Source organism: Kribbella kalugense, assembly GCF_004365875.1.
Lineage (GTDB): Bacteria > Actinomycetota > Actinomycetes > Propionibacteriales > Kribbellaceae > Kribbella > Kribbella kalugense.
Window position 1 is genome coordinate 3,534,334 of sequence record NZ_SODF01000001.1, and the last position, 193,835, is coordinate 3,728,168.

At 67.5% G+C, this 193,835-nt stretch carries 199 protein-coding genes and 1 tRNA gene (1 of these 200 running past the window's edge); 105 read left to right on the forward strand and 95 right to left on the reverse strand.

Going from position 1 to position 193,835, the window contains the following annotated elements:
* Positions 1-1,077 carry the 3' portion of a mandelate racemase/muconate lactonizing enzyme family protein gene (locus tag EV650_RS16485; RefSeq protein WP_134119625.1) on the forward strand. The gene continues 63 nt to the left of window position 1, outside the view, so the window shows 1,077 of its 1,140 coding nt (coding positions 64-1,140); its start codon lies off the left edge, out of view; its stop codon occupies positions 1,075-1,077.
* Positions 1,074-2,432, forward strand: coding sequence for a lyase family protein (locus tag EV650_RS16490; RefSeq protein ID WP_166678158.1), 1,359 nt, complete (start codon positions 1,074-1,076; stop codon positions 2,430-2,432). Before EV650_RS16485 ends, EV650_RS16490 begins: the two co-directional genes overlap by 4 nt.
* A gap of 7 nt (positions 2,433-2,439) precedes the next feature.
* On the opposite strand, the gene EV650_RS16495 is transcribed toward EV650_RS16490, so the two are convergent.
* Entirely contained in the window at positions 2,440-3,471 is a 1,032-nt protein-coding gene (locus EV650_RS16495; RefSeq protein ID WP_134119627.1) for an alpha/beta fold hydrolase, read from the reverse strand.
* A gap of 53 nt (positions 3,472-3,524) precedes the next feature.
* Positions 3,525-4,475, reverse strand: coding sequence for a LysR family transcriptional regulator (locus tag EV650_RS16500; RefSeq protein ID WP_134119628.1), 951 nt, complete (start codon positions 4,473-4,475; stop codon positions 3,525-3,527).
* A gap of 126 nt (positions 4,476-4,601) precedes the next feature.
* Here EV650_RS16500 and EV650_RS16505 point away from each other — a divergent pair, with 126 nt between their 5' ends.
* Entirely contained in the window at positions 4,602-6,299 is a 1,698-nt protein-coding gene (locus tag EV650_RS16505) for a CocE/NonD family hydrolase (protein WP_134119629.1), read from the forward strand.
* On the opposite strand, the gene EV650_RS16510 is transcribed toward EV650_RS16505, so the two are convergent.
* Positions 6,291-7,979, reverse strand: a complete 1,689-nt coding sequence (locus EV650_RS16510) for an MFS transporter (protein ID WP_134119630.1) — start codon at positions 7,977-7,979, stop codon at positions 6,291-6,293. The genes EV650_RS16505 and EV650_RS16510 overlap by 9 nt on opposite strands.
* Positions 7,980-8,008: 29 nt before the next feature.
* Positions 8,009-8,434, reverse strand: a complete 426-nt coding sequence (locus EV650_RS16515) for a MarR family transcriptional regulator (RefSeq protein WP_202874556.1) — start codon at positions 8,432-8,434, stop codon at positions 8,009-8,011.
* Between the two features lie 103 nt (positions 8,435-8,537).
* On the opposite strand from EV650_RS16515, the gene EV650_RS16520 reads away from it, so the two are divergent.
* The 4 genes from EV650_RS16520 to EV650_RS16535 all read left to right on the forward strand — a co-directional run bounded on the left by EV650_RS16520 (position 8,538) and on the right by EV650_RS16535 (position 12,698).
* Positions 8,538-9,800 (forward strand): PQQ-binding-like beta-propeller repeat protein, encoded by a 1,263-nt coding sequence (locus EV650_RS16520; RefSeq protein ID WP_134119632.1) that lies wholly within the window; start codon positions 8,538-8,540, stop codon positions 9,798-9,800.
* Between the two features lie 216 nt (positions 9,801-10,016).
* On the forward strand, positions 10,017-10,826 hold the full coding sequence (locus EV650_RS16525; RefSeq protein WP_238174226.1) for a hypothetical protein: 810 nt from the start codon (positions 10,017-10,019) through the stop codon (positions 10,824-10,826).
* Between the two features lie 5 nt (positions 10,827-10,831).
* A complete protein-coding gene (locus tag EV650_RS16530) occupies positions 10,832-11,758 on the forward strand; it encodes a hypothetical protein (RefSeq protein WP_238174227.1) in 927 nt (308 codons plus the stop codon).
* A gap of 1 nt (position 11,759) precedes the next feature.
* Positions 11,760-12,698, forward strand: coding sequence for a hypothetical protein (locus EV650_RS16535; protein ID WP_238174228.1), 939 nt, complete (start codon positions 11,760-11,762; stop codon positions 12,696-12,698).
* 1 nt (position 12,699) lies between these two features.
* Here the strand turns inward: EV650_RS16535 and EV650_RS16540 are convergent, their stop codons facing one another.
* On the reverse strand, positions 12,700-13,470 hold the full coding sequence (locus EV650_RS16540) for a maleylpyruvate isomerase family mycothiol-dependent enzyme (RefSeq protein WP_134119633.1): 771 nt from the start codon (positions 13,468-13,470) through the stop codon (positions 12,700-12,702).
* A gap of 133 nt (positions 13,471-13,603) precedes the next feature.
* Here EV650_RS16540 and EV650_RS16545 point away from each other — a divergent pair, with 133 nt between their 5' ends.
* Complete coding sequence (locus EV650_RS16545) at positions 13,604-15,022, forward strand: MFS transporter (protein ID WP_202874557.1); 1,419 nt, start codon at positions 13,604-13,606, stop codon at positions 15,020-15,022.
* Here EV650_RS16545 and EV650_RS16550 read toward each other — a convergent pair.
* The 5 genes from EV650_RS16550 to EV650_RS16570 form a co-directional block, all read right to left on the reverse strand.
* Positions 14,960-15,418, reverse strand: a complete 459-nt coding sequence (locus EV650_RS16550; protein ID WP_134119634.1) for a DUF2255 family protein — start codon at positions 15,416-15,418, stop codon at positions 14,960-14,962. The two genes, EV650_RS16545 and EV650_RS16550, sit on opposite strands and share 63 nt — an antisense overlap.
* A 691-nt stretch (positions 15,419-16,109) precedes the next feature.
* Positions 16,110-16,511 (reverse strand): nuclear transport factor 2 family protein, encoded by a 402-nt coding sequence (locus EV650_RS16555; protein ID WP_134119635.1) that lies wholly within the window; start codon positions 16,509-16,511, stop codon positions 16,110-16,112.
* Between the two features lie 3 nt (positions 16,512-16,514).
* On the reverse strand, positions 16,515-16,982 hold the full coding sequence (locus tag EV650_RS16560) for a cupin domain-containing protein (RefSeq protein WP_134119636.1): 468 nt from the start codon (positions 16,980-16,982) through the stop codon (positions 16,515-16,517).
* Positions 16,979-18,475 carry a flavin-containing monooxygenase gene (locus tag EV650_RS16565; RefSeq protein WP_134119637.1) on the reverse strand — a complete coding sequence of 499 codons (1,497 nt, stop codon included), beginning with the start codon at positions 18,473-18,475 and terminating at the stop codon, positions 16,979-16,981. The genes EV650_RS16560 and EV650_RS16565 overlap by 4 nt, the downstream gene beginning before the upstream one ends.
* A 90-nt stretch (positions 18,476-18,565) precedes the next feature.
* Complete coding sequence (locus tag EV650_RS16570; protein ID WP_134119638.1) at positions 18,566-19,339, reverse strand: IclR family transcriptional regulator; 774 nt, start codon at positions 19,337-19,339, stop codon at positions 18,566-18,568.
* Positions 19,340-19,392: 53 nt separating this feature from the next.
* On the opposite strand from EV650_RS16570, the gene EV650_RS16575 reads away from it, so the two are divergent.
* From EV650_RS16575 to EV650_RS16625, 11 genes are all read left to right on the forward strand, one after another.
* Complete coding sequence (locus tag EV650_RS16575; protein ID WP_134119639.1) at positions 19,393-20,106, forward strand: SDR family oxidoreductase; 714 nt, start codon at positions 19,393-19,395, stop codon at positions 20,104-20,106.
* Complete coding sequence (locus EV650_RS16580; RefSeq protein WP_134119640.1) at positions 20,103-20,585, forward strand: cupin domain-containing protein; 483 nt, start codon at positions 20,103-20,105, stop codon at positions 20,583-20,585. Before EV650_RS16575 ends, EV650_RS16580 begins: the two co-directional genes overlap by 4 nt.
* Positions 20,586-20,604: 19 nt before the next feature.
* On the forward strand, positions 20,605-21,477 hold the full coding sequence (locus EV650_RS16585; RefSeq protein ID WP_134119641.1) for an alpha/beta fold hydrolase: 873 nt from the start codon (positions 20,605-20,607) through the stop codon (positions 21,475-21,477).
* A complete protein-coding gene (locus EV650_RS16590) occupies positions 21,474-22,409 on the forward strand; it encodes a DODA-type extradiol aromatic ring-opening family dioxygenase (RefSeq protein WP_134119642.1) in 936 nt (311 codons plus the stop codon). The genes EV650_RS16585 and EV650_RS16590 overlap by 4 nt, the downstream gene beginning before the upstream one ends.
* 10 nt (positions 22,410-22,419) lie before the next feature.
* Positions 22,420-23,178 carry a 2-keto-4-pentenoate hydratase gene (locus tag EV650_RS16595; RefSeq protein WP_202874558.1) on the forward strand — a complete coding sequence of 253 codons (759 nt, stop codon included), beginning with the start codon at positions 22,420-22,422 and terminating at the stop codon, positions 23,176-23,178.
* Positions 23,172-24,023 (forward strand): acetaldehyde dehydrogenase (acetylating), encoded by an 852-nt coding sequence (locus EV650_RS16600; protein WP_255512059.1) that lies wholly within the window; start codon positions 23,172-23,174, stop codon positions 24,021-24,023. The genes EV650_RS16595 and EV650_RS16600 overlap by 7 nt, the downstream gene beginning before the upstream one ends.
* Positions 24,023-25,063 carry a 4-hydroxy-2-oxovalerate aldolase gene (gene dmpG, locus EV650_RS16605; protein WP_134119644.1) on the forward strand — a complete coding sequence of 347 codons (1,041 nt, stop codon included), beginning with the start codon at positions 24,023-24,025 and terminating at the stop codon, positions 25,061-25,063. The genes EV650_RS16600 and dmpG overlap by 1 nt, the downstream gene beginning before the upstream one ends.
* A 66-nt stretch (positions 25,064-25,129) precedes the next feature.
* Positions 25,130-25,504, forward strand: a complete 375-nt coding sequence (locus tag EV650_RS16610; protein WP_134119645.1) for a hypothetical protein — start codon at positions 25,130-25,132, stop codon at positions 25,502-25,504.
* Between the two features lie 61 nt (positions 25,505-25,565).
* Positions 25,566-25,766 carry a hypothetical protein gene (locus EV650_RS16615; protein WP_134119646.1) on the forward strand — a complete coding sequence of 67 codons (201 nt, stop codon included), beginning with the start codon at positions 25,566-25,568 and terminating at the stop codon, positions 25,764-25,766.
* Positions 25,763-26,437, forward strand: a complete 675-nt coding sequence (locus tag EV650_RS16620; RefSeq protein ID WP_134119647.1) for a DsbA family protein — start codon at positions 25,763-25,765, stop codon at positions 26,435-26,437. The genes EV650_RS16615 and EV650_RS16620 overlap by 4 nt, the downstream gene beginning before the upstream one ends.
* On the forward strand, positions 26,418-27,056 hold the full coding sequence (locus EV650_RS16625) for a vitamin K epoxide reductase family protein (protein ID WP_134119648.1): 639 nt from the start codon (positions 26,418-26,420) through the stop codon (positions 27,054-27,056). The genes EV650_RS16620 and EV650_RS16625 overlap by 20 nt, the downstream gene beginning before the upstream one ends.
* Here the strand turns inward: EV650_RS16625 and EV650_RS16630 are convergent.
* Positions 27,043-28,215 carry an MFS transporter gene (locus EV650_RS16630; protein WP_238174230.1) on the reverse strand — a complete coding sequence of 391 codons (1,173 nt, stop codon included), beginning with the start codon at positions 28,213-28,215 and terminating at the stop codon, positions 27,043-27,045. The genes EV650_RS16625 and EV650_RS16630 overlap by 14 nt on opposite strands.
* 80 nt (positions 28,216-28,295) lie before the next feature.
* Here EV650_RS16630 and EV650_RS16635 point away from each other — a divergent pair, with 80 nt between their 5' ends.
* Entirely contained in the window at positions 28,296-28,673 is a 378-nt protein-coding gene (locus tag EV650_RS16635; RefSeq protein ID WP_134119649.1) for an ArsR/SmtB family transcription factor, read from the forward strand.
* Here the strand turns inward: EV650_RS16635 and EV650_RS16640 are convergent.
* Positions 28,639-29,070: a MarR family winged helix-turn-helix transcriptional regulator gene (locus EV650_RS16640; RefSeq protein ID WP_134119650.1), complete on the reverse strand. Its 432-nt coding sequence runs from the start codon at positions 29,068-29,070 to the stop codon at positions 28,639-28,641. The genes EV650_RS16635 and EV650_RS16640 overlap by 35 nt on opposite strands.
* Positions 29,071-29,135: 65 nt before the next feature.
* On the opposite strand from EV650_RS16640, the gene EV650_RS16645 reads away from it, so the two are divergent.
* Positions 29,136-29,987 (forward strand): nitroreductase/quinone reductase family protein, encoded by an 852-nt coding sequence (locus tag EV650_RS16645; RefSeq protein WP_134119651.1) that lies wholly within the window; start codon positions 29,136-29,138, stop codon positions 29,985-29,987.
* On the opposite strand, the gene EV650_RS16650 is transcribed toward EV650_RS16645, so the two are convergent.
* The 4 genes from EV650_RS16650 to EV650_RS16665 are packed head-to-tail and all read right to left on the reverse strand — an operon-like array spanning position 29,977 to position 32,371.
* The gene (locus EV650_RS16650; protein ID WP_202874561.1) at positions 29,977-30,432 is read right to left on the reverse strand and encodes a DUF1772 domain-containing protein; all 456 of its coding nucleotides are present in this window, start codon (positions 30,430-30,432) and stop codon (positions 29,977-29,979) included. The genes EV650_RS16645 and EV650_RS16650 overlap by 11 nt on opposite strands.
* Positions 30,429-31,061, reverse strand: coding sequence for a TetR/AcrR family transcriptional regulator (locus EV650_RS16655; protein ID WP_134119653.1), 633 nt, complete (start codon positions 31,059-31,061; stop codon positions 30,429-30,431). Before EV650_RS16655 ends, EV650_RS16650 begins: the two co-directional genes overlap by 4 nt.
* Positions 31,058-31,447 (reverse strand): ester cyclase, encoded by a 390-nt coding sequence (locus EV650_RS16660; RefSeq protein WP_134119654.1) that lies wholly within the window; start codon positions 31,445-31,447, stop codon positions 31,058-31,060. Before EV650_RS16660 ends, EV650_RS16655 begins: the two co-directional genes overlap by 4 nt.
* 57 nt (positions 31,448-31,504) lie before the next feature.
* A complete protein-coding gene (locus EV650_RS16665) occupies positions 31,505-32,371 on the reverse strand; it encodes an aldo/keto reductase (RefSeq protein WP_134119655.1) in 867 nt (288 codons plus the stop codon).
* Between the two features lie 131 nt (positions 32,372-32,502).
* Here EV650_RS16665 and EV650_RS16670 point away from each other — a divergent pair, with 131 nt between their 5' ends.
* Positions 32,503-35,403, forward strand: a complete 2,901-nt coding sequence (locus tag EV650_RS16670) for a TIM-barrel domain-containing protein (protein WP_202874562.1) — start codon at positions 32,503-32,505, stop codon at positions 35,401-35,403.
* Here the strand turns inward: EV650_RS16670 and EV650_RS16675 are convergent.
* Genes EV650_RS16675 through EV650_RS16685 form a run of 3 tightly spaced genes read right to left on the reverse strand, consistent with a single transcriptional unit; the run spans position 35,387 to position 37,265 of the window.
* Positions 35,387-35,725, reverse strand: coding sequence for a putative quinol monooxygenase (locus tag EV650_RS16675; protein ID WP_202874563.1), 339 nt, complete (start codon positions 35,723-35,725; stop codon positions 35,387-35,389). The two genes, EV650_RS16670 and EV650_RS16675, sit on opposite strands and share 17 nt — an antisense overlap.
* A complete protein-coding gene (locus EV650_RS16680; protein WP_134119656.1) occupies positions 35,722-36,477 on the reverse strand; it encodes an MBL fold metallo-hydrolase in 756 nt (251 codons plus the stop codon). Before EV650_RS16680 ends, EV650_RS16675 begins: the two co-directional genes overlap by 4 nt.
* Entirely contained in the window at positions 36,474-37,265 is a 792-nt protein-coding gene (locus EV650_RS16685; protein WP_134119657.1) for an alpha/beta fold hydrolase, read from the reverse strand. The genes EV650_RS16680 and EV650_RS16685 overlap by 4 nt, the downstream gene beginning before the upstream one ends.
* Before the next feature lie 86 nt (positions 37,266-37,351).
* Here EV650_RS16685 and EV650_RS16690 point away from each other — a divergent pair, with 86 nt between their 5' ends.
* The gene (locus EV650_RS16690; protein WP_134119658.1) at positions 37,352-37,774 is read left to right on the forward strand and encodes a MarR family winged helix-turn-helix transcriptional regulator; all 423 of its coding nucleotides are present in this window, start codon (positions 37,352-37,354) and stop codon (positions 37,772-37,774) included.
* A gap of 7 nt (positions 37,775-37,781) precedes the next feature.
* Here EV650_RS16690 and poxB read toward each other — a convergent pair whose 3' ends face one another.
* A complete protein-coding gene (gene poxB / locus EV650_RS16695) occupies positions 37,782-39,518 on the reverse strand; it encodes a ubiquinone-dependent pyruvate dehydrogenase (RefSeq protein WP_134119659.1) in 1,737 nt (578 codons plus the stop codon).
* 23 nt (positions 39,519-39,541) lie between these two features.
* The gene (locus EV650_RS16700; RefSeq protein ID WP_134119660.1) at positions 39,542-39,835 is read right to left on the reverse strand and encodes a hypothetical protein; all 294 of its coding nucleotides are present in this window, start codon (positions 39,833-39,835) and stop codon (positions 39,542-39,544) included.
* A gap of 43 nt (positions 39,836-39,878) precedes the next feature.
* Here EV650_RS16700 and EV650_RS16705 point away from each other — a divergent pair, with 43 nt between their 5' ends.
* Positions 39,879-40,646: an SDR family NAD(P)-dependent oxidoreductase gene (locus EV650_RS16705; protein WP_134119661.1), complete on the forward strand. Its 768-nt coding sequence runs from the start codon at positions 39,879-39,881 to the stop codon at positions 40,644-40,646.
* Between the two features lie 10 nt (positions 40,647-40,656).
* Positions 40,657-41,679, forward strand: a complete 1,023-nt coding sequence (locus EV650_RS16710; protein WP_134119662.1) for a Gfo/Idh/MocA family protein — start codon at positions 40,657-40,659, stop codon at positions 41,677-41,679.
* Here EV650_RS16710 and EV650_RS16715 read toward each other — a convergent pair.
* The 3 genes from EV650_RS16715 to EV650_RS16725 form a co-directional block, all read right to left on the reverse strand.
* Positions 41,647-43,077 (reverse strand): alpha-amylase, encoded by a 1,431-nt coding sequence (locus EV650_RS16715; protein WP_134119663.1) that lies wholly within the window; start codon positions 43,075-43,077, stop codon positions 41,647-41,649. The two genes, EV650_RS16710 and EV650_RS16715, sit on opposite strands and share 33 nt — an antisense overlap.
* Before the next feature lie 81 nt (positions 43,078-43,158).
* Complete coding sequence (locus EV650_RS16720; protein WP_134119664.1) at positions 43,159-43,947, reverse strand: helix-turn-helix domain-containing protein; 789 nt, start codon at positions 43,945-43,947, stop codon at positions 43,159-43,161.
* Positions 43,940-44,509 (reverse strand): carboxymuconolactone decarboxylase family protein, encoded by a 570-nt coding sequence (locus EV650_RS16725; protein WP_134119665.1) that lies wholly within the window; start codon positions 44,507-44,509, stop codon positions 43,940-43,942. The genes EV650_RS16720 and EV650_RS16725 overlap by 8 nt, the downstream gene beginning before the upstream one ends.
* Positions 44,510-44,595: 86 nt before the next feature.
* Between EV650_RS16725 and EV650_RS16730 the strand changes: the two genes are divergently transcribed.
* From EV650_RS16730 to EV650_RS16745, 4 genes are read left to right on the forward strand one after another with little or no spacing between them, the layout of a single operon-like run.
* The gene (locus tag EV650_RS16730; protein ID WP_134119666.1) at positions 44,596-45,327 is read left to right on the forward strand and encodes an IclR family transcriptional regulator; all 732 of its coding nucleotides are present in this window, start codon (positions 44,596-44,598) and stop codon (positions 45,325-45,327) included.
* Positions 45,328-45,379: 52 nt separating this feature from the next.
* Complete coding sequence (locus EV650_RS16735) at positions 45,380-46,738, forward strand: hypothetical protein (protein WP_134119667.1); 1,359 nt, start codon at positions 45,380-45,382, stop codon at positions 46,736-46,738.
* A 37-nt stretch (positions 46,739-46,775) separates the two neighbouring features.
* Positions 46,776-47,639, forward strand: a complete 864-nt coding sequence (locus EV650_RS16740; protein WP_134119668.1) for a helix-turn-helix domain-containing protein — start codon at positions 46,776-46,778, stop codon at positions 47,637-47,639.
* 15 nt (positions 47,640-47,654) lie between these two features.
* Complete coding sequence (locus EV650_RS16745; RefSeq protein WP_134119669.1) at positions 47,655-48,224, forward strand: GNAT family N-acetyltransferase; 570 nt, start codon at positions 47,655-47,657, stop codon at positions 48,222-48,224.
* On the opposite strand, the gene EV650_RS16750 is transcribed toward EV650_RS16745, so the two are convergent.
* Positions 48,221-50,038, reverse strand: a complete 1,818-nt coding sequence (locus EV650_RS16750) for a sigma-54-dependent Fis family transcriptional regulator (RefSeq protein WP_202874564.1) — start codon at positions 50,036-50,038, stop codon at positions 48,221-48,223. The genes EV650_RS16745 and EV650_RS16750 overlap by 4 nt on opposite strands.
* A 127-nt stretch (positions 50,039-50,165) precedes the next feature.
* On the opposite strand from EV650_RS16750, the gene EV650_RS16755 reads away from it, so the two are divergent.
* The 9 genes from EV650_RS16755 (at position 50,166) to groL (ending at position 59,364) form a co-directional block, all read left to right on the forward strand.
* Entirely contained in the window at positions 50,166-50,426 is a 261-nt protein-coding gene (locus EV650_RS16755) for a hypothetical protein (RefSeq protein WP_134119670.1), read from the forward strand.
* A gap of 86 nt (positions 50,427-50,512) precedes the next feature.
* The gene (locus tag EV650_RS16760) at positions 50,513-52,165 is read left to right on the forward strand and encodes a ferritin family protein (protein ID WP_134119671.1); all 1,653 of its coding nucleotides are present in this window, start codon (positions 50,513-50,515) and stop codon (positions 52,163-52,165) included.
* A 23-nt stretch (positions 52,166-52,188) separates the two neighbouring features.
* On the forward strand, positions 52,189-53,232 hold the full coding sequence (locus EV650_RS16765) for an FAD-binding oxidoreductase (protein WP_202874565.1): 1,044 nt from the start codon (positions 52,189-52,191) through the stop codon (positions 53,230-53,232).
* Complete coding sequence (locus EV650_RS16770; protein WP_134119673.1) at positions 53,229-54,416, forward strand: ferritin family protein; 1,188 nt, start codon at positions 53,229-53,231, stop codon at positions 54,414-54,416. Before EV650_RS16765 ends, EV650_RS16770 begins: the two co-directional genes overlap by 4 nt.
* On the forward strand, positions 54,413-54,787 hold the full coding sequence (mimD, locus tag EV650_RS16775; RefSeq protein WP_134119674.1) for a propane 2-monooxygenase effector subunit MimD: 375 nt from the start codon (positions 54,413-54,415) through the stop codon (positions 54,785-54,787). Before EV650_RS16770 ends, mimD begins: the two co-directional genes overlap by 4 nt.
* 16 nt (positions 54,788-54,803) lie before the next feature.
* A complete protein-coding gene (locus tag EV650_RS16780) occupies positions 54,804-55,847 on the forward strand; it encodes an amidohydrolase family protein (RefSeq protein ID WP_134119675.1) in 1,044 nt (347 codons plus the stop codon).
* On the forward strand, positions 55,847-56,563 hold the full coding sequence (locus EV650_RS16785; RefSeq protein ID WP_134119676.1) for an iron-sulfur cluster assembly protein: 717 nt from the start codon (positions 55,847-55,849) through the stop codon (positions 56,561-56,563). Before EV650_RS16780 ends, EV650_RS16785 begins: the two co-directional genes overlap by 1 nt.
* Positions 56,560-57,585, forward strand: coding sequence for an NAD(P)-dependent alcohol dehydrogenase (locus EV650_RS16790; RefSeq protein WP_134119677.1), 1,026 nt, complete (start codon positions 56,560-56,562; stop codon positions 57,583-57,585). Before EV650_RS16785 ends, EV650_RS16790 begins: the two co-directional genes overlap by 4 nt.
* An 87-nt stretch (positions 57,586-57,672) precedes the next feature.
* The gene (groL, locus tag EV650_RS16795) at positions 57,673-59,364 is read left to right on the forward strand and encodes a chaperonin GroEL (RefSeq protein ID WP_134119678.1); all 1,692 of its coding nucleotides are present in this window, start codon (positions 57,673-57,675) and stop codon (positions 59,362-59,364) included.
* Positions 59,365-59,411: 47 nt separating this feature from the next.
* Here the strand turns inward: groL and EV650_RS40385 are convergent, their stop codons facing one another.
* Positions 59,412-59,555: a GPGG-motif small membrane protein gene (locus tag EV650_RS40385; protein WP_166678160.1), complete on the reverse strand. Its 144-nt coding sequence runs from the start codon at positions 59,553-59,555 to the stop codon at positions 59,412-59,414.
* Positions 59,556-59,689: 134 nt separating this feature from the next.
* Here EV650_RS40385 and EV650_RS16800 point away from each other — a divergent pair, with 134 nt between their 5' ends.
* The 5 genes from EV650_RS16800 (at position 59,690) to EV650_RS16820 (ending at position 65,607) form a co-directional block, all read left to right on the forward strand.
* The gene (locus EV650_RS16800; RefSeq protein WP_134119679.1) at positions 59,690-61,480 is read left to right on the forward strand and encodes a heparinase II/III domain-containing protein; all 1,791 of its coding nucleotides are present in this window, start codon (positions 59,690-59,692) and stop codon (positions 61,478-61,480) included.
* A 56-nt stretch (positions 61,481-61,536) separates the two neighbouring features.
* Positions 61,537-62,178, forward strand: a complete 642-nt coding sequence (locus EV650_RS16805; protein WP_134119680.1) for a hypothetical protein — start codon at positions 61,537-61,539, stop codon at positions 62,176-62,178.
* Positions 62,175-63,317 carry a PrsW family intramembrane metalloprotease gene (locus EV650_RS16810; protein ID WP_134119681.1) on the forward strand — a complete coding sequence of 381 codons (1,143 nt, stop codon included), beginning with the start codon at positions 62,175-62,177 and terminating at the stop codon, positions 63,315-63,317. Before EV650_RS16805 ends, EV650_RS16810 begins: the two co-directional genes overlap by 4 nt.
* A gap of 95 nt (positions 63,318-63,412) precedes the next feature.
* Entirely contained in the window at positions 63,413-64,621 is a 1,209-nt protein-coding gene (locus EV650_RS16815) for an MFS transporter (RefSeq protein WP_134119682.1), read from the forward strand.
* The gene (locus EV650_RS16820; RefSeq protein ID WP_134119683.1) at positions 64,618-65,607 is read left to right on the forward strand and encodes a hydroxyacid dehydrogenase; all 990 of its coding nucleotides are present in this window, start codon (positions 64,618-64,620) and stop codon (positions 65,605-65,607) included. Before EV650_RS16815 ends, EV650_RS16820 begins: the two co-directional genes overlap by 4 nt.
* Position 65,608: 1 nt before the next feature.
* Here EV650_RS16820 and aroQ read toward each other — a convergent pair whose 3' ends face one another.
* Positions 65,609-66,220 carry a gamma subclass chorismate mutase AroQ gene (gene aroQ / locus EV650_RS16825; RefSeq protein ID WP_166678161.1) on the reverse strand — a complete coding sequence of 204 codons (612 nt, stop codon included), beginning with the start codon at positions 66,218-66,220 and terminating at the stop codon, positions 65,609-65,611.
* A 183-nt stretch (positions 66,221-66,403) separates the two neighbouring features.
* Between aroQ and sigK the strand changes: the two genes are divergently transcribed.
* The 7 genes from sigK to EV650_RS16860 all read left to right on the forward strand — a co-directional run bounded on the left by sigK (position 66,404) and on the right by EV650_RS16860 (position 71,648).
* Complete coding sequence (gene sigK / locus EV650_RS16830; RefSeq protein ID WP_238174232.1) at positions 66,404-67,012, forward strand: ECF RNA polymerase sigma factor SigK; 609 nt, start codon at positions 66,404-66,406, stop codon at positions 67,010-67,012.
* Positions 67,009-67,728 carry an anti-sigma factor gene (locus EV650_RS16835; RefSeq protein ID WP_134119686.1) on the forward strand — a complete coding sequence of 240 codons (720 nt, stop codon included), beginning with the start codon at positions 67,009-67,011 and terminating at the stop codon, positions 67,726-67,728. Before sigK ends, EV650_RS16835 begins: the two co-directional genes overlap by 4 nt.
* Before the next feature lie 13 nt (positions 67,729-67,741).
* Positions 67,742-68,182 (forward strand): PaaI family thioesterase, encoded by a 441-nt coding sequence (locus EV650_RS16840; protein WP_134119687.1) that lies wholly within the window; start codon positions 67,742-67,744, stop codon positions 68,180-68,182.
* A 127-nt stretch (positions 68,183-68,309) separates the two neighbouring features.
* Entirely contained in the window at positions 68,310-69,641 is a 1,332-nt protein-coding gene (locus EV650_RS16845; protein ID WP_238174233.1) for a DHA2 family efflux MFS transporter permease subunit, read from the forward strand.
* Entirely contained in the window at positions 69,638-70,588 is a 951-nt protein-coding gene (locus EV650_RS16850) for a sigma-70 family RNA polymerase sigma factor (RefSeq protein ID WP_134119689.1), read from the forward strand. Before EV650_RS16845 ends, EV650_RS16850 begins: the two co-directional genes overlap by 4 nt.
* Positions 70,588-71,343 (forward strand): isocitrate lyase/PEP mutase family protein, encoded by a 756-nt coding sequence (locus EV650_RS16855; protein WP_134119690.1) that lies wholly within the window; start codon positions 70,588-70,590, stop codon positions 71,341-71,343. Before EV650_RS16850 ends, EV650_RS16855 begins: the two co-directional genes overlap by 1 nt.
* A 101-nt stretch (positions 71,344-71,444) precedes the next feature.
* Positions 71,445-71,648, forward strand: a complete 204-nt coding sequence (locus EV650_RS16860) for an antitoxin (RefSeq protein ID WP_134119691.1) — start codon at positions 71,445-71,447, stop codon at positions 71,646-71,648.
* 98 nt (positions 71,649-71,746) lie between these two features.
* Here EV650_RS16860 and EV650_RS16865 read toward each other — a convergent pair whose 3' ends face one another.
* A complete protein-coding gene (locus tag EV650_RS16865; RefSeq protein ID WP_238174234.1) occupies positions 71,747-72,574 on the reverse strand; it encodes a class I SAM-dependent methyltransferase in 828 nt (275 codons plus the stop codon).
* Between the two features lie 88 nt (positions 72,575-72,662).
* On the opposite strand from EV650_RS16865, the gene EV650_RS16870 reads away from it, so the two are divergent.
* Together EV650_RS16870 and EV650_RS16875 are read left to right on the forward strand one after the other, a co-directional pair.
* On the forward strand, positions 72,663-73,403 hold the full coding sequence (locus EV650_RS16870; protein ID WP_238174235.1) for a maleate cis-trans isomerase family protein: 741 nt from the start codon (positions 72,663-72,665) through the stop codon (positions 73,401-73,403).
* A 199-nt stretch (positions 73,404-73,602) separates the two neighbouring features.
* On the forward strand, positions 73,603-74,340 hold the full coding sequence (locus EV650_RS16875; RefSeq protein WP_134119693.1) for an SDR family NAD(P)-dependent oxidoreductase: 738 nt from the start codon (positions 73,603-73,605) through the stop codon (positions 74,338-74,340).
* Between the two features lie 4 nt (positions 74,341-74,344).
* On the opposite strand, the gene EV650_RS16880 is transcribed toward EV650_RS16875, so the two are convergent.
* Together EV650_RS16880 and EV650_RS16885 are read right to left on the reverse strand one after the other, a co-directional pair.
* Complete coding sequence (locus EV650_RS16880; RefSeq protein WP_134119694.1) at positions 74,345-76,675, reverse strand: glycoside hydrolase family 95 protein; 2,331 nt, start codon at positions 76,673-76,675, stop codon at positions 74,345-74,347.
* 55 nt (positions 76,676-76,730) lie between these two features.
* Positions 76,731-78,572, reverse strand: a complete 1,842-nt coding sequence (locus tag EV650_RS16885) for an ABC transporter ATP-binding protein (protein WP_134120116.1) — start codon at positions 78,570-78,572, stop codon at positions 76,731-76,733.
* A gap of 192 nt (positions 78,573-78,764) precedes the next feature.
* On the opposite strand from EV650_RS16885, the gene EV650_RS16890 reads away from it, so the two are divergent.
* The 3 genes from EV650_RS16890 to EV650_RS16900 are packed head-to-tail and all read left to right on the forward strand — an operon-like array spanning position 78,765 to position 80,665.
* Entirely contained in the window at positions 78,765-79,190 is a 426-nt protein-coding gene (locus EV650_RS16890; RefSeq protein ID WP_134119695.1) for a MarR family winged helix-turn-helix transcriptional regulator, read from the forward strand.
* Between the two features lie 60 nt (positions 79,191-79,250).
* Complete coding sequence (locus tag EV650_RS16895) at positions 79,251-79,778, forward strand: DinB family protein (protein ID WP_134119696.1); 528 nt, start codon at positions 79,251-79,253, stop codon at positions 79,776-79,778.
* Positions 79,775-80,665: an alpha/beta hydrolase gene (locus EV650_RS16900; protein ID WP_134119697.1), complete on the forward strand. Its 891-nt coding sequence runs from the start codon at positions 79,775-79,777 to the stop codon at positions 80,663-80,665. The genes EV650_RS16895 and EV650_RS16900 overlap by 4 nt, the downstream gene beginning before the upstream one ends.
* On the opposite strand, the gene EV650_RS16905 is transcribed toward EV650_RS16900, so the two are convergent.
* From EV650_RS16905 to EV650_RS16915, 3 genes are read right to left on the reverse strand one after another with little or no spacing between them, the layout of a single operon-like run.
* Entirely contained in the window at positions 80,646-82,103 is a 1,458-nt protein-coding gene (locus EV650_RS16905; RefSeq protein ID WP_134119698.1) for a peptide MFS transporter, read from the reverse strand. The two genes, EV650_RS16900 and EV650_RS16905, sit on opposite strands and share 20 nt — an antisense overlap.
* 24 nt (positions 82,104-82,127) lie before the next feature.
* Complete coding sequence (locus EV650_RS16910) at positions 82,128-82,838, reverse strand: hypothetical protein (protein WP_134119699.1); 711 nt, start codon at positions 82,836-82,838, stop codon at positions 82,128-82,130.
* Between the two features lie 49 nt (positions 82,839-82,887).
* Complete coding sequence (locus EV650_RS16915) at positions 82,888-83,748, reverse strand: LysR family transcriptional regulator (RefSeq protein WP_134119700.1); 861 nt, start codon at positions 83,746-83,748, stop codon at positions 82,888-82,890.
* 76 nt (positions 83,749-83,824) lie between these two features.
* Here EV650_RS16915 and EV650_RS16920 point away from each other — a divergent pair, with 76 nt between their 5' ends.
* From EV650_RS16920 to EV650_RS16945, 6 genes are all read left to right on the forward strand, one after another.
* Entirely contained in the window at positions 83,825-84,340 is a 516-nt protein-coding gene (locus EV650_RS16920) for a dihydrofolate reductase family protein (RefSeq protein ID WP_166678162.1), read from the forward strand.
* A 27-nt stretch (positions 84,341-84,367) separates the two neighbouring features.
* Entirely contained in the window at positions 84,368-85,378 is a 1,011-nt protein-coding gene (locus EV650_RS16925; RefSeq protein ID WP_134119702.1) for a LacI family DNA-binding transcriptional regulator, read from the forward strand.
* A gap of 111 nt (positions 85,379-85,489) precedes the next feature.
* Positions 85,490-86,446: a Gfo/Idh/MocA family protein gene (locus EV650_RS16930; RefSeq protein WP_134119703.1), complete on the forward strand. Its 957-nt coding sequence runs from the start codon at positions 85,490-85,492 to the stop codon at positions 86,444-86,446.
* 11 nt (positions 86,447-86,457) lie between these two features.
* Positions 86,458-87,471 carry a Gfo/Idh/MocA family protein gene (locus EV650_RS16935; RefSeq protein WP_134119704.1) on the forward strand — a complete coding sequence of 338 codons (1,014 nt, stop codon included), beginning with the start codon at positions 86,458-86,460 and terminating at the stop codon, positions 87,469-87,471.
* Positions 87,472-87,474: 3 nt separating this feature from the next.
* Positions 87,475-88,302 carry a Gfo/Idh/MocA family protein gene (locus EV650_RS16940; RefSeq protein WP_134119705.1) on the forward strand — a complete coding sequence of 276 codons (828 nt, stop codon included), beginning with the start codon at positions 87,475-87,477 and terminating at the stop codon, positions 88,300-88,302.
* Positions 88,303-88,316: 14 nt separating this feature from the next.
* Positions 88,317-89,027, forward strand: coding sequence for a 2OG-Fe(II) oxygenase (locus EV650_RS16945; RefSeq protein ID WP_134119706.1), 711 nt, complete (start codon positions 88,317-88,319; stop codon positions 89,025-89,027).
* On the opposite strand, the gene EV650_RS16955 is transcribed toward EV650_RS16945, so the two are convergent.
* The 5 genes from EV650_RS16955 to EV650_RS16975 form a co-directional block, all read right to left on the reverse strand.
* On the reverse strand, positions 88,947-89,816 hold the full coding sequence (locus tag EV650_RS16955; protein ID WP_202874566.1) for an alpha/beta fold hydrolase: 870 nt from the start codon (positions 89,814-89,816) through the stop codon (positions 88,947-88,949). The two genes, EV650_RS16945 and EV650_RS16955, sit on opposite strands and share 81 nt — an antisense overlap.
* 279 nt (positions 89,817-90,095) lie before the next feature.
* Positions 90,096-91,382, reverse strand: a complete 1,287-nt coding sequence (locus EV650_RS16960) for an ApeA N-terminal domain 1-containing protein (protein WP_134119707.1) — start codon at positions 91,380-91,382, stop codon at positions 90,096-90,098.
* A gap of 475 nt (positions 91,383-91,857) precedes the next feature.
* Positions 91,858-92,703 carry a carbohydrate ABC transporter permease gene (locus EV650_RS16965; RefSeq protein WP_238174236.1) on the reverse strand — a complete coding sequence of 282 codons (846 nt, stop codon included), beginning with the start codon at positions 92,701-92,703 and terminating at the stop codon, positions 91,858-91,860.
* The gene (locus EV650_RS16970) at positions 92,700-93,578 is read right to left on the reverse strand and encodes a carbohydrate ABC transporter permease (protein WP_134119709.1); all 879 of its coding nucleotides are present in this window, start codon (positions 93,576-93,578) and stop codon (positions 92,700-92,702) included. Before EV650_RS16970 ends, EV650_RS16965 begins: the two co-directional genes overlap by 4 nt.
* The gene (locus EV650_RS16975) at positions 93,578-94,963 is read right to left on the reverse strand and encodes an extracellular solute-binding protein (RefSeq protein ID WP_134119710.1); all 1,386 of its coding nucleotides are present in this window, start codon (positions 94,961-94,963) and stop codon (positions 93,578-93,580) included. The genes EV650_RS16970 and EV650_RS16975 overlap by 1 nt, the downstream gene beginning before the upstream one ends.
* 166 nt (positions 94,964-95,129) lie before the next feature.
* Here EV650_RS16975 and EV650_RS16980 point away from each other — a divergent pair, with 166 nt between their 5' ends.
* A complete protein-coding gene (locus EV650_RS16980; RefSeq protein WP_134119711.1) occupies positions 95,130-96,143 on the forward strand; it encodes a LacI family DNA-binding transcriptional regulator in 1,014 nt (337 codons plus the stop codon).
* Here EV650_RS16980 and EV650_RS16985 read toward each other — a convergent pair.
* On the reverse strand, positions 96,101-97,990 hold the full coding sequence (locus EV650_RS16985) for a glycoside hydrolase family 127 protein (RefSeq protein ID WP_134119712.1): 1,890 nt from the start codon (positions 97,988-97,990) through the stop codon (positions 96,101-96,103). The genes EV650_RS16980 and EV650_RS16985 overlap by 43 nt on opposite strands.
* A gap of 53 nt (positions 97,991-98,043) precedes the next feature.
* On the reverse strand, positions 98,044-98,667 hold the full coding sequence (locus EV650_RS16990) for an SGNH/GDSL hydrolase family protein (protein ID WP_134119713.1): 624 nt from the start codon (positions 98,665-98,667) through the stop codon (positions 98,044-98,046).
* A 24-nt stretch (positions 98,668-98,691) separates the two neighbouring features.
* Here EV650_RS16990 and EV650_RS16995 point away from each other — a divergent pair, with 24 nt between their 5' ends.
* The 3 genes from EV650_RS16995 to EV650_RS17005 all read left to right on the forward strand — a co-directional run bounded on the left by EV650_RS16995 (position 98,692) and on the right by EV650_RS17005 (position 100,953).
* The gene (locus EV650_RS16995) at positions 98,692-99,135 is read left to right on the forward strand and encodes a GNAT family N-acetyltransferase (protein ID WP_134119714.1); all 444 of its coding nucleotides are present in this window, start codon (positions 98,692-98,694) and stop codon (positions 99,133-99,135) included.
* Between the two features lie 2 nt (positions 99,136-99,137).
* Complete coding sequence (locus EV650_RS17000) at positions 99,138-100,007, forward strand: LLM class flavin-dependent oxidoreductase (RefSeq protein WP_134120117.1); 870 nt, start codon at positions 99,138-99,140, stop codon at positions 100,005-100,007.
* A gap of 70 nt (positions 100,008-100,077) precedes the next feature.
* Entirely contained in the window at positions 100,078-100,953 is an 876-nt protein-coding gene (locus tag EV650_RS17005) for a formylglycine-generating enzyme family protein (protein WP_500778893.1), read from the forward strand.
* Here the strand turns inward: EV650_RS17005 and EV650_RS17010 are convergent.
* From EV650_RS17010 to EV650_RS17035, 6 genes are all read right to left on the reverse strand, one after another.
* Positions 100,937-102,160 (reverse strand): MFS transporter, encoded by a 1,224-nt coding sequence (locus EV650_RS17010; protein ID WP_134119715.1) that lies wholly within the window; start codon positions 102,158-102,160, stop codon positions 100,937-100,939. The genes EV650_RS17005 and EV650_RS17010 overlap by 17 nt on opposite strands.
* The gene (locus tag EV650_RS17015) at positions 102,157-102,624 is read right to left on the reverse strand and encodes a MarR family winged helix-turn-helix transcriptional regulator (protein WP_134119716.1); all 468 of its coding nucleotides are present in this window, start codon (positions 102,622-102,624) and stop codon (positions 102,157-102,159) included. Before EV650_RS17015 ends, EV650_RS17010 begins: the two co-directional genes overlap by 4 nt.
* 76 nt (positions 102,625-102,700) lie before the next feature.
* Positions 102,701-103,897 carry an MFS transporter gene (locus EV650_RS17020; protein ID WP_134119717.1) on the reverse strand — a complete coding sequence of 399 codons (1,197 nt, stop codon included), beginning with the start codon at positions 103,895-103,897 and terminating at the stop codon, positions 102,701-102,703.
* 44 nt (positions 103,898-103,941) lie between these two features.
* Positions 103,942-104,925, reverse strand: coding sequence for a TolB family protein (locus EV650_RS17025; RefSeq protein ID WP_134119718.1), 984 nt, complete (start codon positions 104,923-104,925; stop codon positions 103,942-103,944).
* On the reverse strand, positions 104,922-106,121 hold the full coding sequence (locus EV650_RS17030; RefSeq protein WP_134119719.1) for an MFS transporter: 1,200 nt from the start codon (positions 106,119-106,121) through the stop codon (positions 104,922-104,924). Before EV650_RS17030 ends, EV650_RS17025 begins: the two co-directional genes overlap by 4 nt.
* Complete coding sequence (locus EV650_RS17035; RefSeq protein ID WP_134119720.1) at positions 106,121-107,701, reverse strand: discoidin domain-containing protein; 1,581 nt, start codon at positions 107,699-107,701, stop codon at positions 106,121-106,123. The genes EV650_RS17030 and EV650_RS17035 overlap by 1 nt, the downstream gene beginning before the upstream one ends.
* Before the next feature lie 166 nt (positions 107,702-107,867).
* Here EV650_RS17035 and EV650_RS17040 point away from each other — a divergent pair, with 166 nt between their 5' ends.
* Positions 107,868-108,839, forward strand: coding sequence for an aldo/keto reductase (locus EV650_RS17040; RefSeq protein ID WP_238174238.1), 972 nt, complete (start codon positions 107,868-107,870; stop codon positions 108,837-108,839).
* An 84-nt stretch (positions 108,840-108,923) separates the two neighbouring features.
* Here EV650_RS17040 and EV650_RS17045 read toward each other — a convergent pair whose 3' ends face one another.
* Positions 108,924-109,949, reverse strand: coding sequence for a LacI family DNA-binding transcriptional regulator (locus tag EV650_RS17045; RefSeq protein ID WP_202874570.1), 1,026 nt, complete (start codon positions 109,947-109,949; stop codon positions 108,924-108,926).
* A gap of 31 nt (positions 109,950-109,980) precedes the next feature.
* Here EV650_RS17045 and EV650_RS17050 point away from each other — a divergent pair, with 31 nt between their 5' ends.
* On the forward strand, positions 109,981-111,486 hold the full coding sequence (locus EV650_RS17050) for an alpha-N-arabinofuranosidase (RefSeq protein WP_238174239.1): 1,506 nt from the start codon (positions 109,981-109,983) through the stop codon (positions 111,484-111,486).
* On the opposite strand, the gene EV650_RS17055 is transcribed toward EV650_RS17050, so the two are convergent.
* The 5 genes from EV650_RS17055 to EV650_RS17075 all read right to left on the reverse strand — a co-directional run bounded on the left by EV650_RS17055 (position 111,470) and on the right by EV650_RS17075 (position 115,649).
* Positions 111,470-112,288 carry a MerR family transcriptional regulator gene (locus EV650_RS17055; protein ID WP_134119723.1) on the reverse strand — a complete coding sequence of 273 codons (819 nt, stop codon included), beginning with the start codon at positions 112,286-112,288 and terminating at the stop codon, positions 111,470-111,472. The genes EV650_RS17050 and EV650_RS17055 overlap by 17 nt on opposite strands.
* 185 nt (positions 112,289-112,473) lie before the next feature.
* The gene (locus EV650_RS17060) at positions 112,474-112,737 is read right to left on the reverse strand and encodes a hypothetical protein (protein ID WP_134119724.1); all 264 of its coding nucleotides are present in this window, start codon (positions 112,735-112,737) and stop codon (positions 112,474-112,476) included.
* A gap of 206 nt (positions 112,738-112,943) precedes the next feature.
* Positions 112,944-113,957, reverse strand: coding sequence for a zinc-dependent alcohol dehydrogenase family protein (locus tag EV650_RS17065; RefSeq protein ID WP_238174240.1), 1,014 nt, complete (start codon positions 113,955-113,957; stop codon positions 112,944-112,946).
* A gap of 7 nt (positions 113,958-113,964) precedes the next feature.
* Positions 113,965-114,789 carry an ABC transporter permease gene (locus EV650_RS17070; protein WP_134119725.1) on the reverse strand — a complete coding sequence of 275 codons (825 nt, stop codon included), beginning with the start codon at positions 114,787-114,789 and terminating at the stop codon, positions 113,965-113,967.
* Positions 114,786-115,649, reverse strand: coding sequence for an ABC transporter ATP-binding protein (locus EV650_RS17075; protein ID WP_134119726.1), 864 nt, complete (start codon positions 115,647-115,649; stop codon positions 114,786-114,788). The genes EV650_RS17070 and EV650_RS17075 overlap by 4 nt, the downstream gene beginning before the upstream one ends.
* Positions 115,650-115,801: 152 nt before the next feature.
* Between EV650_RS17075 and EV650_RS17080 the strand changes: the two genes are divergently transcribed.
* A complete protein-coding gene (locus tag EV650_RS17080; protein WP_134119727.1) occupies positions 115,802-116,617 on the forward strand; it encodes a GbsR/MarR family transcriptional regulator in 816 nt (271 codons plus the stop codon).
* On the opposite strand, the gene EV650_RS17085 is transcribed toward EV650_RS17080, so the two are convergent.
* Both EV650_RS17085 and EV650_RS17090 read right to left on the reverse strand, forming a co-directional pair.
* Entirely contained in the window at positions 116,583-117,689 is a 1,107-nt protein-coding gene (locus EV650_RS17085; RefSeq protein ID WP_238174241.1) for an NAD(P)/FAD-dependent oxidoreductase, read from the reverse strand. The two genes, EV650_RS17080 and EV650_RS17085, sit on opposite strands and share 35 nt — an antisense overlap.
* 57 nt (positions 117,690-117,746) lie before the next feature.
* Positions 117,747-118,508 (reverse strand): hypothetical protein, encoded by a 762-nt coding sequence (locus EV650_RS17090; RefSeq protein WP_134119729.1) that lies wholly within the window; start codon positions 118,506-118,508, stop codon positions 117,747-117,749.
* Between the two features lie 103 nt (positions 118,509-118,611).
* Here EV650_RS17090 and EV650_RS17095 point away from each other — a divergent pair, with 103 nt between their 5' ends.
* Positions 118,612-118,971 carry a nuclear transport factor 2 family protein gene (locus EV650_RS17095; RefSeq protein ID WP_202874572.1) on the forward strand — a complete coding sequence of 120 codons (360 nt, stop codon included), beginning with the start codon at positions 118,612-118,614 and terminating at the stop codon, positions 118,969-118,971.
* On the opposite strand, the gene EV650_RS17100 is transcribed toward EV650_RS17095, so the two are convergent.
* Positions 118,968-119,789 carry a SigB/SigF/SigG family RNA polymerase sigma factor gene (locus EV650_RS17100; protein WP_134119731.1) on the reverse strand — a complete coding sequence of 274 codons (822 nt, stop codon included), beginning with the start codon at positions 119,787-119,789 and terminating at the stop codon, positions 118,968-118,970. The genes EV650_RS17095 and EV650_RS17100 overlap by 4 nt on opposite strands.
* A 271-nt stretch (positions 119,790-120,060) precedes the next feature.
* On the opposite strand from EV650_RS17100, the gene EV650_RS17105 reads away from it, so the two are divergent.
* Entirely contained in the window at positions 120,061-120,294 is a 234-nt protein-coding gene (locus EV650_RS17105; RefSeq protein ID WP_134119732.1) for a DUF397 domain-containing protein, read from the forward strand.
* Between the two features lie 227 nt (positions 120,295-120,521).
* On the opposite strand, the gene EV650_RS17110 is transcribed toward EV650_RS17105, so the two are convergent.
* Positions 120,522-120,740 carry a hypothetical protein gene (locus tag EV650_RS17110; protein ID WP_233714578.1) on the reverse strand — a complete coding sequence of 73 codons (219 nt, stop codon included), beginning with the start codon at positions 120,738-120,740 and terminating at the stop codon, positions 120,522-120,524.
* Positions 120,737-120,907, reverse strand: coding sequence for a hypothetical protein (locus EV650_RS17115; RefSeq protein WP_238174242.1), 171 nt, complete (start codon positions 120,905-120,907; stop codon positions 120,737-120,739). Before EV650_RS17115 ends, EV650_RS17110 begins: the two co-directional genes overlap by 4 nt.
* A 478-nt stretch (positions 120,908-121,385) precedes the next feature.
* Here EV650_RS17115 and EV650_RS17120 point away from each other — a divergent pair, with 478 nt between their 5' ends.
* Positions 121,386-122,258 carry a Sco1979 family transcriptional regulator gene (locus EV650_RS17120; RefSeq protein ID WP_134119734.1) on the forward strand — a complete coding sequence of 291 codons (873 nt, stop codon included), beginning with the start codon at positions 121,386-121,388 and terminating at the stop codon, positions 122,256-122,258.
* A gap of 3 nt (positions 122,259-122,261) precedes the next feature.
* On the opposite strand, the gene EV650_RS17125 is transcribed toward EV650_RS17120, so the two are convergent.
* Positions 122,262-122,888, reverse strand: a complete 627-nt coding sequence (locus EV650_RS17125; protein ID WP_134119735.1) for a DUF2461 domain-containing protein — start codon at positions 122,886-122,888, stop codon at positions 122,262-122,264.
* 41 nt (positions 122,889-122,929) lie between these two features.
* On the opposite strand from EV650_RS17125, the gene EV650_RS17130 reads away from it, so the two are divergent.
* Complete coding sequence (locus EV650_RS17130; RefSeq protein WP_134119736.1) at positions 122,930-123,883, forward strand: quinone oxidoreductase family protein; 954 nt, start codon at positions 122,930-122,932, stop codon at positions 123,881-123,883.
* On the opposite strand, the gene EV650_RS17135 is transcribed toward EV650_RS17130, so the two are convergent.
* From EV650_RS17135 to EV650_RS17145, 3 genes are all read right to left on the reverse strand, one after another.
* Entirely contained in the window at positions 123,873-124,991 is a 1,119-nt protein-coding gene (locus EV650_RS17135; RefSeq protein WP_134119737.1) for an epoxide hydrolase family protein, read from the reverse strand. The two genes, EV650_RS17130 and EV650_RS17135, sit on opposite strands and share 11 nt — an antisense overlap.
* Before the next feature lie 42 nt (positions 124,992-125,033).
* Positions 125,034-125,336 carry a hypothetical protein gene (locus EV650_RS17140; protein ID WP_134119738.1) on the reverse strand — a complete coding sequence of 101 codons (303 nt, stop codon included), beginning with the start codon at positions 125,334-125,336 and terminating at the stop codon, positions 125,034-125,036.
* Between the two features lie 215 nt (positions 125,337-125,551).
* Positions 125,552-125,839 carry a DUF1905 domain-containing protein gene (locus tag EV650_RS17145; RefSeq protein WP_134119739.1) on the reverse strand — a complete coding sequence of 96 codons (288 nt, stop codon included), beginning with the start codon at positions 125,837-125,839 and terminating at the stop codon, positions 125,552-125,554.
* 87 nt (positions 125,840-125,926) lie between these two features.
* Here EV650_RS17145 and EV650_RS17150 point away from each other — a divergent pair, with 87 nt between their 5' ends.
* The gene (locus EV650_RS17150) at positions 125,927-126,436 is read left to right on the forward strand and encodes a GNAT family N-acetyltransferase (protein ID WP_134120121.1); all 510 of its coding nucleotides are present in this window, start codon (positions 125,927-125,929) and stop codon (positions 126,434-126,436) included.
* On the opposite strand, the gene EV650_RS17155 is transcribed toward EV650_RS17150, so the two are convergent.
* From EV650_RS17155 to EV650_RS17195, 9 genes are all read right to left on the reverse strand, one after another.
* Entirely contained in the window at positions 126,390-127,325 is a 936-nt protein-coding gene (locus EV650_RS17155; protein ID WP_238174243.1) for a cation diffusion facilitator family transporter, read from the reverse strand. The two genes, EV650_RS17150 and EV650_RS17155, sit on opposite strands and share 47 nt — an antisense overlap.
* A 160-nt stretch (positions 127,326-127,485) precedes the next feature.
* Positions 127,486-127,890: an ArsR/SmtB family transcription factor gene (locus EV650_RS17160; RefSeq protein ID WP_134119741.1), complete on the reverse strand. Its 405-nt coding sequence runs from the start codon at positions 127,888-127,890 to the stop codon at positions 127,486-127,488.
* A gap of 46 nt (positions 127,891-127,936) precedes the next feature.
* On the reverse strand, positions 127,937-128,992 hold the full coding sequence (nicT, locus tag EV650_RS17165; RefSeq protein WP_202874732.1) for a Nickel transporter NicT: 1,056 nt from the start codon (positions 128,990-128,992) through the stop codon (positions 127,937-127,939).
* 64 nt (positions 128,993-129,056) lie between these two features.
* A complete protein-coding gene (locus tag EV650_RS17170; protein ID WP_134119742.1) occupies positions 129,057-129,689 on the reverse strand; it encodes a response regulator in 633 nt (210 codons plus the stop codon).
* Positions 129,686-130,831, reverse strand: a complete 1,146-nt coding sequence (locus EV650_RS17175; protein ID WP_134119743.1) for a sensor histidine kinase — start codon at positions 130,829-130,831, stop codon at positions 129,686-129,688. Before EV650_RS17175 ends, EV650_RS17170 begins: the two co-directional genes overlap by 4 nt.
* Before the next feature lie 7 nt (positions 130,832-130,838).
* On the reverse strand, positions 130,839-131,321 hold the full coding sequence (locus EV650_RS17180) for a hypothetical protein (protein WP_134119744.1): 483 nt from the start codon (positions 131,319-131,321) through the stop codon (positions 130,839-130,841).
* 118 nt (positions 131,322-131,439) lie between these two features.
* Positions 131,440-133,038: an ABC-F family ATP-binding cassette domain-containing protein gene (locus EV650_RS17185; protein WP_134119745.1), complete on the reverse strand. Its 1,599-nt coding sequence runs from the start codon at positions 133,036-133,038 to the stop codon at positions 131,440-131,442.
* A gap of 116 nt (positions 133,039-133,154) precedes the next feature.
* Positions 133,155-134,564 carry an ATP-binding protein gene (locus EV650_RS17190; RefSeq protein ID WP_134119746.1) on the reverse strand — a complete coding sequence of 470 codons (1,410 nt, stop codon included), beginning with the start codon at positions 134,562-134,564 and terminating at the stop codon, positions 133,155-133,157.
* 2 nt (positions 134,565-134,566) lie between these two features.
* Complete coding sequence (locus EV650_RS17195) at positions 134,567-135,250, reverse strand: response regulator (protein WP_134119747.1); 684 nt, start codon at positions 135,248-135,250, stop codon at positions 134,567-134,569.
* Between the two features lie 167 nt (positions 135,251-135,417).
* Between EV650_RS17195 and EV650_RS17200 the strand changes: the two genes are divergently transcribed.
* The 5 genes from EV650_RS17200 (at position 135,418) to EV650_RS17220 (ending at position 141,219) form a co-directional block, all read left to right on the forward strand.
* The gene (locus EV650_RS17200) at positions 135,418-137,211 is read left to right on the forward strand and encodes an ABC transporter substrate-binding protein (RefSeq protein ID WP_134119748.1); all 1,794 of its coding nucleotides are present in this window, start codon (positions 135,418-135,420) and stop codon (positions 137,209-137,211) included.
* 7 nt (positions 137,212-137,218) lie between these two features.
* On the forward strand, positions 137,219-138,199 hold the full coding sequence (locus EV650_RS17205; RefSeq protein WP_134119749.1) for an ABC transporter ATP-binding protein: 981 nt from the start codon (positions 137,219-137,221) through the stop codon (positions 138,197-138,199).
* On the forward strand, positions 138,196-139,212 hold the full coding sequence (locus EV650_RS17210; protein ID WP_134119750.1) for an ABC transporter ATP-binding protein: 1,017 nt from the start codon (positions 138,196-138,198) through the stop codon (positions 139,210-139,212). The genes EV650_RS17205 and EV650_RS17210 overlap by 4 nt, the downstream gene beginning before the upstream one ends.
* Positions 139,213-139,330: 118 nt before the next feature.
* Positions 139,331-140,257, forward strand: coding sequence for an ABC transporter permease (locus tag EV650_RS17215; RefSeq protein ID WP_134119751.1), 927 nt, complete (start codon positions 139,331-139,333; stop codon positions 140,255-140,257).
* Between the two features lie 2 nt (positions 140,258-140,259).
* Positions 140,260-141,219: an ABC transporter permease gene (locus EV650_RS17220; protein WP_134119752.1), complete on the forward strand. Its 960-nt coding sequence runs from the start codon at positions 140,260-140,262 to the stop codon at positions 141,217-141,219.
* A gap of 87 nt (positions 141,220-141,306) precedes the next feature.
* Here the strand turns inward: EV650_RS17220 and EV650_RS17225 are convergent, their stop codons facing one another.
* Complete coding sequence (locus EV650_RS17225; protein WP_166678163.1) at positions 141,307-142,296, reverse strand: methyltransferase; 990 nt, start codon at positions 142,294-142,296, stop codon at positions 141,307-141,309.
* A gap of 61 nt (positions 142,297-142,357) precedes the next feature.
* Between EV650_RS17225 and EV650_RS17230 the strand changes: the two genes are divergently transcribed.
* The 3 genes from EV650_RS17230 to EV650_RS17240 are packed head-to-tail and all read left to right on the forward strand — an operon-like array spanning position 142,358 to position 144,710.
* Positions 142,358-142,822 carry a MarR family winged helix-turn-helix transcriptional regulator gene (locus tag EV650_RS17230; protein ID WP_134119754.1) on the forward strand — a complete coding sequence of 155 codons (465 nt, stop codon included), beginning with the start codon at positions 142,358-142,360 and terminating at the stop codon, positions 142,820-142,822.
* Positions 142,819-143,811, forward strand: coding sequence for a 2-dehydropantoate 2-reductase (locus EV650_RS17235; protein ID WP_134119755.1), 993 nt, complete (start codon positions 142,819-142,821; stop codon positions 143,809-143,811). The genes EV650_RS17230 and EV650_RS17235 overlap by 4 nt, the downstream gene beginning before the upstream one ends.
* A 26-nt stretch (positions 143,812-143,837) precedes the next feature.
* Positions 143,838-144,710: an NAD(P)/FAD-dependent oxidoreductase gene (locus EV650_RS17240; protein WP_166678164.1), complete on the forward strand. Its 873-nt coding sequence runs from the start codon at positions 143,838-143,840 to the stop codon at positions 144,708-144,710.
* Here EV650_RS17240 and idi read toward each other — a convergent pair.
* Positions 144,687-145,244: an isopentenyl-diphosphate Delta-isomerase gene (idi, locus tag EV650_RS17245; RefSeq protein WP_134119757.1), complete on the reverse strand. Its 558-nt coding sequence runs from the start codon at positions 145,242-145,244 to the stop codon at positions 144,687-144,689. The genes EV650_RS17240 and idi overlap by 24 nt on opposite strands.
* A gap of 201 nt (positions 145,245-145,445) precedes the next feature.
* Between idi and tyrS the strand changes: the two genes are divergently transcribed.
* The 4 genes from tyrS to EV650_RS17265 all read left to right on the forward strand — a co-directional run bounded on the left by tyrS (position 145,446) and on the right by EV650_RS17265 (position 149,645).
* Positions 145,446-146,639 (forward strand): tyrosine--tRNA ligase, encoded by a 1,194-nt coding sequence (tyrS, locus tag EV650_RS17250; RefSeq protein WP_134119758.1) that lies wholly within the window; start codon positions 145,446-145,448, stop codon positions 146,637-146,639.
* Positions 146,640-146,643: 4 nt separating this feature from the next.
* A complete protein-coding gene (locus EV650_RS17255; RefSeq protein WP_134119759.1) occupies positions 146,644-147,819 on the forward strand; it encodes an aminoglycoside phosphotransferase family protein in 1,176 nt (391 codons plus the stop codon).
* Positions 147,816-148,637 (forward strand): NAD(P)H-binding protein, encoded by an 822-nt coding sequence (locus EV650_RS17260; RefSeq protein ID WP_134119760.1) that lies wholly within the window; start codon positions 147,816-147,818, stop codon positions 148,635-148,637. Before EV650_RS17255 ends, EV650_RS17260 begins: the two co-directional genes overlap by 4 nt.
* A gap of 63 nt (positions 148,638-148,700) precedes the next feature.
* Positions 148,701-149,645 (forward strand): phosphotransferase family protein, encoded by a 945-nt coding sequence (locus EV650_RS17265; RefSeq protein WP_134119761.1) that lies wholly within the window; start codon positions 148,701-148,703, stop codon positions 149,643-149,645.
* A gap of 4 nt (positions 149,646-149,649) precedes the next feature.
* Here EV650_RS17265 and EV650_RS17270 read toward each other — a convergent pair whose 3' ends face one another.
* The gene (locus EV650_RS17270) at positions 149,650-149,973 is read right to left on the reverse strand and encodes a hypothetical protein (RefSeq protein ID WP_134119762.1); all 324 of its coding nucleotides are present in this window, start codon (positions 149,971-149,973) and stop codon (positions 149,650-149,652) included.
* 60 nt (positions 149,974-150,033) lie between these two features.
* Positions 150,034-150,555, reverse strand: a complete 522-nt coding sequence (locus tag EV650_RS17275; protein ID WP_238174244.1) for an isochorismatase family protein — start codon at positions 150,553-150,555, stop codon at positions 150,034-150,036.
* Between the two features lie 155 nt (positions 150,556-150,710).
* Here EV650_RS17275 and gnd point away from each other — a divergent pair, with 155 nt between their 5' ends.
* Positions 150,711-152,186, forward strand: a complete 1,476-nt coding sequence (gnd, locus tag EV650_RS17280; protein ID WP_134119763.1) for an NADP-dependent phosphogluconate dehydrogenase — start codon at positions 150,711-150,713, stop codon at positions 152,184-152,186.
* Here the strand turns inward: gnd and EV650_RS17285 are convergent.
* Together EV650_RS17285 and EV650_RS17290 are read right to left on the reverse strand one after the other, a co-directional pair.
* On the reverse strand, positions 152,114-153,541 hold the full coding sequence (locus EV650_RS17285) for an MFS transporter (RefSeq protein ID WP_202874574.1): 1,428 nt from the start codon (positions 153,539-153,541) through the stop codon (positions 152,114-152,116). The genes gnd and EV650_RS17285 overlap by 73 nt on opposite strands.
* 2 nt (positions 153,542-153,543) lie before the next feature.
* Positions 153,544-153,924, reverse strand: coding sequence for a nuclear transport factor 2 family protein (locus EV650_RS17290; RefSeq protein ID WP_134119764.1), 381 nt, complete (start codon positions 153,922-153,924; stop codon positions 153,544-153,546).
* Positions 153,925-153,993: 69 nt separating this feature from the next.
* Here EV650_RS17290 and EV650_RS17295 point away from each other — a divergent pair, with 69 nt between their 5' ends.
* Together EV650_RS17295 and EV650_RS17300 are read left to right on the forward strand one after the other, a co-directional pair.
* On the forward strand, positions 153,994-154,599 hold the full coding sequence (locus EV650_RS17295) for a TetR/AcrR family transcriptional regulator (RefSeq protein WP_134119765.1): 606 nt from the start codon (positions 153,994-153,996) through the stop codon (positions 154,597-154,599).
* 134 nt (positions 154,600-154,733) lie between these two features.
* Positions 154,734-155,207, forward strand: a complete 474-nt coding sequence (locus tag EV650_RS17300) for a DUF6319 family protein (RefSeq protein WP_134119766.1) — start codon at positions 154,734-154,736, stop codon at positions 155,205-155,207.
* 132 nt (positions 155,208-155,339) lie between these two features.
* On the opposite strand, the gene EV650_RS17305 is transcribed toward EV650_RS17300, so the two are convergent.
* Together EV650_RS17305 and EV650_RS17310 are read right to left on the reverse strand one after the other, a co-directional pair.
* Complete coding sequence (locus EV650_RS17305; protein ID WP_134119767.1) at positions 155,340-156,353, reverse strand: alcohol dehydrogenase catalytic domain-containing protein; 1,014 nt, start codon at positions 156,351-156,353, stop codon at positions 155,340-155,342.
* Between the two features lie 39 nt (positions 156,354-156,392).
* The gene (locus EV650_RS17310) at positions 156,393-157,136 is read right to left on the reverse strand and encodes an SDR family oxidoreductase (RefSeq protein WP_134119768.1); all 744 of its coding nucleotides are present in this window, start codon (positions 157,134-157,136) and stop codon (positions 156,393-156,395) included.
* 107 nt (positions 157,137-157,243) lie between these two features.
* On the opposite strand from EV650_RS17310, the gene EV650_RS17315 reads away from it, so the two are divergent.
* The 4 genes from EV650_RS17315 (at position 157,244) to EV650_RS17330 (ending at position 160,268) form a co-directional block, all read left to right on the forward strand.
* Positions 157,244-158,164, forward strand: coding sequence for a LysR family transcriptional regulator (locus tag EV650_RS17315; protein WP_166678165.1), 921 nt, complete (start codon positions 157,244-157,246; stop codon positions 158,162-158,164).
* A 154-nt stretch (positions 158,165-158,318) separates the two neighbouring features.
* Positions 158,319-158,870: a DUF6817 domain-containing protein gene (locus tag EV650_RS17320; RefSeq protein WP_134119770.1), complete on the forward strand. Its 552-nt coding sequence runs from the start codon at positions 158,319-158,321 to the stop codon at positions 158,868-158,870.
* Positions 158,871-158,875: 5 nt separating this feature from the next.
* A complete protein-coding gene (locus EV650_RS17325) occupies positions 158,876-159,805 on the forward strand; it encodes an alpha/beta fold hydrolase (protein ID WP_166678166.1) in 930 nt (309 codons plus the stop codon).
* 46 nt (positions 159,806-159,851) lie between these two features.
* Positions 159,852-160,268 carry a hypothetical protein gene (locus tag EV650_RS17330; RefSeq protein WP_134119771.1) on the forward strand — a complete coding sequence of 139 codons (417 nt, stop codon included), beginning with the start codon at positions 159,852-159,854 and terminating at the stop codon, positions 160,266-160,268.
* Between the two features lie 54 nt (positions 160,269-160,322).
* On the opposite strand, the gene EV650_RS17335 is transcribed toward EV650_RS17330, so the two are convergent.
* The 7 genes from EV650_RS17335 to EV650_RS17365 all read right to left on the reverse strand — a co-directional run bounded on the left by EV650_RS17335 (position 160,323) and on the right by EV650_RS17365 (position 167,450).
* Positions 160,323-161,045, reverse strand: a complete 723-nt coding sequence (locus tag EV650_RS17335) for a PIG-L deacetylase family protein (protein ID WP_134119772.1) — start codon at positions 161,043-161,045, stop codon at positions 160,323-160,325.
* A gap of 27 nt (positions 161,046-161,072) precedes the next feature.
* Entirely contained in the window at positions 161,073-162,371 is a 1,299-nt protein-coding gene (locus EV650_RS17340) for a D-arabinono-1,4-lactone oxidase (protein WP_134119773.1), read from the reverse strand.
* On the reverse strand, positions 162,368-163,522 hold the full coding sequence (locus EV650_RS17345) for an amino acid deaminase/aldolase (protein ID WP_134119774.1): 1,155 nt from the start codon (positions 163,520-163,522) through the stop codon (positions 162,368-162,370). Before EV650_RS17345 ends, EV650_RS17340 begins: the two co-directional genes overlap by 4 nt.
* 42 nt (positions 163,523-163,564) lie before the next feature.
* Positions 163,565-164,194: a hypothetical protein gene (locus EV650_RS17350; RefSeq protein WP_134119775.1), complete on the reverse strand. Its 630-nt coding sequence runs from the start codon at positions 164,192-164,194 to the stop codon at positions 163,565-163,567.
* Positions 164,195-164,355: 161 nt separating this feature from the next.
* Positions 164,356-165,717, reverse strand: coding sequence for a M15 family metallopeptidase (locus EV650_RS41400; RefSeq protein WP_134119776.1), 1,362 nt, complete (start codon positions 165,715-165,717; stop codon positions 164,356-164,358).
* Positions 165,718-165,800: 83 nt separating this feature from the next.
* Positions 165,801-166,901, reverse strand: coding sequence for a succinyldiaminopimelate transaminase (gene dapC, locus EV650_RS17360; protein ID WP_134120126.1), 1,101 nt, complete (start codon positions 166,899-166,901; stop codon positions 165,801-165,803).
* Between the two features lie 78 nt (positions 166,902-166,979).
* Positions 166,980-167,450 carry a MarR family winged helix-turn-helix transcriptional regulator gene (locus EV650_RS17365; RefSeq protein WP_238174245.1) on the reverse strand — a complete coding sequence of 157 codons (471 nt, stop codon included), beginning with the start codon at positions 167,448-167,450 and terminating at the stop codon, positions 166,980-166,982.
* Between the two features lie 87 nt (positions 167,451-167,537).
* Here EV650_RS17365 and EV650_RS17370 point away from each other — a divergent pair, with 87 nt between their 5' ends.
* Positions 167,538-167,915 carry a DoxX family protein gene (locus EV650_RS17370; RefSeq protein ID WP_134119777.1) on the forward strand — a complete coding sequence of 126 codons (378 nt, stop codon included), beginning with the start codon at positions 167,538-167,540 and terminating at the stop codon, positions 167,913-167,915.
* On the opposite strand, the gene EV650_RS17375 is transcribed toward EV650_RS17370, so the two are convergent.
* Complete coding sequence (locus tag EV650_RS17375; protein ID WP_134119778.1) at positions 167,912-169,393, reverse strand: amidohydrolase; 1,482 nt, start codon at positions 169,391-169,393, stop codon at positions 167,912-167,914. The genes EV650_RS17370 and EV650_RS17375 overlap by 4 nt on opposite strands.
* Before the next feature lie 142 nt (positions 169,394-169,535).
* Between EV650_RS17375 and EV650_RS17380 the strand changes: the two genes are divergently transcribed.
* Complete coding sequence (locus tag EV650_RS17380) at positions 169,536-170,192, forward strand: FMN-binding negative transcriptional regulator (protein WP_166678167.1); 657 nt, start codon at positions 169,536-169,538, stop codon at positions 170,190-170,192.
* Entirely contained in the window at positions 170,189-171,265 is a 1,077-nt protein-coding gene (locus EV650_RS17385) for an FAD-dependent oxidoreductase (protein ID WP_134119780.1), read from the forward strand. The genes EV650_RS17380 and EV650_RS17385 overlap by 4 nt, the downstream gene beginning before the upstream one ends.
* Here the strand turns inward: EV650_RS17385 and EV650_RS17390 are convergent.
* The gene (locus EV650_RS17390; protein ID WP_134119781.1) at positions 171,262-172,860 is read right to left on the reverse strand and encodes a PucR family transcriptional regulator; all 1,599 of its coding nucleotides are present in this window, start codon (positions 172,858-172,860) and stop codon (positions 171,262-171,264) included. The genes EV650_RS17385 and EV650_RS17390 overlap by 4 nt on opposite strands.
* Positions 172,861-173,084: 224 nt before the next feature.
* On the opposite strand from EV650_RS17390, the gene EV650_RS17395 reads away from it, so the two are divergent.
* Genes EV650_RS17395 through EV650_RS17425 form a run of 7 tightly spaced genes read left to right on the forward strand, consistent with a single transcriptional unit; the run spans position 173,085 to position 182,577 of the window.
* Entirely contained in the window at positions 173,085-174,035 is a 951-nt protein-coding gene (locus tag EV650_RS17395) for an ABC transporter permease (protein ID WP_202874576.1), read from the forward strand.
* 12 nt (positions 174,036-174,047) lie between these two features.
* Positions 174,048-175,820 carry an ABC transporter substrate-binding protein gene (locus EV650_RS17400; RefSeq protein WP_134119783.1) on the forward strand — a complete coding sequence of 591 codons (1,773 nt, stop codon included), beginning with the start codon at positions 174,048-174,050 and terminating at the stop codon, positions 175,818-175,820.
* Positions 175,817-176,833, forward strand: a complete 1,017-nt coding sequence (locus EV650_RS17405) for an ABC transporter permease (RefSeq protein WP_202874578.1) — start codon at positions 175,817-175,819, stop codon at positions 176,831-176,833. Before EV650_RS17400 ends, EV650_RS17405 begins: the two co-directional genes overlap by 4 nt.
* On the forward strand, positions 176,823-177,854 hold the full coding sequence (locus tag EV650_RS17410) for an ABC transporter ATP-binding protein (RefSeq protein ID WP_134119784.1): 1,032 nt from the start codon (positions 176,823-176,825) through the stop codon (positions 177,852-177,854). Before EV650_RS17405 ends, EV650_RS17410 begins: the two co-directional genes overlap by 11 nt.
* Positions 177,851-178,822, forward strand: a complete 972-nt coding sequence (locus EV650_RS17415) for an ABC transporter ATP-binding protein (RefSeq protein ID WP_134119785.1) — start codon at positions 177,851-177,853, stop codon at positions 178,820-178,822. The genes EV650_RS17410 and EV650_RS17415 overlap by 4 nt, the downstream gene beginning before the upstream one ends.
* 10 nt (positions 178,823-178,832) lie before the next feature.
* On the forward strand, positions 178,833-181,364 hold the full coding sequence (pepN, locus tag EV650_RS17420; protein ID WP_166678168.1) for an aminopeptidase N: 2,532 nt from the start codon (positions 178,833-178,835) through the stop codon (positions 181,362-181,364).
* Positions 181,354-182,577, forward strand: a complete 1,224-nt coding sequence (locus EV650_RS17425; protein ID WP_134119787.1) for a serine hydrolase domain-containing protein — start codon at positions 181,354-181,356, stop codon at positions 182,575-182,577. Before pepN ends, EV650_RS17425 begins: the two co-directional genes overlap by 11 nt.
* On the opposite strand, the gene EV650_RS17430 is transcribed toward EV650_RS17425, so the two are convergent.
* The 7 genes from EV650_RS17430 to EV650_RS17460 all read right to left on the reverse strand — a co-directional run bounded on the left by EV650_RS17430 (position 182,505) and on the right by EV650_RS17460 (position 189,478).
* Positions 182,505-184,313: a PucR family transcriptional regulator gene (locus EV650_RS17430; protein ID WP_134119788.1), complete on the reverse strand. Its 1,809-nt coding sequence runs from the start codon at positions 184,311-184,313 to the stop codon at positions 182,505-182,507. The genes EV650_RS17425 and EV650_RS17430 overlap by 73 nt on opposite strands.
* A gap of 47 nt (positions 184,314-184,360) precedes the next feature.
* Positions 184,361-184,699, reverse strand: a complete 339-nt coding sequence (locus tag EV650_RS17435) for a GroES family chaperonin (protein WP_132210994.1) — start codon at positions 184,697-184,699, stop codon at positions 184,361-184,363.
* Positions 184,696-184,959: a DUF3618 domain-containing protein gene (locus EV650_RS17440; protein WP_238174246.1), complete on the reverse strand. Its 264-nt coding sequence runs from the start codon at positions 184,957-184,959 to the stop codon at positions 184,696-184,698. The genes EV650_RS17435 and EV650_RS17440 overlap by 4 nt, the downstream gene beginning before the upstream one ends.
* A gap of 87 nt (positions 184,960-185,046) precedes the next feature.
* Positions 185,047-186,090: a glucose 1-dehydrogenase gene (locus EV650_RS17445; RefSeq protein ID WP_134119790.1), complete on the reverse strand. Its 1,044-nt coding sequence runs from the start codon at positions 186,088-186,090 to the stop codon at positions 185,047-185,049.
* A gap of 4 nt (positions 186,091-186,094) precedes the next feature.
* Complete coding sequence (locus EV650_RS17450; RefSeq protein WP_134119791.1) at positions 186,095-186,937, reverse strand: transglutaminase family protein; 843 nt, start codon at positions 186,935-186,937, stop codon at positions 186,095-186,097.
* Positions 186,934-187,878, reverse strand: a complete 945-nt coding sequence (locus EV650_RS17455) for an alpha-E domain-containing protein (RefSeq protein ID WP_134119792.1) — start codon at positions 187,876-187,878, stop codon at positions 186,934-186,936. Before EV650_RS17455 ends, EV650_RS17450 begins: the two co-directional genes overlap by 4 nt.
* A gap of 16 nt (positions 187,879-187,894) precedes the next feature.
* The gene (locus EV650_RS17460; protein WP_134119793.1) at positions 187,895-189,478 is read right to left on the reverse strand and encodes a circularly permuted type 2 ATP-grasp protein; all 1,584 of its coding nucleotides are present in this window, start codon (positions 189,476-189,478) and stop codon (positions 187,895-187,897) included.
* A 101-nt stretch (positions 189,479-189,579) separates the two neighbouring features.
* Here EV650_RS17460 and bcp point away from each other — a divergent pair, with 101 nt between their 5' ends.
* The 3 genes from bcp to EV650_RS17475 all read left to right on the forward strand — a co-directional run bounded on the left by bcp (position 189,580) and on the right by EV650_RS17475 (position 192,166).
* Positions 189,580-190,047, forward strand: a complete 468-nt coding sequence (gene bcp, locus EV650_RS17465; RefSeq protein ID WP_134119794.1) for a thioredoxin-dependent thiol peroxidase — start codon at positions 189,580-189,582, stop codon at positions 190,045-190,047.
* A 380-nt stretch (positions 190,048-190,427) separates the two neighbouring features.
* Positions 190,428-192,032, forward strand: a complete 1,605-nt coding sequence (locus EV650_RS17470) for a substrate-binding domain-containing protein (RefSeq protein ID WP_238174247.1) — start codon at positions 190,428-190,430, stop codon at positions 192,030-192,032.
* A 52-nt stretch (positions 192,033-192,084) separates the two neighbouring features.
* A tRNA-Leu gene (locus EV650_RS17475) sits at positions 192,085-192,166 on the forward strand.
* 5 nt (positions 192,167-192,171) lie between these two features.
* On the opposite strand, the gene EV650_RS17480 is transcribed toward EV650_RS17475, so the two are convergent.
* A complete protein-coding gene (locus EV650_RS17480; protein ID WP_134119796.1) occupies positions 192,172-193,086 on the reverse strand; it encodes an aminoglycoside phosphotransferase family protein in 915 nt (304 codons plus the stop codon).
* Between the last annotated feature and the right edge of the window lie 749 nt (positions 193,087-193,835).

Below are 193,835 nucleotides of genomic sequence, written 5' to 3' on the forward strand. Positions count from 1 at the left end.
ACCGACGACGGACTGATCGGTTACGGCCAGACCGCTCCGTCGGTGCCAGAGATCACCGAACAGGTGCTGCACCGACTGGTGGCCCGGCACTTCCTCGGTCGCGACCCCTGGGAGCTGGCCGCACTCGTCGACGAAACGGTGCGCGCCGAGTACAAGTACCTCGGTGGCTTTCTGTTCCGTGCCATCAGCGGCGTCGACACCGCGATCTGGGATCTGCAGGGACGCGCCACCGGACAACCGGTGTACAAGCTGCTTGGCGGCGCCGTACGTGATCGTGTCCCGGTCTATGCATCGAGCATGAGTCGGGAGATCCCCGTTGACGAGGAAGTCGGCCGGATCGCGGATGCGGTCGAGAAGTACGGACTGCGGTGCGCGAAGGTCAAGATCGGGATCAGGAACGGCCGCGACGCCGAACTCTGGGAGGGGCGAACCGCCGCGCTCGTGCCGGCCATGCGGAAACACTTCGGCGACGACTTCTGGCTCAGCGCCGACGCCAACGGCGCGTACTCCCCCGGCGGCGCCGTCCAGGTCGGCCGGAAACTCGAGGAGTACGGCGTCTTCCATCTCGAGGAGCCGAATCCCTGCTGGGAGCTCGACAACATGAAGTACGTCGCCGATCACCTCGATCTCCCGATCGGCGCCGGGGAGCAGGAGTGGTCGCTGGAGATCATCAGGCGGATGATCGCCGAGCGGCTGGTGGACGTGATCCAGCCCGACGTCTGCTACGTCGGCGGCATGACCCGAGCCCGGCAGGTCGCCCAACTGGCCGACCTGAACGGCATCCCGTGTACGCCGCACAGCTCCGGACACTCCCTGATCAAGATCTTCACCGCACACCTGGTGATGGCCTCGCCCGCCTGCACGCAGTTCCAGGAATGGAGTGTGGAACCACCCGGCAGCGTTTCAGCCTCTTCGAGCAAAGAGCCACGGCTGGCCGGGGTCTCCTCCGAGGTCTACGGCCCGATTCCATCGGTACAGGACGGCTACATCACCCTGGACGACACACCGGGGTGGGGAGTGGAGATCCTCCCCTCGTTCCTGGAGAAGGCCGAACGCCACGTGACGGGGCTCGAGTGAGCGAGTTCGACGGGCCGCGACCGCTGTGGGGAGAGGCGACGAATCACGCCCTGCGCGCCTTCCCGATCACCGGCCGCCAGATGCCCGAGCTCTTCATCCACTGCATTGTCGAGATCAAACGCGCGGCGGCCCTCACCAACGCCGAACTCGGACTCCTGGACGCCGACCGGACGAGTGCGATCGTGGCAGCCTGCGACGAAGTACTGGCCGGCAAGCACGCCGACCAGTTCCCCGTCGACGTCTACCAGACCGGCTCGGCGACGTCGAGCAACATGAATGTCAACGAGGTCATCGCTTCGATCGCGGCCACCGCGTCCGGACTGGAGGTCCTCCCGCACGAACACGTCAATCGCGGCCAGTCCTCGAACGACGTGGTGCCTTCGGCCATGCGGATCGCGTTCCTGCGGGCGCAACGGGACCGTCTGCTTCCGGTACTGCGGGAATTGTCGGCCGCGTTGATGGTCAAGGCCGACGAGTTCTGGCCCGTCCTGAAGATCGCCCGTACCCATCTTCAGGACGCCACGCCGATGCGACTCGGCCAGGAATTCTGGGGCTGGGCCGGCCAGGTCGACGGAGCCGTGACACGCATCGAACGTGCTTCGGACGAACTGCGTGTTCTACCGCTCGGCGGTACCGCGGTCGGCACCGGAGTCGGAGCAGCGGATGGATTCGCCTCCCGCACCTGCGAACTGCTGTCCGGCCGCCTGGACCTTTCGTTGACCGAGGCAACCAACCACTTCTGGGCGCAGAGCACGCTGGACAGCACGATGTCCGCCCACGCGGCAGTCCGGACCGCCGCACTGTCCTTGAACAAGGTTGCCTGCGACATCCGTCTGCTCGCCACCGGACCCCGCGCCGGACTGGGGGAACTGCAGGTTCCCGACGTCCGGGTGTCGAGCAGCATCATGCCCGGCAAGGTGCCGCCGTCGGTGATCGAGGCGGTCACGATGGCCGCGGCCCGCGTCGTCGGCAACGACGCGGTGATCACGTTCGCCCAATCAGGCAGCATCCTGCAGCTGAACGTGATGATGCCGGCGGCCATCGAGGCCTTTCTCGAATCGGTCGACCTGCTCTCGTCGGCCACCGGCAACTTCACCCAGCAATGTGTACGCGGCATCGCGGCCACCGAGGTCGGACCCGAGAACGTACGGTCGAGCGTCATGCTCACCACGGCTCTGACGCCACACATCGGCCACCACGCAGCCGCCAAGATCACCGAGGAGGCCCTGTCCACAGGAGATCCGGTCGATGTCGTCGCCGCCCGCCACGGCATCCCTCGTGAGCAGTTCTGGCAATGGTGCGACCCCAAAACCATGACAGGCGCCGACGACCAACGTCCCTGGACAACCACTTGAGCACCAGTTAGCGCAGGAACTGTAGGAGGATGTTGGTGAGTTCGGTGGGGTGTTCTTGGTAGAGCCAGTGGCCGGAGTTCGGGATGACCAGGCCGGTCACGTTATCGGCGTACTGGCTGACCCAGGTGGCCTCACGGGTGCCGAGGTTGCCTGAGGCACCGATCGCGAGGACCGGCATGGTGAGCTTGGTCTGCTGGTAGACGGCGTTGTCCTTGACGTCTTGGGGCAGGGTGGCGAACCACTGGATGCTTGCCCGCAAGTGTCCAGGTTGTGCGAGGGCATGCGCGTAGATCTTCAGGTCGCATGGGGTGAGGGCGCCCTTGACCACCTCGCTCAGCGGCATGAAGTCGGTCACCCACTGCAGCTCCCGGCCGGTCATCAGGTCCTCGGCCAGGCCGTTCTTCTCGGCGAACAGGCCGAACCACCACAGCCCGGGACCGTTCGGCGTCAGCGAGGGGAACGTGTAGATGGTCGGGTCCGGGATCGGGGCCTCGCTGAGCACGAGTTTCACGACGTCGTCGCGATGGGCTGCGGCGTACGGATAGGCGACTGTGGTGCCGATGTCGTGGCCGACGACCCTGAGGTTGTGGCTGAGGCCGAGCTTGACCATGAGCGCGTAGATGTCGGCGGCCATGGCCTTCTTCGTATAGGTGGCGGAGGAGGCCGGAGCATCGCTCAGCCCGGCGCCCGGCAGGTCGGGCGCGACGACCGTGTAGTGCTCGGCGAGTGCAGGCAGGACGCGGTCCCACGTGTACCAGGTCTGCGGGTAGCCGTGCAGCAGGAGCAGGGTCGGCCCGTGACCGCCGCGCACGTAGTTGATGCCGATGCCGTTGACCTTGACCTTGCGCTCGACGAAGCCGGCCGGAGGTGACGGGTTGAGCGAACAGCCGCGTTCGGCCGTTTGGGCAGCGCCGCCCGAGGCGGGCCGGGCCTGAGCGGATCCGGCTGCGATGAGCAGCCCGGCGACGCCGGCGACCGCCGCGATGATGGTGACAAGTGGACGCGCGCTCTTCAGACGCGCAGCGCGGGTGAGCTTCATTTCCAAACCTTTCATCGAGTGAATAGTGCTTCCACTCGATGAGAACCTCCTGCTCAGGAAGGCCGATAGCCTTCGTCGCGGGCCTGGATGAGATGGTTTCCATCTCTCTCGGAGCTGTGCTGGGCCAGCATGCCGGTGGCGAAGGCGGCGGCCGCGGGGCTGGTTTCGGCGTGGGGCGGGAGGATCAGGTAGAGGTGGCGGTCCAGTTGGGCGCCGTCGACTTGGACGTGACGCAGCGGGGTGTCGGGGTCGGTCAGGACCTTGTACTGCAGGCCTACCGGGGTGAATCCGATGCCGGCGCCGGCGGCGATCATCTCCAGCAGGACCTCCCAGTCGCCGGCCTCCGCGACGATCCGCCGCGTGATTCCTGCCCCGGCGAACAGGGCATCGCACAGCAGCCGCGCGGTCCAGCCCGGGGGTACGTCGACAAACCGCTCGCCGTCGAGGTCGGCAACCGTCACGTGGTCGCGGCGGGCAAGTTCGTGATCGCTGCGACAGGTCAACGCGAGCGGCTCGCTGGCCAGCGAGGTCAGGCGCAGCCGGCCGCGCTGCTCCAGAGCCGGTCCGATGGCGCAGTCGAGCTCGCCGTTCTCCACCATGTCGAGCATGTCGAGCGCGGCGGTGCCGCGCATCCGGACGTCGACGCCGGGGTGGTCGCGCAGGAACTCACCGAGGTACGCCGCGAACGGTACGAGGTACTGCGCCGAGAGGGCGATGCCGAGGCGGAGCCGGCCAACGAGCACGTCCCGGGTCTCCTGCACCGCGCGACGGGCGGTCTCCGCGGCACGCAACGCCTCGCGCGCCGGCCCGACCAGGGCCTCCCCGGTGGCGGTGAGCCGGACCGGCCGGGTGCCGCGGATGTACAGCTCGGTGCCCAGCTCGCGTTCCAGGGACTGCAGCGAGTTCGACAGCCCGGATTGCACGATCAGCTCGCGACGGGCCGCCGCGGTCACGCTGCGCTCCTCCGCGAGGGCGATGAAATGGCGTAGCTGGCGCAGCTCCATGCCCGAACCTCCATCTGCTGAGCGGATCGAGAGTATCTGAGCCCGCTGCCGCCGTACCCCTGTTGGGGCCGCTCCGGCCGAGGTTGATTGGGAGTCGGACCCAGACACCTACACAAGGAGCACTTGATGCGCATCGATTGGGATGTGCCGATCACCATGGACGACGGCCTGGTCCTGCGGGCCGACATCTTCCGGCCGGACGCGGACGGCCGTTATCCGGTGATCATGACGCACGGGCCGTACGCCAAGGGACTGTCGTTCCAGCAGGCGTTCACCTTCGCGTGGTCGAACCTGGAGGCCGAGCACCCCGACGCGCTCGCCGGTTCGTCCAACCGCTACCAGAACTGGGAGACCGTCGATCCGGAGAAGTGGGTCCCCGACGGGTACGTCGTGATCCGCGTCGACGCCCGCGGCTCCGGACGCTCCCCCGGGTACGTCGACATCTTCTCGCCGCGCGAGGCCCTCGACTACTACACCTGCATCGAATGGGCCGGCGTACAGCAATGGAGCAACGGCAAGGTCGGCCTGCTCGGGATCTCGTACTACGCCGTCAATCAATGGCAGGTCGCCGCGCTGCAACCGCCGCACCTCGCGGCGATCTGTCCGTGGGAGGGTGCGACCGACTACTACCGGGAGTTCACCCACCACGGCGGTATTCCCAGCGACTTTCTCAGCCAGTGGTTCCCACCGCAGGTGGAGGCGATGCAGCACGGCGTCGGCGACCGCGGCGCACGCAATCCAGTCACCGGAGTACCAGTGGCCGGCCCGGAGACGCTCGATCCGGACGTGCTCGAGAAGAGCCGCGCGGACGTGGTCGCAGAGATGCTCGCCCGCCCGGTTCTGGACGACTACTACCGGGACCGGTCGGCTGACCTCACCAAGGTCACCGTGCCTACTCTCTCCGCCACGAACTGGGGCCACCACCTGCACACCCGCGGCGGATTCGACGGCTACAACGCGATCCCAGCCGAGCAGAAGTGGCTCGAGGTCCACGGGCAGCAGCACTGGGTCGAGTTCTACACCGACTACGGCCTGCGGCTGCAGAAACGGTTCTTCGGCCACTTCCTCAAGGGCGAGGACACGGGCTGGGCCGACCAGCCACCGGTGTTCCTCAACGTCCGCCGGGTGGACGGCACGTTCGCGCAGCGCGCCGAGAACGAGTGGCCGCTCGCGCGGACCGACTGGACAACGTTCCATCTCGACCTCGACCGCCAGGAACTGACCACCACACCGCCGCGGTCCGAGACAAGCGTCGACTTCGCCGCACTCGGCGACGGGATCACGTTGTGGACGGAGCCGTTGAGCGTCGAGACCGAGATCACCGGGCCGGCCTCCGCGCACCTGACCGTTGCCTCCAGCACCGAAGACGCCGACCTCTTCCTCGTACTGCGGGTGCAGGACCCGAACGGAATCGACGTCACGTTCCCCGGCGCGATGGACCCCGAGGGCGCGATCGCGTTCGGCTGGCTACGTGCTTCGCTGCGCGCGACCGATCCGGCGCTCAGTACGCCGTACCGGCCGTGGCAGACCTACACCGAATCGCAGCCGCTCACGCCAGGCGAGCCGGTCGGCGTCGACGTGGAGATCTGGCCGACCTCGGTGATCATCCCGGCCGGCTACCGACTCGGCGTCACGCTGACCGGCCGCGACTTCACGTTCCCCGGCGAAGGTCCGTGGCCGGAGGCGTACGGCGTCCGCATGCGCGGCAACGGCATCTTCGTCCACACCGACGAACGCGGCCGCCCACAAACCGTCTTCGCCGGCACCACCACCCTCTTCAACGGCGCCTCCCTACTACTACCAATCATCCCGGTGTCAGGCTGACAGGCGGTGAGGGGCCTTGCCTGGTTCGACCATGACGACGGTACGGGCGGCGTTGTGGAGGACCGCGGTGGTGAAGCTGCCGTCGGCGAACTGGGCCGCCTGGCCGCGCGGCGACCGGCCGACCGCGATGGCGCGCGCGTCGATGTCGTTGGCGTGCTGGGCGAGGACCCGGCCGGCGGCCGCGTGGTCGCCGACGCTGGTGAGCACCTGACCGGTGGCGGCGATTCCCAGCGTGAACAGCCGGTCGAGATGGCTCAGGACCGTGGCGCGGGCCTGTTCGGCGTCCTCGGCGTCGATGGCCAGCTCCTCGACGACGGCGGTCTCGCGGATGTGCACGACCTCCAACGGGCGGCCGGCGTCGCGAGCCATCAGGGCGGCCGCGTCGACGATCTCGTCGGCGTTCTCGATGGCGCCGACCGCGACGATGACCGGCTGGTACCCCGGGGCGGGTGTGGCCCCGACGCGTTGCAGGCTTGGGCAAACGGGCTCGCCCTCGACCGCGCCCTTCTCGGCCGCGTCGACCAGTTTGTGGCCGGAGGCAAGAACAACGATGGCCAGGATGAAGGCGACGCCACCGAGGTAGAAGGGCACACTGAGGTTGGTCGCGTCGGCCAGCTTGCCCGCGACGAACGGGGCCAGGCCGCCGCCGATGAACCGGACGAAGCCGTACGCCGAGGAGGCGACCGGCCGCTCGACCGGCGAGACGAGCATCACCGCCTGGGTGGTCAAGGTGTTGTTGATGCCGATGAACGCGCCGCTGACGATCACCGCGACGATCACCGCCGCCGGAGTGTTCACACCGATCGCGATGACGGCCATGACGATGCCGAGGCAGAACAGGTTGACGTACAGCACCTTCGCCGTACCGAATCGCGCCTGCAGCCGCGGGGCGAAGAACACACTGAACGCGGCGACCAGCAGACCCCAGCCGGTGAAGACGAGACCGAGCTTGTGGGCGTTGAGTTCCATCGGGTACGGCGCATAGCCGAGCATGGTGAAGAAGCCCCAGTTGTACAGCAGCGCCATGATGCCCATCGTCAGCAGGCCGCGGTGTCGCAATGCCTTGAGTGGCGCGGCCAATGACGTCTTGTGCTCCGGCTTCGGCAGGTTCGGGACGAACGCGATGGTCGCGACCAGGGCGATGAACATCAGCACCGCGACACCGAAGAACGGCCCGCGCCAGCTGATGCTGCCGAGCTCACCGCCGAGCAGCGGCCCGACCGCGATACCGAGACCAAGCGCGGTCTCGTACAGGATGATCGCCCCGGCGAAGCCGCCGCTGGCCGAGGCCACGATGACGGCGAGGCTGGTCGCGATGAAGAGGGCGTTGCCCAGTCCCCAGCCGGCCCGGAAGCCGACGATGCCGCCGATCGAGTTCGACGTACCGGCGAGCCCGGCGAAGATGACGATGAGGACCAGGCCCGCGATCAAGGTGCGCTTGGCGCCGATGCGGCTGGACACCCAGCCGACCGCCAGCATCGCGACCGCGGTCACGACCAGATAGCTGGTGAACAGCAGCGACACCTGGCTCGGCGTGGCGTGCAAGCTGCCGGCCAGCGCGGGCAGGATCGGATCGACGAGCCCGATGCCCATGAACGAGACGACACAGGCGAACGCCACCGCCCAAACGGCACGCGGCTGCTTGAACGGGCTCGGAGCTGTCCCATGGGACGCGGTCATCTGCAGGTTCTCCTCACGATGGGGCGTGTTCAGTCCGACGACCGGGATTCGACAAGGCGGGCGAGTGCGGGCAGTGCGGCCGCGATAGCGGCCTGGTCCTCGGGATCGAGGCGGTCGAGCGTCTGCTGCAGCGCCTCGGCCCGCTCCGCACGCCGCCGATTGAGCAGCTCGAGTCCGGCCTCGGTCGCCTCGACCAGCACCGTGCGACGGTCGTCGGTCTTGGCGGTACGGCGTACCAGGCCCTCGCGCTCCATCCGGGTGACCAACTGCGTCATCCCCGGCTGCGAAGCGCGCTGGGCCTGAGCCAGCTCCGTCACGCCGAGCGCGCCGTCCCGCCCAAGCCGATGCAACGCGGCCGAGGCTGTCGCACTGAGATCGCCGGCGGTCGAGACCTGGCGAATGAACGTCACCAACTGCTCGAGCACCACAACCAGTTCAGTGCCGGACGTTTGCATAACCCCATTATGCATAACATCCTTATGAATGCACGAGTCGACCGGCTAGAGCGACGCGAGTCACACCACCGGGACGACCCGGGGGCATTGCTACGGTCGGGCGGTGATTGTGCGTCGTCGGGCTGTTCTACTTGCCGTTGCGTCTGCTCCGTTGCTGGTCGCGTGTACGAAGACCGCGGACAAGGCGGCGCCGAAGTTGAAGCTCGAGAAGGCCTGGCAGGAGCGGATGGTGACGCGGTGGGAGGCGCTGCCGGGTCGGGTGCATTTGGTGGGCGATGCGGTGGTCGTGGTTGACGGCACCGGGACGGAGACCGCCCGGGTCTGCTGCTTCAACGCGGCGGACGGCGCGAAGAAGTGGGTGATCGACGGCCGGGGTTCGATGTCCGTGCCGGGGATGGGGGCCGTGTGGGTCTGTGTCGTTGGCCCGGGCTTTCTGGGCAACTCGCCGACTCTGGTTCAGCGGCCGGCGGTCCGGACTGCGGGCGACGTACTGCCGGTGTCCGTTGCGTCCGCACCCAAGGGTGCGGCGACGAGTGGAGTCGTCGGCCTCGACGTACGGACGGGCGATCCGGTCTGGGGATTTCAGGCCGTGACAGCTCCGTCCACCGATCGCACAATGGTCACGGCGGTGGCCGAGTCCGTCGTACTGGCGACTGTCAGCGCGCCGTTCGGCCCTGGCTGGCCGGAGCATTCGACGACCACGATCGCGCTCGATGCCAAGACCGGCGACGAGCTGTGGCGTGACCGGGATACCGTCGGAGTCTCGGGCGACGGGAACTCGGTCGTCGTTGCGAAGCGGACGGGGGCGGCCTGGCACATGGAGGTCCGGGACGCACGGACCGGAAAGGCTCGCTGGACCGGTACGCATCAGTCGCGCGGACCGTACGAAGACAGGGGAACCGCCGCAGACCACACCGTGCTGCAACACGCGGACCGCAAGGACTACGACCTGATCCGGTTGTCCGACGGCAAGCCGGTCGAGGTCGATACCAACCTCATTCCGACGGTGGTGGCGAGCGGTCCACCGTTGCTCGTCTGGGACGGCGGGGTCGAATGGTGGGCCAAGGGCCCGAACGGCTTCGTCACCCAGACCTTGCCGGAAGGCTCGCCGACCAAGGGGAAGCACCGGCCCAAGGGTCTGGAGTTCAGGCCGGCGTACGGCGTCGGACCATACATCTGGGGCGTGTACTCCGGCACCCAGGAAAGCGAAGCGAACGACCACCTCGCGGGCAACATCGCGGTCGACCGCACCGGCGCACCCTGCTCCCCGAACCTACAAGCCGGCTACCTGGCCGACGTCTCCGACAAGACCCTCGTCATCGCCTGGAACAACTCAATCGAGGTCCACCGAATCACACCCGCCTGATTCATGCGGATGGGCGCAACTTTTCGGGTCTCGGGGGTATCGAGTAGGCAGGAGCAGTACTGACCCGAGGGGCTGGGTATGTCCGGTCGACTGAGTAGGGCGGCGGTTGCCGCGTTTCTGGTATTGGGAGTCACCCCTGGGGCCGCGCATGCGGTGGGTGCGGGAGCGTCTGCGACAGCGCGGGCGTCAGCTGGTTGCTATGTCCATGTCGGATCGGTGACCGCCGCAGGTGATCACGCCGGCAAGTTGGTCACCGTCGGCGGAGCGTCGTCCGACGCCTTGGCGACCGGCGTCTACCCGCCCGGCGCGGTCCGGGTCAGCGGGTCGCTGGCGGAGGATCCGGACGTCACCGGGTACGGCGGCTCGATCAACGGGTACACCGTGCTGGGCTCGTCCATGTACTCCACGTCGTACCTCATCACCCTGGACGGCGACGTCGACCGGACCAGGCCGACGACGTACCTGGTCGGTGGCGGTTGGGGTGACACGACCTACTTCGAGACCACCCGCTTCTGGGACTACCCGAAGCTGCCGAACCTGATCAGGCAGTACCAACTGCGTGCCGACGGGACCCTGACCCGTTGGGACATGCAGTACAGCAACGCCAACGGCACGGCGAAGTGGGCGAACAAGCAGTCCGCGACCGGGTTCGCGGCGGTGAAGACGATGGCGATGATCAGCCAGACGCTGACCTACGACACGTTCCTGGCCAACACCCGCGGCGGCGCGCTCTACACGATCCGCGTACCGCGTACTTCGCCGATGAAGCCGATCGTCAAGAAGGTCCGCGACTCGACCTGGCAGGGATTCGAGGCGCTGGTCGCGGAGAAGTGCGGTCAGTACGGCACGATGCTGGTCGGCATCGACAAGGACACCAAGATGGCGTACGCGTACGCCATCGGCCACGCGAACGGCACGGCTACCGTGATCCAGGGGCTCGGCAAGGTGCCGGGCACTTTCGCCGACCCGGTCTACTTCCGGCGCCAGATCCGCGAGGGCGACGCTCAGATGTTGTTCGGGGAATGAGGACCATGTCCGGTCGGCGCAGTACTGCGTCCTTCACGGCAGGGGCTGTCCTCCTGCTGAGCGTCGCCGTACCTGGCGTCGCACACGCGGGCGCTGCCGCCACCTCGGCAGCCTGCTACGTGCTTCCTGGTTCCGTGACGGCCGGCGGTGCCCAGACTTCTCAGCTGATCACCGCCACCTCGCCGCCGACGGCGCGGGCGACCACCAGCTACTCCGACATCTACCCTGACGGCCAGGTCCGGCTGAGCGGGACCATCACCAACGATCCGGACATCACCGGCACCGGCGGGGCGTTCTACGGCAACGTGGTGATGGGCTCGACCATGTACGCCAGCACCTACTACCTCACCGAGGCCGGCGACGTCGACCGGTCAAAGGTCTACCTCACCAAGGTCGGTGGCGGCTGGGGTGACGCGACCTTCTTCGACACGACCGGGTACTGGAAGTATCCGGCTCCCCCGGAGTTCATCACGCAGTACTCGCTCCGCAGCAACGGCACGATCACCCGCTGGGAGAACGGGTCGATGTGGGCCAACAAGCAGACCGCGACCGGCTTCGCCGCGGTCAAGACGATGGCGCTGATCAGCCAGACCGCGACGTACGACACGTTCCTGGCCAACACCCGGGGCGGCGCGCTCTACACGATCCGGATCCCCCGGACCTCGCCGATGAAGCCGATCGTCAAGAAGGTCCGCGACTCGACCTGGCAGGGCTTCGAGTCGCTGGTGATCGAGAAGTGCGGCCAGTACGGCACGCTGTTGCTCGGCATCGACAAGGACAGCCGGTCCGGATACCTGTACGCCGTTGGTCACGCCAACGGAACCGCGACCGTCATCAAGGGACTGGGCAAGGTTCCGGCCACCTTCGCCGACCCGGTGTACTTCAACCACGTCCTCCGCCTGGGGGACGCCCAGATGCTGTTCGGGGAGTGACATGTCGAAACGACTTTGTACTGCGGGGCGCCTGGCTGCTGCCGCTGCGCTGATGACGGGGATGCTCGCCACGGCTCCGAGCGAGGCGCTGGCTGCTGACACAACCGCCACCGCGGGGTGCGCGATGGTGTCCGGGTCGGTGACCGCCGGTGGCGATCAGACGGCAAGGCTGATCACTGCCGGCTCGCCGCCAACGGTGCAGGAGAAGACGCGCTATCCCGACATCTTCACCGCCGGCCAGGTCCGGTTGAGCAGTGTGGTCAGCAACGGACTCGTCCTCCCCAGTCCCGGTCGCATGTACTACGGCCACGTGGTGATCGGCTCGGGGCTCTACAGCAGCTACTACATCGTCACGGAAGCCGGCGAGGTCGACCCGACGCAACACCTCAACGAACGGGTCGGCGGCAGCTGGGGGGACACCACCTTCCTCGAGACGAGCTACCCGAAGGATCCGGATCCCTGGGCCTTGACCAACCACTACTCGCTTCGCGCGAACGGCACGATCACCGCGTGGGACGACAAGGGTGGGTTCGGTTGGACCAACCCACGGTCCGCGGGCGGGTTCTCGGCGGTCAAGACGATGACGCTGATCAGCCAGACAGCGACGTACGACACCTTCCTGGCCAACACCCGCGGCGGCGCCCTCTACACGATCCGGCTCCCATTGACCGCGCCGCTGAAGCCGATCGTCAAGAAGGTCCGCGACTCCACCTGGCAGGCCTTCGACACGCTGATCGCCGAGAAGTGCGGCCAGTACGGCACGCTGCTCCTCGGCATCGACAAGGACACCCAGTCCGCCTACCTGTACGCCGTTGGCCACGCCAACGGCACCGCCACAGTCATCCAGGGGCTAGGCAAGGTCCCAGCCACCTTCGCCGACCCGGTCTACTTCCGCCACGTCACCGAACCCCGCTCCGCCCCACAGCTGTTCGGCGAGTGACCTAGTAACCGGGGAAGACGTTTCGGAGTTCTTCGAGGGTTACGTTGCCGGTGATGGTTATGCCGGCGGCGTGGTCGGGGCGGAGGCGGCCGGTCATCAGCCGGATCACTGCCTCGGCCGGGCCCTCGAAGGTGGCGGTCGGGTCATCGATCGGGTCGGTCACGGTGACCGCGTCGGTGATCACGATGCCGCCGCCCGGAATCGCCAGGCGGACGTCCTGGTCGACCTGGTCGGCCTTGGCGGTGAAGCCGAGTAGGAAGGCCAGCGGTCCGCGGAAGAGCTCGATGAGCAGGTCGGCCGAGCCTGCGTCCACGGTCGCCGACGGGTCGACTCCGACGCGTGCGTCCCAAGCGTGGCTCGCGACCTCGTTGAGCCGCATGGCCACCGCGACCAGCAGCGACACCGGGTCGGGCAGGATGCCCATCTGGATCTGGCGATCGCGCTGCTCGGCGGTGAGTCCCTCGACCAGGTCGACGTACGCCGCATCGTGTTTGAGGAACCCTGCCGCCTGGTCGGCCGGGGACGAGCCGTTCCACCGGTCCCAGATCGTTTGGTTGTCCTCGACCTCGACATGCTCGCCGGCGGCGGTCGCGATCGGCTTGCGGGAGATCTCGGCACCGCTGCCGAGGTGCGAGAGCACCTGCGCGACGGTCCACTCCTCCGCCCCACTGCGGCTGTTCAGCTGTTCCTCGGTCAAGGTCGGCACGAGGGCGGCAAGGGTGTCGTGGTTGGCACGCAGGGCCGCGATCACGCGGTCGACAAGTGTGGTCATACCAGCCCCAACCTCGCCGGCCGCAGCTTTCTTCCGTACGGCGATGTCGGATCCGGTCAGAGGTGTTCGTAGCAAGGATGAGAGGCCGCCCGGCAGGGGCGTCCCCGGGGCAGAAAGGCAACGGACGCTCCTCATGACTACCTTGACAACACCGGCCACAACCACCGCGCACCGCTCCAGCGGCTTGATGTGGGCGATCCTGGCGCTGGTACTGCTCGCCGACGCGCTCGACGTCATCGACGGGACCGTCACGAACATCGCCGCCCCCACGATCGCCCGCGAACTCAACGGCGGTGTGGGTCTGATCAAGTGGCTCGGCCCGGCGTACATGCTCTCCATGGGTGTCCTGCTGCTGGTCGGCGGACGGCTGGGTGACAAGTTCGGCCAACGCAAACTTTTCCTGATCGGCATCAGCGGATTCACCCTGGCCTCGGCGCTCGCCGGGCTCTCGCCCGACCCGGCGCTGCTCATTGCCGCCCGGGTCGCGCAGGGGGCGTTCGGGGCTCTGCTCATCCCGCAGGGGATGGCGATCATGACGAAGGCGTTCAGTCGCGACATGCTCGCCAAGGCGTTCGGGCTGTTCGGCCCGGTGCTCGGTCTCGCCAGCGTCGGCGGCCCGGTGCTGGCCGGATTCATCATCAGCGCCGACCTGTTCGGTCTGTCCTGGCGCCCGATCTTTCTGGCGAACGTCGTCCTCGGCATCATCGGCCTGGTTGCGGCCGTCAAGATCCTGCCGCGTGACGACGACGGCGACCGGTCCACCGTCGTCGACGGCCGAGGCTCCGGCCTGCTTGCCGCCGCGATGTTCGGCCTGCTGTACGGCGTGATCGAGGGCTCGACCAACGGTTGGAATGCCGTACCCGTCGCTTCGATCATCGCCGGCATCCTGTTCTTCGCGGCTTTCGCCTACCGTCAGCGCACCGCAGTCGACCCGCTCATCAAGCCCTCGCTCTTGCACAACCGGGGCTTCACCTCCGGCATGGTCGTCGGCCTGGTCGTCTTCGCCGCCGGCACCGGCCTGATCTTCGTACTGTCGCTGTTCCTGCAGGAAGGTCTGCACGCCGGGGCGCGGGGAGCCTCGCTCGGGCTCGTACCGCTCACCGCGGGGATCATCGTCGCCGCATTCGCCGCCATGGCTGGCCTGGTCACCAGGCTCGGTCGCAAGCTCGTGTTCATCGGCCTCGCCGTCAACCTCGCCGGCTGCGCCTGGGTCCTTGCCCTCGTCAACCACTCCGGAACGAACCTCAGCCTCTGGACGCTGGCCCCGGCGTTCTTCGTCATCGGCGTCGGCACCGGCCTCTGCTTCGCGACGATCCCGACCGTTGCCCTCGGCGACGCGAAACCCGACGAAGCCGGCAGCGCCAGCGGCTCGCTCAGCTCGATCCAGCAACTCTCGTCAGCGATCGGCTCGGCCGCGGTCACCTCGATCTTCTTCCAAGGCACGTCGTCCGGCCTCGGCCACGCGATGACCGTCACCCTCATCGTCGTCCTAGCCGTCACCGCCCTCAGCCTCCCGGTCGTCACCCTGATGCCCCGCAAGGCAGCTGAGTAACTCAGCTTCCAGCGGGCCGAGCGGGACGAGGCGGAGGGTTGTTGCGCTGGCTTCAGGTGTGGTCATCTGAGCGACGGTTGCTTCGCCGTAGCGGCCGTACTTGTCCGGGTAGGCAGCGTCTACTGCCTGCAGCTCCGCGTTGTCGTCGACATCCTCGACGACAACCTGGGCCTGCAGGCCCACCACGTGGATCCGCGCCCGTCGCGAATCCACGACGCGACCGAACCACCCGTTCTCGCGTCGATACCAGGTCCGCACGTCGACCTGATCGTCGACCCGCACCACCCATACCGGAGTCTCGCGCAACAACGTGCCATCACCGCGCTCGGGAGCGATGTGCAACTCCTCGGCCCTCCCGATTCGCTCCAGCTCGTCCGAAGACCAGGCCGACGTCATGATGCGAACTCCTCCAGGCAGGCACGTCGCCGGCTCCTTCGTGTCTTCAGCCGGCGAGGTCTGCGGCGCGCGGGCTCCCGTCCTCGCGTGACATTGGGAGAACTAGGAGCGTTTTGTGCTCCCACAGCGCATTTCTCTCCAGGTTCTCCGCGGGGCGGTCTGAAGAGATATTTACCCGAGCTCGGGGCTCTCGTACTGTCTGTGGGTCGGTTGCGGCTGGTCATCCCGTGTCTCCCCGAATCGGCACACGATCATCCCCGGCTCCCGTTCCGGCGATCGCGGCCGCGCCTGCGCCGTGCATGGCGGCTGGCGGCTGGCGGGTTATGTGACCGCTGGCGGGTTGTATCGCGCCATCGGTGAAACAACCCGCCATCCGCATGGAGCCGGCCATCCTGGTCCCCTCGCGTGATGGCTGGCTGCGGACGTCCACGCCATCACAATGCAGTGCTCGCGAATCGGCCAGGCGGGGCCGTGACTGGCTGGACGCCGTTGTGATGGCCTGGCGGTACGCCCACACATCGGGCAGGAGAGCCAGCTCGGGGAGGATTTTGTGCCGTTCTGGGTAGGCGGGTTCAGCCGGTGGTTGCAACACCGGGTGAACCCGCCGTGCAAAATCCTCCCCACATCGGTGGCGGCGGTCAGTCGCTCGGGGTGACGCGACCGCTGGTTGGGTCGGGGGCGCGACCGTAGGTCAGGTCGACGATGCCGTCGCGCCCCCGGCCACCGATATGGGCAGTGCCGGGGTGAGGTCCATGTGGACTTGGTAGTCGATGATTTCTGTGTCGAGGAGTTCGATGACGGTGACGCAGGGCATCGCCAAGGCTGCGCCGGTTGGGGACGCGGTGTGGATGGTGAAGCGGCAGAAGAGTTGGTCGCCGACTTCGACGACCTGGTCGATCGAGTGCCGGACCCAGGGCAGGGCGGCCGCGGCGCCGGCGGTTGCGGCCTCGATCGCGTCCCGGCCGACGAGGGTCGGCTCGTTCGCGAAGGTGTACGTCGCGTTGGCTGCGAACCACCGCGCGAACCCACCGGCGTCGCCCGCATCCACCTGGGCGCACATCGTCCGCACCATCTCCTCCCGTGCAGACGGCATACCTCAGTCCTTCTTCTGCAACTGGAGCCCGAACTCGGTCATGATCGCGCCGATCCGCGTCATGTCCCGCGGCCCCGGCGGCAGCTCGCTCAGCGCCCGGTAGTAGTTCTCTAGCCCACCCGGCGACACGACAGCGACGATGCGCGTTTCGACCTCGAACGGGTTGTGGAACATGTGCGGTACGCCGCGTGGCATCAACAGCGACGCACCGGCCTCGACGATGTACTCGTCACCGTCCAGCTCGACCCGCACCTTGCCCTTGGTGCAGATGAACAGCTCGTCCTCGCGCGTGTGGATGTGGGTCGGCGGACCGCCCAGCCCCGGCGGTACGACGTACTCGAAGAGCGAGTACGCGCCCTTGGTGTCCTCGCCGGTCAGCCGGACATGGATGCCCAGCCCGATCGCTCCGACGTTGACGCCGTCGTCAGGATGCATCACGCGGTGCTGGCTGGGTGCTTCGGTCTCGGTCATGGTCGTCCTCCGGATGGGATGAGTGAGTTCGGCTGCTCGGTGCGGACCGCGATTCGCTGGAGCAGCTGCGGTGTGAGCTTGCCGTACGCCGCCGGCGAGATCGGATTGAGCCAATGGGACGCTCGGGTCGCCTTGCTGATCTGCAGCCCGAGATCACCGAGTACTTCGTCCACGTTCTTCATCGAGAACGGGATGATCTTCGTCCCGCGGCAGTGATGCGTGTCAGTGGCAACGTCCATGAACGCGAGCTGGTCCACCACCTGCTGCCTGCGCTGCTCCACCGACGGCAGCTCGAGCGCGCCGGCCAGATCGGCGGCGATCCACAGCGCCGCCATCTCGGCGTTGAGCGGCGAGAAGAACGACGAGTTGTAGCCGTTGAAATACAGGCCCGGTACGTCGATCGGCTGGATCTGCCGATAGAGCATGAAGTTGCCGCGAGCATCGAACAACGACTCCCGCACGTCCTCGGCGAGGAACGGCGCTCCCTGAACGAACCCGGTCGCGCACACGATCAGGTCGGCCGGCAGCACGGTCCGATCGTCCAGCTCTGCGCTCGGCTGTCCGTCGATCACCAGGAGTCGCCGGATAGTCATGTCACGGTGTACGGCGATATTGCCGGCCGCGACGCCTTCAAAGAACCCCTCGGTCGCCAGCCCGATCGCGCCTTTGACGATGTCCTCCATCTGGCCCGTCGGAACCAGACCTGCCTCCGCCAGCTTGAATTGGCGAACCGACACCGAGCCGATGGAATTCAGCATCGAGCGCCGCATACCGTTGCCCGGACCATGGAGGAACTTCTCCAGGCCTCGCAACCGCAGATACTTGAACAGCGCCTCGCCCAACCTGGTCAGCAACAGCATCTTGAAGTTCAGTACGCCGCCGACCTTGCGCGGGACCTTCCACAGCAACTGCCGCGCGATCACATCGGTGCTGGCGGCAACCGCACTGATCGGGACCGTCACGTCGCAGGCGGACTTCCCGTAGCCGACCACCAGAACATGCTTGCCGCGAGCATCTTCGGCGTCATGGAACTCCGTTGCTGCCAGCACCTTTCCGCCAGCCGCGGCATAGTCCACCGAGCCGTCAAACGAAGGCACGGCCGGCTCACAGAAGACGCCGTTGGCAACAACCACCCGATCAAAGCGAGAACCGGCGTTGACCACCCACCCGTCACCCGCCCGAGTCACGCTGGTGATGGGTGTAGACAACCGCAGCAGCGGATCCAGCCCAGACGCCGTCGCGTAAGACGCGAGATACTCCTGCACCTGAGCCCCAGTCGGCCACTCCGGAAACCCCTTGGGCATCGGGAAGTCCGAGAACGAGTACTGCGCCGAGGGGCTCTGCGTCGTCAGCCCGGGGTACCGGCGGGTGCGGCTCCACACTCCGCCGACATCAGGCGCCTTGTCGAAGATCTCGACTTCGTGGCCGCCCTGCACCAGCACCTTCGCCGTCGTCAGGCCGGCCACGCCGGCCCCGATGATCGCGATCCTCACAGTTGGACCTCCCTGTGTCGTGGCTCACAGCGTGCTGCGTCCGCCGGACCTCCGACAACCTTCGGTCCCACTGAGCGGGACCCCAGACCGTCAACGGCGCTGCGAGTACGCCCGCGAGGCGGCGGAGGCGGCCAGACAGACCGCCGGAGCCATCCGGTTCACTCGCACACCGGCCACCGGCCCGGTCACCGAGACCGCCGCGACGACCACGTTGAGTGGCCCGAAGATCGGAGCGGCGACGCAACCGACGCCCACGTTGCCCTCTTCCCGCTCGGCAGCAAAGCCTTGATCCGGTACTGCGGCCAGCAGTCGTCGCAGCGCATCCGGCGAGGTCGTCGTCCGCGGCGTTCGAGGCTCCAGACCAGCAGCCAGTACCGCGTCCACGGTCTCGGCCGGCGAGAAGGCGAGGATCGCGCGGCCGAGCGCCGAACAGTGCGCGGGGATGCGGCCGCCGACCTGCGACAGCATCGGCATCCGCCGGTGCCCGGTGATCTTGTCGACGACCAGCACGTTCGCGCCGTCGAGTACGCCGAGTTGCACGGTCGTCCGCGTGGCGGCGTACAAGTCCTGCAGGAACGGGAGGACCGCCTCGCGCAGCTCGTGCCGGACCGGGGCGAGTCCGGAAACCTCGAACAGCTTGTTCCCGATCCGGTACCGCTCCCCTGGTTTGTCCAGCCAGCCGAGCCGGATCATCGTCGTCGCGGTCCGGTGCACCGTGGACCGCGGCAGCGCACTGCGGCGTACCAGCTCGGCCAACGTCAGCTCGCGATGAGTGGCATCGAAGGCGTCCAGGATCGCCGCGGCGCGATCCAGCCCGCCGGCACCCGAGTCCCGCTCAGCGGGACTGATCGTTGGTGGCGTCATGACTTCCCCTCACGCTGGGCGACATACGTTACAACCGCAGCCGGGAGGTCGTCATCAACGCACACACCGCACTCGTCGGTGGTGGGGCCGCCGGGATCGGACGCGCCGCCGCCGAAGCGCTCGTGGCCGACGGTCACCGGGTGACGATCGTCGGACGGACCGCCGAAACCCTCGAACTGGCAGCGAAAGAGCTGTCGGCCGAGGCGATCGTCGCCGACCTCGCGGACCCAGCGGCCGGTCTGGGCGTCACGCAGTACGACGTACTGGTCCTCAACGCCGGCGGTCCACCGCCCGGCCGGATCCTGGACGTCCAAGACTCTCAATGGCACGCAGCGTTGGAGCTGCTCCTACTGGGCCCGCTGAGGCTGGCCCGGGAAGCGCTCCCCGCGATGGCCGAGCGCGGCTTCGGCCGGATCATCCTGGTCACCTCGACAGCGGTCCGCCAGCCCCAGGACGAGCTCGCGATCTCGACGGTACTGCGGGCCGCGACGACCAGCGCCGCCAAGCTGATGTCCCGCGAGTACGCCGATCGTGGCGTGACCGTCAACTGCGTCGCGCCGGGTGCCACCGACACCGCCCGCCGTCAGCAGATCCTTGAGGCCCGCGGTGACAAAAGCGGTGCGGCCGACAACGCGGCCACTCCGGCCGGGCGTCCGGCCCGACCGAGCGAGGTCGGCGAGGTCATCGGCTTCCTGGCCTCGGACCGGGCATCCTTCGTGAACGGCACAGTCGTGACCGTAGACGGCGGACGGACGGAAACCCCATGACCGACTTTCAGCTCAACAGCTTCCTGGCCGGCATCACCGACCGAGTGCTCCCCAGCGAGGCTCGGCCCCTGGTCGTCCAGGCGGACGAACTCGTGCCGTTGCCGGCGGCCGCAGTACACAACCCCTCGGAGCTGGCGATCGCGGGTCGGCTGCCGACATTCGGGTTCGAGATCTTCCACCAGGTGATCCCGGCCGGGCTCAGCTCCGACATGCAACGTCATCACCACGAGACGGTCCACTACGTCATCAGCGGGCGCGGTCACAGCGAGGTCGAGGACGAGACCGTCGAGTGGACGACGGGCGCGTGCATCTACACGCCGCCGTGGACCTGGCACCGGCACTACAACGACGACCCGGCCGAGCCGGTCGTCTTCCTGACCATCGAAGGCTCGCGACTGGTCGCCGCGCTCGGGCTGACCCGCCGGCAGAGCGCCGGCCTGACAACGGTCGCCGAGGCCCGCGAAGCCTTCCCTGATTGACAAACGCGAGGAGCAGACGGTGGCACACACCAGCATCTGGGCAGAGATCAGCAGTACTCCGCACGAACTTCGGTACGTCGATGTTGCCGGAGTCGCCACGCGGGTACTCCGAGCCGGAAGCGGGCCGGATCTGGTGCTGCTGCACGGCACAGGCGGGCACCTGGAGGCGTACGCGCGCAACATCGCGCCGCTGGCAGCCCACTTCACTGTCACGGCGTACGACATGGTCGGCCACGGCTGGAGCGACCTGCCGGACAAGCCGTACACGATCGACGTACTCGCGGACCATCTCGTCAAGCTCCTCGACGTACTCGGGATCGAGAGCGCGCACCTGTCGGGCGAGTCGCTCGGCGGCTGGGTCGCCGCCTGGACCGCCGCCCACTATCCGGACCGCGTCGACGGCCTCGTCCTCAACACCCCGGGCAACATCGCCAACAAACCCGAGGTGATGGAGCGGCTCAAGGCCAGCACCCTCGCCGCCGTGACCGACCCGACCGACGAAACGGTACGACGCCGTGTCGAGTGGCTCTTCCACGACAAGACTCAGGTGACGGACGAACTGGTCCGACTCCGCCAAGCCGTCTACACCCGCCCCGGCTACCTGCGAGCCATCGAGAACACGTTGGTCCTGCAGGATCCCGCCGTACGCCGTGACTACGCGTGGGACCCGTCGTGGGTAGGACTCATTTCGGCCCCGACCCTGCTGCTCTGGACGAGCCACGATCCCACCGGCGGACTCGACGAGGCCGAGTTGCTGCAGACCTGGATCCCGCGGTCGCGGCTGCAGGTCATCGACGACGCCGGCCATTGGCCGCAGTGGGAGAAGCCCGACGAGTTCCTGACCGCACACGTCGAGTTCCTTCGTTCGTTGACGAGTGGGGCTGTCGGATGAGCGAGGTGCTTGGCTTCGTGGGGATCTCGCACTCGCCGTTCGCGACCCTGCTCGCGCCACCAAACGCCGGCGAACCAGGCGCGCAGTTCCTGTCCGACGCGGATCGCGTCGCCAAGGCCGTTGCCGAACTGGCGCCGGACGCCGTCGTGGTGATCGGACCGGATCATTTCCACGCCAACTTCTACGACGTGATGCCGCCGTTCGTGGTCGGCGTCGAGAACGCGGTCGGGTTCGGCGACTTCGGCAGCAGCACCGGACCATTGCCTGTGCAAACCAATCTGGCCTGGGACATCTTCGACGGTCTCGGTGGGTCAGGCTTCGACCCGGCGCTGTCCTACTCGCTCACGGTCGACCACGGCATCGTGCAGGGCTACGAGATGGCGACCGGCGGGCAGAACATCCCGATGGTGCCGATCGTGCTCAACACCGCCGCTCCTCCCCTGCCCTCGTTGGGCCGCTGCCGCGACCTCGGCCGCCGGCTAGGCGAGGTACTGCGCGCATCGCCGTACGACGGACAGGTCCTGGTCGTCGCCAGTGGTGGGCTGTCGCATTGGCTGCCGTCGAACGATCCGCGCGACCCGTCGTTGCCTGAGCCCAAGCGTTCGTCGCTGATCCACGGCCGGCTGGACGCGGCCGCGTTCTCCGCCGAACGCGAACCCCGGGTCCGTGCGATGGGCGGCAACCCCGCGGCCCGGGTGAACCGGGAATGGGACAGCTGGTTCCTCGAGACCTTGCGGACGCCGGACCTCGAGCCGGTCGTTGCCATCGGCCACGAAGGGCTGGAGGAGAACGCGGGCAGCGGTGGGCACGAGATCCGCTGCTGGCTGGTCGGTCATGCCGCCGTCGGTCTGCCGCTGGCCTGGACCAGCTACGAGGCCGTCCCGGAGTGGATCACCGGCATGGGTATCGGCACCACCTTCGAGATTGGTTAGGACGAAGCTGATGAATTACTTGGACGTTGCCGACGCGCTCGCGCAGGCGGAGCGCGATCGCCACCCGATCCCGCCGATTCGCGAGACGTGGCCGGAGCTGACTGTTGCCGACAGCTACCAAATTCAGTTGCTCAATGTCCGCGGCCGACCGGTCAGCGGACACAAGGTCGGACTCTCCTCGAAGGCCATGCAGCGAATGCTCGGCGTCGACGAGCCCGACTACGGTCATCTGCTCGCCGAGATGGAGCTGTTCTCCGACCGTCCCGTTCCCGCGGCCCGGTACTGCGCTCCGCGGATCGAGGCCGAGGTCGCGTTCGTACTCGGCCGGTCATTGCCAGCTTCTTGCACCGAGGAGAACGTGCTCGCCGCCACCGAGTACGTCGTACCGGCGCTCGAGGTGATCGACAGCCGGATCGCCGGCTGGGACATCACGATCATCGACACCGTAGCCGACAACGCGTCGTCGGCCGGCTACGTACTCGGCGCGGATCGGGCGAAACCGGACGAGCTCGACCTCCTAGGGATCGAGGTCCGGCTGTCTTGCAACGGCGAAGAAGTGGCCGAGGGGCGGTCCGATGCGGTGCTGGGGAACCCGGCGACGGCCGTTGCCTGGCTGGCCAACAAGGTGGCCGCCTTCGGGGTCACGCTCGAGGCCGGACACGTGATCCTGCCGGGTGCGGTGCATCGCGCGGTCGACGTACAGGGTGGGGATTCCTTCGAAGCAGTCTTCGACGGACTCGGCCGCGTGTCGATGGATTTCTCGTGTTGACCGCCGCGATCGTTGGGCCGGGCAACATTGGCACCGACCTGATGTACAAGCTGCTCCGCAGCGACGTGATCGAGCCGCGCTGGATGATCGGCGTCGATCCGGCTAGCCCAGGACTCGCCCGCGCCCGGGACAACGGCCTCGAGGCCAGTCACGAAGGCGTCGAATGGCTGCTCAGCCAGGACGAACTGCCCGATGTCGTCTTCGAGGCGACCAGCGCGTACGTCCACCGACGGTACGCACCTCGCTATGCCGAGGCCGGCATCAGGGCGGTCGATCTCACGCCGGCCGCGGTCGGACCCGCGTGCATCCCGGCAGTCAACGGCGACACTCATTCCACCGCTCCGAACGTCAACATGGTCACTTGCGGTGGACAGGCAACAATCCCGATGGTTGCCGCGGTCTCCCGAGTCGCGCCGGTCCCGTACGCCGAGATCGTTGCCTCGGTCGCCTCATTGAGCGCAGGCCCCGGCACCCGGCAGAACATCGACGAATTCACCCGCACCACAGCCCGGGCGGTGGAGACGATCGGCGGCGCCGAACGTGGGAAGGCGATCATCATCCTCAACCCCGCTGACCCGCCACTCATCATGCGGGACACGGTCTTCTGCGCGGTCGCTCCGGACGCGGACCGCGATGCGATCACCGCCTCCGTCTACGAGATGGAGACCGCCGTACAGAAGTATGTGCCCGGTTACCGCCTGCTGCAGGAGCCGCAGTACGACGACACGAAGGTCAGCATTCTCCTGGAGGTCGAGGGAGCCGGCGACTTCCTCCCGGCGTACTCGGGCAACCTCGACATCATGACGGCCGCCGCGACTCGGGCCGGCGAAGGGATGGTGCTCTGATGCTCAACCGCACCTGGCGGCAGACCGATCCGGCGGGCGATCTCGACATCCGCCTCACCGACACGTGTTTACGCGACGGATCGCATCACAAGCGGCACCAGTTCAGGGCGGACGACGTACGGGCGATCGTTGCCGCGCTCGACGACGCCGGCGTACCGGTGTTGGAAGTGAGTCATGGCGACGGATTGGGCGGATCGTCGTTCAACTACGGCTTCAGCCTGACTCCGGAGCAGGACCTGATCAAGATCGCCGCGGACACGGCACGGCAGGCGAAGATCGCGTTCCTGCTGTTGCCTGGCGTCGGCACCAAGGACGACATCCGGCGGGCGCGCGACAACGGCGGCTCGATCTGCCGGATCGCGACCCACTGCACCGAGGCCGACGTCGCCGAGCAACACTTCGGCCTGGCGCGCGAGCTGGGACTCGAAACCGTCGGCTTCCTGATGATGAGCCACACCCAGACTCCCGACGTACTCGCTAGGCAGGCCCGGATCATGGTCGACGCCGGCTGCCAATGCGTGTACGTCGTCGACTCGGCCGGCGCGCTGATCCTGGACGGCGTCTCGGATCGGGTCGCCGCGATCGTGGCGGAGATTGGCGACGACGCGACCGTCGGCTTCCACGGTCACGAGAACCTCGACCTCGGCTGCGCCAACACGGTACTCGCGGTGCGCGCCGGGGCGACCCAGATCGATGGTTCCGTACGCCGGTTCGGTGCCGGGGCGGGTAACACGCCGCTGGACGCGTTCGTCGGCGTCAGCGACAAGCTCGGCTGGAAGACCGGCGTCGACTTCCTCAAGATCATCGACGCCTCCGAGGACGTCGTCCGGCCCGTCATGGGCGAGGAATGTCGCCTGGACCGGATGACGATGATGATGGGCTACGCCGGCGTCTACTCCAGCTTCCTCAAGCACGCCCAAACAGCCGCCGAACGCTACGGCGTCTCCGGCCCCCAACTCCTGGCCGAAGCCGGCCGCCGCCACCTGATCGGCGGCCAGGAAGACCAACTGATCGACATAGCCCTCAAGCTGAAAACCTGATGAGAAAGCAGCTGGGAGTTCTCCCAGTTTGTTGCGTAGCGCTGGCTGGCCCGTACTCTGTGGTTCGTGACCGGAGTGCGGTACCAGTCAGCGCGAGGCCGCCTCGTGCGCCTGGTCGGTGCGCTCCTCACGGCCGCGGTCGTCGTGCTCGGTCCACACTGCGCCGAAGCACAGGCAGCCTCGATCCCGCCACCGCAGGACGCCGTCGCGGCGTCGACCGAGGTGCGGATCGCTTCACCTGACAGCAGCGGCGACGTCGACCTGTTCACGGTCTGTCTGTCCTTCGTGATAGCGATCGTGCTGTCGACCCTCGCTGTAGTCATGCTCAGGCTCGTCAGAACCCCCACCCGGGCAACCGGCTGGACTCTGAAGTGGACTCCGCCGGCACCCGTGTGGTTGCCGCAGTTGAAGCCTGACGCTCTCGGTATCTCGCGGACGTAGGACAAACACCTCACCCTCAGCCGTCGGCCCTCGTGGTCGACGGTGACGCCGTCGTTCAACCGTGCCTGCACCAACGACCGGAAGCCCGATCGCCGTCGTCGGCCTGGTCGCACTGGTGGTCGCCATCGAACTGCAGGTCCGGATCATCGAGGAGCCACACCTGATCAAGTTGCATGGGGCAACTTATCTCGACTACTCAACCCGCGTCGGCCGCTTCCTCCCAGGCATCGGCCGCCTGAACGAACAGACGATCGGACCATGACCAAGAACCTCAAACTCTCCCTGCTGGCGGTGCTGATCTTCCTCGGCGTCTTCGGCGCGATGGTTGCCATCAACGCCACCACGGCCGGCCGTGACGCCACCGACACCGCAGCCACTACCTCTGTCTCGGCATCGACCTCGACACCGGTGACGCGAGCCAACAGTCATCGGCTGTCCACGGCCGCGGACGGCAAGGTCACCTTCGTCGAGTTCCTCGACTTCGAGTGCGAAGCCTGCCGCGCCGCCTTCCCGGTGATCGAGCAACTCCGCAAGGAGTACGCCGGCCGGGTGACCTTCGTGGTGCGCTACTTCCCGATCCAGAGTCACTTCAACGCCGAGCGGGCCGCGCGTGCCGTGGAAGCCGCGTCGAAGCAGGGTGGGTTCGAAGCCATGTACCAGAAGATGTACGCCACCCAAGAGGACTGGGGCGAGGGCAAGACACCTGCCGACGACACTTTCCGCGGCTTCGCACGCGAACTCGGCCTGGACCTCGCGGCCTACGACAAGGCGTACGTCGACCCGGCAACCCTGCAACGAGTTGACGAAGATGTTGCCGACGGCACCGCTCTCGGGGTCGAGGGAACTCCCACCTTCTTCCTGAACGGCCAGAAGCTGACACCTGAGTCCGCCGACGACCTGAGGAAGGCGCTCGATGACGCACTCGACGGCTGACGTCACGTCCGCCCCGATCGCGTCGTCGACGGATCGCGCCGGGCTGCCCGAGCGCGGTCTGGCGTGGCTTCTCCTCGTCGGCGGGTCGATCGGCTTCGTCGCCGCGTTCGTCTTGACGGTCGAGAGATACAAGCTGCTCAGCAATCCGCTCTACGTACCCAGCTGCAGCATCAACTCGGTACTGTCGTGCAGCTCGGTCATGACCTCGTCCCAGGCAACCGCCTTCGGCTTCCCGAACCCGCTGCTGGGGATCGCCGGCTTCGCGGTCGTCGCGACGATCGGCGTCGTACTCCTCACCGGAGCGCAGCTCCCCCGCTGGTTCGGGCTCGGGCTCCAGCTCGGCGCCACGCTAGCGGTGATCTTCGTCCACTGGCTCATGTACCAGAGCATCTACAGGATCGGTGCGCTGTGCCCGTACTGCATGGTCGTCTGGGCCGTCACGATCCCGATCTTCTGGTACACCACCTTGCACAACCTGATACAGACCAAGACATCATTGCCCCGACAAGTGAGAGGCGTCGTCGGTGTGCTCGCGCAGTACCACGGCGTCGTGGTGACCGCATGGATCCTGTTCATCGGCAGTGTCGTCATCACGCGCTTCTGGCTCAGTAACGGCTGACAGAGCGGACCACCACTCCACCAAGGACTGCGGCGACCGCTAGGACGACGGCAAAGGCTGTGGCTCCGGCAGAGAGACCGATTGCGTTGATGACGTAGCCGGTCGCGACCGGGAGGGCGCCGGCCGGGATGTAGCCGCCGATGTTCATCAGCGAGTTGGCCTCGGCTCGGCGGTTGGCGGAGACGTGGGTGCCGATCAGGGTCAGTCCACCCAGCTGGCCAAGGCCCTGCCCGACACCCGCGAGTACTGCGGCAAGGACGACCAGCGCGGCTGTTGCGGTCTGCACCGCCGTCATCAGAACGGCCATCGCCAGGAGAGTGGACAGCGAGCCGAGGAGGAGGATCGACCGGACCTGCAAGCGGGCGACCGCGAACTGGCAACCGGTCGCGGCCAGGAACATCACGCACGCAGTACCTCCCGCGATCAACGGGCTGTTGACGTCGAGCAACTTGGACAGCAGCGACGGGCCCAGGGACAGGACGAACGAAGTCCCGGTGATCCCCGGCGCGAACACCGCAACCCCGAACAGAATGTGCCGGCGCGGCAGCGGCTCCAGCTTTCGAGCGGATGTACGGCGCTGCGGCCGAGGAATTCGCAGTACGCAAGCGACGGCCAACGCGACGACAAGCATCACCAGCTCCACCGTGAAGATGGGCACGATCGGGGCCGACGTCCACTGGGCGAGCGAACCCGCCAGCAGCGGACCCAGGCCGGCACCCAGCACCATCGACACCGAGGCGATCAGCGATGCCTGGCGATGGCGTTCCGGTCCGCCGAGGTCGACCACTGCCGCCATACCCGCCGAGACCACAACGCCGACCGCGATCCCCGTCAGCAGACGTGCGAGGAGTAGGACGCCGACGCTGGATGCGTTCAGGAACAACAGGCACGCCACGATAGCGATCGCGACACCTGGGATCAGGACCGGCTTGCGGCCGATGCGGTCGGCGAGCTGTCCCGACACGACCAGGCTGAGCAGAAGGCCGAGGATGTACGTCGCGAAGATGACCGTCAGCGTGCCCGCGGAGAAGCCGATTTCCCTTTGCCAGCGGACGTACAGCGGTGTCGGCGAGTTCGACAACGCGAACACCGCGGTCACGATCCAGGCCGCCGACACCATCGGGCCGACACGTCGTCGCTGCTCCAGGTCGAGCTGCACCTGACACCTCCGGGCTTAGTACGAGTTTTCTCGAACATACCTTAGTTCGATAAAACTCGTACAACGGGTAGGGTGTGGTCATGCGAAACGTCAGCATGGGGAATCCCGACTCTCTGCCTGCTCCCCTACCGGAGCCGTCGGTCGAAGAGTTGCGGCTCGAGTCGGTGCTCGGCGCCCTGGCGGACCCCCTTCGGCTGACCATCGTGAGCCGGCTGCTGCTGGAGTCGGAGGCCTACGACCACACGTGCGGCTGGTTCGGGTTCGACCGCCCGAAGTCCTCGCTGACCCATCATTTCAAGGCATTACGCGAGGCGGGCCTGATCCGTCAGCGTCAGTACGGCCTCGAGCGACGCAGCCGGGTCCGCGACGACGACCTCAACGAGCGGTTCCCCGGGCTGCTGGAACTGGTTGCCGATTGGGCTTCTACAAAGCTGCCTCGTACGTCGTCAGCGTCTTGAGGAAGAGTTCGCGCTGCTCGTCGGTCAGTGGCTCGAGGGCCTGACGCCAGGCTCGCGCACTTCGGGCCAGCCAGCCGTCGATCGCGTCCCGGTGCGCATCGGCCAGCGAGACGATCGCGCGGCGCCGGTCGGCCGGGTCCTCGCCGCGGTCCAGGACGCCCTTCCGGCTGAGCTCGCCGACCATCAGGCTGACCGTGGCCGGCGTGACCTCCAGGCGTTCGGCCAGTTCGTTCACACCCAGTGGACCGTCGAACAGCAGGTATGCGAACAGCGACAGGTGCCGCGGTGCGAGGTTCATCCCGGCCAGCTCGTCGGGCACCTTCATCCGCTTCGTCCGTCCCACCATCCGCGGCATCAGCAGCAGCAACGTGCGGATGCTCTCGTCCACACTTGACATACCTTTGTCTCCAAAACTACTTTGCTTGCAAAGCTAAGTCACTTCGTCAGATCGAGGGTAGCCGGATGGACGTCAATCACGAGGTCATCGAGGAGTTCCGGGCGAACGGCGGTCGGGTCACCTCGGCGTACGGCGGGATGTTCAAAGATGCGGACCTGTTGCTGCTGACAACCACGGGCGCGCGATCCGGTCGAGCACACACCACGCCGGCCGCGTACGCCGAGGACGCCGGACGCCTGATCATCTTCGCGACCAACTCCGGCTTGCCGACGGCGCCCGCGTGGCTGCACAACGTCCGCCACAACCCGGTAGTCGTGGTCGAGGCCGGCGGCAACAAGTACGACGCGGTCGCGACTGAGATCACTGGTGCCGAACGGGATCGCCTGTACGCCGATCAGGCCGCGCGGATCCCCGCCTTCGCGGCGTACCAGCAGAACACCTCGCGGGTGATCCAGGTGGTCGCACTCACGCCGGCGAGAGTCGGCGCTGCGACCGCGCAACTGAAGGAGATCCATGCCGGGCTGCGCAAGCAGCTCGACGACACTCTGGTTGCAGTCGATGCCTACCTCGCCGGAGCTGGCGACGCACCGGAGCCGGTGAAGACTCTGGAGCAGCACTGCCTCACCTTCTGCGGCGCACTGCATGCCCACCATTCGCGCGAGGACGGGGTGTTCCCTCGGCTCGCCGCCGACTTCCCCGAACTCAAGCCGGCTCTCGACCAGCTGACGCGGGAGCACACGATAGTTGCCGCACTCAACTCGGAAATCACCGCGACGCTGGAACGTCTGACAACGGCACCAACCCGCGAGGTCGCGATGGAGCTCCGCGCCGACCTGGCTCGATTGGCTGCAGACCTAGAAGCCCACTACACCTACGAAGAAGCCCATCTGGGCCCGGCCCTCGACGCTATCGGGTAAGAACGGCGGCGAGCAGTCCCGCCAGCGCGATCGTTTGCAGGGCGGCGCGGGGCCAGATGACGCTGTCCCAGCGCTCCTGCAGCGCTCGGGTTTCCGGCGGCACCGTGTGGCCGGCCGCGGCGGCGCGCAACTGTTTGTTGATCGGTGCGCTGATGCGGCCGTAGATCGCAAGCCATACCAGGAGCGCGACCAACGCGATCGAGCCGGCAATCCGTGCTGTGGTTTGGTCGGTGGTCACGACGACGATCGCGGTGGCGATGACCGAGATCGCGCCGGGTATCGGTAGCCGGCGGTCGCCGTACTCATGGACCCGGCCAATCAAATCAGCCACGGAGGCGTCGGCGGCACCTGCGGCTGCGGGGCGCAGGATGAGCGCGGCGAAGACGTCGGTGCCATAGATGATGGCCGCGGTCGCGATGGCGACCAGGGCGGCAATTGTGCTCACGGTTTCTTCTTTTCGGTCGTTTTGGGGAGGGCCCGAGCGAGGCAGTCGGTCAGCGCGTCGTCGAGCAAGGCGTGCAACTCGGTGGGGTCGACGTCAACGCGACCCACGACCCTTAGGGCAATCAGCCCGTGGGCCGTGGCCCAGAGCTGCATTACGTGCGGCTCGGGCCGGCGGTCTCCGGCAGTGGTCAGCAGTCCGGTCAGGACGTCACCGATGGCTTGGCCTTCGGTCCACGTGTCAGTAGCCGGTACGCGTACGCCGCCCAGGCCGTACATCAGCTGGTACACGTCGGATTCGGCAAGGGCGAAGTCGAGATAGGCATGTCCGGCCCGCCGTACAGCTGCAGCCGCGTCGGCTGAAGGTTGGCCTGCGGCCGCCATCGCATCGTGCAGACGGGCGAACCCGTCGCGGACGAGGGCGAGGAGGATCTCGTCGCGGCCACCGAAGTACCGGTAGGCGAAGTTCGCGGAGTACTCGATCTCGTCGGCCAGGCGTCTCATCGTGACGGCGTCCCAGCCCTCACGCTTGGCCAGGTCGCGAGCCGCGGAGAGGATCGTCTCGCGCGCTGCGGCGCGTTCCCGCTCCCTTCGTTGCCGCGCGGGCGTGAGAGCGGGATCGTCAGCCGTCATTGACCGCCTGCCAGTTGGGCGAAGAATGCCTGCCCGTCCAGCTGATCCCAGTGCTCGACCGCCATACCGTCGACGACCCGCCAGATGTCCATGGAATGCATCACCACGCGGCGCCCGTTCGGCGGCAGCCCCATGAAAGGCCCCTGGAACGTGGCGTTGTAGGTGAACCGGCCAGCGACGCGATCCCCGTCGACCAGGACGTCGTCGAGGGTCACCTCGGTGTCCGGAAACGCGGCGAACCACTGCGTCCAGAACTCCCGGTTCGCTTCGCGCCCGTCCTCCACGAAAGCGTTGTGGTTGATGTAGTCCTCGACCACAAAGCCGTCGACCGCATCGGGGTCGTGACCGTTCATCAACTCAACGAAGGCATGCGCCACCGTAGTCATCGCTACTCCACTCAATTGGTTACGTTGTAACCAGAGTGTACGCCGTAACCAAACCTGTCAACTCAGATCCGCCGTGTACGCCGCCTGGAGCGCCTCGTCCCACGGCTCGGTCTCCGCGGCCAGGGAGTCCAGGACTGTCTCGGGCCGGGTTGCACCTGAGACCACCGACAGCACAGGTGACGACGCCAGGAGCGCGCGCAACTGCAGGCGTTGCAGTGACACCCCACGCTCGGCAGCCATGGCTGCCAGGTGTGCAGCGCCGGCGGAGTGTCGCAACGGCGAGTACGCGAAGAACGGCACGTCATTGGCTTCGCACCAGACGAGCACCTCGGCCGACTCCCGCCCCATCGCACTGTGCAGATTCTGTACGGCGTCGATGCGAGCGACTCGGGCCGCTCGCTCCAGCCCTGGTACGTCGACGTTGGACAGCCCGATCCTGGCCAACTTCCCCTCATCACGAAGCTCGGCGAGAACCGACGTACCCTCCTCCACCGGCTGCTCCGCGAGATCGACTCTGTGCAAGTAGTAGAGATCCAACTGCTCACCCCCGAACACCCGCAGACTGCCCTCGACGTCAGCCCGAATCCGCCCCGCACTGATATCCGCATCCCAGGTCGTCTCACCGATCCGCGAATGACCGCCCTTGGTCCCAACAATCACGCCAGTACCCCGAGCCGCCTCCGCTGCCAACTCCTCGCCGTACAACGGCACGTCAACCTGCGCATACGCCCGCGCCGTATCCAAAATCCCCACCCCAGCAGCAATCCCCGCCCGAACCGTAGCTAGATCCACCTCCCGATCCCGCCCCCCAAACGAAAACCCCGCCACCCCCAACGCCACCCGCCCAACAAGCCCCATCACATCTCCTCCGCTAGTCCTGTGGCTGGCCAATGGTAAGTGCAGAACAACGTTGTAGTGGGGCATTTACAGGGGGTTGAGGGGGTGCGAACATGAGGGCGCCCCTGGCGCCAACCGCCCCTGCGTGTCGGGTTCGAGCGTCGGTGACACACGTTCTCATCAGATCGGGCCGTGCCCGCTTCAGGATGGAGTGTCAGGTGACGTCACGAGTACGGCGTTCAGGTCGGTCGATAGTCGGGAAGCTTGCTGTCATCGCGGCGGTGAGTACGGCGGCTGCGATGACGACGGCCGCATCAGGCCAAGTGCCGACGGCCCAACCGGCGATCAAATCGGTCACGTCCGGAAATGCGCGCTTTCAGGTCCTGTCCCCGACCCTGATCCGGACCGAGTACGCGGACGACGGACATTTCGTCGACAGTTCGACGTTCAACGCGATCGGTCGTGGCGCGTTCCCCGAGCCCGCGTTCACGTCCAGCTCCGCCAACGGCGTCCTGACGATCACGACCAGCGCGCTGACCCTGAAGTACAAGGAGGGCTCCGGCGCGTTCGACGTACAGAATCTCTCGATACAACTGGCGGCCGGAGCATCCTCAACGGCCGCGACTCCATGGCAGCGCCTGACCTGCGGCGTCGGCGCTCTGTGTGAGGCAGAAGACCTGTCGTACAACGGTTTGTCGGTCGCGTCGGACCACACCGGCTACACCGGCTCGGGCTTCGTCGCCGGCTTCCAGAACGCGGGCAACGCGCTGACCGCGATGACGGAGGTGACCGCGGCAGGGACGTACCAGTTCGGCATCCGGTACGCCAACTCGGTCGGCGGCGACGGGCAGAACACGACCCGCACCCTCAGCGTCTCGGTCGACAGCGGAGCGAGCCAGACTCTGTCCCTGCCCACGACCGCGAGCTGGGACACCTGGGCAGTGGCGTCCGTCCCCGTGCAACTCGCCGCCGGCAAACACACCATCACAGCGACCCGGACCAGCAACGACTCCGGCAACGTCAACGTCGACAGCGCCGCAGTGACGAACCAAGGCGCCGCATATCCCGCAGCCTCGGCGAGAGCGATCCCAGCCTGCGGGTACGGCGTGAGTTGCGAGGCGGAGTCCGGTCGCGCAACAGGCAGCGGGATCGTGGCCACCGACCACCCCGGGTACTCCGGCCCCGGGTTCGTCGCAGAGCTCAACCAAGGCTCGAGCCTCTCAGAGCGGATCGTCAACGTCCCGTCCGACGGCACCTACGCCCTCAATGTCCGCTACGCCAACGGCGTCGGCGGCGATCAACTCCACCAGACGCGGACCGCGGTGGTCACAGCCAACGGCACGCAGCAGACCCTGAGCTTCCCGGTGACGAACGACTGGGACACCTGGGGTACCGCGTCAGTGCCGATCGCACTCAAAGCCGGCACGAACGACGTCTCTCTCACCTGTCCGGACGCAACAAGCTGCCACGTGAACGCCGACACCATCTCCGCGTCGCCGACCGGTTCGGCCGCCCCTCAACCGCATCTGGCGCTCGGTGGATACCGTCGCAGCCTGGACGGGGTGAACGGCGACAACGGCGTACCGCCGACCACACCGGGCCTGCTGCACAAGGACGGCTGGTACCTCCTCGACGACACGCAGTCCGCGCTTTACGACCCCGCGAGCCACGCAGTCACCCCACGCCCGAGCCACGCCGGCCAGTCGTACCAGGACGGCTATGTGTTCGGCTACGGCCACAACTACAAACAGGGCCTCTCCGATCTGGCGACACTGACCGGCCCGCCCCAACTGCTACCAAGCTGGGCCTACGGCGTCTGGTACTCCGAGTACATCGACCGCACCGCCGCCGACTACGAGAACACCATCGTCCCCAGGTTCCGGTCCGAGGGCGTACCGCTGGACGTCCTGGTCACCGACACCGACTTCAAGTCCCCCAACACCTGGAGCGGTTGGCAGATCGACACGGCGAAGTTCCCTGACCCCACGGCGTTCTTCAACTGGTCGCACTCCCAAGGCCTGCACAACACGCTCAACATCCACCCGAGCATCCTCGCCTCCGACCCGGCGTACGCCCAGGCCCAAGCCACCGCAGGGAACGCGTTGCACCAGGGCGGCTGCGCTCCGGCCGCTGCGGGTGGTGGACCGTGCTACACCTTCGACTGGGGCGATCCCAACCAGCTCAAGGCCTATCTCGACCTGCATCAGCGGATGAACCAGCAGGGCAACGACTTCTGGTGGCTGGACTGGTGCTGCGACTCGACACAGTCCTCACTCGCCGGTGTGACGCCGGATGCCTGGATCAACCAGCAGTACGCCACCAACTCCGCCCAGGCCGGCCGCAGTGGTTTCGTGATCTCGCGCGCGTACGGCTCGCTGCAGTCCGGCTCCTACAGCGGGTACGCCGGTCTGCCGACCGGACCGTGGGCGGACAAGCGCAGTACGATCCACTTCACCGGCGACACGTCGTCGACCTGGTCGACCCTCAAGGTCGAAGTCGGCTCCACGTCCGCCGAGTCCGTCGCCACCGGGATGTCCGCGATCAGCCACGACATCGGCGGCCACAACGACACCACCAACCTGCCGGGCTCCGAGACGTACCAGTCCGGCGGCGTGGCGAAGCAGACCACCAAGCTGCCCGACGACATGTACGCGCGCTGGATCCAGTTCGGCACCTTCCAACCGATCGACCGCCTGCACAGCAACCACAGCGATCGACTGCCCTGGCAGTACGGCGCCGCCGCGAAGGCGTCCGCGGTGAAGTTCCTCAACCTGCGCGAGAACCTGGTCCCGTACACGTACTCCGCTGCCCAGCAGGCGAACGCGACGGGCGTCCCGATCGTGCGTCCGACGTACGTCGACTATCCCGAGGAGGCTGCGGCCTACACAACCGCCGCTAGCGAGTACCTCTACGGCCCCAACATGCTGGTCGCGCCGGTCACCACACCCGGCACCACGACCACCACATCAGTCTGGTTCCCGCCAGGCCAATGGACCGACTACTTCACCGGCCAGGTCTACGCCGGCGGCACCACCGCCAACATCACCAACGGCCTCGACACCATGCCAGTCTTCGTCAAAGCCGGCAGCATCGTCCCAAGTGTCAACGCAGTTCGGTGAGTTGGACCAGGGCCTTGGCGTCGGTGGTGGCGTGTTGGGCGAGTTCGGTGAAGAAGTGGGCTACGTGGTTGGTGGTCAGGTGGAGCCGGAAGGCGTCGGTGTTGGTATAGATCTCGTAGAGGTAGAACGCGCCGGGTTCCTCGACATCGCGGAAGGAACGGAATTCAAGGCATCCTGGCTCCTGTCGGACGGCCGCCGTGAGTGTTGTGATGGCGGCGGCGAGCTGGTCCTCGTGGCCGGGGACTGCTCGGATGATCGCTACCATCGGCCGCTCTCCCGGCGGGAGGTCGTCGCGGACGTGGGGCATGTACTCCCGGCTCACGGGACCATCACCCGCGTCCCCGGCAGCACCAGTCGTACGTCGATCTCCGGCGCGAGGCGCGCGACCGCATCCGCGTAGTGCCGTGGGTCGTGGTCGCCTTTGGTGATCATCTGGTCGCCGAGCCGGCCGCTGTGGAAGGCGTAGTGATGCGGCACGGCCAGCGTGGGCTTGAGGACCGCGGTCAGGTTCGCCGCTTCCTCGGCGTCCATCACAACCTGCCGCAGATTCATCGGCCGGATACACAGACCGTTGGTCGGCAGGATGGCCAGGTCGATCTTCCCGAACCGTTCCGGAATGGCGTCCTGCTCCGGGATGCGCAGCGAGTCGGCGCCGAAGAAGACCGCACGTCCTCCGCCCTCGATCACGAACGTGACCTCGTGTACGCCGTGCGCGGCCGGGGTCGCGGTCACAGTCACATCTCCGACGCGCGCCGCTTCCCATGCCTCGATGGTGCGTACGTCGCGGAAGCCCTTGCTGCTGGCAACAGCTGCGACAGTCCCGGGACCGATCAGCGGTACGTCGAGATCGAAGCCGCCGGCAACCAACCCGTCGAGATCGCAGTGGTCGTAGTGCTCATGACTGACCACGACCGCGTCGATGCGCCCGAGCTCCGCGACGGTCGACGCCACGCGCTCGCCCTGGTAGTACGTCGCGGTCTGCGTGAACCACGGGTCGGCGAGGATGCGCGTCTCACCGATCTCGATCAACTGGCAGGCGTGCCCGATCCGGGTCACCGTCAACGGCGTGTTCATCGGTTGCCAAGGTCAAGGATTGCGCCGAGCAGTTCCTCGGGCGTCTCGACCTGCGGTAGGTGCCCGGTGCGGGGCAGCAGGGTGTACGTCGACAGCGGGATCGCGGCGGCATAAGCCTTGCCGTACTCGGGGTCCGCGATCCGGTCGCTCTCACCCCACAGCACGTGAACGGGAATGTCGATCCCACCGAGTCGCCCGGCCAGCGTCGAGTCCGACATGCTCGGCCCGGCGTACCCGATCAAAGCCATCACGTCCGGGCTCGGCCCGGTGCCGCCGGCGCTCCGCGGCACCGGCGCCTTGCTGGCATCGTGGAAGGAGAACGACTGGATCTCGACCGGCGACATGCCGCTGACATCGGTCAACGGATGTCCCTCGACCTCGACGCCGATTCCGTCGATGATCACCACGCCACTGACCCGGGGGCTGTGCTGCAGCGCGATCTCGGCCGCGAGCCAGCCGCCGAAGGAGTTGCCGATCACCGTCACGTCGGTGAGGTCCAGCTGGTCCAGCATCGCGACGTACGCCGAGGCCAGCGCGACGACCGTGGTCAGCCCGTCGGCCTTCGGCGTACCCCCGAAGCCGGGGTGGGTCGGCAGCAGCACGCGGGAGTGGGTGCGCTCGGCGAGCAGATCGGCGAAGCCGGCCATCGTCAGCACACCGCCGCCTCCGTGCAGCAGCAGGAACGGCCGGGTGCGGTCGCGATCCTGCAGCGTGATGTCGGCTGAACCCACCTGAAGGGTGGAGGTCTGGGTGGGCCGGAGGCTTCCGGCCGGGATCGGAGTGCTCATCGTTCCTTCTCTCTAGTTGCTTATATCAGGAACCTTAGATCAGGTTCCTGATATAAGCAACCTGTCTTTGCGCTAGGCTGTCAGGCATGAAGCACAAGGCCACAGACGTCGCGCTTGCGGTCAAGCGTCTGCAGTACCGTCATCACCGCGCACTCAGCCGCGCGCTCGCCCCACTCGGGCTGTCGCTCGTTCAGTGGGACACGCTGCGGCATTTGCACCGCCGGCCGGACGCTTCTCTGCATGACCTGGCGGTGCTGACGTTCCAGACCGACCAGTCCTTCGGTTCGCTGGCCGTCCGGATGGCCGACCGCGGGCTGATCGAACGCGTGCCGGGTCCGGGCCGCGCCGTGAAGCACCAGCTCACCGAAGAAGGCGCGCGGCTCCGCGCGGAAGGCCAGGCAGCCGTGGACGGCGTGATCGCCTCGTCGTTCCACGACCTGTCCGCTGCCCAACTCGACCAGCTGGGCGACCTACTCGACGCGGCTCTCGGGCCCGACCCAACCGCCTAGCGGCAGCTCATTCGCGGTCGAGTTCGTGCAGGTTGGTCTTGGCGAGCTCGACGATTTCGTCCGCGCCGCCGGACAGGATGGTCCTGGTCGCGTACAGGGTGAAACCCTTCAGCTGACCGTAGGTGAGCTTGGGCGGCAGCGAGAGCTCGTGCCGGGCGGTACGGACGTCGACCAGCGCCGGGCCGTCGTGCTCGAACGCGGCGCGCAGTGCTCCCTCGAGCTCGTCCGCCTTCTCCACTCGCGCGCCGAAGAGCCCGGCCGCGGTCGCGATGCCGGCGAAGTCCGGGTTGGTCAGATCGGTGCCGTAGGTGACGATGCCGGCTGCCTTCATCTCGAGCTCGACGAACGACAGGGCCGTGTTGTTGAAGACGACGACCTTCACCGGCAACTGCTGCTGCCGCAGCGTGAGCAGTTCGCCGAGCAGCATCGCGAGTCCGCCGTCGCCGGACAGCGCGACGACCTGCCGATCCCGCTGACTCGCTTGCGCACCGATCGCGTGCGGCAGCGCGTTGGCCATGCTGCCGTGGTTGAACGAGCCGATCAGCCGGCGCTGACCGTTCATCCGCAGGTAGCGTGCGGCCCAGATGCACGGCGTACCCACGTCTGCCGTGAACACCGCATCCTCGGCAGCCAGTCGATCGATGGTGGCCGCGACGAACTGTGGGTGCAGCCCCGAATCTCCGTGGCCCGGCTTCGCCAGGTGGTCCAGACGGGAACGCGCTCGGCGGTAGTGCGCCGTCATCCGGTCCAGATGCGTCGCGTCGGCCTTCTCCTCGAGCAGCGGCAGCAACGCGTCGACCGTGTCCCGGACCGTACCCACCAGCGGGACCTGGACGGGGACCCGCCGGCCGATGCGTTCGCCCCGTACGTCGACCTGGATGACCGGGACGCCTTCGGGATAGAACGGACGGTACGGGAAGTCGGTGCCGAGCATCACCAGTACGTCGCAATGCTCCATCGCCCGGTAGCCCGAGCTGAACCCGATCAGTCCGGTCATGCCGACGTCGTACGGGTTGTCGTACTCGACGAGGTCCTTGCCACGGAACGCATGCACGACCGGCGCCTTCAACGCCGCGGCGAGTCCGATCAGCTGGTCGTGAGCGCCGGCGCAACCCGCGCCGGCCAGGATGGTTACGCGCTCCGCCCCGTTCAGCACCTCCGCGGCCGCGGCCAGCGACTCGTCGTCAGGACGAACGATCGAGCGCAGCGGCCGGGCCGCAACGGCTCCGGTGGCCGCCGCGCCGTCGGTCAGGAAGAACTCGCCAGGGATGACGACGACCCCGACTCCCCCGCGCTGCAACGCCGCACGCATCGCCATCTCGACCAGCCGCGGTACCTGCTCGGGTACGGCGGCCAACTCGCAGTACACACTGCACTCGCGGAACAGTTCCTGCGGATGGGTCTCCTGGAAGTACCCGCCGCCGATCTCCTCGGCCGGGATCTGGGCCGCGATCGCGAGCACCGGAACGCCGCTCCGGTTGGCGTCGAACAGTCCGTTGATCAGGTGCAGGTTGCCCGGCCCGCAGCTCCCGGCGCAGACCGCCAGCTCACCGGTAACGGCGGCCTCCCCGGCCGCGGCGAACGCGGCGGCCTCCTCGTGCCGGACGTGCTCCCAGGCGATCCCGCCGTCGCGACGCAGCGCATCGGTGAACCCGTTCAACGAGTCCCCGGGGATGCCGTAGATCCGGCGAACCCCGGACTCCTTCAGCATCGAAACCACCGCATCAGCCACTGTGCCGGCCATCAGCTGCTCCTCTGGAAGTGCCGTCAGCTCGACTCTGCGTCGTCGCCCGAGTACCCCGCGGCCTCCAGCAGCCGCCGCAGCCCGACCACTGCTTCGATCTCGGTGTCCTTGTGCGCCGGCAGGTCGAAGAACCCGGTCTCGCCGCCGACCGTCACCTCGACCTTGCCGTCGTGGCGACGCTCCACAGTCCCCACCGCCTCCAGCAACGACACCACGTCATGCCACTCGATGTTGTGGCTGACCGGGTGCTGGAACAGCTTCTGCAGCGTGTTCCGGTGGTGACTTCCGAGGTGCTCAGCTCCAGGGGTCGACGTCATATCGTCAGCGTACGCTCGCTCCATCCGACTGGGAGGGACCCCAATGAACGCTCTGCAGAAGTTTTCGCTCGAGGGGAAAGTTGCGCTCGTGACCGGTGGTAGCCGGGGGCTTGGGCGGGCGATGGCCGAGGCGCTCGGCGACGCCGGTGCGTCGGTGGCGGTCACGGCGCGGACGCTCGCTTCGGCCGAGGCAGCCGCTCAGGAGTTGAGTGCGCTCGGCATCCGTGCGTACGGCGTACAGCTCGAGGTGTCTGATGTCGAGGATGTCGAGCGAGCGGTCGAGCAGGTGAGCAGCGAGTTCGGTGAGATCGACGTGTTGCTCAACAACGCCGGTATCGGTGTCGCCGGGCGGGCGTTCGAGACGCCTGATAGCGCCTGGCACGAGGTGTTCTCGGTGAACGTCGACGGCCTTTGGTACTGCAGTCGTGCGGTCGCCCGGCGGATGGCGGAGCGGGGTGGGGGCACGATCGTCAACGTCGGTTCGATGTCGGCCGAGATCGTCAACCAGCCGCGCTGGCAGGCGTCGTACCTGTCGTCGAAGGCCGCCGTCCATCAGTTGACGAAGGCGTTGGCGGCCGAGTGGGCGCCGCACGGGATCCGGGTGAACGCGATGGCGCCGGGGTACTTCCTGACCGAGATGTCGCCCGTTGACCAGCCGGAGTTCAAACAGTGGTGCGTCGATCCGGCCGCGATGAAGCGGTACGGGTTGCCGCCGGAGTTGGGGCCGGTGGCAATCTTCCTGGCCAGCGAAGCGTCAAGTTTCATGACCGGCTCTATCGTCAAGGTCGACGGCGGCTTCACACTGTTCTGAAAGGGGTCTGATGGTAACCATAGGGATCGTCGGGGCCGGACTGCGCGGACGGCTGTTCGCCGAGGCTCTGCGAGGACAGCCGGACGTCACCGTCGTCGGCCTCGCGGAGCCCTCGGCGCGGGTTGCCGAGGAGGCTCGCGACGCCACCGGTCTTCCAGTCACCTCGTCGCACCTCGAGTTGCTCGAGAAGCTCGATCCGGACGCGGTGATCGTCGCGACTCCTGACTTCGCCCATCGCCAGATTGCGGTCGACGCGGCCAAGGCCGGGAAGCATCTGCTGATCGAGAAGCCGGTCGCGACCAACCTGGACGACGCCCACGCGATTGCCGCGGCGGTTCATCGTGCGGGCGTTCGATGCCTTGTCGGCTTCGAGAACCGCTGGAATCCGCATGTGGTGCAGGCCAAAGCCGCGATGGCGACCGTTGGCGACCCGATCACAGCGTCAGCCACTCTGAGCAATTCGTACTTCGTGCCGACCACGATGCTGTCGTGGGCAGGGAAGTCGTCTCCGGCCTGGTTCCTCATGCCGCACACCCTCGACCTCCTGCTCTGGCTCACCGGCCGCAAGCCCGTGTCGGTGAGTGCAGTCGGATCTCGCGGCGTCCTTGCCAAGCGCGGCATCGACACCTGGGACGTCGTACATGCCCTGATCAGCTTCGACGACGGATCGACCGCGACGCTCTCGTCGGCGTGGACGCTCCCGGATGCCGGTGACGGGATCGTCGACTTCCGGTTCCAGGTGATCGGCACCGAGGGGTCGGTGACCGCGGACCTGTCGCATCAGGGTTTGACCGTTGTCAGCGACAAGTATCGGTCGGCGTGGCCGGTCTCCGGTCGGATCGGGCGATCACAGGTCGGGCCGGCGGTGTGGATGGTTCAGGACTTCGCGGCAGGGCTTGTCGATGGGGGCGAACTCGGGCCCGACATCGACCACGGCGTACTCGTCACGGAGATCATCTGCGCGATCGAGGACTCCATCACCACCGGACAGACAGTCAAACTAGGAGACCCTGGCGTCGGCATGCAGAGCTAGACCGTCCTGAGACGCAACGTCCGCGCGGAACCAGCCGCCCGCATCGACGGTGTACGTCGGCCCCGAGCAACTCCCCGCGGAATAGTCGCCGTGGAACACGTCGCAGTACACGCCCGCCGGCAGGCTGGTCTGGAAGCTGCGGCCGGTGAGGGCGGAGCTTTCGTCGTTCAGGATGAGGTAGCCCTTGTCGCCGCGGCCGAAGGCGATCGCGTCGTTGCCGTTGTCCCACCAGTTGGTGACGGCGGTCCCCTTGACCGCGTTGTGGAAACCGACCATGTTCGCGATCACCGGCCAGGCGTGCTCACAGCGCCAGCCGTTGGTGAAGCAGGTGCTGTTCGCCGTCTGGCCGTTGCTGTTCGACGGCGGACCCTGGTCGCTCGAGCTGAACTCGTAACTCGACATCACCGTCGGAGTCCCGTAGGTCCAGGCCAGCATGAATGCATTCGCCATCGCGTAGCGACCGTTGTCCCGGAAGGTCAGAACGCCAGTACCCCGCTGGGTGTCGTGGTTGTCGGTGAACACGACGGCGCGATCCGACGGCAGCGGTGACGCGAAGGTGTGCAGATAGGCGAGCTTCTCGGTGTTGAAGATCTTGGCGAGATCCTTGCCGTAGCGGAACTCGAGTACGTCGCCGTTGCCGAGGTACTCGTCCGGGGTGATCGGCTCCCCGTCGCCGTAGATCACCTCTTGGTACAGGTACGCCGACCTTGACAGCCGGGACTTGATCGCGGCGATGTCCTCGGCCGGCATGTGCTTGGACGCGTCCAGCCGGAAGCCGTCGACCCCGATCGACAACAGGTCGTTCAGGTACGCCGCGATCCGGTCGCGCACGTAGTCAGTGCCGGTCGCCAGGTCCGCGAGGTCGACCAGTTCGCAGTTCTGCACTTCGTAGCGGTCGCCGTAGTTGACGATGTCGTCGTTGCCGTTCCGGCCGCAGTGGTGGAAGTCCTGGTTCTGATAGATGCCTGGGTAGTCGTAGTGGCTGTACGACGACCCGTCGCTCCCCAGCCCACCGGACGATCCACCGGTCATGTGGTTGATCACGGCATCGACGTACACCTTGATGCCGGCGTTGTGGCAACTGTTGACCATGGCAACGAACTCGGCGCGGGTGCCACGCCGGGTCTGGTCGATCTTGTAGCTCACTGGCTGATAGTCCTGCCACCACGGGTATCCGGCGGCCGGTAGGACGACGTGCTCCTGCGGCGGCGAGACCTGGACAGCGCCGTACCCCTTCGGGCCGAGCTCCCGTCCGCATTCCTGCGCGACCGAGTTCCAGTTCCACTCGAACAGCTGGACGATGACGTCACGCTGGCCCGGCGGTGCGGCCTCCGCGGGCTGAACACCCGGCACCACCAACGCAAGCCCCACCAGGAGAAGCAGTACTTTCCGAAGCATGAGGCTCCCTCGTCCGCCGGAGCTCCATCCAACCACCACCCCCACCACCCCGCCACGCGACGCGTGCCCCGCCGACCAGAGCTATAGCTGATGCGCCCTCGATCGAGTCTCGTCGTTCATCGGGAAGAAGCATTCGATCCGCAGCTCCTGCAGTGTGACGTCCTGCGGTGTACCGAGCGTGGTCACGGTGGAGAAGTAGTCGAACCGCTGGTCGCCGTGTGCGTACCGGATCGGGACGATCGGCAGCACGGGCGTGGCCACGTCAAGCGACCGCAGCGAAGCGGGCACCCCGGGGTAGTCCAGCACTTCGGCGAGGATTCGCTGGGCGCGCTCATCGGTGACACCGCCGATCGCCTCCCGACGGACGCGCCGGACCAGCGCTTCGGCGACCTCCGGCCAGTTCGTCACATTCCGTCGTACGCCGTCGGGGTGGAACATCCGGCGAAGGACGTTCGGTGGGCCGGGGGGTGTCGTGGACCGGTCGTCCTGAAGGAAGGCGAAGAACCGGCGGGCGGCGGCGTTGGTGTGCTGGATGTCCCAGTGGCGATCCATCACGAGGGCCGGGAACGGCTCCTGCTGGGCGAGAATCGTGTCGAGTGCATCGCGAACTGCGGTCAGTTCGGGTGCGTCCAGTTCGGACTCCGCGTACTCGGGTGAGAAGCCGGCGCTGAGCAACAGCGTGTTGCGTTCGCGCAGAGGTACGTCGAGAACCTCGGCCAGCTTGAGAACCATGGCACGACTCGGATTGGCCCGACCGGTCTCGAGGAAGCACAGGTGCCGGATCGACACCGCTGCCTCCGTGGCCAGAGCCAGCTGACTCAGCCGCCGTGCGCCGCGCCAGTGTTTCAGCAGTTGCCCGATGTCAGACACTACTCGAGTATCTCGCAGTCCAGGCGTGCGGCCGGAGGACGTCTTCCAGGGGCGGCCGGGCGACGTTCGCGGCATAGTTGGTCATCGTCGAGATCGCTATCCCAGTGATTGCCTCAAGCAACTGCTCCTCGGTGAAGCCGGCCTCGAGGAATGCCTCCACGTCCTTGTCGTCGAGGTGCCCGCGCTGGTCGATCAGCGTGCGGGTGAGCGCCGAGAGTGCCGCCATCCGCGGGTCGTCGGGTAGCTCTCCACGACGCACCGCCTCGACCACGACCGGCTCGACGCCGTCCGCGACTGCCTCCAGAGAGTGGAACGCCACCGCCCATTCGCTGCCGTTGGCAACGGCATTGGACAGCAGGAGAACCTGCCGTTCGTCCGGGCCGAACGAGCCCTCACCCCGGAACTGCGCGAACGCGGAGAAGAAGGAGTTCAGCAACACCGGCGAGTTCGCCATCACGCCCGCGGCGCCGGGCACAAACCCGAACGCCCCTTGCAACGCCCCGAGCGGCTCCCTCACAGCCTCCGAAGCGGTCTCAACAGTCTGAATCTCGTAACTGGTCATGCATCGAAGTCTGCGGCGGGCGCTGAACCAGAACAATTCCCTCGAAGGTAAATGCCTTGCCACGTGCGTAGTGCTAATTTAGCAACATGAAACCGGCTCAGCCGAATCAGTCGTTGATTGATGGGCTGGCATGCCTGCAGGCCCTGGCAGCGCACGCTCAGCCGGTCGGATCGCGGGAGCTGGGACGGATGCTCGGGCTGGAGCCGACGCGGGTCAACCGACTGCTGAAGACGCTGGCGTTCGTCGGGCTTGCTCAGCAGAACGAGCAGCGCAAGTACCTTCCCGGGCCGGCGATCCACGTGCTGGCCGCGCAGAGCATGCGCGGCTCGGGCCTGATCCGACGCGCCCTTGGGCCGCTCGAATCGCTCTTCGACCTGGACCTGCAAGTTGCCATGGGCGTGCTCTGGGACGACCAGGTCTGCTACCTGTACCACCACAGTCCGGGCGAGAGCGCCGGCGCTGGCCTAGGCCGCGAACCGCTCTACCCCGCGGCCTCTTCCGGCCTCGGGCAGGTGCTGCTCGCAGAGTGGCCCGAGGAGCAGGTCCGAGAGCTCTTCACGGACGAACACCGCCGTCGCATCGACCCATCGCAGAAGCCCGTCTCGCTGAACGAGCTGTTGAAGCAACTGGCTCAGGTACGCGAGCAGGGCTATGCCCTGACCCAGACGCGCGAGTCGAGCAAGGTGCGTACCCTCGGCGTCGCACTCAAAGGCGACAACGCCGCGATCGGTGTTGCCGGTCGTTTCGCCGATCGCGACGTAGCGCGCATCCACGAGCGGGTCGCTGAGACAGCTCGCCAGATCTCCACTCAACGGTGATGCTAAGGTAGCACCAGTCTGGTGCTATCAGTGCACCGCTGGGAAGGACGACATGAGGGACATCAGCGGCGTCTTACCGCGGCTGGCGGTCAAGGCGGATCACATTCCTCGTAGCGAGACCGGGATCGGGGCGTTGATGCCGTGGGCCGATCGACTCTGGATGATCACGTACGTCGCGCACACCCGGCGTACCGGAGGTGGTACCGGGTTGTTCTCGATCGATGACGACCTGGAGATCACGAAGCATCCCGCCAGCGTCGTCGGCACGTACGCGAACCGCCTGGTCCACAAGGAGAGCAACCAGCTCTTCATCGGACCGCACGTGATCGATGTCGACGGCAACGTCAAGACGATCGAGGCGTTGGTCGATGTCCGTCTCACCGCGACCGCACGGCACCTCACCGACGAGGCCGGCAAGGTCTACATGCTCGGGATGGAGGGTGAGTTCTTCGAGGTCGACGTACACACACTCGAGGTCACGCAGCTCTACAACCTTCTGGACGAGCTCGATGTCCACGACTACCCGCACTTCAAGGACATGTACACCCGCCACGGTCGCGTGGTCGTGGTGAACAATTCGTACTACGACAAGGACTTCCTGGCCGGCCACAGCGACGGACGCCTGGCCGAATGGGACGGCACAACCTGGAACGTTCTCGCCAGGACGCAGTTCAACACCATTGGTAGCGCCAACGGCATGGGTCCCGGTCTGTACGCCGTTGGTCAGGACAGGGCCTCGGCGTTGTTCCACGTGTACCTCCCGGACACGGGATGGAAGGTCTACCGACTGCCCAAGTCGACCCACACCCAGGACCACGCGTTCACCACCGAGTGGCCGCGGATTCGCGAGGTGGAATCCGAGCGCCTGCTGATGGACGCCAGCGGGATGTTCTACGAGCTGCCGTCACTCACGTACGCCAACGCCGTCTGGGGAATCCGGCCGATCGCGTCCCATCTGCGCATCGTCGGCGACTTCTGCTCCTGGAACGGGCTCCTGGTCATGGCCGGCGATCAGACGACACCGATCGGCGACGCCAATCCCGTCGCCGGCCAACCGCAGGCGAACCTGTGGTTCGGCAAGACCGACGACCTGTGGCAATGGGGCAAACCGCAGGGCTGGGGCGGCCCGTGGTGGGAGACGTCGGTCGAGGCCGGAGTACCGTCCGATCCCTACTTGATGACCGGCTTCGAGCACAAGTGTCTGCACCTCAGCCACGACGCGGACACCGACGTGCAGTTCGATCTCGAGGTCGACTTCATGGGAACCGGCGCCTTCCGCCGCTACCGCACCATCACCGTCGAAGCCGGCGGCTACGAGGCCTTCGTCTTCCCCACCGGCTTCAGCGCCCACTGGTTCCGCATCGTCCCATCCGGCCCCTGCGAGGCCACAGCACAACTCGTTTATACGTAGTGGACATCGGTCAGGCGCTTGTTGGACTCTTGTTCGCATGAGCCTCCGCGCCCCGCGCCCTTCTGAGGAGTGGTCGGTCTATCTCACGCCCGGTCCGGCGCATCGGCGGCTTGGACTTTTCTGCCTTGGCGCGGGTGAGGAGCGGAACCCGCCGAGACCCAGCCCGGAGCGTGCGCTTGGTTGCCATGCCGCGGTGTTGCTCCGGGCCGGGCACGGCGAGCTCCTGCACGGTCCGAGTCGCCGGCTGACCAAGGTTCAGGCCCCGGCGGTGCTCTGGCTGTTCCCGGGTGTTCTGCACGGCTATCGACCTGCCGGGTCGGGCTGGACGCAGTCCTGGATTCTCTTCGACGGTCCCGCCACCGCGGCGTACGCCGCACTCGGCAACCTCGATCCCGAATCGCCGGTGCTGCCGCTCGATGCCCGTTCCGGAGATCGGCATCGCGTCGAGCAGACGTTCGGCCGGGTGCTCGACCTGTGCCGGCAGCCGCACCCGGCGGTCGACGTACGTGCCGTCCCGGCTCTGCACGAGCTGCTCATCGACGCCGGTCTAGCGGCAGCCACCACCGGCCCGGACGACGCCGACCTGGTCGAACGCCTGCGCGACGACGCCTGTACGCCGACGTCCGTACCAGGTCATGCCGCCCGGCTCGGCATCTCGGTCGCCCAACTCCGAGCCGCCACCAGGAACGTGTCCGGCCTGAACCCGCAGGAGTTCCTCCTCGCAGTCCGACTGAATCAGGCCAAGGCTCTACTCACCGGATCCACCCTCACCGTCGCCGCTATCGCACACCGCACCGGCTACGACGACCCGGCGTACTTCAGCCGACTCTTCACCAACCGCGTCGGCCTGCCTCCCAGCGAATTCCGCCGCAGCGGCACAGTCACCCACAGCGTTCAATGACGGAGGTTGTTCGACATGGATAGTGCATTAGCTGTGCGGGCGCTGGATGAGAGCACCTGGGCGGCGTTTGCTGAGCTGGTTGAGGCGAACAACGGAGTGTGGGGTGGGTGCTGGTGTGTGGGCTTTCATGTGAAGCTCGGGAAGGGGCGGACCGCGGCGCAGAACCGGGCCGAGAAGGAGCAGCGGGTCCGCGACGGCGAGACGCATGCGGCGCTCGTGTTCGACGGCGACCGGTGTCTGGGCTGGTGTCAGTTCGGCTCGCCGGACGAGCTGCCGGAGATCAAGAGCCGTCGCCTGTACGAGAAGGGTCTGACAACGCTGCCCGACTGGCGGATCACTTGTTTCTTCACCGGCAAGGGTCTGCGCGGGCGCGGTGTCGCGGACGCCGCTCTGGGTGGAGCGATTGCGGAGATCTCTCGACTAGGGGGCGGTGTCGTCGAGGGTTATCCGGAGGAGACCGACGACCGGAAGGTGTCAGGCTCGTTCCTGCACACGGGTCCGATGGCCGCCTTCGAGAAGCACGGCTTCACCCGGACCCGGCCGATCTCCCCGCACCGCTGGGTCGTCACCCGCACCGTGGCCTAGGCCTGCGGCGGCTGAATCCCGTAGTCGTGGATCTTGCGATAGATCGTGGCGCGAGACATCCCCAGCGACTTGGCCGCACGACCCTTGTGACCTTCGTTCGCGATCAAGCTGCGGATGATCGCGTCGCGTTCGAGCGCCTCCAACTGACTCAGGCTCCGGCGGCTGATCACCTGGGCGCGAGCCGGCAGGTCGGCCGGACTGATCACGCCGGTACGACGACGCCGTACGACGACCTGCTTGAGCATCTGGCACAACTCGGTGGTGTTGCCGGGCCAGGCCGAGCGCATCAGCTGCTGCATCGTGTCCGGCCCGCAGGTCAGCTCGCCGTGACTCAGCTGGTTGAGGAAGTACGGGACCAGCTCGCGGACGTCCTCGATGTGATGCCTTAATGGTGGCACCTCGATGGTCAGCGGGAACAACGACAACAACTCACCGAGGTCGGTCGTGTCGGAGTACTCGCCGGTGAAGGTGAGCGCGATCCACGGCGGCTCGGCCGGTCGGCGTTCAAGGACGTCGTACAGCGCCTCGAGGGTGGCGTCCACACCGTCCGCGTCGAGGCGCTCGACATGCCGGATGACCAGGGCCTGGAGCGAATCGTCGCCCAGCTCCTCCTTCAACTCGGCGGCGAGACCGTCACCCACCCGGGCCGCGTCGACGACGTGGAACAGGCCCGCGGGATTGTTCTGATGGTGTGCCGCGCGGGCCAGAGCGACCTTGCCGACACCTCGCTCGCCGGTCAGCACGACCCATTGGCCGGCGCGGCACGCGTTGTCCACCTCACGACTGCTGCCGAGCCACGGCGCGCTGCGACCGACGAGGCCGGGCAGAACCGGGCGCTGCGGCGGGCGATGACCGGAGGCCGGCCGACTGATGTCCAGGCCGGCGGAGTGCGGGCTGACCTGGATGATCCCCGCGCCGCCGTGTCTGACATCGCCACCGGACTCGACCGGACGGCACATGATCCGAACCCAGGCGCCGGTGGGCAGCTCGGCCACGATCGCCTCGGTCGTACCGCGGGCCAGGATCTCGGCCGCATACCCGAGCACCGCACGCTGGTCCGCCGCGTCGAGCGACCGGCCGGCCCGCGCGTTCATCAGCAGCAGGTCGTCGTCGACCGCGATCACCATGTCGCTCAGCCGGCGCGAACTCTGCAGATAGGCCTGCAGCAGTGCGACCTCGCGGGCGGAGCTGTCCTTGAGCAGCGCGACCCGGATGTTCTCCGCGGTGGTCTTCGCGAGTGCCATCAGCAGCGAGCCCGCGTCCTTGCGCCAGCAGGTGAGATCGATGGCGCCGATCGTCTTGCCGTTCACCGGGTGCTTGATCGGTACGCCGGCACAGGCGAGATCTTCCAGGTCCTCGGCGTAGTGCTCGTGACCGAACACGTGCATCGGTCCGCCGCCCTCGAGCGCGGTCCCGATCCCGTTCGTGCCGGCGAACTCCTCGGCATAGCTGAAGCCCGGTGCCAGCGAGACCTTGTCGAGGTGACGGGCCAGCTGGGTGTCGGCGGTCAGCCGCTGCAGGACCATGCCGGTCCGGTCGGTGAGGATCACGCTGATCGGCTGGCCGTCGAGGTTCTCGTGCAGCTGCTGCAGGACAGGCCGCGCGCTGCGGGTCAGCGGCAGGTCGAGGTCGGGATCGGCGACGTACGGCAAGGTGATCCGGTCGGCGGGAAGTTTCCAGCGCCGCGACCGCACCCAGGAGGCGAGGATCGGCGGCCGGACATCCTGCTGCCTGACCGGATCGAGAGTGAGGAAATTCAGCCGGGCCGTAGCGGCTCGCCGGTTGTCCTCCATCGAAGGTGCGAGTTCGTCCACTCTGCCCCCTGACGCCGGGTGGTATGTCTCCGAGACTAGTGCAGTCAGCCACAAGCAGCGTCTCAGAATGAGACAACCATCCGGCCCCAACGGGCTTCTGATGCGAGCAAACGCTCAGGAGGTTCCGATGGACAACGATGTCTCCCAGAACGACGACCCTCAGCACGAGACGTACAACCCCTGGACCGTGGTCCATCTGGTCTTCGAGCATCTCGCCGACGCCGGTCTGCATCCGGTCCTCGGCGCCACCGGACACCCCGGTGAGCCGGCCGCCGAACTCCTGCGCTGCTTGGGTATTCGGCCCGATCCGCAGGGTGATCACCGGATCGCGCAGCAGAAGGAGAGCCAGCTCGCGGAGCTGCGCGAGGCCTTCTTCGGCGAGCCGTGAAGCGCTTCTCAATTTGAGACCTCACCCCGCTCCGGGCGGCGATGTACTGCAGGAACACAGCCGGCTACATGAGCGGGAGGAGTGCCATGAGTCGCCAGAGTGTGGCCAAGGCCCACCAGAAGATCCAAGAGTTGTCATGGGAACCGGCGTACCACGAGCCGGTCTCCCAGTACGGGACGGACTACACGTTCCGGAAAGCGCAGAAGAAGGACCCCCTGAAGCAGGTCCTGCGCTCGTACTTCCCGATGCAGGAAGAGAAGGACCACCGGGTGTACGGCGCGTCGGACGGCGCGATCCGCGGGAACATGTTCCGCCAGGTTCAGGAACGCTGGCTGGAATGGCAGAAGCTGTTCCTGAGCATCATCCCGCTGCCGGAGATCTCGGCCGCGCGGGCGATGCCGCTGCTGTTCCGGACCGTGCCGAACCCCGAGCTGCACAACGGGCAGGCCATCCAGATGATCGACGAGGTCAGGCACTCGACGATCCAGCAGAACCTCAAGCGTTTGTACATGAACAACTACATCGACCCGGCAGGCTTCAACTCCAGCCTGCGGAACTTCCAGAGCGACTACTGCGGCACCATCGGCCGCCAGTTCGCCGAGGGGTTCATCACCGGTGACGCGATCACCGCGGCCAGCATCTACCTGACCATCGTGGCCGAGACGGCGTTCACGAACACGCTGTTCGTCGCGATGCCGGCCGAGGCCGCCGCGAACGGCGACTACCTGCTGCCGACGGTGTTCCACTCGGTCCAGTCCGACGAGTCCCGGCACATCAGCAACGGGTACGCGACGCTGCTGATGGCGCTCGCCGACGAGGACAACCACCAGCTGCTCGCCCGCGATCTGCGGTACGCCTGGTGGAACAACCACCGCGTCGTCGACGCCGCGATCGGCACCTTCATCGAGTACGGCACCAAGGACCGCCGCAAGGACCGCGAGAGCTACGCGGAGATGTGGCGCCGCTGGATCTACGACGACTACTACCGCAGCTACCTGGTGCCGCTGGAGAAGTACGGCCTCGAGATCCCGCACGACCTGATCGAGGAGTCCTGGAACCAGATCTGGAACAAGGGCTACGTGCACGAGGTCGCGCAGTTCTTCGCCACCGGCTGGCTCGCCAACTACTGGCGGATCGACCCGATGACGGACAAGGACTTCGAGTGGTTCGAGTACAAGTACCCGGGCTGGTACGACAAGTACGGCGCCTGGTGGGAGAACTACAACCGGCTGTCGATGCCGAACGGGCACAAGCCGATCGTGTTCGAGGACGTCGACTACGAGTACCCGCACCGCTGCTGGACCTGCATGGTGCCGTGCCTCGTCCGTGAGGACATGGTGATGGCCAAGGTCGACGGTCAGTGGCGCACGTACTGCCACGAGATGTGCAAGTGGACCGACGAGACCGCTTTCCGGCCGACGTACCAGGGCCGGCAGACGCCGAACATGGGCAAGCTGATCGGTCACCGCGAGTGGGAGACGCTGTACCACGGCTGGAACTGGGCCGACGTGGTCTCGGACATGGGCTTCGTCCGCGACGACGGCAAGACGATGGTGGCGCAGCCGCACCTCGACCTGAACCCGGACAAGATGTGGACCCTCGATCACCTGCGTAAGTGCCCGCCGCTGGCGAGCCCGAACGTGCTGCTGAACGAGATGTCGGATGCCGAGCGGACCGCGTTCGCGGCTCGCTACGTCAAGGGTGGCCCGGCCGGACGACCCGCGCCTGCCGACGCCTAAATCCCATGGGTGGCAAGCACGTCGTGAGGTTCGAACCCGTCGGCATCGAGATCGAGGTCGACGAGGACCAGACGATCCTGCGGGCAGCGGCCGAGCAGGGCGTGATGCTCATGCACGGCTGCAAGGAGGGACAGTGCGCGTCCTGCAAGTCGTTCGTCCTCGACGGTGAGGACATCGACCTGGACCGCTACTCCACCTTCGCGCTGCCGGAGTACGAGCTGGACGAGGGCTACACGCTGCTCTGCCGGGCGCACGCCTTCGAGGACCTCACCATCGAGCTGCTCAACTACGACGAGGAGATGATCCGGTCCGGGCTGCCGATCCAGGAGCGGACGGTGGAGGTCGTGGCGATCAATCAGGTCACGCACGACCTCCGGCACCTGGTGCTGAAGCTCTCCGATCCCGGCGAGCTGAAGTTCTTCCCGGGCCAGTACGTCGACATCCAGGTACCCGGGTGGGAAGCCACCCGGTCGTTCTCGATGGCCAACACGTCCAGCCGGGAGAGCGGGCAGCTGGAGTTCGTCATCAAGGTCTACTCGGGCGGCCTGTTCTCGGAGTTCCTCGACACCGAGTTACAGGTCGGCCACCGGCTGGAGATCAGCGGGCCGTTCGGGGTGTTCACCCTCCGGGACAACCCGGGTGCCCGGTTGATCTTCGTCGGCGGTGGCGCCGGACTGGCGCCGATCCTGTCGTTGCTGCGGTCGATGGCCGACCGCGGCATCGACCGGCCGGCGGTCTTCTACTACGGCGCCCGTACCCAGGCGGACCTGTGTTTCACCGAGGAGCTGAAGACGCTGGAGGAACGGTTGCCACAGTTCCGCTTCGTACCAGCTCTCTCCGAAGACGAGTGGGACGGCGAGAACGGGCTGATCACCGACGTGGTCAGCCGGCTCGAGCCCGAGCTGTCCGGGGCCGACGCGTACGTGTGCGGTCCGCCACCGATGGTCGAGGCGGCACTCCCGCTGCTCGAACGGCTGGGTGTCGCGACGAAACACATCTATTACGACAAGTTCACCACGACCGGCGACGCCGGTGACTCGAAGGTGCTGGAGGCAGGAAGCCGATGACCACCACACAGGACTCACCAAAGACTGAACGCAGTGTGCCCAAGCCGGTCTTCACCGACGCCGAGGCCGGCGCCCAGGTGTTCCCGGACTCGACACTCCGGCACTACAACTACTACAAGCCGCAGAAGCGCAAGCAGAGCCACTACGAAGACGTCACCGTCGACGTACAGCCGGACCCGCGGCACTACCTCAGCCAGGGCTGGCTGTACGGGTTCAGCGACGGCCGCGGCGGGTATCCGCTGGACTGGACCGCGTTGAAGGCGTGGGGTTCGGACAAGCCCAGCCCGGAGCGCGGACCGGGCACCGGCGGGCTGTTCGTGAAGGACTGGCCGGCCACCGGCTGGCACGAGTTCCGCGACCCGAACGAGGAGTGGGAGCTCACGCTCTACCGCTACAACTCCAACGTCGTCCGGCAGGTCACCCAGAACGTCGAGGCCGCCAAGCAGTCGAAGGCCTTCGAGCAGTGGAACACCAACTGGGTCCGCTTCGTCGAGCACCACATCGGCGCCTGGATGCACGTCGACCACGGCCTCGGCCTGTACCTGTACGCGAACGCCAACCGGCGGGCGCCGACGAACATGCACAACAACGCGATCTCGGTGAACAGCATGCACCGGATCCGGTCGGCCCAGGACCTCGCGCTCTACAACCTCACGCTGTCCGAGGAGATCGAGGGGTTCGACGGCAGTGCGCACCTGGACACCTGGAACAACGACCCGGCCTGGCAGGGCGTCCGCGACGTCGCCGAGCAGCTGACCGGGATCGACGACTGGTGCGAGGCGATCTTCGCCGCGAACATCGTCTTCGAGCCGCTCGTCGGAGAGCTGTTCCGCAGCCAGCTGGTCCAGCAGGCGGCCCCGCGCAACGGTGACTTCGTCACCCCGACGGTCGTCGGCGCGGCGGAGTACGACTTCGCCGAGCGCGACCTGCGCTACAGCACGGCGATGTTCGAGCTGCTCACGAACGACAAGGAGTTCGCGGACCACAACAAGGCGATCCTGTCCGACTGGATGGCGAACTGGACCACGAAGTCGCTCGAGGCGGCCCGGAAGCTGCAGCCGCTCTGGTCGCAGCCGGACGCCAAACCACCGCGGTTCGAGGACGGTCTCGATCGCGTCAAGAACCGGTTCAGCGGCATCGTCACCTCGCTGGGCCTCGAGGTACCGAAGGAGTTGGCACAGTGACCACGCTCAGGGCAGTCGTCGAGAGCCCGTTCAAGTCGGACAACACCGCGTCCAACAAGTGCGGCGTCACGCTGATGAACAACCAGGTCGGCGCGATCGTCGCCGAGGTGATGACCGGTGTGCCGAACGTGACCGTGACGCACCTGCCGTCGATGATCCGGGTCGACGCGGTCGGCCGGATGGACTTCGTCTACGACGACATCTCCGAGGCGCTCGGCGAGGAGCCCGGGTTCTTCGACCAGGCCGAGTTCGAGGAGAACATGTCCACCCACTACGGGCGGATGGTCCACCTCGACGACCGGACCATCATGTTCGCCAACCCCGAGGACGCCGCCGAGTACATCGGCTTCGACCTGACCGCATCCAGCTGAGACAGGGGGTCTTTTCGTGTACGAGAAGAACGGTGAGAAGTACTTCGTGGTCGACAGCCACATGCACATGTGGAAGGCCGGCCCGGACAACTGGGTGAAGGGTGCGGAGCAGTACGCGAAGGGCTGGATCGAGTGCTTCCACGCGTACCAGAGCCTCGGCCCGAAGGAGACCCACTGGACCATCGAGAAGTTCATGAGCTACACCCAGGACGACCTGATGAAGGACGTCTTCGAGGACGGCTACGTGGACGTCGCGATCTTCCAGCCGACGTACCTGAAGGAGTGGTACACGGAGGGTTTCAACACCACCGAGCAGAACGCCAACCTCGGCGAGAAGCATCCGGGGATGTTCGTGATGAACACCCGGTTCGACCCGCGGGACGGTGACGCCGGGCTGGAAGAGCTGGCGGCCAACGTCGACCGGTACGGCTCGAAGGGCGTCAAGCTCTACACGGCCGAGTGGAACGCCGGTTCCCGTGGGTACAAGCTCACCGACCCGGCCGCGTACACGTTCCTGGCGAAGGCGCAGGAGCTCGGGATCAAGAACATCCACGTCCACAAGGGCCCAACGATCTGGCCGCTGGACAAGGACGCGTTCGACGTCTCCGATGTCGACCACGCCGCGACGGACTTCCCTGAGCTCAACTTCATCGTCGAGCACGTCGGCCTGCCGCGGATCGAGGACTTCTGCTTCATGGCTACGCAGGAGCCCAACGTGTACGCCGGTCTGTCGGTCGTCATCGGCGGTCTGATGCACGCCCGGCCGCAGTTCTTCGCCAAGGTGATGGGCGAGCTGCTGTTCTGGGTCGGCGAGGACAAGATGACGTTCGGCAGCGACTACGGCATCTGGGAACCGAAGTGGCAGATCGAGGGCTTCGTGGACTGGGAGTTCCCGGACCAGCCGGAGTTCGCGGACTTCCCGCGGCTCGGGGTCGAGGGCAAGAAGAAGATCCTCGGGCTGAACGCAGCCAAGCTGTACGACATCAAGGTGCCGGACGAGCTCCAACTCAAGGAGGCCGAGCCGGCCGCGCAGGACGACGCGAAGCTGGTCACCCAGTAATGACAGCAGTCGCTACCGAACGGCGGTCCAGGGTCCTTGCGGCCCTGGACCACGTCCGCGATCCCGAGCTGGACGAACCGATCACCACGCTCGGGTTCGTGGCGTCGTGCCATGTGTCGGCGGCGGGCGACGTGGCCGTCCGGCTCCGGTTGCCGACGTACTTCTGTGCGGCCAACTTCGCCTTCCTGATGGTCGCCGACGCGTACGACGTGATCGCCGCGCTGCCCGAAGTACGAAACGTGGACGTCGTCCTCGACGATCACTTCGCGGGCGCCCAGATCAATGCCGGGGTCGCGGCCCGGGCGGGGTTCGTCGCCTCGTTCGACGGTGAGGCCGCCGACGAGCTGGACGAACTGCGGCGGACCTTCGTGACCAAGGCGATGCTGGCCGGCACCGATCAGGTGTGCCGGCCATTACTTGCTTCCGGCACCAGTCCGGCCGACCTGGCCGGCCTGACCCTTGGCGACGTACCGCCGTCGGCCGAACTCGACCGGCTGCTGCGTCGCCGGTCGGAACTCGGCCTGCCGACGGACGCCGCCGCGCCGCTGCTCGTCGACCCAGGCGACGGTACGGCGATCTCCGGGCCCGGAGCACCGAAGTACCTGGGGATGGCTCGCCTCACCCGGACCGGGATCGAGGCCAACACCGGTATCTGCAGGGGAATGCTGAGGCACCGGTACGCCGAGACCGGTGCAGGCGAGGAGGAGCAGCGATGAAGGCCGTTCGACTGCACGGGTACCACCAGCAGCCAGTCGTCGAGGACGTACCGGAACCGGTCGTCAAGGGACCGCTGGACGTGGTCATCAAGATCGGCGGCGCCGGCGTGTGCCGCACCGACCTGCACATCATCGAGGGCCAGTGGGACGCGGCGATGCATCCGACGCTGCCGTACACGATCGGCCACGAGAACGCCGGCTGGGTGCACGAGATCGGCTCCGCCGTGACGAATGTCCAGGTCGGCGACACGGTCATCCTGCACCCGACACCGACCTGCGGGCTCTGCCAGGCCTGCCGGGCCGGCGACGACATGCATTGCTCCAACAGCTCGTTCCCGGGGCTCGACAGCGATGGGGGGATGGCGGAGTACCTCCTCACCTCCGCACGCGCCTGCGTGAAGCTGGACCCGAGCACCCGGCCGCAGGACGTGGCGGCGCTGGCCGACGCCGGCATCACGGCGTACCACGCGGTCCGCAAGGCGATCCCGCTGCTGCCACCCGGTACGACGGCCGTGGTGATCGGCGCAGGCGGTCTCGGCCACATCGGGGTCCAGTGCCTGTCCGCCCTGACCGCGACCAGGATCATCGTCGTCGACCGCAACCCCGAGGCACTGAAGCTGGCCGAACAGCTCGGCGCGGACGTCACAGTAGTTGCTGACGGCAAGCAGGTTGAGACCGTGCTCGAGCTCACCGGCGGTATCGGCGCGCACGTCGTACTGGACTTCGTCGCCGAGCAGGGCGCCGAGCAGGACGGGTTCGCGATGACGGCGCCGGGCGGTTCGTACTTCGTCATCGGGTACGGCGGCCAGGTCCAGATCCCGACCCTGGACATCATCTCGACCGAGCGGAACATCATCGGGAACATCGTCGGCACGTTCAACGAGCTGGCCGAGCTGATGGCGCTGGCCGAGGCCAGCAAGGTCACGTTGCACACCCGGACCTATCCACTCGACGCGGCCGCCGACGCGGTCGCCGATCTCGACGCCGGCCGGGTCCGCGGCCGCGCAATTCTCGTTCCGTAACACGACCATTCCGGTCCCTTCCTCCTCGCCTTTCCTTTCTTCTTTCCTTCCTTTTCATCCACCCAAGACCATGACCGGAGGGTCAACATGGCCAAGGAACTGCGATTCGGAAAAACTGCCCGCGACCTGTTGCTGGCGGGTGTGGACCAGTTGGCGGACGCGGTGAAGTCGACGCTGGGCCCGAAGGGGCGCAACGTCATTCTGGAGAAGATCACCGGATCGCCGGTGGTCACCAACGACGGCGTCACGATCGCCCGCGAGATCTTCCTCAAGGACCAGTTCGAGAACATGGGCGCGCAACTGGTCAAGGAAGCCGCGATCAAGACCAACGACATCGTCGGCGACGGCACCACCACCGCGACCGTGATCGCCCAGGCGATCATCCGCGAGGGGATGGCCGCGATCGGCACCGGTGGGAACCCCGTCCTGGTGAAACGGGGAATCGACCTGGCCGTCGGCAAGCTGGTGGCGCGGCTGCGTGAGGTCGCCCATCCGGTCGCCACCGAGGAGGACTTCGCCCGGGTGGCGGCGATCTCGGCCAACGACGACGACCTGGTCGGCGCCGCGATCGCGAAGGCGCTGTTCACGATCGGCGACGGCGGGATCGTCACGGTCGAGGAGTCCGCCATCCACGGCATGGGCGTCGACTTCGTCGAGGGATTCGAGTTCGACAACGGCTACCTGTCGCCGTACATGGTGACGGATCCGGGCAGCCTGCAGGCCAACCTCGACGACCCGTACATCCTCTTGTGCAGCGAGAAGATCACCAAGGTTCAGGAGATCATGCCGCTGCTGGACAAGATCATGCGCGAGCCGCGGCCGCTGGTGATCATCGCCGAGAACCTCGAAGGTACGGCGCTCAGCATGCTGGTGCACAACCACGTCAACGGGTTGTTCCAGTGCGTGGCCGTGCGGGCACCGGGGTTCGGTGACCGGCGGTTGCACAAGCTGGAGGACATCGCGGCGATCACCGGTGGCGCTGTCTACAGCCGGCACTCGGGGTTCAGCCTCGAGACGATGACCGTGGACCAGCTGGGCCGCGCGGACCAGGTCCGCGTGAACGCCGACCGTACCGCGATCGTCGCGTCGGGCGGGCGCGAGCAGCAGGTGGCGTTCCGGATCGCGCAGTTGCGCGCGGAGCTGGAGCGCGCGACCTTCGGTGTGGATGAGGACGTGCTCACCGAGCGGATCGGTTCGCTGTCCGGCAAGGTCGCGGTCATCCGGGTCGGCGCACCGACGCCGGCCGAGCTGAAGGAGCTCCAGCACCGGGTCGAGGACGCCTTGTCGGCGACCCGGGCCGCGATGGCCGAAGGCATCGTCGCCGGCGGAGGGATGGCGCTACTCCATGCCGCGCCGGCACTCGACGAGCTGGATGTGAAGGGTGACTACGCGACCGGGGTCGAGATCGTCCGGCGCGCTCTCCGCGAGCCGGCGTACCTGATCGCGACGAACGCGGGGTACTCCGGCGCCGAGGTGCTGGAACGTACTTCGCAGATGGGGGTCGACGAGGGATTCGACGCCCTTGAGGGCGTGTACGGCAACATGCTCGTGATGGGCATCATCGACCCGCTTCGGGTCGCCCGCTCGGCGCTGCAGAACGGCGCCTCGGTCGCCGGGCTGCTGCTCACGACCAACACGCTGATCGCTGAGGAACAGACCCCCTGGGGTGGCAGCGCGGCCTTGATGACGGAGTACGGCGCGCTGGACGAGGGACTGCACCAACCGTCCCCCGACCCGAGCACGCCGCAGTCGCTGGGCCTGGGCCCCTCCGTCGGTTAACTGCAGATCGGGACTCTGGCGAGCTGTCGCCAGAGTCCCGAGCGCGTTTAGGTGAAGATGCTGACGCCGCCGGGGCCGACGAGCAGGCCGATGATGATCAGGGCCGCGCCCCACATCACCTGGCCGCGGAACAACGAAACGATTCCGGACACGACGAGGATCACCGCGATGATCCACAGGATGAATGCCATGCTTCCCTCTCCTCTGTGGGCCGGGCAGTCACCCGGCACGATGTCTTCCCCGTTCGTCTGATCCGGTGCCCGGGCCGTCGGCAGGCAAACCCTTTACAGAGCAGGCGAAACGGTCGTATGAAACAATCAGGTCGATGCCTCAGACATTGCGCCACCTGCTGCCCGAAGCTCTTCTGACTCGATCTCTCGACGTGCCAACGGCCGAGGCCTGGGACGGCGTACCGGCGAGCGACCGTACGGCGATCCTCGAGGATGCCGAGGAACAGCTGGCGACTCCGTGGCCGGTCCTGTTGGCCAGTGACTACGCGCGGTTCCATCGTGACGGCGATCGCGACAGCTACGAGACGCCGTACTTCGCGCGTCGACGGCGGATCGTGATCGGCGCGCTCGCGGCTCTGCTGACCGGCGAGCAGCGCTGGGTCGCGGATGTCGTGGACGGCGTATGGCTGGTCTGCGACGAGGCGAACTGGGCGGTGCCGGCTCACGCGAGCTCGGCACACGCGCGCAGTGAGGCGCTGCCGCGGCCGGGCGATCGCGACCTCGACCTGTTCTGCGCCGAGACCGGCAGTTTGCTCGCCTGGGTCGACGCTCTGCTCGGGCCGGCGCTTGATCCGAGCACCCGAGTCCGGATCGCGACCGAGGTCGACCGCCGGGTACTGACGCCGTTCCTGGAGATCCGCGACTGGCACTGGCTGACCGGGTTCACGAACAACTGGAACCCGTGGATCCACTCCAACGTGACCGCGTGCGCGCTCCTGCTCGAACCTGATCCGGCCCGACGGGCGAAGATCGTGTCGCTCGTGGTCGACGGACTCGACGTCTTCCTCGACTCCTATCCCGACGACGGCGGCTGCGACGAAGGAGCGTCGTACTGGACCAGAGCCGGCGGCGCGGTCGGGGATGCTCTTGCGCTCTTGTACGACGCCTCCGCCGGAGAGCTAGACGGGTTCGGTCATCCCAAGCTGCGGGCGATCACGTCGTACCTGCCGGCGATGCACATCGATGGCCGGTGGTACGTCAACTTCGCGGACTGCCCGGCGCAGCTGGACGACCCGTCGGTCGCGTACCCGCTGTACCGGCTGGGCGTGCACACCGACGAGCCGTCCGCACGTCAGCACGCCCGTGCGATCAGGCGGCGCGACGACCCGCTGGTGCCCCGGATCCCGTCGATGTTCCGGATGGTCGGAATGCTGCTAGAGCAGGGCTTGCGGGCCGACGAGGAGCCTGTCCAGGTCCAAGACACTTGGCTGCCGGACACCGAAGTACTCGTGGCGCGATCGGACCGTTTGCTGGTCGCGCTCAAGGGCGGGCACAACGCCGAGTCGCACAACCACAACGACGTCGGTTCGTTCATCGTCGCCGTCGACGGCGTACCGCGGGTTGTCGATCTGGGTGTCGGCACCTACACCAAGCAGACGTTCTCGGCCGACCGCTACCAGATCTTCACGATGCAGAGCGACTACCACAATCTGCCGAAGATCAACGGGCAGTCGCAACTGGCGGGCCGCGAGTACCACGCGACCGACATGTCCGCCGAGCTCGGCGACGCGCAGGCCAGTTGCCAGGTCGACCTGGCGGCTGCCTATCCGGCCGACATCCGTTCTTGGCGCCGCGGCCTGATCCTGAACCGAACCTCTGAGCTCCTTGAGGTCACCGACTCGTGGGAGCTGCAGGACACCCCGCAATCCCTGGTCTGGCACCTGATCATCAACGGTCCAGTCACCGCCGGGAATGGCACGGTCGAAGTCGATGGGCTGACGATTTCGTACGACGGTCTAGAGCTCACGGTGGAACCGCTCCCCCTCAGCGACCCCCGCCTGCTCGCCATCTGGGGCAACCACCTCACCCGCCTGGTCCTGTCCGCCCAAACACCGACCCCAACCGGCACCACAACCATGACCTTCGCCCCGTCGATTGCCCCGTAGCCCTTGGTGCCAGCGGTCAGTTACATTTCGTAACGACCGGGCGATGGGAGCGGGCGATGGCTGCAGATACGGGGCAGGCTCCGGAAGGCTGGGTGCCGGTTGAGCATCGGTGGCTGGGGCTCGATCGGCGGACGTTCGCGGCAGGGTTCACTGCGCTCGCCGTGGCGTTGCTGCTGATCTACGGATTCCAGGGGCTGAACGCGGCGATCCCATGGCACAACGAGATCCGGGCCGGGCAGGTGCTGGACCTCGGTGACGGAGCGACCGCCGTGCCGCCGGTGGGCTGGCAGCTGGAGCACGGGACGTTGACCGGCGGGGCGGGCGCGGCCCCGACGAGCCTGCAGATCCTGCTGGCCTCCGGCGGCGCGACGATCGAGATCGACGGGACGACGTACGACGGGAGCGCGGACGCGTTTCTCGATCAGGTGCTGCGATCTGAGGGTGACACGGCGAACGTCAGCGGGTCCCGCGGTTCATTGACCACCGACTCGGGGCTGGTCGGCGTGGTCGAGAGCAGCACCGGGCCGAGCGGCGACGCGATCGACGTCGCGTTCAAGATGGCCGTGGGTACGACGGAATCGGTCGACGCGGCGCCTGCCCTGCTGGTCCGGGTGCGTACTGCGGCGGGACAGTTCGAGCGATATCAGGACGAGGTCGCCGCCTTGCTCCGGAGCATCACACCGGGGGCGACGCGATGACCGTCGTACCGGAGGAGAAGCTCGCGCAGCGGCAGGCGATCGTGGAGTCCGGCTGGGGTTGGCCGTACCGGTTCCTTCAGCCGCACAACGTCGCCTTCTGGGTCTACCTGCTCGGCGTCGGCGGCGGCGCGTTGACGATGCTGCGGTACTTCGGCCAAGCCGCCTCGTTCTACACGCCGGCGCTCGCGGGTGGCGTCGTACTGTTCGCGCTGTACCTCGTGCCGTGGCTGCTGCTTCTGCGTCATCACAACCGGTTCACCAAGCAACCGGCCGGGCTGCTCGCGACCGGATTCATCTGGGGCGGCGTGGCCGCCACCTTCTGGATCGCGCTGCCAGCGAACACCGCGCTGCTCTCGATCTGGGCCAAGATCGGCGGTACGTCGTTCGCCGCCGACTGGGGCGCCGGCCTGACCGCGCCGATCAACGAGGAATGGGGCAAGGCGCTCGGACTCGTGCTACTGATCGGCCTGGCTCCACGACTGGTGCGCAGCGCGTACGACGGCTTCATCATCGGCGCGTTCATCGGTCTGGGCTTCCAGGTGTTCGAGGACCTGCTCTACGTCTACAACGGCGCGACGCAGCTGTACGGCGTGGACCAGCTGGGCTCCTCGCTGCGCGTGTTCGTCACCCGCGGCGCGGCCGGGATCGTCTCGCACGCGCTGTTCAGCGCGATCTTCTGCGCCGGCCTGATGTGGGTCCTCGGCCGAAGCGGTGAGCGGAAGGTCCTCCGCGGCGTGCTGACCATGCTGATGGCGATGTTCTTCCACTTCGCCTGGGACGACATGGGCGGCCTCGCCGGCGGCAGCTGGCTGATCGCGGTGCTGCCGTTCGCGATCGCCGTCATCGAGCTGGTGGCGCTCTTCTACGTCCTCCGGCACGCCGCACGGCAGGAGCGATTCTGGATGCGAGAGCTGCTCGGCCCGGAAGTCACAGCTGGCGTCATCGACCCAGCGCTGCTCGACGCGGTCAGTGGTCTGCGGAAGGACCGGAAGAAGTACCGCAAGCACCTGCACAGCCGATCCAAGGCCCGCCATCTCCTCGAGGCGGCTGGTGACCTCGCCGAGGAGATCGCCCGGGCCGGCGGTGCGGACTCCCCCGGCGTCGCCCACGCCCGTGCGGAACTCCTCCGCGTGAGGTGAGTTCCTGACCGTCGGTGATCAGAGCTGCTGTCTTTTTTGCAGGTTTGATCAGATTTCTCTTGCCGTGACCTGCCCGCGCAGGGTGAGATGAACAGATGACACAGACGCGGGCCGCTGGGGCGGTGGAGGGGCAGGAGTTCTCGTACCGCCCGTTGATCTGGCTGGCGGTCGCGACGTTCTCGATGGGGATCGACGGCTACGTGCTGGCCGGCCTGCTGCCGCAGATCGCCGGCGACCTGCACGTCACCGCTGCCGCCGCCGGCCAGTTGATGTCTGTGTTCGCGTTCACCGCGGCGCTCGCCGGTCCCGTGCTCGGGACGCTGACGTCACGCTGGGAACGCCGTACGACGATCGGCCTCGCGCTGGGCGTGTTCGTCCTCGGCAACCTGATCGTCGGGCTCGCGCAGAACTATCCGATGGCACTCGGCGGCCGGGTCATCGCAGCGCTCGGCGGCAGCCTGCTGAACGCGGCCGTCATCGCGTACGCGCTCGCGCTGACCCCGATCGCGCACCACGGCAAGGCGTTGTCGTTCGTCCTCGGCGGATGGATGACCGCTACCGCTCTCGGCGTACCGGTCGGGCTGGTGATCGGTCAGTCGAGCTGGCGGTTCCCGATGATCATGGTCGCCGTGGTTGGCACGATCGCCCTGGTGGGCATCCTGCTCAGGCTCCCCCAGCTGCATCTCCCCGGCGGATCACTCGTCGAACGGCTGCGCCCACTCGGTCAGCCGCGCCTGCTCGCCGGTCTGCTCGTGACGACCGGCATCCTCTGCAGCAGCTACGCCTGCTTCACCTACGCGACCCTGATCCTCGGACCGCACTTCCACGCCAAGTGGGCGATCATCGTGATCATGTTCGGGTACGGCGTCGCGAGCATGGCCGGCAACGCGGTCACCGGGCGGCTGGTGGACAAGTTCAGCGCGATCCGGGTGCTGACCGTCGTACTCATCGGGCTGTTGCTGAACGCGGTCTTCGGTCTGGTCGCACTGATGTTCGCCCCGGCCGCGGTGGCAGCCGTCTGGGGTCTGATCTGGTTCTTCTCCGCAGGCGTCGGCAATGGTGGCGGAGCCGTTCCACAACAGGCGCGGCTCGCCTCGATGGCACCGGACTCGGCGGCGATCGTGATGGCTCTCAACGGCAGCGCGATCTCGCTCGGCTCGGCCCTCGGGAGTGGTCTGGGTGGTGTGGCTCTGACCGCGGGGTCGTCGCCCAACGGGCTGCTTGGGGTGTCGGCGGGCATCTTGGTGATCACCGTCGTACTGCACTGGATCGTGTCCCGGTCGAAGCCGGCCGTGGTCGCATGACGCTCCGGATCGTGCTGGCGGCGACGCCTTCGTTCCGGGAGATGGTGTTCGCGGCTTCGAGCGTGGAGCGGCTGGGGGCGCTCGGGCAGGTCGTCGTACTGGATGATCCTGGGGATGCCGAGGCGCTGAAGGCGGCGTTGCCCGGGGCCGACGTACTGATCACGTCGTGGGGTGCTGCGCCGTTGACCTCGGAGGTGCTGGACCACGCGGATCGGCTGCGGCTGATCGCGCACAGTGCTTCGTCGGTGAAGCATTTCGTCACCGACGAGGTGTTCCGGCGTGGGCTGCGGATCACTCAGGCCGGGCAGGCGATGGCGCAGCCGGTGGCCGAGGTGTCGCTCGCGTTCACGTTGAGTCTGCTGCACCGGATCCAGCGCTTCGACCGCCAGATGCACGCCGGCGCATGGCGGGATGATGCACCTCCGCAGCACAGTCTCCCGTCGTCGCGGATCGGGGTGGTCGGGGCGTCGCGGACCGGTGTCGAGTACATCCGGATGGTGGTCGCGCTCGGTGCCTCGGTGGTCGTGTACGACCCTTATCTGACCGACGATCGCGCTGCCCAACTCGGCGTACGGCGGGTTGACCTGGACGAACTCCTCCGCACCAGCCGGGTCGTCGCCCTGCACGCACCGACGCTGCCCGAAACCCACCAGATGATCGGCGCCCGCGAACTCGCGCTCATGCCCGACGGCTCATCCCTCGTCAACACCGCCCGCTCCTGGCTGATCGACTCCACCGCGCTCCTCGCAGAGCTCCAGTCGGGCCGACTCGACGCGGCGTTGGATGTCTTCGACGAGGAGCCGCTCCCGGCCGACAGCCCGTACCGCGGCCTCCCGAACGTACTGCTGACCCCGCACCAAGCCGCGGCGACCGTCGAGTGTTACCTCGAGATGGGCGACATCACCGCCACCGAGATCGAACGCTTCGCGGCCGGCGAGCCGCTCGAGTACGAGCTCACCCAGGCCGCGCTCGCCCGCATGGGGTAGCTCAGCAGACGGTGGTTGAGGCCGTCTGGACGGCCTCGCGGTGGAGGCGGTCCAGGTGGTGGCGGATGTCGCCGGTCGTGGTGGAGACGGCGAGCGAAATGGTGCAGCGGAGGCCGGTTTGGCGGAGGTGGTCGACGTGGACCAGCTCGGTCAGGAGTTGGGTGGTGAGGGCGTCGAGCTTCTCGCGGATGACGTTGAGGTCGGGGCCCGAGGTGGGCGCCTTGTCCGGGTGGGCGGCCCAGTACGCGAGCAGTCCGCGCTGGACGACCTTGCTCGCGTCGATCTGCGCCTGGAAGAAGTCCGCGGTCGAATCCGGGTCGATGCCCAGCTGTACCGCGGACTGACGGACCGAGTCCAGGATCTGCTGCTCGCGGACCGGGTCGTCGACCGGCTTGCCGCTGAAGTACTTCGACGCGGCCACGTCGTCACCGATCACGATCCGCTGGATCATCAACTCGGTCAGCCCGTCGAACGTCGGCACCCGACTCCCGGCAGCCTCGTGCACAACCCCGCTGTGCACGAACCCGCCGGTCGACGTCGCGCTGGCAGTAGGCGCCAGGAACGCCGACACGCCGACCGTCGCCACAACTCCAGTGATCAGCTTCCGAAGCACGCTGTTCCACCCTCTCCACCCGACTGTCCTGAACGGCAGGTGACTGTACGCGGTCTCACGGTCACTTCGGCCACGGTGAAAATGACCCATCCGGCGTCCGCGCGGCCCCGAAGTACCCATGTCAGCGACCGGCGACTGTCTGAAGGTGAACTACCGTGTACCAAATCGACTCGCGAACTGACCGTGACTGAACCCACCGCACTTCCTTGGCCCGCCGGATCGCCTGGTCGATCCGGTGCGATCACCGACGGCGACTTGCTGGCGCTGACCGCCGGCGGCGACACGGCCGCGTTCAGCGCGCTGTACGACCGGGTCAGCCCCTGGGTCTTCGGTCTGGTACGCCGGATCCTGCGCAACCCCGCTCAGTCGGAGGAGGTGACGCAGGAGGTGATGATCGACGTCTGGCGGACCGCGACGCGGTACGACGCCGACCGCGGCTCGGCGCACTCATGGATCCTCACCATCGCGCACCGCCGGGCGGTCGACCGGGTCCGCTCCGAGCAGTCGTCGGCGGACCGGACCGAGCTGGTCGGCACCCGGTCCGTCGAGGTCGACTTCGATCAGGTCGCCGACACGGTCAGCACCCGCCTCGAGGCCGAGCAGGTACGACGCTGTCTCGGCACACTGACCGAGCTCCAGCGCGAGTCGATCGAGCTCGCGTACTACAACGGCTACACCTACCCCGAGGTCGCGCAGCGGCTCGGGGCCAAGCTTCCGACCATCAAGGCGAGAATGCGCGACGGACTGATCCGGCTCCGCGACTGCCTGGGAACCACGAAGGGGCAGTCATGACGGAACCCGACGTGCACACGCTCACCGGCCCGTATGTCCTCGACGCCCTGCCCGAGGACGAACGCGTCCGCTTCGAAGCGCACCTCACCGAGTGCACCTTCTGCTCCACCGAGGTCGCCGAACTGCGCACCGCCGCGGTCAAGCTCGCCACCCAGGTCTCCACCCCACCGCCGCCCGCCCTCAAGGCAAACGTGATGGCCGCCATCAACGACGTACGGCAACTGCCCCCGCAGGTCCCCGTCGTCGAACCGGGTCCGAGGGTACGGCGCTTCACTCGACGCTCGGTGCTGACCCTGGCCGCGGCTGCTCTTGCCGTGGCGGCAGCCGGTGGCGTCGCGGTCGACCAGTACCGGGACCGAACGGCCGCAGAGCACGCCAACCAGCAAATGGCCGCCGTACTGGCCCAGCCCGACGCACGCACCGTTCACGGCACGGTCGAAGGCGGCGGCCAGGCCACGGTCGTCCTGTCCACGAAGGCCGACAAGTCGGTCGTCGTACTACGAGACCTGCCGAAACTGCCCGCGGACCACACCTGGCAGCTGTGGATGATGGACCCGGCGAACAAGGCGACCTCGCTCGGCCTGACCGACGGCGACCTCACCCGGGTGATCAACGGCTCCACCACCGGAATGGCAACCTTCGGCCTCACCATCGAACCCACCGGCGGCTCCCCCACCCCAACCCTCCCACCCGCCGCCCTGGTCCCGTTGACCTAGTAGCCTCCCGCGCATGGAGGAGGCGGCTGCGGACGTGCGGGCTCGGGTGCGGGAGAGCTTTGAGCGGCAAGGGTTGATGGAGCATCTCGGCGCGCGGATCTCGCACATCGGGCCGGGTGAGGTGCACATCGTGCTGCCGAGTCGGCCGGAGGTCACGCAGCAGCACGGGTACTTCCATGCGGGCGCGACCAGTTCGATCGCGGACAGCGCCGGTGGGTACGCCGCCTTCACACTGTTTCCTGAGGGTACGTCGGTACTCACGGTCGAGTTCAAGATCAATCTGCTCGCGCCGGCCGAGGGCGAGCGGCTCGAGGCGGTCGGCACGGTGATCAAGCCCGGCCGGACGCTGACGATCTGCCGGCTCGAGGTTTTCGCCGTCGCGGGCGACCGCCGGACGCTGGTCGCCGTCGGTCAGCAGACCCTGATCCAGGTCGAGGCCCGGCCCGAGCGCTGAAAACTTGTTCTCATCGCAGCGATGAGTTCGCCCCTTGCCGCTGGTCTGTACAGGTGTGAAGCAATCTTCTGCACGAATGACAGGTCAACAACGATGGGTCCTGGGGCTGACCTCCTTGGGGTCGGTCATGGTCGCGTTGGACGTTCTCGTGGTGGCTGCGGCCCTGACCACGATCCGGACCGACCTCGGCGCCTCGGCCGAGGAGCTGGAATGGACGGTCAACTCCTATGCACTGAGTTTCGCGATGCTTCTGATGACGGCTGCCGCGATCGGCGACCGCCTGGGCCGGCGACGTACCTATGCAGCCGGACTGGCGCTCTTCACCGCCGCGTCCATCGCCTGCGCCCTGGCAACCACACTTCCGTTCCTGATCGCGGCGCGGGCCGTGCAGGGCATCGGCGCGGCGATGGTGATGCCGTTGGCAATGGGGCTGCTCGGGGCGGCGTTCCCGCCGGAACGACGCGGGCAGGCGATCGGCGTGTTCAGCGGCCTGACCGGTCTCGCCGTACTCGGTGGACCGCTGATCGGTGGTGCCGTGACCGAGGGGCTCTCCTGGCAGTGGATCTTCTGGATCAACGTGCCGATCGGGGTCGTCGCGATCGGGTTGGTACTCGCGAAGATCCCGGAGAGCACCGGTCCGGCTCGACGGCTCGACCTGATCGGCGCGGTGCTGATCAGTCTCGCCGTACTCGGTCTGGTCTGGGGCACGGTGCGCGGTGAGTCGGCCGGCTGGTCGAGTGCCGAAGTACTCGGCGCGTTCGTCGTCGGGGTCGTGATGCTGTTGGCGTTCGCCCTGTGGGAGCGACGGTCCGACCACGCGATGGTGCCGTTGATGTACTTCCGCAACCGGACGTTCACCGCGGCGAACTCGGCCGGCTTCTTCCTCAGCGCGGCGCTGTTCAGCGCGGTCTTCTTCCTGTCGCAGTACATGCAGGCCGTGCTCGGATCGGCACCGTTCAAGGCCGGTCTGCAACTGCTCCCGTGGACGGCGACACTGTTCGTCGTCGGCCCGATCGCCGGCCGACTGGTCGATCGCATCGGCGAACGTCCGCTGGTCGTCATCGGTATGGCACTTCAGGCGGCCGGCATGTTCTGGTTGAGCCGAGGCGCCGACCAGTACTACGAACTGATCCCAGCGCTCGTGATCACGGGCTGCGGCATCTCGCTGGCAATGCCTGCGGCACAGAGCGCAGCCATGTCGGCGCTACCCCGGGAGGCCGTCGGCATTGCCTCCGGGATCTACAGCATGAACCGTCAACTCGGCGGCGCCGCCGGTGTTGCCGTGCTCGGGTCGGTCTTCACTGCAGCCGGTGGCTACACCGGTCACGGATTCGCCCGGGCGCTCGCGGGTGGCGGCGTACTGTCTTTGCTCGGAGCCCTTTCGGGCCTGGTGATCGCGGCCCGGCGCCGTACCGGAGCCGGCCCGATCGTTGCGAAGGCGGTGGAACCGGTCGGATGAATCTCGAGGAGGAGTTCGCGCAGCATCGAGGCGGGCTGGTCGCGCATTGCTACCGGATGCTCGGCTCGCTGCACGACGCCGAGGACGCGGTCCAGGAGACGTACCTGCGCGCCTGGCGGGGTCACGCGGACTTCGAGCACCGTTCGACGATCCGCACCTGGCTGTACCGGATTGCGACCAACGTGTGCCTGAACCTCCTGCAGCACAGCAGCCGCCGGGTGATCCCGTCGGCGTTGGGTGCCCCGAGCAACGACCTGGACGAGCTGCAGGGCCACGCTCTGGAAGTGCCGTGGCTGGAGCCGTTCCCGGACCAGTTGCTCGGGGCCGACCCGGCCACCGTGGTCGGCGACCGGGCGAGCCTGCGACTGGCGATGGTTGCCGCGATGCAACATCTTCCGCCGCGACAACGCGCCGTACTGATCCTGCGTGAAGTGCTCACCTGGCCGGCGGCCGACGTCGCGTCGTTGCTCGACACAACTACCGCCGCGGTGAACAGTTCGCTCCAGCGAGCGCGGGCCGAGCTCGCCCGGCTACGGCCGCGGGAGGACGACCTGAGTGAGCCGCGCGAGCCGTTGCAACGGGCTCTGCTCGACCAGTTCCAGGCGGCGATGGAGAGCAAGGATTTGCTTGTCCTGGAAGGGCTTTTCACCGAGGACGCCCGGTGGGAGATGCCGCCGATCCCGACCTGGTTCAGCGGGCGCGACGACGTACTGCGGCTGCTGGACTCGAAGCTGCGCGCCGGACCCGATCGACGGGTCATGGTCGAGACCTCGGCGAACGGCCAGCCGGCCTATGCGCTCTACATCCGCGGCACCGACGACCAGTACCACGCGCACTCGATCAAGGTGCTGACGCTGACGAGCAAAGGCATCTCGGCCGTGCTCGCCTTCCACCAACCTGCTTTGTTCCCAGCCTTCGGGCTGCCTCTGCTCCATGGGAGATCCTGATGTCATTGGCAACTACCTTGCGAGAACTGCATGTCCCCGGTACTCCACTCGTCGTACCGAACGCCTGGGATGCGGCCTCGACCCGCCTGGTCGAGGCGGCCGGCTTCGCCGCGGTCGCGACCAGTAGCAACGCGACCGCCGCCGTGCTCGGGTACGACGACGGCGAACAGGCGCCGGTCGAAGACGTGCTGGCCGGCGCTACCCGGATTGCCGGATCGGTGTCGGTTCCGGTCACCGTCGACTTCGAACGCGGATACCAGTTGGCCCCCGCCGAACTGGTCGAACGCTTCCTCGCGACCGGCGCCGTTGGCCTGAACCTCGAGGACTCCGACCCGGCGACCGGCGAGATGATCGATCCCGCCGAACAGGCGGACTTCCTGGCCGCAGTACGCGCCGCTGCCGGTGACGCGCTGGTGATCAACGCCCGGATCGATGCGTTCCTTCGCAAGGCCGGTTCGGCGGAGGAACAGTTACAGACCGCACTCGATCGCGCATCCCGCTACCTCGCAGCGGGCGCGGATTGCGTGTATCCGATCGGAATCGGCGATCTCGAACTGATCGGCACACTGGTGAAGGAAATCGCCGGCCCGGTGAACGTTGCCTACGGCCAGGGCGCACATACCGTCGCCGACTACGCAGCGCGAAGCGTGGCCCGGATCAGCTTCGGACCGATGTTCCAGCGACACCTGTACGGCGTCTTCGCGAACAGCGTACTCCCGGCCCTGCAAGCCGACCGGAATCCGTTTGCCGGGTGAATCCTTGGCCAACACGCCGCCAGTCCTTGTGTGGGATCACGGTGATCGGGTAGTAACGGCTAGGTAGTACAAGGCAACCATCGAGAGAACGGGGAAAGACGATGGGTTTGTTCGACGAAATGAAGGACAAGGCCGAGGAACTGGCCAAGGATCACCCGGACCAGGTCAGCGAGGGTCTCGACAAGGCCGGTGACTTCCTCAACGAGAAGACCGGCGACAAGTTCGGGGACCAGATCGAGCAGGGCGAGAACTTCGCCAAGGAGCGGCTCGGCGGCGGCGACGACAACCAGGACAACCAGTCCTGACGTAAAACACCAACACCTAGCGGCCGCGGCTTTCGCCGCGGCCGCCGTGTGTTCACGGGCACTTCCCAGCGAATGCTCAGCGGACTGTCAGCTGACGCTCAGCGCCAGATCACCGCTTCGATCTCCCGACGCTGTTCGGCAAACAGCCCGTTGTCCGCGGCTTCGGTCAGCAGCTCCCGCAGGTCGGCCTCGAAGGCGGCCAGTTCCGCGCCGAACAGGTGCGGCGCCGAGCCCGACAACGAGAACACCGACGCGACGAGTTGGTCCACGGTGCGTTCCTCGACCTCGTTGCCGCCGACGACCAACCGGGTCGGTCCGCGGTAGCCGGCCGCACGCATGATCTCTTCCTCGCCAGACCGCGTCCCGGTCGGCAGCACGCTTTGACCAGCTCGCCGTACCGGACCGAGGTACCGCGTCACCAGTTCATCGATCCGGCCCCATGGCGGCCGCGGATGCGGAAGCTCCTGCGCTCCGTCGATCCCACGATGCGTCGTCGCACCGACGTGTACCCACGCACCTTCGGGTTCGAGCATTCCGCGGACGCGATCGGCGACCAGCGCCTGATCCATCCAATGGAAGGATTGTGCGAACGTCACCACCCGGAACGTCCCGAGTCCCCCGGGTAGTTCCTCGGCGCGCATCCGCTCCCACCGCACGTTGCCTTCAACCGCTCGCGATGCAGCGACTTCGAGCATGTCCGCGTCCGCATCCACTCCGACCGTTTCCGCGAAGTACGGCGCCAACAGCAACGTCAGCGCGCCGGGACCACACCCCACATCCAGCAACCGCCCGCGCCCGTCCAGCGCCAAGGCGTCCCGGATCGCCTCCCCCAGCGCCGCGGGGTAAGCCATCCGCCCCACCGCGTAGTGCCGGGCGCTCCCGGCGTACAAGCTCGCGTCCCACTGCCAGTCCCAGTCGTTGGTCACCGAGCGAGGCTACCGACGACGTCGGATCGGGCGCACACTCTTTTGTGGGGAAGGGAGGGGCCTCATGTGGTCAGTAGACGGATGGGATGTGCGTACCCGGCTTGGCGTTCTGATACCGCATGCTGATGTCGGACCCGAGTCGGAACTGCAGGCGATGGCACCGGAAGGCGTCCGCGTGTACGCGACCCGCGTGCCGTTCGGCGCGATGGCCGCCGGTGGAGCGATGGATCCAACGATTCCACTCGCCCCCGTCCAGGCGTTCGTCGAGCCGCCCGCGATCGACGACGCCACTGCGTTGCTGGCCGCGGCGCCGATCAGTGCCATCGGCATCGGCTTCACCAGTTCGTCGTACGTCGGAGGCCCAGACGGCGAGCGCAAGGTAGTCGATCGCTTGACTGAACGCGCCGGTATGCCAGTCGTCGCCCCCTGCGCGGCCGCTGTCGCCGGATTCGGTGCGCTGGGCATCAATAGGATCGCCTTGTTCAATCCACCATGGTTCGACACCGAGCTGGACCAGTTAGGCGCCGATTACTTCGCGGCACAAGGGCTGAACGTCGTCATACACACCACCTGCGAACTACCCAGCAACCAACGCAGCATCAACCCGTCCGAACTCTTCGCGTGGATCCTCACGCACACACCCGCAGCCGCAGACGCGGTGTTCATCGGCGGCAACGGCTTCCGCGCAGTAGGCGTAATCGCCGCCCTGGAAGAAGATCTGGGCCGCCCGGTAATCACCGCCAACTCCGCCCTCCTCTGGGGCCTCCTCCAAGCCGCCCACTCAGCGACCCGCCCGACCACCTACGGCCGCCTCTTCAGCGCCCGCTAGGCAGCGAACACTCAGCAAATGCTCAGTTTCGGGACAATTGGCGGGCGCCGCGCGACGGCGTGGTTGCTCATGGTCAGAAATGGTGGGAGGGCTTCGTCTTAAGGGGTTTGGAGGTTAGGCTGCTTCGCCAGGGGATGTTTGGCATTGCAGGGGGGTACTGCATGATGCTGGGTTTTGGCCTGCACTCAGGAATGCGACGATGATTCCGCTGCGGCGGATCCTGATCTGGATATCGGGGGCATCGGCGGGGCTGGGGGCCGCACTGGCCGCGACGATCCCGTTCGAGAACGCGGAGCTGGTCGACATCTCGCGCCGTGGCGGTACGCCGGGCGCGCAACACGTGGCGGCGGATCTGGCCGACCCGGAGTCGTGGCCGCTGGTGGACAAGGACTTCCGGCAGCGGATCGAGGCGGGCGACCCGGAGCTGGTGGTGTTCATCCACAACGCCGGCACGCTGACGCCACTCGGTTCGGCCGATCGCGTCGACACGCAGCAGTACACGCGGAACGTGTTGCTCAACTCAGCTGCAGCTCTGGTGCTCGGGCACTCGTTCCTGAGCGCGCTGTCCGGGCGGAACTGCGAGCAGCACCTGATCATGGTGTCGTCCGGCGCCGCGATGAGACCGCACGAGGGCGAGGCGAGCTACTGCGCCGCCAAGGCCGGTATCGACCAGTGGGTCCGCACGGTCGGGCTGGAGCAGCGGCACCGAAGTCCCGGCTGCCGGGTGATCTCGGTGTCACCCGGCTCGATCGACACCGACATGCAGGCCGAGCTGCGCGCGTCCAGTCCGGACGAGGTGCCGGTGTCGCAGCGGTTCCGCGAGATGGAAGCCCTTGGCCAGCTCGCGAAACCCGAGATCGTGGCTCGCACCATCTGGTCCCTGCTCGACCGGGATCTGGAAACCGGTGCAGTCCTGCATATCCGCGACGTGACCTGACGGTTCATCGCGCGATCGTCAGCCGCTGCGGTACGCCGGCGGCGAGCGACACCTCCTGACGGTGGTCCCCGTGCCGGACCACGACGGTGGTGTCCCGATCGGCTGTCAGTACGGCGTTTGCCGCGGCCGGAGACCACTCAAGGTCGACCCCGACACCACCGCGAGCACGCAGGCCGGTCACCGTTCCTTCCGGCCACTCGGCGGGTAGGGTAGGGAAGATCTCAAGCTCACCGGTGTGGCTCTGCAACAGCATCTCGGCGATCCCGGCGGTGGCGCCGAAGTTGCCGTCGATCTGGAACGGCGGATGTGCGCAGAACAGGTTCGGGTACAGGCCGGAACCGTCGCCGACGTAGTCCGTACCGGAGTCACCGGCGGGCGTCAGCAGCTCACGCACCAGGCGATGTGCGGCCGCACCGTCACGCAGCCTCGCCCACAACGAGATCCGCCAGGCGAGCGACCAGCCGGTGCTCTTGTTGCCACGCAACTCCAACGTGCGGGCGGCCGCCGCGGCGAGTTCCGGCGTACCGTCCGGGGTGATCTGGTCGCCGGGGTGGAGACCGATCAGGTGGGACGTGTGCCGGTGCTGCGGCTCGGCCTCGGGCAGGTCCTCGAGCCACTCTTGTAGTTGCCCTCGGCTACCAACCTTCGGGTCGGGGATCCGCTTCCGGGCGGCCAGCAGTTCGTCGACCAGTGGATCGACGAGGTCGAGCTCGGCCGCGGTCTGCGCGCAGCGGTCGAAGAGGTCGGCGATCAGCGAGAGGTCCATCGTCGCGGACGTCGTGACCGAGGCGGGCTTGCCGTCAGCGGCGACGTACTCGTTCTCCGGTGACGTGGACGGCGCGGTGCCGAGCGTGCCGTCCGGGAGTTCGATCAGCCAGTCCAGGCAGAACTCGGCGGCACCACGCAGCACCGGCCAGACCTCGCGGAGGTACTCACGGTCTCCGGTGAACGCGAAGTGGTCCCACAGGTGGCGACACAACCAGACGCCGGCCATCGGCCAGTTCGACCACTTCGGGTTGCCGTCGACCGGCGCGGTCCAGCACCACGCGTCGGCGTTGTGATGCGCGGCCCAACCCTTGGCGCCGTACAGCTCTTCGGCGGTACGACGACCTGCCCGGGCGAGCTCACCGACGTACCGCAGCAGCGGCTCGTGGCACTCGGAGAGGGAGGTGGTCTCGGCGGGCCAGTAGTTCATCTCGGTGTTGATGTTGACCGTGTAGTTGCTGCTCCACGGCGGCTGGAGGTGCTCGTTCCAGATGCCTTGCAGGTTGGTGGGCAGGCCGCCGGGTCGGGAGCTGGAGATCATCAGGTAGCGGCCGAAGTTGTAGATCAACGCGGCGAGCCCGGGATCGTCGGCGGCTTCGGCCAGTCGGCGCTCGGTGGTCAGGTCCACTGAAGACGGCAGCGTGAGGACCGATCGACGGAAGAGTTCCTGGTAGTCGGTGATGTGCTCCTGCTGCAGGTCTTCCGGCGTCTTGTTGAGTGCGCTCAGAACGACCGCGTCTGCGGCGTCACGGCACTCCTCCCCGGTCCGAGTCGGCGTGGTGTGCGGTCCGTCGTAGCCAGTGGCGGTCGAGAGGGCGATCAGCAAGTCGGTGGAATTGTTGATCGTCAGGACGTCGTCGGTCGACGTGATCGATCCGTCGGTACGGGCGCGGAGGACAACGGCAGCGTTCATCCCGCGTTCCTCGGTGTACTGGACCGGGTCGTCGGACTGCCCATGCGGCGGCGCGACGGAGGACGGGCAGGTGGCGAGCAGCGCGAGGCCGTCGTCGCCGACGGCTTCCGTGGTTGCGCGGAGTTGCGAGGCGAGGCGGACCGTCACGTCGAGCGGCTTCGAGGCGCCCAGACGTAGGATCAATGCCTGCGCCGGCGCGCTGACGTAGACCTCTTGCCAGACAGCGATTCCGGCCACCTCGTACTCCGACCGAGCGACCGCGGTGTCCAGATCCAGCCGACGGCGGTACTGCGTGACCTCACCGTCGACCTCGAAGTCGAGCAGCAGGTCACCGAGCGGGAGATACGCCTGCGAGTGGCCGCTGTGGAAGCCGTGCGCGAGCTCTTCGGCCGTGCGTACGTCGCCCTCCGCGATGGCGGCCCGCACCCGGTCCACGGCGGCGGCGCCGACCTCGCCGAGCGGCGTGGCCAGGCGGCGGGTGGTCTCGGGGCTGCCGGACCAGCAGGTCTCGTCGTTCAGGGCGATCCGGTCCTGGCCGGGGCCGCCGAAACTCATCGCGCCGATCCGGCCGTTGCCCAGCGGCAGCGCCTCGAGCCAGTTCCCCGCCGGAGCGTCGTACGCCAGTTCGGTCGCCGCGGCAGTCATCCGATCTCTCATGCCGCGATCCTCCCCCGACCGCGCACTCTCGCGCGACCGGGGGTCCAACTGTCGGTCAGGCAGCCGTGGCGAACTGGGTCGCGTACAGGTCGGCGTACAGACCGCCCTGGGCGAGAAGTTCCTCGTGGCTGCCACGTTCGCGGATCCGGCCCTCGTCAAGGACGAGGATGACGTCGGCGTTGCGGATCGTCGACAGTCGGTGCGCGATGACCAGCGACGTACGGCCGACCAGCGCGTTGGCCAGTGCGGTCTGGACCGCGGCCTCGGACTCGGAGTCGAGGTGGGCGGTCGCCTCGTCGAGGATGACGATCGACGGGGACTTGAGCAGCACCCGGGCGATCGCGAGACGCTGACGTTCACCGCCGGACAGCCGGTAGCCGCGGTCGCCGACCACGGTATCGAGACCGTCGGGCAGGCTGTCGACGAGCGTCGCGATCTGGGCCCCTTCGAGCGCGTGGTGCAGCTCCTCGTCGGTTGCGTCCGGGCGGGCCAGGAGCAGGTTGGCGCGAATCGTGTCGTGGTACATGTGCGAGTCCTGCGTGACCACGCCGATCGCCGCGTGCAGTGAACTCTGGGTGACTTCGCGGACGTCGCGGCCGCCGACCAGGACGGCTCCGCCCGTTGCGTCGTACATCCGGGAGACGAGTGAAGACAGCGTTGACTTGCCGGCGCCGGACGGGCCGACGACCGCGACCAGCTGGCCGGGCTCGACGGTGAAGGTGACGTCCTTGAGGACGTCTTCGCCGGTCTCGGCCGACAGCGTCGCGACCGACTCGAGCGAGGCGAGCGACACCTCCTCGGCCGACGGGTAGTGGAACGACACGTGGTCGAACTCGATCGACGGCTCGGCAGTCGGCGGAAGCTCCGTCGCGTCCTTGCTGTCGGCAACCATCGGCGGGAGGTCGAGCACCTCGAGCACCCGCTCGAAGCTGACCAGGGTGGTCATGATGTCGACCTGCATGTTGGACAGCGCGGTCAACGGGCCGTACAGACGGTTCAGGTACGCCGTCAGCGCGACGACCGTACCGATTCCGAGCGTCCCCGCGACCGCGAAGACGCCGCCGACGCCGTACACGAGAGCGACCGCGAGAGCCGCGACCAGAGTCAGCGAGACCCGGAAGACGCTGGCGTACATCGCGGTGGTGACACCGATGTCGCGGACCCGGGCAGCCTTGCCCGCGAACTCACGCGACGAGTCCTGGGTCCGGCCGAACACCTTGGCCAGGACCGCACCGGCGACGTTGAACCGCTCGGTCATGGTCTGGGCCATCGTGGCGTTGAGCCGGTAGGTCTCGGCGGTTGCCTCGCGCAACTTCCCGGCCAGCAGCCGGGCGGGGATCACGAACAGCGGCAGTACGACGAGGGCGAGCAGGGTGATCTGCCAGGACATCACGAACATCGCGCCGAGCACGAGGGCGACGCTGAGCAGATTGCTGACCACGTTCGACAGCGTCGAGGTGAACGCCTGCTGGGCGCCGAGGACGTCACCGTTGAGTCGCTGGATCAGGGCGCCGGTCTGCGTCCGGCTGAAGAAGGCGACCGGCAGTTGCTGCACGTGGTCGAAGACGGCGGTGCGGAGGTCGTAGACGAGACCTTCACCGATGCGCGCGGAGAACCAGCGCTCGCCGAGCGTGATCGCGCTGTTGGCGATCGCCAGCACGGCGACGCCGAAGGCGAGCCAGACGACCACTTGGGCGTGGCCCGGCACGATCCCCTTGTCGATGATCGCGCGGAACAGCAGCGGCGTGACCGCACCGGTGGCCGCGTCGAACGCGACCAGCACCAGGAACACGGCCAGGTAGCGGCGGTAGGGACGGGCAAAACCGAGGATCCGCCGGAGCGTGCCGGCGGTGAGCTTGTGATGCCGGACGGAGGAGTCCTTGAGCAGCGAGCGCATCGCGCGCCCACCGCCGCCTCCCCCACCCGGGAGTCCAGAAATCTGTGACACGTAGACCCCTTTCGGTCGGGAACAGTCGGCCGGGAACAGTTATACTGAGGTTACCTCACTATGAGTGAACCTCACAAGATGCCAGTTTGTTCCCACGCGTGCGCGACGGTCCTAAAGACCGTCGGCTACTAGGCTCTGCTCATGCCTGCCCCGGATGACGCCGCGGAACAGATCGCCGCCCTGCTGGACGGCATCGTCCGCCGGCAGCGCCGCGCGTCCCGGGAGGGCTTCGGCACCAGCGTCACCCACGGCCAGTTCCGCGTACTGCGGACTCTCGACAACGCGGACCAGCCGCTCCGACTGAGCGAACTGGCAGCGCGCCTGGGAATCGTGCCGCGCTCGGCAACCTCCGTCGTCGACGACCTCGAGGCAGCCGGCCTGGTCGAACGCCAACCAGACCCCAACGACCGCCGAGCCACCCTCGTCGATCTCACCCCCGCCGGCCGCCAAATCCTCACCACCCTCCGCAAGAACCGCCGCGAGGTCATGCTCACCCAACTGTCCCGCCTGACCAACGCGGACCAGCAAACCCTCATCCACCTCCTCCAACGCCTGGCCGACGGCTAAGGATTGAGGAGTTTGCTCAATCCGTCGGGGGTTGGGTGGGTGGGCTGGTTGGTTGTTGGTATGCGTATACCGACTACTACTCCGGCGCGGGCGGCGGAGCTGATTCAGCGGGACCAGGGGCTGTTGCTGAGGCGGGTCGAGGGGAAGAGCGAGGAGGAGCTGCGGGCGCCGTACGACGTGACCGCGGGGCCGCTCGGGGACTTCTGCGACTCGTTGCACGACCTGGTCGCGCACGTACTGATGTGGGACGAGATCAACCTCGCCGTACTGCGGGATGCCAAGGCGGGACGGCTGCACTGGAGCCTCGATCCCCGATGGGAGACCGCGGAGATCGGGCGGTCACTCAACCTCGGCGGGGTCGAGGCGGGGCGACGGATCCCGTCCGAGCTGGTGCTGCATCGATTCCGCAGCGTCGGCGCCGCGCTGGTGGCCGAGATCTCGCAGTACGACGAGGCTGACTGGGCAGACCCGTCGACCGGTGCCGGGTTCGACGGTGGGGTTGGGGCGCTGGCCGAGTACGTGAGCACGACACCGGACGGGTTCCTGTTCGCGCACGCGGCACGTCATCTGCAGCCGGTCTCCGCATGAGGCCCGAGCTTGTCGACAGCCCGGACTTCGGGTCCGAGACCGACGCGTTGTTGAAGGTGCTCGCCGACATTCCCGTTCCGGACGTCGATCCGTACCAGGCGCTGCTGCTGGATCGGGAAGACCTACCGGACCCGGCGATCGCCGGTAGGCCCGATCCGCGGGTTTCGTTGGAGGACCTGACGATCGAGCTGCCGGGACGGACGTTGGAGGCGCGGGTCTACCGGTACTCGATGCGGCCCCGGCCGATCGTGCTCTGGCTGCACGGCGGTGGATTCATCGGCGGTCATCTGCGCGACATCGAGAACGCAGCGTCGGGGATCGCTGCCAACGGCAACGTTACGGTTGTCTCGCTCAACTATCGACTGGCACCCGAAAACCCTTGTCCTGCAGGCCTTCACGATGTCTATGAGACGCTGGGCTGGATCCGAGAACATCTCGACGGGGACGGACGGATCGTGGTCGGCGGTCAGAGCGCGGGCGCGGCGTTGGCGGCCGGAGCTTGCCTGCTCGCACGGGACGAAGGCGCCCCGCTCCCCGACCGCCAGATCCTCTGCTACCCAACATTGGACCTTCATCCGGACGCGGACTGGCACGAGTGGTACTTCCCCACAGACGATGTCCCAACGGCCGCCGTCCCGCTGCGGGCCGACACACTCGCCGGCCTCCCGCCGACCCTCATGCTGGCCGCCGGACGGGACTCGCTACGCCCTGACGCGCTCGCCTATGCGAGTCGTCTCAAGCAGGACGGCGTACCCACTCGACTGGTCGAGTACGCCGACACCATGCACGCGTTCCTCAACTTCCCCGCCGCACTGTCGGCCGGCCGTCACGCGATCGAGCTGATCGGAGCGGACCTCCGCTCGGCCTTCAGTGCACCCCGGCCATGAGTCGCCGGATCGGACGAACCGCCAGAGCGAGCAGGCCACCCAGGACCAGTGCGACGCCGCCGATCACACCGAAGTACGCCGTCTCGTGGTCGGTGCTGTAGAGCTTCGCGAGTACGCCGGACATCGCCGTACCGAGCGCCACCGAAAGGAAGAACAACGCGACCATCTGGGTGCGGAACGCCGCCGGCGCGAGCTTTGTCGACAAGGAGAGACCGACCGGTGAGAGCAGCAGCTCGGCGATCGTGAAGACCAGCAGGATGCCGGCGAGTCCGAGCAGCGGCGCGCTGTTCGGACCGCCGCCGGCCATGGGCAGGAAGAGCAGGAACGCGACGCCCATCACCGCCAGGCCGAGGCTGAACTTGATCGGCGTCGAGGGCTGCCGCGGACCGAGCTTCGTCCACAGTGCGGCGAACACGCCGGACAGGATGATGATCATCACCGGGTTGATCGACTGCACGAACGACACCGGCATATCCCAGCCGAAGATGTTCCGGTCCAGGCGCTGGTCGGAGTAGACGGTCACGACGGTGAACTGCTGCTGGTAGAGCGACCAGAACGCCGCACTCGCGATGAACAACGGGATGAACGCGAGCACCCGGCTCCGTTCGACGTCGGTCAACCGGCCGCTGCCGAGGATGATGACGAAGTAGGCGATCGCCGCGAGCGCGCTGATGACTGCGATCGCGACCGCGTACCGCGACGCGGGCAGGATGCCGGAGATCAGGATCCCAACGACGACCACCAGCCCGACTGCGGCGCCGGCGATCACCCGGCGGGCCGCCTCGGGGGTCAGCGGGTTGGGCACGCGGCGGGCCTCGTCACTCAGTCGGCGACGGCCGGCGCCGTACTGAACCAGACCGAGGAACATCCCCACCGCCGCCAGCCCGAAGCCGTAGTGGAAGCCGATGTCCTTCTGCAGCAGGCCGGTCAGCAGCGGTCCGGCGAACGCGCCGAGATTGATGCCGAGGTAGAACAGCGAGAACCCGCCGTCCCGGCGATCGTCGTCCTCGCTGTACAGCGTCCCGACCAGGGAGGTCGCGTTCGCCTTCACCCCGCCGCTGCCGACGGCGATCAGCACCAGCCCGACCGCGACCCCGGCCAGGCCGGGGATCAACGCCAGGGCGATATGACCGATCATCACCACGGATGCCGCGTAGAACAAGGTGCGCTCGGGGCCGAGCAGGCGGTCGGCGAGCCAGGCTCCGAGGATCGTGGAGAGGTAGACGAGTCCGCCGTACGCACCGACGATGCTGGTCGCCGTGCCTTCGTCGATGCCGAGACCGCCGCGATCAGCCGTGTAGTAAAGGTAGATCAGCAGGATGCCCTGCATGCCGTAGAACGAGAACCGTTCCCACAGCTCGACGCCGAAGAGGTTGGCCAGCACCGGTGGGTGGCCGAAGAACGTGCGCTGGGTAGGTTCGGTTTCGGGCCTGCTCACAGCGAAACTCCTCCGTGGGATGGCTCAGTGGTCAGCTCGGTGGGTGAAGAAGCGAGCGGGATTCCCTGCGGCGCGCGGATTCGATGCTAGCCAGGTGGCGAACGAATCGGGGTAGCGACGCTCCAGTTCGTCGAGATAAGCACGCCGTACGTCGACCATCGCCTGCCGACGGTCGGAACCGAGAGCCCGCTGGAGCTGCGGGAAGCTCCGTCGCCAGGCCAGGCACAGCTCATCGTCGGTCAGCTCGACGACGTTGCGCACCACCGCGGTGAGGTACTTCGGCATCGGCCAGTCACCGGCCGGGCGGCCCTCGGTCTGGACCGTCTTGAGCGCCCGCGCCGTTGCTTTGGGCAACTTGATCGGCCGGGGCTCACGAGCGGGCGACTCGGCCCGGAGCCAGTCGATGACGGGCGGGGACGAACCGACGACCAGCAGGAGCAGCGCCAGGGTCCGCGCTCCGACGGCGGCGGCGTACCCGCAGATTGCGAGTACGCACAGTCCGCCGAGCACAGCCCAGCGCGGGACCAGGTAGAACAGATCCCCCGGCGGCAGGTCGCGGCCTAGCCCGATACTCAGGCAGACCGCGGCGGCGGTGAAGGCGGCGACCAGGAAGGCCACCAGATTTGTCGACGGCGAGACGAACACCAACGACGCGACGACTCCGATCGTGGCCAGCAGTCCCACGGCTGCCCGCCAGATCCGCACATACCCCAGTTCGACGTCCACCATGCTCATCTAGTGCCCCATCGCCCGATCCTCCAAAACTGGAGTCGAACGTCCCCTCCTACCCCAGTGTTGCTCGCTTCAGGGCTGCAACGAAGGCTTCCGTGGCCGGCGGGTCGGGCGGTTCGCCGTACGTGCCCAAATGGATCCGGCGCACGATCGGCAGTTCGGTACTGCGGACTCCCTCGGCGAGGTGTGATCGCAAGGCCAGACCGGGCATCGTCGCGACCCCGAGACCGGCCGCCACGAAGGCCTGTTTGACGATGATGTCGTCGCTGGTGAACGCGATATGTGGCGTGAAACCGGCATCCGCGCAGTGCTGCAAGAGCTCGCGACGGCAGTTCACGCAGCCCGCGATCCAGTCCGACTCCCGGTGGTCGTTGAGACTCTCGCCGGTACGCCGGCTCAGTAGGTGGATCGGGTCGTCGAGGAGATGGGTGTAGCGGATGCCGTCGGCCGGCTGCTGGTCGTCGTACCGGAACACGATTGCGAGGTCGATCTCACCATCGCGCAGCTGCTGCAGGGCGACCCGTGGGTGGACGTCGGTCAGCTCGAGCTCGAGGTTCGGATGCCGGCTGCGGAGCTCGGCGGCCGCTGGTGGGACGAGTACGCTCAGCGCCGAACTGAAGGCGCCGACCCGGACCCGGCCGCTCCGCAGGCCGACCAGCTCCGCGAGCTCGGCGTCGGCCGCGTCCACCCGGCCGATGATCTCTGCGGCTCGGCGCGCGAGCACCTCGCCCTCCGGGGTGAGACGGATGCCGCGGCCGACCTTCTGCAGCAGCTTCGCGCCGGTCGCTGCCTCCAGGCGAGAGAGGTGATGGCTGACGGTGGGCTGGGTGTAGTGCAGTGCCTCGGCCGCCGCGGTGACCGAACCGTGCGCGGCGACCGCGGCCAGCACCCGCAACCGAACGAGATCGAGCATGCATCGATGGTATCTATGCGTTGACCGCGACATTGGCATTAGACGCATAGGTCTGACCCCACGCAGGCTGGTTGTCATGACAGTGATCTGGCACATGACCATGTCTCTCGACGGCTTCATCGCGGATCGCGACGACAACGTCGACTGGATGTTCCTCGCCGACGGCGGGCCGTCCAGCCTCGGCGCGGAGGTGATCGCGACCACCGGCGCCTTCCTGTGCGGCGGGAAGCGAGTCGAGCTGGTCGGCGAGAACCGCCCGTACGGCGGGGCGTGGACCGGGCCGATCCTGATCTACACGCACAAGGATCCGGCGACAAATCCGATCCCCGAGTTCACCTACGTCTCCGGCGACATCCGCGACGTGGTCGCCGACGGCGTGAAAGCAGCCGACGGCAAGAACCTCGTCGTCACGGGCGGCGCCGTACCGCGGCTCGCCCTGAACGCCGGCCTCGTCGACGAGATCGTCCTGCACATCACCCCCGTCCTGCTCGGCGAAGGCGTCCGCTTCTACGACAGCCCCGGTATCGACCCGACCAAGCTCGAGGTCCTCACCGCGGAGAGCCTGAGCTTCCGCTTTCGGGTCGTTAAGTAGTGCAACCGGTTGCACTATCGTGGTCGCATGCCACGCACGCACCGGCCGTCGGTCACCATCGGCGACGTCGCGGCCGCAGCCCAGGTCTCCCGGTCGACCGTGTCGCGGGCCTTCACCCGCCCGCAACTGCTCAGCCCGGAGACCGTCGACCAGGTCCGAGCGGTCGCGGCCCGGCTCGGGTACGTCGGCAACCAGGCTGCGCGGGCGTTGTCGACCGGACGGTTCGGGAACATCGCGGTCGTCGTACCCGATATCGCGAACCCGTTCTTCCCGCCGCTGGTCCGGAGCATGCAGCTGGCCGCGGAGACTGCCGATCTGGCCGTCTTCCTCGGCGACTCCGACGAGTCCGCGGAACGGGAGGCCAAGCTGATCGCCCGGCTCGCGCCGCAAGTCGAAGGGTTCGTACTAGCCTCGCCCCGACTGGCTGAGGACCTGATCCGCGAGCTCGCCGCGACCCGGCCGGTCGTCTTGGTGAACCGCGATCTGGACGGCATTCCGCGCGTACTGATCGACTCTTCGGGCGGGATGACCGAGGCCCTGATGCTGTTGAAGAAGCTCGGCCACCAACGGCTCGTGTACTTGGCCGGGCCGCGTGACTCGTGGTCGGACCAGCAGCGCCGGGAGGTCCTGACGTCCGCGGCGGCCGGGTTGACGGTGGACGTCATCGAGGTCGGGCGGCCGAGCTATGCCGCTGGTCGGGACTCGGTATCGGCGATCGTCCGGTCCGGCGCGACGGCGGCGATCGCGTTCGACGACGTGGTTTCGCAGGGTGTGCTGGCCGGCCTCGAACTGCGCGGCATCTCGGTGCCGTCGGACTTCAGCCTGGTCGGCTGCGACGACACCCTCGCCGCGCTGACCACACCGGCGCTCACCAGCGTCTCGGCCGGCGCGGCAACCGCGGGTACGGCGGCCGCGAAGCTCCTCGCCCAGCTGCTCGACAGCCCCGACCCGAGCGCGGAATGCGTCACGATCAGCACCCACCTGGTGATCCGGGCGACGACCGCCGGACCGCCACGCAGGCAGAACCCTCGCGGCTGAGCGTGCGGACCTCGCCGCAACCCGGGTTCTGCATGCGTGGCGGTCCGGGTTCTGCCTGCGTGGCGGTCCGCGCGTTGACTGTGCAACCGGTTGCATGCTGGAATCGAACGCATGACCCGCATCGCCGGCGCCGCCCACCCGCACGTGGCCTACGCGACCGCGGAAGTCGACCGGGTCTCCAGCTTCGAGCTAGTAGCGGTGGCGGACCCGAGTCGCGAGACGGCCGAGCGGTGGGCGGCGCCCTACGACGCCAAGGTGTTCACCGATCACCAGCAGATGCTGCGCGAGGTCGAGCCCGACGTGGTCATGGTCGCCGGGATCTACGGCGACCGCGGCCAGGCCGTCGTCGATGCCCTCAACGCCGGCTGCCATGTCATCGCCGACAAGCCGCTCTGCACGACCCTCGAAGACCTCGACGCGATCACCGAAGCCGCGCACCGCACCGGCCGCCACGTGACACTGCTCCTGGAGAAGCGCTACTACCCCGTCACCCTCGCGGCACTGGAAAGTTCCAGTCTGCTCGGCACCATCCACGGCGTTAGCTCCTCCGGCCCACACAAGCTCAACCGCCCGACGCGCCCAGCCTGGTTCTTCGACCGCAAGCAGTACGGCGGATTGCTGAACGATCTCGCCGTCCACGACCTCGACGCCGCACTGCTCTTCACCGGGCTGACCGGCGGGACCATCAGCGGTGTCGTCGTCGACGAGCTGTACGGCGTCGCGACGCTGAGCGGACCCGGTGCACTCGTCACCGCCGGCGTCGATTGGCTGAATCCGGCCGGCTCACCGATGCACGGCGACTACCGGATGAAGCTTGTCGGCACCGAAGGCACGGCCGAACTGCTCTGGGCCCGCAAGCGCCTCGTCCTGACCACGACCGACCTCGCCCCACACGACGTACCGCTGCCAGCCGGCTATCGGCCTGCGGAGCTGCCTTTGCAGGCACTTGCCGCAGGCAACGAACCGGACATCACCACCGAACGGGGCCTGCTCGCGACCCGGCTCGCTCTGCTCGCCCAGCAGTCCGCGGACAACGGCGGCGTACCCATCGCCTGGACAATCGACTGAAGAGAGGTCCTATGCGTTTCGCCCTGATCGGTGCCGGCGCGATCGGCACCGTGCACGCTCGCCTCATCGAAGCTCTCGGTTCCGAAGCCGACCTGGTCGCAGTGGTTGACCAGAACCTCGAGCGGGCCGGCAAGCTCGTCGAGCAGCACGGCGGCAAGGCCTACGCGACGCCGGCCGCGGCGTACGCCGCGGAAGAGCTCGACGCCGCCGCGATCTGCCTGCCGAGCGCACTGCACGCGGATGCGGCCGTCGAAGCGTTGCAGGCCGGCAAGCACGTGATCATCGAGAAGCCGGTGGACATCACCCTTGCCGCCGCGGACCGTGTGATCGAGGCGCAGCGATCGACCGGCCTCACGGTCTCGGTGATCAGCCAGCGCCGGTTCCAGCCGCCGGTCGCGCAGATCCGGGCCGCGATCGACAGCGGAGCCCTCGGCCGGGTGACGTCCGGGATCGCCGAGTCGGCCTTCTTCCGGCCGCAGTCGTACTACGACGGCGACGACTGGCGCGGCACGCTCGCTATCGACGGAGGCGGAGCCCTGATGAACCAGGGCATCCACGCGCTGGACCTGCTGGTCTGGATGCTCGGCCGCCCGGTCCAGGTCAGCGCGCAGACCGGGCGGCTGGCGCACGAAGGCATCGAGGTCGAGGACTTGGCCGGCGCGTCGATCCTGTTCGAGAGCGGGGCGATCGGTCTGATGCTCGCCAGCACTGCGGCGTACCCGGGTCGACCGGTGCGGCTGACGATCCACGGCGATCAAGGTACGGCGGTGCTGGATGACGATCAGCTCGCGTACTTCGCTACCGCGGAAGGCGCGCTGCCTGAGGCGACTCTGCTCGACGGACCGGCTGATTGGGGTCCTGTTGAGCTGGCCCATCTGGCCCAGTACCGCGACTTCATCGCCGCCGTCCGCGATGGGCGGGCGCCCTCGGTGTCGCTGGAGGCTGGGCGGCGGTCGCTGGCCACGGTGCTCGCTGTGTACCAGTCCGCCCGTACTGGGCGTCCAGTCGAGCTGAAGGAGGACTGACTGATGCGTATCGCCTTGGTTGGAACGGAGAACAGCCACGCGGACCACATCGTTCGGCTCTTGAATGTGGATCGGATCTCGGACGCACGGGTGGTCGCGCTGGTCGGCGACGACGAGAAGACCCACAAGCTCGCAGCCACCGGCGGCATCACCCAAGTCGTCCCCAGCTCGGCCGAACTGATCGGCTCCGTCGACGCGCTGATCGTCACCAATCGCGACGGCGCTCTGCATCGCGAGCACGCCGTACCGTTCCTCGACGCGGGTATCCCTGTCTGGGTGGACAAACCGCTCGCCGCGAGTACGGCTGATGCGCGGGCGATCCTTGATGCGGCGGCGCGTAGTGGCACGCTCGTCACCTCGTACTCTGCTGTTCGGTGGCTCGCGGATGCCGACGTACTCGCGGCCGCGGAGGTCGGCGATCTCCAAGCGGTCACGGTCACCGGGCCGGCCGATCCGGACAGCGAGTACAGCGGGATCTTCTTCTACGGAATCCATGTCGCCGACCTCGCCCAACGGCTCGCCCCTGGAGAACCAGGTCCGGTCGAGGTCGACCGCGTCGGCTCGACGATCGTCGCGCGCTACCGGAGCAACGACGTCCTAGTTACGTTGCAACTAGTTACGCCGAGGGGCGACGGCCGGGTGCCTTTCCACGCGGAGATTGTCGGTCGGACCGGTCTGGTCAGTCGCGACGTACAGCTCGATGCGGAGTACGTCGTACCTGGTCTGAAGGTCTTCCTCGAGATGCTCGCGTCCGGGCAGCGTCCGCTCGACGACGCGACGATGCTCGCGCCGATCACTGTGCTGGAGCAGACTCACACGAACCTGCGCTAGACCGTTCCAGACGTATGGACAAGTACGAGCGACGAGTAGCCGGAGCCGACTGGGACGCGGTGACCGCCGAGGTGAACGACCTCGGCTGCGCCTTGCTGCCGCAGTTGCTGACGTCGACCGAGGCCGTCCGGATCGCGGCGCTGTACGACGAGGTGAAGCGCTTCCGGGCCACGATCGACATGGCCCGGTACCGGTTCGGCGAAGGTCAGTACCGGTACTTCGACCGGCCGTTCCCTTCAGAGATTGAGGCCTTGCGGCAAGCGCTGTACCCGCGGCTGCTGCCGATCGCGCGCGACTGGTATACCAAACTCGGCCGCGAGCCGGAGTGGCCGGACACCCTCGACGAGTGGCTCGACATCTGCCACCAAGCCGGCCAGACCCGGCCGACCCCGATCCTGTTGCGGTACGGCGCGGGTGACTGGAATGCACTGCACCGCGACCTGTACGGCGACAAGGTGTTCCCACTGCAGGTCGTGATCAACCTCAACGACCCCGGGGTGGACCACACCGGCGGCGAATTCCTCCTGGTCGAACAACGCCCCCGAGCCCAGTCCCGCGGTACCTCAACCCTCATCCCCCAAGGCCACGGCCTGGTCTTCACCACCCGCGACCGCCCGGTCAAGTCCACCCGCGGCTGGTCAGCCTCACCGGTCCGCCACGGCGTCTCCCCAATCCGCACCGGCCACCGCCACACCCTCGGCCTCGTCTTCCACGACGCCAAGTAGCCCAAAAGCATCCGCGCCGCCTTCACCCTCGCGGTTGCTGTCGCGGTTGCTGTCGCGGTTGCTGTCGTGGTCGTGGTCGTGGTCGTGGTCGTGGTCGTGGTCGTGGTCGTGGTCGTGGTCGTGGTCGCCGAGGAGGATCTCAGCGACCGCCGCCGGCGCCTCGTTCATGGCGTCGTGACGGGTCGGGAGGTCGTGGACCTGCCAGTCGGGATCGGCTTGAAGTCGGTCGCGAAGTGGACCGAACGGCGTCTGGTCTTCCCACCCCGAGCAATAGACGAACTCGCGACGAGGCACCTGAGCGACGGCACCTGTGAGCCGGATCGTCTGCATGAACGACGCCAGCGGATGCGGCCGTCGGCGCGGATCACGGTTGCCCGGCGGCTGGACGGAGTACCCGGTAGCCGCCGCACCGGCCGCGAACACTCCCCGGAAGTAGTCGTTCGTCGCCGACCAACACGATTCACCGTCGTGCGGAACGTAGGCGTCAAGATGCACCATCCGCGAGACCCGCCCGCCGGCACGATCCGCGGCAGCAGAGATCACCATCCCGCCATAGCTGTGCCCGACCAACGTCACGCTCGTGAGCTGCGCCCGATCAAGCAGCCGCAGTACGTCGTCCGCATGCGTATCGAGGTTGGCGGAAGCAACCGTCGCAATGTCGTCCTCTGGCCCCAAACCGGTCAACGTCATGGCGTGCACGTCATGCCCGGCCCCCTCCAACAACGGCACCACCGCCTCATACGCCCAAGCCCCCTTCCACCCGCCCGGCACCAACACAAACGTCGCCATTTCTCTCTCCTGACCTCGACAACCTCCAAGCCAGTCTCACCAACCCACCCCCTGGCCCACCACCGCTAGAAAGCCAACCAATACCCATCCCCCGCCAACAAAGGACGCCACTCCGCGGCGGCAGTTCTGTTGGCCGCCTTCGGCGGCAGAGCCAGCGTCTACCCGTCTGAACGCGGTCGGGCGAGTGTCATGTGGACGAGGTATCTGCGTCGACCCTGCGCCGGTCTCCGCACTGGCTTCGCGAAATCGCTGGCACGCTCGAGGCGTACGGCGAGGGGCTCAGAGTCGGGCGACTATCTCGCTGACCGAGGCTGTCATGATCTCGAATCCCGAGCTTCCTTCCACGCGTTCGATCGCCGGTCTAGCGGTCGGGATCTGCGAGAGCAAACACAAGACGATCAACCAGTAGACGGAGTCCGCCATGTGCCGGTAGTGGTCAACGTTCGACGACGGCCGCTGACTCCGGTTATGCGCATGCTCGTGCCGTTCTTCCGTCAGGAACTCGCTCCACTTGTCAACGCTTGCAAGTCCAGCCTCGAATCGGGGCCCAGCTAGCTGGGCAAGATGGATCAACCTGGCTTTCAGCGGGGTCCTCCCGGGCAGGTCAGTGAGGTCGCGATGCAGACCTTCTGCTGCGGCTACCGCGTTGAGGAGCCTGTCCTCCGAGTACATCCCTGTCGGGCGTCTGACTGCCATGATTCGAGCCAACGTGCTTCGGTGGTCCGCTGCCAACGAGAACCAGGACCGCAATCCCGGTCCACCACCAATGTCGACGTAGCTGAACGCTATGTCAGTTGGAGGCAGGTCGTACGCGCCCTCCGTGACGATCCATCGTCCGAAATGGTCGATAGAAACCCGCTCGGACTTCGAGTCGCCGAGATCCTGAACTACATCGGGATGACTGAACTGGACCTTGGTATAGGCACTCGGCCGATCGATTCCCATCGACACGAGATCCTGAATGTCACTGGCGATCTCGAGCAGCTCCGCCTTCGGCACCACGGAGCTTAGCTTGATGAGCATGCCGAACGACTGCCACAACGTCAGTTCGCGGGGAACATGGCTCCGCTGGCCGAGGTTGTGTGTGATGTCCAGATCACCGAAGTCAGTCTTCACTGTCTCCCGACCGAGCCACTTTCCCTCAATTGTCGCAACCCACACCCCGTCGACGTGCTGTGCGCCATCTGAGGTGATCCCGTTCCGTCCGAGCCATGAGGCCAAATCCTCAAGCTCGATCATCATCCGATCGAACGCAATCTCTTCATCCGCGGAGAAGTGAACGTTGGTGTAGACCTCGCCGACACTCCAGGTCGATACGCCGAGCCCCGCCGGCGCGAGTACCGCGGCGCCCTTGCGGTTCGTCTCGAAGCAGCGCTCGAGGGTATAGGCGTGCTCTTGTGATTTCCCCAGGAGCCTGACGTAGCCCGCGGGCCGGCCCGTCAGACCCAAAACTCCATCAAGCCGAAGACGCCCACGCGAGTCCGGATCAAAGGTCAGCGCACCATGAACCTCGTTCTCAGGCTCGGTGGCCAGCCAGAACGTCCCGACGTCATCAAGCCTCTCCACACCAGCGATGCTAGGCCCACTGCCTCTTCTTGATGCGTCCCGCAGCCGACTCCCCATTCGCCCTCGCCGCCGAAGGCGGCCAACAGAACAGCCGCCGCGAGGCGGTCACCGATTGCCGCACCCACCACACGATTCCCGCGCGTTGCGCGACGCGGAGTCGACGTTAACGACATGAGGTGGTCCCGTCCGGACCAACCCTCCCCGCCTGAACCGGTCGCCGAACCGCCGTCGCAGTCCACTACCTCATGTCCTTAGCCACCGCGATCACCTCGCCGTTGGCGCCCCCGTCCACCTGGGGCTGGCCAAATCACCTGCAGCCGAGACCACATCCGTCCGCGCCGCCGAAGGCGGCCAACACAACAGCCGCCGCGAAGCGGTGTCCGATCGCCGCACCACCACCAACCACAACCGAGCCCGAGCCCGCGTACGCCGCCGGAGGCGGGCGACAGGAGAGGGGTTGTGGGGCGGTGGCTGGTTAGCCTTTTACGCCGGTGAGGGTTACGCCTTCTACGAAGTAGCGTTGGAGGACGAAGAAGATGAGGATTATGGGGAGGATTACTACCAGGGACGCGGCCATCAGGAAGCCCCATTGGGCGGTGTAGGTGGATTGGAAGCCGGCCAGGCCGAGGGCGAGGGTGAATTTGCTGTCGGAGGTCAGGTAGAGGAGCGGGCCGAGGAAGTCGTTCCAGACGCCGATGAAGGTGAAGATCACCACGACCACGACGACCGGTTTCGACAACGGCATGATGACCGCCCAGAAGACCTTCCACGGGGTGGCTCCGTCGATGTACGCCGCCTCGTCCAATTCGTACGGGATGGTCAGGAAGAACTGCCGGAACAGGAAGATGTTGAACACCCCGCCGCCCGCCCCCGCGAACCACGCCGGCACGGTCAGTGGGATGAACGTGTCGAGCGCCCCCACCGATCCCCACATGACGAACGTCGGGATCAGCGTCACGGCGTACGGGAGCATCACGCCCGTCAGCAGCAGCCCGAAGATCAGGTTCCGCCCACGCCAACGCAGCCGCGAGAAGCTGAACGCCGCGAGCGCGCACGTCAGCACGGTCCCGGTGACGACGAGCACCTCGATGATCATCGTGTTCAGGAAGTAGCGGGCGAACGGCTGCGAGCTGAGTGCTCCACTGAAGTTCGCCCACGCGAACGGTCGCGGGATCCATTGCGGCGGTGACACGAAGATCTGGTTGTCATCCATGAATGCGCTGCGGACCAGCCAGGCGAACGGCGTGACCATGATCAGTCCGCCCGCGGCCAGCAGGATCCAGACCGCGGTACGGCGAACCAGCGAGCCTTCTCGAATCACCGAGCCGCTCCCATCTCGTAGTACACCCATCGGCGAGCGTTCCGGAACAGCAGCACGGTGATCACCAGCACGATCACGAACAACACCCAGGCCAGCGCGCTCGCGTAGCCGATCTCGCTGTCGGTGAACGCCTTCGTGTAGAGGTAGTAGATGTAGAACTCGGTCGCGTTGTTCGGCCCGCCCTGGGTCATGATGTAGGCCTGGTTGAACACCTGGAACGTGCCGATCGTGCCGGTGACCAGGTTGTAGAAGATCGTCGGCGTCATGAACGGCAGCGTCACGTGCCGGAACCGCGCCCACGTCCCGCCGCCGTCGATCGCGACCGCCTCGTACAGCTGCCGCGGTACACCCTGCAACCCGGCCAGGAAGATCACCATCGCGTTCCCGAAACCCCAGGTGCTCATCAGGATCAGCGACGGTACGGCGCTCTGCTCGCCGTAGATCCAGCTCGACGTCGGCAACCCCGCCTGCCGGAGCATGCTGTTCAGCAGACCGAAGTCAGGGTTGAAGATCCAGATCCACAGCACCGAGCTCGCCACCGCCGGCACCAGCGTCGGCAAGTAGTAGATCGTCCGCCACAACCCACGGCCCCGGACGCCTTGGTTGACCAGCATCGCGACCACGAACCCGACCAGCAGCGTCAGCGGTACGACGCCGAGGGTGTAGTACGTCGTGACGTTGAGAGACTTCCAGAACAGCGGATCGTGGGCCAGCTGGTGATAGTTGCCCAGGCCAATGAATCGAGCGGGCGCACCGATCTGCCAGTCGGTCAGGCTGAAGAACAGCGACGCGATCATCGGCCCGATCGTGAAGATCAGGAACCCCAGGATCGCCGGTGCCGCCAGCAACCATCCCCAGCGTCGTTCTGCTCTCATCAGCTGCCGTTGGTGGGATACGTGCCCTGCAGGAGACTGCCGTTCAGCTTCGACGCGAGCGGCTTCAGTACGTCGGCGGCCGGGGTCTTGCCCTGCTGGATGACCTGGATGGCCGGCGTCAGCACCTTGTCGATGGCATCGATGTTGCGCAGCTTCTGGTAGAAGTACGGCGCCGAGTTGTTGATCGTGTAGTCGACTCCGGCCGTCTTGTACTCCGCTGGATGCGCGTCGTTCTTCGTCCAGACGTCGATGTCCTTCGGATCGGTGTAGTACCGCTTCTCCAACGGCATCCAGAGTCCGGTGCTGAACAGGTCGACCTTGGTCGGGTTGTCGTGGAACAGGTACAGCTCGACCGCCTCCTGCTCGTGCTTGGTCGAGGAGAAGATCGCGGTCGCGCCGCCCAGCGTGATCGTCATCGGCTTGTCGTACTTCGGCAGCACACCCATACCGAACTCGAGCTTGCCCTGGGCCAGATCCAGCAGCGTCCACTGCCCGTCGATCACCATCGCGACCCGGCGGGTCTTGAGCTGCACCGTCGTACTGGGCGCGTTGTTGCCCAGCTGAGCGGGTGTCGGCGCGACTCGGTGCTTGTACATCAGGTCGGCGAGATTCTGGAACACCTCGATCGCCTCGGGGCTGTCCAGCATCGACTTACGCCCGGTGTCGTCGGCGAAGTTGATGCCGCGGCTGAGGAGCAGCGGTTGGTATACCGTCGGGCCGAGGCCCGCGGAAACGCCGTACTGCCGGATCCGCTTCGGGTCGAAGCCGTCCTCGTCGGGGTGCTTACCGTTCTGGTCGAGCGTTAGTTTGTAGGCGTTCTGGACGAAGGTGTCCCAGTTCCACGCCTTGTCCGCCTCGGCCGGCGGGGTCTCGACGCCGGCGTCCTTCAGGGCCGCTTTGCTGTACCAGAGCGACATGATCTCGTTCGCGCTCTGGGTGCCGTAGGTCTTGCCCTTGTCCCACCAGAAGTACGTGCCGGGCAGGCGGTTGGCGAGGTCCGGGTACTTGTCGAAGTACGGGTAGAGGTTGACGAGCTTGCCCTGCTCGGCGAGGCGGTAGCCCATCGGGCTCTGCATGTAGCAGAGGTCCGGCTGCCGGTTGCTGGCGACCAGGGCGTTCAGCTTGGTGTCGTAGTCGGCCGGCGTGAAGACGGGTTTGACCGTCACCCCGGACTTCTCCTGCCCGAAGGCCTTGAGCATGTTCGTGATGGCCTTCTGCTCCGCGGTCGAGCCCCAGAACATGAACTGCAGCTGCTTGGCCTCGCCGCTGGAGCCGGAGCCGGACCCGCCGTCACCCAGCGACTTCCCGCTGCAGCCGGCGAGCCCGGCGAGTCCGGCCAGTCCGCCGAGCTGCAGCGCCCGGCGCCGTCCGATCGTTGCTGACATGAGCCCTCCTCGGGCGATGAACACGGCCACCGAAACACGGCGGCAACATGTTTCCTGACAATAGGAGCGGAGCCGAAATCGGTCAAGAGTCAACGTTGTAACAGGAACGAATCGGCCGCCTCGGCAGGTATGGTTGTTTCCGGAAACATCGTTATGGGGAGGTCGGTTGAGCCAGGAACGGCGGGCAACGGTCAGGGACGTCGCGGCCAGGGCGGGGGTGTCGCCGGGCACGGTGTCGAAGGCGCTCAACGGCACCGGCCAGATCAGCGAGGCGACCCGGGAGCGGATCCGCCGGGCCGCCGAGGAGATCGACTTCCGGCCGAACGCCTTGGCCCGCAGCGTGTTCGAGCGGCGCAGCTACACGGTCGGGATGATCACCACCGACAGCTTCGAGCGGTTCAGCGTGCCGGTCATGCTCGGCGCCGAGGACGCGCTCGGGGCCGGCCGGATCTCGGTGTTCCTCTGCGACAGCCGCGGCGACCCGATCCGCGAACGGCACTACGTCGACGTGCTGCTCGGCCGCCGGGTCGACGGGTTCATCGTCACCGGCCGCAACTTCAATCGCCGGCCTCCGTTGGCGGGCGCACGCGACGTACCCGTCGTCTATGCGCTGACTCCGTCGGCCGACGACAACGACTGCTCGGTCGTCGTCGACGACACCGCCTCCGGACGCCTCGTCGCCGAGCACCTACTCCGGATCGGCCGGACGAAGATCGCCCACGTCACCGGACCGGAGCGCTTCGACCCCGCACGACGCCGTCACGCCGGCCTCACCTCGGCGCTAGCCGCGGCCGACCTCGAGCTGACTGGCATGGCGATGTACGGCGGTTGGACCGAAGCATGGGGTCGTCAGGCGACGCACATCCTGTTCCGCGAGAACCCGGATATCGACGCGATCCACTACGGCAGCGACCTGCTCGCTCGCGGAGGCGCCGACGCCCTAAGGGAGCTCGGCCGCCGCATCCCGGAAGACGTGGCGATCACCGGCACAGACAACTGGGAGTTGATTGCCGAAGGCGCCCGTCCGCCACTGACCTCAGTGGATCTGCGGCTCGCCGACGTCGGCCGGGTGGCCGCCCAACGGTTGCTCGACGCAATCGAGGGACGACCACACTCGGGTCTCGAACAAGTGCCGTGTCAGCTCGTCGTCCGCGCCTCCACCGACGAGACCGCGGGCTGATACGGGAGCCAAACCGTCATCGGTCCGACGTCACGGTTGGCCCATTGATAGTAGGGCAGGGCAACGATCTGTACGGCGGCACCCAACGCCGCCGGTACGTCGCTGTAGAGGTCGTACTGCGGTTGCCAAACGGCGCCGCGCGTGGTGATGCGGTCGGTGCCCGGGACCTCCTCCAGCGTCGTGCCGGTCAGGACCAGGTCGTCGACGGGTACGGTCTGGTCGGTCTGCTCAACGGCGTACAGAAGCGGCCCGCGGCATATGGCGACCGAGCCGCGAATCCCTTCCACTCGTGGGTGTCCGTGCACGAGACGCGGTGCCATCGGGAGGTTGAGGACGATGCGATCCCCGGCTTGCCAGGCCCGACGGATCGTGGCGTAGCTGCCCGCAACGCCGGGGACGACCTCGTCTCCTACGGTGAGCTCGGCGCCGACCGACCAGGCCGGGATCCGCAGGCTGATCGCCGTCTCGGCCGGTTCATCGACGGTGATGACGACGCGTCCCGACAGCGGGTAGTCCGTGGTCACGGTGAGGTGAAGCCCGGCTCCTGTGATCGAGCCGGCGGCGTACTGATGGATCTGCAACCCGCGTTCATTGCTGGTGGCAACGTAGTGCTGCAGTGAGGCGAACGTGCGCATCAGGTTGGTCGGGCAACAACTCGTCCCGAACCACGGCTGCCGACCGTTGCCCGGAGCCCGCTTGTCCGCATCGTCGGAGTCGGCCCGGACCTGCAGCGCATTGACATAGAAGTACTTCGACCGATCGAGCGAAACCCCTGGCAGTACGGCGTTGTACAGCTGCCACTCGATCAGATCGGCGTACTCTGCCTTGCCCGTTGCCAAAAGCAACCGCCAACTCCATTGCAGGCTCGCGACCGCCGCACAAGTCTCGCCATACGCGACGTCATTCGGCAGCTCGTACGGATTGCCGAACGACTCACCGTCCCAGCGACTGCCGAGGCCGCCGTTGACGTACATCTTCGTCCGGACCATGTTCTGCCACTGCGTCTCGAGCGCCGCGAGCAGCTCGGCATCGCCGGTCTCGATCGCGACATCGGTGGCACCGGCGGCGAGGTAGATCGCCCGCACGGCGTGACCTTCGGGCGTAGTGGTTTCCCGGACCCGGATCCGGTCGGACAGGTACGCGGCGCGGCCGGGGTGGCCCGGGGCAAGGATCGAGCGGCCGTGTGCATCGACGAAGTACTTCGCCTGGTCCAGATAGCGCTGCTCACCCGTGGTGCGATACAGCTCGACCAGGGCCAGCTCGGCGACGGGATGTCCGCAGAACCCTTCACGCTGCCCCGGCCCGGTGCCGAATGTCCGATGCAGGTGGTCACCGGCCCGGCGTGCGACATCGAGCAACGCGGTCCGCCCGGTCGCCCGGTACTGCGCGACCGCGGACTGGATCATCGCGCCCATGTTGAAGATCTCGTGGTCGAAGTCGAGCTTCCCGTACCGCTCGTCCCGCTGGCCCGACTGCACGAACGTACCGAGGTACCCGTCGTCGTCCTGCGCGTCCGCGATCAGCGCCGTCCGGGACTCCAGCCAGTCGGCCAAGCGCGGATCCGAACTCCGGCCGGCCTCCCACGCGACCGCCTCGAGCCATTTGTACGCCTCGCCGTCCTCGTAGTTCGGCCCGTGGTACTCCGCATCCTTCACCCCCTTGGCGACAACGCGGAAGTTGTCCCACTGCTCCTCGAGATGCTCGGCGCCCTTCGGGATCGAGACCGTCCCGTTGGTCGCCTGCAGGTCGCCGAGGAAGCTGCCCGCGAGTTGTACGTCGCGCAGGCCGAGCGGGCGCAGCGCGGTAGCCGCTACCGGCGCGGCCGGTCCCTGAGATGTCGTCGTCACCGCCCCATCGTGACAAGCACGGGACGGTTAGGCAACATGTTTCCGTGTTTTCCTTACGTCGCCAGTTCGGTGCAGATATCCCAGGCCGCCTGTTGGAGAAGAGCGGTGTCGAGGCCCTTGACCGGCACCTCGATGCCGACCGGGTCCTCCTGCAGGAGCGCGATCAGGAACACGCAGGCCGCGAGATAGCTGCCGGCCAGAGCCGGGTGACTGTTGTCCTTGTCGTGCAGGGCGGGCTGATCATGAGTCGCGAGGAACCGCTCCCAGACCGTCCCGACCGGGATCAGACTCGCTCCCAGTTCGACCGCAGCCCCGCCGTATGCGTCGGTCAATGCCTGCTGAGTCTCCGGTGCGTTCCGCCGCGCCCAGGTTAGGTAGAACGCCGTACGCGCGCCGGCCGCCCTGATCGCCGCGTCGAAGTCGCGCGCGCTCTCCCGGAAACGCGCCGGGCTCTTGATCGGCAACGTGCTCTGCTCCTGCAGTACGACGGTGTCGAAACCGCCGCTCGCGATCGCGTCGAGCGCCTTGCCCGCGTTGAGATGTTGCCGCAGCGACGCCCCGCCTGCCGAGATCAGCTTGTGCTCGATCTCGATCCCCCGCGCGCCGGCCAGTCCCTTGATCAGCCCGGGCAGGTTGTTCCGCGAGGTGAAGCTGTTACCCACAAAGAGAATCCGCACAAAGTCGGACGTTACTATGCCCGGATGACGGATGGGCTGCGGATTGTGCCGGTGGTGGACGACGCGCAGGTGCTGGATTGGCAGCGCGTGCACAACGAGATCATCCCGACGGCGCCGTTGTCGGTCGCCGAGATCCGCGAGCGGCTGACGCGGAACGTGCTCGAGGTGGCGTACGACGGAGACGCGCTGGTGGGCTGCTCGACCGTACGGCCGCCTTCGGACGAGACTGCGGCCGCGGTGGTGATCGCTCGCGTGCTGCCGGCGTACCGGCGTCGTGGCTTCGGCTCGGCGATCTATCAGCACTGTCTGGACCGGGGGCGACAACTGGGCGACGGGATCGAGACGCACATCCTCGCCAGCAACGAGGAGGGACTGCGGTTCGCCAAGGCGCAGGGGTTCGTCGAGGTGGAGACGTACCTGCTGCCGGGCGACACGATCCCCTTTGTCGAACTACGGTTGGCCGAGTGACTATGCGCTTCTCGATCAACATTCCGAACTTCGGGGACTTCGCCGACGCCCACACGGTCGCTCGGGTCGCAGCCGCGGCCGAGGAGGCAGGCTGGGACGGGCTGTTTCTGTGGGACCACGTCGTACACAGCAAGGAGCAGCGGCGCGGGCAGCCGTTCGGCGACCCGTGGATGCTGATGACCGCGGCCGCGTTGGCCACGTCGCGGATCAAGCTCGGACCGCTCGTGACTCCGGTCGCGCGGCGGCGGCCTGAGCAGCTCGCGCGGCAGGTCGCCACGCTGGACTCGATGAGCGGCGGCCGGGTGATCTTCGGCGCGGGGCTCGGCGGACCGATCGAGGACGAGTTCGGCAGCTTCGGCGACGAAACCGAGCCGAAGGTGCTGGCGGAGCGGCTGGACGAGGGGCTCGACCTACTGAGCGCGTACTGGTCCGGCGAGCGGGTGAACCATGCCGGGAAGCACTACCAGGTCGATGACGTGGAGTTGCTGCCGGCAACGGTTCAGCGACCACGGCCGCCGGTCTGGATCGCCGGCTACTGGCCGCGAAAGGCTCCGATGCGCCGGGCCGCGCGCTGGGACGGCGCCGTACCGCTGTTCAAGAGCGCGAACCACGGCGAGGCCCCACCGGTCGAGGAGCTACGCGAACTGGTGGCGTTCATCCAGGAGCAGCGCGAAGACCGGAGTACGCCGTACGACGTGATCGTCGGCGGGATCAGCCCGGCCGACCCGGCCGCGTCCCGCGCGCTCGTCGAGCCGCTCGCCGAAGCGGGCGCGACCTGGTGGGACGAGCGGCAACTCATCCGCGGCAAGGACTTCTACCGCCTCGATCCGGTCCTCCGCCGGATCGAACAAGGCCCGCCAGCCCTTGCCTAAGCTTGGCGGTGTGAGCGACTCCTGCTGTGCGCCGTCCCGGGGTGAGGTGTCGGCGCCTCCTCCGGTTCCGGTGGAGCGCGGTCAGCATGGGGTCGAGCAGGTGGTGCTCGAAGGCGGCGCGTTCGCGATGGGCAACAGCAACGGCGATGAGAACGACGGCGACGGCGAGACGCCGGTGCACACGGTCGAGTTGGCGCCGTACAGCATCGACGCGACGAGCGTGACGAATGCGGACTTCGCCCGGTTCGTCGACGCGACCAGTTACCGGACCGAGGCCGAGACGTTCGGGTACTCCGCGGTGTTCCACCTCGCGCTGGCCGCCGAGCCGGACGAGGTGATGGGGCCGGCGTCCGGTACGCCGTGGTGGGCCGGAGTACGCGGCGCCGATTGGAGACACCCGGGTGGTTCGCGGTCCGATCTGGACGGGCTCGACGAGCATCCCGTCGTACATGTGAGTTGGAACGACGCGGTCGCGTACTGCAAGTGGGCGGGACGGCGGCTGCCGACGGAAGCCGAGTGGGAGTACGCGTCCCGCGGCGGTCTGGACGGGGCGCGGTACCCGTGGGGCGACGAGCTGATGGACGACGACTGGCGCTGCAATATCTGGCAGGGCGAGTTCCCGCGGACGAACACCGAGGAGGACGGCTTCCTCACGACGGCGCCAGTACGCACCTTCCAGCCGAACGGCTACGGGCTGTGGCAGATGGTCGGCAACGTGTGGGAGTGGTGCTCGGACTGGTTCGGCCCGCGGTACTACAAGTTCTCCCCCGCCGAGAATCCAGTCGGACCGTCGCTCGGCGCGGCCCGGGTGATCCGCGGCGGCTCGTACCTCTGCCACGACTCGTACTGCAACCGCTACCGCAACGCCGCCCGCTCCTCCAACACGCCCGAGTCCTCAATGGGCAACGCCGGCTTCCGCACCGTCGCCGTCACGCGTCCTGAGTGACCGCGGGCCGTCGCAACCCCGGCGTACTGACGGCCACCGCGGCGACTGCCGCGACACATAGCAGCGCACCGGAGGCGAGGGAGGCGACGGGTGAGGTGAGTTGGGCGACCACTCCGCCGCGAAGGTTGCCGAGGTCGGGGCCGGCCTGGCCGACGATCTGCTCGGCGGCGCTGACTCGACCGAGGAGTTCGGACGGCGTGTGCAGCTGAACGATCGTGCTGCGCGAGACAACCGCGACCGTGTCCGCGGCGCCGGCGACAGCAAGACAGACTAACGCCAGCCACGGCGCCGGAGAGAACGCGAACAACAGCAAGGCGACTCCCCAGGCCGCCGAGCCGCACAGCATCACCACGCCGTGCCGCGGCAGCCGCGTGAACGAACCAGAGAACAGCGACGCGGCCACCCCACCGACGGCGATCGCCGTCAGGAACAAACCGAGCGTCCGCGGGTTGTTGCCGAACCGCTCCGCGTTGATCACCGGGAACAGACTGATCGGCATCGACAACACAGTCGCAGCCAGATCGGTCACCAACGCTCCACGAATCACCGGCGTCGCCACCACGAACGTCAGTCCGTCCCATACCCCGCGCAGCCCGGGCTTGGCGGTTCCCTCGAGTTGCATCCGCGGCAGCCCGAGTACGCCGTATAGCGCGGCGAGGAAGCTGAGCGCATCGATCAGGTAGCAGACGCCGACGCCCCAGGCGCCGATGATGACCCCACCGAGCGCCGGACCGACCAGCATCGCGCCCTGGAACCCGATCCGGTTGAGCGCGATCCCCGCGGCGAGCTGCTCGCGGGACAGAAGGTGCGGCAGGACGGTCCGCGCCACCGGACCGGAGGTCGCACCGAACGACGCCTGTACGGCGACGAGGCCGAGGAGGACGCCGACCGGTACGTGGCCGATCACCAACTGGCTGGCCATCACGGTTGCCGTGAGCAACTGTCCGCAGGTGGTGATCAGGTAGATCCGGCGCCGTTCGAGCCGGTCGACCAGGGTGCCGGCGAACAGGCCGAGCACGATCAACGGCAGCGCCTGCGCCAGACCGACCGCACCGGTCCAGGCCGGGCTCGAGGTCTGGTCCCAGACCTGAAACATCACCGCGACGAACGTCAACTGGCCGCCGAACCCGGACAGCACCTGCCCGATCCACAGCCGCCGGTAGGCCACGACTCGCAGCGGGCCGAGGTCGATCAACGTGCCCTTCACTGCAGCTTCTCGGCGATACGGTCGTAGAAGCTCTTCTTGGCCAACGCTTCCTCGATGTCACGGACGACCTGGGTCATCGGGTACGGCAGCTCGGCCTCGAGCTCCGCGATCGCAGCCTCAGTCGCCCGCCACTCGGCGGCCAGCAACTCGACGATCTTCTTCGACTTGGCCGTGAGCGTGACCTGCTTGCTGCGCGCATCCGCACCGGGCACGGTCCGGACCAGGCCGGCGGTGCGCATCGCGGACACCTTCTGGCTGAGCGCCGAGTGGGTCCGCCCGATCGTGTCGGCCAGCTCGGTGATCGTCATCGGGCCCTTGAGGTGCAGCTGGAGCAGCTCACGCACGTACGTCGGCTTCAGGCCCTTGATCTCCCGATCGGTGTAGATCCGGCCGATCTCGCCGTCGATCCGGGCCAGCAACTCCTGCAGCGGCCGCCATTGACTCTGCTCGGTGGGGTCGTCCATTCCTGGATTGTAACAGCACTTATATAAGTGCTGTTGGGTTGGGTGGGCGGACCGCCACGCAGGCAGAACCCCCTCTCTAGGCCGCTGCGCGGTCGATATCCACCACTTCTGCATGCGTGGCGGTCCGCCTCTGGCGGATCCACACCGCGGCAACAGTCGCCGACACGACGCTGATGGCGGACAGGGTGGCGAAGCCGTAGCGGGTGTCGGTGTGGTTGGTGACGACCGAGGCGACGAGCATGACGGCGACGGTCGCGGTCAGGCCGTAGCCGTTGGCGACGCCGAACGCGTGCCCGACCCGCGACTCGTCCACCGAAGTCATCAGCAGCGACCGGGTAGCGATCCTCGCCTGGCCGAACACGAACGCTCCGACCAGCACGAGCCCCATCAACGCCGGTACGCCGAACAGTGGTTGCAGGACCAACAACCCCGTACACAGAAGGAATCCACCGACTGCCAGTCGCAAATCGCCGAACCGCAGCGCGGATCGCCGGTAAACGGCCGCCGCGAGCAAGAACCCAGCTCCACCCACGGCGTCGACCACGCCGAGAACGGCCGGCCCTCGATGCCACTCCCCTACCAGCAACACGGGAAGCAGCGCGTTGAACACCGTCACGACCACCAGTCCTTGACCGAACAGCAGCGCCAGCGGGGCGAGCGGCAGCCCGGTCCGCCTGGTTGCTTGCGGCAACTCCTCGAGCGACTCAACCGGACGGCGCCGCGAGCCGACTCGCAGCACGAGTACGGCGGAGATCGCGAAGGTCAAGGCGTTGAAGGTGAAGAGCGGCTTCGGACCGAAGTACTGGAGGGCGACGCCACCGACCGATGCGGACAGGAGCATGCCGCACTGCAGGGCGATCTCGTAGTGGGCGTTGAAGCGACGGAGCTGGGCCGCGGGAATGCGTTCGCGGATCAGCGCTGCGCTCGCCGGAGTGAACTGGGCGGCGATGACCGCGAGAGCGAAGTTGGTTGCGTAGACGAGCGGTTGCTGGGAGACCCCCAGAGCGAGGCCGATCGGGAGTGCGAGGGCGGCCGCTGCGCTGACCAGGTCGCAGGCCACCCACAGCCGGCGCCGGTCGAAGCGATCGGCGAGACGACCGAAGTACGGCGAGAGGACGGCCTGCGGTACGGCGACGGCGATGAAGAGCCAGCCGACGTCCAGCATCGAGCCGTGCGCGCGGACGAGCAGCAACGCGGCGCCGAGCAGCTGGATGTTGTTGCCGAGGGACGTGATGAAGGCTGCGGGCAGCAGCAACCGAAGTCTCGAAGTCACCTGGTGAACGATGCCAGCGAAACCTGACAATCTATGGCAGTGATTCAGTAACCGAGTGAGGGTGAGGTTGCTTCCGGGATGAGGAGTTTGGGTGGTGTGGTGAGGCCGACGGACCAGATGTCGAGGGTGTTCCGGGTGTTGCGGACCGGGTAGACGAGGGTGGAGTTGCCCTGCCAGACGGGTTGGTCGTCGATGGAGCGGCTTTCGGGTGGGTGGGTGATCTGGTGGGTGGCGAGGTCGAGGACTGCCAGCCGCCAGGTCCCGGTTGCGACCTTCTGCTTGTAGGCGATGCGCCGGCCGTCGGGTGACAAGGACGGGCACTCGACGTTCTCGGCGATCGCGGTGCCGCGGTACGCCCGGTAGTCCGCCTCGATCAGGTAGGTCTTCCCTTTGCTGCCGAGCGTCACGTAGAAACGGTTGCCGTCAGCACCGAACGTGATGCCCCAGTAGTTCAGGTCCGAGGCGAAGTACCGCTTCCCGTGCACGAAGACCGCGAGCTCCTCGATGGTCTTCACCAAGCGCCCGGAGCCCACCTCGTACAGGCCGGTCCGGGTGGAGAAGCCGGTCGCGGCGTACGAGTCGCCGGTGACGAAGAGGGTCCAGTTCACGATCCGCCCGTCCGGCGAGACCCGGGCCCGGCTCGGTGTCCCCGGCAACGTCTCGCGATGGCGTTCGCGCAGGTTCGCATCCAGCACGATCATGTCTGTCAACGGCGGCAGCGAGCCGGGCTTCAGCCGCAGGCAGATCGCCGTACCGCGGGCCGCGGCGAACCGGTCGCAATGCAGCTCCCCCACCCGCCGGGCCGCAGCGGGATCACTCATCGGTACTGCGGCCAGTTTGCCGGAGTCGGGTCCGTCGGCGAGGTTGCGGAACAACATGGTCTGCGGGTCGAGCTTCATCGGCTGACCAGTGACGACGGGTACGGCGTTCTCGGTCGCGCCGCCGGTGCGGGCCTGGACGACGTACGTGATCGCACCACCGAGAAGCGCGAGAACGGCGACCGTGGCGAGGAGGAGTCGGCGGCTCATCGGCGTACCTCAAGCGGTTTGAAGACGGCTGCTGCGATGGTGACTGCCAGCAGGGCGAGCGTGATGGCGAGGATGGCGGGACGGAGGTCCCAGAGAGTCCAGAGCACGCCGACGGTGACGGCGGCGGCCATTCGGGCCAGTGCTTGGCCGGTTTGCAGAACGGCCAGCCCGCTGGCTCGGAGGTGTTCGGGGAGGAGTGGGCCGACGGCTGCGGGGAGTACGCCGTCGGTGGCGGCGTAGAAGGTGCCGTGGAGGGCGAGGACGAGCCACCAGCTGCCGACCGGGCCGCAGATGACCAGTAGGGCGAGGACCAGAGCCAGGTGGCCGCCAAGGAAGATCTTCCAGCGGCCGATGCGGTCACCGAGGCGGCCGAGAGGGACGGCAAGCAGGAGGAAAGTGCCGGCTGTGCCTAGTGGAAGCAGGGGGAAGACGTTGATGCTGACGTCCCAGCGGCGTTGTACGGCGAGGTAGACGAAGGAGTCGGTGATCGTGAAGAGACCGAGCCCCGCCGCCCACAGGCAGCACCGGCGGAAGTCCGGGTCACGCAGCAAACCGAAGACCGGCAACTGAGCTGATCTCGGTGACGGTGGTGAGTGATCGCGGACGAAGGTGGTCAGGAGGATTACAGCGCAGGCCGCCAGGCAGAAGCTGGTGACGAAGACTGAGTTGTAGTCGCCGAGACTGGCCCACAGGACCGCCGTGGCGACCAGCGGACCGAGGAAGGCACCGACGGTGTCCAGCGCTCGGTGGACACCGAACGAGCGGCCCATCGTCTCCGCCGGGCTGCTCAACGAGATCAGTGCATCGCGAGGCGCGGTCCGGATCCCCTTGCCGGCCCGGTCGATCGCGAGGACCGCGCCGATCGCCGGCACCGTGGATCCGGCCGCCAGGAACCCGAGTTTCGAGATCGCCGAGAGCGCGTAGCCGATGCCGGCGACGGCTTTCAACCGTCGCCAGCGATCGGCCGCATGTCCGCCGACCAGCCGCAGTACCGCGGTCGCTCCGGCATACAGACCATCGAGCAAGCCGAACTGCAGCGGGTTCAGCCCGAGCCCGAAGACCAGGTACAGCGGCAGGATCGCGGTCACCATCTCGGCCGACACATCGGTCACCAGACTGACGATGCCGAGGGCAACGACGTTCGCGGGGACCCGCCGCAGTGGCGTTCGGAGCGGGCCGACGGACGCGAGGTACATCAGTGGCAGGTGTACGTCGGGCTGCTGTCCAGGACCTTCCCGTCCAGGCCGATCAGCTGACTGGTGAAGGTCGTGTCGGTCATCGACAGCTTCAGCACGCCGTAGTCCGAGATGATCTTGGCGGTCGCGGGATGCGCGGCGTGCACCGGGTACAGCGGCGCTCCGCCCATACCGCCGATGATCTGCATCGGCCCGTTCGGATCCGGATCGCCGTTCGCGTTCTGCGGCAGGAAGCGTTCGTAGTGGTGGTCGTGCCCGTTCAGCACCAGGTCGGCCTTCGCGGACACCAGCGTCTGCCACAGCGGAGCGGCGTCGGGGTTGTCGCCGTGATCACCGGAACTGAAGCGGGGATGGTGGTAGTACGCCGCGATGCAGCCCTTCGTGTTCTTCGCGAGGTCCTGCTTCAACCAGGTCAGCTGGGCCGGTTCACGCAGGTCGTCCTCCTTCACGAAGTCGTTCGAGTCGAGCGCGATGAAGTGCCAGTTGCCGAGCTCCCAGCTGTAGTAGTTCTTCCCCTGCGGGGTCGCGATCGAGCCGAAGTACTTGTGGTACCCGTCGTACGGAACGTCGTCATACGTCTCGTGGTTGCCGGGGATCGGGTGCGTGATGTTCTTGAACTTCCCCCACGTCTTCGCGTAGTAGTTCTGGAAGTCCGACAAGTGCGCGTCGTCGTACTGGTTGTCGCCGATCGTCAGCACCGCGGCCGGCTTGATCGCCTCGACCAGCTTCGCGGTCTTCGGATGGACGCAGCTCGAGTCGGACGCCGTACAGCGGTCGGCGATGTCTCCGGCCGCCGCGAGCACGAAACTGCCGTTCCCGCCCGCGCTGGTCGTGACCGTGATCGCGTCACTCGCCGCGGACACGTTGCCTGCCAGATCCCGCGCCCGCACCGAGTAGTGGTACGACGTGTTCGCGGTCAACCCGGTGTCGTTGTACTGCGGACCGGGCGTCGACGCGACGACGCTGCCATCACGCAGTACGTCGTACCCGCTCACTCCCACGTTGTCCGTCGAGGCGGACCAACTGAGGGCGACCGAGGTGGCCGTGGCGCCGGTGCTCTTCAGGCCGGTCGGGACGGTCGGAGCCTGGGTGTCGCCGGTCGAGTCCGTCGCGCCGTAGGCCTCGAGCTCCCACAGCGAGTAGCCGTACGACGTTGCGCGCTGCGTGCCGACCAGGCGGAGGTACCGGCCGTGCGCCTGCAGGCCGGTCAGGTCGTCGGTCGCACCGTTGCCATTCGCAACCTCCTTGACCGGCGTGAAGGTTGTCCCGTCGTCGGAGACCTCGATCCGGTACGCCTTCGCGTACGCGGCCTCCCAGCTGAGCTTGACCCGGCCGATCGTGGCCGGCTGGCCGAGATCGACCTGGATCCACTGCGGATCAGAGCCTTCGGCACTGGCCCAGCGGGTCGACGCGTTGCCGTCGACCGCACGAGCCGCGGCCAGCGTGTCACCTTCGATGCTCGAGGCAATGACCGGTTTGCCCTGCGACAGCAGGGTGTCTGCGAACGTCTCGGCATCGGCGGCGGATCCACCGAGGGCGGCGAGCAGACCGATCGGGAGCACCAACGCAAGTAGGCGCATTCTCATCATGTACCTCCGGGGGCGCGGAGCAGAATTGTTAGGAAGGTTACCTAACAGTTGCCGGACGGTAAACCCTTCGGATCATTTATGCGCCGAGTGCATCAACTTGGGGCAAAAGATTCATTGGACGGATGAAGCGGTGGCTGGTTGGGTCGACGGTATGGATATGCGCACATTGGGACGAGTGGGGATCGAGGTCAGCCCGGTCGGTTTCGGGTGCTGGGCGATCGGCGGTCCGTTCAGCAATCCGGCCGGGGAACCGTTGGGTTGGGGTGTGGTCGACGACGACGAGTCGGTGCGGGCGATCCGGCGGGCGGTCGAGCTCGGGGTGACGTTCTTCGACACCGCGGACGTGTACGGCGCCGGCCACAGCGAACGCGTTCTCGGCAAGGCGCTCGCCGGGATGCGTGATCAGGTGGTGATCGCGTCCAAGTGGGGCAATACGTTCGACGAGTCGACCCGGGTCATGCACCAGCAGGACGCGACACCGGAGTACGTTCACAAGGCTGTACGCGCTTCGCTCGACCGGCTCGGGACCGACTACCTCGACCTGTATCAGCTGCACTTCGACACGACCGACGAGCTCGCGTTGCCGCTGCGTGAGGCCTGCGAGGAGCTCGTCCACGACGGGCTGATTCGCGGTTACGCGTGGAGCACCGACACGTTGCACAGCGCGGAGCTCTTCGCCGAGGGCACGTACTGCGTCGCCGTCCAGCACGAGGCGAGCGTTCTGCACGATGCGCCGGACTTCTTCGCGCTGTGCGAGCGCGAGGACCTGGCCAGCATCAACCGGACCCCGCTCGGGATGGGGATCCTCGGCCGCCGCGACGCGAGCACGCCGGCGACCGGGGCGGACATCCGGACGATGCCGCCGTCCTGGCTGCGGTACTTCGACGAAGGCGGCATACCGGCTCCCGAGTGGTGGGACAAGGTGTCCGCGATCCGCGACGTACTGCAGAGCGACGGGCGGACGTTGGCGCAGGGGGCGTTGGCCTGGCTGTGGGCGCGGAGTCCGCGGACGGTGCCGATTCCCGGCTTCCGGACGGTCGAGCAGGCCGAGGAGAATGCCGGCGCGATGGCGTTCGGACCGCTCAAGAACGAGCAGCTGGCTGAGATCGCAAAGCTGCTGGCGGGCTGACTTTACAGTCGGGGCAAGGTTCTGAAGCCTTGCCCCGACAGTGTGTTTATCGATATACCTATCCTCGTGCAGAGGCGACCCGAGTCAGGCGAGTGGCTTCGTCGTGCCGCGGGTGACCAGCTGCGCCGGTACGACGACCTCCTGTGGATCACCGATCGCCCCGCCGTTGATCTGAGCCATCAGCAGCGAGGTGATCGCGTCCGCCATCGCGTCGTGACCCGGGTTGACCGTCGTCAGCGACGGGACCAGGTACGCCGCTTCGTCGATGTCGTCGAACCCGACCACCTGCACCTCCTCCGGCACCCGCAGTCCCGCGTCGACCAACGCCCGTACGGCGCCCATCGCGAGCACGTCGGTCAGCGCGAACACCGCGTCGAAGGCGATCCCGCGATCACGCAGCGCCCGGATCGCGTCGTACCCGTCCTGCAGGCGAAACTGGCAACGGACGTTGAGTTCCGGGTCGATCGGAAGGCCGGCGTCGGTGTGCGCGGCCGCGTAGCCCTCGGCCCGGAGCGCGGGCATCGTCGCGGAGCCGTCCGGATCACCGCCGATCATCGCGACCCGGCGAGCGCCGGCGGCGAGCAGGTGGGCGGTCGCCTGCCGGGCGCCGTCGACGTTGTCCATCATCACGTGGTCGAAGCGCGACGGCAGCGGCCGCTCCCCGATCATCACCACCGGCGCGTCGGTGCGGAGCTGACTGAGTTCGGCCGGGTCGGTGTCGACCACGCTCAGGATCAGGCCGTCGTACATCCGCAGCCGGGAGAACGCGACCGCGTCCAGCTCGCCCTCGCGGCTCGCGCCAGTGCGTTCCATCACGATCCGCAGGTCGTGCGCCTCGAACCGGTCAGCGAGTCGGCCGGCCAGCTGGGCGAAGTACGGCCGCTCCAGTTCCGGTACGGCGAGGCCGATGACGCCGGTGCGGCCGGCGCGGAGATGGCGGGCGGCCAGGTTGACCTGGTATCCGAGCTCGCCGATGGCCGCGAGCACGCGCTCACGGGTCTCGGCGCCGACGCGCGGCCGGCCGTTGATCACGTTCGACACGGTCATCGTCGACACCCCGGCGAACCGCGCGACATCAGCCATCGTCACCACGGTCGAGGGCTTTCTCATGCCGACCACTGTAGGGAACAAGGAGGGCCTAGTGCCTGAAGCTTCGACATCGCGGGTCGTGATCGACCTCGACGTACCCGGTCCGACCATCAGCCGGCACCTGTACGGCCACTTCGCCGAACACCTCGGACGGTGCATCTACGGCGGCTTCTACGTCGGTGAAGACTCGCCGATCCCGAACGAGGGCGGCATCAGGCTCGACGTGGTCGAAGCGCTGCGGGCGCTGGACATTCCGAACCTGCGCTGGCCGGGTGGCTGCTTCGCGGACGAGTACCACTGGCGGGACGGCGTCGGGCCGAAGGCTGACCGTCCGTCGATGGTGAACACGCACTGGGGCAACGTCGAGGAGAACAACCATTTCGGCACCCACGAGTTCATGGCATTGTGCGAGCTGCTCGGCGCGGCGCCGTACGTGAATGGCAACGTGGGCAGCGGGACCGTGCGGGAGATGAGCGAGTGGGTCGAGTACCTGACCCGCGACGGCGACAGCCCGATGGTCCGGCTGCGGAAGGCCAACGGGCGGGACGATCCGTGGCGCGTCCCGTTCTGGGGCATCGGCAACGAGGCCTGGGGTTGCGGCGGGAATCAGCGTGCCGAGGCGTACGCCGACCTGGCCCGGCAGTACTCGACGTTCCTCAGGGATCACGGCGACAACAAGCTGTACCGGATCGCGGCCGGCGCGTCCGACGACGACCTCGCGTGGACCGAGGCGTTGCTGAAGGCGGTCAGCTGCTTGGGTTGTGGACGGGAGCCGAACAACATCTTCCAGGCGATCTCGATCCACTACTACACAGTCGCGGGGACCTGGGAGCAGAAGGGCAGCGCGACCGACTTCAATCTGGACGACTACTACCAAACATTGCGGAAGGCCCAGGGCATCGAGCGGATCATCAGTGCGCATTCGGCGTTGATGGATGCGTACGACCCGGACCGGAAGATCGGCCTGGTGCTGGACGAGTGGGGCACCTGGTGGGACGTCGAGCCGGGGACGAACCCGGGCTTTCTGTATCAGCAGAACGCGATGCGGGATGCGCTGGTGGCGGGCGTGCACTTCGACGTGTTCCATCGGCACGCTGAGCGGTTGGTGATGGCGAACATCGCTCAGACGGTGAACGTGCTGCAGGCGATGCTGCTCACCGACGCCGACGGTGGGCTCGTCCGAACGCCGACGTACCACGTGTTCGAGATGAACAAGGGGCACCAGGACGCGGTCGCCGTACCGACGCATGTGGTCGAGCAGCCTTTGTACGACTCGATGGAACTGGTGTCGGCGTCCGCTTCGGTGAAGGACGGGCGGGGGCTGGTGTCGGTCAGCAACCTCGATCCGGTTGCGCCGCTGGACGTCGTACTGGATCTGCGGGGTGCGGCTGTGCGGGAGGCGGCCGGACGGTTGCTGACGGCATCGAAACCGCAGGCGTACAACACGGTGGATCTGGCGGCGGTGGCTCCGGTCCCGCTCGCGGTGGAACCGGAGCCGCGCGGTCTGCGGGTGACCTTGCCGCCGCATTCCTTTGCGACGGTCAGTTTGGTTTTGTGACCGCGATCTGGAACTCGTGCACCCAGTTCGCCGGGTTGTCCGGGTCGAACTCGAGGTTGACCTCCCGCGCATAGCCGTGACTGCGGTAGCCGTTGTCCTCGATCCACTTGGCCAGCGTCTGCATGCTGCGATCGGCCTCCATCATGTCGCCCTTGTGGACGATGGTGGCAGCTTGCGTGATCTCGGCCAGTTCGAGGACGTCGAGGTCCTTGGCTGTCTCGCTGTTGACGGGTACGGCGGCGTGCACGCGAACGGTCTCTCCGTCGGCGGCCTCGTAGTACGCGATCGAATTGCCGCTGGGGTGCACGCCCGCGGCGCCGAGTCGTTCGAAGAGCTGGCCGAACAGTGGTTGAAGTACGGGACCGATGTCCTCACCGTCGTAGCTCGGTGAGATCGCGGACAGTTCGGCGACCCGGGTCGGGGCGATGTGCTTCAGAACGACGTCGTCGGTGGGCATGTGGCCTTCCCTCTCGATGAGTCGGAGCCTCGCCTCGACACTCGTCAACCGGGCGGTACTGCGGGCGAGGTCGTCCTCGAGCTGAGCCTGCCGTAGCCGGAGCATGCCGCGCAGTTCCTCGGCGGACAGCTTCGCGTCGACGATCTCGCCGACCTGTTGGAGGCTGAACCCGAGGTCCTTGAGCGCGACGATCCGGTTCAGCCGACGGAACTGGTCGGCCGAGTAGAACCGGTACCCGGTCACCTCGTCGACGACCGCCGGCCGTAGTAGGCCGAGTGCGTCGTAGTGCCGCAGCATCCGCGCCGACACCTGACCGAACGCGGCAAAGTCTCCGATGCTGAACATGCCCCCACCCTCCCCCTTCCCACAGTGTCAAGGTCAACTCCCGGGACCTTGAACACCCTTTCGGGGCCTGCAACAGGAAATAACCTGTTCAACGTCCCCGCGGGGTGTTCACACCACCCGGAACTGACCCGCCGGCAGCCCAACTGCTGTGGTTCGGCGGAGGTGCGGTGGGTACGGCGGATGCGTCAGGAGGTGACGCGGATTCGGCGGTCGCGGATGGCGGCTACTGCTAGGGCGGTGACGAGGAGGGCTACGCCGCCGGCGGCGAGGCCGGTTACCAGGTCGCCGCGGGTGCTCAGGCGGGCGTCGCACTGCATCGGGGTGATGCCATTCTCGGGCTGGAAGACCGAGCCGCAGGCGTCTCCGCCGACGTGGACGGGCCGGACGGCGAACACCACCCCGGCGATCAGCAGGATCACACCCACCGCGCCGAGGACCTTGCTCAGCACCGGCCGCCCTTTCGGGGCGCAGCAGTCAGGATCGACCACGATTGCCTGGTCAGATCCAACATACGCACGCTCACACTCCCTGGCAGCACTCGACCGATCCGCAAGATTTGATCAAATCTAACGCAGCTAGCGGCCAGCCCTGAAGCTCACCACGGCCCGCCGATGGAATCTTCACTTAGTTCTAACGCTCCCCAGGCCGAACCGGTTCAACCGTCAAGAACCGCCACCAAGGACCCGCTCGCGCGCCCGTGCGCGACGTCCGCGAGCGCCCGATCGACCGCGTCGAACGGCACCACCGTCGTATGGGCCCTGACTGGGAGCCGCGCCAGCAGGCGGAACAGTTCCTCCCCGTCGCGGCGGGTATTGGACGTGACGCTGCGAAGATCCCGCTCGTGGAAGAGGTGCCGTTCGTAGTTCAGCGCCGGTACGTCGGACAGGTAGATGCCGGCCACCGCCACGGTCCCGCCGGGCTTGAGCGCTTCGAGTGCATACGGGACCACGTCGCCTGCCGGCGCGAACACGATCGCCGAATCCAACAGCACCGGCGGCCGATCGGCGGTCTCCCCCACGAACACGGCGCCCAACTCGCGGGCAAGCGCTCGATTCCCTTCACCGCGGGTCATGACGAACAGCTCGGCGCCTTGAGCGGTCGCGAGCTGTGCGGTCAGGTGCGCACTCGAGCCGAAGCCGTAGATGCCGAGCCGACCACCGGGTGGCAGGTTCGCGCGGAGCAGTGATCGGTAGCCGATGATCCCGGCGCATAGGAACGGCGCGAGCTCGACTGCGGGCCGGTCGGTCGGCAGCGCGTACGCGTAGTCCTGCGGCACAACGGCGTACTCCGCAAACCCGCCGTCGGCATCCCACCCGGTGTACGTCGACCACGGACAAAGGTTCTCGGCCCCCTGCCGGCAGAACTCACAAACCCCACAAGTCCCCCGCAACCAAGCAATCCCCACCCGATCCCCAACCGCAAACCGCCCGGCCGTTCCGCGGGCGACTACGGTGCCGACTGCTTGGTGGCCGGGGACTGTGCCCGGGTGCTTTGGTGGGAGGTCTCCTTCGGTGAGGTGGAGGTCGGTGCGGCAGATGCCGCAGGCTTCGACCTTCACGAGGACCTCGCCGGGCCTGGGTTCCGGCACGGTACGGCGTACCTTGCGCAGCGGGCCGCTGTCGATCGGGCCCGGACGCTCCACTGCCCATACCTGCATCTGGTCGGTCATGTCTCCATCATGCGACGCGTCGGAGCGCCTGCTCGCGTCGTTCGGCGACCTTTGAGCCCGACTCCCGCCGCGCCATCCGCCGCAGTACGACCGGAGCCAGCAGCAACCCAGCCACAGCCCAGACCCCGAGAACAGCCGCCGTCTCCAGGTGCCGCCAGGACCCGTCAACCTCGACCGCCGGGGACGGCAGCAGCGCCGACCGCATGCCGAGCCCCATCCAGTAGATCGGCGTGACCTGGCCGATCCACTCCAGCCAACTCGGCAGCGCGGTGATCGGATAGAAGATGCCGGAGATCGCGATCAGCCCGAGCATCGGCAACTGGATCAGCCCCTGCGATCGCGCAGTGGTGAACACCGAGCCGAGCACCGCGCCGATCGGCAACGTCGCGACCAGGCCGAGCAGCAACACCCAGCCAAGCGTCAACCAGTGCGCCGACCCGAGCGAGATCCCGTCGACCAGAAACAGCGCAGGGATCAGCAGAATCGCCAGGTCCGCGATCAACCCGCCCCCGACCGACACGACCTTCCCGACGACATAACCGACCAAACCGTTGGGTATGGCCTTGGCGCGGAGCAGCGTTCCGTCGGCGCGGTCGGCTGTGAGGAGCTGGCTGATGCTGACCATGCCCATTGCGGCGTTCATCCCGAGGATGCTCGGCAGTGCGAGCGCGCCGAGCTGGAACCCGGTCGAGCCGAAGTCGCGGTTTCGCAGGAAGAACAGTGCGACCAGCATCAGGATCGGCCAGAGGAAGTGGCTGAGGAGTTCGGCCGGATTCGTGAACGACTGCCGCAGCTCGATCAGCCCACGCTGCCAACCCACTCGGATTCTCATGACTGCTCCCGGACCAGTGCGAGGTAGGTGTCTTCGAGCGAGGCTCGGCGTACTTCGAGTTCGGCGACAGCCTCGCCGTACGTCGCGAACAGTCCGCGGACGAACGCGGTCGAGTCCTCGGTCGACTTGCGGAACGGCCGACCGTCGATCGTCCAGCGGACCTCGTCCTCGCCTGCGATCAGCTTGGTGAGCTGAGCTGTCGTGCCGGCCGCGATGATGCGGCCCGCGGTCAGGACGAGGATGCGGTGCGCGAGCTTGCTCGCCTCGTCGAGGTCGTGGGTGGTGAGCAGGATCGTGGTGTCCTGCTCGGCCGCAAGTCGTCGTACCAGGTCGTGGAACTCCGACCGCGCCTCTGGGTCGAACCCGGCTGTCGGCTCGTCCAGGAACAGTACGTTGGGCCGCCCAACGATCCCGATCGCGACGTCGAGCCGGCGGCGCTGACCGCCGGAGAGGGTCCTGATCTTCTGACCGGCGTGCGCGGTCAGGCCGACCGCGTCGAGCAGTTCGTCCGTCGGCCAGGGGCGCGGCTCGGCCGAGGTTGCGTACGGCGCGTAGTACGAACCGAGGTGATGAAGGAGCTCACGGACTCGCCAGTTGCCGTGGTCGCGCCAGGACTGCAGGACGATGCCGAGCCGGGATCGCCAACGTTCGTCACCCGCGGCCGGGTCGACGCCGAGGACCTCGACCCGGCCCGCCGATCGGAGCCGGAAGCCTTCGAGGATCTCGATCGTCGTGCTCTTGCCGGCGCCGTTCGGGCCGAGTAGCGCGACCACCTCGCCCGGGCCGGCGTCGAACGAGACGTCGTGCAGCACCTCGGTGTCGCCGTACCGCATCCGCAGGCCGTCCACTGTCAGAACCATGGCAGCAAGCTATGTTGCGTTCACTAGATCGGCAATCGTGATGCCTGGCCAGGCAGTCGCGAAACCCTTGGAAACATGGCAATCTGTGCAATGAAGCTGTGAGGGAATGCAACTCGTTGCAATGAGCTGACGGTAAACGCGCGGAGGTATCGATGCCCGGAGGCAGGCTGAGTCACCAGGACCGGCTCGACATCGCGGCCGGACTGGCGGAGGGGTTCGGGTACGCCGAGATCGCGCGGCAACTGCAGCGGCCGACGTCGACGATCAGCCGGGAGGTCGGACGGAACGGCGGCGCGGGCGGGTACCGGGCAGACCACGCGCACTACGCGACCGCCTCGCGAGCCCGGCGCCGACGGGCGGTCGCCGCGGAGGCCGACCGACGTTCGGACGATTCGCGGCGGGCGTATGTTGAGCGGTTTGCGGCGATGATGGTTGAGGGTGGGTTGCCGCGGATGGCTTCGCGAGTGCTTGCGCTGTTATATACGTCCGACTCTCGCACCCTCACCGCGGCCGATCTCGTCCGGGAGCTGCGGGTCAGCCCGGCGTCGATCTCGAAGGCGATCGGTTATCTCGAGCGCGTCGGCATGGTCCATCGTGAGCCCGATCCGCACCGCCGGTTCCAGCACTACGTGATCGCGGACGACGTCTGGCTGAAGGCGTGGGAGGTCAGCGCCCGGACCAACTTCAACTGGGCCGAGACCGCGGCCGAGGGTGTCGAGTTGGTCGGGCGCGACACTCCGGCCGGCGAACGGCTGGCGCAGATGGCCGAGTTCTTCGAACGGCTCAGCGAGGACATGTCCGGCGGCGCAGGCTTCCAGGACTGCCTTTCTGTCCTCGCCGCGCTCTGGCAGGCGGACCGGTTGCTCGAAGACGAACTCGCAATCAAGCTCGGCTGGCCCGTCGAGCGGGTCACTGATGCGCTCGATTACGCGATCAAGGCAGCAGGGGCCGCAGCATCCGCCGAGTGACGCCACCGTCAGCCAGGCCTAGTTCGACCAGGTCGTCGAAGATGTGCTGGTCGCCGGCGGCCGCGCGAATGCCGGCGTCGAGGATTCGTTCCGAGCGGCTGAGCTGGGCGACGAGCGCGGTATGCCGGAGGTGCCTCGACAGCAGGCGAGACGTCCGGCGACGGTACGGCGTACCTGCGTCCGAGCTGCCCGCCCGTAGTGCATCGGCGATCGACCGCCCGGCCAGTAGACCAGTCGCGACCGCGTAGTAGATGCCTTCGCCGGTCATCGGGTTGATCAGTCCGGCAGCGTCGCCGGCGAGCAACACCGGACCGCGCTGCGGACGCCAACTCCACCCGGCGAGCGGCAGGTGATGACCCCACCACGACTCGCCGCCGTCGGTGGCGCCCGGCAGCAGGGTCTCGAGGTGTTGCAGGAGGTCGGATCGCGTCGGGCGGGTGCCGGCCAGCAGTTCGCCGTACCCGACGTTGGACCAGCCGTCGCCGCGGTCGAACGACCAGGCGTACGACGGTTGCCGGCCGGGGCCGTACGCGATGACCTGACTCGCCGCCCGAGCGGGTGGCGTCGGTGCGTACCCACGGATCGCGAGCGCGACCGGACCAGACTTCGTCCCGAGCTCCCGCCGTACGACGGAATGCGCACCGTCGGCGCCGACCACGAAACGGGCGTGCAGGTCGTCGTCGACCGTGACGGATTGGCGTTCGATCGTAAGTCCGCGTACTCGCCGCCGGATCAACTGAGCCCCGGCCGCCTGCGCGGCCTCGACGAGCCGTTGATCGAACACCATCCTCGGCACCACCCAGGTCGGGCGGGACATCTGCCGGTCCACGCCGGCCTGGCCGCGATTCAGGACGAACCGACGTACCGGAGTCCAATCGTCGAGGATCCCGGTGACACCGACCTCGGCGAGCAGATCGAGTACGTGCGGCGCGATCCCGTCACCGCAGGCCTTGTCCCGCGGGAAGTCGTGCCGATCAAGCAACAGAACAGACAGCCCCGGATCCGCCGCCAACGCGCCCAGCGCCACCGAAGCCCCCGCCGGCCCGGCCCCCACAACCACCAAATCCCACACAAGCACCTCCCACCCTTCGGGCCACAGTCTCGCAGCAACCGAAACCCGCGTCGTGGGTCAGGTGCCTGGGCGGCGGCCGGGTTTGTTGGGGCGGCGGGCGGTACGCCGGATGCGCGAGGTGTGCGGAGTGGTCTGGCCGATGGGTGAGACCGGGCGCGGCTCGTCGGGGTCGACGACCTTGAGCGGTGGCGGGACGAAGACGGGGATGGTCTCCTCTTCGTCCTGCGGCACCACCGGCGGCGCGGGCGGACGTGGCGGCGATTGGGCTCGGGCGGCTGACTCTTTGCTTACCCGCACTCGAGGTGCCCCGAGTAGTACGCCCGGCGGGACGATCGGTTCGCGGTGGCGGCGGTGGGGAAGCTCAGTGCTCAGCTTGATGCCGAGCGCATCGATCAGTTTGCTGCAGGCAACGATGGAGACGGCGACCGCGACTACCGTGCAGGCCGCGAAGAGGATCGACTGGCCGCCGGACGACCAGTTCGACGGGTCGGTGCGGACCATGGCGGCGATCATCGCGACCACGAATGCGTTGGTGATGCCGATGGCGACGGCCAGGCCGACCGTACAGAGCAGTACTCGCCGCTCCAGCCCGACATCGTCGGCCGCGGCAACGAGTCCGGCGATCAATCCCGCGAGTACCGGGACTGTATAGACAAGCGCCAGCGTGAGGCCGGGGCTGGCGACGAGGTAGAAGATGTCGAAGACGATCGCGGTGCCGGTTAGTGCGGCTGCGAAGCACACCACCATCGGCGGGTAGGCGCGCAGCACCGAGACCGTGTCCGCGGGCACGGTCTTGAACATCCGCAACGCCAACAGCAACTACTCATCCCCTCGTCCTCCCCCATTGTGCAGGTCCCCACCACCGTCCGTGAGACTCCCCAACCAGCGAGTCGCCGACCCACCGCACTTTAGGGTGGTGCGGGTGGATGAGGTACGGGTTGCGGTCGAGGCGGAGCTGAGGTTGTTGCTTCCGGAGGTTCGGGGGTCGGCGGAGGCGGTGGACGCCTTACTCGATCCCGAGTTCGTCGAGGTCGGCGCTTCGGGGCGGTTGTGGGATCGGCCGGCGATCGTCGAGGCACTGGCGTCCGGGGAGATCACCGACACGGATCCGATCGAGGCGACCGAGGTCGCCGGGGTGCGGTTGGCCGAGGATCTCGTCCACGTGACCTATCTGTCCCGTCGTACCGGTGGTGCGCCGGTCCGCCGCAGCTCGATCTGGCGGCGGACCGACGGCACCTGGCGGCTCTACTACCACCAAGGCACGCCGACCGAGAAGGCTTAGGCGGCCGTCTGCGTCGGAGCCAGCTTGTCCCGGAGGTCCTCGAGGATCCGGCGGAGGACGCGCGACACCTGCATCTGGCTGACGCCGATGTCGTCGCCGATCTCCGACTGCGTCCAGCCCTCGATGAACCGCAGCTGCAGGATCCGGCGATCGCGGTCGCCCAGATCGGACAGCACCGGCTCCAGCATTTCCACCGCTTCCAGTTGGTCGATGGTCGCGTCGTCGTCATCGGCGACCACGTCGGCCAGCGTGAGTTCCGCGTCGGCCTCGGCCGGGCGGTCCAGCGAGAGCACGTTGAAGCAGCCCTTCGCCGCGAGTGCCTGCTCGACCTCGGTCACCTCGACCTCGAGGTGCTCGGCGATCTCCGCCGGCGTCGGCTCGCGGTTCAGCTGCTGCTCGAGCTCCGGCAGCTTGCTCGCGATCGTGCCTTGCATCTCCTGCAGCCGGCGCGGAATCCGGACCGTCCAGGCGCAGTCGCGGAAGTACCGCTTGACCTCGCCCCGGATGGTCGGGATGGCGAACCCGATGAACGGGGTCTCCGCCTCCAGCCGGTAGTGGTGGGCTGCTTTCAGCAGGCCCAGGTAGGCGACCTGCTCCAGGTCGTCGGACTCGGCGCCCCGGCCGCGGAAGCGGCGCGCGATGCCCTTGGCCATTTCGAGGTTGAGTTCGACGACTTGTTCGAGAAGTTCCTGCCGCTCGCCTTCGGCGGTGCTGACAGCCCGGCGTTCCATCAGTTCCCGGGTAGCTGTTTCACGTGCGGCCCGATCGGGCTGAGTGGCTGTGCGGGTCGACGCCCGCTCCATGATGCTGGTGACCATTGGTATGACCTCGCGACTGTCTCGTCACGGCGTGGCACTTCGCTGAACCACGGTCATGCCTGCAGAGAGAGTCGTACCCCGGCACTCGCCAACTCATGCATCGAGCCCAAAACCGTCACTGGGGGCGACCGGACACGTCTGTCCGGCGGGCCGCGACAGGCGCATCGTCACAGGAAGTAAGGGAGCGGACACATGACCCCAAAACGTGTACGATGCAAATGCAAGGCCAGATGCACGTGCATATGCCAAGGACGTACGGAAGGTGCAGCAGATGACTGCGATCTACAACGGCATGCCCGGCGACTCGAATGGTGAGCTGATCTGGCGCAAGAGCCAGCGCAGCAACGCGAACGGCCAATGTGTCGAGGTAGCGAAGCTGCCCGACGGCGGTGCGGCGGTGCGCAACTCGCGCTTCACCGACGGCCCGGCACTGGTGTTCACCAAGGCCGAAATCGAGGCGTTCCTCGGCGGCGTTCACGACGGCGATTTCGACGATCTCGCCTGAGCAACACCGCGCAACACGAAAGCAAGGGCCCCTTCGCCAGGCGAGTGACGAAGGGGCCCTTTCGTGTGTCCGGAGAGTCCGGTACGACGGCCGCGCGGTGACGCCGGCCCGGTCGTGTCCAAGTCATTTCAGGGGCCCGCTCAGGCGGCTCAGCGGCGTACAAAAACGCCAGGGCCGAACTCTCCGGCGAGAGTCGGCCCTGGCGTGCCTGAGGGGCAGGTAGCGGGTTACTGGACGGTGAGCGGCCAGAGCTGCTCGCTCGGCAGCTCCGATGCCTTCCCGGTCGCCGCATTGTCAACGGTGATTCGCAATCCGGTGAACTTCGGCGTCATCACGCGCTGGTACCGCGAAGCGCGGTCCGGCTCCGCGACGTACTCGGCGATCAAGTGGTCGCCCAACCAGATCCGCACCATCTTCCGTCCTCCTACTGCTCTGTCGGTGGTCATTGAGCCAGGCTCACGATCGGGTCGCCGTCGAGTTGGCGAACCCCGCGCAACCAGCCCTCGAAGGCCCAGCGCTGTTGCTCGGGGCAACGCGCGACCAGCTCCTGGATCTCCCGCTCCGTCAGCTCCTCGGGCGCGCGGCCGCCGGTCATGTCTGCGGTCTGCTCCACAACTTCACTGTCGTTGTCGTTCATCGACTCGGGTTCCCCAACCAGTCATGCCAACGGGGGGCCGTTGGCGGTCTGTAAGGACCGGCCTGCTGGATCACGCGATGTCACCCATCGCGAGATTCAGCTCACCTTCTGTGCATGAATCAATCATGGCGTCGGCACGCGACGAATGCAAGCGCCCGATGCACGTGCATCGGCACGTTTTCCAATTCGAGACCACAACGGGCCCGATTCCGCCTGAATCAGCCTCGATCGGCCGCCCTCGGCCCGGGTTCAGCGCCGCTCAGCGGGCTAGTATGTACTGACAAATAGATCCAGACCGGATCGGCTACTCTTACGCTCCGTGTTCGCTGCTGCGGATCCGGCGCTCTTTTGTAAGAGCCTCGGCAGATCGAGGCGCAACCGTGCGATGATGAGCACCTGCGGGTGAGGTTTTGCCGATGTTGAAGACAGCTGCTGGGGGCCGTGGGAGGTGGGTGTGACCGAGTCGGGCGCGCAAGGCGGGCCGACGACGCTGCGCATCATTCTCGGAGGACATCTACGCCGGATGCGGGTGGCGGCTGGGATCAGCCGGTCCGACGCTGGATGGGAGATCCGCTCGTCGGAGTCGAAGATCAGCCGGATGGAGCTGGGCCGGATCGGCCTGAAGGAACGCGACGTCGGCGATCTGCTGAAGTTGTACGGTCTCGATGACGACGAGGAACGCGCTCGTCTGCTGGCTCTGGCCGCCGAGGCGAACAACCCTGGCTGGTGGCACCGGTACGGCGACGTGCTGCCGAGCTGGTTCCACGCGTACATCGACCTCGAAGCCGCCGCACAGCTGATCCGTCTGTATGACCTCCAGCTTGTTCCCGGACTGCTTCAGACCCGCGAGTACACCCGCGCGGTCGTCCAGCTCGGCCGCGGGACGGTTCCGACCGAGGAGGTCGAGCGCCGGATCACCCTGCGGCTCAAGCGGCAGGAAGTTCTGACCCGTCCGGATCCGGTCCGGCTGTGGGCTGTCGTCGACGAGGCAGCGCTTCGCCGCCCGGTCGGCGGCGTCAGCTGCATCATCGAGCAGTTGAACTACCTGATCGAGATGTCCGAGCTCTCGAACGTGACGCTGCAGGTGGCGCCGTTCAGCCTCGGCGGCCACTCGGTCCAGGCCGGCGCGTTCACGATCCTCCGGTTCCCGGAAGAGGATCTGCCGGACAAGGTCTACATCGAGCACCTCAGCAGCGCCCTGTATCTGGACAAGCCCGAAGACCTCGACCAGTACACGGCCGCGATGGAAGCGCTGTGCGTCGCCGCACCGACACCCAGCAAGACCCGCGACATCCTCACCAACATCCGCAAGGACTTCGAGCGCTGACCGTCAGCTGTTGTCAGTGATCCAGGTGATGAGGGCTTGGGTGGCCTTCCAGTCGCTGCGGACTGCCGCGGCCAGGTCCGGGGTGTGGATGATCGGCTCGAAGCCGTAGTTCTTGCTCACGGTCAGAGACTTGTGGCGGAGCAGGTCAATGCGCGGGTGGTCGGCGTCGTACCCGCGGGGCGTGGTCTTGAGTTTGTCGCCGCCGACGGTCCAACCGGCCTTGGTGAGTTTGGCGAGTAGCTTCTCCAGCTGCTTGCCGCGACGGTCCTCGTCGATCGCTGTCCGGACGCGCGCCAGCCGCTCGGAGCTCGCGTCGTAGAAGCCGGCGGCGACCCGGACACCGGGCGCGGACACCTGGATGTACCAACCGGTCGCCGGCGCGACGTCGATGAACGCACCCTGATGCGTCTTGTACGGCGTCTTGTCCTTGGCGAACCGCACATCGCGGTACGGTCGGAACAGCTTCGCCGCACCGAACTCCTCCTCGAGCTCCGCGAGCAGCTCCGTCATCGGCGCCCGTACCGACTCCTCGTAGACGTGCTTGTGCTCCGTCCAGAACGACTTGGTGTTGTCCATTTCGAGATCGTCGTAGAAGTCCAGCGCCGCCGCCGGAAAGCCGGTAAAACTCATGCCGTAACGATAGTTCGCCCGACAGAACGGACAGACACCAGATGCGCGCGATCCAGGTCACCCAGTTCGGTGGTCCCGAGGTACTCGTCCCGACCGAGCTCGACCCGCCGGTCGCCGGGCCGGACCAGCTGCTGGCCGAGGTGAGCGCGGCCGGGGTCAACTTCGCCGACACCCACCGCACCGACGGTTCGTACCGGGGCGGCATGACGCTCCCGTTCGTCCCCGGCGTCGAGATCGTCGGCCGCACCGACACCGGCCGCCGGATCCTCTCCCCCATCTTCGAGACCGGAGGCGGGTACGCCGAGTACGCGCTGGCGCCGGCGCACCGGGTGGTCGACGTACCGGACGAGGTCGGCGACGGGCAGGCGCTCGCGCTGCTCATCCAAGGACTGACGGCCTGGCACGTACTGCGGAACAGTGCGCGGCTCTCCGCCGGTGAGACAGTCCTGGTGAACGCGGCCGCAGGTGGCGTCGGCTCGATCGCCGTTCAACTGGCGAAGCACTTCGGCGCCGGTCAGGTCATCGCGACCGCCTCGACCGAGGCCAAGCGGGAGTTGGCGCTGGAGCTCGGCGCAGACGTTGCCATCGACAACGACCCGGACGGGTACGTCGATCGGGTGCGCAAGGCAACAGATGGTCGAGGCGTGGATGTCGTGCTGGACTCGACCGGCGGACCGACGATGCTCGCAGGCATCGACTCACTCGCCGGATTCGGCCGCCTGGTCAACTACGGCAACGCCGGCCGCGAGGGTCGCCCGTCGGTCGACCCGAGTGCGCTTGCCCAACGCAACCTTTCGGTCGCCGGCTTCTGGCTGGTGCCAGCGATGGACCTGCCCGGCGGGTACGTCGAACCGCTGACCGAGCTCCTAGCCCTCACCGCCGCGAAGGAGCTTCGTCCACTCGTCGGCGCGGAGTACCCGCTCGAGGATGCCCGTCGCTCCCACGAGGAGCTGCTGGCCCGCCGGACGACCGGCAAGCTGGTCCTCAAGCCCTGAAGAAAGCGCGGATGTCGGCGGCGAGCACGTCCGGCTGTTCCAACGCGGCGAAATGACCGCCGCGCGGGTAACTGGTCCAGCGAACGATGTTGTCGCTGTCAACGACCTTGTGCCGCAGCGGGATGAAGTTCTCGTGCGCCAGGTCGAGCAACGCCGTCGGCGTCCGCGAGGGCTCGGACGGTTGTCCCCAGTACGACGCATGCGCGCGCTCGTAGTAGATCGCGCCGGCCGATCCCCCGGTCCGGGTCAGCCAGTAGAGCATCACGTTCGTCAGCAGCAGATCGCGATCGATCGGCGCTGCCGGATCCGCCCAGGTCGCGAACTTCTCCGCGATCCAGGCCAGCTGCCCGACCGGCGAGTCGGTCAGCGCGTACGCCAACGTCTGCGGTCGCGTCGACTGCAGGTCGGCGTACCCCTGCTGCTCCGACGCGAAGCCCTGCTGACGCCGCCACGAGGCCCAAGTCCGTTCGCGCTCGGCCGGGTCGAGCGGCTCGAGCTCCTCCGGTGTCGGCTCGGAGGTCGCACCCGCACCAGGGATCAGGTTGAGGTGTACGCCGATCACCCGGTCGGGATCGATTCGCCCGGCCTCGCGGGAGATCGCGGCACCCCAGTCGCCGCCCTGAACGCCGTACTGCTGGTAACCGAGCCGGGTCATCAGCTCGGTCCAGGCACGAGCGACGCGCTTGAACTCCCAGCCAGCCTCGCGCACCGGGCCGGACAACGTGAACCCCGGGATGGTCGGGAACACCAGGTGGAAGTCGGTCAGCAGCTTGGCGAACTCGACGAACTCGACGATCGACCCCGGCCAGCCGTGCGTCACGACCAGCGGGATCGCGTCCGGATCCACTGACGGGATGTGGGCGAAATGGACCCGAGCCCCGTCGATCGTGGTGGTGTACTGCGGCCACTCGTTCAACCGCGCCTCGGCCGTCCGCCAGTCGTACTCGTCCCGCCAGTAGGCAACCAAGTCCTGGAGATAGGCCAGCGGGACACCGCGCGACCAGCCGACGCCGGGAAGCTCGTCCGGCCAGCGGACCAGCTCCAGGCGTCGACGTAGGTCGTCCAGCTCGCTCTCCGGCACGTCCAGCCGGAACGGTTCGATCGTCACCTCAGCACCTTGACGCACTGAGGGCGGCCGCGCATCCCGAATTCAGGCGGTGACCTTGGCGCGAGTCCGGTCGCGGATCACCTTGATCGCGACGGCGGCGATCAGGCACAGCACACCGGCGCTGATCACGATGGTCGCCAAGGTGGCCGCACTGTTCAGCGCGTTGTCGCAGGCCATCGGCGTGATGCCGCCGGCCGGCTGGAACGCCGAACCGCAGTCCGCACCGGCAGCCGAGACCGAGCGCAGGCCGAGAAGCGCCCCGCAGAGCAGCAGAACCACTCCGGCAGCGCCGAGGATCTTGTTCAGCGTGATCACGATCAGACCGGATCCGCTGGTCTTGGGCATGCAGAACGCATACCCCGTGAGCCCCGTAGCACTTCGATCACTCCTGACTTCGACGGACCACCCAAGCATCGAACTTACGGTCAGGCCCGCGATGATCCCCACCCGAGCAGCCGGTCAGGACCGATTCTTCACAGAGACCTTACTCAGAACATGACCGACTGTGACGGTGATCTCAGATCAAATGACTGTGATCTCAGATCAAATGGAAGTGACCGTCACCCGAGGCGTTCTTCCAGGTGGACCGTGATCTCCTCGCCCGGGTCCTTGCCGATCAGGTCGCGCAGGTCGCCCTTGACGGGCAGTTTGTGGGTCCCGTCGCCGAGCGCCATGAACGAGCTCTCGAACGGGTGGCCGTCCATGGTGCCGCGGACTTTCACCAGGCCGCGAGTACCGAAGTACTCCGCCGATCCCGGCAGCTGCACGTAGGTCCAGCCGCCCTTGGCGTCGCTCTTCAGCAGCGGCGCGGTGAAGGTCTTGTCCAGCTTTCCGGTCTTCTGGCTCACGGTGAGCTCCTCTCTACACGCTTAGGTAGAGACTGCGGGCACGCTTTCGACATCCACGGCCAACCTATTCTGGAACTTGTGCAGACGATGATCCGCCGGGCCGGGCGGGACGACGTACCGGCGGTGCTGGCCCTCCTCGACGGGGCGACGGAGTGGCTGGTCGCCCGCGGGCAGACCGAGCAGTGGGGTACGACGCCACACTCGACGAGCCCGCGCCGGGTCGAGCAGATCACCGCGTTCGCCCAGGACGGCGAGTTGTGGGTCAGCGAGGCCGACGGGCGCGTGGTCGGCGCACTCGCGGTCGGCGCCGCGATGGATTACGTGCCTGCGGCAACCGAACCCGAGCTGTACGTCCGTCTCTTGGTGACAGACCGTGCATCCGCCGGGCAGAACATCGGCGGCGTGCTACTCGACCACGCCCGCGCGCTGGCCCGGGAGGCCGGCGTCGGTTTGCTCCGCGTCGACTGCTTCGCGGGCGGCGACGGAGGGCTGGTCCGGTACTACGAGAAGCAGGGCTTCACGCCAGACGCGGAGTTCGCCGTACCGCGGGTCAATGATGCGGACTGGCCGGGTCAGGTGCTCTCCCAGCATCTGTGATCGACCGGTGTACGGCGCCGTGCGCGTCACTGCAATGAGACCCGCCGGTGGCGTGGTCGACCTGGAGCGTGGAGTGCGTCAGATGGTGGCGCTCGGCAAGCACTTCCTCGATCCGCATCCGGATCTGGTGACAGTCGAGGCCCTCGGCAACCAAGATGTGCGCGGAGGCGGCCGGCTCACCGGACGTGATCTCCCAGACGTGCAGGTCGTGGATCTCGACCACACCGTCCACCGCGCACAGTTCGGCGCCGAGCGCCTGCGGGTTGATCGCGGTCGGCGCGGCCTCGAGGAAGATCCGGCCAGAGTCGCGGACCAGTGAGATACCGGCCTTGAGCATCAGCGCGGCGACCACCAGCGCGGCAATCGCGTCCGCCCGGGCGAACCCGGTCAGCAGCACGATCAGACCGGCGATCGCGGTCGCGATGAACGCGAACAGGTCGTTCAGGATGTGCTGGAACGCGCCCTCGACGTTCAGGCTCGAGCGGTTCGCCTTGCTGATCAGCCAGGTGGCGAACAGGTTGACCACGATCCCGACCACACCGGTGATCAGCACCAGCGCGCCCTTGACCTCGGGCGGATGGATCATCCGGTTGACGGCCTCGTAGACGAAGTACACGGCGAGCAGCAGCAGCGTGATGCCGTTGGCCTGCGCGGACAGGATCTCGACCCGCTTGAACCCGTACGTGAACCCGCCCGCCGGCGGCTTCGCGGCCAGCCGGATCGCCAGCAGCGCGAGCGCGATGGCGATCGCGTCGGTGAGCATGTGCGCCGCGTCAGTGACCAAAGCCAGCGAACCGGCCGCGAACCCGACGATCACTTCGGCGATCATGAACCCGACGATCAGCGCGAGCGCACCGCCGAGCAGTTTGCGATCGGCATCGGAACTCACGGCGTGTCCATGTCCGTGGCCGTGCTCGTCGGAGGTCACGGGGCCTCCCGGTCTGGACTGAGGAGCGCAGGGAGCGAAGCGACCGGAGCGACGAGGGAAGACCGGGAGTTAAAGCCCCGTGACCACGCCGGCGCCGAAGGCCCGGCCAAAAGCACAGCGCTCATGACTCGGACCGTTCGGGGTGGATGGCGTCGGTGTGCTCGGTGTGGGCGACGGCGAGGTCGAGCAGCATTCGCACGTGCCCGTCGTCGAGTCGGTAGAAGGCGTTCCGCCCATCCCGCCGTACAACGACCACGCGGTGAGCTCGCAGCAGCCGCAGCGCATGGGAGGTCGCGGACTCGCTCAGTCCGGTGATGACGGCCAGATCGCAGACGCACAGCTCACCGTCGAGCAGCGCGACCAGCAGCTTCAACCGGCGCGGATCGCCGAGCAGGCTGAACACGTCGGCGGTGTCGACGATGTCGTCCTCGCCGGGCATCCTGGCATTGACGCTCGCCACCCGCTCGGGGTCCACCAGCCGGACGTTGCACTGGTCGATGCCCTGCACATCTGCAGAACTGTTCATACGTCGAGAGTAGGGCAGTCACCCGGCCCACGGCAAGCAGGTCGAATTACTGGGCGGACCATTTCTGTTCGATCCGGGCGTACTTCCAGATCGCGTGGGCGGCGAGCCAGGTGACGACGAACAGGCCGACGATGGCGTAGCCGACGTAGTTCAGGTCGATGCCGGCGATCGCGGCGAGTGGGCCGTGGTCGATGTGGAACCTGTCGGTGAGGATCGAGATCAGCTCGATGCTGCCGATCACCAGCGCGACGACGACCGACAGGCCGGTGATGGTGATGTTGTAGTAGACCTTCCGGACCGGTTTCGCGAACGCCCAGCCGTAGGCGAAGTTCATCAGGCAGCCGTCGATGGTGTCGAGCAGGCTCATCCCGGCGGCGAACAGGATCGGCAGCGTGAGTACGGCGTACCAGGGCAGGCTGAACGCGGCCGCGCCGCCGGCGAGCACCAGCAGACTGACCTCGGTCGCGGTGTCGAACCCGAGGCCGAACAGGAAGCCGATCGGGTACATCTGCCACGGCCGGGTGACCGCCTTCGTCACGCCGGACAGGATCCGGTTCATGAAGCCGCGGTTGTCGAGGTGCTGCTCGAGCGATGCCTCGTCGTACTCGCCGGTGCGCATCCGGCGGAAGACCTTGATCACGGCGATCAGGACCGCGAGGTTGAGCGCGGCGATCAGGTACAGGAAGACGCCGGAGACCGCCGTACCGATGACGCCGGTGGTCTGCTGCAGCCGGGAGGACCCGTCCGCGACCTGACCGGCCAGCGCGCGGACGCCGATCCCAAGCAGGAAACACAGTCCGAACACGACGCTCGAATGCCCGAGCGAGAACCAGAACCCGACCGACAACGGCCGGCGTCCGTCCGCCATCAGCTTCCGGGTCGTGTTGTCGATCGCCGCGATGTGGTCGGCGTCGAACGCGTGCCGCATCCCGAGCGTGTACGCCGTGACGCCGAGCCCGACCCCGAACACGCCGGCCGATCCCAGCGCGTAGTGCCGGGGCGCGACAACCAACGCCAGCACACCCCAACCGACCAGATGCAAGAGCAGCACGAACGCCGCCATCGCGCCGACCGAACCCCACTCCCGCCCGGTCACATCCATCCGCCTCACGAGTCGCCAGTAAACGCCGACCGCCCTCCAGATGCAACCCAGTCGCACAAACCTGTCAGGCGAGACCTAGCCGGTAGGCGTACGCGACGGCCTGGGCTCGGTCGCGGAGATTGGCTTTGGCGAAGAGGTGGTTGATGTGGGTCTTGACGGTGGCTTCGCTGACGACCAGGTGGCGGGCGATCTCGGTGTTGGACAGACCCTCGGCGATCAGGCGGAGGACCTCCAGCTCGCGCGGGGTCAGGCCGGTGTCGGTGGGCTCGGGCGGTTTGGTGGTCGCGCCTTCGATCAGGCGGCGCTGGACCTCGGCGTCGACGATCGACTGACCGGCGGCCGCCGCTTCCAGGGCGCGACCGATCGACTCGGCATCGGCGTCCTTGGTCAGGAATCCACGGGCGCCGGCCCGGAGCGCGGACAGCACCGAGTCGTCATCGCTGTACGTCGTGAGTACGACGACCTCGGTCCGCGGATGGTCCGTCCGCACCTGACGGGTCGCCTCGACGCCGTCCATCGTCGGCATCCGCAGATCGACGAGCAGGACGTCCGGATCGTGCTCGGCGACCAGGCGGACCGCTTCCTGACCGTCCGACGCCGCCGCGACCACGTCGATCCCAGGCATCAGCTTGAGCAACGTGACCAACCCGTCGCGGACCACCGTCTGGTCGTCGGCGACCACCACACGCACACTCATACCGTGAGCTCCACTCGCCAGCCTGTCGAGGTCGGGCCGGCCTCCAAGGATCCGCCGACCAGGTCGGCACGTTCGCGCATCCCGAGCAGACCATAACCGCCCGGCGTCGCTCGCTCCGGACGCTTACCCGGCTGGTCTTCCACGGTGAGCCGTACGACGTCGCCGTACGACAGCTTCACCTGCACCGGCGCACCCGGCGCGTGCTTGCGAGTGTTCGCCAGCGCCTCCTGCACGGTCCGGTACAGCGTGCTCATCACGTCAGCCGGCAGCTCCCGCTCGGAACCTTCCACCTCGAACTCCGCCGTCGCCCCACTCTCCAGCCGATACGCCGTGACCAGATCACCAAGCGCCCGTACGTCGGGAACCGCGTCCTCCCGCAGGGCAGCGACCGCCCGCCGCGCCTCGGCCAACCCCTCGGCCGCCAACCCCTGCGCCCGCGTCACCTGCTCGACAGCCTCAGCCGAAGCGCCGTCCCGCACGAGCATCAGCCGAGCACCCTGCAGACTCAACGACAGCCCGGCCAGGGAATGCGCCAGTACGTCGTGCACGTCGCGCGCGATCCGGGCCCGCTCAGCCAGTGCCGCTGCGCGCCCGTGTTCCTCGATCGCGGCCTGCTTACGAGCCAGCGAGACCTCGAGGTCCTCCAACTGCTGCTCCCGGGTCCGCCGGTTGATCGAGGCCAGCGTCAGCGCCACCACGCCGAACGCGGTCCCCAGCGCGGCCGTCCCCGACCGGGTCGTGACGTACAGCGGAACGCTCGCGCCGAGGATCCCGACCGCGACGATCACCCACGCGATCGTGCTGGGCCGGTAGTACCTGATCGCGGATCGCGTCACCCAGAACGGGAGGACGATCAGGACGCTGCCGGGCAGCGCGAACCAGAGCAGCGAACCGGCGATCGCGAACACGAGCAGGCCGTAACCGGCCCGGCCCAGCGGTTCGCCGTACCGGAGCCCGAACAGCGAGACGTTGCTGGCGACAACGATCACGCCGAGGGCCACGATCAGCGGGTAGGGCAGCCGACGCTCGGTGTCCGAGGCGGCGAGGACCACCGAGACGACGGTCAGCACACCCGGCACCGCGCGCAGCAGCAGACCAGGCACGGAGGAGTCCCGTACCTGGTCTGCGAGCGTCCATCTCATTGGCTCATCATGCCCGCTGCGCGGCCAGCGGGATGTTCATCGCGAGCGAGCGGCGGTAGATCATCGCGCTCTGGGCGGCGAGGGTGAGGCCGATGGTCAGCGCGATCGTCGAGGAGCCGAACGAGGTGTGCGGCCAGAGCGCGGCCGAGGCGAATTCCGTACCGACCCGGAGCGCGATGGTCACCAGCCAGAGCACCAGCGTCGCGGCGGTGCCCTTCTGGAACAGGCCCTGCTCGGTCTGCGACAGCCGGACGCTGGCGCCGCGGGCGACGCCGAAGCCGACCAGGACGACACAGTCCAGAGCGAGGAACGCGAGCTGACCGGTGGAGGCGCCGTGCACGGCGGAGGAGAGCGAGAGGAGACCGATGCCGAGCAGGATCACCGGCATCAGGAACAGCGACTTCTGCGTGACGAGCGAACCGGTCACCTGCCGGCCGATCACGCGCACCAGCACCAGCAGACCCACCAAGATACCGATTACGGCCGACATTTCCGGGTTCCTTCCGAGGAGGTTTGTTGTTGAGGACAACCCTCCTCGGATCCGGCTGCCGGGACGTCAGCCCCGAGGTGAGACCCAGGTGGAACCGGGTCTCAACCCCAGGGTTGACTCACGCCAAGGAGACGAGCTCCAGGTAGTCGTCGGACCAGAGATCCTCGGTGGCATCGGGCAGGATCAGCACCCGGTCCGGACGGAGGGCCTCGATCGCACCCTCGTCGTGCGTGACCATCACGATCGCGCCCGGATAGCTGCCGACCGCGCCCAGCACCTCGTCCCGAGAAGCAGGGTCGAGGTTGTTGGTCGGCTCGTCCAGCAGCAACACGTTCGCGCTCGAGTGAACCAGTCCGGCAAGCGCCAACCGGGTCTTCTCTCCACCCGACAGCACACCGGCCGGCTTGTCCACATCGTCACCGCTGAACAGGAACGAGCCGAGCACGTTCCGGACCTCACCGTCGGTCAGACCGGGCGCGACCGCGGCCAGGTTCTGCCGCACCGTCCCGGCCAGATCCAGGGTGTCGTGTTCCTGGGCGAAGTACCCGAGCCGCAGGCCGTGACCGGGTACGACGCGACCGGCGTCCGGCTGCTCGCGACCCGCGAGAAGCCGGAGCAGGGTGGTCTTGCCCGCGCCGTTCAGGCCCAGGATGACGACCCGGCTGCCCCGGTCGATGGACAGGTCGACACCGTTGAGGACCTGCAGGCCGCCGTACGCCTTCTTCAGGCCGACCGCGGACAGCGGGGTCCGGCCGGACGGCGCCGGTGCGGGCAGCCGGATCTTGGCGACCCGGGCAGCCCGGCGTACCGGCTCGAGGTCGGACAGCAGCTTGTCCGCCCGGCGGGCCATGTTCTTGGCCGCCATCGCGGTGCTGGCGCCGGCCTGCATCTTCGCCGCCTGGGTGCGCAGGACCGCGGCCTTGCGTTCGGCGACCGCGCGCCCGCGCTGCCGGCGTCGCTCGTCCAGCACCAGCTGCTCGCCGTACTTCTTCCAGCCGGTGTTGTAGATGTCGATCGTCAGCCGCTGCGGGTCCAGGTGGAAGACCCGGTTGACCGTTGCCTTGAGCAACTCGCGGTCGTGGCTGATCACGATCAGGCCGCCGGGGTACGCCAGCAGGAACTGCCGCAGCCACAGCACCGAGTCGGCGTCGAGGTGGTTGGTCGGCTCGTCGAGCAGCAGCATGTCGTGCTGCGCGAACAAGATCCGGGCCAGCTCGACCCGGCGACGCTGACCGCCGGACAGCTGACCAACCGGCTGCTCGAGGGCGCGATTGGGCAGACCAACGCCGGCCGCGAGCCGCGCCGCTTCCGCCTCGGCCGCATAGCCACCGCCCGCCTGGAACTGCGCCTCGGCCCTCGCGTACGCCGCCATCGCGCGCTCCTGCGCTTCACCGGTGGCCGTGCTCATCGCGGTCTCGGCGTCGCGCAGCTTCCGGACCGCGGTGTCGAGACCGCGGGCGGACAGGATGCGCGAGGTGACGGTGATGGCGGGATCGGCCGCCCGCGGGTCCTGCGGCAGGTAGCCGACAGACCCGGTCAGGGCGATCTCACCCGCCGCCGGACGGCGTTCGCCGGCCAGCGTCGTCAGCAGCGTGGTCTTGCCGGCGCCGTTGCGACCGATGAGCCCGACGCGGTCCCCCGCGCCGACAGTGAACGAAAGGTCGGACAGCAAGAGCTGCGCGCCGACGCGAATATCAACACCGCGAACGGTGATCATGATGGTTACTCTCCGTAAATACTAGTAGACGCACTTCACCTGTTGGAGTGAGTGCGCCAGCTAGACACAGAGGCAAGTAGCCATACGTAAACGATAACCAGGGCGGGCAATACCTGTCAGCTGATTTTCGCCGGAAGCTCGACGATGAAGCGGGCGCCGCCGCCCGGGCGGTCGGTGACCTGGATGGTGCCGTGGTGCCACTGGACATGCCGGGCGACGATGGCCAGACCCAGTCCGACGCCGCGGCCCCGGCCGGAGGTCTCGCCGCGACCGAACCGTTCGAAGATGCGGGAGCGATCCTCGACCGCGATACCGGGGCCGGCGTCGTCGACGGTGATGATCACGCCCAGCCCACCAGCCTCGACCCCGACGCCCTTGCAGCCGCCGGCGTGGTCCTCGGCGTTCTCGACCAGGTTCGCGATCACCCGCTCGAGCCGGCGCTTGTCGGCCTGCAGGATCAGGCCCTCGGCGTCCGGCTCGACCGTGGTCACCTCCCGGCCGGCGGTCGCGTCCCCCGCGGCCCGGACCAGGTCGGCGATCCGGACGATCTCCCGGCTCCCCCGGTCGCCGCCGTCGTCGCGGGAGATCTCCAGCAGGTCGATCACCAGCCGCCGGAACCGGTCCAGGTCGTCGCCGAGCAGCTCGACCGGCTCGCGTACGACGGACGGCAGCTCGGCGCGATGGTTCTGGATCAGTTGCATCGAGTTCAGCATCGTCATCAACGGCGTACGGAGCTCATGGCTCACGTCGCCGGCGAACCGCGCGTCCACCGCCACCCGGCGTTCCAGATCCGCGGCGGTCTGGTTGAACGATCTCGCCAGCCCCCCGAGGTGGGGGTCGTTCTCCGCCTCCAACCGCGCGTCCAGCTTCCCGCGCGCGACCGCGTCCGCGACCCGGGTCAGCTCGGCGAGCGGCCGCAGCGCCAGCGTGCTGGCCAACCGCCCGACCGCGAGCCCGATCAGTGCGGTCGCGATCGCCGCCACGATCAGCGTGATCTTCAGCGTCCGCAGCGTGTTGTCCAGGCTCTCCAGCGGATGCCACTCGAAGAACGCCTCGCCCTGACGGCCGATCGGTACGCCGACCGCGAGCACCGGCTGCCCGTTGACCGCGATCCGCCGCTGTACGACGCTGCCGGCGAGTGCGGTCTGGATCAGGTCCGGCGGCAGGTCGGACGGTTGCCCGGTCAGCGAGTACCAATGGTCCTCGAGATACAGCATCGAGGCCGCCGCGTCGGTGGACGGCAGACTGTTCAGAACGTCCATCGCCTGCACACCCGGCAGCAGCGTCGGGCTGCCGCACTCGGCCCGTTCGCGGGCCGGCCGGCACGGTTGCGGCGGGCCGAACAGCCCGTACCGCAGCGCCGCCGCGTTGTCCGACGTCACCACCACCGCGGATGACGTGCGCTGCGAGGTCAGGTAGTCCGAGACCACACTCCAGGTCACGATCGCCAGAACCGTCGACAATCCGAGCGCCAGCAGGCCGTACGCCAGCATCACGCGGCCTCGCAGGCTGACCCGTCCCAGCAACGTCAGCTCACCAGTCGGTAGCCCAGGCCGCGGGCGGTGACGAGATGCTTCGGGCTGGCCGGGTCGCGCTCGATCTTCAGCCGGAGCCGCCGGACGTGGACGTCGACGATCCGGCTGTCTCCGAAGTACCCGTACCCCCAGACCTTCGACAGCAACTGCTCCCGGCTGAGCACCTTGCCCTCGGCACCGGCCAGCTCGGCCAGCAGCTTGAACTCGGTCCGGGTCAGCGGCAGCGTCTCGCCGTCCCGCGTCACCTCGGCCCCGGGTACGTCGATGCGCAGGTCACCGACCTCGAGCAGGTCGGCCTGTCGCGAGTTGGCCGGCTCGACCCGCCGCAGCAACGCCCGGATCCGGGCCGACAACTCCTTCGCGACCAGCGGCTTGGTCACGTAGTCGTCCGCGCCGGCCTCCAGCCCGGCGACCACGTCGTGGCTGTCGGTCCGAGCTGTCACCATGATCACCGGTACGTCGCTGGACCGGCGGATCTCCCGGCAGACGGTGAACCCGTCCCGGTCCGGCAGCATCAGGTCCAGCAGGACCACGTCCGGCGGCTCCCGGCGCAGTGCGGCCAGGGCGTCGTACCCGTTGGCCGCCTCCTGGACCTGATAGCCCTCGTCCTCCAGGGCAAGCCGCAGTACCCGCCGGATCCGCGGCTCGTCGTCGACCAGCAGCAAGCTGTGTGCCACGGACCCAGTGTCGCTCACACATGGTCGAGGTGACGGTTACGGCTGTCATGAATCCGTCATGTTGCGGCGGGCGGCGGTTGTCATCTGTTTGACGGTTGCGTGACCGGCGGTTCCGGTTGGGCCCGGAAGTCCTAACTTCGGCGCTATCGAGTCCCGGAGGAGGACCAATGGCCAGAAGACGGCTGGCGGCACTATCCCTTGCCGCCGTCGCGAGCCTGACACTCGCGGCCTGCAGCAACGGCGGCAACACGGTGACCGGATCCGGCAGCACCGCGGGCACCCCGGTCACAGGCGGCACCCTGAACATGCTCGGGGCGGGCGATGTCGACTACATGGACCCCAACATCAGCTACTACTCGGTCGGTTACCTGAACCTGCGGATGTGGAGCCGGCAGCTGTTCACGTATCCGGCCGATCCCGGCACCGACAACACCAAGCCGGTGGCCGACCTCGCCACGGACATGCCGACCACGGCGAACGGCGGGATCAGTGCCGACGGCAAAACGTACACGATCAAGATCCGGCCCGGCGCGAAGTGGAACACCAGCCCGGCCCGGGCAGTCACCGCCGAGGACATGGTCCGCGGCGTGAAGCGGACCGCGAACCCGGTGCAGCCTTTCGGCGGCATCCCGGACTTCGCCAACCTGATCGTCGGGTACAAGGCGTTCGCGGACGGATTCGCCAAGGCGCCGAAGACGGTGGCCGGGATCCAGGCGTACATCGACAAGACGGCTCTTCCCGGTGTGGTCGCCAAGGACGCCAGCACGGTCGAGTTCCACCTGACCCAGCCGGCCACGTACTTCGTCGACATGCTGACGCTGCCGGCCTTCTCGCCGGCCCCGGTGGAGTCGCTCAAGTACCTCCCGGCCAGCACGGACCTCGGTAACAACTTCCCGTCCGACGGCCCGTACAAGGTCGACAAGTGGGTGCCGACCAAGTCGATCGCCTACTCGCGCAACACCGCGTGGGACCCCGCGTCCGACCCGGTGCGCAAGGCGTACGTCGACAAGATCGTGGTGAACGAGACGGTCACGCAGGACTCGGTCCAGCAGCAACTGCAGACCGGTACGCCGACCGCCGACCTCGAGTTCGACGTCGGCCCGCCACCGTCGCAGCTGCCGGCCCTGATCGCGAAGAAGGACCCGAACCTGAACCTCGGGATGACGGCGTCGAGCAACCCGTACGTCATCTACAACACGGTCTCGCCGAACAACAACAAGGCGCTGCAGAACGCGAAGGTGCGGCAGGCGATCAACTACGCGCTCAACCGCAGCCACATCCTCCAGGTCATCGGCGGACCGACGATCAACCCGCCGCTGACGCACGTGCTGCCGGACAACATCGTCGGCTCGAAGCAGATCGACCCGTACCCGAACGACGTGGACAAGGCCAAGCAACTGCTGACGGAGGCGGGCTTCCCGCACCTGACGCTGAAGTTCCTGTACCGGAACGCGTCCGAGGGCAGCAGCAAGGCCTTCCAGACGATCCAGCAGGACCTGTCCAAGGTCGGGATCGATGTCGTCGGCGTACCGTCACCGAACGCGGACTTCTACGTGAAGTACCTGCAGGTGCCGACGGTCGCGGAACGCGGCGTCTGGGACATGTCGCTGGCCGGCTGGGGCGCTGACTGGTACGGCAACGCGGCGCTGTCGTTCTTCAACCCGCTGTTCTCCGGTCAGCCGTCGTTCCCGCCGATCGGCAGCAACTTCGGGCTGTACAACAGCGCGCAGACCAACGCACTGATCCAGCAGGCCGCAGCCGCGCCCACCCAGGACCAGGCGTCGGATCTGTGGGCCAAGGCCGACGCACAGGTGATGGCCGACGCGCCGTTCTTCCCGCTGACCAACCCGAAGAACCCGAACTACCACGCCTCACAGGTACACAACGCCGTCTACGTGCCGGCCATGCAGATGTTCGATCCGACGAACGTCTGGATCGACAAGGACAAGCAGGGCGGATAGGAACCTCATGGCTCTGCTTGAAGTAAGGGATCTCCGGGTCTCCTTCGACACCCCGGACGGCACCGTCCACGCCGTCCGGGGGTTGTCGTACGACGTCGAGGCCGGTCAGACGCTGGCGGTGGTGGGCGAGTCCGGTTCGGGCAAGAGCGTGTCCACCCAGACCATCACCGGCCTCACCCGCGGCGCGAAAGTATCCGGTACGGCGTTCTTCGACGGAACGGACCTGATCACCGCGGACCAGTCGACGCTCCGCCGGCTCCGGGGCGCCCAGATCGGGATGATCTTCCAGGATCCGCTGTCCAGCCTGCATCCGCAGTACCGGATCGGCTGGCAGATCGTGGAGATGATCCGGGCGCACGACAAGGAGATCAGCAAGCAGGCGGCCCGGAAACGGGCCGCCGACCTGCTGACCCTGGTCGGCATCCCCCGGGCGGCGGAACGGATCGACGACTACCCCCACCAGTTCTCCGGCGGCATGCGGCAGCGGGTGATGATCGCGATGGCGATGGCACTCGACCCGGCCCTGCTGATCGCGGACGAGCCGACCACCGCGCTCGACGTGACCGTGCAGGCCCAGGTGCTGAACGTGATGCGCCGGCTCCAGGAGCAGTTCGGTACGGCGATCATCCTGATCACCCACGACCTCGGCGTGGTGGCCGAGATGGCCGACGAGGTCGTGGTGATGTACGCCGGCGCGGTGATGGAACGGGCGCCGCGGCGGGACATCTTCTACCGCAACCACCATCCGTACACCCAGGGCCTGCTGGCCTCGTTGCCGGCCCGCAGCGGTGACCGGCTGACCCCGATCCCGGGGACACCGCCCAGCCTGATCAGCCTGCCCAAGGGCTGCCCGTTCGCGGCCCGTTGCTCCCACGTGTTCGACAAGTGCCGTGCCGAGGCGCCGCCGCTGATCGACGTCGCCCGCGATCCCCGGCACCAGTCGGCCTGCTGGCTACCGCACGAGAACAGCGAGGCGATCGCTTCATGACCGATGACGTACTGCTGAAGGTGGACGACGTACGGAAGAACTTCCCCACGCAGTCCAAGGAGGTGGTCCAGGCAGTCGCGGGTGTGTCGCTCGAGGTGCACAAGGGCGAGACCCTCGGACTGGTCGGCGAGACCGGCTGCGGCAAGTCGACGCTGGCTCGCTGTATGGCGCATCTGTACGACGTGACGTCGGGCTCGGTGTGGTTCGAGGGCAAGGACATCACCAAGCTGTCGCGCAAGGCGATGCGGCCGCTGCGGCGTGACGTCCAGGTGATCTTCCAGGACCCGTACGGCTCGCTGAACCCGCGCCGCCGGGTCGGATCGATCATCGGAGATCCGTTCGCCATCCACAACATTGCGTCCGGCAACGACCGGAAGAAGAAGGTCCAGGAGCTGATGGAGCTGGTCGGGCTGAATCCCGAGCACTACAACAGGTTCCCGGCCGAGTTCTCCGGTGGCCAACGGCAACGAATCGGGGTGGCGCGGGCGCTCGCGCTGCGGCCGAAGCTGGTGATCTGCGACGAGCCGGTGTCGGCGCTGGACGTGTCGATCCAGGCGCAGATCATCAACCTGCTCGCGGATCTGCAGAAAGAGTTCGATCTGACGTACGTGTTCATCTCGCACGACCTGTCCGTGGTCCGGCACGTGAGCAACCGGATCGCGGTCATGTACCTGGGCAAGATCGTCGAGCTCGCGCCGACGGACGAGCTGTTCGGGCAGACCCGGCATCCTTACACGCGGGCGTTGCTGTCCGCGTTACCGGTCGCCGATCCGGACACGGCCGACAGTCGTGAGCAGATCATCCTCGGTGGCGACATCCCGTCCGCGACGAACCCGCCGGAGGGGTGCAGGTTCCACACGCGGTGCCCGAAGGCGCGGCTCGATTGTGCGGCCGGCGAGCCGCCACTAGAGCCCGTCCTGACCGACGCCTACAACCACCAGACCGCGTGCTTCTATCCATTGACGGTAGGCGAGGACCTGTCCACCGCCGTACCGGACTTGAAGGCATCATGACTGCGCTTTTGGCCGGGCCTTCGGCGCCGGCAGGGTCATGGGGCTTTAACTCCCGGCCTTCCCTCGTCGCTCCGGTCGCTTCGCTCCCTCCGCTCCTCAGTCCAGGCCGGGAGGCCCCATGACCGCGGCAATCGAAATGGTCGATGTCCTCGACGAGCCTCAGACAATTGAGGGCCGGAGTCCGTTCACCCTTGCGTTGCGGCGGTTGCGCAAGGACAAGGTGGCGATGATCTCGCTCGTCGTGATCGTGCTGATCGTGCTGATGGCGATCTTCGCGCCGGTGTTCACGGCGATCACCGGGCACCCACCGAACGAGCAGTACCGCGACATCGGGCTGACCCCGGACGGGCTGCCGCGCGGACCGAACGGCACCTTCTGGCTCGGTACCGACGATCTCGGCCGGGACATCCTGGTGCGGATCGCGTACGGCGCCCGGGTGTCGCTGCTGGTGGGGGTGATCGCGACCGCGATCACCGTCGTCATCGGAGTCGTGCTGGGACTGGCGGCGGGGTTCCTCGGGGGGATCACCGACACCATCCTGGCGCGGCTGATCGACGTCGTACTGTCGGTGCCGTTCCTGCTGGTCGCGATCGCGCTGGTGTCGGTGACCGGCCCGAGTCTGACCGTCACAGTGCTGGTGATCGGCTGCTTCAGCTGGGCCTCGGTGGCCCGGATCGTCCGCGGCCAGGTGCTGTCGTTACGGGAGAAGGAGTTCGTCGAAGCGGCACGCTCGCTGGGCGCGGGCGACGGCCGGATCATGTACGTCGACATCCTGCCGAACGTGATCGCGCCGGTGATCGTCTACACGACCCTGCTGATCCCGGTGGTGATCGTGACCCAGGCGACGTTGTCGTTCCTCGGACTCGGTCTGCCGCCACCAACCGCCGACTGGGGCGGGATGATCAGCTCGTCGCAGAACTACTACACGACCGCGTGGTGGTTCATCCTCTTCCCCGGCCTTGCGCTGCTGATCACGACGCTCGCCTTCAACCTGTTCGGTGACGGCGTCCGAGACGCCTTCGACCCCCGCGCGGATCGGAGCTGACGATGGCAATGTTCCTGCTCCGCCGGATCGGTCACGGCATCCTGGTCCTGTGGCTGATCAGCATCGCGGTCTTCGGCCTGTTCTTCGTTGCTCCGAGCAACGTTGCGCAAACGCTGGCCGGCCGGCAGGCGACGCCGGAGACGATCGCGTTGATCAAGCACCGGCTCGGTCTCGACCTGCCGGTCTGGAAGCAATACCTGCACTTCCTGGGCAACGCGCTCAAGGGCAACCTCGGGTTCGACTACTACCACCAGGTGCCGGTGACGAAGATCATCGCCGGGGCGCTGCCGATCACGGTGTCGCTCGCGCTCGGTGCCGCCGTACTGTGGCTGTCGCTCGGGGTGTTCAACGGCGTGATCTCGGCGATCCACCCACGGTCGCTGGCGGACCGCGGGCTGACGTTGTTCGCGTTGTTCTTCTACTCGTTCCCGTCGTTCCTGCTCGGGTTGCTACTCCTGTACTTCCTGTACTTCCGGCTCACCCTGAGCGGGTTCAAATGGTTCCCGGCCGGCGGCTACTCGCCACTCGCCGGCGGCTTCGGGCCGTGGTTCCAGCATCTGTTCCTGCCCTGGATCGCGCTGGCATTGTTGCTGGCGGCAACGTATACCCGGTTGACCCGCGGCTCGATGCTGGACGTCCTCGGTGAGGACTACATCCGGACCGCGCGGTCGAAGGGGATCCGCGAGAGCCGGGTGATCGTCCGGCACGGTCTGCGCAGCGCGCTGACGCCGGTGGTCACGCAGTTCGGTATCGACCTCGGTCAGCTGATCGGCGGCGTGGTGGTCACGGAGACCGTGTTCAGCCTGCCCGGCCTCGGCCAGACCGCGGTGGTCGCGATCAACCAGCAGGACCTACCGGTGATCATCGGCATCGTCCTGTTCGCCTCGGCCGCGGTCGTGGTGGCGAACATCCTGGTCGACATCGCGTACGCCGTACTGGATCCGAGGGTGCGGCTGCATTAGAAGCGCCCGAGGTTCCTTGGTCGGGTTGGCCTCGGGGTGGTACCTAAGGACAGACATCCACCAGGTGTCTGTCCTCAGGTACGTCCCCTAGATACGTTCACAGGGCAGCAGAGAGAAGCGCTCGTCGCACGGGACGACCTGCTGCGGCGCCAGGCCCGCGGACCGGGCGAGATCCGCCCACTCCGCTTCGGTCCGGTCGGCACCGCCCGCGATCGCCAGCATCTCGATGTCGTCGAACTTCCCGTAGTGCGGACCGTTGCCTGGCGGGATCATCGTCTCGACGATCAGCACCGGGGCACCCGTCCGCGCGAGCACCCGGAGGATCTCGACCACCTGCTCGTCGGCGAAGTTATGCAGGCAACTCTTGATCAGGTAAGCATCACCCGGCGGCACCTCCTCGAAGAAGTCCCCCGCGACAAGTTCCACCCGGTCCGCGAGCCCTTCCCTGGCCAGCAGCGCCGACGCTTCCGGCAGCACCTCCGGCAGCTCGAACAGCACGCCCCGGATACCGGGATCCGTCCGGAGCACCTCCGCCAGCAGACTGCCCGAACCACCGCCGACGTCCACCACCACGCCGTACGCCGAGAAGTCGTGACTCCGGGCGATCGGGACCATCGCCCGACCGTGGAACGCGGCCGCCGCCGCGGCGAAGGTCCGCGCCTCGTCCGGATGCTCGCCCAGCCGTTGATAGATGCTCTGTCCGTAGACCTGGTCGAAGGCCGGCTCGCCGGTGCGAACCGAGTGCGTGAGCTGTGCGTACGGCGTCCAGAACGGCTCGAGGCCGAACATCATCGCCGCGGCTCGCAACGATCCCGGTACGTCGGACCGCAGCAAGGCGGCCGTCTCGGTGAGGGCGAACCGGCCGTCCACCTCCTCGTCGAAGACTCCGACGCTCGCCGCGGCGCGGAGCAGCCGGTACAGAGCGCGCGGCTGCGCGCCGACCCGTTCGGCCAGCTCGTCGACGGTCAGTGGTTTGTCCACCAGCTCGTCGGCCACGCCCAGCTCGGCCAGTGTTGCCAGCACCGGCGGGATCCACTTGCCGGTGAGGAAACCCATCACCTGCTGTCTGGCGGTCATCGTCATCCACTCCCCTAATGGTCAGGTTGCCTGACCAAGACGGTAAGGTAGCCTGACCCTCATGTCAACGCCGCGCTACTTCGGCCTGCTCCGGCTCGCGTTCGACCAGGCCCTGGCCACCGTGCTGGCCGCCGTCGGGCCACGCCACCCGGAGCTGCGCCCGGCACATCTCCAGCTGTTCCGGTTCGGCGGGATCGACGGGTCGCACACGGCTGAGCTCGCCGCGCACGCCGGGATGACGAAGCAGTCCATGCACGAGCTGGTGACGCATCTCGAGCGGCACGGCTACCTGATCCGGGAGGCCGATCCTGCCGATCCGCGGGCCAAGCGGGTCCGGCTGACCGCCGCCGGGCGCAAGCTGGAGCGGCAGATCCACGCGGCCATCGCCGACCTGCTCGAAGACTGGGAGACTCGGCTCGGCAGCGAGTCCTTCGACCACCTGTGGGCGACCCTGCAGACACTGACCGGCGAGACCGGTGAGCTGCCCGAGCGGTCACGGATCCGGTTGACCGAGGAGGTTCGGTGAACATCGTTGTGTACGGCGCCGGCGGGATCGGCTGCTATGTCGGTGGGCGGCTCGCGGCGACGGGGACGCCGGTGACATTCATCGGTCGTCAGCGGATGGCATCCGACCTGGCGTCGTTCGGCTTGCACCTGACCGACTATCTGGGCGCTGATCTCCGGGTCGCCGACGTGCGGTACGAGACGACGCCGGCGGCTGCGGCTGAGGCGGATCTGGTGCTGGTGACGGTGAAGTCGGCGGCGACCGCGGGTGCGGCCGACGAGCTCCGGGCCGTGCTCAAGCCTGGTGCGGTCGTGGTGAGCTTCCAGAACGGCGTACGGAACGGGGAGGTACTGCGGTCGCGGCTGAGCGATCAGGTCGTTGTCGCCGGGATGGTTCCGTTCAACGTGCTCAACCGGGGCGCCGGCGTGTTTCATCAGGGCACGGAGGGTGCGCTCGACGTCCAACGGGATGCCGCATTGACGCCCTACCTGGAGGCGTTCGAGCGAGCCGGATTGCCGCTGACGCAGCATGACGAGATCCTGCCGGTGCAGTGGGCGAAACTCCTGCTGAACTTGAACAATCCGATCAACGCGTTGTCGAATTTGCCCCTGCGCGACGAGCTTTCCCTGCGCCCGTACCGCCGTTGCCTCGCGGCCGCGCAGAGCGAGACCCTCGGCCTCCTCGATGCGGCCGGCATCCGTCCGGCGCAACTGTTGCCGGTGCCGATGCACCGCTTCCCGGCGATCCTTCGGCTGCCCGACTTCCTCTTCCGCCGGCTCGCCGGGAAGATGCTCGCCATCGATCCCCTCGCCCGTACGTCGATGTGGGAAGACCTCGAAGCCGGCCGCCAGACCGAGATCGACTACCTGAACGGCGAGGTCGTCCGGCTGGCCGACTCCCTCGGCCGGTCCGCGCCGGTCAACGCCAAGTTGGTGGAGCTCATCCGTGAGACCGAGAGCGACCGCCGCTCATGGTCCGGCCCGGAGCTTCTGCAGCGTCTTGTTATGTGAGACATATCTTCTCGTATACTGATCGCATGGATGTTGCAGTCATCGGTGGGAGTTTGGCGGGGTTACAGGCGGCCCTGACGTTGGGGCGGGCGCGGCGGCAGGTGGTCGTGTTCGACGACGGGCGGGCGCGGAATCGGGCGGCCGAGCACGTGCACAACTACTTGGGAGCTGAAGATCCGGCGCCGGGTGAGTTGCTGGCGGTCGGGCGACGGCAGTTGGCGACGTACGGCGTCGAGGTGCGGGACGAGCGTGTCGAGGACGCGACGGCTGACGACGACGGGTTCGAGATCGGTGGGGTGCGGGCGCGGGCTGTCGTGCTTGCGACTGGACTGTGGGACGAGCTGCCTGACGTGCCGGGCGTTGCCGACGGTTGGGGTCGGTCGGTGGTGGCGTGTCCGCACTGCCATGGGTGGGAGGTGCGGGACCAGCCGCTGGTGCAGCTAGGGATGCGGGGCCAGCCGGATCGGTCGGTGACTCGCGCGCTGTTGCTCAGCCGGTGGAGTGATGACGTGGTGTTGTGCACGGACGGGGACGAGATCACCGAGGCGCAGCTCGACCGCCTGCACCGAGCCAAGGTGACGGTCCGCACCGAGCGCATCCAGGAAGTGCGAGGCGCGCGGGTACATCTGGCGGGTGGAGACGTGCTGACGCCGGGACGTGTGTTCGTCGTCGTGCGGCAACATCAGCAGAGCGAGCTGGCCGAGACGCTTGGCTGTCAGGTGGAGGACGGTGCGGTGGTGACCGACGACGGCGGGCGGACGACCGTGCCCGGGGTCTACGCGGTCGGTACGACGACCAGCCCGGCGCTGCTCGCGATCGGTGCGGCCGGCCATGCGAGTACGGCGGCTGTCGCCGTACACAACGATCTGCTGGAGCTAGATCTGGGCGGCAGGTGGTAGCCGAGCGGGGTCGGCGATCGGCCAGTCGACTGGCGATGCGGTCAGCTGGTCCAGTTGCAGGAGGCACCACGGGGACAGGTCCGGGATGTCGCGGAGCTCGCTCCACTCCACCCAGCGGTACGACGCGACTTCGGCCGGATTCGGCGTCGGGTCACCGGTCCACCACACTCGGTAGACCGGGCAGATCTCGTTCTCGACCACACCGGTAGGCATCTCGGCGCGGTACCGGAACTCCGGCAGTACCAGGTCCGCCGACTCCACGATGATCCCCAGTTCGTCGGCGAGGCGACGGCGTACCGCTTGCTCGACCGGCTCTTCCGGAAGTGGGTGCCCGCAGCAACTATTGGTCCAAACGCCTGGCCAGGTAGGCTTTTCGAACGCTCGCTGGGTGAGCAGCACCCGCCCGGCCGTGTCGACCACGTAGCTGGAGAACGCGAGATGCAGCGGCGTCGCCGCGTGGTGGACCGTCGCCTTCGCCTCGGTCCCGATCGCACGCCCGTCGTCGTCCACCAGCACTACCCGCTCGTCGCTCACGCCCAGAGCTTAAGCCGGGTCTGCTAATCTGAGCGCGTGATCAAGCGAAGCGTGGCATATCGACCGGCTCTGGGAGGAGCCGGCGTTCGGTAGTTCGCGCAGCCGCTGCACCCAGAGCCTCCGAGGCAGGAACCGTCCGGTTCCTGCCTCTTTCCGTTGCCGGAGGCACTGGTTCGAGGTGCCTCGTCCGAGAGGAACCTGATGAATGCTGTGATCGACCGATTACGCCGTACCACCGACACCGTCATCGGCGCGGACGACCTGCGCGAACGGCTGGATTCCGGGCGTCCGTTGCGGATCAAGTACGGCGTCGACTGCACCGCGCCGGATCTGCACCTCGGCCACGCGGTCAACCTGTGGATGATGCGGCAACTGCAGGACCTCGGGCACCGCGTCGTGTTCCTGCTCGGCGACCTCACCACCCGCGTCGGCGACCCGACCGGCCGCTCCGAAACCCGGCCGGTGCTCACACCGGAGCAGATCGACGCGAACGCGGCGTCGTTCCTCGAGCAGGTGTCGCTCGTCCTGCGCACCGACCCCGAGGTGTTCGAAGTACGGCGGAACTCCGAGTGGTACGACGGGATGCCGGTGGCGGAGCTGTTGGGTCTGTTCGCCCAGGTCACGCAGGCGCAGCTGATGAGCCGGGACATGTTCCGCGAACGGGTCGCGGCCGGGCGGGAGATCGCCGTACACGAGCTGGTCTACCCGGTGCTGCAGGGGTACGACAGCTTTGCGATGCAGAGTGATCTGACGATCGTGGGGTCGGACCAACTGTTCAATGAGCAGCTGGGACGGCATTTCCAGCAGCGGTTGGGGGCGCCGCCGCAGGTGGTGATCACGACGACGATCACGCCGGGCATCGACGGGCGGGCCAAGCAGTCCAAGTCGCTGAACAACTACATCGGGCTGACCGACAGTCCTCGCGACAAGTTCGGCAAGCTGATGAGCATCCCGGACGAACTGGTCGAACCGTACGCCCGGGTCTACACCGAACTGCCACTCGAGACGGTCGCCGCCCTTGTGGACTCCGCCGGCGTGGGTGGTCCGGCGGCTCGGGACGCCAAGCTCCGGCTGGCCGCCGCGGTCGTGACGCGCTACCACGGCGCGGGCGCGGCTAGGACTTCCCTAGCGGAGTTCCGCCGTACCTTCACGGATCGCGCCGAGCCTGCGGACATCCCTGCGGTCGTCGTCAGCGCCGAGGTCGTCACGACGTTCGACCTCTTGCGTGCGGCGCGACCTGATGACAGCAACTCCGAGCTACGCCGGCTGCTACGTCAGGGCGCAGTATCGATCAACGGCGTACGAACAGAGGACGCGGCGGCACCGATCGACCTCACCTCCGACGTCGTACTGAAGTCAGGCACTCGCACCTGGCACCGGATCACGCGACAGTAGGCCCGTGGAAATCAAGACGGTAGAGGCCTTGGTGAGCGTTGGCGCCCGGTACGTCGGGCGGGCGCCGGCGTTTGAGGTGGAGCCGGGGTGGTGGTCGGAGGTCGAGGCTGTCACCCGGCACCTCGATCGACTTCTTGGAGTGCGGACGGTCGTACTGCGGCTTGTGCATGCCGACGAGGCCGTGATCGGACGCGGCGGACGGGTTGTCTATCACGTCGAGGCGCTGGACGAGCCGCGTTCCGGCGTACTCGATGAGACGCCGTTGCCCGAGTGGGATGAGATCGTCGCGGAGCAGCCGTTGCGGGCGACGTGGGCCGAGGTGGACGGGCCTCGTCGGCTGATCGAATGGGCTCAGGGCATCATCGGCCCGCGCGACGCCGTACAAGTGAAGACGTGGAACTTGTCCTGCCTGATTCGGTTTCCGGGTGCCTGGGCGAAGGCCACCAGCCGGTTCTGCAGCATCGACGCGGACATCATCGAGCACATCCGACGGTACGACGACACGCTCGCACCGGCCGTACTCGCAACGTCCCGCGAGAACCGCTGGTCCCTCCTCGCCCACGCACCCGGTACGGACTGCTGGGAGCCGGACCGCCCGTCGGTCGAGAGCGTCGTGAGCCGTTGGGTCGCAGCGCAAGCAGCCCTGGCTGACGAGGCTTTTGCGCTCGACGCGCCTCGTTTGCTGCCAAGCGCGCTGGCCGACGAGATCGCTGCACTCATCCCCCGGGTCGACCTGTCTGAGCGCGGGATCCTAGAGCTGGTCGATCGGCTCCCGGCCATCGTCGGCGAGCTCGAAGCCGCGGGACTGCCGATCACCTTGGTGCACGGCGACTTCCATCCTGGGAACTGGCGGTCGGACGGCACGCAGCGGGTGATCGTCGACTGGGCCGACACGTTCGTCGGTCACCCGGCCACCGACATCAGGCGCCTGCACGACTTCCTGCCACCGGAGAAGCGCGATCACGCGGCCGAGGTCTGGTCAGCGGCGTGGCGACGGGAACTCCCGGGCTGTGATCCGTTGCGCGCGCTGCAGCCGATGAGCGTGCTGGGACCGCTGACGTACGCCCTGATGTACCAGCGGTTCCTCGACAACATCGAACCCGACGAACGCATCTACCACCAGGACGACCCAGGAAACTGTCTGCGGTCAGCCCTCGATATGGCAGGCTGCGCGCTATGACGATCCTGGTAACTGGCGCGACCGGAAACGCGGGCGGCGCAGTGGTGGAATCGCTGGCAGAGCAAGGCATCGCGGCCCGGGCTTTGATTCGCTCGGCCAGGGACCTGCCCGCCGGCATCGAGCCCGTGTACGGCGACCTGAACCGGCCGGACACGTTCGCGGACGCGTTGACCGGTGTCAGCGGAATCTTTCTGCTGAGCGGTTACGACCGGCTGGAGGAATTGCTCGCGAATGCGGTGCGTGCCGGGGTCCGGAAGGTCGTGGTGCTGTCCAGCAGTTCCCTCGACGGCGACCTGACGAACGCGGTCGCGGCGTACCACCACGCAACCGAAGAAGCGGTCCGCGCAGCGAAATTGGATTGGACCTTTCTGCGCCCGAACTCCTTCATGTCCAACACCCTGCGCTGGCTCGACCAACTCCACGCCGGTGACGAGATCCGAGTCCAGTTCCCCGACGTACCCGTGTCGACGATCCATCCGCGAGACATCGCCGATGTCGCGGTCCGCGCCCTTCAGGGCTCCAACGACAAGGAGGTACTGCGGCTTACCGGACCGGTCGCCCTCACGCCGGTCGAACAGGTCGCGATCCTCGCCGAGGGCATCGGCCGACCACTGAGGGCGTACCCAATGAGCCGATCGGAAACGCACGACGCGTTGTTCGCCTCAATGCCGGAGCCGTACGCCAGTGCGATCGAGGGCTTCTTCGGCGACGGCACCATCGACGAAACCACCGTCAACGACACCGTCACTGCAGTCACGGGCCAACCGGGCCGAAGCCTCCAGCAATGGGTCCAAGAAAACGCCACCCTCTTCACCTAAGACCCACGCGTTTGGTCAGAAATCCCGTGTCGCCGCAGGCTCCTGACGAATAGGCTCGCGCTCATGACCGACGGCGACTGGAGGGATACCGGGTTCAGGCAGCGTCGGCCGTCGGTGGAGACTCTCGACTGGGTTGCGGCGTCGATGGGTCGGGGCAGTCGCGTCGTCGGCTATCGCCGAATGACCGGTGGCGTCTGTTCCGCTGTGCATCGGCTGACTGTCGAGCAGCGTGGAGTGCGAACGTTCGTCGTACTGCGGCAGTACCCGGGCGGGCTCGGCCTGCAGGAGCCCTTGGAGAAGGAGATCGCCAACCTTGGTGTGGTGGCGGGAAGCGGGCTACCGGTTCCCGGCATCCTGGCCACTGATGTCGCCGGTGCTTCGACGGGCGGCGCGCCATCGTTGCTGATGACACGGTTACCGGGGCATGTACACCTCAATCCGGCGGAACCTCGGTCGTGGCTGACGAGGATCGCGGAGATTGCCGTCTTGCTGCATTCCCTCGATCTCCCCGCGAAGACGTTCAGACCTTGGACGGATTCCTGGATCGCTCCTCGAGACGGATTTCAGGTGCCGGCCAACGCCCAGAAGCCGGCGGTGTGGAAGGCGGCGTTCGGTGTCATGGCGGAGCCGCCACCAAAGGACACTGCCGTCTTTCTGCACTGCGATCTCCTGCCCGTCAACATGCTGTGGTCGCGCGGCAGGATTACCGGCCTGACCGACTGGAACTCCATCCATCGCGGAGCGCGCGCGATCGACGTCGGGCACTGTCGGCGATACCTGGCGGCGCTCTACTCACCCGAGTGGGCGGAGCAGCTTCACTCGCTCTACGAGTCGATCGCCGGCGTGACACTCGATCCGTGGTGGGACCTGTACGCCCTGCTCCACTATGACGGCACCGGGTCGAAGTGGATCCGCGGTCAAGTTGCGGGGCGCCGTCCCGTCGATGTGCCCGGCATGACTTCCCGCGTCGAGCTCGCCGTCGAGACAGCGCTACGTCGCCTCGGATAATTGCTCAGTCGGGATCGGTGAACGAGACCGGCTTGCCGGTGGCGCGGGCGTAGGCGATCTCCCTGCTCGTGGACTCGCCGATATACCCGCCCGGGTTGACGACCAGAACACGGTCAGCCAGGTCGATCTTGCGCAGGTGGAGAGCGCCCAACGCGGCCTTCTGCTCGTCGGTGATCAACTCGTCCGCTTCGTCATCCTCGGCGGGCCGGAAGACACCTGGCGCGACGACGATGACACCTGCAAATGTTAGGTCGCGATTCGCCGCGCGCATCTCGTCGACGAACCGGGCAGAGCCGCAAATACACACAATCTCAGGTCGCTCAGGCACAACTCAGCCCTTCGAATCGAACGGGTAACCGCCAGTACGCGCGTTGACGTCGGGGGCCGACTAGTTCAAGGCGTTGAGGTATTCCGTGGTGGTGCAGCTGGTGCCCAGGCGGGGGAAGACGTAGGAGACCGCGAAGTTGTGGGCGTGATCGTCCAACCCTGTCATCGCGTCGGTGATGAAGAAGGTTTCGTAGCCGAGGTCGGACGCAGCGCGGCCCGTGGACTCGACGCCGAAGTTGGTTGCGATGCCGGCGAGGGCCACGTTGCTGATCCCGCGGGACTGGAGTTCGGCGTCGAGTGATGAGCGCCCGAAGGCGCCGATCGTGCGCTTCACGATCTCCAGGTCGCCCGGCTGCGGCGCGACCTCCGGTGCGAACCCGCTTCCCTCGGGCTGTACGTCGACACCCGGCCGCTCGACCCGTACGTTCACGACCAGCCCGCCGCCTGCCCGCGTCGCCGCAGCCAGCGCGACGGATCGCTCGAGTACGACGGGTCCGCTGTACGGCGCCGTGTCCAGCGCAACGATCCGCGGCATCAGGTCGATCAGGATGAGCGCCGTACGGCGAGGTTCCAGAGAGTTCACGAGGTGAGCTTAAGGTCCAGCACGTCGACCCCGACGAGGTAGCCGACATCGTTGTAGTGGAATGAGAAGAGCTCACCATCCGAGCCCACTGCGACGCCCTCTTGCCAGGCGCGCGAGACTTGGTCCGCACACAACTTGAGACTGCGGGAGATTCGATGAGCTCTGATGCTGTTGACGGCCCCACCCCACCGCCCCGGTCAGGCAAAGCCCAGATCGGCGTCACCGGCCTCGCGGTGATGGGCCGCAACCTGGCCCGGAACCTCGCGCGGAACGGGTTCCGCGTCGCTCTGCACAACCGCTCCCAGGCCCGGACCGACGCGCTGGTCGCGGAGTTCGGCTCCGAGGGTGAGTTCGTTCCGTCCACGGACCTGGCCGGCTTCGTCGAGTCGCTGGAGCAGCCGCGCAAGGTCATCATCATGGTCAAGGCCGGCGCGCCGACCGACGCGGTCATCGACGAACTGGTGCCGCTGCTCGACGAGGGCGACATCGTCGTCGACGCCGGCAACGCGCACTTCCTGGACACCCGGCGGCGCGAGAGCGCGCTGAAGGAGAAGGGCCTGCACTTCGTCGGCAGCGGCGTGTCCGGCGGCGAAGAGGGCGCGCTGAACGGCCCGAGCATCATGCCAGGCGGCTCGAAGGAGTCGTACGAGTCGCTCGGACCGATCCTGACCAAGATCTCCGCGCACGTGAACGGCGAGCCGTGCTGCGTGCACGTCGGCCCGGACGGCGCGGGGCACTTCGTCAAGATGCTCCACAACGGCATCGAGTACGCCGACATGCAGCTGATCGCCGAGGCGTACGACCTGCTCCGGCACGTGCTCGACCTGTCCCCGGCGGAGCTGGCCGACGTGTTCCGGGACTGGAACACCGGCGACCTCGAGTCGTTCCTGATCGAGATCACCGCCGAGGTGCTCAGCCAGACCGACCCGACCACGGGCGGTCCGTTCATCGACGTCGTACTCGACCAGGCGGAGCAGAAGGGCACGGGCCGGTGGACCGTGCAGTCCGCGCTCGACCTGGGGATCCCGGTCAGCGGCATGGCCGAGGCGGTGTTCGCACGGTCGCTGTCGGGTGACGTCGTACGACGGGAGGCGGCGGCCGGCGTACTGCCGGGGCCGTCGGAGGCGAAGGTGGACGTCGACCACAAGGCGTTCATCGAGGACGTGCGGCACGCGCTGTACTCGTCGAAGATCGTCGCGTACGCCCAGGGCTTCGACGCGATCCGGGCGGCCAGCGACGAGTACGACTGGAACATCGACCTCGGTGCGATGGCCAAGATCTGGCGCGGCGGCTGCATCATCCGGGCGCGGTTCCTGGACCGCGTCACGGAGGCCTACGACCGGAACCCGTCGCTGCCCTCGCTGCTGGTGGACGACTACTTCAAGGAAGCAGTCGCCAGCGGGCAGGAGGCCTGGCGACGGGTGGTCGCGACGGCGGCGACCGTCGGCGTACCAGCTCCGGGCTTCTCGGCGGCGCTGTCGTACTACGACGGTCTGCGGGCGGAGCGCCTGCCGGCCGCGCTGATCCAGGGACTGCGCGACCTGTTCGGCGCGCACACCTACAAGCGCGTCGACCGCGAGGGCAGCTTCCACCTGGAGTGGTCGGGTGACCGCTCCGAGAGCACCCAGTAGACCGCGACCGCCGCTACGCACAGGAAGCCGGCCGCTCCGAAGCTCGCCACGTTGAACCCGTGGACAGCATCGGAGTGGCTGGCGACCGTGCCGGCGACTGTGCTCAGCAGCGCGGTCCCGAGCGACGCACCGACCTGCTGAGAGGTCATCACCATGGCGCCAGCCACTGCAGTGTCGCGGCCGGCGCCGAGGGTCGCAGTGCTGTTGGCCGTCACCAGAACCCATCCGGTCCCCAGACCGATCAGCAGGAACACCGGCATGACATGCAGCCAGTAACTGCTGTCTGCCTTGAGCAACCCGAGCAGGGCAAGCCCTGCGGCGATGGTGAGCAGTCCGGGGCAGATGAGGGACCGTACGGCGGCTTTGGCCAGCAGGCGACTCACTGCGCGTACTCCTGCCATCAGCCCGACCGTCAGCGGCAGGAAGGCCAGTCCGGCCTTCACAGGTGAGTAGTGCTGGATGTTCTGCAGGTAGAACGTCAGGAAGAACAGTGCGGCGAACATGCCGACAGCCAGACTGAACACGGCCAGGTACGAACCACCTCGCCTGCGGTCCGCGACGACCCTCAGTGGCAGCAGCGGCGACTTCACTCGCGCCTGCACAGCCAGGAACGCCGCCAGTAACACCACTCCGCCGACCAACGGCACGTACGACGCCGGCGCGCCCCAGCCGTCCGAGTCCGCTCGAGCGAACCCGAACACCACCGCCATCAGACCTGCAGTCGCCAGCAACGCACCTACTAGGTCGACTCGTACTCCGTTGACCCGCGGTACTGGCCGCACGGCGTACAGGACGCCACCCGCCGCCAACACCGCGATCGGGAGGTTGACGAACATGCACCACGTCCAGTCGAGGTACTGCGTCAGCACACCGCCGATCAGCACTCCGAGCCCGGACGCACTGCCCATCGCCGTCCCGTAGATGCCAAAGGCCTTCCCGCGCTCAGCAGGCAACGGGAACGCGGCTGCAAGCGTCGCGAGCACCGCAGGGGTCAGCAACGCACCGAACGCCCCCTGCAGCGCCCGCCCACCGAGCAGCATCGCCGGGCCGGTCGCGGCCCCACCGAGCGCCGATGCCACGGCGAATCCGGTCAACCCGATCAGCAAGGCCCGCCGGCGCCCGATCAGATCACTCATACGACCGCCGAGCAGCAGCAACCCGCCGTACCCCAAGGCGAACAAGGTGATCACCCACTGCCGCGCCGGATCCGACAACCCCAACGCCTGCTGCATGGACGGCAGTGCGATGTTCACGATGGTCAGGTCGATCCCGACCATCAGCTGAGCGGTCGCCACCGCGCCCAACGCCCACCACCGCCGCGCGTCCACCTGCGGCGGCGCATCCGTGGCCGCCACGACTAGAACATCCCGTTCTGGTTGAGAACGGTGTCCGGGACCGGCTGCATCACGTCCCAGTGCTCGACGATCTTCCCCTCCGGGTCGAGCCGGAAGATGTCGACGATCGCCGTGCCCGGTTGGCCCGGCACGCGAACGCCGTACACGTGGGCGATCACGAAGTCCCCGTCCGCGAAGATCCGTTTGACCTCGGCGCGGAGGTCGGGGAAGTCCTGCCGGAGGGTCTCGACGAAGGCCTTGAAGCCGTCGATCCCGTCGGCGATCCGCGGGTTGTGTTGCACGTAGTGGTCGCCGATCAGCTCGGCCGCCGCGTGGAAGTCCTTCTGGTTGAGACCGGTCTCGTAGAAGTCGAGGACCGTCTGCTTGTTGCGTTCTAGGCTCATCGAGATCCTTAAGTGAACAGCTGTAGTGCTACGACTGTAGGGCAACGGTCGTTGCAATACAATGGGCGGATGGACGCGACCACACCGACCCGGAACCGCAACCGCCGGGGCCAGGGCGAGCTGCTGCGGCGCGACATCATCGACGCCGCGCTGCGGATGCTGAACGAGCTCGGCGACGACGAGACGCTCTCGTTGCGCGCGGTCGCGCGCGAGGTGGGGATCGCGGCGACGTCGGTGTACATCCACTTCGCCGACCGGGACGCGCTCGTGTTCGCTGCGCTCGAGCAGAGCACCGCCGATCTGATTCGCGACCTCGACGAAGCCGAGGCGAGTAGCGACGATCCGGTGGAGCAGCTACGGGCCCGACTGCTGTTCCTCGGCAACTGGACGACGGAGTACGCCGGTCTCTACAAAGTGCTGCACGAGAGCACGCTGAATCGCCGGATGCACCTGGCCTTCAAGGCGGAGCTCGGGGTCCGCGCGACTGCCGCCGTGCAGCGCTGCATGGATGCCGGCCTGGCTCCTGCGGGCGACGCCGCCGCGGTCGCTCTGGATCTCCGGTCAGCCGTGCACGGCGCGGTCTCGATCCGGATCAACGAACCGGAGGCCCACCTTCCACCGCTGGCCGAGCAGATCGACCGATTCCTGGTGAAGCTGGTGGGCGTGGCGGGCTGAGTTCGCCCGCCCTGAGCTTGCCTGGCCGAGTTCGGCCGGTTGAGTTTGGCTTGAGAGTCGAACGTGTGTTCTAATAAGCTCTCAGCGCCAGCCCGCTCACTGCGGGCGATGTTCACAAGGAGATCGCCGCAACGATGACTGTAGACACTCTGGCAGCAGAAGCACCGTCGGCCGTCGCCGACACTCCCGACACGACCACCACCTTCACCTCGCCGTCGACCTCGGGGTCGAGCACCGAGCCGACCGCCGAGGCCACCACCGAGGCAGCCAAGCCGACCGCGGCCGCGCCGGCTGCTGAGAAGCCGAAGAAGGCGCCGGCGAAGAAGGCGGCCGGCAAGAAGGCGAAGACCATCGAGCTCACGCTGACCGTCACCGGTACGGCGGACGGCGAGTGGCACGCCGAGCTCAAGCAGGGCACCACCTACTTGGCCCGCGACCTGGCCGTCGCCGCGGCCGCCGTGTCCCGCGCCGCCAAGGAGCTGCACGAGGACCTCTCCACCCCGATCGACGAGGTCATCGAAGAGGCCCGCTCCCAGCAGGCCGCGAAGGTGGCCGCGCTCGAAGCCGAGCTGGAAGCAGCCAAGAGGGCCCTCGCCGACCTCGACTGACCCCGGCTGACCCCGATGGACTTCCCGTGGTCGCTCACCTTCCCTGAGCACCACGGGCAGCAATCGCAGGACCCGTCCGCAACTGTGTGAGGTGGTTGCGGACGGGTTCTGAGGATCACTCAGGCTGGGCGATCACGCGGGCTGGGTCTTGAGCACGATCCGGAGGTTCGCCTTGGGTTGGTGTTGCCAGGCGTCCTCGGCCTGCTCGAGCGGGAACGTCTCGATGATCGGCCGGATGTTCTTGAGTACGGCGAAGTTCAAGGTGTCCTCGGAGTCCTGCGCAACCCCGGAGTACCAGCCGGAGACCGACAACCGGCCCTCGGCGAGCGCGTGGCCGGTGACCTGGATCGGGTCGCCGCCCTCGAGCACGATCAGCTCACCGTTCGGCCGAAGCCCCTTGACCAGGTCCGACTGAAGCTCGGCCCGAGAGACGGTCGCGAGTACGACGGCTGCACCGCCGAGCGCCTTCAAGGCCTCACCGGCATCGCCCTCGGTGCTGTCGATGTATTCGTCCGCCCCGAGTTGCCGAGCGAGCTTCTCCTTGTCCCGGCCGCGGTTGATCGCTACCGTTCGGAAGCCCATCTTGTCGGCGAACTGGATCGCCAGGTGACCGACCCCGCCGACGCCCTGCACCGCGACCGTCTCCCCCGGACCCGCATCCGCGTGCCGGAGTGCGTTGAACGCCGTGATCCCGCCACACATCAACGGCGCCGCGTCCTCGAAGGTCAGCCCTTCCGGAATCCGCGCTACCGCGTCCTGCGGCGCCACCATGTACTCGGCGTACCCGCCGTCGTACGACATGCCGACGATCGTCCGGCTCACACAGTTCGTGAAATCGCCGCGCCGGCAGAACTCGCAGGTGAAGTCGACGCCGCCGGCCCAGCCCACGCCGACCCGCTGACCGACCTCCCAGACCGTCACGCCCTCGCCGACCGCGTCGACGACGCCCGCGATCTCGTGCCCCGGGATCCGCGGCAGCACGGTGCCGAAGAGCGCGTTCCGCGGGATCGCGTCACCGCCACAGATTCCGCAGGCGTGCACCTTCACCCGGACCTGCCCGGCCTTGGGCTCCGGGATCGGTACGTCGGTCACCACGAACGGGCCGCCGGCCTGCTGGACCTGGGCCGCACGCATCGTTCCTGTCATCTCTCTCCCTCGGTAATTTCGACTCGGTGCAGCTTCGACTCAGTGCATTCCGCCGTCGGCGACGATCTGCTGGCCGGTGATCAGCCCGGCTTCGGCACTCGCGAGGAAGGCCGCGATCCCCGCGACGTCCTCGGTCGTGCCCAGTCGCCCGATCGGCACCATCGCGATCAGGCTCTGCTTGTACTCGTCGTTCGCCGGGTCGGTGAAGATCCCCGCGCCGTCGATCGGCCCCGGAACGATCGTGTTCACGGTGATCCCGCGCGGCCCGAGTTCGAGCGCGAGCACCCGGGCCAGGTATCCGGTGGCGACCTTGCTGGTGCCGTACAGACCGACCCCCAACTGCGGGACGGTGGTGGTGTTCGACGAGATCGTGATGATCCGGCCGTTGTCGGCGATCCGGCGGGCCGCCTCCCGAAGGACGAAGTACGGACCCTTGGTGTTGACCCGGAACAGCAGGTCGAAGTCCGCCTCGGTGACCTCGGCCACCGGGACGTTCACCTTCTCCATCCCGGCGTTCGCGACGACGATGTCGACCTGGCCGAACTCGTCCAGCGTCGCGTCGTACAAGCGCTCGATCCCGTCGACGCGAGACACGTCGGCGGCGACCGCGATCGCTCCGACCCCCAGCGCCTTGGCCGCTTCGAGCACCTCGTCCGCGGCCGATTTGTCGCGGGAGTAGTTGACCACCACGTTCGCGCCCTGGGCCGCGAGGCGGAGCAGGATCGCCCGGCCGAGCCCTTTCGACGAGCCGGTGACGAGTGCCGTTCTGCCCTTCAGCGTCATGTTTCTCCCATCGAGTGACTGCTTCGATCGTCCAGCGACATCGGCGGATGCGGAAACAGAGTCTTCTTGGCGAGGGCACAACGAATCGTTGTGGCACAGTGGAGGGCGTGGATCTGAGCTTGCGCCTGCTCCAGTCGCTCGAAGCCGTCGCGGCGGAGGGCAGCATGACGCGGGCCGCGCGGGTCCTCAACCTGACCCAGCAGGCTGTCAGCGGGCAGATCCGTCAGCTGGAGCGAGTGGTCGGGACCCCGCTGGTCGAGCGGCGGCCGACCGGGATCGAACTGACCCCAGCCGGCGAGGTCGTACTCAAGCAGGGCGCGGCGCTGCTGTCGTCCGCGCAGGCGATGGTGACCGAGGCGCGGCTGACGGCGGCCGGGCGGCCGGATCCGCTGCGGATCACGTTCAAGGCGCAGAGTACGGCGCACTTCATGCCGGCCGTCGAGGCTGCGCTACGACGTGAGGCGCCGGAGCTCGAGGTCCGGCCGATCGCGTCGCACACGCTGCCGGACGAGATCGACGCGCTGGTCGAAGGTCGGGCGGATGCGGCGTTCCTGTGGTTGCCGATCGGCGACGATCCGCGCTTCACCATCCATCCGCTGCTGGAGGAAGATCGCTGGGTCGCGCTCCCGCCTGGGCACCCGCTGGAGTCCCGTACGACGTTGTGCATCGCGGATCTCGCCGACGTACCGGTCGTCGGTCCCCGCGACGGGATGCCGGACGCCGTGGTGAACTTCTGGTTCATCGACCCGCGCCCGGACGGCCGACGCGCGATCTTCGGACCGCAGGCACGCACGCCGGAAGAGTGTTTGCACCTGGTGGCGGCGGGCCACGGCTGCTGGATCGCACCGGCGTCCACGGTCACCTACTTCGCCCACCCGAAGCTCACCTGGCTCCCCCTGGTCGACGCCCCGCCGAACATCCTCGCCCTCATCTGGCCCAAGCACACCGCGAACCCCCTGCTGCACCTCCTCCTCGACCAAACCCGCCGTACCCTCCACCCCACCCCCTTGCCCACAGCAACAACCTGATCCCCCGTGGCACAGGCTGGCCGAACGGCAGATGAACGGGGTGTGACGGAAACGGCACGCCGGGGGTATGGGCGGGGCTGAGGTATTGGCCTTACCGTGGGTGATCTGGGCCGGTCGGGTGGCCCTGGCCGCTCCCGGGGTGAGAAGGGGTCAGATGAGCACTTTCCAGGACTTGGGTTCGCTGCTGCTGGTGCGCGGAGCCGACGAGATCGACCACGCGGGCGGGAGTCTGTACGTCCATCTGCACCGGGTCGCGAAGCGCCTCGGCTCCCTCGGTGCCTCCGACACCCTGGTGCTAGCCGGTCTCGCCCATGCGGCGTACGGGACCGACGGTTTCCCGACCCACCTCTTCGACTGGCAGACCGAACGCCCGGTCCTGGCGTCGGTGATCGGCGCCGAGGCGGAGCAGATCGTCTACCGATACGGCGCCTGCGATCGCGAGACGACCTGGCGCGACCTGGCCGAGCACCGCACCGTCGCGGACCGTTTCACCGGTACGTCGGAGGAGCTCGGCAGCGCGGACCTCCGGGACTTCGTCGACCTGACGATCGTCAACGAACTCGACGTCCTCGACCACGACCCGGAACGAGCGCTCGAGCTCGGCCCGTTCCTGCAGGACCAGATCCCGCGCTGGCAGTCGCTCGCCTCCCCCGCGGTCCTCACCGAGTCCCAGCGGCTCCTGGAGTTGAGGCTCCCGGCACACTAGGTGGCGTGAAACGGTTCCTGTGGCGGGGGTTCCTGGGACTCCTCGGGCTCTGGCTGATCGTCACCGCTGCGTCGCTCGGCTACAACTTCGCCACCAGAGGAACGGCCGCGCCACCTCCCGGCCTGAAGTTCGTCGAGGCCGGCGACATCAACACGCGCTACGACACCTGGGGTACGTCGGGAACTCCGGTCGTACTCGTTCACGGTGCCGCTGAGTCCGTCGACACCTGGTCGCGACTCGTCCCGCTGCTCGCCAAGAACCACCGCGTCTACGCCTACGACATCACCGGGTACGGGTACTCCGAGCGCAAAGCGCCGTACACGATCGAGCATCTTGCCGCGCAACTGCTCGGGTTCATGGACGCGATGAAGCTCGGCAGGCCTGGTGAACCGCGGCCGATCCTGGTCGGGCACTCGCTCGGCGCCGGGGTCGCGGCCGAGGCGACGCTGGAGGCGCCGAACCGGGTCGCCGGGATCATGTTCCTCGACGGCGACGGACTGCCGCTGCCGGGCGGTACCGCTGGTCCGCCGCGTTGGCTGATCGTGCCGCCGTACCGGACCTCGCTGTTCCGGCTGGTGCTCGACCAGGGCTGGCTGCTGAAGAAGATCTACAGGAGCGTTTGCACACCCGACTGCCCCGCGATGGACGTCGACCAGTGGACCCGGCCGTTCCGGCAACCGGGTGCCGAGAAGGCCGTCTGGCAGATGACCGCGCACGGCATTCCCGCGGTGTCGGCCGATCGATTGGCCAAGCTCCGCGATCTGGCCATCCCCAAGTCGGTCGTGTTCGGCGCACTCGACACGAACGGCGGCAACCCGACCGAGACGGCGACCCGCATCGGTGCCCCCGCCCCGACCCTGATCCCGAACGCCAATCACGTCACCCCGCTCTCCAGCCCAACCGAGGTGGCCGCGGCGATCAACGCACTTCGCTGATCGCAGATTGCTGGAAAAGGCGCGCTGGGCGACGGATGATCGGGGTATGGCCCGTTACGAAGTGGTTGCGCGCGCGAAGACCGATCGACGACTGTCCGATTCCGACTATCTCGAGCTCGCCATGAAGTCCTGGTCCCTGGACAAGGGGCTGCGGTTCCAGCGGGTCGAGGACCTTCCGGACGGGACGATCGCGATCGTCCTGCAGCAGAAGCTGTCGCCACGCAAGCACGACGCGGCCTGTGCGATGGCGAACCGGAGTCTGGCCCAGCTCGGCATTCCGGCCAGTCAGGTCCAGCAGATCGACCTGCACCGGATGACGCGCAAGGGCGGCCGCGCGCTGGTCCGCTCATGGGTCGGCCCGGGCAACCCGCCCGGCCCCGGCACCGCCGGCGACCGCGAACCGCGCCGCCCCAAGCCGATGCCGCCGCACCTGAAGGCGTCCCTGGATCTGCCGGAAGACTAGGGCCGGTCGCCCTCCGATCCCACGCTCGCGACAGCGTGGGATCGGGCGATACGCCTAGGGAGTGAAGACCTCGAAGCGGGTGCCGTACTTCGTGCCCAGCTGAGTTCCGGCCGGGCGCGACGTACCTTCGAGGAACTCTTCCGGGTCGAAGTCGGGCCAGTTCAACCCGTCGATGTAGGCCTTGTGCGCCTTCAACGACTGCACTCCGAGGTCGAAGGTCTCGGTCGTGTCGGCGCCGTGCCGCGAGTTGGGTGAACCGGCCGCCCACACCTGCCGTACGCCGGACCACTTCTCTCCCGCATCGGGGAAGATCCACCGGTTGGCGGCATCCCGGACCGCGTCGAGGGTGGCCCGGCCGGTGTTGATGTGGTCGGCCTGGTTGAGCATGACGTCGCCGTCCCAGGTGTCGCGGAAGTTGTTGGTGATGACGATCTCCGGCCGGTGCCGGCGGATCGCGGCGGCGATGACGCGCCGGAGCGGTACGCCGTACTCGATCGTGCCGTCCGGCTGGCCGAGGAACTCGACCGACGACACCCCGACGATCCGCGACGACTCGATCTGCTCGGCCTCCCGCAACGGCCCGCACTCGGCCGGGTCGACCCCGTCGATCCCCGCCTCACCCGAAGTCAGCAGGCAGTACACAACCTGCTTGCCCTGCCCCGTCCATCGCGCGATCGCCGCCGCCGTCCCGAACTCCAGATCGTCCGGATGGGCGACCACCGCCAACGCCTTCTGCCAATCCTCGACCACCGGGTCGAGCCCCTCCGCAGCATTCATGCTCGCAGGCTAACGCCCAGACGAGGGTCAGCCGAAGACCTGGCGGGTGTAGGGGTTTTCGAAGGTGCGTTGTGGGTCCAGGCGGTCGCGGACAGCTAGGAAGTCGTCGAAGTGCGGGTATCGGGCCTGCAGGTCGGTCGCACGGAGGGTGTGGAGCTTGCCCCAGTGCGGCCGTCCGTCGTAGTCGGCGACGATGCGCTCGAACGCCTGGAAATACGGATCGTGCGGGAGTCGGTGGTACTGGTGGATAGCGACGTACGCCGTCTCTCGCTCCGAGGCCGTTGACAGCCAGATGTCGTCCGCCGCGGCGACCCGGACCTCGATCGGGAACGGGATCCGCGAGCCCGACGAGTCGATCCAGTCCCGCAGGCGGCGTACCACCTCGACGACATGCTCGCGGGGTACGGCGTACTCCGATTCGCGGAAGAGCACGTTGCGTTCGGAGCAGAACACCTTGTACGACGTGTCGACGTACTCGCGTGCCGACAGCGCCCGGGAGGCGAGCCCGTTGATCCGCGGCACCAGGCCGGGCCGGCGGACGGCGAGACGGTTGGTCAGCTCGAAGACCTTGTTGGACAGGAGTTCGTCGTCGACCCAGCCGCGGATCCGGCCGACCGGGGATGCGTCGACGCCCGGGCCGACCCGGTTGTTCCGCTTGGTCAGCGCGATGTCGGTGTGCGGGAACCAGTAGAACTCGAAGTGGTCGTTGCCATCGGCAAGCTCATTGAAGCCGCCCAGGACTTCGCCGAGCGGGAGCGGCATCTCCTGCGCACGGAGCAGGAACGCTGGCACGCACTGCAGGGTCAGTGAGCTGATCACGCCGAGTGCGCCGACCGAGACGCGGGCCGCGGCGAAGACGTCCGGGTTCTCCTCCGCCGAGCAGTGCAGCACCGAACCGTCCGCGGTGACCAGATCGAGCGCGACGACCTGCGTGGCCAGCCCGCCCAGTCGCGCGCCGGTCCCGTGCGTGCCGGTGGAGATCGCGCCGGAGATGGTCTGCTTGTCGATATCGCCGAGGTTCGCCATCGCGAGGTCGAAAGCGGCGAGGCCCGCATTCAGCTTGCGCAGCCCGGTGCCCGCGCCGACCGTCACCCGGCCGGACGCCTGGTCCGCGTGCGTGATAGCCGACAGCCCGTCGAGACGGATCATCACCTCTTGCGGCACCGAGCAGCCTGTGAACGAGTGCCCGGAGCCGACCGCCTTGAGCTTCTTGCCCTGCTCGGCGGCGGACTTGACCGTGGCCACGAGCTCGTCGGTCGAGGCCGGTCGCACGGACTCGATTCCGGTCGCCGACTCGGTGCCGGACCAGTTCCGCCAGGTGCTCATCCGAAGTTCTTCCCTTCACCCCGATAGGTGACCAACTCGCTCACCTGCTCGCCGTCGACCGCGTGGACGACGTCGAACCGCTCCAGCATCTCGCCTGCCTTCGCGTAGCGCATCCATACTCTGTCGCCGAGCTGCAGGCGATCGGCCGATTGTCCCTGGACCGGAGTCTGCACTTCGCCGGCGCCTTCGGTGCCGAGCAGCTTCAGTCCGGACGGCCAGGAGGGCAAGGGCAGCCGCGATTTCTTCGCCGGACCCGATGCCACGTAACCGCCACCGAACAGGGTCGCGATCCGCGGGGCTGGACGGCGTACGACGTCCAGCGCGTAGGCCATCGCGGGCTCCGGCTGGAAGATGTCGTACTTGTCGAAGAGGGTCGGGCCGTAGAGACCGGAGCCGGCGGTGACCTCGGTGACGACCGGGTCGGCGCTGCTGATCTCGAGGCTGCCGGTGCCGCCGCTGTTGACGATCCGGAGCCGGGCGACCTGCTTGACCGCGTCGACGACGGCGCCTCGGCGGTCGGCGAGTTCGGCGGTCGAGCGGCGCTTGACCCAGCGGACGGCGGGCGAGGTGTCGGGGAGTCCGGCGATCTGGGCCTCGTAGAACATGACGCCGGTCAGTTCGAAGGCGTCGTCTGCGGCGACGGTCTGGGCGAGGGCTGCGACGTCGGCGGGGGTTCGCAGCGGTGAGCGGCGTACGCCGAGATGCTGGCCGAAAACTCGCAGCGATGCGTCGACGTCGAGGCAGACCTGGATACGGGCGGTGCCGGTGGCGGCCGACTTGATGTAGCTGAGGTGCTCGGGCGAGTCGATCATCAGGGTGATCCGGGCGGCCGACTCGGGGTCTTCGGAGAGTTCGCGGAGGGCGGTCCGATGGGTCGTCGGGTAGCCCATCAGGATGTCGTCGACACCGTTGCGCGCCAGCCAGAGCGCCTCGGGGAGCGCGTAGCTCATCACGCCGTGGAACCCGGGGCGGTCGAGCGCGGCCTGGATCAGGGCGCGGCAACGGACCGACTTGGAGGCGATCCGGATCGGCGTACCGGCGGCACGGCGGACCAGATCGTCGGCGTTTCGCCGGAACGCGGCAAGATCGATCACCGCGTACGGCGCATCCAAGCCCGCAGTCAGGCGGGCATACCGGTCGAATTCACCCATAACCGGAGTGTAAGTCACAAGATACTGAAAGGTAATACATCTTTAAGATCGGTCGATCACCGCTTCCAAGGCAGGTAGGACAGAGGTTGCCCAGGCGGACTGTTGGTTCGGTTGGGAGGAGGTGGCTGCCAGGAGGGCGACTGTGGAGCCTTGCACCACGGAGAGGTCTACGTAGGACTCGGCTCCGGCGTACGCACGGACTGCCGCAGCGGCTGTGGTGTTGGCCCAGAGCTGCTTGACCGACAGGTCGCCGCCGGTGCCGCACGCCTTCATGCGGGTCGTGTAGCCGCTGTAGTAGGCCCGCGCTTTGTCAGGACTGCTGAAGCGGAGCAGGAGGGCGGTGGCGGGCTGGGCGTCGGCCGTGCGGTAGCTGCCGGTCAGGGCGTACGCCGGGACCGGGAGTGAGCCGGTGACCGGTCGGCCGGCGCAGCCAGCAGGCAAGGCCTCGTAGGACGCCTGGTGGGGGTCACGGCGGCGGGTCCAGGTGTTGTTGCCGATGAAGCCGGCCTCAGCGCCACCCGGATCGGTGTACGTCTTCCAGCCGGGCCCGAGCTTGTCAGGACTCGGCAAGTTGCGCGCGGTGAGCGGTCCGGCGGTGGCGGGCGGCGGTGCGGTCGCCTGCTCCGGCAGCTCAGGTGGAACGGCCGCATCTGTGGGCTTGGCGGTGCTCATCGTCGCAGGCGGGACAGGCACCGTCCCGCCGACCGTGCTCGGGATGACTGGGCTTGGGATGGCGGACCGCTGAACGACACCCGGTGCGGGCTGCTGAGCCGCCGAATTGGAGCTACAGCCCACCAGCACCACCGCCAGCGCACAAGCGCCCACTACACCTTTCACTTCGGCTCAAAGTGCTGATAGTCCGGCTTAGCCCACCCCGCGCCCCAGAAGTAGCCCTGACCGATCAGAGCCTTCGTAGCAACGCTGCTCGCGAACAGCATCCCCGGACGAGCCGGCGTACGCGTGCGATAGGACAGCCCGTTCGACGGGTACCAGACCCCGTTCGCAGCCAGGTACGGATTCTCCACGGTGTTGATGTCGATCGCCCACCCGTACGAATGCGGCGACAGCGAGTACGGATCACCGGTGACCCGCCTGCAGTTGAACGCGGACGTGTTGTCCGCCGCCATCGACTTCACGTCACTGCCGCCGAACACGTCCACCCGCCGCATCTGCCGGATCGGGAACTTGGACGCGAACGTCGTGGTCCAGACCGTGATCATCTTCGCCACGGCCGCGTCCCGCAGCACCAGCTCGCCACGGTGCACGTGCCCGTCGAAACCCCAGTAGTTCAGCTGCAGCAGCCGCAGCGACGCCGGCGCGACCGGACACCCGGCCCGGTACGTGTTCGGCACCATTGCGGCCGAAACGGCGTACACCTTGGGGTTCAGCGCGGCCCTGATGACGATCGTCGCCAGGCCGGAGTACTCCATCGCGGCCTGGCTGACATACCGGGTGACGACGCGCACCGTCCGGGTGGCCGGTAGGTCGTCGGGGACCCGGAGCCGGAAGTTGCCCTTGGCATCCATGACCCCGATGTTGAGCAGCTGCCACCTGCCGCTGCCGAGATAGCTCTGCAGCGCGAGCTCCTTGCCCGGCTCGGCCGGCACCATCCGGCCGGTGACCGAGACGCCGGTCAGCGTGGCGTACCAGGCCGCCGGGGTGTTGATCACGATCTTCCGGTCCTGGATCGGCACGGTCCGGTACGGCGAGATTGCGAGCGCCGTCGTGGCCTTGACGCCGATCATCGTCTCGAAGGCCCAGGTGCCGGTGTACGCCGAGACGTAGCTGAACCGGTAGGCACCACCGGCCGTGGTCCGGGTCGACGCCCGCAGTACCCAGGCGCCGGGGACGCGCTGCCACAGCGTGATGTACGACCCGGTGATCGGCTTGCTGATCTTGCCGGTGAACACCGTCGGCTTGTCCTCCCAGGACGCGGCCGGCTGGTCGAGCGTGATCGACCAGGCCGGCGCGGGAGTCGCCGCCGGCGTCGGTGTCGGCTTGGAAGGCGTTGGAGTCGGCGTTGCCGCAGGAGTAGGACCAGGCGTGGGCGTCGACTCCACGACCGACGAAACGGCCGGTGAAACCGATGGTGAGACTGCTGGTGCGACGCTCGGCGACGGGTCGTCGGCGTACGCGACACTCACCGGCCCCAGCCCCAGCAAGACCGCGACAACCACCCCGACGAAGCGCCTCATCCGCCTCACCCCTCCCCTGGACATCATCTACCCATATAGAGGCAGCCACACCGGGAGACGTCACACGGGAGTGGGGACTTTGTTTACTCCTGCAGTCGCTTCACCGCGGAGTCGACGCGCTCGTCGGTCCCGGTGAGCGCGATCCGGACGTGCCGCTCACCCGCAGTCCCGTAGAAGGCACCGGGTGCAACCAAGATGCCCAGGTCGGCCAACGCCCCTACAGAGCCATATGCGTCGTACGACGGATGCGAGGCCCACAGGTAGAGCCCGCCGTTGGACAGCGTGATCTCCCAGCCCGCGTCGGTCAGCGCATCCCGCAGTACCGCACGCCGACGCAGGTAGCGGGCACGCTGCTCCTCGACATGTACGTCGTCCGCGAACGCGGCCGCCATCGCAGCCTGGATCGGTGACGGCACCATCAGCCCGGCGTGCTTGCGGACGGCAAGCAGCTCGGCCACCACGGTCGGGTCACCAGCTACGAAGCCACCGCGATACCCGGCCAGGTTGGACCGCTTCGACAGCGAGTGCACCGCGAGCAGGTTGTCGAAGCTGCCACCGGACACGTCCGGGTGCAGCACGGACACCGGCTTCTCGTCCCAGCCGAATTCGGCGTAGCACTCGTCACTGACCAGCAGTACGTCGTTCGACCGCGCCCACTCGACCGCCCGCCGCAGATCGTCCACTGGGGTGATCTCACCGGTCGGATTGCGCGGGGAGTTCAGGTACGCGACCCGCACCGGTCCGTCGTGCGTCGTCGGGTCCGCAACAGGCACGCTGGTCGCCCGAGCCAGCGCCGCACCGGCCTCGTACGTCGGGTAGGCCAGATCCGGGATGAGGACCGTGTCACCGGCACCGATGCCGAGCAGCGTCGGCAGCATCATGATCAGCTCTTTGGTGCCAATCACTGGCAGTACGCCGGTACGCGGGTCGACTCCGGTCACGTCGAGCCGCCGCGCCATCCAGTCCACAGCAGCCTGCCGCGCGGACGACGTACCGATCGTCGTCGGGTACGCCGGAGCGTCCGCAGCGTCAGCCAGGGCCTTCTGGACGAGTGCGGGCACCGGGTCCACCGGACTGCCCACAGACAGGTCGACGATGCCGTCAGGGTGCGCGGCCGCCTTCTCCTTGTACGGGGCGAGCTTGTCCCACGGGAAATCGGGCAACCGACTGGAGGTCTCGAAGATCACCCCGCCATTCTCTCCTGTCCGCCGACCACACCAACCCCGACCGCCCGCTCCGCGAGAACGCTCCGCGAGAGCCGGTCAGCAGGGACGGCCCGGATCCACCTTGGCGAGGATCTGGTCGGCGATGGTCTTCAGCTGGGTCAGCTGCTCTGGAGTGAGGGCGTCGATGACGTACTCGCGGACTGCGGTCACATGACCCGGTGCGGCGGAGACGACCATCTCGTAGCCCGCGTCGGTGATGGTGGCGACGGTGATCCGACCGTCGTCCTCGGCCGGGTGGCGCTCGACGAATCCGCGCTGCTCGAGGCGCTTGACCACGTGCGAGAGCCGGGACAGCGATCCGTTCGCGAAGCCGGCCAGCTCGCTCATCCGGCGCGACCGGCCGGGCGACTCGGACAGACCGGCCAGCACGAGGTACTCGAAATGACTCAGCCCGGAGTCACGCTGCAGCTGGAAGTCGAGGACACCGGGCAGCTTGAAGAGTAGCGCGGCCAGCGACATCCAGCTCGCCAGCTCGTCCTGCTCCAGCCACTTCGCCTCGCCCGCCACAGCCTCAGTCTACGCGCTTACTTGACGCTTCAACTCATCGCGTCTACGTTGTGGGTTGACGCATCAACTTATAACCGAGAGTGGACTATGAATGTCTTTCTGTGGATCCTCGCCGGAGTCCTGGCCGCGTTCTTCCTGGCCGCCGGCGCGACCAAACTGACCCAGAGCAAGAGAAAACTGCTGGCCAGCGGCAACATGGGCTGGGTCGAGGACTTCTCGGCCGGTTCGGTCAAACTCATCGCCACCACCGAGGTGCTCGGCGCGATCGGCCTGATCCTGCCCGGCGCCCTGGACATCGCCCCGATCCTGGTCCCGCTGGCTGCGACCGGCCTCGCTGTGATCATGATCGGCGCGATCATCACCCACGCCCGCCGCAAGGAGTGGCAGCCGGTCGGCCTCAACGCCGTCGTACTGATCCTCGCCGTCCTGGTCGCAATCTTCCGCTTCGGCCCGAACAGCTTCTAGCTCTGCCAGGTCCAGGCACCCGCGACCAGAGTCGCATGCACTCCGGTGGTGTGGAGTGCCTCGACGGCGCCGGTCAGCGGGTCGGCATCGAGCACGACGAGATCCGCCGCACCACCCACCACCGGTGTCCGGCCGCCCCGCGTCGACGCGTCCAGGGCGGCCGGCACCGGGATCTCCTGCTCCGGATGCCACGACGCGCGGCCGTCGTCCGAGCGGTGCACGGCGGCCGCGATCGACAGCCAGGGATCGAGTGGCGCCACCGGCGCGTCCGACCCCAGCCGCAGTTCGGCGCCCGCGGCCAGCAGAGTGCCGAAGGGGAAGGCCCGATCGGTCCGCCCGCGCCAGTGCCGGTCGGCGACATCCCGGTCGTCGAGCGCGTGCACCGGCTGGATGCTCGCCGCCACCCCCAGCTCCCGGAACCGCGGGAAGTCCTCCGGCGCGATCAGCTGCGCATGCTCGATGGCGCCCACACATCCGACCTTCTCGAAGGCATCGAGGGCCAGCCGGTTGGCGTGGTCGCCGATCGCGTGGATCGCACTCGTGATCCCGTGTTCGTGGGCCTGCTGCATCAGTGGCACCAGCACCTCGGGAGGTACGACGAGCAGCCCGTGCGCATCGTCGGCCAGCCCGGGGTACGGGTCGTGGCAGTACGCCGTACGCGTGTTCAGCGAGCCGTCCGTCAGCACCTTCAACGGCCCCATGGTCACCAGTCCCCCGGTGCCGTCGATGACGTCACCGGTGCGTAGCCCCAGTCCGATCGCCCAGTCCAGGTTCTCCGGATAGACGCTGCACTCGACCCGGAAGGACCTGATCCCCGCGTCGTACCGGGCCTTCCAGACCTCCGGGTTGCGGGCGTTCTCCAGCTCGACCACTCCGACGATGCCGCGCGACGCCGCGGTACGTGCGGCCTCCTCGACCAGCCTGGTCACCGCCGCGGGAGTGGTCGCCTGCATCACCGTCATGACCGGAGCGAACTCGGTCTCCTTCACCACGCCGCTCGGTCGATCGGCCGCTCCGAGCATCCGCAGGGCCGCACTGTTGAGCCAGCCGCAGTGCAGGTCCCCGCTGGCCAGTGCGACCGGCACGTCGCCGGAGACCTCGTCCAGCATCGATTTCAGCGGCAGATCCGGCCAGAGCCCGTCCTTGAACCCATATCCGAGCAGTGCGATCCCGGGCGCGGGCGGGTTGGTCGCGAGGCGGTCCCTGACCAGGTCGGCCACTTCCCGCGCGGACGTCGTACCGGACAGGTCCAGGTGCTGACGGGACAACGCCCATTGCTGGAAGTGCACGTGGTGGTCCCACAGGCCGTTCATCAGGTAGCGCCCGTCGAGGTCGACAACCTCAGCAGCTTCGGAGCGGGCTCCGGCGGGCGCGATGTGGGTGATCGTCCCGGCGGTGATCGAGACGTCGACCGGTTCGGCGGGTGAGCCGTCGCGGACCAGGCGGGTACGACGGAGCAGGAGGTCAGCGGAAGTCATGGCCGCTACTCTGCGGGCCGAAACGCGCCGCGTGCTCGGCCACCGCCACGACTCTGCACGGCGAATGTTGTTGCCATCCACGAACCCGGTCCGGACGTCGTCGCGGATACTCGGGGCTCGAGCCAGCGAAACGGAGCCGCGCATGTACGTCGACCCCGACTACGCCGAACCCGACCTCGACGAGGTGGTCCGGCTGATCGAGGCCCAGCCCTTCGCCACTGTGGTGACGGCCGACCCCGACCTACGGATCGCGCACATCCCGGTGCAGGTACGACGAGGAGCCGAAGCGCTCGAACTCGTGGCACATGTGGCCGGGGCCGACCCGTTCGCCGAGTCGATCCGTCAGCAGGCCCACGTCCTGGTCAGCGTGGTCGGGCCGTCGGTCTACGTGTCCCCGGCCTGGTACGCGAGCCGCGGGCTGCCGACGTACAACTTCGTGGCGATCGAGCTGCGCGGACAGGCGGTCCCGCTGGATGATCCGGATGCGGTCCGCGCGCACCTGATGCGACTGGTCCAGGACCACGAGACGGCGCTCAACCCGGCGGACTCCGCGACGCGATGGCGGGTGGACGCGTGGGCACGGGATCGCACGACCGAACTCCTGCCGGAACTGCAGGCGTTCACGTTGCGGGTCGACCAGATCCACGCCAAGGTGAAGCTGGGGCAGAACCGGACTGAAGGCGATCGGGCGGGCACGATGACCGCACTGCACGAGTCGCCGCGCACCGACCACCACGTGGTCGAAAGCTTGATGCGCGCCCGGTATGACGAGGATGGGCGCGTGAGGGGTGAGGCATGACGTACGACGTGGCAGTGGTCGGCGCCGGCGCGATGGGGTCGGCGGCGGCCCGGGCGCTGGCGGCCGCCGGACGCTCAGTTGTCGTCCTGGAGCAGTACACGCTCGGGCATGTCCGAGGCGGGTCGCACGGCGGGACACGGCTGTTCCGGCCCGCGGCGGACAACGCGGACGTGGCCCGGCTGACCGAGCAGGCCCGGCCGCTGTGGCGGGAGCTGGAAGCGGACTCCGGCGAGACGCTCTTCGAGGTCACCGGCGGTATCGACCACGGGGTGGACGAGGCCACTGTCGAGGTGTTCCGATCGTTGCACGCGGCAACTGGTGAGGTACTGACCGCCGGCGCCGCGAAGGAGCGGTGGCCGGGCTTCCGCTTCGAGACACCGGTCCTGTACCAGCCCGGCTCCGGACGCCTGTACGCCGATCGCACTGTCCACGCGTTGCAGACGGTCGCAGCGCGCCTGGGCGTGGAGTTCCGGGTGCAGTCACCAGTGCGCCAACTGCGGATCCACGATGCCCTGGTGGAGCTCGACGTACCAGGTGGTGCCGTACGCGCCGGCCAGGTCGTGGTCACCGCCGGGCCGTGGGCTCCGAAGCTGCTGACCGGACTGGTGCCGTTGCCGACGTTCACCGTGACCCAGGAACAGCCGCGGTTCTTCGCGCCGGTGTCGGAAGAGCTGGACTGGCCGAGCTTCGTGCACGGCGACCATGGCAGCTACGGCCTGTTGGAGGCGGGGTCCGGGGTGAAGGTCGGGCTGCATGCCACCGGACCGGAGGTCGACCCTGACACCCGGGACTTCGCGGTGGACCCCGCCCGCGACGCCGACCTGCTGCGGTACGTCGAACAGTGGTACCCCGGATTGGACACCGCGACGTCGACGGCGATCAGCTGTCTGTACGACAACACTCCGTCGGACAACTTCGTCATCGACCGCGCCGGCCCGATCACGGTTGCCGCCGGCTTCTGCGGCCAGGGCTTCAAGTTCGTCCCGTTGATCGGCGAGTTCGTCCGTGATCTGGTGATCGGAACGGCCGAGGTGCCCGCGCGGTTCCGCCTGGCGAGTCACGTGGGCGGTTAACCCTGGTCGGCACGGCCGCGGAACAGGCGGTGCTGGAATCCGAGGGCGAACCGGTCCTCGGGGTCGGCGAGGTCGGTCCGGCCGATCTCCTCGACCCGCATCAGGCGGTAGCGGAAGGTGTTCGGGTGCACGTTCACCGCGGCCGCCGCCCGGGTGACGTCGCCGAACGCGTCCAGCCAGGCGGACAGCGTCTCGACCAGGTGGGCCCCGCGCAGCGCGTCGTACGCCAGAAGCCGTTCGTACGCACCGGAAGGACCGCGCTCGCCGGCCTCGACCTGGGCGCTGAGCTCGAGGAAGACCGAGTCCACCAGCAGGTCCTCGGCCGGCGCGACCCGGCGCGGGCCGTGGAGATGACGCAGGGTGCGGGCGGCGAGCTCGGCGTCCTCGCGCGACCGCGGCAGGTCCTCGACCGAGGCGGCCACCCGCCCGAGGCCGGCGTACACCGGTGTCCGGGTGCCGGCGAGCTCGTTGAACTGGTTGCAGGCGGCAAGGACATCGGCCTGCTGATGGCGGGCCAGCGATCCGATCGCATAGACCCGGTGCGCCACACTCGCCGCTACCGCGGGGATCCCGGCGCCTTGTAGGTGCATGGACAGCGCGGCGCAGATGCGGTTGCGCCAGGCCAGCCGGGTCAGATAACCGGCCAGATCGCCGGCCGGCGACGGCACCTCACCGGAGGTCTCCACACAGACGACTTGGGCCGGCATCGCGATACCGAGCAGGGCGGCCGCCTCGCGGGCATCTGCCCGCCCGTCCAGCAGGGCGGACACCCGGTCCTCGAGCTGTGTCGTGTCTTCCTGATCCCCGGTCTGGCGCAGGTGGTGCTCCGCGGCGCGGGCCGCTGCGGCCAGCAACGCCTCGCGGTCCGGAGTCAACGGCTCACGGACGACCGCCCAGATCGTCCCGAACAGCTCGGTGCCGGCTCGAACAGCTACCGCCGTCCGCGGCAGCACCTCGCTGCCGTCCGCCGTCCGCCCGGCCGGCAGGAACACCGGGTGGCCGGACGACAGCACTGCGTCCATCGAAGTCTCGACATAGTCGTACGGGCGGCTCCGCTGCAGGATCGAATCGATCCGGACGACATCGGCCTCCTCCTGCCGGGCAGAGAATGCCAGCACGTGGGTGTTCCGGTCCTCGATCGTGACCGGCGCGTCGATCAGCTCGCAGATGACCTCGGCCAGCGCGTAAAGGTCGCCGTCCGGCACCTCGTCGAGAGCCGGCACGCCGGTCAGCGGGCGACCAGGCCCGTGCAGCATCCCGGTGATCGCGGTTGCGGCCCGCTGCCAACTCACACCCTCGGCGAGCCGCAGGATCGGTATCCCCGATCCGCCCGGCAGCGGGTCGTCGGCCGGCGTCAGACTCCGGCCGACGATCACCGCTGCGGCGCCGAGCCGTGCTGCCTCCCGGACCAGCGCCGCGATCGCGTCGCCCTGGACGCCGATCGCGAGCACGATGCTGTCGGCCGGGCAGTCCAGGTCCGGACCGTCCGCGATCACGACGGACCGGATCGGGCGTGGGCGCGCGTCGGTGCTGATCGGGCTGACCGGGGAGGCGATGGCGGGCGCCAGGGCCGTGGTGAGCAGGCCATCGACCATCGCGGCACCTTTCCAGGCACGGACGAGCAGTAACGGATCACACATGGTACGCAGACCCGAGCCCCCGCAGGTCGGTGGCAACCGCGGGTCGTCGGACAGCCCCAATTGGGTACGGCGCAATTCGTCCAACTGACCGAACATTGCCCGCGCCCTGGGTGGTGGTATGGCCCGCAAGATACCGGCCTTGTGAGGCGAGGTGAACGATGGCGGGACTGTCCAAACCAATGGCCAACCCAGTGGCTGAGGCCGCGCGGACGCGGTCGCCCGGCCGGTTGGCGCTGGAGCGGTTCCGCCGGGACCGGATTGCGGTCGCAGCCGGGGTGTACGTCGTCCTGGTGCTGCTCGCGTCCGTCCTTGCCCCGTTGATCTGCCGGGTGCTCGGCATCGACACCGAGCGGCACATCGGGCTGCTCAGCCTGACCAATCTGGGCTTCCCCGACGGCAGGCTCGGCGGGATGAGCTGGGACCATCCGCTCGGGATCGAACCCAAGACCGGTCGTGACCTGCTCGCGCTGCTGCTCTACGGCTCCCGGACGTCGCTGATCATCGCCTTCGGCGCCACCCTGGTGTCGGTTGCCCTGGGCATCCTCTTCGGCCTGTGGGCGGGGTACTTCGGCGGCTGGGTGGACACCGTGATCTCGCGGTCCACCGAGGTGCTGATGGCGTTCCCGGTGCTGTTGTTCTCGATCGCGCTGCTGGCCGTGCTGGGCAACCTGGACCGCGTCGGCTTCCTGGCCGGCAACAGCCTGCGGACGGCGATCCTGATCTTCGTCATCGGCTTCTTCAGCTTCCCGTACACCGCGCGGCTGATGCGGTCCCAGGTGCTCTCGCTGCGCACCCGCGAGTTCGTCGCGGCGGCGCGGGTGATGGGCTCGTCCAACCGCCGGATCCTCCGCCGGGAGCTGCTGCCGAACCTGACCGGCCCGATCATCGTCGTCACCAGCCTGTCGATCCCGGCCACCGTCCTCGCGGAAGCCGGCCTGTCCTTCCTCGGCGTCGGGATCGCGCCGCCGGCAACGTCGTGGGGCCAGCTGCTCGGCGCGGCGTCGCGGACCTTCGTCGTCGATCCGGCGTACATGCTCTTCCCCGGCCTGTCCATGGTCGCGACCGTGCTCGCCTTCAACCTGCTCGGCGACGGCATCCGCGACGCCTTCGACCCGAAATCACGTTCCTGAAGGGCAATGATCATGACGAAACGTTCTCGGGCAGCACTGCTCGGCAGTGTCCTCGCTGTGCTGGCGCTCGCCGCCTGTTCCTCCAGCGGCGACGGCAAGACCAGCGCACCGGAAGGCTACAACGCTGCCCTGCAAGGCGTTGTGAACCCGTCGCAGCAGCCGGGCGGCACGCTCCGCGTCGGTACGTCGGCCTCCTGCGACAACTTCGACCCGGCGACGACGTACGGCGGCAGCTGTTGGTTCTTGCAGCGGTTGCTGAGCCGCAACCTGGTGTCGTTCGGCCGGACCGGTCAAGGTGCGCCGCCCGGGAACGGGAACAAGCTGCAGCCGGATCTCGCCGACTCGTTGGGCCAGGCGAACGCGGACAAGACCGTGTGGACCTACAAGCTGCGCGACGGGCTCAAATTCTCCACCGGTGCGCCGATCACCAGTGCGGACGTGAAGTACGGCTTCGAGCGGATGTATGCGACCGACGTGATCACCGGCGGCCCACAGGGCTACTACCTGTGTCTGCTCGACAAGTGCGACAAGGACGGTACGCCGACGTACAAAGGCCCGTACAAGGACCCGAAGGGCGGACTGTCGTCGATCGCCACCCCGGACGCGAAGACGATCGTGTTCACCCTGACCAAGCCGTTCGGCGACTGGGACTACCTGATGGCCCTCCCGGCCGCGGTGCCCGTGCCGCAGAAGTCCGACAAGGGCAGCCAGTACGGCGCCGGTACCAACCTGGTCTCGTCCGGTCCTTACGTGCTGAAAACCGTGAAACCCAAGCAGAGCGTGCTGTTGACGCGCAACCCGAACTGGGACCGGGCCGGCGACCCGATCCGCAGCGCGTTGCCGGACAGCATCGCCGTCACCGTGCTCAGCAACGCCGATGACCTCGACACCAGGATGCGCACCGGCGCGCTGGATGTTTCGCTGGACGGTGGGGTGCAGACCACGTTCCAGTCGCAGATCCTGAAAGACCAGAGCCTGAAGGCGCAGGCCGACAACCCGGTGCTGAAGAGCGTGTCGATGCTCATCCTCTACCCGTCCGACCCGGTGCTCACCAACGTGCACTGCCGGCGGGCAGTGGCCTACGCACTGGACAAGCGCGACATCGTCATCCAGTTCGGCGGCACCAACGGCGCGGACTTCGCCACCACGATGATGCCGCCGGGACTGCCCGGGTACGACGCCAAGGCGAACCCGTACCCGTCCGGCGAGGACTCGACCGGCGACCTGGACAAGGCGAAGTCCGAGCTGTCCGACTGCGGGAAGCCGCAGGGCTTCAGCACCTCGATGGGATTCTCCAACTACGGCACGGATCCGGCGGTGTTCGCCAGCGTCCAGAACGCGCTCAAGCGGGTCGGCATCACGCTCACCCCGAAGCAGCTGGACGCCTCGACGTACTACAACACCCTGAGTACGCCGGCCGCGGTCAAGGGTCAGCGCATCGGTATCGGCCTGATGGGCTGGATTCCGGACTACCCGAGCGGCAACGGATTCCTGACCCTGCTCGTCGATCCGGCCCGCTACACCGGTACGACGTCGTCCACCAACTTCGTCGGCGTCAACGACCCGGCGATCAACGCACTGGTCAAGAAGGCCGCCACGGCGGCGGCCGACCAGCTCCCGGCCATCTACCGGGAGATGGACAAGGCCACGATGGACACGGCGTACTACCTCCCGCTCACCTACGCGAAGGCGACGCTGTTCCGCTCGGCCACGCTGACGAACGTGGACCTGACCGGTGACCAGAGCAACTACGACCTGGCGAACATCGGGGTCAAGGGACAGTGATCCGGCACATCGCCCACCGGCTGCTGGGAGCACTCGGAGTGCTCCTGGTGGTCAGCGTGGTCACGTTCGCGATCTTCCAGCTGCTGCCCCGCGTCACCAAGGTCGACATGGCGTTCTACTACACCGGCCGGAACACCAGTGCGGCGCAGGCGGCGGCCGTCGCCGAGCGGTTCGGGTTCGACCAGCCCATCTGGACGCAGTACTGGACCTGGCTGAGCGGCATCTTCACCGGGCGTGAGCTCGGCGACGGAGTGTCGACGGTGCACTGCGCCGCACCCTGCCTCGGCTGGTCGTTCCGGCAGAACCGCTCGGTGACCGAGATGCTCGTGCAGGCGTTCCCGGTGACCGCGTCGATCGTGCTCGGCGCCGCCGTACTCTGGCTGGCCGGCGGGGTCGCCACCGGCGTACTGGCGGCGGCCCGCCGCGGTTCGCTGTTCGATCGCGGGTCGACGGTGATCTCTCTGCTCGGAGTGTCGATCCCGGAATTCTTCAGCGGCATGCTGGTGATCTACGCACTGACCGCCGGACCAGGCTGGCTGCGCTGGTACTCCGGCGGCATCAACTACGTCCCGTTCACCGACGACCCGCTGCGCTGGGCGGCGAACCTGCTGCCGGTCTGGATCTGTCTGGCCTTCCTGATCGCGGCCGTGTACACCCGCTGGACCCGGGCGGCGATGCTCGAAACGATGTCCGAGGACTTCATCACCACGGCCACCGCCAAGGGCCTGCGTCGCCGTACGGTGGTCGGCCGGCACGGGCTGCGGGCCGTCGTCCCGTCCGTGGTCACGCTGGCCGGCCTCGACCTCGGTGCGCTGCTCGGTGGCGTGATCATCGTCGAGTCGTTGTTCAGCTTCCCCGGACTGGGCCGGCTCGCGTACGACGGGATCACCACCAAGGACCTGCCCGTGATCATGGGCACGACGCTGTTCGCCGCCGTACTGATCGTGGTCGCGAACGTCGTCGTCGACGCCTGCTACGCGATCCTGGACCCGAGGGTGCGCCATGTCAGCTGAATCCCCTGAAGCGCTCCTTCGGGTGCGGGACCTACGGGTGCATTTCCCGACCCCGGACGGTCTGGTGCGCAGTGTCGACGGCCTGTCCTTCGACGTGCGCCCGGGCGAGATCCTCGGTGTCGTCGGCGAGTCCGGATCGGGCAAGTCAATGGCCGGCAAGGCGATCCTCGGGCTGCACGAGCAGGCCCGGACGACCGGCGAGATCTGGTACGGCGACCAGCAGCTGGTCGGCGCCGCCGACGAGGAGCTCCGCCGGCTGCGTGGCGCGAAGATCGCGATGATCTTCCAGGACCCGCTGTCCTCGCTGCACCCGTACTTCACCATCGGCGCCCAGCTCTCGGAGGCCTACCGGGTGCACCGGCGGACCGGCGCGAAGGCGGCCCGCGCGCGGGCGGTGGAGATGCTGTCCCGGGTCGGGATCCCGGCGGCGGCCCGTGCGTACGGCGCCTACCCGCACGAGTTCTCCGGCGGGATGCGGCAGCGGGCGATGATTGCGATGGCACTGATCTGTGATCCAGGGCTGCTGATCGCGGACGAGCCGACGACCGCCCTCGACGTCACCGTGCAGGCCCAGATCCTGCAGCTGATCCGGGATCTGAGCGAGGAGTCCGGATCGGCTGTCGTACTCATCACCCACGACCTCGGGGTGGTGGCGGAGACCTGTGACCGGGTGGTGGTGATGTACGCCGGTCGTTGCATCGAGCAAGCACCCGTGGCCGGGCTGTTCGAGCGGCCGATGACGCCGTACACCTGGGGACTGCTCGGGTCGATCCCGCGCCTCGACGCGACCCTGGGACGGCTGGAGCCGATCACCGGGCAACCGCCGTCGCTGATCGATCTCCCGGCCGGTTGCTCGTTCGCACCCCGGTGCGGCTTCGCGAGCCGGGTGCCGGACCACCGGTGTACGACGGAGCTGCCCGAGCCGCTCGTGGCCGGGGCCCCTGATCACCTGGCGCGGTGTCATCTGCCGGTCGAGGATCGCCAGCACATCTGGCACACCCAGATTGCGCCGGCGCTATGAGCCTTCTCGAAGTGCGGGACCTGCGGAAGACGTTCGTGCGCGGTCACGGGCGTCGGCGGCGGGTCGTGAACGCGGTCGACGGAGTGAGCTTCGAGGTCGGCGCCGGCGAGACGCTCGGGCTGGTGGGTGAGTCCGGGTGCGGAAAGTCGACGACCGCGGGCATGGTGGTCCGGCTGATCGAGCCGACGTCGGGGCAGATCAGCTTCGCCGGGACCGAGCTGGCCGGCCGGTCCGAGCGGAGTCTGCGGCCGTTGCGGCGCGAGCTGCAGATGGTGTTCCAGGATCCGCAGTCGTCGCTGAATCCGCGGCAGACGGTCGGCACGATCCTGAGCGCGCCGTTCCAGATCCAGGGCGTGCAGCCGGACGGCGGCGTACTGCCGGAGGTGCGACGGCTGCTGGAACGGGTCGGCCTGAATCCGGAGCACTACAACCGGTATCCCCATCAGTTCTCCGGTGGCCAACGGCAACGGATCGGCATCGCCCGCGCGATCGCGCTCCGGCCGAAGCTGGTCGTCTGCGACGAGCCCGTGTCCGCGCTGGACGTCTCCGTCCAGGCCCAGGTGCTGAACCTGCTGGCCGGTCTGCAGCAGGAGTACGGCATGGCCTACCTGTTCGTCGCCCACGACCTCGCCGTCGTTCGGCACCTCAGCGACCGGGTCGTGGTGATGTACCTCGGCCGGGTCGTCGAGCAGGCCGAACGGGAGGAGCTCTACCGTTCCCCGGCCCATCCCTACACCCAGGCCCTGATGGCCGCCGTGCCGCGCCCGCGGGTCCCCGAGCAACGCAAGAAGGTGTTGCTCCGCGGTGACGCCGCTGCCGACGGCCCGGCCGGTGGCTGCCCGTTCCGGCCGCGGTGCCCGCGATACGCAACCGAACTCGGCGCTGCGGACCAATCACGATGTACGCAAGAAGCACCCGAGCTCGTCCCCCTCAGCCCGCGGCAGTCGGCCGCATGTCACTTCGTCTAGGAGGTTCCTGGTGATCGCCTCGCAGCTGACCGAGTCAGAGGCCGCGGAACGCAGTACGCAGCTGACCGTCCATTCGTACGACGTCACGCTCGACCTGACCGATGGGCAGGGCGGCCCGGCCTCGACGGTGTTCCGGTCCAGGACCGTGATCGAGTTCTCGGCGGAGACTGGGACAACGTTCGTCGACGTCCAGCCCGTCTTCCTGGAATCCGTTGTCCTGAACGGGATCGAGCTCGATCGGACCGTCCACGACGGCCGGATCAGCCTGTCCGGGCTGGCCGAACGGAACGTCCTGGTGGTCGACGGGACGTTCGAGCTGGCCGACGAGCAACAGGGACTCGAGCGCACGGTCGACCCCGCGGACGGCGAGGTCTACTTCGCGTCGCTGATGTTCATGGCCGCGGCGCAGCGGGTGTTCGCGTGTTTCGACCAGCCCGATCTCAAGGCGCCGTACACCTTCCACATCACCGCGCCGCGCGAGTGGGAAGTGATCTCAAACGGTTCGGTGGACACGACCGAACCGGCAGCGGGTGGTGCAGTCACGCGGCACTTCAGCCGTACGCCGCCGATCTCGAGCTACATCACCGCCGTGCTCGCCGGTCCGTACCACCGGGTGACGGACACGGTCGACGGACCGGACGGCCCGATCGAGCTCGGCCTGGTCTGCGTACGATCGGCGGCGCCGTACCTGGACGCGGAGCGGTGCTTCCGGTGGACCAAGGCAGGGTTCGACCTCTTCCACCGGATGTTCGGCTATCCATATCCGTTCGGAAAGTACGACCAGATCTTCGGCACCGACGCCGGCATCGGCGGGATGGAGAACGCCGGCGCGGTGACGCTGACCGGCGGGATGATCTTCCGGTCGCCGGTGACCGCGATCGAGCAGGAAGCAGCGGCGTACACGATCCTGCACGAGCTGTCGCACATGTGGTTCGGCGATCTCGTCACCACCGCCTGGTGGCAGGACACCTGGCTGAACGAGGCGTTCGCGACGTACGCCGGGTATCTGGCCGCCGCCCAGGGCACCGAGTTCACCGACGCGTGGACGACCTTCGCCCGCTGCGACAAGGCGCTCGCGCTGGCCGCGGACCAGCTGCCGTCGACCCACCCGATCTCGGCGGACGTGCCGGATCTGCGGACCGCGTTGTCGAACTTCGACGACATCACCTACCAGAAGGGTGCCGCCGTACTGCGGCAACTGGTCGCCTATGTCGGCGAGGGCGCGTTCACCGAAGCGCTGCGGGCGTACTTCGCGAAACATGCCTTCGGCAACACCACGTTGACCGATCTGTTGCTGGCGCTGGAGCGGGCATCGGGCCGGGATCTCGGGAAGTGGTCGCAACAGTGGTTGCGGACGGCGCAGGTGAACACACTGCGACCGACGTACACGCTGACCGACGAGAGGCAGGTCTCCGGCTTCGCAGTGGAGCAGACCGCGGTTCCAGAGCATCCGGTACTGCGGGACCACCGGCTGACGATCGGGTTCTATACCGGCGACGCGCAGTTGACGCGAACGCATCAGGTCACGGTCGACGTGGGTGGCGCGGTCACCGAGGTGCCGTCGTTGAACGGGTTGCCCGCGCCGGACGTCGTACTGCTCAACGACGCCGATCTGACCTATGCGAAGGTGCGGTTCGATCCTGCGTCCGACGAGGTGATCCGGTCGCGGGCCGGGGACCTCGACGACCCGCTGGCCCGGGCGGTCGCATGGACCGCGCTGTGGGACATGACCAGGGACGGTGAGTTCGCGGCGTCGTCGTACGTGGCCGTGGCGCTGGCGGCAGCGGTCCGCGAGGAGCAGATCGCGATCCTGGCGGGCCTGCTGACGAACCTGGAATACGCCGTCTCGCACTATCTGCCCGAGCCGCAGGCGACCCAGCGGGAGCTCGCCGCGGCCGCGTGGTCGGCGCTGACCTCGCGTTCACCCGGTGGCGACGCGCAGCGGTTGTGGCTACGGACCTTCGCCCACGAAGCGGGCGGGACGACCCTCGCCGGATCGCTGCAGGAGCTGTACGCCGGCACGTCGGTGCCGGCCGGAGTCGATCTCGATTTCGAGACCCGTTGGCTGCTCGTCCACGGCCTGGCGTCGTACGGGCTGATCGATGCCGCCGGTATCGACGCCGAACTCGCCCGCGATCCGAACGTCACCGCCGAGCAGTACGCGGCTACCGCACGGGCGATGCTCCCCGATCCGACCGCGAAGGCGGCGGCCTGGTCGCTCGTCACAACCCCCGGCGGCGCCCAGGGCGGCCTCAAGTCCGCCACCGCGCGCGGCTTCTGGCACCCCGCCCAGACCGAACTGCTCCGGCCGTACGTCGCGCAGTACTACGAGTCGATCGACGCCTTCTGGGCGACCGACGACGGGGGCGAACAAGCCTGGGTCTCCACCAGGACCCTCGCCCCGACGATCGTCGACGACGCCCTGCCTGCACTGGCCGAGGCCTGGCTGCGGAGCCCGGACCGTCCGGCGATGCTGCGTCGCACCGTCGAGGAGACTCTCCACGAGCTCAACGAGTCGCTGAGGATCCGCCATGGCCACTGACCGCCTCGGTGAGCTGCTGGAGAACGTCGTCCCCGACCCACGCGGGCCCGGCGTGGTCGTCGGGTTGGTCGGGCCGGACGGGTCCTTGGAAACGGCGGCCCGCGGGATGGCGGTGCTCGAACACGACGTACCGATTGCCGACGACACGGTGTTCCACCTTGCGTCTCTGTCGAAGCAGTTCACGGCCGAAGCCGTGCAGGTCCTGGTGCGGGAGGGTGCCGTCGGGGTCGACGATCCGATCGCGGACTATCTGCCGTGGATGCCGTTCAAGGAGGTCAGCGTCGATCAGTTGATCCGGCACCGCAGCGGCCTGCGGGACCAGTGGGAGTTGGTGGAGGCCGCCGGAGGGCGGATGGAGGACGTGATCACCACCGCCGATCTGATCGAGCTGATCCGGCGGCAGACCGCACTGCAGGACGAGCCGGGAGCCCGGTACGCCTACAGCAACACCAACTACACGTTGCTCGGGCTGCTGATCGAGACCGTGACCGGAGAGCGCCTCGACACCTTCTGCCGCAAGCAGTTCTTCGAGCCGCTCGGGATGGACGACACCAGGTTCGTCGACAACCACCGGGCGGTGGTGCGGCGGCGGGCCTCGTCGTACCAGCGGATCGCCGACGGTTACGAGCGGATCGTGCTGTCCTACGGGACGGCGGGTGCGACCAGCCTGCATTCGACGGTCACGGACCTGGCGCGCTGGGCCGCCGCGGTGTCGTCACGGGAGTCCTGGCGAGGTACGACGTACACCGGGAGCGACTCGTACGGGTGGGGCGTGCACATCGGTGAGCACGCGGGCCACCTGAAGCTCTGGCATGCCGGGGCGGACGCCGGCTTCCGGACCCACCTGGCCATGGTGCCGGGCATCGGGTCGGCTGTTGTCCTCGGCAACTTCGCCGAACTCGACCCGGACCCGCTGGCCGACCGGGTCCTCGGGCTGATCGAACCCGGACGCGCGGAACAGCTGGCCGGCACCTACTACTGCGACGAGCTGACCGCGGTGGTGCGGGTCGTGCTCGACGAGGGCGGGCTTGCGCTCGAACGCCCGCGGTACGGGCGGCGGACCATGACACCGGCCGGCGAGCGGCGGTTCACTGTGCGCACCGACGACGCCGAATCGCCGGAGATCGCGCTGACGTTCGATCAGGCGGGCGTCGAGCTCGGGTACTCGACCGAGGGGGTGCGCGGTCTCGTCTTCCGCCGGTTCGAGGCCTGATCGTGCGGGGCCTGATCGTGCCGGGCCTGATCGTGCTGGGCCTGATCGTGCTGGGCCTGCGGGAACAGGCGGAGCTGGAGGTCGAGAGCGAACCGTGCGTCGGCGTCCTCCAGGTCGAAGCCGCCGATCTCGCTGATCCGCCGGAGCCGGTAGCGGAAGGTGTTCTCGTGCACATGAGTCTGCTCGGCTGCCGGTACGACGTCCCCCTGCGCGTCCAGCCAGGCCCGCAGCGTCTCGACCATCGTCGCGTTGCGGGCGTCGTCGTACGCGAGCAGCCGGGCCAGGGCGCCGGACGGACCACGTCCGCGCAAGGCGACGAGTTCGCGTGCCTCGATCAGCAACGCCTCGACCTCCACGTCGAACGCCTTGGCGACGCACCGGCCGCCGTCGGCGTCCTGTAGCACCCGGACCGCCCGGTCGGCGTCCGCGCGCGACAACCGCACTCCGGCTGCCGAACCGGCGACCCGGCCGATCCCGATCCGCAACGGCTCGCCGGCCTGGTGCTGCTGGGCGAACACCCGGCAGGTCTGCTCCACCTGCGTCGCGGTCTCGTCCGCACGCCGGGCCGGGACCAGGGCATACACCTGATCGTTGACGACGGCAACAACCGTGCCCGGAGTGGTACCGGCCAGCTCGACCCGCAGGGCGCTCGCCGTCCGCTCGCGTTCGCGGACCCGGCGCGCCAGCGTCCCACTCGGCGTACCGACCAGCTCCGCGCTGCTGGGCTGGGCCAGCGCGGCAGCCAGCACGAGGCACGGCGTACCGGCCAGACCCAGCCGGGTCAGCGCCTCGCCGTCACCGGCGAGCGCGGCGGCGACCAGCTCGGAGGTCGTGCGCTGCTCGGGATCCGTGCCGAGCGACCGCAGCATCTGCAGCGCCACCGCACGGGACGCCTCCAGCAGGAGCTGCTCCTGCTCCGGCGTCGGCGGTCCTGGCACGACCGCCCAGATGGTGCCGAGGAACTCGTCGCCCGCGCGGATCGCCATCGCGAGCCGCGGCAGCGTCGGCCGCGCGTCGTCCATCCGGACGGCGTCCAGGTAGACCGGCACCGGCGAGCGGCGGATCGCCCGGACCGCCCCTCGGTCCTCGTCGACCCGCAGGTACGGCTCGATGGTCCGGCGGCCGAGGATGCAGTCGATCCGGATGAAGTCGGCCTCCTCCTGCCGGTCGGAGAACGCGAGGACGGCAGCGTTGCGGTCTTCGATCGTGACCGGCGCGTCGATCAGCGTGCAGATCGCGTTGGCCAGCCGGAACAGCCCCTCCCCCCGGCTCGGTACGACGGCCACCGGCCGGACCGTGTCGCGGACGGCGGACTCCAGCAGCGCCGACAACTGCTGCCAGGTGGTCCCGGCCGAGAGCGACAGTACGACGAGTCCCGCCTCGTCGGCCGCCCGGATCGCCTCCGGGCTGTCGCTGACCACGGCTGCCGGAAGGATCAAGGCGGCGGCCCGGGCTGTCGCCGCCGCGCGGATCAGGCGGCCCAGCCCGTCTTCGGTGGAGCGCAGGCCGGTGCCGATCAGGATCGCGCCACGCGGTACCGGCGCCGGGTCGGACGGATCGAAGAAGACCACCTCGCGGGGCGGATCGGCCAGATCGGGATCACCGCTGACGAGTTCGAGCACTGTGGTGCCGAGATGCTCGAGGATCTGGGCCAGGCTGGCGGCGCGTGGCGACCCGAGCACGCGTCCGGCGGACAGCGCGAGGGTCGGTTGCGCACGCAAAGGCATGTAACGCATGAAACATCCCGGCGGAATGCAGCGCAACAGGCATCCCGGCCGGTGAGCTACAGATACAGGCCGGTCTGGCCGTCTTCGAGGCGGCCGGCGGCTACCGCGTGCAGGTCGCGTTCGCGCAGCAGGATGTAGTCGTCGCCGCGCACCTCCACCTCGGCGCGGTCCTCCGGGTCGAACAGGACGCGGTCGTCGACCTCGACCGTCCGCACGTTCGCCCCGACCGCGACCACCTTCGCCCAGGCGAGCCGGCGGCCCATCTGGGCGGTCGCGGGGATCAGGATGCCGGCCGACGACTTGCGCTCGCCCTCCTGCTCGAGGGAGACCAGGACGCGGTCGTGCAGCATCCGGATCGGGAGCTTGTCGTCGGACAGCCGCTTGCGTGGAGTCACCGGCGACCCACCAGCCGGCGGATCACCAGCAGCACGCCGACGACACCGACCACCGCGCCGGCGACCGCGACGATCTTCTGGGTCCGCAGCTGGCCCTGCTCGTCGAAGACCTGGGACTTGGCCTGCTCGACCTGCCGCAGGGCGACGTTCTTCGGGTTCGCCCGGTCGACCAGCTCATCCACGGTCGAGGCCAACCGCTCCCGGGTGGCGGCGATGTCCGCCTCGATCTGCTCGGCGGTCCGAGCCTTCGTGTCCGACACCTGTCGACGCTCCCTTCGATCTGGTCCAGCCGGCGGCCATGCCCCGGGATGCCCGGGGATGCCCCTCGTCACCACCATCCTTGCAGGTCACGCCCGCAAGTCCACGACCACCTTGATGTCATCCGGTTCCCGCACCAATGCATCCGGCCAGTCCGACAGCGGAACGGTCCGCGTGACCAGCTGCTGCAGCCAGGCCCGATCGGCCGCAAGCAGCACGTCCACAGCGTCCGCGTAGTGCCGCTTGCCCGCGTTCACCGTCCCGACCAGGGCCGCGTTGCGCACCACCAGCTGTCGGACCAGCGCGTCGAGCTGTACGTCGACAGTCGCAGGCCCAGGGTGGATCCCGGCCAGGCACATCACACCGGCGGGCGGTAGCAGCGAGGCACAGTCGAACACCAGCTGCCCAGCACCGGTTGCCTCGATCACCACATCCGGTACGACGGACAGCTGCCCCAGGTCAGTGAGGTACGTGCCTCCAAGCGCCCGTACCAGCTCCGGCTTCGGCCCGTCCTCGACCCGGTCCAGCACATGTACGTCGTACCCGCGCTGCCGGGCGATCATTGCCGCCAGCAACCCGATCGGACCGGCTCCTGTCACCAGCACGTGCTGCGGTCCGAACCACGACCGGGCGCCGACCCGGTCCACCTGCTCCCACGCCTTGGTCAGGATGCTGGCCGGCTCTACGAGGACACCGAGCTCTCCCAGCTCAGCAGGCACGGGTACGGCGAAGTACGGGTTCACGCGCCACTGCTCGGCGCCGTACCCGTCCATCTCCTTGATGCCGCGCTCGGTGTACTGCCCGTTGCGGCAGAAGTCCCACTCACCCCGCGCACACGCCGGACAGGGCATTGGGTCGGGTCGGCGGACCACTCCGGCGACCAGGTCGCCAGGTGCGAAGCCGGAGCCCACAGGTGCCTCCAGCACGCGTCCGAGCGACTCGTGGCCGATGACGAGGTGGTCCGACCCGAGCCGTCCACTGCCGAACGCTCCGGAGACCAGCTCGATGTCGGTCCCGCAGATGCCTGTCAGCAGGCCTTCCACCAGGATCGAACCGTCGGTGACGGGAGGCTCTGCGACCTCACCTACTCGCGCCGAGTCGGACTTGCCCGGCGTGACTGTCATGGCCCGCATGCGCTCAGGCTAACCGGGTCATGTCGACGGTCACCTCGATGGCCGTCGCCGCGCCACCCGAGTAGATGCCCTTGAGCGGCGACACGTCTCCGTAGTCGCGGCCGGTCGCGACCCAGACATGCCGGTGCCCGATCGAGATGTCGTTGGTCGGGTCGAATCCCCACCACTGACCGGTCCACGCCTCCACCCACGCATGGCTCTCACCGACGACCGTCTCCCCCACCTCCGCGTCCGGCTTGGTGTGCAGGTAGCCGGAGACGTAGCGGGCCGGGATGTCGACCGCCCGCAGCATCGCCAGCGTCAGGTGCGCGTAGTCCTGACACACGCCCTCACCGGCTTGCCAGGCGTCTACGGCCGACGAGTGCACCCCAGTGGTGCCACGTTGGTACTTCAGCTTGTCGTGCACCCACTTCGACACCGCCAGCACGGTGTCCTCCGGCGTACGACCCTTGCGTAGCGAGCGCGCGACCGCAGCCAGCTCACGGTGCTTGGGCACGTAATCGGTCCACTCCAGGTACTCCGCGTAGGCGTCCAGGACCTCTGGTGACCTCAGCTGGGACCAGGTCGCCGCGACTGACGGTTCTGGCTGATCGGTCGTCTCGACCACCGAGGCCGCGATCACCTTCAGCTCGGTGTGCGGGACGTGCAGGTCGAAGGAGTTGACCTCCGTGCCCCAGTAGTCCGTGTATTTGTACGCACGGGTTGCCGGCACCGACTCGAGCCGTGCCACCATCAGGTTCTGCCGGTCGTCGTGACGCGGCGTCAGCCTGGCCTCGTTGTACGACTGCGTGACGGCCGTCGCGTAGCGGTAGCCGGTTGTATGAACTACCCGGAGACGCCATTTCACAGGTTCACCTCCGCGTTGTTCCACTCGATCCACGGCACGGTATGGAAGTACTGGCGTGACACCGCTTCGCCAACCTCGCGGACCGTAGTCTGCAGCGCCTGCAGCCGGCCGGTCAGGTCGTCCAGCAGGTCCGCCGGCCGCAGGAACTCCAGATCGCTCCGGGCCTTGCCCAGCAACCGCGCTGCCTCCGCACCAGCACCGATCCGCGCCGACGGCCCATGGTCGAGGTCATCGAGACAGGACTCCGCCTGCTGCAGCGCATGGAACACGGACCGCGGGAAGAGCCGGTCCAGCAACAGGAACTGCACTACCCGGGACGCGTCCAGTGCACCGCGGTACGTGCGCAGATACGTGTCCTGTGCACCCGCAGAACGCAGTACCGTCACCCAGCCGGGAGAGGTCGGCCGGTCGCCCACCCGGGACATCAGCAGCCGGACCAGCATGTCCACTCGCTCCACCGATCGCCCGAGCACCAGGAACCGCCATCCGTCGTCCCGGCTCATCGTGGAGTCGGCCAGCCCGGCAAACATCGCGGCCCGGTCCTCCACGAACGTGAAGAACTCGTGCGGCCCTACGCGGCGGGCAGCGCGCTGCCGCTCGGGTACGGCGTTCCACATGGAGTTGATGCAGTGCCACAGCTCGCTGGACACCACCTCGCGGGCGACCCGGGTGTTCTCGCGAGCACTGGCGATCGAGGACACGATCGACCCGGTCTCCGGCGACATCGCGACCAGTTCGGTCAGGCCCCATACGTCGAGCTCGCTGCCGTCGGGTGGCGTGATGCCGAGGACCGCGAGCAGCCTGCGGCTGGCCGTGTCCGCGTCGACGGTGGCGTCCTCGAGCAGTTGGTGGACCGACACGTCGAGGATCCGCGCGGTGTCGTCCGCGCGTTCGACGTACCGGCCGATCCAGTACAGCGACTCGGCGTTGCGTGCGAGCATCGTCAGCACCTCCCCATCACTGTTGCTGCTGCTGTTGGGCGACGTTGAGTTCCGGACCGCGCTCGGGGGTCGACGTGCTGTCCGAGCGCACCGACGTACCCAGGCCGGGACCGCGGAGCTCGGCGTCCTCACCGGATGCTCTGGGCGCGAGCACCCAGGTGTCCTTGGACCCACCGCCCTGGGACGAGTTGACGATCAGGCTGCCCTCGGGGATGGCCACTCTGGTCAGGCCACCAGGCAGGACGAACACGTCGTCTCCGTCGTTGACTGCGAACGGCCGCAGGTCCACATGCCTCGGTTGCAGCCGTTCACCGACCTTGGTGGGCACAGTGGACAGCTGTACGACGGGTTGGGCGATCCAGCCCCGCGGGTTGGCCTTGATCCGGCGCCGCTGCGCCTGGAGCTCCTTCGGCGACGCATCCGGCCCGAAGACGATGCCGTACCCACCGGAGCCCTCCACCGGCTTGGTGACCAGCTCGTCGAGGCGGTCCAGTACTTCGGTCTGCTCTGCGGGCAGCCAGCACCGGTACGTGTCGACGTTCGGCAGCAGGGGCGTTTCACCCAGGTAGTACTTCAGGATCTCGGGCAGGTACGTGTAGATCAGCTTGTCGTCGCCCACCCCGTTGCCGATCGCGTTGGCGATCACGACGTTGCCCGCCCGGGCTGCGTTCACCAGACCGGCCACACCGAGCACGGAGTCAGGGTCGAAATGCACCGGGTCCAGGAACTCGTCGTCGATCCGCCGGTAGATCACATCGACCCGCTGATCGCCCTCAGTGGTCCGAAGGTAGATGACATTGTTGCGGGCAAGCAGGTCGCGACCCTCGACCAGCTCGACGCCCATTTGCCGCGCCAGCAGCGAGTGCTCGAAGTACGCCGAGTTGTAGACGCCCGGTGTCAGTACTACGACGTTCGGGTCGGTCACGCTGGCCGGAGCGGCGGCCCGTAGCGACCGCAGCAGGTGTACGGCGTAGTCGCCGACCGCACGCACCCGGTGCTTGGCGAACAGGTCCGGGAACACCCGCGCCATCGTCCGGCGGTTCTCCATCACGTACGACACCCCGGACGGGCTGCGCAGGTTGTCCTCGAGCACCCGGAAGTCGCCCTGCTCGTCGCGGACCACGTCGATCCCGGCCACGTGGATGCGAACGCCGTTCGGTGGTGCGATACCGGCCGCCTGCCGGTGGAAGTGCTCGCAGGAGGTGATCAGCCGGCGCGGCAGTACGCCGTCCGCGACGATCTGCTGCTCGCCGTAGATGTCGGCCAGGAACGCCTCCAGTGCCCGCACCCGCTGGACCACGCCACGCTCCAGCCGGGACCACTCCGCCGCTGTGATCACCCGCGGTACCAGGTCCAGCGGGAACGGCCGCTCCTCGCCCGACAGGCTGAACGTGATCCCCTGGTCGACCAGCGCCCGGTCCAGCGCCTCCGCCCGGGTCGTCAGGTCGGCGGGCTGCAGTGGCGTGAGCGAGTCGTGCAGCCGCTTGTACGCCGTCCGTACGCCGTCGACCGGATCGAACATCTCGTCGTACGCCTGGGCATGCGGGCGCCGTGGATCCAGATAGCCGTCGAACAACGGGCGGGACGATGAGCGGCTCATCTGCGAATCTTCACCCACGAATCGCCCACTCGCACCCCGACAGCGCTCAGTTCTCACGCACGTAACATTGGCCGCAGTTGACCTACCCCGTGGAGGACCTGATGTCCGATCGTCTGTCCGTCGGCGACACCGCACCCGACTTCACCCTGCCCGATGCCGACGGCAACGACGTGGCGCTGAAGGACCTGCGCGGAAAGAACGTGATCGTCTACTTCTACCCGGCCGCGATGACGCCTGGCTGCACCAAGCAGGCCTGCGACTTCCGGGACTCGCTCGACTCGCTCCAGGCCGCCGGGTACGCCGTACTCGGGATCTCACCGGACAAGCCGGCCAAACTGGCCAAGTTCCGCGAGCGGGACTCGGTCACGTTCCCGCTGCTCAGCGACCCGGACAAAGAGGTGCTGACGGCGTACGGCGCCTTCGGCGAGAAGACCATGTACGGCAAGAAGGTGACCGGGGTGATCCGGTCCACGTTCGTCGTCGACGCGGACGGGAAGATCGCGGTCGCGCAGTACAACGTGAAGGCGACCGGGCACGTCGCCAAGCTCCGCCGCGACCTCGGATTGTGAACTCCGCGTTCCTCGCTGTGAAAAGGCAACTACCTCGACACCGTCCGCAGAGGGAAACCTTCGAACTTTTCATGCCGATGGTCCATGGAACGGTCGTTTGAGCAAACTGGGTCGTGTGATTTGGGTCACACCCAGATCTCACCGCACCGCGATGGCCCCGACACGGTCGGTGAGTTTTACAGCGTTCCTGTGAAAGACCGGTACTGCGGGGGCCATCCGCGTTCAACCACAGCTGTGTCAAGAATCGTCGTGGACTTCGCCCCGACCTGCAGAAACCGGGTAATCTGCGCGCGCAGTCAGCCTCTGGGAGGGAGGGACCTGCCGCGATGGGAAAACATTCCTCTGCGGTAACGCGAGGTACCAACAACAACCGCCGTTCGGTGTACATCACCGCGGTCGGCTTGCTGGTGCTTTCGCTGGGCGCGGTGTTCGTCGTCCGCTCCTTCGGTTCGGAGTCGGGTGCGGACGGATTCCTCGGCGGCAACAAGGCCTGCGACGACCCGACGCAGATCCAGTTGGCGACCACGCCCGAGATGCAGTCCTCGCTGGAGGCCGCCTCGAAGTCGTTGGCGGCCAAGGGCGGCAAGGACGGCAACCCGTGCTTGCAGTTCACCATCACCGCGGCGTCCTCGGCCCAGGTCGCGCGGGACGTGGCGCACGGCAGCGACACCCGGCCCGACCTGTGGGTGCCGGACTCCTCGCTGTGGGTCGCCCAGGCCGACGACGGCCAGAGCGTCCCGAGCATCGCGGTGCAGTCCATCGCGACCTCCCCGATGGTGCTCGTCGGCCGGAGGACGAACTTCGGCGACACCTCCTCCTGGCTCAGCATCATGAGCAAGACCCAGCCGATCCTGCTGGACCCGCTGAACACCTCACCGGGGGCGCTCGCGCTGCTGGCGGTGCAGATGGAGCGGCAGAAGACGTCGGCGTCCGAGACCGCGGTGTCGCAGGTGGTCGTTCCGCTGGCGCAGGCCCTCGGCTCGATGCCCAAGCCGTACACGAACCCGAACGACCTGTTCAGCCGGGCGGACCAGGACGGCAGCACAACCGTCGTACCAGCGTCCGAGCAGAGCTTCGTGAAGTACCAGGAAGACCACCCGGACGCCCAGCTGCGAGCGGTCCAGCCGAGCACCGGCACGCTCTACCTGGACTACCCGATCGTGGTGACCGCGAAGTCGGACACCGACCAGGCGGCTTCCGCTGCCCAGGCGCTGGCCGGCGAGCTGCTGACCGACTCCTCCGCGCAGGCCCGTGACCAGGCCGGTTTCCGGGACACGCAGCTGAGCGCGCTGAGCGGTGGCCGCGGTGTCGGCGACATCAACCAGCTGGCCAAGCCGACCAGCGAGGCGATCGACACCACGCTGCAGAACTGGACCCGGCTGTCCCTGCTGACCCACTCGCTGGCCGTCATCGACGTCTCCGGCTCGATGGCTGACAAGGTCGGCGGCAAGACCCGGATGCAGCTGACGATCGAGGCGGCTATGGGCGGCCTCACGTTGTTCCCGGACAGCGCATCGCTCGGCCTGTGGACGTTCTCGACGAAGATCGGGTCCGACGGGGTCGCCGACTACAAGCAACTGGTGCCGATCGCGCCGCTGTCGAAGCGGCAGCGCGGGAAGATCGTCGACCAGCTGAAGATCCAGCACCCGATCGCGAACGGTGGCACCGGCCTCTACGACACTGCGATCGCCTCGGTGCGAGCCGTTCGGGCAAGCTACGACCAGCGCGCGGTCAACTCGGTCCTGCTGTTCACCGACGGCAAGAACGACGACCCGGGCAGCCCGACCCTCGCCCAGGCCGTCAACGTACTGAAGGGCCTGCAGGATGTAGGCCGGCCGGTCCGCATCATCGCGCTGGGCATGGGCCCCGAGGTCAACATCGACGAACTCAGCGCCCTGGCCGGAGCCACCGGCGGCCAGGCCTATCTGGCCCGCAACCCCGGCGACCTGAAGAACGTCTTCATCGACGCCCTCCAAAGCCGCTGACGCTCACGCCTCCCCTAGAATGTCCACCTAGGGGAGGCACTGCGCCTCTCCAGCCAGAGTGGTGGAACGGCAGACACACCGGCTTTAGGTGCCGGCGCCCCTAGGGTGTGCGGGTTCGAGTCCCGCCTCTGGCACAACCTCAGTTGCTGACCGTTGCCGCGAGATTGCGGAGGTGGTCGATAGTGCTGGGAAGGTCTCGCAGTTTGGTGGCGATGGCGGTTTCGATTGTTGCTTGGTCGCCCATCCATCGGGCTGCGGGAGACTCGCCTAGTGAGACCTGGATGTGTTCGGCGAGGACCTGGATGTGGTTTCGGGTCACGCTGAGGAAGAGGTCCGGCCCGGGCCATCCGAGTTCGCCGCCGGCTTCGGCGTACGCCGTGAGGATTCTGTTGAGCTGATCGGCTCCGAAGAGGTAGGCGACCCGGGCTGCCTCGAGGGCCGCGCTGTCGGTGCGGACGCTGTCCCAGTCGACCAGGACGGGGCCGGTGGGAGACATGACGATGTTGTGGGTCTTGAAGTCGCCGTGGGTTGTGACGAGGTCGGGGGCGACGTCGCAGAGCTCCTCGATGCGTGCGCTGACCGCGAGGATGTGCGGCAGGCTGTCTCTGCCGAGCCCTGCCCACGAAGCGTTCTGATTCCGGGCCTTTGCGAACCAGCCCTCCCAAGTTGCAGGCGATTGAACCGCTTGCCGCCACCACTTCGGCAAGCCCGCCTGTCCGATCGGCTGTAGTTGATGGACCTGCATCATCGTCCGGCCCAGCCAGCCCGAGACGTCCTCGGACGGTCGATGTTCGACCCATTCGTAAACCCGAAACAGCCGATCCTCGATGCGGACCACCCACCCCAGCAACGGATCAATCGGCATGATCGGCGTCGGCATGTCCACACCCGCCTCGAGCGCCCGCCCCTCGAACGCCATCGCAACCGCCAACTGGTCGGTCAAATCCTCCCCGTTGAACTGCCCGCCGGTCGTCGCAAAGTACCCCTTGACGAAGTAACTCCCGCTCGCAGTATCGAGCCGCCACGCATCGGTATCCCCTCGCCTGACATGCATGAGCCCACCATCAGGCTCGCCCAAATCAAACGCACCCGCAATCTCCTCCGCAGTCGGCGAATACAAGTTCCCTCCAAGCAGCCCGAGGCCCGTCAGACTCCACCCAACTACAGACTCCCCCACCCGTACACCCACGCCATCCGCCCCCTTGTCTCACCGAGTCGTGCAGAACGGCGCTACCCCATTTCGCCGACTCGTGGATCACGGCCGCCAACACGCCGACACCACCAGCCCAAACCCACGACTCGGCGACCGAGGACGGCCGTTCCGGACGGCGATCCGGGTCCGGACGCCGGGACCAGGACCGGGAGCCGGATGGTGGTTGATTGGAGCCCGGGTGGCGGGACGTCGTACCGGATGTGCCAGGCGGAGGAGGTTGGGACAGGAGATGGTGGCCCGGGACAGGAAGCGGTGGCCTGGGACAGGAAGCGGTGGCCCGGGACAGGAAGCGGTGGCCCGGGACAGGAAGCGGTGGCCCGGGACAGGAAGCGGGGATCAGGAAACGGGTCTGGAGACAGGTAATGGGGGCTGGAGACCTGAAATAACCTGTCTCCGGTCACCAGAGGGTGTCTCAGGTCCCCATGAATGACTGCGAGCTGGTTGTACGCCGCCCCGACCAAGATGCAGCTGTCGATCCACCTCGACCGTGTCCACACCTCCCACCGGCTCCGGGCGTAGCTGCGTCCTTCCCTGGTCGTGGCGGTGTGTGTCAAGTGTCGAAGATCCCGCAGGGACGCCGAAGGCGCACT

Excerpts from the sequence above, each read along its gene's own strand:
- EV650_RS17260 (WP_134119760.1), top strand. The coding sequence starts at position 147,816 with ATGACGATCCTGGTAACTGGCGCGACCGGAAACGCGGGCGGCGCAGTG.
- EV650_RS16495 (WP_134119627.1), bottom strand. The coding sequence starts at position 3,471 with ATGAAGCTCACCCGCGCTGCGCGTCTGAAGAGCGCGCGTCCACTTGTC.
- EV650_RS16570 (WP_134119638.1), bottom strand. The coding sequence starts at position 19,339 with ATGACGCCACCAACGATCAGTCCCGCTGAGCGGGACTCGGGTGCCGGC.
- EV650_RS40385 (WP_166678160.1), bottom strand. The coding sequence starts at position 59,555 with ATGGCATTCATCCTGTGGATCATCGCGGTGATCCTCGTCGTGTCCGGA.
- EV650_RS16510 (WP_134119630.1), bottom strand. The coding sequence starts at position 7,979 with ATGACCGCGTCCCATGGGACAGCTCCGAGCCCGTTCAAGCAGCCGCGT.
- nicT (WP_202874732.1), bottom strand. The coding sequence starts at position 128,992 with ATGGATGTGACCGGGCGGGAGTGGGGTTCGGTCGGCGCGATGGCGGCG.
- dmpG (WP_134119644.1), top strand. The coding sequence starts at position 24,023 with ATGCTCAACCGCACCTGGCGGCAGACCGATCCGGCGGGCGATCTCGAC.
- EV650_RS16625 (WP_134119648.1), top strand. The coding sequence starts at position 26,418 with ATGACGCACTCGACGGCTGACGTCACGTCCGCCCCGATCGCGTCGTCG.
- EV650_RS16555 (WP_134119635.1), bottom strand. The coding sequence starts at position 16,511 with ATGCCGTCTGCACGGGAGGAGATGGTGCGGACGATGTGCGCCCAGGTG.
- EV650_RS17075 (WP_134119726.1), bottom strand. The coding sequence starts at position 115,649 with ATGGTTCTGACAGTGGACGGCCTGCGGATGCGGTACGGCGACACCGAG.
- EV650_RS16680 (WP_134119656.1), bottom strand. The coding sequence starts at position 36,477 with ATGAACACGCCGTTGACGGTGACCCGGATCGGGCACGCCTGCCAGTTG.
- EV650_RS16545 (WP_202874557.1), top strand. The coding sequence starts at position 13,604 with ATGACTACCTTGACAACACCGGCCACAACCACCGCGCACCGCTCCAGC.
- EV650_RS16910 (WP_134119699.1), bottom strand. The coding sequence starts at position 82,838 with ATGAGCATGGTGGACGTCGAACTGGGGTATGTGCGGATCTGGCGGGCA.
- EV650_RS17225 (WP_166678163.1), bottom strand. The coding sequence starts at position 142,296 with ATGACCGCCAGACAGCAGGTGATGGGTTTCCTCACCGGCAAGTGGATC.
- EV650_RS16995 (WP_134119714.1), top strand. The coding sequence starts at position 98,692 with ATGACGGATGGGCTGCGGATTGTGCCGGTGGTGGACGACGCGCAGGTG.
- EV650_RS16820 (WP_134119683.1), top strand. The coding sequence starts at position 64,618 with ATGACGCTCCGGATCGTGCTGGCGGCGACGCCTTCGTTCCGGGAGATG.
- EV650_RS16530 (WP_238174227.1), top strand. The coding sequence starts at position 10,832 with ATGTCCGGTCGGCGCAGTACTGCGTCCTTCACGGCAGGGGCTGTCCTC.
- EV650_RS16740 (WP_134119668.1), top strand. The coding sequence starts at position 46,776 with ATGAGCCTCCGCGCCCCGCGCCCTTCTGAGGAGTGGTCGGTCTATCTC.
- EV650_RS16895 (WP_134119696.1), top strand. The coding sequence starts at position 79,251 with ATGCGTATACCGACTACTACTCCGGCGCGGGCGGCGGAGCTGATTCAG.
- EV650_RS16955 (WP_202874566.1), bottom strand. The coding sequence starts at position 89,816 with ATGGCGACGTTTGTGTTGGTGCCGGGCGGGTGGAAGGGGGCTTGGGCG.
- EV650_RS16560 (WP_134119636.1), bottom strand. The coding sequence starts at position 16,982 with ATGACCGAGACCGAAGCACCCAGCCAGCACCGCGTGATGCATCCTGAC.
- EV650_RS17310 (WP_134119768.1), bottom strand. The coding sequence starts at position 157,136 with ATGACGCTGAAGGGCAGAACGGCACTCGTCACCGGCTCGTCGAAAGGG.
- EV650_RS17240 (WP_166678164.1), top strand. The coding sequence starts at position 143,838 with ATGGATGTTGCAGTCATCGGTGGGAGTTTGGCGGGGTTACAGGCGGCC.
- EV650_RS16790 (WP_134119677.1), top strand. The coding sequence starts at position 56,560 with ATGAAGGCCGTTCGACTGCACGGGTACCACCAGCAGCCAGTCGTCGAG.
- EV650_RS17345 (WP_134119774.1), bottom strand. The coding sequence starts at position 163,522 with ATGGGTGAATTCGACCGGTATGCCCGCCTGACTGCGGGCTTGGATGCG.
- groL (WP_134119678.1), top strand. The coding sequence starts at position 57,673 with ATGGCCAAGGAACTGCGATTCGGAAAAACTGCCCGCGACCTGTTGCTG.
- EV650_RS16760 (WP_134119671.1), top strand. The coding sequence starts at position 50,513 with ATGAGTCGCCAGAGTGTGGCCAAGGCCCACCAGAAGATCCAAGAGTTG.
- EV650_RS41400 (WP_134119776.1), bottom strand. The coding sequence starts at position 165,717 with ATGAGGCGCTTCGTCGGGGTGGTTGTCGCGGTCTTGCTGGGGCTGGGG.
- EV650_RS16785 (WP_134119676.1), top strand. The coding sequence starts at position 55,847 with ATGACAGCAGTCGCTACCGAACGGCGGTCCAGGGTCCTTGCGGCCCTG.
- EV650_RS17340 (WP_134119773.1), bottom strand. The coding sequence starts at position 162,371 with ATGAGCACCTGGCGGAACTGGTCCGGCACCGAGTCGGCGACCGGAATC.
- EV650_RS17025 (WP_134119718.1), bottom strand. The coding sequence starts at position 104,925 with ATGAGCCGCCGACTCCTCCTCGCCACGGTCGCCGTTCTCGCGCTTCTC.
- EV650_RS16710 (WP_134119662.1), top strand. The coding sequence starts at position 40,657 with ATGGTAACCATAGGGATCGTCGGGGCCGGACTGCGCGGACGGCTGTTC.
- EV650_RS16920 (WP_166678162.1), top strand. The coding sequence starts at position 83,825 with ATGACAGTGATCTGGCACATGACCATGTCTCTCGACGGCTTCATCGCG.
- EV650_RS17100 (WP_134119731.1), bottom strand. The coding sequence starts at position 119,789 with ATGGTCACCAGCATCATGGAGCGGGCGTCGACCCGCACAGCCACTCAG.
- EV650_RS17390 (WP_134119781.1), bottom strand. The coding sequence starts at position 172,860 with ATGGTCGATGGCCTGCTCACCACGGCCCTGGCGCCCGCCATCGCCTCC.
- EV650_RS17015 (WP_134119716.1), bottom strand. The coding sequence starts at position 102,624 with ATGGACGACCCCACCGAGCAGAGTCAATGGCGGCCGCTGCAGGAGTTG.
- EV650_RS16770 (WP_134119673.1), top strand. The coding sequence starts at position 53,229 with ATGACCACCACACAGGACTCACCAAAGACTGAACGCAGTGTGCCCAAG.
- EV650_RS17375 (WP_134119778.1), bottom strand. The coding sequence starts at position 169,393 with ATGACTTCCGCTGACCTCCTGCTCCGTCGTACCCGCCTGGTCCGCGAC.
- EV650_RS16945 (WP_134119706.1), top strand. The coding sequence starts at position 88,317 with ATGGACAAGTACGAGCGACGAGTAGCCGGAGCCGACTGGGACGCGGTG.
- EV650_RS17335 (WP_134119772.1), bottom strand. The coding sequence starts at position 161,045 with ATGAATGCTGCGGAGGGGCTCGACCCGGTGGTCGAGGATTGGCAGAAG.
- EV650_RS17200 (WP_134119748.1), top strand. The coding sequence starts at position 135,418 with ATGGCCAGAAGACGGCTGGCGGCACTATCCCTTGCCGCCGTCGCGAGC.
- EV650_RS17160 (WP_134119741.1), bottom strand. The coding sequence starts at position 127,890 with ATGAACAGTTCTGCAGATGTGCAGGGCATCGACCAGTGCAACGTCCGG.
- EV650_RS17150 (WP_134120121.1), top strand. The coding sequence starts at position 125,927 with ATGATCCGCCGGGCCGGGCGGGACGACGTACCGGCGGTGCTGGCCCTC.
- EV650_RS17000 (WP_134120117.1), top strand. The coding sequence starts at position 99,138 with ATGCGCTTCTCGATCAACATTCCGAACTTCGGGGACTTCGCCGACGCC.
- EV650_RS16550 (WP_134119634.1), bottom strand. The coding sequence starts at position 15,418 with ATGACGTCGGCCTGGTCTTCGGACGAGCTGGAGCGAATCGGGAGGGCC.
- EV650_RS17205 (WP_134119749.1), top strand. The coding sequence starts at position 137,219 with ATGGCTCTGCTTGAAGTAAGGGATCTCCGGGTCTCCTTCGACACCCCG.
- EV650_RS16590 (WP_134119642.1), top strand. The coding sequence starts at position 21,474 with ATGAGCGAGGTGCTTGGCTTCGTGGGGATCTCGCACTCGCCGTTCGCG.
- EV650_RS17125 (WP_134119735.1), bottom strand. The coding sequence starts at position 122,888 with ATGAGTTTTACCGGCTTTCCGGCGGCGGCGCTGGACTTCTACGACGAT.
- EV650_RS17415 (WP_134119785.1), top strand. The coding sequence starts at position 177,851 with ATGAGCCTTCTCGAAGTGCGGGACCTGCGGAAGACGTTCGTGCGCGGT.
- EV650_RS17385 (WP_134119780.1), top strand. The coding sequence starts at position 170,189 with ATGACGTACGACGTGGCAGTGGTCGGCGCCGGCGCGATGGGGTCGGCG.
- EV650_RS16970 (WP_134119709.1), bottom strand. The coding sequence starts at position 93,578 with ATGAGAGCAGAACGACGCTGGGGATGGTTGCTGGCGGCACCGGCGATC.
- EV650_RS16835 (WP_134119686.1), top strand. The coding sequence starts at position 67,009 with ATGACGGAACCCGACGTGCACACGCTCACCGGCCCGTATGTCCTCGAC.
- EV650_RS16595 (WP_202874558.1), top strand. The coding sequence starts at position 22,420 with ATGAATTACTTGGACGTTGCCGACGCGCTCGCGCAGGCGGAGCGCGAT.
- EV650_RS17380 (WP_166678167.1), top strand. The coding sequence starts at position 169,536 with ATGTACGTCGACCCCGACTACGCCGAACCCGACCTCGACGAGGTGGTC.
- EV650_RS16645 (WP_134119651.1), top strand. The coding sequence starts at position 29,136 with ATGGACGTCAATCACGAGGTCATCGAGGAGTTCCGGGCGAACGGCGGT.
- EV650_RS17110 (WP_233714578.1), bottom strand. The coding sequence starts at position 120,740 with ATGACCACCGACAGAGCAGTAGGAGGACGGAAGATGGTGCGGATCTGG.
- EV650_RS16815 (WP_134119682.1), top strand. The coding sequence starts at position 63,413 with ATGACACAGACGCGGGCCGCTGGGGCGGTGGAGGGGCAGGAGTTCTCG.
- EV650_RS16620 (WP_134119647.1), top strand. The coding sequence starts at position 25,763 with ATGACCAAGAACCTCAAACTCTCCCTGCTGGCGGTGCTGATCTTCCTC.
- tyrS (WP_134119758.1), top strand. The coding sequence starts at position 145,446 with ATGAATGCTGTGATCGACCGATTACGCCGTACCACCGACACCGTCATC.
- EV650_RS16890 (WP_134119695.1), top strand. The coding sequence starts at position 78,765 with ATGCCTGCCCCGGATGACGCCGCGGAACAGATCGCCGCCCTGCTGGAC.
- EV650_RS17350 (WP_134119775.1), bottom strand. The coding sequence starts at position 164,194 with ATGAGCACCGCCAAGCCCACAGATGCGGCCGTTCCACCTGAGCTGCCG.
- EV650_RS16885 (WP_134120116.1), bottom strand. The coding sequence starts at position 78,572 with ATGCGCTCGCTGCTCAAGGACTCCTCCGTCCGGCATCACAAGCTCACC.
- EV650_RS16685 (WP_134119657.1), bottom strand. The coding sequence starts at position 37,265 with ATGAGCACTCCGATCCCGGCCGGAAGCCTCCGGCCCACCCAGACCTCC.
- poxB (WP_134119659.1), bottom strand. The coding sequence starts at position 39,518 with ATGGCCGGCACAGTGGCTGATGCGGTGGTTTCGATGCTGAAGGAGTCC.
- EV650_RS17065 (WP_238174240.1), bottom strand. The coding sequence starts at position 113,957 with ATGACCGACCAGATGCAGGTATGGGCAGTGGAGCGTCCGGGCCCGATC.
- EV650_RS17445 (WP_134119790.1), bottom strand. The coding sequence starts at position 186,090 with ATGCGGGCCATGACAGTCACGCCGGGCAAGTCCGACTCGGCGCGAGTA.
- EV650_RS16665 (WP_134119655.1), bottom strand. The coding sequence starts at position 32,371 with ATGCCCCACTACAACGTTGTTCTGCACTTACCATTGGCCAGCCACAGG.
- EV650_RS16735 (WP_134119667.1), top strand. The coding sequence starts at position 45,380 with ATGAGGGACATCAGCGGCGTCTTACCGCGGCTGGCGGTCAAGGCGGAT.
- EV650_RS17290 (WP_134119764.1), bottom strand. The coding sequence starts at position 153,924 with ATGAGCCTAGAACGCAACAAGCAGACGGTCCTCGACTTCTACGAGACC.
- EV650_RS17370 (WP_134119777.1), top strand. The coding sequence starts at position 167,538 with ATGAATGTCTTTCTGTGGATCCTCGCCGGAGTCCTGGCCGCGTTCTTC.
- EV650_RS17400 (WP_134119783.1), top strand. The coding sequence starts at position 174,048 with ATGACGAAACGTTCTCGGGCAGCACTGCTCGGCAGTGTCCTCGCTGTG.
- EV650_RS16805 (WP_134119680.1), top strand. The coding sequence starts at position 61,537 with ATGGCTGCAGATACGGGGCAGGCTCCGGAAGGCTGGGTGCCGGTTGAG.
- EV650_RS16860 (WP_134119691.1), top strand. The coding sequence starts at position 71,445 with ATGGGTTTGTTCGACGAAATGAAGGACAAGGCCGAGGAACTGGCCAAG.
- EV650_RS16800 (WP_134119679.1), top strand. The coding sequence starts at position 59,690 with ATGCCTCAGACATTGCGCCACCTGCTGCCCGAAGCTCTTCTGACTCGA.
- EV650_RS17070 (WP_134119725.1), bottom strand. The coding sequence starts at position 114,789 with ATGAGAATCCGAGTGGGTTGGCAGCGTGGGCTGATCGAGCTGCGGCAG.
- EV650_RS16640 (WP_134119650.1), bottom strand. The coding sequence starts at position 29,070 with ATGTCAAGTGTGGACGAGAGCATCCGCACGTTGCTGCTGCTGATGCCG.
- EV650_RS17210 (WP_134119750.1), top strand. The coding sequence starts at position 138,196 with ATGACCGATGACGTACTGCTGAAGGTGGACGACGTACGGAAGAACTTC.
- EV650_RS16580 (WP_134119640.1), top strand. The coding sequence starts at position 20,103 with ATGACCGACTTTCAGCTCAACAGCTTCCTGGCCGGCATCACCGACCGA.
- EV650_RS16930 (WP_134119703.1), top strand. The coding sequence starts at position 85,490 with ATGACCCGCATCGCCGGCGCCGCCCACCCGCACGTGGCCTACGCGACC.
- EV650_RS17180 (WP_134119744.1), bottom strand. The coding sequence starts at position 131,321 with ATGTCGGCCGTAATCGGTATCTTGGTGGGTCTGCTGGTGCTGGTGCGC.
- EV650_RS16655 (WP_134119653.1), bottom strand. The coding sequence starts at position 31,061 with ATGACGGCTGACGATCCCGCTCTCACGCCCGCGCGGCAACGAAGGGAG.
- EV650_RS16660 (WP_134119654.1), bottom strand. The coding sequence starts at position 31,447 with ATGACTACGGTGGCGCATGCCTTCGTTGAGTTGATGAACGGTCACGAC.
- EV650_RS16690 (WP_134119658.1), top strand. The coding sequence starts at position 37,352 with ATGAAGCACAAGGCCACAGACGTCGCGCTTGCGGTCAAGCGTCTGCAG.
- EV650_RS16715 (WP_134119663.1), bottom strand. The coding sequence starts at position 43,077 with ATGCTTCGGAAAGTACTGCTTCTCCTGGTGGGGCTTGCGTTGGTGGTG.
- gnd (WP_134119763.1), top strand. The coding sequence starts at position 150,711 with ATGAGCTCTGATGCTGTTGACGGCCCCACCCCACCGCCCCGGTCAGGC.
- EV650_RS17140 (WP_134119738.1), bottom strand. The coding sequence starts at position 125,336 with ATGCCCAAGACCAGCGGATCCGGTCTGATCGTGATCACGCTGAACAAG.
- EV650_RS16730 (WP_134119666.1), top strand. The coding sequence starts at position 44,596 with ATGAAACCGGCTCAGCCGAATCAGTCGTTGATTGATGGGCTGGCATGC.
- EV650_RS16535 (WP_238174228.1), top strand. The coding sequence starts at position 11,760 with ATGTCGAAACGACTTTGTACTGCGGGGCGCCTGGCTGCTGCCGCTGCG.
- EV650_RS17040 (WP_238174238.1), top strand. The coding sequence starts at position 107,868 with ATGCGCACATTGGGACGAGTGGGGATCGAGGTCAGCCCGGTCGGTTTC.
- EV650_RS16540 (WP_134119633.1), bottom strand. The coding sequence starts at position 13,470 with ATGACCACACTTGTCGACCGCGTGATCGCGGCCCTGCGTGCCAACCAC.
- EV650_RS16500 (WP_134119628.1), bottom strand. The coding sequence starts at position 4,475 with ATGGAGCTGCGCCAGCTACGCCATTTCATCGCCCTCGCGGAGGAGCGC.
- EV650_RS16875 (WP_134119693.1), top strand. The coding sequence starts at position 73,603 with ATGATTCCGCTGCGGCGGATCCTGATCTGGATATCGGGGGCATCGGCG.
- EV650_RS16935 (WP_134119704.1), top strand. The coding sequence starts at position 86,458 with ATGCGTTTCGCCCTGATCGGTGCCGGCGCGATCGGCACCGTGCACGCT.
- EV650_RS17395 (WP_202874576.1), top strand. The coding sequence starts at position 173,085 with ATGGCCAACCCAGTGGCTGAGGCCGCGCGGACGCGGTCGCCCGGCCGG.
- EV650_RS17480 (WP_134119796.1), bottom strand. The coding sequence starts at position 193,086 with ATGCATGTCAGGCGAGGGGATACCGATGCGTGGCGGCTCGATACTGCG.
- EV650_RS17030 (WP_134119719.1), bottom strand. The coding sequence starts at position 106,121 with ATGTACCTCGCGTCCGTCGGCCCGCTCCGAACGCCACTGCGGCGGGTC.
- EV650_RS17055 (WP_134119723.1), bottom strand. The coding sequence starts at position 112,288 with ATGTTCAGCATCGGAGACTTTGCCGCGTTCGGTCAGGTGTCGGCGCGG.
- EV650_RS16845 (WP_238174233.1), top strand. The coding sequence starts at position 68,310 with ATGGTCGCGTTGGACGTTCTCGTGGTGGCTGCGGCCCTGACCACGATC.
- EV650_RS16505 (WP_134119629.1), top strand. The coding sequence starts at position 4,602 with ATGCGCATCGATTGGGATGTGCCGATCACCATGGACGACGGCCTGGTC.
- EV650_RS16940 (WP_134119705.1), top strand. The coding sequence starts at position 87,475 with ATGCGTATCGCCTTGGTTGGAACGGAGAACAGCCACGCGGACCACATC.
- EV650_RS16880 (WP_134119694.1), bottom strand. The coding sequence starts at position 76,675 with ATGAGAGATCGGATGACTGCCGCGGCGACCGAACTGGCGTACGACGCT.
- EV650_RS16725 (WP_134119665.1), bottom strand. The coding sequence starts at position 44,509 with ATGACCAGTTACGAGATTCAGACTGTTGAGACCGCTTCGGAGGCTGTG.
- EV650_RS17170 (WP_134119742.1), bottom strand. The coding sequence starts at position 129,689 with ATGAGTGTGCGTGTGGTGGTCGCCGACGACCAGACGGTGGTCCGCGAC.
- EV650_RS17265 (WP_134119761.1), top strand. The coding sequence starts at position 148,701 with ATGACCGACGGCGACTGGAGGGATACCGGGTTCAGGCAGCGTCGGCCG.
- EV650_RS17175 (WP_134119743.1), bottom strand. The coding sequence starts at position 130,831 with ATGAGATGGACGCTCGCAGACCAGGTACGGGACTCCTCCGTGCCTGGT.
- EV650_RS16850 (WP_134119689.1), top strand. The coding sequence starts at position 69,638 with ATGAATCTCGAGGAGGAGTTCGCGCAGCATCGAGGCGGGCTGGTCGCG.
- EV650_RS17230 (WP_134119754.1), top strand. The coding sequence starts at position 142,358 with ATGTCAACGCCGCGCTACTTCGGCCTGCTCCGGCTCGCGTTCGACCAG.
- EV650_RS16975 (WP_134119710.1), bottom strand. The coding sequence starts at position 94,963 with ATGTCAGCAACGATCGGACGGCGCCGGGCGCTGCAGCTCGGCGGACTG.
- EV650_RS16705 (WP_134119661.1), top strand. The coding sequence starts at position 39,879 with ATGAACGCTCTGCAGAAGTTTTCGCTCGAGGGGAAAGTTGCGCTCGTG.
- EV650_RS16635 (WP_134119649.1), top strand. The coding sequence starts at position 28,296 with ATGCGAAACGTCAGCATGGGGAATCCCGACTCTCTGCCTGCTCCCCTA.
- EV650_RS16915 (WP_134119700.1), bottom strand. The coding sequence starts at position 83,748 with ATGCTCGATCTCGTTCGGTTGCGGGTGCTGGCCGCGGTCGCCGCGCAC.
- EV650_RS17410 (WP_134119784.1), top strand. The coding sequence starts at position 176,823 with ATGTCAGCTGAATCCCCTGAAGCGCTCCTTCGGGTGCGGGACCTACGG.
- EV650_RS17045 (WP_202874570.1), bottom strand. The coding sequence starts at position 109,949 with ATGAGAAAGCCCTCGACCGTGGTGACGATGGCTGATGTCGCGCGGTTC.
- EV650_RS16755 (WP_134119670.1), top strand. The coding sequence starts at position 50,166 with ATGGACAACGATGTCTCCCAGAACGACGACCCTCAGCACGAGACGTAC.
- EV650_RS17215 (WP_134119751.1), top strand. The coding sequence starts at position 139,331 with ATGACCGCGGCAATCGAAATGGTCGATGTCCTCGACGAGCCTCAGACA.
- EV650_RS17295 (WP_134119765.1), top strand. The coding sequence starts at position 153,994 with ATGGACGCGACCACACCGACCCGGAACCGCAACCGCCGGGGCCAGGGC.
- EV650_RS16855 (WP_134119690.1), top strand. The coding sequence starts at position 70,588 with ATGTCATTGGCAACTACCTTGCGAGAACTGCATGTCCCCGGTACTCCA.
- EV650_RS16810 (WP_134119681.1), top strand. The coding sequence starts at position 62,175 with ATGACCGTCGTACCGGAGGAGAAGCTCGCGCAGCGGCAGGCGATCGTG.
- EV650_RS17035 (WP_134119720.1), bottom strand. The coding sequence starts at position 107,701 with ATGCGCCTACTTGCGTTGGTGCTCCCGATCGGTCTGCTCGCCGCCCTC.
- EV650_RS17105 (WP_134119732.1), top strand. The coding sequence starts at position 120,061 with ATGACTGCGATCTACAACGGCATGCCCGGCGACTCGAATGGTGAGCTG.
- EV650_RS17130 (WP_134119736.1), top strand. The coding sequence starts at position 122,930 with ATGCGCGCGATCCAGGTCACCCAGTTCGGTGGTCCCGAGGTACTCGTC.
- EV650_RS17455 (WP_134119792.1), bottom strand. The coding sequence starts at position 187,878 with ATGCTCGCACGCAACGCCGAGTCGCTGTACTGGATCGGCCGGTACGTC.
- EV650_RS17425 (WP_134119787.1), top strand. The coding sequence starts at position 181,354 with ATGGCCACTGACCGCCTCGGTGAGCTGCTGGAGAACGTCGTCCCCGAC.
- EV650_RS17320 (WP_134119770.1), top strand. The coding sequence starts at position 158,319 with ATGAGCACTTTCCAGGACTTGGGTTCGCTGCTGCTGGTGCGCGGAGCC.
- EV650_RS17330 (WP_134119771.1), top strand. The coding sequence starts at position 159,852 with ATGGCCCGTTACGAAGTGGTTGCGCGCGCGAAGACCGATCGACGACTG.
- EV650_RS17080 (WP_134119727.1), top strand. The coding sequence starts at position 115,802 with ATGCCCGGAGGCAGGCTGAGTCACCAGGACCGGCTCGACATCGCGGCC.
- EV650_RS17460 (WP_134119793.1), bottom strand. The coding sequence starts at position 189,478 with ATGAGCCGCTCATCGTCCCGCCCGTTGTTCGACGGCTATCTGGATCCA.
- EV650_RS17300 (WP_134119766.1), top strand. The coding sequence starts at position 154,734 with ATGACTGTAGACACTCTGGCAGCAGAAGCACCGTCGGCCGTCGCCGAC.
- EV650_RS17430 (WP_134119788.1), bottom strand. The coding sequence starts at position 184,313 with ATGCGTTACATGCCTTTGCGTGCGCAACCGACCCTCGCGCTGTCCGCC.
- EV650_RS17305 (WP_134119767.1), bottom strand. The coding sequence starts at position 156,353 with ATGACAGGAACGATGCGTGCGGCCCAGGTCCAGCAGGCCGGCGGCCCG.
- EV650_RS17220 (WP_134119752.1), top strand. The coding sequence starts at position 140,260 with ATGGCAATGTTCCTGCTCCGCCGGATCGGTCACGGCATCCTGGTCCTG.
- EV650_RS16840 (WP_134119687.1), top strand. The coding sequence starts at position 67,742 with ATGGAGGAGGCGGCTGCGGACGTGCGGGCTCGGGTGCGGGAGAGCTTT.
- EV650_RS16900 (WP_134119697.1), top strand. The coding sequence starts at position 79,775 with ATGAGGCCCGAGCTTGTCGACAGCCCGGACTTCGGGTCCGAGACCGAC.
- EV650_RS16515 (WP_202874556.1), bottom strand. The coding sequence starts at position 8,434 with ATGCAAACGTCCGGCACTGAACTGGTTGTGGTGCTCGAGCAGTTGGTG.
- EV650_RS16745 (WP_134119669.1), top strand. The coding sequence starts at position 47,655 with ATGGATAGTGCATTAGCTGTGCGGGCGCTGGATGAGAGCACCTGGGCG.
- EV650_RS17185 (WP_134119745.1), bottom strand. The coding sequence starts at position 133,038 with ATGATCACCGTTCGCGGTGTTGATATTCGCGTCGGCGCGCAGCTCTTG.
- bcp (WP_134119794.1), top strand. The coding sequence starts at position 189,580 with ATGTCCGATCGTCTGTCCGTCGGCGACACCGCACCCGACTTCACCCTG.
- EV650_RS16700 (WP_134119660.1), bottom strand. The coding sequence starts at position 39,835 with ATGACGTCGACCCCTGGAGCTGAGCACCTCGGAAGTCACCACCGGAAC.
- EV650_RS16925 (WP_134119702.1), top strand. The coding sequence starts at position 84,368 with ATGCCACGCACGCACCGGCCGTCGGTCACCATCGGCGACGTCGCGGCC.